Source organism: Streptomyces tibetensis, from assembly GCF_040647715.1.
Taxonomy (GTDB): domain Bacteria; phylum Actinomycetota; class Actinomycetes; order Streptomycetales; family Streptomycetaceae; genus Streptomyces; species Streptomyces tibetensis_A.
Map to the genome: position 1 here is coordinate 55,639 of NZ_JBEZCR010000007.1, position 212,108 is coordinate 267,746.

A 212,108-nucleotide genomic window follows, 5' to 3' on the forward strand; every position below is an offset into this window, starting at 1 on the left:
GTCAACCGAGAATGGTGGATTCCGGACAGGAACCGGACAGGAAGCAGCGGGGCGGGGGCGTGTCATGGGGGAAGGCCGGGTCCGGCTCCCGAGCGGCACACGCGGGGACGCGACGGCCGGACCCGGCCTCTGGCCGTAATCTGCCACCCGGGGCCCCGCGCCGCCTCCCGGGAGGGCCGAAGGGGGACGCACCGGGCCGCCTGTGATGATGAGCGCATGTCGACCGTCGCCACGCTCGCGGTGCTGGCCCTCGCCGCCCTCCACGCCTACATCCTGGTGCTGGAGATGTTCCTGTGGACCACGCCGAGGGCCCGGGCGGCCTTCGGCACCAGCGCCGAGTTCGCCGAGGGGACGAAGGCCCTGGCGGCCAACCAGGGCCTCTACAACGGCTTCCTCGCCGCCGGTCTGGCGTGGGGTGCGGTGGCGTCCGACCCGGTGGGCTTCCAGGTCTCGGTGTTCTTCCTGGTGTGCGTGGCGGTCGCCGGGGTCTACGGTGCCGCGACCTCCAGCCGGAAGATCCTCTTCGTGCAGACCGTCCCGGCGCTGGTCGCCCTCGCCCTGGTGCTGTCGGCGCACTGAGCGGCAGGGCAGGGCGTCACGCGTCCTGGGTGACGGCCTGCTCCATCAGCCGGCCGGCCTCCGCCTGCGCCGTCGCGGGCGGCACCACCAGCAGGTCGTAGCGGCCCCGGCCGGGCGCGACCAGGCAGACGGTGTGCGGTGCGGAGGGTGAGTCGTTGTGGCCGACGTGCACCGTCTGCCCGGAGACCACCAGCTGTGCCGGGCAGTCCGGCCAGGATCCTCCGTGGACCAGGACGCTGCTGATCCGCCCCCAGGCGCGCGGTAGCACGCCCAGCAGCCCGGTCAGCTCCTCGGCCAGGTCGTCCGACCGGGGCCACCACGCGCCGTCGATACGCCGTGCCGTACGGCCGTAGCGCGTCGTCCCGGCGAGCCGTAGCCGGACTTCTCGGGATGCGGGGAGCGGTGCCGGGGAAGCGGAGGCGGAAGAGGTCATCGCGGGCTCCTGCTGCTGGCCCGGGGGTGGCCGGGAGGCCGGTGCGGCCACGAGGTGCGGCACACCCTCCGTCCTCCACCGTACGCCGCGGGACGGTAGGACATTCCGGGCGCTTTATTGCATTCCGTCGGCGATACTAGGGGCATGAATACGGCTACGTATGCAGAACTGGCGGCGTCGTCAGATCACGCGGTCGCCGTGACCATCGCCTTCGTCGGCGGGCTGATCGTGGCCTGTGCGCTGATCTGGGCCGTGCGGGTCGGGATGCAGGTCATGGACAAGGACACCCACCACCCCGCTCCGGAGGAACAGCCGCACATCCCGGAGGGCGGGCCGGTCCGTGAGACCCGGGAGATGCGGGAGCCCGACGACGTTCCGGTCGTGGCACGCGACGGTCAGCGGCTCATGCCCCATGAGCTGCACCGGGCGAGCACCAGGACCGGCAAGGACCAGAAACCGCGCCGCTGGTCGCCCGGATCCAGCGGATCGTTCGGCGGGGGCGGGCTCGGACGCACATGACGCCGCGAGGCCCGGGAGCCGGCGCCACCCTGGGGCGCGGCCCGTCCGCCCGCCCCCGCAGGCGCTGGGCGACGGGCGGGGCGGCCCTGGCGCTGGGCCTGTCCGCCGTGCTCACCGGCTGCAGCAGTGACAACACCCCCTCGGACACCGCGAGCAAGGCGGAGTCCGCCGTGGGGTCGATCGCCTCGGAGGCCTCCGAGGCGGTGGAGTCCGCCACGGCCGAGGCCCAGCGGCGGCTCGACGACATCCAGGACGGCATCGACGTCAAGGCCGACGTCAGGACCGGCCCGACCGTCACCGGCTCCGACGGCCGCATCCGCACGGAGGTCACCGCCCACAACACCGACGACTCGACCCGGTCCTTCGCCGTCCAGGTCGACTTCCGGGACACCGGGGGGCAGCTGGTCGACACGGTCATCGTGACGGTGGACCACGTGCAGGCCGGCCACTCGGCCACGGCCACCGCCCGCAGCACCCACGACCTGTCCGGTGAGGTCCGCACCGAGGTCGCCCGCGCGGTCCGCTACTGATCCCCACCGGCCGGGGCGACGCGGTCGACCTGCTCGCTCATCGGCCCGCCCTACTGGGCCATGCGAGTGGACCCGCGCCCCAAAGGGGCGCGGGGAACTGCGCGACCAGCCACGACGGCGCCGTCACAAACGCACCACCCCCGCCACAACCCCAGGGGCGCGGGGAACTGCGCGACCAGCCACGACGGCGCCGCAGCCGAAACGACGCCGCACGGCCCTACGGCGCCATGCCCTACACCCCAACGGCGCCATGGCACCACGGCACGGCCGCTCCCTCACCGCCCGAGCCACACCGTCGTGTCCGGCCCGAGCCGCCCGTCCTCCAGGGGCGCGCTGCTCAGCAGCACCTCACCCGCCGGCATCTCGACCGCCGCACCGGACAGGTTCGCAACGCAGCGCCACCCCTCGCAGCGGTCGAACCGGAGCACGCCCTGGGGGACGTCGTCCGCCCAGGTCAGCTCCTCCCCGTCGAGGAGTTTGCGGCGCAGCCTGAGGGCTGTGCGGTACAGCTCCAGGGTGGAGCCCTCGACCCCGTCCTGGGCCTCCACGGCGTACGCGGCGAAGCCGGCCGGCTGCGGCAGCCACGCACCGCCGGGCCCGAAGCCGTACGACGGTCCGGTCGTCGTCCACGGCAGCGGCACCCGGCACCCGTCACGGCCCTTGCGGACATGCCCCGTCTGCTCCCAGATCGGGTCCTGCAGCACCTCCGTGGGCAGGTCGGCGACCTCGGGCAGGCCGAGTTCCTCCCCCTGGTAGAGGTAGGCCGAGCCGGGCAGCGCCAGCATCAGCAGCGTGGCCGCCCGCGCCCGGCGCAGCCCTGCCGCCTCGTCGACGGCCGGGGCGTGCCCGCCGGCCAGGAGCCAGGCGTTGAGGTCGGTGCCGGGCGGCAGCGACAGGCGGGAGGCGTGCCGGATGACGTCGTGGTTGGACAGCACCCAGGTGGCCGAGGCGCCCGCCGCCCGGGCGGTGGCGAGCGAGTCGGTGATGACCTGCTTCAGCTCCTGCGCGTCCCATCCGGCCTGCAGGTACTCGAAGTTGAAGGCCTGGCCCAGCTCGTCCGGTCGGGCGTACAGCGCACGCCGGGCGCCGGGCACCCACGCCTCGGCGACGGCCATGCGGGGCGGGCGGTAGGCGTCGAGGATCTTGCGCCAGTCGCGGTAGATCTCGTGCACGTCGTCGCGGTCGTAGAAGGGGTGCGTGCCGGGCGGCATCGCGGTGAGGGCCTCCTCGCGGCTCAGCTCGGCCCGGCCGAGGTCGCGCAGCGGTTCGCTCAGGTCCTTGACGAGGGCGTGGGCGACGTCGACGCGGAATCCGTCGACCCCGCGGTCCGACCAGAAGCGCAGGGTGGTGCGGTAGTCGGCACGGACCTCCTGGTTCTCCCAGTTGAGGTCGGGCTGCTCGGGGGCGAACAGGTGCAGGTACCACTGGCCGTCGGGCACCCGCTTCCACGCGCTGCCGCCGAAGACGGACTGCCAGTCGGTGGGCGGGAGTTCGCCGTGCTCGCCGCGGCCGTCCCGGAAGACGTAGCGGTCGCGGGCGGCCGAGCCGGGCCCCGCGTCCAAGGCCTCCTGGAACCACGCGTGCCGGTGCGAGGAGTGGTTGGGCACGATGTCGACGATGACCTTCAGACCGAGGCGGTGCGCCTCGGCGACCAGGGCGTCGAAGTCGTCGAGGGTGCCCAGGCGCGGGTCGACGCCACGGGGGTCGGCGACGTCGTAGCCACCGTCGGCGAGCTCGGACGGGTAGAAGGGGCTCAGCCACAGGGCGTCCACGCCCAGGGCGGCGAGGTGACCGAGGCGGCGGGTGATGCCGCGCAGGTCACCGAGTCCGTCACCGTCGGCGTCGGCGAAGCTGCGGGGGTAGATCTGGTAGACGACGGCCTGGCGCCACCAGTCGGGGTCCCGGGACGACAGGTCGAGGGTCGAGCGCTCAGTCACGCGGTCTCCTTCTCAGGGCATACGGGCGACAGCATTGAATCTGTCCAGAATGCCGGAAAAAGGAACCATCGCGTTGATCGGAGTGATCCATTCCTGCTGTGACGAAGTTGTGAGGGCAGCGCAACTCTTTTTGTATCAGCGCAGGTTGACAGTGTGCTGCGGCGCCGCCACGATGGGGCCACTGAGGCACATGTGACCAATGAGCCCAGTGTTTCTCACACCACTCACTCCCCGGTGCGGCACGGCAGCCGCGCGCTGCGCGCTGCCCGCATGCCGTCACCCGGGTTCGGCACACGCCAAGAAATGGGATACGCATGTCCATAGCGAGACGTGTCACCGCGCGACGCCTGCTGGGGACGAGCGCCGCCGCCCTCGCCCTCTGCGCCGCCTCCGCCACGACCGCGTTCGCGCACGGCGCGCCCGGCGGAGACGGCTGGTCGTCCGGCGGCAGCTACAAGCCCGGCACGGGCGCGGGCACGGAGACCGGGACCGATCGCTGCCAGTTCTCGCTCGACGGCACCAACTTCTACGACTCGGTCAAGGTCGACGACCAGAACCTGAAGCCGACCGAGGACGGCAAGGTCCACATCACGGTCCGCGCCGCCGGCGACGCGGCCACCTGCACGGCCTCCCTCGCCTCCTACCTCGCCCACGGCGCGACGTTCGCGACCTCCGGCGAGCAGGTGTTCGTCGACTTCGACTCGGTGACGGTCAAGAAGGGCGGCACCGACACACTCGACATCGCCATCCCGGACAAGGGCTGCTTCGGGCAGATCGACCTCTACCGGGGTGCGGTGAAGTTCGACGGCAAGCTGGACGCGAAGGACGGCTTCGAGCACGGCGAGCTGCCCAAGGGCCCGGACCACCCGGTCATCAAGGACAAGCTGATCGCGGCCTGGAACGGCGGCACGAAGGACTGCACCGCCACCCCGCCGCCGGCGGAGACCGAGCCGCCCGCCTCCACGCCGCCCGCGAGCCCGTCCGAGCCGGCCGAGGAGACCACGCCTCCGGCGTCCCCGTCCGAGCCGGCCGAGCCCTCGACGCCTCCGTCCTCCGACACGGACACGCCCACCCCGAGCGCCTCCGAGTCGACGCCCGTCGCGCCCAAGCCCAACGGCGGTGGCGGCGACCTCGCCGAGACCGGCGCCGACAGCAGCACCGGCCCGATCGCCCTCGGTGCGGCGGCCCTGCTGGCCGGCGGTGCGGCCCTCGTCGTCGTGACCCGCCGCCGCGCGGCCAAGCGCGGCGCGTAACACGCGAGCAGGCATACGCCCGAGGTGCCGTCGTCCGGCGGCGACGGCACCTCGGGCGTTGTCATGCCTCGCGGTTTCCTGCCTCGGGCGTTCTCAGGCCTCGCGTTCTCACGCCTGAGGTGTTCACAGGCCTCGCGTTCTCACGCCTCGGGCGTTCTCAGGCCTTGCCGTCCGGGGCCTCGACGGTCGCCAGGTACAGCTTCACGTAGCGCTCCACGTCCACGTCCAGCCCGACGTCGACCAGCGGCTGTTCGCGCGTGCCCTCGTGGAGTTCCGACTCGCCCGGCCGGGGTCGGCGGTCCACGATCGTCATGCCGCGGGTCGGTCCGGGCGCGAGGGACACCTCCACCGGGAGGCGGTGGGTCGTCAGGCCCTCCGGGTCGGCGACCGCGCACACCGCACCCGCGTCCCCGAGACCGCCGGCCGTCTCCGAGGGGTCGTCGGGGCGGCTGTCCGGATGGGCCGGGCGATGGGCGAGCAGCTGTCCGGCCAGCCGCGCTCCGGGCTCGCCGCTCCCGCTCAGCCTCCGCACATCCGCCGCCGGCACCACCACCCGCGTGAACACGTCCAGCCCGTACATCGTGATCGGCACCCCGGCGGTGAGCAGGATCGCGGCCGCCTCCGGGTCGTGCCAGACGTTGAACTCCGCGACGGGGGTGGCGTTGCCGACGGCCGCCGCGCCGCCCATGAAGACGATCCGCTCGATGTTGCGGACCACCTCCGGATGCGTGCGCAGCAGCAGCGCGATGTTGGTGAGGGGCGCCGTGGGGATGAGGGTGACCGGGCTCGGGGAGGCGAGGATCTCGCGCCGCAGCAGTGTCACCGCGTCGACGTCGGCGGGCCTGCGGGCCGGTTCCGGCAGGCCCAGGTCGCCCATGCCGTCGTGCCCGTGCACGTGCTGAGCCGAGCGGGGAGCCTCGATCAGCGGCCGCTCGGCGCCCCGGGCGACGGGGATGTCGGGGGCGCCGGCCTGCTCCAGCACGGTCAGGGTGTTGCGTACGACGCCGTCCACGTCCGTGTTCCCGGCGACGCAGGTGATCGCCCGTACGTCGAGCGCGGGGTGCCGCACGGCGAACAGCAGGGCGAGGGCGTCGTCGACGCCGGTGTCGCAGTCGATGATCACCGGGATGCGCTGGCCGTCCGTCACGGCGGGGACTCCTTCCAGTGGCTTCGCGGGCAAGCCCCGTAGCAGCGACCCTACGGCCTCGACGACGGCCGGTTCCGGGCTCCCGTGACGGCGACCTCACGGCCTCGGCGACGGCGGCCGGCTCCGGGTTGCCGCCGCGCACGCGTCACGAGCGGCGTACCGCCGTGACGTCGAACTCCAGCGTCACGGTCCGGCCGACCAGCCCGCGGCCCCCGCGCACGCCCCAGTCGTGGCGGTCGACGGCCGCCCGGCCCGTGAAGGAGGCCCGGAAGGTGCCCTGCGGGTCGGGGCCGGCCTCGGTCAGTTCGAAGTCCACGGTGACCTGCCGCGTCACGCCCCGCACGGTCAGATCGCCGGTGACCTCGAAGCGCGCCGCGCCGTTCTGCCGCACGCGCGTCGAGGTGAAGGCGATGGCCGGGTGAGCATCGGCGGCCAGGAAGTCGCCGCTGCGCAGATGGTCGTCGCGCTTGGCGTTGCGGGTCTGGACGCTCGCCGCCCGGATCGAGAGCCGGACCGCGGAACGCGCGGGGCTGCCCCCGTCCAGCCGCGCGCTGCCCTCGAACGCCTCGAACCGGCCACGCACCTTGCTCACCCCCGCGGCCCGGGCCGTGAAGCCGATGCGCGTGCGGGCGGGGTCGAGGGCGTACTCGCCGGTCAGTTCGCCGAGTGCGGTCGTCGTGGTCATGATTGCTCCTGAAGAAGAGGGGGGTGTGGGACCCCCGGCGTCGCTCTCGGAAGTACGACGGCGCAGCCCCGCGGAATGTGAGGTGCCGCGTCGGCCTCACCTTCCGGCGTGCTGTCTCGTCGGAGGGGTGCGGACACCTGCGACCGAGGGACACACCATGGGCATCCCGTCCGAACCGGCCGACGACCTGGACGCGATCACGCGTGAGCGCCGGCAGCTGATCAACCTCGCGTACCGGCTGCTCGGCTCGCTGGCCGAGGCCGAGGACGTCGTGCAGGAGACCTACGCCCGCTGGTACGCGCTGCGCCCGGAGCAGCGGGACGCCGTCGCCTCCCCCGGGGGCTGGCTGACGACCGTCGCCGGCCGGATCTGCCTGGACCTGCTCGGCTCGGCCCGGGCCCGGCGGGAGCGGTACGTCGGCCCATGGATTCCGGAGCCGCTGCCGGGCCGTACGGAGTGGGTCGGTGGCGGCACCCCGGCCGACCCGGCGGACCGGGTCACCCTCGACGAGTCGGTCACCATGGCCTTCCTCGTCGTGCTCGAGTCGATGACACCCGCCGAGCGCGTCGCGTTCGTCCTGCACGACGTCTTCCGCTACCCGTTCGCCGAGGTCGCCGAGATCGTCGGCCGCACCCCGGCCGCGTGCCGCCAGCTGGCGTCGTCGGCCCGCCGCCGCATCCGTGCGCGGCAACCTCCCGCGACGACCCCCGAGGCCCGGCGCGCGGACGTGGTCAGGGCGTTCCGGCGGGCCTGGGAGGCCCAGGACATCGAGGGGCTGATCGGCGTGCTGGCCCCCGGCGCGACCGCGACCGGCGACGGCGGCGGGCTCGTGTCGGCCGCCCTTGACCCGGTCGAGGGCGCCGAGCCGGTCGCCCGCTTCTTCGCCGAGCGTGCCCGCGCGGTCCCCGGCATCACGCTCCTGGAGTGCCCGGTCAACGGCCAGCCCGGCCTCGTGGCCCGGAAGGGCGGCGTCACCGTGTCGGTGCTGGCGTTCGACGTCGCGGGCGACCGGATCCAGCACGTCTGGGCCGTGCTCAATCCCCGCAAGCTCCGGCCCTGGACGGCGAACTGACCGGCGCCGCCCGGCCACACGAACGGACGCAGCGATGATTCCGGAGCCGTCGGCCGGTCGTTACCGGCAGAGACGACGAAGGAGTCCCGCCATGCCCGCACAGCAGCCGACGACCGAACTCGACGCCCGCTACAGCTCCGCCCTCAATCCGCGCCCGGGTGCCTCGGAGGTCACCGCCACCGCATGGGCCGAGGCACAGGGACGATTGGAGACCGCCGAGATCTTCTGGGTGTCCACCGTGCGGCCCGACGGCCGGCTGCACGTCACGCCCTGCATCGCCGCCTGGCACGAGGGCGTGCTGTACTTCTCCACCGGCCGCGAGGAGCAGAAGGCGAAGAACCTCGCGCACGACGCGCACTGCGCGCTGACGACCGGGGCGAACTCCCTCACCGACGGGCTCGACCTCGTGGTCGAGGGCACGGCCGAGCCGGTCGGCGACCGTGCCCTGCTGGAGGAGGTGATCACGGCGTACGAGACGAAGTACGGGCCGCACATCACCTCCCCCGAGGGCACGTTCCACGGCATCGGCGACGGGTTCCGCAGCGGCGAGGTCGTGGTGTTCGCGGTCGCCCCGGACACGGCCTACGGCTTCGGACGCGACAACGGGGTGTACAGCCACACGCGGTGGACGTTCTGAGCCCGCCCTACGGCTGAGCCCACAGCTCGGTGCCGCGGGCCGCGACCCGCTCGTCGATCCGCCGCAGCAGCTCGGCGGCGGGGAGGGCGTCGAGCCGGCGGCCGTCGCGCAGCCGCGCCGCCACCAGCCCGGCGGCGGCCTCCCGTCCGCCGATCACCGCCTGGTACGGCACCAGCCGGGCCGCGCGGATCCTTGCGGCCAGGGTGCCCTGTTCGGGCCCGGCGACCTCGGCGCGCAGACCGAGCTCCCGGGCGCGGGCGGCCAGCGCGTCCGCGGCGCCGAACTGTTCCTCCCCGACCGGCAGGACGGCCAGGTGCACCGGCGCCAGCCACGGCGGGAAGGCCCCGCCGTGCTCCTCGACGAGGTGGGCGACGGCGCGCTCCACGCTGCCGATGATGCTGCGGTGCACCATGACCGGGCGGTGCTTCGCCCCGTCGGGGCCGATGTAGTGCAGGTCGAAGCGCTCCGGCTGGTGGAAGTCGATCTGCACGGTGGACAGGGTCGACTCCCGCCCGGCCGGGTCGGTGATCTGCACGTCGATCTTGGGGCCGTAGAACGCCGCCTCGCCCTCGGCCGCCTCGTACGGGATGCCCGAGCCGTCCAGGACCTCCCTCAACAGGGCGGTGGCACGCCGCCACAGCTCCGGGTCGGCCACGTACTTGCCGCCCTCACCGGGCAGGGACAGCCGGTACCGGGCCGCGCGGATGCCCAGGTCGGCGTAGGCACGGCCGATCAGCTCCAGCGCGGCCCGGGCCTCCTGGACGGCCTGCTCCAGGGTGCAGAAGATGTGCGCGTCGTTGAGGGTGATGGCCCGCACCCGGGTCAGACCGCCGAGGACGCCGGACAGCTCCGAGCGGTACATGCCGCCCAACTCGGCCATGCGCAGGGGCAGTTCACGGTAGCTGCGGGAGCGGGAGCGGTAGATCAGGGCGTGGTGGGGGCACAGGCTCGGGCGCAGCAGGACCTGCTCGGAGCCCACGTCCATCGGCGGGAACATGTCGTCGCCGTAGTGGTCCCAGTGCCCGGAGATCTCGTACAGCTCGCGTTTGCCGAGGACGGGCGAGTACACGTGCCGGTAACCGGCCCGGCGTTCCGCGTCGCGGACGTACTCCTCCAGGGTGTGCCGCACGGTCGCGCCGTCGGGCAGCCAGTACGGCAGCCCCGCGCCCATCAGCGGGTCGGTGTCGAACAGGTCCAGTTCACGGCCGAGTCGGCGGTGGTCGTGCATGGTGTGACTCCTCGCGGCGGGGAGGCGAGCACCACGCGACGAAGCCCCGGGGCACTCGCCCCGGGGCTTCGGACATCTGGGTCAGCTGTCAGCGCGCCGGGACACTCTCCGGCGTCGTCGTGATGGACGAGTACGACTGGGCGCGCTGCATGGGCGTGACCGTAACAGGGGGGCCGGGGGCGGGGCGACGGTTTTTCGGGCGGGCCGGCCCGCCCCGGGCCGCTCACCCGGACGGCTCGTATCGCTGGTGGCCGGGCCGGCGTGGTGGTGCCGTAGGAGCACGCACCCGATCTTGGAGAGCGGCTCCGCCCCGAGGCGCCTCCTTGAGCCACCGCAGGAGGCACTCCCGATGACCCACCCCGCGGCCACCCGTGCCCTCCTGGCCTCCACGCTGTCCGTGACCGCCCTGCTGGCCACGGGCTGCTCCATCGACGACGGGCCGCGGCCCCGGTGGTTCTCCGCCTCCGCGTCCGCCTCGGCCTCCGCGTCCGGCGCGTCCCACGCCGTCGAGCAGCCGTCCGGTTCCGGGGCCGCCCTCACCGAGGCGCAGGCCCGGGCGGCGCTGGTCACCGAGGCCGATCTGGGGGAACCGTGGACACCGTCCCGGGGCGCGGGGACCTGGCGGGACGGGCTGCTCAAGGCGACCACGCAGGACCAGGACTGCCAGCGGCTGCTGGACGTCCTCTACACGGAGGAGCCCTTCGGCACCCCGAAGGGCCCGCAGGCGGCGTCCGCGCTCGACGACGGGGACACCGACGCCCAGGTGCGCTACCGGGTCGCCGCCCATCCCCCGGCGGAGGTGGACCGCACGCTGGACTGGATGCGGTCGCTGCCCGGCAGGTGCGGCGAGTTCACGGCCGCGACCAGCCGCGGCCTCGTCCAGGGCGTGGAGGTCCGTGACCTGCCGCTGCCGCCGGTGGGGGATGCCCGGCAGGCCCTGCGGGTCATGCTGGCCGGCGAGACGAAGGAGGGGGAGCTCACGTACCTCACCATGGACCTCGCCGCGGTCCGCGTCGGCGAGGAGGCGATCACCCTCACCAACGCCGGCCTGGACGAGGTGTACGCGGAGGTCACCCAGCAGACGGCGCAGCTCGGGGCACAGCGCCTGACCGAGATCAGGAAACAGGGCAGGGCACAGATCTGACGCCGCGCTCCTTCGACCCCGCGCCCCTCCACCGACGCCGCGCTCCCTCGCCGACCGCGCCCCTCCACCGACGCCGCGCTCCCTCGCGGACCGCGCCCCTCCACTGACGCCGCCCTCCGGCTCAGATGCCGCGCTCCGTCGCGTTCAGTACCGGTCGAAGCGGGTGCGGTGGGCGATCACGTCCCGCGCCACGTCCTGGGCCGTACGCCCGTGTACGAAGGCGTCCGCCCGCAGTCGCGCGAGCGCGTCGTCCGCGCCCACGCCCAGCTGCGCCATGATCATGCCGACGGCCTGGTAGACCTCGTCGTGGTCGGTGGCCAGCCCGCTCAGCCAGTCGTTGCCGTCCTGGGTATCGGGCTCGTCGCCGTGCGGCAGTGCCATCAGGGCCACGGTCATGACACCGGCCACGACCCGGGCCAGGTGCAGCTGGCGGTCGGTGAGCCCGCCCGGGCGGTCGCGGTACAGGTCGAGCGTGCCCACGCACACCGCGCCGCTGCCGAGCGGCACCGCGTACACCGCTTGCACCCCTGCCTCCGTCGCCTGCTGGGCGAAGACCGGCCAGCGTCCGGCGTCCCGGCCCGTGGTCAGATCGCAGGCGAGGACGGGCGCGCCGTCCGCCAGGGCGCTCTGGCAGGGGCCGTCGCCCAGCGTCGCCTGGATCTGCGCGAGGTGCGCGGCCTGCGCGCTGCTCGCGCTCAGCTGCACGGGCATGCCCTCGCTGCGCAGCGACACGCTCGCGCCGATCACCGGCAGCAGTTCCACCGCCACCTCGCACAGCCGCCCCGGCACCTCTCCGGGCTCGGCGCCCCGCACGCCCCTGGCGATCGCGTCGGCCGCCCGGGCCCCGTCCGGGTCAGGGCCGCCGCCCCCGGCGCGGCCAGGGCCCGGGTCGCCGCCGGGAACGTCTCGGGGATCGTCCCTGGGCCGCACGACCACCGCCTCCTTCGATCACCGCGGCTTGCACCGTCGACGGCTTCCGGGCGAGGCCACGGCCGGGGCAACCCGTGTGCGACCGCCCCGCGGGGCCACCGTGCGACTGTCCGGCCGACTCTTCCCGGTCCCCGGCGCGCACCGGGCCCGGCCGTCTCGTAGCCGTGCCCCGACTACCCGCCGCGGGTGGGGCAAAACACCTGCGCCAAGGCGCCGACGGCGAACAGCCCTGCACCTCCGACGGCGCCTCACAGAGGAGGCTGTGCGGGGGCGGGTCCGAGGGTGGTGGTGCCGGGGGCCGTGCGGTGGCCGAGGCCCGTCCGGTAGGCGTCCAGGGCGGCCTCCACACGTCCGGTCCTGCGCAACAGGTCGCCCAGCAGCCGGCACAGGTCGGCCAGGTCACCGGCCGCGCCGGCCCGCTCCAGCAGGCTCAGGGCACGGACGTAGTGCTCCTCGGCGTCCTCGGTGCGACGGGCGTCCTCGGCGATGATGCCGAGCAGCCGGTGCGCGGCGGCGGAGTGCACGGCGCCCCGCTCGGGGGACAGGTGCCCGAGGACGTCGTGGAGCAGGGCCGCCGCTTCGTCGGACCGGCCACGCCGGTGGAGGACGTCGGCCAGCTCGACGGTGACCTGGCTGCTGTAGAGGGCGGCGCGCTGGGCCGACAGCATGCCGAGGGCCTGCCGCAGCTCCTCCTCGGCGCGTTCCAGCCGGCCGTCCTGGGCGTAGACGTAGCCGCGCATCCAGTGGCAGTTGGCGAGTTCGGTGCGGATCTGCAGGCCCCGGTACAGCTCGGCGGCCTTGGCCAGGGAGGCGTCGGCCTCGGCGAGGCGGCCCTCGGCGACCAGGGTGCGTGCGACGGAGCGGTGCATGCGGGCGACCAGGGCGGGGTCGCCGGAGCGCGGGGCGAGGGCCAGGGCGAGCTCGGCGGCCTGGGCGGCGCGGGCGTGCGCCCCCATGTCCATGTACGGGCCGATGGCGCTGGCGTAGAGCAGCAGCAGGGCGTCCGGGTCGTGCAGGCCACCGCGGTTCAGTTCGTCGAGGGTGGTCTCCAGCAGGTAGACGGCGTAGCGGAGTTCACCGGCGAGGTAGTGCGCGACGGCCCGGCCGCGCAGGGCCGGGACCCGGGCGGGCAGCGGCGCGCCGGCCAGGCACTTCTCGGCCCGTTCGAAGTACCGGCGTCCGGCGACGAGTTCGCCGGTCTCCAGGGCGCACTCGCCGAGTCCGAGCAGGGCGGCGGACTGCTCGGCGGCGAGCCCGTGCGTCTCGGCCTCGGCGAGCAGCCCGGCGTACTGCCCGGCGGCCGCCCCGGCCTCGCCGTCGGCCAGGGTGCGCTGGGCTTCGGTGAGCCGCAGCCGCAGCCCGGTGACGAGCCGGGCCGAGCGCCCGCCGGCGAGCTCGTCGAAGGCCACGCCGAGCCGCTCCGCGAGATGCCGCAGGGCGTCGTCGGAAGGCCGTACCCGGCCCGACTCGAGGGTGGAGATGTAGGCCGGTGTGTACACCGGTTCCGCCAACTGCCGCTGCGTCAGTCCCCGTTCCGCACGCAACCGCTGCACCCGGCGCCCGATGGTCCCCGGATCGTCACGCTCCCCCACGCCAACTCCCCCTGCAGCTCTTGCCGTTCGACCGGAACTGCCCCTAGGTTAAACGGAGTGTTAAGCAGGATTGTCGAACCTGCTTAACACGTTGCCGCCGTAGTCGCCGCCCCTGTTGCGAGGTCGCCGTGCCGAGCCGCACACGCACCGCCGAGCGGTACGCCCGAGGCTTCACCGCCGCCCTCGTCGCGGTGGCGACCCTGCTGCTCGCGGCGAACGCGGGGCCGGCGAGGGCCGAGGCCCCACGGCCGGCGTTGCAGACCACCGCCGACTCCCGCTGAAGTGACGGAAAAACGCCCCTCACACCAGCGTCTTACGTGCCTGTTCACCCATGTGTCAGAGGGGTGTTCTAGCCTGCGCGGGCTGATCACTTCACTCACACGGGGGTTCGGAACACCGTGCACAGACGCATGCTCACGACCGCGACGACGCTCGCGGTCCTCTTGGGTTCGGTCACGCTCGCAGCGGCGGGCGCCGGACCGGCGACGGCCGACTCCAGCGCGCTGCTGCCCCTGAAGTCGAGCGGCGACATCGTCGTCGACGGGGTCCACCACCGCGTCTTCATCAGTGATCCCACGGCCGGTCAGGTCGTCGTCACCGACTACGCGGGCACGGTCACCGGGACCGTGGGCTCGCTGCCCGGCGTGCGCGGCCTGGAGCTGTCGCCCGACTCGGGCACGCTGTACGCGGCCGTGCGCGACGCGGACGCGGTCGTCGCGATCGACACGGCCACCGCGACCGAGTCCCGCCGCTACGCCACGGGCGCGGGCGGCGGCCCGTCGTACGTGGCCCTGGCCGGCGGCAGGCTGTGGTTCAGCTACGGCGCCGGCGGGAACGGCAACATAGGCTCGCTCGACCCCAGCGCCGCCGACCCGGGGGTCACCCTGGGCCAGGACACCGGCCGCACCTTCTACGACGCCCCGATCCTGGACGCCTCCGCAGGCGCCCCGGGCACGCTCGTCGCGGGGGCGCCGGGGCAGAGCCCGGTCGAACTCGCCGTGTACGACGTCTCCTCCGGCACCGCGAGCCGTACGGCCTACGCCTTCGACCCGGGCAGCACCGGCGGCGGCAACCTCCAGGACCTCGCGGTCACGCCGGACGGCAAGGACGTCGTCACGGCCAGCGGCGCCCCCTACTACCAGGCCGTCTACAAGCTCACGGACCTCACCGCCGACGGCAAGTACGTCACCAACACGTACCCGAACGCGGTGGACATCGCCCCCAACGGCGACGTCGCGGCGGGCACCGACTCCTCGTACGAGCCGGACGTCCACGTCTTCAAGCAGGGTGTGGAGACGCCGGTCAGGCAGTACGACCTGCCCGACACGGGCACCCCCGGCGACTCGGACCTGCTGGCCCCGGCGGGCCTCGCCTGGGCGCCCGACGAGAGCAGGCTCTTCGCCCTCTCGAAGAACGGCTCCGACGCGTACGCCCTGCGGATCTACGACGCGCCGACGAAGGCGCCCACCACCCTCACGGTGAACGCCCCGGCCACGGCCGGCCGTGGGACCTCCCTGACCCTCACCGGCACGCTGGCCTCGTCGGCGGCGTTCGGGGCGGACACGAAGGTCTTTGTCACCCGCACCGACGAGGAGTCCCCGGCCGGCAAGCCGCTCGGCACGGCGACCGTCGGGACCGACGGCTCGTACACCTTCGCCGACACCCCGCCGGCGGGCGGCAAGGTGACGTACACGGTCACCTACGCGGGTGACGACGCGCACGCCGGCGCCTCCGCCACCCACGAGGTGAGCGTCGCGAAGTCCACGGCCGCGCTCACGCTGAACAACGACGGCAAGGCGTACGGCTACGGCAGCGACGTGACGTTCGCGGCGCACCTCGGCACCACGTACAAGAACCGGACGGTCGAGATCTGGGCCGACCCCTACGGCTCCGACAAGCCGAGCACCCTGGTCAAGAAGGGCACGGTCGACTCGCACGGCAACCTGTCCGCGACGGTCCACCTGACCCGGGACACGAAGGTCAGCGCCAAGTTCACGGGCGACACCCGGTACGCCGCGAGGACGGTCACCAACTCCGCCTACACCAGGGTCGCCATCTCGACGTCCCTGAGCGGCTCCTACAAGTCCGCGACGGCCTGGAACCAGAAGTACTCCTACTTCCACCAGTCCAAGGCGCCCGTCCAGAACACGACGATGTCCATGTACCCGGGGCGCAAGTACCAGCTCCAGGTGCAGCGGTACGCCGACGGGGCGTGGCGGACCACCGCCACGCAGTACTTCGCGCTCGACCGCTACGGCAAGGACGCGGCCACCCTGGACGGCACTCCGCCCGTCGGCCCCCGCTTCCGGATCCGCTCGTCCTACATCGATCCGACGTCGGGCGACGACGTCAACACGACGACGTACGGGGCGTGGAAGTACTTCGTCTTCACCCGCTGACTCCGGCGAACCGGCCGGGACTCGTCATGCGGGTTCCGGCCGTTTTCCCGCCCGGCTCTGTGTGCGGGACGGGCGCGTCGGGGGGAGAATGGGACGGAGGGAGCTGAGACACCATGACGTTCCCCATCACCCCGGACTACGAGTCCTTTCTCCGCACCCCGGCCGTGAGGCACCCGAACGAACGGTCCAGGCTGATCCTCGCCGCAGCCTCCGTGTGGATCGCGTTCGGCATCCTCCTGGTCATCGCCCTCTCACTGGGAGGCACCAGTCTTCTGATCTTGTTCTTGACGATCCTCGTCGTCGCGGTGGCCCAGTGGGTCATCCTGAGGATGTGGCAAGCGCGCCTGCTCGGCAGCGCGGTCAAAGTGACACCCGACAGTTTTCCGGAGATCCACGCGGAGATCGCCGAACTCCGCAGGAAGCTCGACTACCACCGACCGGTCGACGTCTACGTGGTCGACGAGGTCCCGGGAAAGATGACGGTCACCAGCCTGCTCGGGACGCGGGTCCTCCTCATCGAGGGAGGGTTCGCCGCGAGCCTCCAGGAGGACGGTCCCGCGGCCCTGCGCTTCATGCTCGGCAACTTCATCGGCTGGCTCAAAGCCCGGCACGGGCGGCTGAACCTCTCCGTGATCATTCTCGACCGCCTGAGGTACCTGACGTACGTGGTCCCCTGGATACTTCCCTACTGGCGTTGTTCCGAGTACACGTGCGACCAGTTCGGGTACCTGTGTGCCGAGGACCTGCACGCGTCCCTCGGCGTGATAGCCCGGCTCACCGTCGGCAAGGAACTCGGGCCCGGCATGTCCCCCACGGGCATCCTCGAGCAGGCCCACCGGGCGTCCGGGCATCCGCTGACGCGCTACGCCGAACTGTCCCAAGCGCAGCCGCACCTGGTGAAGCGCTACGTCAACCTCGTCGCCTTCGCCGGGGCCGTGATGCCCGTCGACTTCGAACGGTTCCGCGCGGGGCTGGACGAGAAGGGCCGCCGCATCCTCAGGGACCTGCTGCTGCAGACGCCTCACCGCCAGTCGCACGGCGCGATGCCCTGGCAGGCTGCCTGAACGGAATGCATGGTCAACCGGGCAGAACCTTCCGCAACGCCTCGTCGAGGCTCTTCGCGATCTCCGCGTCGCCCGGCCGGCCCTCACGTGGGATCGGGCCGTACAGGGCGTCCAGTTCGGTGATGAGGGTGTGTGTCACCGCCCCGTACAGCGGGGTGCGCGGGCGGTGCACGCCCTCGCGGAGGGACGGGAGCAGGATGTCGCGGGAGAAGCTGACGCCGTCGGCGATCCGGTCGGGGGGCAGGCGGACGGTGCGCTCGCCGGTGGGCGACGCCGCCGGGGTCTCGGCGTACGCCGGGGCGTGCCGGCACGGGGGAGCGGTGCCGGATTCCTGGTAGGCGGAGACGCGGGTCGCGGCGAAACCGGCGCGCAGCAGGCAGCGTTCGCTGTCCGGGTCGGTCAGGAACGCGATCAGTTCCGCCGCCTTGGCGGCCCGCTGCTCGGACGTGGAGGAGGTGACGGCCAGGTTCTGCCCGCCGAGGACCGCCTTGCCGGGCAGCCGGGTCACCCCCAGGTTCTCCCCGTAGGTCTCGCGCAGGGTGGGGTAGACGTACGGCCAGTGCCGCAGGAAGGTGGTGCGGCCCTCCGCGAAGGCACTGAGCGACTCGGCCTCGCGGGACTCGGAGGCGTCGTCGAAGGTGTAGGGCGGGGCCGTGCGCGCACGCAGTTCGGCCACGCCCGCCGTGAGCTGTTCCACGGTCGCCGCGTACTCGCCGTCGCCGTCGGTCAGCCGGAGCCCGGGCACGGCCGAGGTGAACGCCTCGACCGCGTTGACCGTACGGCCCTCGTACGGGGCGAGCTGGGTGGCCCAGCCCTCGTGGCCCTGGGAGCCGAAGTGCCCTTTGACGGCGTCGATCTGGTCCCGCAGTTCGTCCCAGGTGACCCCGTCGCTGAGGTCGGTCCGGGAGACACCGGCCTCCCGCAGATGGTCCTTGCGGTAGTACAGCAGGCCGGCGTCGCTGTTGAACGGGACCGCGTACCGCTCGTCCTTCCAGTACGACGTCCTGTCCACGGACGGGATGATGTCGTCCGGGGACCTGACGGCCGCGTCGGTCAGCGGGCGGATCAGGCCCGCGTCGGCGAACTCCGGAACCCAGGTCACGTCCAGGTTCACCACGTCGTACCGGGCGCTGCCCGACTGGAGGGCGCCGAGCAGCTGGCTGCGCTGCTGGTCGGCGGAACCGGGCAGTTCCACCAGCCGGGCCTCGAAGCCCTGCGCGCCCTGCTCGGCGTTCCAGACGTCGATGAGCTGTTGGCGGATGCCGTTCTTGCCGGTCACGTCCTGCCCGCTGGCCACCACGATCCGGCGGCGGTTGTCGGCGTCCGGCGGCTCTTGCTGTACGTCACCGCCGGTGCAGGCGGCCAGGAACAGCAGGGCCAGCACGGCCGGCAACGCGAGTACGGCGGCCGGCAGTCGTCGGGCCATCATTCCTCCCCCGTTCCGACGCGGGCGACCTCGTCGCGCAGCGCGGGCACGAGGTCGTCCCCGGCGTCGAGGCAGCGGCCCTGGGCGGCCTCCGCGACCCGCGTGCCGGGGCGGCCCCGGTCGCAGCCCCCGCTCTTCAGCGTCACCATGGCCACGGGCACGCCCGACTCGCGCGCCCGGTCCTCCACCTCGCGGAGGCCGTCGCCGGCCAGGCGGCTGTCGTCCTCGCCGTCGGTGAGGTACACGATCAGCTGCGGCCGCTCGTCGCCGGCGCCGCGCTCCCGCATGAACGCCAGGGCGTCCAGCAGGGCGGCGCGCGGATCGGCCTCCGCGTCCCGCACCTCGGCGCCTCCCTCGCCGGTCCTCAGCGCCTCTTCCGCCGCCGCGCGGGAGTGCCTGCCGAAGTCCAGCAGTTCGGTGTGTGTGGGGCCCTTGACCCCGTGCACCGCCCACACCCCGTACTCGTCCCCCCTGCCGAGCCCCGTCAGGGTCTGTTTGAGGATGCCGGGGCCGCCGCTGGGGCCGTCCCACAGACCGGCCATCGAGCCGGAGCTGTCGAGGAGGAACAGCACGCGGCCGGTTCCGTGCGCGTTGCCGTACCGCTCCAGTGTCCGGTCCAGTTCCGTCGCGGCGGCGGGGTCCGCGGGCGGGACGGGATCGGTCAGCCCCTGGTCGGCCGCCTTCCCGGCGAGCAGTCCCCGTTCGCCCGTCGCGGACCTGAATCCCTGCCGGCCGAGCACCTCCCGGCCGCCCTCTCCCGTCAGCCAGTCGCGGAACCGGTCCACCCTGTCGTCCCGGGCCTGGACGTCCCGGTCGCCGCCCTCCCAGCGCACCCGCACGAACGTCGGTTCCAGACCGGGCACGTCGTCGGGGTAGACGGCGGTGCGCTCGGCGCGGGTGACCGAGTGGCAGCCGACGCCGCTCCTGAGCAGGAACTCCGGGACCAGGACCGCGCTGCGGTCGTCCACGGCGTCGTCCGCGGGCAGCGTGCACAGCAGCCTGACGGCCGAGGGCTCGGGCCGTCCCGCCCGGGTGATCAGCCCCTCGGCGCCGCGCACATCGGCCCCGTCGCCGTACAGCCCCACCGTCGCCAGCAGCGCCGAGTCGCTGAACTCGGGGTCGGGCCTGCGCACTTGCGTCCTGCCGTCCGAGTCCTTCAGGGCCCTGACCAGCTTGGGCAGCGACCACCCGAGGGTCGGAACGCCGGCGTCGAGGCCCTCCGGGACGGCCAGCACGACCGGTGAGTACGCGAGCGGCTCCTTGTCCGGCTCCAGCCGGGCGAAGACGCGTTCCACCTGCGCGTCGCCGGCCCGGTCGACGTCCGCGCGGGTCGCGGGGATCCACACGTCCGGCTGCGGGCCGATGTCCCGCTGCGGGTTGACGTCCTCCCTCGGCTGCTGCCAGGGGTCGGACTGCTCGCCCAGCGCGGTCACCACGTGGGCGGCACCGGCGCTGTAGACGGTGACGCCGCTGCGCGGGCAGCCGTCCTCCGTGGTGTTGGCGTCCGAGGTGAGGTAGGCGTCCGCTGCCGCCCGCATCGCCGGCTCCAGGTCGGGGTCGGTGAGGACCCGCAGCTCCAGCGGCGGTTCGCAGGGGCCGGAGCCCCCGGTCAGGACCAGAACTCCGTAACCGGCGGCGCCGATGGCGACGAACGCCAGCACGAGCGCCACAACGGTGCGGCCAAACAGCCCGATGGAGTCCCGGACGCGGGCGAGCGAACGCCGGAGCCAGGAGAACCAGCCGGGCGGGTCCTCGGTGTCGTCGGGCGGGCCCACCGGTCCTGCCGCCAGCAGCACGTCCGCGTTCGGGTCCCACGGGGGCGCCAGTGCCTGAGGTCTCTGCGAGTCGTCGGCCTCCGCCTTGTACTTCGCGGCGGCCATGCGTTCCTTCACCGCGGCGTACAGCCCGGAGAGCCACACCTCCCCGCCCGCCTCGAGGACCCGTACCACCTCGCGCGTGAACGGCGTGGCGACCTCCGCGTCCCCGCCCGGGATGCAGCGGTTGGGCTGCACGCTCATCAGCAGCAGGACCTTGTGCCTCCGCCGGTCGTCGAAGCGGTGCCAGATCTCCGCGGCGTTGCCCGCGTAGCAGCAGTCGAGGATCACCACCACCTGCTGGGCGCGGCTCTCGACGAGCTCGCCGAGCACCTCGCTGAACGTCACCGAGCCGGGCAGCCCGTCGCCCGTGAGGACGCGGGCGGTACGCATCTGCAGGTGCAGCTCGTTGCCGGAGGTGGAGGTGACGGCGTGCCCGGCGAAGTAGACCAGCAGCAGCCCCCTGGCCTCGCGGCAGGCGCGGCGGAGCGCTCCCGTGAACTCGTCCGGGGTCGGCGAGGCCAGGGCCCGCACCTCGTGCGCACCGAACACGGCGCTGCGGTGCAGCGCGTCCTCGAGTGTCGTCCGGTTGTGCCGCACGGCGGGGAGCTGGCCGGTGACGCCCTGTGGGTCCGGTGCTGTGTGGTCGTACTCGGACACGGCGACCAGCAGCGCCCGGTTCACTTCGCCGCGCGGGTCGAAGCGGCTCACCGGCCTACTCCCCGTCGGTGTCCAGCGTGCGGATCTGTGGCTCGGGATCCCCGCCCTGGAGCCTTCGGCGGTTGTTCGTCCAGGTCTTCACCGCGCGGGTGGTGTACTCGGTGAGGGCCACGAGCGTGACGACGTCACCGAGGATCTTCAGGACGAGTTCGAGGTCGGGCCCCAGCCGACCCTTGGTCCCGTCGGTGCTGGTCTGCTCCTCGATGCTCAGCTTCTCTTCGGAGAGCAGCCCCGCGAGCGACTCCTCCCGCTCCAGCCACGTCTTCAGAGCTCTGACATCGTCCACGGTCCCGCCGGCGCCCAGCCGGACGCGCACGCCTAAGACAGCCACTTCGTCCCCCTCTGTCATGCCCGACATCATGACACCGGGTCAGGCCCCGGCGGCAGACCCGTGACGTGACCGGCGCAAGCGATCGCACGCCCCTTTCACGCCGGGGTCACACGGCGCACACGGCTCAGCCCTGGGTCTGCAACTGCCTCAGCTGCCGCTGCACATGGTCCAGGGCCCCTTCGCGCCGCCCGGGCACCCGTCCGCGCAACGCGGCGAGAGCGGCGCCCAGTTCGCGGGCGGGGGCGGGGTCGCGGACCTGGCCCCACTGGTGGTGCGCCCGGTCCACGGCGGCCTCGACGGCGGGGGCGTCCGGGGCATGTCCGGCGTTCAGGCGGACACTCGCGATCGTCAGCCAGGTACGGCAGCTGCGGGCGGCGTCCCCGGCGAACATCGCGAGGTCGGCCCGTACTTCGGCCCAGTGCAGGGCCTCCTCGGAGGCGGGCCCGTGCGCGGTGACGGCGGCCTGTTCGTGCCGGGCGGCGAGCGCGTCGGCGTCGGCGTGCCGGCCGGACTGGACGGCGGCGGTGATGGCGGCGTGCGGATCCCCGCCCGTGGGGCCGGGCGTACTCAGCACCAGGTCCGTGCCCGCGCTCTCCGGCGCGATCCGGGTCAGGGCCTGCTGGTGCAACTGCTCGACCGGCGGCCGGAACCCGCTGCGCAGGATCGTCGCGACGGCCTTCATGTACGCCGGCTGGGCGACGCTGCGTCTGGACGGCGGCGGCGCGATACGCCCGTGGACGGCGTTGCCCCGCCCCGAGTCGAGTGGGGTGCTCCGCAGCAGTTCCCAGGTCTCGGCGTCGGCGTGCAGGTCGAGCAGGAGGGTGGTGGCGCCGACGGGCCTGAGCCGCAGTTCCTCCCGGAACCAGTGCCAGGGGAAGGCGGTGTAGCGGGCGGTGGAGGGGGTGGTGCGGGCCAGCGCGAGGTGCGGCAGGTGCTGGCGGCGGTCGAGCTGGAGCTGGCCGGTGACGTACACGGTGAGCGGGCCGGGGGCAGCGGCTGCGGCCCGCAGCCGGGTGAGGACGGCCTGCGGCTCCAGCGGGTCGGCGAGTTCGACGACGTTGGCGGTGTCGGTGCCGGACAGCACGGCGGGCGCCACGGCGGCCAGGACGGGGAGCACGGAGGCGGCGTCCACGAGGCGCCCCTTGCCCACCGGCGAGGCCGCCAGCAGCAGCACGGTTCCGGGCATCGCCCCACCCCCTGTGTCGATCACGTACGTCAGCACGGTATCCGCTGCGGCTGCAAAGGTGGGCCCCAGCCCCGCAAACCCCGCCTTCGGGGGCTTCCGACCCGGCCCCGACGGGCCGCACCGGCCGCGCCCCCGTTCCGGTTTCGTTCCGCCGACTTGCCAGGGGCTGTGCGTCGGTGTGCCCTGGTTTCAGGGGCAGGGACAGAGAGGAGAGCTGTCATGGCTCATGCGGCACCCGCCTCACGCACGATGACCATGCCTCGTCGCAGGCCCGACGTCTTCGGCCCGCGGGTCCACCTCGCGGTGAAGGTCGGCCTGCCCGTGGTGCTCGGGCTGACCTACGGCTACTGGGCCGCGGCCGTCCGGCGCGACGCCGGGCCCATCACGGGCTGGAACCTGCTGTTCGGCTTCGTCACGGCGCTCGTGTTCGCCCTGGTGTTCGCCGCCGTGTGCGCGCTGGCACCGCTGCTGCCCCGCGAGCTGCACGCGTTGTGCTGGTTCGTCTTCTCGGGCGCCGCGTTCGGTTTCCTGTACAGCCAGTCCGGTGCGTCCGTGCTCAGCTCCAGCGGGCTGGGGCTGGTGACCGGGGCGGCCGTCTTCGCGATGGTGTTCTACCGCTATTACACGCACGAGGACGCCGCAGGCCGCCGCATCGGCTGAGGAGGTTCGGGACACTCGTTCGGGGGAGCCCGTCGACGGGCTCCCCCGAAGCGTTTTCCCGCAGGTGGAGCGCGCTGCGCCACTGCAGGCGGCCGGCCGGACGGCGTCGCAGCGCTCGCGGGCCCGGCCCGGGGCGGCTTGCCTGGAAGGGTGTCCGAGCGCGACCGGGCGCCCCTGGCCGGGAAGGCGCCCCCACGACCGCGGAACGTCCTGTCGGCCGTTCTGCTGATCCTCGCGTGCCTGCTCGTGCCCCTCGGGGCGATCGCGTCCTGGGCGGCCCACGGGCTGACCGACACCGGCCGCTACGTCCGGACGATGGCACCGCTCGCCGTGGACCCGGACGTGCGGCTCGCGGTCGCGGACGCCGTCGGGGACGGTGTCCTGCGGGAGCTCGGACGCCAGGTCGACGACAAACCGCTGCGCGGGACGGTCGGACCCTTCGTGCACGACGCGGCGCGCTCCTTCACCCGCACCGAGGCGTATCGCGCCGCCTGGGACGCGGCGAACCGGGCCGTGCACGACGCGGTGCTGCGCGCCCTGCGCGACGACGGCGCCGGCGGCGCCCCGGTCACCGTCGACCCCGCTCCCGTCATCGCCCGCTTCAAACAGCAACTCGCTGAGGAACACGTGCCGTTCGCCCACCGCATCCCGGTCACGCACACCCGGATCCCGGTGCTCCCGGCGGACGACGCGGACCGACTGCGCAAGGGGTACCACGTGCTGGACACCGCCGCCTTCTGGCTGCCGCTCGCCGCCGCCGTCCTCGCGGTTGCCGGGATCGCCGTCGCCGTGTGCCGCCGCCGCGCGGTCACCGCCCTCGGGCTGGGGACGGCCCTGGGCGGCGCGCTGCTGGTCCTCGCCCTCGCGATCGGCCGCCGCCTCACCCTCGCCGACCTGCCCGACGCCCTGCACCGCCCGGCCGCGGGGGCCGTCTACGACGCCCTCACGGCCACCCTGCGCACGGTGTCCTGGCTGCTGTGCGTGCTGGGGCTGGCGGTGGCGGCCATCGCCTGGGTCACGGGCCGGTACGGTCCCCGGCTCGCCGCGCGGCGACATGCGCGAGGGTCCGCAGCGCCCGGCGCAGATCCGGTTCCGGAGCCGACGCGAGCCCGAGCCTGACGGCGTCGGGCGTGTGCCCGGAGGCGACGGCGAAGGCGGGTCCGGGCGTGACGGCGATGCCGTGCGCGGCGGCGGCGGCTGTGAAGGTGTCGGCGCGCCACGGGGCGGGCAGCTCCCACCAGGCGAAACAGGAGGCCGGATCGGACCGTACGGCGAATCCCGCGAGCTCCTCGGCGAGGATCAGCTGCCGCCGTGCCGCGTCCGCCCGCTTGGCCCTCACCAGCCGCGCCACCGTCCCCTCCCCGGCCCACCGCGCGGCCGCCTCCAGCGCGAACCGCCCCGCGCTCCAGCCACCCGAGCGCACGGCGTCGGCCACGGCGGCGACCCGGTGCGGCGGCACCACGAGGAACCCGGCGGTGAGCCCGGGAGCCACCCGCTTGGAGAGCCCGTCGACGACGTGAGTGAGGGCCGGGGCGTGCACGGCGAGCGGATCACCGGGCTCCCGGAGGAAGGACCAGATGCGGTCCTCCACGACCGGCAGGTTCAGGTCGTGGAGCAGCTGGGCGAGTTGCAGCAGCCGCGGCCTGCCGGTCGTCCGGGACGTCGGGTTGTGCAGCGTCGGCTGCAGGTAGAGGGCGGACAACGGCGCCGAGCGGTGCGCGGCGGCGACGGCCTCCGGGAGCAGCCCGGCCGCGTCCCCGGCCAGCGGCACCAGGGTGATGCCGAGCCGCGCCGCGATCTCCTTGACCAGCGGATACGTCAGCTGCTCCACCCCGACCCGGCCGCCCGGCCGGACCAGCGAGGCGAGCACGGCGGCGATGGCCTGCCGGGCGTTGCCGGTGAACAGCAGCCGCTCCGGGGCCGGGCGCCAGCCCGGGGTGGTGAGCACCGTGGCCGCGGCCTCCCTGGCTGCCGCGGTGCCGGTGGCGGCCGCCGGTGACAGCGCCTCGGCCAGCACGTCGGGACGCAGCAGCGGCGCGAGCACGGGGGCGAGCAGCTCCGCCTGGCCGGGCGCGACGGGGTAGTTGAGCTCCAGGTTGACGGGTGCGCCGGCCGGAGCGGGTTCGATGAGCGCCTGTCCCACCGGCCCGTCCGGTGCGGCCCGTACGAAGGTGCCGCGCCCGACCTCCCCGACGACCAGCCCGCGGCGCACGAGTTCGCCGTACACCCGCCCGGCCGTCGACGGTGCGATGCCCCGCCGCCGTGCGAACGCCCGCTGCGGCGGCAGCCGTTGGCCCGGCCGCAGCCGTCCGGTGGCGATGTCGTCGGCGATGCGGTCGGCGATGCGCCGGTAGTCACTCATCGGCCGGTCTCCCCCTTGGATTGCACCGAGAGCAAAGATCTTATTGCACCGAGTAGTCGGGGCGCCCTAGGGTCGACGTCATGGCACCCTTCCTCGCATACGAGGACAAAGGCCCCGATACGCATCGGCTGCCCCTCGTCCTCGTCCACGGCCACCCCTTCGACCGCACGATGTGGGCCCCGCAGCTCGACAGGTTCCCGGGTACCCGCCGCGTCATCGCCCCCGACCTGCGCGGCTACGGAGCCTCCCCGACCACCCCGGCCGTCCCGGACTTCTCCGGCTTCGCCCGGGACATCGAGGCGCTGCTGGACGAGCTGAAAGTGGAGTCGTTCGTGCTCGCGGGCCTGTCGATGGGCGGGCAGATCGTCATGGACTGCTACCGGCTGTTCCCCGAGCGGGTCCGCGGCCTGGTCCTCGCGGACACCTTCCCGTCGGCGGAGACCCCCGAGGGCGTGCGCACCCGCGACACCATGGCGGACCGCCTCCTCGCCGAGGGCATGCGCGGCTACGCCGACGAGGTCCTGGAGCGGATGGTCGCCCCGTACGCCTCCGCCGAGGTCAAGGCACACGTCCACGCCATGATGACGGCCACCGCCCCCGAGGGCGCCGCCGCCGCCCTGCGCGCCCGGGCCCGGCGCCCCGACTACACCGCCCTGCTGCCGCACGTCTCGGTCCCGGCCCTGGTCGTCGTGGGGGCCGACGACACCTTCACCCCGGTCTCCGACGCCCGGGCGATGCACGCGGCCCTCCCGGACTCCCGGCTGCACATCGTCGAGGGAGCGGCACACATGCCGAACCTGGAACGCCCGGAGGTGTTCGACCACGCGCTGGAGGAATTCCTGGCCCGGGTCGACGCCCGGCAACCTTCCCCCGCCCCGCCCCGTCTTTGAGGGAGGATTCGGGCATCCCACCCCGCGAACGGAAGGCCGGGCCTTGGACACCGCCGCTGCCGAGTGGACCGCCAGGGACGACGGGCGCGAGCACCGTCCGCCCGGGCGGCGGCTCGGCGCCTGGTGCGCCGGCCTGCTGTTCGCCGGGGTGAGCGTGGTCGCCGGTTTCCGGGCCGCCGACAGCGACGGCCCGACCCCCGTCCCGCAGCTCCTGGCCTTCCTCCCCTGGCTGCTCGTCCCCACCGGCGTCGGACTGCTGCTGACGCTGCTGTCCCGCCGGTGGCTCGGCACGCTCTGGGGCGTGGTCCTGCTCGGCCTGCTGGCCTGGTACATCGAGCCGTACGGCAAGGTCGGCGACCCCTCGGGCCGCCCGGTCGCCGACCTGCGCGTGCTGACCTCCAACGTCGAGTTCGGCCAGGGCACCGGCTCCCTCGTCGCCGCCGTCCGCCGGGAGGAACCGGACGTGGTCTTCGTGGAGGAGTGCGACTACGCGTGCGACGCGCTGCTGAAGCGGGACCTCGCCCAGGACTACCCGTACCGCCGGGCCGTGGAGGGCGGCGGCTCGGAGGGTTCCGTCATCCTCAGCCGCTTCCCGCTGCGGCCCACCGCGGGCGTGCCCGGCACGATGGGCATGCCCGGGGCGGTCGCCGACGTCGACGGGCACGCCGTACGACTCCAGCTCGCCCACCCCATGCCGCCGCTGCCCGGCCAGGTGGACCTCTGGCGCCGGGAGCTCGGCGCCCTGCGCGAGGCGGCCGGTGCCGACCCGGGCACCCCTCTCGTCCTGGCCGGTGACTTCAACGCCTCCCAGGACCACGCCGCCTTCCGCCGCATCCTGGACACCGGCCTGCGCGACGCCTCCCGCCTGGACGGCGCCGACCGCACGGCCACCTGGCCGGCCCGGACGGCACCGGCGTTCGGCGCGCAGATCGACCACGTCCTGGTGTCGGAGGACTTCGGCGCGAGCCGCACCCGCACCCTGGACCTGGCCGACACCGACCACCGGGGGGTCGTCACGGACCTCACGCTCCACGAGCACCGCTGACCGCAACGCGGGCGCACACGAATACGGCCGCCCCTCGTGGCAGGGCGGCCGTATTCGCATGGGGGTCCTAACGAGCCGACTTCGCCAGGGCCTTGTCCATCGCCGCCGCGAAGCCGTTGGCCCACAGCCGGTTGACGCGGGACCGCTCGGTCGAGTTCGGGATGGCGTTGGTGCAGGACGTGCCGGGGCCGCCACCGGACATCAGCTCACTGCACGGGCCCGAGTAGTGGTCGGGAAGACCGAGGACGTGACCCGTCTCGTGGGCGGTGACCCGGGTGGAGTCGTACTGCTGGTTCTGCCGGTAGTCCAGGAAGATGTAGCCGCTGCCGTGACCGTCGGTGGAGGCGTACGAGCCGCGGGAGTCGTTGCCCTCCCGGTAGCTGAAGTCGGCCGCCGAAGCGGAGCCCGACTGGAGCTTCACGTTCGACACCGAGCTGTTCCATATCTGGGTGCTGCGCGCTATCTGGGCGCTGAACGTCGGCGCGCGGGAGGCGTCGTAGACGACGGTGACGGCCGCGGTGGCACTCGGGTTCGCGGCGCGCTTCTCGGCGACGGACTTCAGGACCGCCTGGAAGAAGGCTCTGCTCGCGTCGGCGTCGGCTGCCGCCGAGGCGGACGACTGGGTGACGAACCCGGCGTGGGGCTCCGCGACCGGGGACGCCGCGGCGGGGGAAGCCGTTCCGAGTCCGGCCATCGTGAGGCCGAGACCGAGAACCGCCAGGGAAGACAGGGACTTTCGCATCGAGAACTCCTTGGGTGGGGTTGAGTCTCACCGGTGAGTCTCGATGCCTGTGCGGCGCCTGTGATGATGGCAACCAGGGATAGGACGGCACTATCGGCTGCCCAGTTCACCTGGTTTAGCGATGGATTATGCGGCTGGTTAACGCCGCGGTTCCGCTTTAGCCTCACAGAGCATGGAGCTCGAGGTGAGGCACCTCCGCGCGCTGTGCGCCATAGCCGACACCGGCAGTCTGCACCGTGCCGCCCGGCAGCTGGGCGTCGCCCAGCCGTCGTTGAGCACCCAACTGCGCCGGATCGAGCAGGAGCTGGGCGGACCGCTCTTCCTGCGCTCCCACACCGGCTGCCGCCCCACCCCGCTGGGCCGCCTGGTCCTCAGCCGGGCCCGGCCGCTGATGGCCGACCTGCACCTGCTGGTCACCGAGGCGAGGGCGGCGGCGTCCGGCGGCACCGAGCTGCGCATCGGCTCGACGGCGAGCAAGGCCCTCGCGGGCTGGCTGCGCCGACTGCGCGCCCACGGCCGAAACCCCAGCCTCCACATGAACGTCTCCCCCAACGCCCTGCTCCGCATGGTCGCCGACGGCCAGCTCGACGTCGCCTTCGTGCACGAGGTGGAGGGCTGCCCGCTGCGCATCCCCGCGGAGCTCCGGCTGCGCGTCCTGGTGGAACGCGAACCGCAGTGCGTGTCCCTGCCCGTCGACCATCCGGCAGCGGCCAAGCAGGAGGTCGAGCTGGCCGACCTGGCCGGCGACCGCTGGATGATCGACCCCACGGTCGACGGCGAATGGGACGCCGTCCAGCGGATGTTCCGCGACGCCCGCGTCAGCCCGCACGTCCTGCACGGCGACTACCACACGGCCGACGCCCTGGTCGCGACCGGCGAGGTCGTCACCGTCTGCCAGCCCACCCGCACCCCCCGCCCCGACATGGCGGTACGCCGCCTGAAGGGCGATCCGCTCGGCGTACGGCTGCTCGCCGCGGCCCGCACGGAGACCGACCTGGACGGCGTCTACCCCGCGCTGGAGGAGGCCTACGGGGAGGTGGCCCGGCAGGCACCGGCCTACCGGGAGTGGCTGGAGCGGGAACGGCCGGCATCCGGGGGCCAGGTCAGACCCCCGAGCCCGTGCCTTCCGTGAGGGCTGCCGCGTGACTCAGACGCCGATGTCACGCCCGTCGGCGCGCCAGACGGCCACGACCGCCGGCCGGACGTACCTGCCGGGACCGTCGGGCCAGGCGCTGGCCGGCTTCTCCACGGTCGCACCGTCGATCTCGCCCGGGTGCTGCACGGAGACCAGGACGCGCCGGTCCTGGATGATCGGCCCGCAGGTCTCGGCCCCCTTCGGCACGGTCAGGAACTGCTTGAGCTCGCCGCGCCGCTCGCCCCGGGTCGCCACGCCGAACAGGCCGTCGTGCGAGCCGAGCTGGGCACCGTCGGTGGAGATCCACAGGTTGCCGTGCGGGTCGAAGGCCACGTTGTCCGGGCAGGAGATCTGGCTGACGGCGTCCTTCGGGAACCCGGCGAAGTAGGTCGCCGGGTCGTCCGGGTCACCGGCGACGAGGAACAGCGACCAGGCGAACCGGGTGCTCTCGGGCCGGTTCCACCGCTCGGTGAGCTCCAGCACGTGCCCGTGCTTGTTGGCGTGGCGCGGGTTGGCCTCGTCCGCCCTGGCGTTGGAGCCGACACCCCGGTTGGTGTTGTTGGTCAGGGCGACGTACACCTTGCCGGTCACCGGGTTGGGCTCGATGTCCTCGGGCCGGTCCATCTTGGTGGCGCCCACCTTGTCTCCGGCGAGCCGCGTGAAGACGAACACCTCCTCGGCGCTCATCCCCGCCACGTGCGAGACGGCGCCCTGCGCGGTGGCCGTGGCCAGCGGAATCCACTCACCGCTCCCGTCGAACTCACCGTCGTCCGGCAGCTTGCCGGTGCCGTCGATCTCGATCGCCGGGGAGTCACCGGTGAGCTTGGCGACGTACAGCGTGCCCTCGTCGAGCAGGGAGAGGTTGTGCTCGCGGACCGCCCGGGAGGAGCCGCGGCGCATCCGCTTGCTGCCGACGAACTTGTAGAAGTAGTCGAACCGCTCGTCGTCACCGGAGTACACGACGGGACGGCCGTCCTGTGTGAGCCGCACGGTCGCGGCCTCGTGCTTGAACCGCCCGAGAGCGGTGTGCTTGCGGGGCGTGGACTCGGGATCGTACGGATCGAACTCCACCACGTATCCGAACCGGTGCACCTCGTTCGGCTCCCGGGCGACGTCGAACCGCTGGTCGAACCTCTCCCACTTCCGCTCGCTGGCCCCGGTGCCGATGCCGTACCGCTTGTCGGTCGCCCGGCCGCTGTTGGCGAAGTACTGGTTGAAGTTCTCCTCGCCGTGCAGGGTCGTGCCCCACGGGGTGACACCGCCGGAGCAGTTGTTGAGGGTGCCGAACACCTTGGTGCCGGTCCGGTCGGCGGAGGTCTTCACGAGCTCGGACCCGGCGACGGGCCCGGTGAGCCGGAAGGCGGTGGTGGCGGTGACACGCCGGTTCAGCCGGTGCCGGGGGACGGGGGTGAGCCGGCCCGTCCTGCGGTCCTCCTCCACGACGACGGCGGACAGCCCGTGCGCGGCCCAGGCGACCTCGACCTGCTCCCGGGTCGGGTTGGTGGCGTCGTACCCGCGGAACATCAGGATCTCGTCGGTGTACTCGTGGTTGGCGACCAGCAACTGCCGGCCGCGCTCGCCGGGCAGCGGCAGCAGGGCGAGGAAGTCGCAGTTGTACCCGAACTGCCCGGCCTGGGCCTCGGCGGTCTGCTTCTCCGGGTCGAAGGCGGGCGCGCCGCGCAGGATGGGCTCGCCCCAGCGGATGACGACGTTCTGCCCGTATCCCTCCGGCACGGTGACCGTGTCGGCGGTGTTGGGCGCGACGGGCGCGAAGCGCAGCCCGCGCGCGCCCTTGGCCTTGCGCCGGGCGGCGTCGGACGCGGCAGCGACAGCCGCAGCCGGGGAGCCGGCGGCCGGGGCGGCGGTGGCCTGCGGAGCCCGTGCGACACCGGCGGCACCCGCTCCCGCGGCGGCCACGGTCACCACGGCCGCGGCACGCATCATCGACCGGCGGCCGATCGCACCGGCGATCACGTCACCGACGTACGCGTTGGAGCTGGTGTTGGGCACCTCGTGGAAGCAGGCGTCACCACATCGGAAACGACAGGTCATGGCGGACCGGCCGCCGGGGTGCGAACCGGACGGAGTTCCGATCAACGGCAGCAGCTTGCGCACTTTACTCTCCCCTGGGATGCCCTTGGTGTCAGCGTGACCGTAGGGGCACATACGTGCGGTAGCCGGGCGCCCTGGTGAACAACGAATGAACCCCCGGCTGCCGTACGGGGGTTGCGGCGATTCAGCCCGGCGACACCTGCACCGGCCGGATGCGCTCTTGACAGAGTGGACCTGGCACAACAGACCCTGCCCAAGATCACGCAGGAGGGCCGCTAACCTTACGTGTCCGTCCTGGCCAGGGATTGACGGGCTTCAACTCACGCGAAGGGTTGCGCGCACATGGGCATTCTCACTCGGTTGCGGAACGCGTTCGGACGATCCCGCAAGTCACAAACCGCCGAGGCGGAGGATGCGGCGCGTACGGCGGCCGCCGGGGAGACCGGCGGAACCGAGGGCCTGACCAGCGAGGACACCGGCCGCGACGCCACCCTCGCACCGGCACCCCCCGCCCCGGACCCCAAGGTCCCGTCCCCCTCCAAGGAACCGAAGCCCACGCCTTCGGCGAGCGTCCCCGAGCCCCGCGCGTCGGACTCCGGGGAACACGACCTCGTCTCGGCGGCCTTCGACAACGTGACGGTCCCGAGGCCGACACGCTCGACGGAGGACGAGCAGGGCACGACGCCGGACCGCGCGAGTGCGGAGGAATCGCCGGCAGCCGGGGAATCGGCGGGTGCCGGGGAATCGGCGGCTGCCGGGGAATCGGCGGCTGCCGGGGAATCGGCGGGTGCAGGGGAATCGGCGGGTGCAGGTAAGGCTCCTGCTGATGAGCCGGCGGCTGCCGCAGAGCCGACTGCTGTCGAGGAGCCGGAGACGGCGGAGCCGGCCGTGGCGGAGAAGGCCGCAGCCGCGGAGGATGCTCCCGCGGAGACGCCGGTCACCGAGAAGCCGACGGCGCCGGAGAAGCCTGAGGACAGCCCCGCGGACGAGGCACAGTCCGAGTCCGCGGCAAAGAAGGTCGCGAAGAAGACGGCCGAACCCGAGGCACCGGCGCAGGCGGAGGCGAAGGCCGAGCCCAAGGCCACGCGGAAGGCCGCGCCGAAGGCCAAGGCCGACACCGGGACGAAGTCCGAGAAGACCCCCGAGGCCGAGTCCGACGCGGTGACCACCGACAAGGCGTCCGCCGAGACGAAGCCGAAGACCAAGCCGAAGACCACGGCCAAGGCCACGGCGAAGACGAAGGGCGCGCCCGCGGCCAAGACCGCTGAGGCCGATCAGACCGCCCAGGCCGATCAGGGAACGAAGTCCGATCACGGGACGAAGTCCGAGAAGGCCCCCGAACCCGCGGCCGCCGACGGCGACACCGCCCCGCAGGGGCCACCCGCACCCGACGACGAAAGCCGCACGGGTGGTGCGGGTGGGAAGAAGAACACGGCCGAAGGCGAAGCCGAGGCCGAACCCGCCCTCACCCTGGCCACCCTCAAGAAGCACGCCCCCGGCCTCACCACCGCCTACAAGGCCGCCAGCACCACCCTCGAAAAGAACAACCTCACCGGCACCCGCGCCAAGGTCTACCTCGTCCTCGACCGCTCCGCCTCCATGCGCCCGTACTACAAGGACGGCTCCGCCCAGGCCCTCGCCGAGCAGACCCTCGCCCTCGCGGCCCACCTCGACCCCGAGGCCACCGTCCCGGTCGTCTTCTTCTCCACCGAACTCGACGGCACCGGCGAGATCACCCTCACCGAGCACGAGAACAAGATCGACGACCTGCACGCGAGCTTCGGCCGCATGGGCCGCACCAGCTACCACGCGGCGGTGGAAGCGGTCCTCGCCCACCACGACAAGTCGGCGGACCCCACCACCCCCGCCCTGGTGATCTTCCAGACCGACGGCGCCCCGGACGCGAAGACCCCCGCCAACCAGGCCCTCACCGACGCCGCGAAGACCCACCCCGCCGTGTTCTTCTCCTTCGTCGCCTTCGGAGACCCGGAGAACAAGGCCTTCGACTACCTGCGCAAGCTCAAGACCCCCAACACCTCCCACTTCCTCGCCGGCGAAACCCCCCGCGAGCTCACGGACAAGGAGCTGTACGAGGGCGTACTGGCGAACTGGCGCCCGTAGCCGTCCACCGCTCACGACGCCGCCCGCTTCCCACCCCGTAAAACGGGAGGCGGGCGGCGTACCCGTGTCAGCTACGATTTCAAGGTTCGTAGACGACCGAGACCACGAGATCGTCACCCCGCGTAGCGACTTGGGAGCAGCCCGCGATGGCTCGACACCTCATCACCAGCGCCCTTCCGTACATCAACGGGATCAAGCACCTGGGCAACATGGTGGGGTCCATGCTCCCTGCGGACGTCTACTCCCGTTACCTGCGCCAGCGGGGCCACGAGGTCCTCTACATCTGCGCGACGGACGAGCACGGCACCCCCGCGGAGCTGGCCGCAAAGGAGCAGGGCGTGCCGGTGGACGCGTTCTGCACCGAGGCGCACCACCAGCAGAAGGCGATCTACGACGGCTTCGGTCTGGCCTTCGACTACTTCGGCCGGAGCTCCTCCCCGCAGAACCACGAGATCACGCAGGAGATCGCCCGCGAGCTGAAGGCGAACGGCTTCATCGAGGAGCGTTCGATCCGCCAGGTGTACTCGAACGCCGACGGCCGCTTCCTGCCCGACCGGTACATCATCGGCACCTGCCCGCACTGCGGCTACGACAAGGCCCGCGGCGACCAGTGCGAGAACTGCACGCGCGTCCTGGACCCGACGGACCTGATCGACGCCCGCTCGGCGATCAGCGGCAGCAGCGACCTGGAGGTCCGCGAGACCAAGCACCTGTTCCTCCTGCAGTCGGTGCTGGCCGGCGAGGTCGAGGCCTGGGTCGACGAGCGGGCGGACAACTGGCCCGTCCTCGCCTCCTCCATCGCCCGCAAGTGGCTCACGGAGGGCCTGCACGACCGGGCGATCACCCGCGACCTGGACTGGGGTGTCCCGGTCCCGGCCGACACGTGGCCGGACCTCGCCGCGGAGGGCAAGGTCTTCTACGTCTGGTTCGACGCCCCGATCGAGTACATCGGTGCGACGAAGGAGTGGGCGGACCAGGACCCGGAGAACCGCGACTGGCGCTCCTGGTGGTGGGAGTCCGATGCGGACGTCCACTACACGCAGTTCATGGGCAAGGACAACGTCCCCTTCCACAGCGTGATGTTCCCGGCGACCCTGCTGGGCACCCGCGCCCCGTGGAAGAAGGTCGACGTCATCAAGGCCTTCAACTGGCTGAACTACTACGGCGGCAAGTTCTCCACGTCCCAGCGCCGGGGCGTCTTCACGCACGACGCCCTCGACATCCTGCCGGCCGACTACTGGCGCTACTTCATGATGGCGAACGCCCCGGAGTCGGACGACTCGTCCTTCACCTGGGAGCACTTCACCGCCACGGTGAACAAGGATCTGGCCGACACGCTCGGCAACTTCGTCAACCGCGTCCTGTCCTTCTCGAAGAAGCGCTTCGGCGAAGAGGTCCCGGCGGGCGCCGAGCCCGGCGAGGCGGAGGCGAAGCTGGGCGAGGAGATCGCCCGTCTGCTCGCGGAGTACGAGGCCCAGATGGAGGCCATCCAGTTCCGCAAGGCGGCGGCCGCGCTGCGCGCCCTGTGGTCGGCGGGCAACTCCTACCTGGAGGAGAAGGCCCCCTGGCTGGAGATCAAGACGAACCCGGAGGGCGCCGCGCTGACCCTGCGTACGGCGATGAACCTCATCCACCTGTACGCGGTGGTGTCCGAGCCGTTCATCCCGACGTCGGCGAAGAAGATGCGTGAGGCGTTCTCCCTGGAGAACGACACGGCGACCTGGGTCACGGCGGACGAGGCCCGCTCCCTCACCACCGTCCCGGCCGGCACCCCCTTCGCCATCCCGCCGGTGCTGTTCGCCAAGCTCACGGACGAGGACCTGGAGTCGTACAAGGAGCGCTTCGGCGGCGAGTCGGCGTAACTCGCGCCCCGCACCCGCCCCTAGGGGAAAGTCCTCCTGGGGGCGGACGCGTTTCCCCCGTCGGCTCGTCCCCAGGCTCATCGCCCTACGAAGGTCTCCGTTCGTAGGATTGAGCAAGGCATCCGGCCGACACAACGGTCCGGTCAACCAAACGGGGGACACCATGGCACTGTTCGGCAACGCCCACACCGTGAACCCGCAGTCGGCCCAGCAGGACTACGCCCGCCTCCTCGGCCACGGCGAGCAGGTCCACGCCGCGTTCCTGCTGATCCGCGACACCATCCTCTTCACGGACCGCCGCCTGATCCTGATCGACAAGCAGGGCATCACCGGCAAGAAGGTCGAGTACCACTCGGTCCCGTACCGCAGCATCACCCATTTCTCGGTGGAGACGGCCGGCACGTTCGACCTGGACGCCGAGCTGAAGATCTGGATCTCCGGCACCCCGACGCCCATCGAGAAGACCTTCACCAAGGGCGTCGACATCTACGAGGTCCAGGCGATCCTGACCCAGTTCGTGGCGAGGTAGCCCGGGAACGTTCCTCCCGCGCTCGAATGAGTGAACGCCCTCCATTCGCCGGAATCACGGCGTCCCACCCACTTCCATAGCCCACATGGTCACATCAGCCCATGAAGGCATGCACCGGATCTTCCAGGAGCGGCCTGAGATCCTCTCCCCGGTCTTCGGGGTGCTGGGCATCGCGTTCCCCGAGAAGGCGGCCGTCTACGCGATCGGCACCGACGTGACGGAAGCCAGACCCCTGGCGCGCCACATCGACACCGTGCTGCGCATCGGCCCGTCCGACGGGGAGGACTTCCTCCTCGCGGTCGAGGCGCAGGAGAGAAGGGACACCAAGAAGGAATCGAGCTGGCCCTACTACGTCTCCTACCTCCAGGCGAAGTACGGCCTGCCGGTTCTCCTGCTCGTCGTCTGCCGCGACCGGGCGACGACCAAGTGGGCGACCGGCCCCTTCTCCTGTGGCACGCGTGGCTGGATCGCCCAGATGACGTACCCCTTGGTCGTCGGGCCGGACAACCTCCCGGTGATCACCGACCCGAGGACGGCGGCGGAAAAGCCCGCGATGGCCGTGTTCTCCGCTCTGGCTCACGCCAACAGCCCCCACATCGACGCCATACTGGACGCACTGGGCCGTGCCCTCGCAGGGATGGACTGGAACGCCGCCAGCTACTTCTTTCAGTTTCTCGACTCGGCGTTGGGGGACACCCCCGCCGGAGACAAATGGAGGGACATCGTGACGTTCGTCAACTACTTCCCCGGCCGGGGCACGGTGATGGAGAAGGCCTACCTCGAGGGCAAGGCCAAGGGCGAGGCCAAGGGCGAAGCCCGGGGTGAAGCCAAGGCCATCCTCCGCTTCCTCGAAGCACGGGGCGTCTCCGTCCCCCAGGAAGCCCGGGACCGCATCGCCGACTGCACCGACCTCGACCTCCTCAACCGCTGGCTGGACCGGACGCCCCACGTGGAGAGCGTCGACGAGCTCTTCGCCGCGGACGCGGGGCCCGCCGCGGACCGGGTCGAGACCTGAACACGGGGCGACCATGATCGACGATCCGGACACCGCACCGGAACTGCACGAATTGCTCCGGTTCACCCTGACGTCCATGAGCTTGGGGATTCCGCCGGAGCGAGTAGCCGGAGACCTCCGTTCCGGGCTTGAGGCACTGAGACAACAAGGCTCCATCTCGCTCCAGGACATGGCCCGCATCCGGGCCAGGGTGGACAAGCGGCCCGATGACGAACACGAGGACGAGGAATGGGTCAGGGGGTACACCGCCGGATACACGGCGGCGTGGGCCGCAGCAGTCCTGCGGCTCCTGGAGATGCGTGACATCGACGTACCCAAGGAGGTCTTCCGCCCCCTCCACCTGTGTCCGGACCCGGCCACTCTCACTCGCTGTTTGGACCGCGCCCTCACGGTGGACAGACCGGAGGAAGTGTTCACCCCAGAGCCCGAACACACTCAGCCGAACGCCCCCTGAGCGGCACAAGAGGCGATCCTGACCCAAGTCGTGAAGCGTTAACGGCGTCCCACGACGTAGGGCACGAAGTCGGCCCAGGCGCCGGGCGCGATCGAGAGACGGGGGCCGTCGAGGACCTTGGAGTCGCGGACGTGCACGGTGCCGGGGGTGACGGCCAGCTCCACGCAGGAGTTGCCGTCGTTGCCGCTGCTGTAGCTGCTCTTGAACCACGCCAGCTCGGAAGTGTCCCGGGCAGTGGACTTGCGGATCATGTCTCTCCCAGCAGTTGCTCGATGAAGGCCAGCGACTCCCGTGGTGAGAGCGCCTGAGCCCGGATGGTGCCATACCGCAGTTCAAGGATGCGCAGGTGTTTGGGATCAGAGGTCGGCCGACCGTTGAACGCGCCATCGGAGCGGCCCACGGCCGAGCCATCCGTGAACTTCAGCAGCTCTCCGCATCGAAGTCACGGACACCCGCGCCGACGACCTGCCCCGCCACCGCCCACCCATCCCCGACGCCGAGTCCGGACGTGGCCTCCTCCTCGTCGAGGCTCTCGCCGACCGCTGGGGCGTGCGGCTCGGGCCGGTCCCCCGCAAGACGGTATGGGCAGAACTCGACCTACCATGCACCTGACCCGCGGAAACAACACATGCACCGGAACCCGACCGCGTGTGTTCCGGTGCCCTCGGCGGTCTTCCCCAAGGACCACGAGAGGGAAAGAAACCCCACCAAGCCCCACCCCTCCCACCCACGGCACGCACGCTCACTCCCGCGAGTAAACATCACCAACTGAGCTGGATTCCGGACCGGTTGCCTGCCCTACGCTCAGCGCAACACCACGCGGCACGGACACCACACAACCCCAGACATGCAACGGCCCTCGCCGGGACGGCAATCCCAGTGCGAGGGCCTGACCACCAAGGAAGAAGCACCTTCCCGATGGACACCCAAAACCCTAGCGCGCGCCCCCACGCCCAGTCCCGGAACAGCGGCAAAAACCACCCGCACCGGCGAACACGCTCACCCCGGCGGCGTCATCCACGACAACACCCGCCACACCACCCGCTTCACGGTGATCGGCAACCACCTCACGCAGCACCCCGACCTGTCGCTCCTGGCGATCGGACTGGCCTGCCACATCCAGTCGCTGCCCACCGGCGCCTGCATCGACATCAAGTCCCTGGCCGCCCGCTTCCCCGAGGGGCCGACCCGGATCGCCGCCGCCCTGCGCGAGCTGGAGACCCACGGCTACCTGAGCCGCACCCGCGAACGCACATCGACCGGCCGCATCGTCACCCGCACCGTCTCCTGCAATCAGCCCGGCGGCAGCCACGACCGCGCCACCAAGGAAGCGGCACCACCCCAGCCCCCGGCCCGCCGAACGGCAACGGCCCCGCAGCAGAGACCCCCACGCCCCCGCGTCCTCCCAGCCGTACCGAAGCCCGCGTACCTCTCCCCCACCCTCCTCCAGGCAGCCACCGATGTCCTGGCCGGACTGCGCCGCACGGACCCCCGTCTGCTCCTCTCCGCCACGGACACCGAACACCTCGCCCCCGGTGTCGTCGCCTGGCTGGAACGGGATCTGACCCCCACCGCCGTACGCCACGCCCTCACCAGCGACCTGCCGCCGGAGCCCCTGCGCCGTCCGGCCGCCCTCCTGGCCCACCGCCTCACGTCCCAGCTGCCACCACTGCCGGCGTACCGCCCGCCCGAGCAGCCACCCACCAACCGGCATCCCCTCCAGAACTGCCCCGGCTGCGACCGGGCCTTCCGCGCCCCGGCCCCGGGCCGCTGCCGCGACTGCCGATCCGATCTGCCCGAGGGCCGCCTAGCATGAACGTGACGATCCTTGCCCCTGGGCACAGACGACGAGGAGCGAGCGCCATGACCATCGCCCCGGAGAACGCGCGGCAGGGCGCCTCCCACCTGTACCGGGTCATGCGGGATTTCGTTCAGTCGGCGGACGACAACCTCCCCGGCAAGTTCGAGGTCACCAAGGAAGGGATCGTCCTCGACATGATGTCGCCCATGAAGCCGCACGAACTCACCGTGCTGCGCGTCCGGAAGCGCCTGGAAAAGGTGATGCCGGACGAGATCGTGGCCCACACGGGTGAGCCCGACGTGGAGGACGAGCCCGAAGGCATCATGCGTCGGCCTGATGTGATGGTGATCGCCGAGGCGGACATGGAGGGGGAGGGTTCCTTCGATCCCCGGTCGCTCGTCGCCGCCGTGGAGGTCATCTCCCGCTCCAACCCCGACAACGACTGGGTCACCAAGATGCGCGACTACCCCCTCATGGGCGTCCCCGTCTACGCGATCTTCGACCCCCGTACCGGCACCGGCACGGTCCTCACCGACATCCACGCCACCCCCGACGGCCCGCGCTATGCCACCCGCAAGGACTTCGTCTACGGGGAGGACGTCACCATCGCCGACTGGACGATCTCCACCGAAGGCCTGCCGCGTTACGGAGACGGCACCGGCGAGCAGCGCTGAGCCTCTGACGAGAGTTCTACGTCGTCAGCAACGCCGCAAGGCGGGTAGCGGTCCGCTCGCCCGCACGCTGCCTGATCAAGCCCTCCTTGGCGGCAGCACGGATCCTGACCTGCGAATCGGACGCCCGGCCCCCGGTCACCCGGGCGGTGACGACGACCGGGTTCAGGCCGCCCGCGCCACCGCCGACGACGACCCGGATCGCCCGTTGATCCTCACCGGCTTCCGGCGCGGGGCCGATCGTGCGCCCTGCCCGCCCGAGCACGGAGGCAACGTGCTCGACGGCGTCGTCGAACGGCAGGGCGACGACCAGGTCGATCTCCTGGACGTTCTTCCTCATCAGCTTGGCCACGAAGCGGGTCAAGCCGCCCCATGCCCCGGCAGCGGCAGCCAGAGCGGCGAGCTCATCGGCCAGGATCCGGTCCTCGTGGTCGTCCACACGCCCCCCGTTCTCGTTCGGCCGACCACGATTACCACGAGCCGTCGCGACTACCGCACAGCAGCCTCCTCCGAAACCCCCGCACGCCCACGGGTGCCCACCTGCTCGCCCCGGTTCGTGTGCCGTACGAACGCCACCCCCAGCACTGCCAGGACCGACGCCGCCGACAGCGTGTACAGGCCCCCGTTCGTGCTCCCCGTCGTGTCCTTCAGGTAGCCGAACAAGGTCGGCGACACGAAACCGCCCAGGTTTCCTATGGAGTTGACCAGGGCCAGACCCGGTGCCGCGATCTTCAGGTCGAGGCCCGACTGGGCCATCGGCCAGAAGAGGGTGGCCGCGCACTTGCCGCCCACCGCCGCCAGGGTGAGCGCGGCGAGGCCGAACCAGGGGGAGCCGAGTGTGGCGAGGAACGTGCCGATGGCGGACAGGACCAAGGCGATCGCCAGGTAGGGGCGGCGGTCGGGCGCCCGGTCGGTGAAGTGGCTCGTCGTGTACATCGCGATCACCGCGCAGATCCAGGGGATCGCCGACAGCAGCCCGACCTGGAAGGGCGACAGCCCGCCGATCTCCTCCACCAGACTCGGCAGCCAGAACGTGATCGCGTAACCGGTGAGTGCCATCGCGAAGAAGACGGAGGTCAGCACGGCCACCTGCGGGTGGAGGATCAGCTTCCGGCGCGACACCGACGGGGCACGGTCACGCACTTCCCTGTCGCGCGCCACCGCCTCGCTCAGCGCGTCCTTCTCCTCCTGCGTCAGCCACTTCGCGTCCTGGATCCGGGAGACGAGGAAGAACCCCGCGATGAAGCCGACCAGGATGGAGAAGGCGCCTTCCAGGGCGAACATCCAACGCCAGCCCGCGATGCCGCCCGCGCCGTGCAGTTCCAGCAGCGCGCCGGTGATCGGGCCGGTCACGATGTACGCCGTCGCCGAGCCGCCCAGGAAGATCGCGCTGGCCCGGCCCCGGCTGGAGTCCGGCAGCCACTGGGTGAAGTAGAGCAGCACACCGGGGAAGAAGCCGGCCTCCGCGACACCGAGCAGGAACCGCAGCCCGTAGAACATCCACACGTTGTGGATGAAGCACATCGCCACGATCACCAGACCCCAGGTGATCATGATGCGGGTCAGCCAGATCCGGGCGCCGAACCGCTCCAGCCACATGTTGCTCGGCACTTCGAACAGCGCGTAGCCGATGAAGAACAGGCCCGCGCCGAGTCCGTAGGCCGTGGCGCTGACGCCCACGTCGGCCCGCAGTTCGTCCTGGACGAAGCCCACGTTCGTCCGGTCCATCTGGTTGACCAGCAGCATCAGGACCAGGATCGGCAGCATGCGGCGCAGGAACCTGCCCACCGCCCGTTGCTCGGCCTCGGGTATCGCCGTCGCGGCGTCTGACATCGTTGTCTCCCCTTGCTCGTACACGTACATGAACAGCAATCACGTACGCGGTTCGAAGGGACCTTAGGGAGGCTCGCGTTCCGGGTCAACGGGTGGGACAGAAGTCCATGTCTGTGAATGTGGAACGGACGGTCGGGACCTGCCCGCACACGTCCGCCCCACAAGTCCGCGTCAGCTCGCGGTCGCCGAAGCCGAAGCCGGAGCCGACGCGCCCGGCTGGGCCGAGCCCCCCGTGCCGTCCTGCGTCGCCTCGGGGTCGACGCCCATCGTGAGCGTGGCGTCGACGCCCTTGGCGATGGCGCCCTTCTTGTACTTCAGCTTCAGCAGCCCGCCCTCGGTGCCGTTGCCCGGGTAGATGGTGTCCTCGTCGAGGGTCGTGCGGGTCGTGGTGTTGGTGGAGTACGGCGCGACCTCGGCCGTGGCCAGCACGGACGCCTCGTCGAAGAAGAGCTGGCCGGTGTGGCAGGTCGTGCCACCCTCGTAACCCGCTTCGGTCCAGGTGCCGTTCACGTGCACCTTGGTGTGGATGTGGACGCAGCGGCCCTGGTACCAGCCGGGGAAGACCGTGCGGAAGACGACCTCGCCCTTCTTGTCCGTCCGCCACGTGCCCCGCAGGTAGCGCTCGTCGTCGGTGGGCTCCTCGTGGCCCCCGCCGCCCCCGCCGCCACCTCCCGGGGGCGCACCCGTGGGGCTCCCGGTCGGGGTGCCGCTCGGGGTGCCGCTCGGGGTACCGGAGGGCGGTGTACCGCCGCCTCCACCACCGCCCCCGCTGCCCATCGCCTCGTAGCCGGAGTACACGCCCAGCGCGTTGCAGTGCCAGATGTCGACGGCCGCGTTCGCCAGGGGCTTGCAGGTGTCGGCGTCGATGACCTTCAGGCGCAGGGTGAGCGGGATGCCCTCCTGCTCCTCGGTGATGTCCCGGCGGAGCTTGTCCGCGTCGATGTAGTAGGGGCCCTCGGTCGTCTCCGAGGTCAGCTTGTAGCAGGCCTCGCCGGAGGTCCCGGACGCCTTGCCCTTGGCTGCCGCCGTCTCCTCGCCGGCGAACGCGCCCGCCGCGAACGAACCACCGGCACCCGCCGCCAGCACCGCACCGGCTCCCGCGATGATGACCTTTCGGCGCGTCAGGTCCTTCTTGTGTTTCGGCCCTTGGGCCTTCTCCTGTCCCGTCATGGGACAGGAAGCTAGGGAGCACGGCTGTCAGGAGCCTGGGCAGGAGCTGGGTGAGAGCCCTGGACGCGAAAGTGGCTCGGAACCGGCGCCGGTACCGAGCCACTCACGGGAGTCGCCTACTTCGGCTGGGGCTTGCGCACCGACAGGTGCAGCTCCTTCAGCCGGGCCTCGTCCAGCTCCGTCGGGGCGCCCATCATCAGGTCCTGGGCGTTGCCGTTGAGCGGGAAGGCGATGGTCTCGCGGATGTTGGGCTCGTCGGCGAGCAGCATGACGATGCGGTCGACGCCCGGGGCGATGCCGCCGTGCGGCGGGGCGCCGAAGCGGAAGGCCCGCAGCATGCCCGCGAACTTCTCCTCGACGGTCTCGCGGTCGTACCCGGCGATCTCGAAGGCCTTGAGCATGATCTCCGGCTCGTGGTTCCGGATCGCGCCGGAGGACAGCTCGACGCCGTTGCAGACGATGTCGTACTGCCAGCCGAGGATGTCCAGCGGGTCCTGGGTCTCCAGGGCCTCCAGGCCGCCCTGCGGCATGGAGAACGGGTTGTGCGAGAAGTCGATCGAGCCGGTCTCCTCGTCCTTCTCGTACATCGGGAAGTCGACGATCCAGCAGAACCGGAACACGCCCTCCTCGAAGTGCCCGGCACGCTTGGCGGCCTCGACCCGCACCGCACCCATGATCTTGGAGACCTCGTCGAACTCGCCCGCGCCGAAGAACACCGCGTGGCCGGCCGCGAGCGACAGGCGCTTGGTCAGCTCGGCGACGTTCTCCTCGGTGAGGAACTTCGCGATCGGGCCGGTCAGCGAGCCGTCCTCGGCGACGCGGACCCAGGCCAGGCCCTTGGCGCCCTGCGAGACGGCGTAGTCGCCGAGCTGGTCGAAGAACTTGCGCGGCTGGCCGGAGACGTCCGGCACGGGCAGGGCGCGCACGTGCTTGCCGGCGAACGCCTTGAACTCCGAACCCGCGAAGATGTCGGTGATGTCGACGAGTTCGAGCTGGGCGCGCAGGTCGGGCTTGTCGGAGCCGTACTTCAGCATCGCCTCGCGGAACGGGATCCGCGGGAACGGCGAGGTGACGTGGCGGCCACCGCCGAACTCCTCGAACAGCTCGGTCATGAGCTTCTCGACGGGCTGGAAGACGTCCTCCTGCTCGACGAAGCTCATCTCGATGTCGAGCTGGTAGAACTCGCCCGGCGAGCGGTCGGCGCGCGCGTCCTCGTCACGGAAGCAGGGCGCGATCTGGAAGTACCGGTCGAAGCCGGAGATCATCAGCAGCTGCTTGAACTGCTGCGGCGCCTGGGGCAGGGCGTAGAACTTGCCCGGGTTCAGGCGGGAGGGGACGACGAAGTCACGGGCGCCCTCGGGGGAGGTCGCGGACAGGATCGGCGTCGCCATCTCGTTGAACCCGAGGGCGACCATCTTCGAGCGGATCGAGGCGATCACCGACGACCGCAGCATGATGTTCTTGTGCATGCGCTCGCGACGCAGGTCGAGGAAGCGGTACTCCAGGCGCCGCTCCTCGTTGACCCCGTCCTCGGTGTTGATCGTGAAGGGCAGCGGGGCGGCCGCACCGAGCAGCTCGACCTCGCCGACCTCGACCTCGATCTCGCCGGTCGGCAGCTCGGGGTTGATGTTCTCGGCCCCCCGGGAGACGACCTTGCCGTCGACGCGGACGGTCGACTCCTTGGAGAGCTTGTCGAGGGCCTCGTAGGCGGGAGTGCCGGGCCGGGCCACGAGCTGCGTGATGCCGTAGTGATCGCGCAGATCGATGAAGAGGATGCCGCCCAGGTCGCGCCGATTGTGCAGCCAGCCACTCAGCCGGACGTCGCTGCCGACGTCAGAGGAGCGGAGCTCGCCGCAGGTGTGGGACCTGTACCGATGCATCGTCGTTCATCCAGTCTTCGCTGATCGGGGTCTGTGTTTCACGTGAAACGCCTCCCCAGCGTACCGGGCAGGCGAAGATCGACTCTCCCCAGTTGTCGATCGAGCACGCAGCCACCGCCGTTCGGGCCCGTGGCCCTTATCGGTGGCAGCGTTCGAGCGCGTCTTCTTAAAGTAGGGCAATGCGCACTGGCGAGCCTCTGCCCGCCGTGGGGGAGGCCCTTGCCGCCCTCGCGACCGGCCTGTGGCACTGGGACACCGCCACCGGGCTGGTCACGGTCGACGCCGAGGCAGCCCGGTTGCTCGGGCTGCCCGCCGAGCAGGTCAGCCTCACGGAGGCCCAGGCCCGGGCCCGGCTGCACCCCGTCGACTGGAACGAGATCACCGGTGTGGTCCAGCTGGCCGTGGCCGAGGGCACCCTCGCCGAGGTCCGGATCCGGATCATGGACGAGCTGGGCCGGGTCGTCCGGGTCGTCCGCAGCCGCTCCAAGCCGTCCTTCGACCGGGCCCGCAAGGCATACCGGCTGATCGGCACCCTCCAGGAGGTCACCGAGCCGACACCGGGCACTCCGGCCGGGCGCAGTGCGGTGACCGGGGACTGGCGACGCTCACGGGAGGCGTTCCTGCTCGACGCGGGCCGGGCCCTGGCCGAGGCGCGCTCCACCCAGGAGGTCCTGCGGGTCACGGCGAACCTGTCGATGCCCGGGTTCTCCCCGGACGGCCTCGCGGTGTTCGGCGTGGCGAGCGATCGCCTGACCGTCATCGGACACCACGGGCAGCAACGGGGCACCGAGAACCCGTTCGCCGAAATGCCGCTGGACACCGACTACCCGGCCGCCGAGGTGGTGCGGACCGGCCGGGCCGTCTACCTGTCCTCCGCCGAGCAGTACAAGGCCCGCTACCCGCTGACCTGGCCGCTCGCCGAGCGCTTCGGCCGCCGCTCCTGGGCGTTCCTGCCGCTGACCGTGGCCGGGCGCACGATGGGGGCGTGGATGGCGGCGTTCACCTACCCGGTGGCGTTCACCCCGGACGAGCGGTCCGTGCTGGCGACGGTGGCCCGGATGCTGGCACAGGCCCTGGCCCGCGCGGGCCTGGCCGAGAGCGAGCGGGCACTGACCGACGGCCTCCAGCGCACGATGCTGCCGCGGCTCGGACCGCAGCGCATCCCGGGCATGAGCGTCGCCGCCCGCTACGTCCCCACCGGCGGCGGGCTCCAGGTCGGCGGCGACTGGTACGACGTGATCCCGCTGCCCAGCGGGCGGTTCGCGTTGGTCATCGGTGACGTGCAGGGCCATGACGTACGGGCGGCGGGCCTCATGGGCCAGCTGCGGATCGCCCTGCGGGCCTACGCGTCGGAGGGGCACCGGCCGGACGCGGTGCTGTCGCGCGCCTCCCGCTTCCTGCACGGCATCAGCGACGAGGACCCGGCCGACCCGCGCTTCGCGACGTGCGTGTACGTCGAGGTCGACCCGGCGTCGGGGGTGCTGGACATCGCCCGCGCCGGGCATCCGGACCCGGCGATCCGGTTGGCCGACGGCACGGTGCTGACCCGGCCGACATCGGGCGGGCTGCCGCTGGGCATCGACCCGGACGCCGACTACCCCACGACCCGGCTCACCCTGGAACCCGGCGAGACCATGCTGATCTGCACGGACGGCCTGCTCGAGACCGGCGGCCACGACCTGGAGACCGGCTGGCGGCGGCTGCGTGTGATCCTTGAGGAGCACAAGGGTGATCTGGAGGAACTCGCCGACGCCCTGGTGCAGGCCGTGCACGGACCGTCCTCGCACCACACCACCGGCCCGCTCGCGGACCGCCGCGAGGACGACATCGCGCTGCTGCTGCTGAGCCGGGAGGGCGGGGGCTGCGGCTGCGGCGACGCGATGACCGTACGGCCTCCGGTGCGGCGCTCGGTGCTGACCGTGGCGCAGGCCGAGTCTGAGCGGGTCGCGGTGGCCCGGCAGCAGCTGCGTGAGCTGCTGCACGACTGGGCCTCGCGCGACCAGGTCGACTCGGCGGTGCTGCTGCTGTCCGAGCTGCTGACGAACGTCCTCGTGCACACCGACTCCGACGCGCTGCTGGTCGCCGAGATGACGGGCGAGGTGGGCGGGCGGCGGCTGCGGATCGAGGTCACGGACGCCGGCGACGACCTGCCGCACCGGCGCAGCCCCGGGGAGCTGGCGTCGTCCGGCCGCGGCCTGGTCCTGATCGAGCTGCTCGCGCACGCCTGGGGGGTGGAGCCGCGCGGCGAGGGCAAGAGCATCTGGTTCGAGCTCCACGAATCCCTGGACGGCCCGGCCGACGGCCCCTGGTCACCGTAACGGCCACCCCTGCGGCCGGACGGCCCGGACGGCGGTCCTGCAGCGGCAGTTCGCGTCCTTGGACGGCCACGCCTGCTGCGGGGCGGCCCGGACGGCGGTCCTGCAGCGGCAGTTCGCGCGTTCCTGGACGGCCACGCCTCCCCACAGCGGCTCGGGCGGCGGCACGTGGAGTCCGTACCGTCACGCCTCCCCCGACGGCCCGGGCGGCGGTGGCTCCTGGTCGCCGTAGCGGGTGCGCAGTTCCTGGATGATGCCGAAGGCCGCCGCCGTGAGCGGGACGGCCAGCAGCATGCCGAGGATCCCGGCGACGGACGCCCCGGCCGTGATCGTCACCATCACCACCGCCGGGTGCATCTGCACGGTCCGGCTCTGGATCATCGGCTGGAGCACGTGCCCCTCCAGCACCTGCACGGCGAGGACCACCCCGAGCGCCCACAGCGCGATGACGAACCCCCGGTCGGCGAGCGCGACCAGCACGGCCAGGGCTCCCGAGATGAAGGCGCCCAGGTAGGGGATGTACGCGCCGACGAAGACCAGCGCGCCCAGCCCGGCCGCACCCGGCACGTCCAGGACGAGCAGCCCGACCGTGATGCAGAGCGCGTCGATGAGGGCGATCAGGGTCGTGCCGCGCATGAACCCCTCGACGGCCCTCAGGGCCCGCCGCGCCATGGCCTCCAGGGTGTCGGCCGCCCCGCGGGGCGACAGCGAACGCAGCGTCCCGGCGGCCTTGTCGGAGTCGCGCAGGAAGAAGAAGACGAGCAGCAGCGCGAGGACGGCCATGGCGATGGACTCACCGACCACACTGACGCCACTGATCACGCCGGAGGCGGCCGTACCGCCGAACTTCCCCAGCAGCTCCCGGGCGTTGGAAGCGAGGTCGTCCAGCGAGGTGCCGGCCGCCCCGAAGTGCTCGGAGACGCCCCGGGCTGCTTGCTTGAGCGAGGCGACGATCTCGTCGCCGGTGTCGATGAGCGCGGCGACCACGATGTACACGGCCCCGCCGACCACGGCGACCACCGCGACACAGGTGAGCCCGGCCGCCACCGACCGGTTCACTCCGGCCTTCACCAGCCGCCGGTGCAGCGGCCCGAGCAGCGCCGTCCCGAGCAGCGCGAGCAGCACGGGCACGACGGCGGTCCGGAACTCCACGACGAGCCGGATCCCGACGTAGACGACTCCGGCGAGCAGCAGCAGAACGGCACACCAGGCGGCGAAACGCCGGGCGGCTTCGGGGAGCGGCGGGGTGGAGGCCTGCACAAGCCCACCCGACCACGCCCCGTGCGACCCGTCCCGTCGGAGGGACCCGCCAGGGTGACGGGCCGTCAGCAGACCCGTGCCGCAGCGCCACGGCACCGGGCGGGCCGTCCCCTCGGGGAGGCCCGCCCGAGTGACGGGGCGTCAGCCACCGGGCCTCTGGCGTGCGCAGGGACGCCCGGCCCGGCTCGGCCGCTGCCGTGTCAGTCCTGCGGACCGCTCGCGGTCATCCCGTGCACGGCCGGGACCGTGCCCAGGCGGCCCTTCTGGAAGTCCTCGAAGGCCTGCATGAGCTCGTCCTTGGTGTTCATGACGAACGGGCCGTAGTGGGCCATCGGCTCGCGGATGGGCTGCCCGCCGAGCAGGACGACCTCCAGGTCCGGCGTGTGCCCGTCCTGCTTCTCGTCCGCCCGGACGGTCAGCGAGGAGCCCGCGCCGAAGACCGCGGTCTGGCCCATGTGGACCGGCCGCCGCTCCGCACCGACCGCACCCTTGCCCGCCAGCACGTACGCGAGGCCGTTGAAGTCCTCACGCCACGGCAGGGTCAGCTCCGCACCCGGCGCGAGGGTCGCGTGGACCATCGTGATCGGCGTGTGCGTGATGCCCGGACCCTCGTGGCCGTCCAGCTCACCGGCGATGACACGCAGCAGCGCGCCGCCGTCGGGGGAGGTGAGCAGCTGGACCGAGCCGCTGCGGATGTCCTGGTAGCGGGGGGCCATCATCTTGTCCTTGGCCGGGAGGTTCACCCACAGCTGCAGGCCGTGGAAGAGCCCGCCGGAGACGACGAGATGCTCGGGTGGGGCCTCGATGTGCAGCAGGCCCGAGCCCGCGGTCATCCACTGGGTGTCGCCGTTGGTGATGGTGCCGCCACCACCGTTGGAGTCCTGGTGGTCGAAGATCCCGTCGATGATGTAGGTGACGGTCTCGAAGCCGCGGTGCGGGTGCCACGGCGTGCCCTTGGGCTCGCCCGGCGCGTACTCCACCTCGCCCATCTGGTCCATCATGATGAACGGGTCGAGATGGCGGTAGTTGATCCCCGCGAACGCCCGGCGTACCGGGAAGCCCTCGCCCTCGAAACCGCTCGGAGCGGTCGTGACGGCAAGCACGGGACGGGCCACGGCGTCGGCCGGTGCGCTCACGCGGGGCAGCGTCAACGGGTTCTCGACGGTCACTGCAGGCATGTCGGTTCCTCCTCGTGTACGCCCAGTTTAGTTGAGCGTTGAACTTCCTGCCACCCTGAACGGAGAAAACCGGGAAGACATTCCCGCCCCGGGGGACGGCGCAGCGAACCACGCGGGACCGGCAGGGCGAAAGGCCGTCACCCCGTTGTGGGGTGACGGCCTCGAGTGCCGGGGTCAGGCGACCAGCTCGCGCTCCTCGCTCGCGGAGCCGGCGGGAGCGGGCGTCCCGCGGTCGCGCATCACCAGCGTGGCGACGACCGCCGCGGCCAGGACGCCGAGCGCGCTGAACGTGAAGGTCGTCGACATCGAGGCGGCGAAGGCCTCCCGGGCCGCCCGCACCAGCCCCGTGTCACCGCCGGCGACGGCCAGGGCGCCGCTGATGGACTCCCGGGCCTGCCCGGGGGCGCCCGCCGGCATCTCGTCCGCGTAGCCGCCGGAGAGCAGGGAGCCGAGGATCGCGATGCCGAGGGCGGTGCCGGACTGCTGGATGGTGTCGTTGAGGGCCGAGCCCACGCCCGCCTTGTCCTCCGGGATGGTGCCCATCAGCGCGGCCACCGCGGCCGGCATCGCCAGACCGGCGCCCAGGCCCAGGATCCCCAGCGCCACGGCCGGGACGGTGAAGCCGCTGTCGGCGCTGAGCGTGGTCAGCAACCCGAAGGACGCGGCCATCAGCAGCATCCCGCCGAGGATGACGAACCGGTTGCCCGCCTTGACGGCGAGCTGCGCCCCGGCCGCGTTGCCGGCCAGCGCGGCCACGGCCAGCGGCAGGAAGGCCAGGCCCGCCTTGACCGCGGACCAGCCGAGGACGAACTGGAGGTACTGGGTCAGCACCAGCAGCAGACCGGCGTTGCCGATCTGGACGAGCGCCAGGGAGAGCGATCCCCCGCTGAAGTTGCGGTGCTTGAAGAGGACCAGCGGGACCATCGGCGAGGGGGTCACGTTCTGCCAGGTCACGAAGCCGGCCAAGGCGAGCACCGCGACGGCCAGGACGATCAGGGAGCGGCTGCCGAACGCGCCGTGCTGCGGGATCTCGATGATCCACCACACCAGGGCCGTCATGCCCACCGCCGACAGCACCGCGCCCAGCGGATCCGGCTTCTGCCACGCCGCCTTCGACTCCGGCATCAGCAGCACACCGGCCAGCAGCGCGAGGCCTACGATCGGGACGTTGATCAGGAAGATCGCCTGCCAGGCGAAGTGGTCGATCAGCACGCCGCCGAGCACCGGGCTGCCGACCAGCCCCAGCATCGACACCGAGCCCCACGCCGCCATCGCCTTGGGCCGCTCGTCATCGTCGAAGACGGTGATCAGGATCGACAGGGTCGAGGGCATGATCAGCGCGCCGCCGACGCCCATCGCGATCCGCACCGCGATCAGCTCACCCGGGCCGGAGCAGAACACCGCCCCCAGCGAGGCCGCCCCGAACAGCAGCAGCCCGATCAGCATCACCCTCCGGCGCCCGAACCGGTCCCCGAGGCTTCCCGAGGTCAGCAGCAGCCCGGCGAAGACCAGGGTGTAGGAGTCGAGGATCCACTGCATGTCCTGGGCGCTCGCGCCGAGGTCCTCGGTCAGCGTGGGCACGGCGACCGTCAGCGCCATGTTGTCGACGACGAGCACCAGCGTGCTGAGGCACAGCACGATCAGGATCCACCAGCGGCGTGGATTGCGAGCTTCCATGTCCTCTTCCCCTCCCGCGAACACTTCCTGCGAACACCGTTCCGTCGATGCGCACACCGTACGCAGAGAGGAACGCTGTTCGCAACCCTTGAGTTCTGTACGCTGGCTGCGCACGCTGTTCGCAGACAGAGGTTCAACAGGAGGACCCCGATGAGCAGGGCCGAGGACAAGAAGCCCATCCCGTCCGTCTGGACCCGTGAGCAGCGCCGCAGTGACCAGCCCGCGCTCAGCCGGGCCGCGATCGTGCGCGAGGCGATCGCGATGCTCGACGCCGAGGGCATCGAGGCGCTCTCCATGCGCAAGCTCGGCGCACGCCTGAACGCCGGAGCGACCTCGCTGTACCGGCACGTGGCGACGAAGGACGAACTGATGGAGCTCGCGGTCGACGAGGTCGCCGCCGAGATCCACGTCCCGCAGGCCGGCGCACCCGACTGGCGCGCGGCGGTGACCGAGGCGGCCGGGTCCTTCCGTACGACGGCGCTACGGCATCCCTGGCTGACCCTGGTCCTCGGCCAGGCGGGGCTCGCCTACCTGGGGCCGAACTACATGAGCTTCTCGGAGCGGCTGGCGGCCCTGTTCACCGCGGCGGGATTCCCCGAGCCGAGCCGGGCGATCGACGCCGTCTTCTCGTACGTCATCGGCATGAGCACGACCGAGGCGGCCTGGCTCACCACGGTCGCCCGCTCCGGGGAGAGCGAGTCGGAGTTCGTCGCCCGCCTGCTGCCTGCAGCCCAGCAGGCGTCGGCCGGCTACGACCACCTGGCGGCAGCCGGCCCCGAGACCAGCGCCCGGGCGGCCGACCCGGCCAAGCTGCGCGACGACAAGTTCGCCTACGGTCTGGAGGTCGTCCTCGACGGCCTGGCGCTGCGCCTGCCGCGGTAGAGAAGTCGCTGGTCAGCCGCCGTACATCCGGCGCATCGCGAACTCGACCATCTGCTCCACGGCCTTCGCGTCGAACACCATGCGGTGCTCGCCCTCCATGTCGAGGACGAAGCCGTAGCCGGTCGGCAGCAGGTCCAGCACCTCGGCACCGGTGATCACGAAGTACTTGGACTCCTTGCCCGCGTACCGGCGCAGCTCCTTGAGCGTGCTGAACATCGGGATCACCGGCTGCTGGGTGTTGTGCAGGGCGAGGAACCCGGGGTTGTCGCCGCGCGGGCAGTACACCTTCGAGGTCGCGAAGACCTGCTGGAAGTCCTCGGCGGCCATCTGCCCGGTGGTGAAGGCGCGCACCGCGTCCGTGAGGGAGGGCGGGGACGGCTCGGGGTACAGCGGCGGCTGCTGCCCGTATCCGCCGGACATCGGCTGCTGCGGAGGGGCGTACTGCCCTTGCGGGCCCGCTGTCTGGTCGTAGCCGTACATGAGCGCAAGCGTACCGAGAGCGGGCGGGCCGGCGGGCCGGTACGGCGTTCCCGGCAAACCGACAGCGAGTCGGCAGCGCCCGGTCTGTGGATCGCCGCGGCGGCTCCGACGATCAGGCTGACGGTGGTGGACGCGGCCGGCGGCTACACCGTGACACTGACCGTTCCGGTGTGACCTGTCACAGATGACGGATCGGGGTTGCTTCTTATTACCGACGGGTAGCATCATCGTAGCTACTTGTTGGTACGTGAACTAGCGCGAGGATCCAGTGCCTCGCCGATCTCTCTACGGAGCCGGGAGCCGTCGCCATGGGGCACTACAAGTCGAATCTCCGCGACATCGAGTTCAACCTCTTCGAAGTACTCGGGCGCGACAAGGTGTACGGCACCGGCCCGTTCGAGGAGATGGACGTCGAGACCGCGAAGAGCATCCTGGAGGAGATGACCCGCCTCTCGGAGAACGAGCTGGCCGAGTCCTTCATCGACGCCGACCGCAACCCGCCGGTCTTCGACCCGCAGACCAACACCGCGCCGGTCCCCGCGTCCTTCAAGAAGAGCTACCAGGCCTTCATGGACTCCGAGTACTGGCGGCTCGGCCTGCCCGAGGAGATCGGCGGCACCACCTCGCCCCGCTCCCTGATCTGGGCCTACGCCGAGCTCATCCTGGGCGCCAACCCGGCCGTGTGGATGTACTCCTCGGGCCCGGCGTTCGCCGGCATCCTCTTCGAGGAGGGCAACGAGGTCCAGAAGCACATAGCCAAGGTCGCCGTGGACAAGCAGTGGGGCTCCACGATGGTGCTCACCGAGCCCGACGCGGGCTCCGACGTGGGCGCCGGCCGCACCAAGGCAGTGCAGCAGGAAGACGGCTCCTGGCACATCGAGGGTGTGAAGCGCTTCATCACCTCCGGTGAGCACGACATGTCGGAGAACATCCTCCACTACGTGCTGGCCCGCCCCGAGGGCGCCGGCCCCGGCACCAAGGGCCTGTCGCTCTTCCTCGTCCCGAAGTACCTCTTCGACTTCGAGACCGGCGAGCTGGGCGAGCGCAACGGCGTCTACGCCACCAACGTCGAGCACAAGATGGGCCTGAAGGCCTCCAACACCTGCGAGATGACCTTCGGCGACCAGCACCCCGCCAAGGGCTGGTTGATCGGCGACAAGCACGACGGCATCCGCCAGATGTTCCGCATCATCGAGTTCGCCCGCATGATGGTCGGCACGAAGGCCATCTCCACGCTCTCCACGGGCTACCTCAACGCCCTGGAGTACGCCAAGGAGCGCGTCCAGGGTCCCGACCTGGCGAACTTCATGGACAAGACCGCGCCCAAGGTCACCGTCACCCACCACCCCGACGTGCGCCGCTCGCTCATGACGCAGAAGGCCTACGCCGAGGGCATGCGCGCCCTGGTGCTCTACACGGCCTCCATCCAGGACGAGATCCAGGTCAAGGAAGCCGCCGGCGAGGACGTCTCCGCCCTGGAGGCCCTGAACGACCTGCTCCTGCCCATCGTCAAGGGCTACGGCTCCGAGAAGGGCTACGAGCAGCTCGCCCAGTCGCTGCAGACCTTCGGCGGCTCCGGCTTCCTGCAGGAGTACCCGATCGAGCAGTACATCCGGGACTCCAAGATCGACACCCTGTACGAGGGCACCACGGCCATCCAGGGCCAGGACTTCTTCTTCCGGAAGATCGTCCGCAACCAGGGCGCCGCGCTGAACTCCCTCGCCGAGGACATCAAGAAGTTCCTGGCGCTCGGTGAGGGCGGCGAGGAGCTCGGCGCGGCCCGCGAGCACCTCGCCAAGGCCGCCGTGGAGCTGGAGGCCATCGTCGGCCTGATGCTCACCGACCTCGCCGCCACCGAGCAGGACGTCAAGAACATCTACAAGGTGGGCCTCAACAGCACCCGCCTGCTGATGGCCTCCGGTGACGTCGTCGTCGGCTACCTGCTGCTCAAGGGCGCCGCGGTCGCCGCCGCGAAGCTGGAGACCGCCACCGCCAAGGACAAGGCCTTCTACACCGGCAAGATCGCCGCCGCGAAGTTCTTCGCCGCCAACGTCCTGCCGGGCGTCACCCTGGCCCGCAAGGTCGCCGAGGGTGTCGAGCTGGACCTGATGGAGCTGGACGAGGCCGCGTTCTAGATCTTTCACGTCCTCTGTACGAGGGCCCGTTCCCTTAACCGGGAACGGGCCCTCGTGCGTCGTTAGAGTGAACCCATGACCGAACGAGCCCGCTTCGACCGCGGCCACACCGACGACCTCATGACCTTCCTGGCGGCGAGCCCCTCGCCGTACCACGCCGTGGCCACGGCCGCCGAGCGACTGGAGAAGGCGGGCTTCAAGCAGGTCGCCGAGACGGACGCCTGGGACGGGACGAGCGGCGGCAAGTACGTCCTGCGCGGCGGCGCGATCATCGCCTGGTACGTGCCGGAGGGCGCCGCGCCCCACACGCCGTTCCGGATCGTCGGCGCCCACACCGACTCCCCCAACCTGCGCGTCAAGCCGCTCCCCGACACCGGGGCGCACGGCTGGCGCCAGGTGGCCGTGGAGATCTACGGCGGACCGCTGCTCAACTCCTGGCTGGACCGCGACCTCGGCCTCGCGGGCCGGCTGACCTTGCGCGACGGCTCGACGCGTCTGGTCAACGTCGACCGGCCCCTGCTGCGTGTTCCGCAGCTCGCCATCCACCTGGACCGCTCGGTGACGGCCGACGGCCTCAAGCTCGACAAGCAGCGGCACATGCAGCCGGTCTGGGGCCTCGGCCGCGACGTCCGCGACGGCGACCTGATCGCCTTCCTGGAGGAGACGGCCGGCCTCCCCGCGGGCGAGGTCACCGGCTGGGACCTGATGACGCACTCCGTGGAACCGCCGGCCTACCTGGGCCGCGACCACGAGCTGCTGGCCGGCCCGCGCATGGACAACCTCCTGTCGGTGCACGCCGGCACGGCGGCCCTGGCGGCCGTCGCCTCCTCCCCGTCGCAGCCGGCGTCCATCCCCGTCCTGGCCGCCTTCGACCACGAGGAGAACGGCTCCCAGTCGGACACCGGCGCGGACGGGCCCCTGCTCGGCAACGTGCTGGAGCGCTCGGTGTTCGCCCGCGGCGGCTCCTTCGAGGACCGGGCCCGTGCCTTCGCCGGAAGCGTCTGCCTGTCCTCCGACACGGGTCACGCCGTCCACCCCAACTACGCGGAGCGGCACGACCCGACGCACCACCCGCGCGTCAACGGCGGCCCGATCCTCAAGGTCAACGTCAACAACCGCTACGCCACGGACGGTTCGGGACGGGCGGAGTTCACGGCGGCCTGCGAGGCGGCCGGCGTGCCCTTCCAGTCCTTCGTCTCCAACAACGCGATGCCCTGCGGCACCACGATCGGCCCGATCACGGCCGCCCGGCACGGCATCCGGACCGTCGACATCGGCGTGGCCATCCTGTCGATGCACAGCGTCCGCGAACTGTGCGGCGCCGACGACCCGTTCCTGCTCGCGGGCGCGCTGGCGGCGTTCCTCGAGAGGTAGAACGGGCCGCCACCGCATGGGTGTTCCCTTCGGGGGTACCCGGTGTTCCGGGACCGGAACGGCCGGACCGTACAGGGAGGCGACACACATGGGCCTCGGCGGATGCATCATCCTCATCGCCGTGGGAGCCATCCTCACGTTCGCGACCGACTGGGACATGCAGGGGGTCAACCTCGACCTGGTCGGCATCATCCTGATGATCGTCGGACTGATCGGCGTCACCACGTTCAGCAGCATCGCCAGGCGCCGACGCGTGGTGGTGCCCCCCACGACCCCGGTCGTGGAAGACCCGGCGGTACACCACCACCGCCGCGACGGCTACAGCGACGGCTACGGGGTCTGACCTCAGGGGCTCCCGGGCGTCCGTCGCATCGCGGAGAGCGGAGATCTGCGGCACACCCTTCGGTACGGAAGGGTCGGGCTCGAGGGCGCGGGAACGATTCGGTCCCCGCGCCCTCGCTGCTGCGGCGGGGAGCGGGCTCGGGACGGCCGCCGGCCTGCGGGCGCGGTTGCGGCAGGCGACAGGGCTCAGCCCGTCGGCCTACAGGCGGCGTTTCGGAAGCGGCCGCGGGGAAGCCCTGGTCTCATGAGATTTCTCGTGTACGACCGGCTCCTCGGCTTCGGTGACGACTACTGGATCGAGGACGAGCGCGGCAGCAAGGTGTTCCTCGTCGACGGCAAGGCCCTGCGGCTGCGGGACACCTGGGAGTTGAAGGACACCCAGGGACGCGTCCTCGTCGACATCCACCAGAAGATGCTCGCCCTGCGCGACACCATGGTGCTCCAGCGCGGCGGGGAGCCGCTGGCGACCATTCGCAGGAAACGGCTGTCGCTGCTCCGCAACCACTACCGGGTGTCCCTGGCCGACGGCAACGAGCTGGACGTCAGCGGGAAGATCCTGGACCGGGAGTTCGCCGTCGAGTACGACGGGGAGCTCCTGGCCGTGGTCTCGCGGCGGTGGCTGACTCTGCGGGACACCTACGGCGTGGACGTCGTCCGCGAGGACGCGGATCCGGCGCTGCTGATCGCGGTGGCCGTGTGTGTGATCCACCTGGCGGAGAAGGAGCGGGAGGACTGAGCCGCCCGGGCGTACGCAGGCAGGGGTCCTCAGGGCCTGCGCGGCGGCTCCAGCCCCAGCAGCCGGTCCTTCAGCGCCGGGAACTGCTCGCGGGTGGTGGCGACCTTCCCCGGGTCGAACTCCACCGTGAGGACCTCCTCGCCGGCACCGGCCTGCGCCAGCACCTCACCCCACGGGTCGACCACGATCGAGTGACCGGCCTGGGGAACTCCGGCGTGCGTGCCCGCCGTTCCACACGCGACGACGAACGACTGGTTCTCGACGGCGCGTGCCTGGGCCAGCAGCGTCCAGTGGGAGCGGCGGCGCTCCGGCCAGCCCGCCGACACCACGAGCGTCTCGGCACCGGCGTCCACGAGGCCGCGGAAGAGTTCGGGGAAGCGGAGGTCGTAGCAGGTGGACAGGCCCAGCGTCGTCTCGGGCAGACGCACCGTCACCAGTTCGGTGCCCGCACCCATCAGCACGGCCTCGCCCTTGTCGAAGCCGAAGCGGTGGATCTTGCGGTAGGCGGCGGCCAGATCGCCGGAGGGGGAGAAGACGAGGGAGGTGTTGTAGAGCGGCCCGTCGCCCGCGGCGGAGCCGCTGTCGGATGCGGTGCGCTCCGGGATGGAGCCCGCGTGCAGCCACACGCCCGCGTCGCTCGCGGCCTTCGCCATCGCCTCGTACGTCGGCCCTTCGAGCGGCTCCGCCTCGCGCCCGAACTCCTCGTAGGCGAAGGCGCCCGTGGTCCACAGCTCCGGCAGGACGACGAGATCGGCTCCGGCCTGCTCCCGGACCAGCGCCGTCACGCGTCGGCGGCGCGCTTCGACCGATTCGTCCTCGTTCACGGCAATCTGGATCACAGAGGCGCGCACACTACCACCGTCCTGGCATTCGAGCCGTCCACACGGGCCTACGATCGTCACACGAAAGCACTGCCGGGGTGCCTCACAGCAGCGTAACTTAGCTCGCGAGACGCCCGCCGACAGCCGCCACCTCCCACTGGCAACGCCGCCACCACCTGCCCGTGACCGAACCGCCGAGGGGTCCCGTTCCGTGAGTCTGCATCCCGCCCTCCAGCCCTACGCCGACGCCTGGACCCACTCCATCGAAGCGATATCCGAGTTGCTCCAGTCGCTCCCGGAGGCCGAGTGGAACCGGCGGACGCCGTGCCCGGGGTGGTCGGTGCGGGACGTGGTCTCCCATGTCATCGGTCTGGACTGCGAGATGCTCGGCGACCCGCGGCCCATCCACAGCCTGCCGCGCGACCTCTTCCACGTCACCAACGAGCACCAGCGCTACATGGAGATGCAGGTCGACGTCCGCCGCCACCACACGGCACCGGAGATGACCTCCGAGCTGGAGTACGTGATCATCCGCCGCAACCGGCAGCTGCGGAACGAGTCGCGTGACCCGGGTACGAAGGTGCGGGGGCCGTTCGGCAGCGAGCTCACCCTGGAGGAGTCGATGCGGCGGCACGCGTTCGACGTGTGGGTGCACGAGCAGGACCTGCGCACGGCGCTCGGCCGCCCCGGCGACCTCGACTCCCCCGGCGCGCTGGTCGCCCGTGACGTGCTGCTCGGGGAGCTCCCGCGGGTGGTGGCGGAGGACGCGCAGGCACCGCGCAGCTCGGCGATCGTCTTCGACGTGCACGGACCCGTCGAGTTCCTGCGCACGATCCGCGTCGACATCCAGGGCCGCGGCACCCTGGAGACGGCCCCGGCCCTCGGCCCCGCCGCCACCCTCACCCTCGACTGGGAGACGTACGTCCGCCTGGCCTGCGGCCGTGTGACCCCGGAGTCGGTCTCCGACCGCCTGAAGACGGAGGGCGACCCGGAGCTGACGGCGGCGATCCTGAGGAACTTCACGGTGACGCAGTAAAACCCTCCGCCCCGCCCCCGCTGCGGGCAGGCGCAGCCGCCCAGCCGCGCGGGCATGTGCGGGGCCCAGCCGCAGGCCTGCGAGCCGCCCCCGCCGCGGGCATGCGAGCCGCCCCCGCCGCGGGCATGCGTGCCGCTGAGGGCGGCACGGGTGGGCGTGGGGGTCCCCCCTGCTCGAGCGAAGCCGAGAGCTTGGGGGAGGCACCCCGCTCCGCCGGGTTGCGGACCCACTCGCCCCCAGCAGCAACGCCCAGCACCCGGAAAACCCCGTGCCGTTGCCCCACAACCCCCCGTAGCGTCCCCCCGCATGACCCCACCCCACCGCACCCGCCTCACCTTCCACGGCCCGCTGTCCGAGCCCCGGGCGGACGCCCTCGTACAGCGCCTCACCCGCCACCACCCCGCCACGATCCTGGACATCGGCTGCGGCTCCGGCGAACTCATGCTCCGCATCCTGGCCGCCGCACCGGAGGGGACCGGCACCGGCGTCGACCTCGACACCGACGACCTGGAGCGCGGACGGAAGGCCGCCGAGGAGCGCGGCCTGGCCTCCCGGGTCCGATTCGTCGAGGAGTCCGCCACCGGTACCGCCCGCGGCCCCGCCGACCTCGTCCTGTGCGTGGGGTCGAGCCAGGCACTCGGCGAACGGCTCCCCGAGGCCCTGGCCGAGCTGCGCCGACTCGTCACCGACCACGGCCGCGTCCTGCTCGGCGAGGGCTTCTGGGAACGCACCCCGACCTCCGACGAGCTGTCCCGCATGTGGCCCGACGCCGCCGCGACGGACCACCCCGACCTCGCGACGCTCATCGGGATGACCGTCGACGCGGGGTTCCGGCCCGAGTGGACGGAGACCGCGAGCCTCGACGAATGGGAGGAGTTCGAGTCGGGATACCTCGCGGACACCGAGGTGTGGCTCGCCGAGCACCCCCGTCACCCCCTGGCGGAAGAGACACGGCAGCGCCTCGACCGGCACCGCGCCCGGTGGCTCACCTACCGCGGCATCCTCGGCCTCGCGTACCTCACCCTCGTACCGACCGCCTGACCCACGTCACGTCGACCACCGCCTGACCCACGTCACCACGGCCCGTCGCCCGGTGAACGTCATGCCGGGACGTGCACCGTCTCCACCCGGCTCGCCACCAGCCGCTCCCGCTCCCGCCGTTGCGCCCGCCCGCGCAGCCGCAGGATCTGGGAGACCCCGAGCGCCTGGAGCACGAACACCACGGAGAAGGCCAGGGAGTAGTCGTCGCCGGTGGCGTCCAGGAGGACGCCGATCGCGAGCAGCGTGGTCATGGAGGCCACGAAGCCGCCCATGTTGGTGATGCCGGAGGCGGTGCCCTGCCGTTCGGGCGGGTTGGCCGGGCGGGCGAAGTCGAAGCCGATCATCGACGCCGGTCCGCACGCCCCGAGCACCGTGCACAGCACGATCAGCAGCCACATCGGGGCGTGGGGGCCGGGGTAGGCGAGGGTGGCCGCCCACAGGACCGCCGTCGTACCGACCGTGCCGAGCGCGAGCGGCAGCCGGGCCTCGTGGTGCCGGGCGACGATCTGGCCGTAGACCAGGCCCACCACCATGTTCGACAGCACGACGAGGGTGAGCAGTTCACCGGCCACCGCCCGGGACAGCCCCTGCGCCTCGACCAGGAACGGCAGCCCCCACAGCAGCAGGAACACCATCGCCGGGAACTGCGTGGTGAAGTGCACCCAGAGACCCAGCCGGGTCCCGGGTTCCCGCCAGGAGGCGGCGATCTGCCGCCGCACGTAGGCCGCGCCCTGGTGCGGCAGCGGCTCGGGCTCCTGGCCCTCCGGGTGGTCCTTGAGGAACAGCAGCACCAGGACGAGCACCACGCCCCCGGCGGCCGCGCTGCCCGCGAACGCCGCCGTCCAGCCGATGCCGTGCAGCAGCCGGGCCAGCACGAGCGTGGAGACGAGGTTCCCGGCCATGCCGACCAGCCCCGCGAACTGGGCGACCAGCGGCCCGCGCCGGGCCGGGAACCAGCGGCTGCCCAGGCGCAGCACGCTGATGAAGGTCAGCGCGTCACCGCAGCCGAGCAGCGCCCGGGAGGCGAGCGCCGTGCCGTAGGACGGGGAGAAGGCGAAGCCCAGTTGCCCGGCGGTGAACAGCACCGCGCCGAGCGCCAGCACCTTCTTGGTGCCGAGCCGGTCGACCAGCAGGCCGACGGGGATCTGCATGCCCGCGTAGACCAGCAGCTGGAGGATGGAGAAGGTGGACAGGGCCGAGGCGTTGACGTGGAAGCGGTCGGCGGCGTCCAGGCCGGCCACGCCCAGGGACGTGCGGAAGATGACCGCGACGAAGTAGACCGAGACGCCCGTGCCCCACACGGCCAGCGCCCTGCGCCCGCCCGGCGGCTCACCGGGTATCGCGGTGGCGCTCATCGGACCTCTCCCCGGGCCAGGTGCGAGAACCAGCCGATGTGCCGCCGCACGAGGCCCACGGCCGTCTCCGCGTCGTCGGAGCGCAGCGCGTCGAGGATCTCCGCGTGCTCGGCGAGGGTCTTGGCGATGCGGTCGGGGTGGGAGTGCATGATGGCGACGCCCATCCGGAGCTGACGGTCGCGCAGCTGGTCGTAGAGGCGGGAGAGGATCTCGTTGCCGCCGCTGCGGACGATCTCGGCGTGGAAGCAGCGGTCGGTGACGGCGGCGCCTGCGTAGTCGCCGGCGGCGGCCTGCTGCTTCTGCCGGGCCAGCAGCTCCTCGAGGCGCTCGACGAGCCCGGCGGGCGCGGGCACGGCCTTGCGCGCCGCGTGCTCCTCGACCAGCAGCCGCGTCTCGATGACGTCGGCGATCTCCTGCGCGGAGACGGGCAGGACGAGGGCGCCCTTCTTCGGGTAGAGCCGGATGAGCCCCTCGGCCTCCAGCCGGAGCAGCGCCTCGCGGACCGGCGTGCGCGACACTCCTACGGCCTCGGCGAGCTCGCCCTCGGTGAGGAGGGCCCCGCCCTCGTACCGGCGTTCCAGGACGCCCTGTTTGACATGGGCGTAGACGCGGTCGGCGGCGGGCGGTTGCTTCACGGCCAGGGTCATGCGGACAGCATAGATACAACACGTACGCATGAATGGATACGTCCAGTATGCGGACTTGAATGTCACACATCCGTGGCAAAGGGGGGATCCCCCTCGGCAACAGCACAACCACGTGTGCTAGTTACGAGTCAGACACGTGCGGCCCCCTTCCCCTCGTCCTCAACTCGGCCGCACCGTTGAGGCATTCGACGCAATCGGGGTACTTCACTTGATAACCGGCATTAAGGGCACTCGTCTCCGCAGAGCCGCGGCCGTCGCCGTCACCACCGGCGCCATGCTCGCGACCGGTGCCCTCACCGTCGCGCCGGCGCAGGCCGCCTCGGCGCCCTCCATCGTCGCCAAGGGCGGCTATGTGATGAACAACGCGACCGGCAAGTCCCTGTACACCAAGGCGGCCGACACGCGCCGCTCGACCGGCTCGACCACCAAGATCATGACGGCCCTGGTGGTGCTGAAGCAGTCGAACCTGAACATGGACAGCAAGGTCACGATCCAGAAGGCCTACAGCGAATACATCGTCGACAACAACTACGCGTCCAACGCGAAGCTGATCGTCGGCGACAAGGTCACCGTCCGCCAGCTGCTGTACGGGCTGATGCTCCCGTCCGGCTGCGACGCGGCGTACGCGCTCGCCGACAAGTTCGGCTCGGGCTCGACCCGCGCGGCGCGCGTGAAGTCGTTCATCGGCAAGATGAACACCACCGCCAAGAACCTGGGTCTGAAGAACACCCACTTCGACTCGTTCGACGGCATCGGCCACGGCGCCAACTACTCCACGCCGCGCGACCTCACCAAGCTCGCCAGCGCGGCGATGAAGAACTCCACGTTCCGCACGGTCGTCAAGACCAAGAAGTACACGGCGAAGACGACCACCAAGTCCGGCGGTACGCGGACGATGGCGCCGTGGGAGAACACCAACCCGCTGCTGAGCAGCTACAGCGGCGCGATCGGCGTGAAGACCGGCTCCGGCCCGGAGGCGAAGTACTGCCTGGTCTTCGCCGCCACCCGCAGCGGCAAGACGGTCATCGGCACGGTCCTCGCCTCGACCGGCCCGGACGCCCGCAAGGCGGACGCGACGAAGCTGCTCAACTACGGCTTCAGCAGGTAGGACGGCACCAGCAGGACCGCACAGGGGGCTCCACCGCACACCGCGGCGGAGCCCCCTTCGTCATACGGCTGCCTTCGGTCATACGGAGGTCATGCCGCGGTGCGCTGCCGGCGCTCCAGCGCCCGGGCCGCCTTGCGCCGGGCACCCGACAGCACGTTCACCGGGACTCCCGCACCGGCCCCCGGATCCAGCTGCCAGCCGCGGATCCGCGCCGCGACCCGGACCAGCCGCTGGTCGTCGGGGCGTACGTCGATGCCGAACAGCGACTCGTCGGGCGTACGGTCGTCGCCGCCCCAGCGGACCACGCCGTCGAGCTCGGCGAGGATGTCGCGGATCACGACCTCCTGCTGCGGGAAGAAGCCGCCCCGGGCGCCGCGCGGGTAGAAGCCGGGCCGGATCCGCACAGCCGTGCCGGACGCCAGGTTGGACTCGGGCCGGCTCCTGGCGAGGCCGGCCGGGTCGTGCCATCCGACGACGTCACCCCGGCGCAGCGGGTCGACCTCGTAGTGGAAGCGGCGCACCAGGTGCACGAGGACGGTCTCCACGTCGCCCATGCGCACGGCGACGCCGGTGAGCGGGGTGCCGGGGACGGGGCGGGTGTAGACGGTGCCGCCGTCGTCGGCGACGTTCTCCATCTCCCAGCCGTTGTGGGAGCGCGAGCCGGCCAGCACGCGCCGGGTCCGGTCCTGCGCGCTGCGCAGGGCGTCCCGCACGCGGGCCGGGATCGGGTTGTTCGCGTCGGCGTACGCCTGGGACAGGAGGTGGGACAGGGGCAGGGCTGCGGCACCCACGGCACCGCCGACGGCGGCGACACGGCCGAGCAGGGCACGGCGGGTCAGCGTCCTGCGGTGGGCGGCGCCGGACGCCGACGGTCTGCGGGAAAGGCGGGGGAGGCTGAGCTTCAACGGAGTCTCTTCCTGAAGTCTTGTCGCGCGCACGCGCTCAGGCGTTGCGGAGGATGCTGTTGTACTTCTCGAAGATCTGGTAGACGGCCAGACTCTGGTGCGTCTGGGACTCCACGTCGGGGTCCCAGGCCCGGTAGCGGCGCAGCAGCTCGGTGATCTCGAACTCGACGAGGTCGAGACGCATGGACCGCGGGGTGGTGACGCGGTCACCGGGAGGCAGCTGCCCGCCGGGCCTGCCGCGGGTGCCCCACAGGTGGATCAGGGCCGCGGTGCGCACGCTGAACGCGTTGTCCTTGTTCAGCTGCTGCCACACGGTCCACAGGTCGGCATCCTCGGCCGGGTCACGGTGGTCGCCGGTGACGAAGCCCCAGCCGATGCAGTGGTTCCAGGCCTGGATGGCGTCGGCAGCGCTGATCTCGCCGATGCCGGTGTGCGAGTCCCTGACCGGGCCCGAGCCACTGAGGTGGTGGTCGGCGACCTGCTGGTCGGTGGCCTGGGCGGCGAGGTCGTAGTCGCGCAAAGCCCAGTAGACGGCCGTCTGGATCAGCGCCTTGCGCATCGAGTAGGTCTTCGACAGCTCGGTGATCAGCCCGTCCTGGTCCTGGATCGCCGCGACCGCCTGCGCGTTGGAGTAGAGCCGCGCGTCGCCGCCGATGCCGCCGGTGTCCGGCCGGCCGATCGAGCGCATGTAGCGCGCGAGGTCGGCCCGCAGCGCCGGCACCTGACGGGCGTCGAAGGCGACGTCCGGGACGGCGGGCCGCGGCCGGTCGAACGCGCCCTGCCCGGTGTCCCGCCCCGAGGCGTTGTCGGCGTCGATCTCGAGCTGCCCCTCCCCCGAGCCGAGAGTGCGGACCACGAACTGGTCGTAGGCCCAGTCCCCGGGCAGCGGGTGCCCGGCGTTGCCGTCGAAACCCGCGGACATGCCGGCGACGAAGCTCGCGGTCGAGTAACCGGCAGCGCCGACCCGCGCGCACACGTTGCGGGAGCCGTAGACGCCGATCTCGTACGGGTGGCCGGAGTCCGCCATCGCCTCCTTGACGCCCTTGAAGTGGGGCAGGACGTTCGCGGTGATCTCGGCGTCGATCGCGTCGAAGTCGACGGCGAAGAAGATCCGGGTCCCCCGCCGGAAGCCGTGGTCGCGGGCGGCGTTGACCGCCGCGTACCCCGCGGTCCGCCCGGCGACGTAGTCGAAGTCCGAGGCGTCGCTGTTGACGGTCTGGTAGATCGGGAAGCAGCGCAGGCCCTGCTGGGCGAGGGTGTCCAGCTCGCCCGGCTGGATGGCCTTCTCCGGCAGGGAGGTGGCGCTCGGGTTGGTGAGGTAGCGGCCGACGTACGCGATCCCGGCCGCCTTGAGCGACGCCGCCCGGGCCGGGGTGACCCGGGTCGTGGTGTCGCAGGCCCTGGCGGGGCGGGACTGGTCGCCGAAGGAGGCCAGCAGGGAGGCGAAGGTCGCGAAGTCGCCCTCGCCCGTGGCCGGGAGCGCCGCGAAGGTCTGGAAGGCCCGGACGGCAGCGGCGAGGGAGGAGTCGAAGGTGTCGGTGAGGGCGGCGGGACGCCGGTTGATCACCATTCCGGCGGAGAACAGCTGGACGAAGACGCCCGTGTCCCCGTGCGTCACGGGGTGCGACTTCAGTCCCGACTGGGTGCCGGGCCCGAAGTTGCCGTTGGCGGTGCCGTCCGCCATGCCCAGCTCGTACTGCACGCCGAAGAGCAGCGCCTTGGCGGTGTCGCGGGACACGAGCCCGTCGCAGGCGATGACGAAGAAGTCCTGCCGGTTCACGTAGCGGCCGTTGAGCCACTGCTGGACGGCCCGGACCTGCCCGGTGCCCGAGGCGCCGGGGACGTAGGAATCCATCGTGAGCAGCGCCTTGAAGACCTTGGGCGTCAAGGAGGGCCCGCGGTAGGCCTGTTCCACGCCCATGTCGGTCTTGAGCCGGGTGACGGCCTCCTGCACCCGGGTGCCGTACGTGCCGTCGAGGTCGCCGCCGTCGTAGCCCTTGCAGTACAGGCCGGCCTGGATGATGCGGCAGAAGTCGGGCGAGGGGACGGTGCCGGCGTCGAGCTTGGGGTACCTGGCGGTCAGGGTACTGAGTGTGGTGGGGCCGAAGTTGTCGGAGAACGCCGTGATGCCCAGCTCGTACTGCAGGGCGCGGGTCAGGGCGTACAGGGTCGCCCAGTCGGCCTCGCCGGTCTCCTGCACGGTCGTGCCGGTGCGGCTGCCGTAGACGGAGTTCACGAATCTCTGGGCCTTGAGCACCATCGCGTCGCGCATGGGGGGTTCACTCGCTTTCGAGGGAGTGACCGCGCCCGTCGCAGCCCGGAACCGGACTCCCCCGGGACGCCGGGCGAGTGGTCGATCTCGTGGTGAGCTTGATCGTATGTCCGGATAAACCGCTTACTGTGCGGTACTTGGGTGGGTTGCAGGAGATTGTTGTGATCGTCGGCGAACCGCCGGTTCACCCTCCGTACAAACGCCGGCGGCCCCCCGCCCGCGAGGGACAGGGGGCCGCCGCAGTCGGCTCACGCCCAGGTGATCAGGCGCTTCGGCTGCTCCAGGATCGCCGCCACGTCGGCCAGGACCTTCGAGCCCAGCTCGCCGTCGACCAGGCGGTGGTCGAAGGACAGGGCCAGCGTGGTGACCTGACGGGGCTTCACCTTGCCCTTGTGGACCCACGGCTGCGGCTTGATCGCACCGACCGCGAGGATCGCGGACTCGCCCGGGTTGAGGATCGGCGTGCCCGTGTCGACGCCGAAGACGCCGACGTTGGTGATCGTCACCGTGCCGCCCTGCATCGCCGCCGGGGACGTCTTGCCGTCCCTGGCCGTCGCCACCAGCTCGCCCAGCGACCGGGCCAGCTGCGGCAGCGTCTGGGCGTGCGCGTCCTTGATGTTCGGCACGATCAGACCGCGCGGGGTCGCGGCCGCGATGCCCAGGTTCACGTAGTGCTTGACCACGATCTCCTGTGCGGCCTCGTCCCAGGACGCGTTGACGTCCGGGTTGCGCCGGATCGCGACCAGCAGCGCCTTGGAGATCAGCAGCAGCGGGTTCACCCGCAGGCCCGCGAACTCCTTGTCGGCCTTCAGCTCCTCGACCAGCTTCATCGTGCGCGTCACGTCGACCGTCACGAACTCCGTGACGTGCGGCGCGGTGAACGCGGAGCCGACCATCGCCGCCGCCGTCGCCTTGCGGACACCCTTGACCGGGATACGGGTCTCCCGCGTGGTGTCGTACGACGCCGGAGCCTGGGCCCGGGACACGGCGGGGGCGGGTGCGACCTGCGGCTCGGTGGCCGCCGGTACGGCCTCGGCGACCGCCGCGTGCACGTCCTCGCGGGTGATGATGCCGTCCGGGCCGGTCGGGACGACGGTCGTCAGGTCGACGCCCAGGTCCTTGGCCAGCTTGCGGACGGGCGGCTTGGCCAGCGGGCGCTCCCCGCCCGCCGGAACGGCCGGAGCCGCCGGGGCGGGAGCGGCCGGAGCGGTCGCTGCCGGGGCGGGCGCGGCCGGGGCCGCCGGCGCGTGGCCGTTCAGCTCCGTCTGGATCGCCGTCGAGACCTGCTGGACCGGGACCTCCGGGCCCTTGCGGGGGCGGCGGCGGGTGGACGAGGTCGCCACCCCGTACCCCACCAGGACCGGCTGGCGGCCCGAGCCCGCCGCCTTCGGCTCCTCGGCGGCAGCCGCTGCCGCGGGCTGCGCGACGGCGGGCTGCCCGGCTGCGGGCGCCTCGGCTGCGGGTGCGGGTGCGGCGCTGCCGCCGCCGACGTCCACCGCGATGATCGCCGTGCCCACGTCGACCGTGGTGCCCTCCGGGAAGTGCAGGTCCCGGACCACGCCGTCGTACGGGATGGGCAGCTCCACGGCTGCCTTCGCCGTCTCGACCTCGCAGACCACCTGGCCGTCGGTGACCGTGTCACCGGGCTGGACGTACCACTTGAGGATCTCGGCCTCGGTGAGTCCCTCGCCCACGTCGGGCATCTTGAACTCGCGCACGGACGCTTCCGTCATCGTCGTCACGACCTTCTCCTCAGTACGCCAGCGAGCGGTCGACGGCGTCCAGCACCCGGTCCAGGTTCGGCAGGTACTCCTCCTCCAGGCGCGCCGGCGGGTACGGCGCGTGGTAGCCGCCGACCCGGAGCACCGGGGCCTCCAGGTGGTAGAAGCAGCGCTCGGTGATCCGCGCGGCGATCTCCGCGCCCGAGCCGAAGAACACCGGGGCCTCGTGGACGACGACCAGGCGGCGCGTCTTCTCCACCGACGCCTGGATGGAGTCGAAGTCGAGCGGGGAGACCGAGCGCAGGTCCAGGACCTCCAGGTTCTTGCCCTCCTCGGCGGCCGCGTCGGCGACCTCCTGGCAGAGCTTCACCATCGGGCCGTAGGCGGCCAGGGTCAGGTCGGTGCCCGCGCGGACCACCTGGGCCTTGTGCAGCGGGCCCGGGATCGCCTCCGCGTTGACCTCGCCCTTGTCCCAGTAGCGGCGCTTGGGCTCGAAGAAGATCACCGGGTCGTCGCTCTGGATGGCCTGCTGCATCATCCAGTACGCGTCCGACGCGTTCGACGGGCTGACGATCTTCAGTCCGGCCACGTGCGCGAAGAGCGCCTCGGGGGACTCGGAGTGGTGTTCCACCGCGCCGATGCCGCCACCGTAGGGGATGCGTACGACAACCGGGAGCTTGACCTTGCCCAGCGAGCGGGCGTGCATCTTCGCGAGCTGCGTGACGATCTGGTCGTACGCCGGGAAGACGAAGCCGTCGAACTGGATCTCGACCACCGGGCGGTAGCCGCGCAGGGCCAGGCCGATCGCCGTGCCGACGATGCCCGACTCGGCGAGCGGGGTGTCGATGACGCGGCTCTCGCCGAAGTCCTTCTGCAGGCCGTCCGTGACCCGGAAGACGCCGCCGAGCTTGCCGACGTCCTCGCCCATGATCAGGACCTTGGGGTCGGACTCCAGGGCGCGGCGCAGCGACTCGTTGATCGCCTTGGCCAGTGCCATCTTGTCGGCCATCTCAGTTACCCCCCTCGTCGGCGAACGACGCCTGGTACGCGGCGAACTGGGCGCGCTCCTCGTCGACGAGCGCGTGTCCGTCCGCGTAGGCGTTCTCGAAGATCGCGAAGTGGTCCGGGTCCGGCATGGCACGGACCGCCTCGCGCACTCGTTTGCCCAACGCCTCGGACTCGGCCTCCAGTTCCTGGAAGAATCCCTCGTCCGCGTGGTTTGAGGCCTCCAGGTACCGGCGAAGGCGCAGGATCGGGTCCTTGGCCTCCCAGGCCTGGCGCTCCTCGTCGCCCCGGTAGCGGGTCGGGTCGTCGGAGGTGGTGTGGGCGCCCATGCGGTAGGTGAACGCCTCGACGAGGGTCGGGCCCTCACCGCTGCGGGCCCGCTCCAGGGCCCACCGGGTGACCGCGAGGACGCCGAGCACGTCGTTGCCGTCGACCCGGACGCCCGGGAAGCCGAAGCCCTGGGCGCGCTGGTAGATCGGCACGCGGGACTGCTTCTCGGTGGGCTCGGAGATGGCCCACTGGTTGTTCTGGCAGAAGAACACGACCGGGGCGTTGTACACCGCGGAGAAGGTGAAGGACTCGGCCACGTCGCCCTGGCTGGAGGCGCCGTCGCCGAAGTAGGCGATCACCGCGCTGTCGGCGCCGTCCTTGGCGACGCCCATCGCGTAGCCGGTGGCGTGCAGCGTCTGGGAGCCGATCACGATCGTGTACAGCTGGAAGTTGTTGCTGTTGGGGTCCCAGCCGCCGTTGTTCACGCCTCGGAACATCCCGAGCAGGTTGGCCGGGTCGACGCCGCGGCACCAGGCCACGCCATGCTCACGGTAGGTCGGGAAGACGTAGTCGTCCTCCCGGGTGGCCCGGCCGGACCCGATCTGGGCGGCCTCCTGGCCGAGCAGTGACGCCCACAGGCCCAGCTCGCCCTGGCGCTGCAGGGAGGTGGCCTCGGCGTCGAAGCGGCGGGTGAGCACCATGTCGCGGTAGAGGCCGCGGAGCTCTTCCGGAGTGATACCGGCGACGTACTTGTCGTACTCGGCGTTCTTGACGCGCTTGCCCTCGGGCGTCAGCAGCTGCACGAGCTGGGGCTCGGCGCTCTTGGCGTCCTTCTTGGCAGGCGTGCGGGTGGTGCGCTTGGTGCCGGTGGTGCCGGCCTTGCTTCCGGCGCTGCGTCGCGATGTGCGCGCGGCAGTGCTCTCCACGGTCACGTGTGCTCCTCCGTCGGTCCGGCCCCCGGGGTTGCCGGTAGGCCAGTACGGCTCACCTGTTCTCGCCACCGGGGCACGGGGTGGGTGCCACTCGGCCGGGAACAGGCGTGACAGGTGCCCCGGCGAGCGCCCTGCAGAAAGCACGTTACCCAGTGCGCCACATTTCTGTGAAACCCCACCTGACCTGCGATTTTGCTTGGATTTCCAAGTAAATCGGAAAGGCGCGGAAGGGTGCCTGGTCACAGCCTTGCAGGAGGCCGGAGCAACCGCACGTTAACCCGGTGACCCAGGTCACGGGAAGAGTCCTCTTTTCGGCGTACCCGAAACGGCACGCGCGCGCGGGCCCCGTCGCCGGGCCCCACGCGCGCGTGGATCATGCCGCTGAGCTGCGGGTCAGCCTTCGCCGCCGCCCGCGCCGCCCACGATGCCCTCCGTGGTGCCGCCGCCGTCGGCACCGCCGGTGTCGTCGGTCGGGGTGCCCGGGTCCGTGGGCTCCTCGTCCGTCGGTTCGCCGGTCGGCGCCGGGCTGGTCGGCTGGCCCGTCGGCTCGCCGGTGGGCGAGGCCGGAGCACTCTGCGTCGGCGTGGGGGACGGCTTGTAGGTCGGCGTCCAGTTGCCGTTGCCCGAGCCGGTGCCGGTCCCGGTGTCCGTTTCCGTGTCGGTCGGCTGGCCGGTGTCGTCGTCGCTCGGGGTCTCGCTGGGCGTTTCCTTCTCTTTGCTCTGCGTGGCCGTCGGCTTCTGCTCCTTGCTCGGGCCGTCCTCGTCGCCGCCGGTGTTCTGCAGCGCCAGGGCCACACCCGCGGCGATGGCGATCACCGCGAGCACCGCGAGGATCCAGAGCTTGCCGCGGCCGCTGCCCTTGTTGCCGTGGCCCTCGAAGCCGCCGTCGTCCCCGCCGCTGTAGCCGCCGGGCAGGATCGGCGAGGGGATCTGCGCGGTGCCGGAGACGTCCCCGGGGTGGCCCATCACGGCCGTCGCACCGGCGAAGCCGCCCGACGGGGTGTTGCGGCCCTCGTGCGTGTCGACCGGGCCGGTGTTCCAGGTGCCGGTGTGGCCGCCCTGGTCGTAGAGCATCTGGAGGGCGTACTGGACCAGCCCTCGCATCTCCTCCGCCGTCTGGAAGCGGTCGTCGGGCTCCTTGGCGAGGGAGCGCATGACCATGCCGTCCAGCTCCGGCGGGCAGGCGTCGGAGACCTCGGACGGCGGCGTCGGGATGTCCTGGACGTGCTGGTAGACCACGGACAGCGGGGTCTCGCCGGTGAACGGCGGACGCAGCGCGAGGAGTTCGTAGAGCAGGCAGCCCGTCGCGTACAGGTCGGAGCGGTGGTCGACGGCCTTGCCGAGCGCCTGCTCGGGGGAGAGGTACTGCGGGGTGCCCATGACCATGCCGGTCTGCGTCATCGTCGTGGACGCGCCGTGCAGGGCGCGGGCGATGCCGAAGTCCATCACCTTCACGGCGCCGTTGTGCGTGATGATGACGTTGGCGGGCTTGATGTCGCGGTGCACGATGCCGTGCTGGTGCGAGTAGGCGAGCGCCTCCAGGACGCCCGAGACGATGATCAGCGCCTGTTCGGGACCGGGCGCCTCCGCGTTCAGCAGGAGGTCGCGGATGGTGCGGCCCTCGACGATCTCCATGACGATGTACGGCACGGACTGGCCGCCGACGAAGTCCTCACCGGAGTCGTACACGGCGACGATCGCGTGGTGGTTGAGGCCGGCCACCGACTGGGCCTCACGCGTGAAGCGCGCCTTGGAGACCGGGTCCTCGGCGAGGTCGGAGCGGAGCAGCTTGACCGCGACGGTGCGTCCGAGACGGACGTCCTCGGCTGCGAACACCTCGGCCATGCCGCCCCGGCCGAGTCTGCGGGTCAGCCGGTACCGGCCGTCCCCGACCAGTCCGCCGTTCCCCCAGGACTCCGGCGCCTCCGACATGCCGCCGCCAGTGCCCTCGGGGTCGGACGGGCCCTGAGCGCGCTGCTGCTGTGCCATCAGTCCTCGCCGTCGTTTCTGCCCGCGGTGCGCGCGGTGTTGTTACGGTCTCCGTCGGCCACGCTACAGCCTCCGCGCAAGCCTCCGGCCCGACAAGGGGCACCGGGAGCGGCACGAGACGGACCGGCCATGAAACCTTCACTCCTTACCGTCGTGCAAATTCTGTGTCCCGCCCGTACGCCCCCGGTAACGCTTCCGCGACGCTTCTTTCGCGTACGGTCACGGAACGGGCACCGAGCTTGACGTGTCGGTGCCCTGGGGCAGACTTGGCCGGGAATGGCGGTTTGGATCAACGACGGACCAGCGACGGATCCGCGGTGGATCAGCGCAAGTCGGCGGCGCCTCAAGGGCTACGGGGGAAACGGGACATGAGCCAGGACGGCGCACAGGGCCAGTACGCGGGGCGGGCGCTCGCCGGTGGCCGCTATCAGCTGCGTGACCTCCTCGGCCAGGGCGGCATGGCCTCGGTGCACCTCGCGTACGACAGCGTGCTCGACCGGCAGGTCGCCATCAAGACACTTCACACGGATCTCGGCCGGGAACAGGCCTTCCGCGAGCGGTTCCGCCGCGAGGCCCAGTCCGTGGCCAAGCTCACGCACACCAACATCGTGTCGGTCTTCGACACCGGCGAGGACACCCTCGACGGCATGACGACGCCGTACATCGTCATGGAGTACGTCGAGGGCCGCCCGCTCGGCTCGGTCCTCGACGAGGACGTGCGGCAGCAGGGCGCGATGCCCGCCGACAAGGCGCTGAAGATCACCGCGGACGTGCTGGCCGCGCTGGAGATCAGCCACGAGATGGGCCTGGTCCACCGCGACATCAAGCCGGGCAACGTGATGATGACCAAGCGCGCCGTGGTCAAGGTCATGGACTTCGGCATCGCGCGCGCCATGCAGTCCGGCGTGACGTCGATGACGCAGACCGGCATGGTCGTCGGAACCCCGCAGTACCTCTCGCCGGAGCAGGCCCTCGGCCGCGGTGTGGACGCCCGCTCCGACCTGTACTCGGTGGGCATCATGCTGTTCCAGCTGGTCACCGGGCGGCTGCCGTTCGAGGCGGACTCGCCGCTGGCCATCGCGTACGCGCACGTCCAGGAGGAGCCGCCGGTTCCGTCCTCGGTCAACCGCTCGCTGCCCCCGGCCGTGGACGCGCTGATCGCCCGTGCGCTGAAGAAGAACCCGAACGAGCGCTTCCCCAGCGCCGAGGCCATGCGCGACGAGTGCCTGCGGGTGGCCGCGTCCTTCCAGGCCGCGCCGCCGAGCATCGTCCCGGGCACCCAGGCCCCCAGCGGCGCGGGCGTCGGCTCGGCCGTGTTCCCGCCGGTCGACCAGGCGACGCCGGCGCCCTCGGGCCAGGTGCAGACGCCGTACCAGCCGACCCCGCCCCCGAACCCGTACGGCACGCCCGCCCCGACGGGGCCGAACCCGGCGTACGGCTACCCGCAGCAGGGCGGCTACCAGACGCCGGCCCCGGCGGGGTACTCCCCGCACGCCGGCCCGTCGACGCCGCCGCCCTACAACCTGTCGCCCCCGGCCGCGGCCGCCTCCTCCGGCGGCGGCAGGAACAACAAGCCGGTGATCATCGGCTCGATCATCGTGTCCGTCGTCGCGGTCGGCGGCCTCGTCACGGCGCTGCTGCTGAACGGCGGCGGCGAGGACGACAAGGGCGGCGGCAACCCGAGCGCGTCGGCCTCCGCGGAGAAGAAGCCCGGGTACCGCGGCCCGGACACCGCGAAGACGATCGACACCGAGGAGTGCACGGAGCCGCGGGAGTCGTACAACGACCCCGACAAGATCCAGATCCCGGACTTCAAGTTCAAGAACATCAAGTCGGTCAAGGCCTGTCTGCAGGCGGCCGGCTGGGAAGTGAACGAGAAGAAGGTCGACGAGAACACCTACGGCGACGGCACGGTCATGAACCAGTTCCCGTCCGCCGACACGGACGTCGACCCGAAGGACATGCCCGAGATCGAGCTCAGCGTCTCGACGGGCAACCCGCCCTCCTGAGGCCCCCGACGCACGGAAGGGCCCGGCGGTCTCGCCGGGCCCTTCTCCTTTTCCGTACGACTACAGGTAGGGGCCGCCGGACCGGCCGCCCGGGTGCTGCTCGTCGATGCCGTCGCCGACTCCCGGCGGGAGGGCGCGGCGCATCTGCTCCAGCTGGGCACGCGCCGCCATCTGCTGGGCGAACAGCGTCGTCTGGATCCCGTGGAAGAGCCCCTCCAGCCACCCGACGAGCTGGGCCTGCGCGATCCGCAGCTCGGAGTCGCTGGGGGTCGTCTCGTCCGTGAAGGGCAGGGAGAGCCGCTCCAGCTCCTCGACCAGTTCGGGCGCCAGACCGTCCTCCAGCTCCTTCACCGAGCTGGCGTGGATGTCCTTGAGCCGGACCCGGCTGGCCTCGTCGAGGGGAGCGGCGCGCACCTCCTCCAGCAGCTGCTTGATCATGCTGCCGATCCGCATGACCTTCGCGGGCTGCTCCACCTGTTCCGTGAGCGGGGTCTCGCGGGAGTCATCGTCTGCGCCGCCGCCACCGAGCGCCATGCCGTCCTGGCCCACGACCAGGATCTGCGGGTTCTCCGACGACCGTTCGTTCCTCGGCATCTCCATGTCGCCATTCTGTCGCACGCCTGCACCTCACCTCCGTGGTGCCCCCACAGGAGGCTGATCCACCGCGCTGGAGGAGACGAGTCGGTCACGCTTCGGGTTGCTCCGGCGGGGGCGGCTGTTCCTCGCCACGTCACGGGCTGCCGGCCCTGGAACGGGCCGGCCGCCGCGCGAGCGGTTCCGTCCGTCGGCCGAACCCGGAGTGCCCGGGCTGCGGGGCGGTGTGAGGCTGGTGGGCAGGATATGACCGAACTTGCCGTTTATGCCCTACCGGGCACGGCGGGAAGGGGTCACCCCCGTGACTCCATGGCTACGCGCGCTGCGGGCGACGGGACTGGTCCTCGCCCTGGGGGCCGGCGCGGCCGTCTCACCCTTCGGCTCCGTCCCGTCCTACGGGGCCGTCCACACGTACGTCGAGGAGGCGGACACGGCGGACTCGGCGGAGCCGGAGGAGGCGGGGTCCGGGACCCTCGCCACCCCGTCGCCCGAGCCCGCCTCATCGTCCCCGTCCGCCCCCACCACTGCGTCCTTCCGCCCGACGGCGTCGTCCCGGACGGCCTCGCCGTCCCGGCCCACCCCCTCGCCCCGGGCGGCTTCACCGGCCCGGTCCGCCCCGTCGCCCCTGGCTGCTCCGTCGGCCCGGGCGGCTTCACCGGCCGCGGCGGCGAGGGCGACCCCATCCGACGCCGGTGAACCCTCGCGGGCCGGGAGCAGGGCAGGAGAGGGCCGGGTGCGGCCGGGACGGCCGGAGGAGGCAGGGGAGGGGCAGGGCCTCTCCGACGCCTCGGCCCTCGCCCTCCCCGAGGAGCCGCCGGAGACCGACCCGGTGTCCGCGAGTCCGTCGCAACAGTCCGTACGGGAGGCCGCGACCACGGAACGCCCCGTCGGCCAGGTCCTGCGCATCCTGCCCCTGGGCAGCGGCCTGGTCCTGATCGGCCTGGGACTGGCCCTGGCGTTCGTGGCGCTGCGGCTGCGGCGGGTCTAGGTTCTGTCTTCGGTCATCCCGCAGCCGTCCGACCAAGTCGGCCACCGCCTGAGGCGAGGCCGACTCCGGCCCATCTGATCAGCCACTTGTGAGCAGTCTGGAAGGAGCCGAGCTCGTCGGGGAGGTCTCGCCAGGGCGAGTTGGTGCGGTACTTCCACGCGATGGCTTCAAGAGTGCGGCGGTGGTCGGCCCATCGCCGCGCCAGGTGACCTCCTCGAACACGGCGGCCTCAGCGACCGGCACTACGAGGTTTCCGGAGGCAGTGCCGCTGCGCATTCGGCGAGCAGCCCGCGCAGCCACTTATGCCCTGGGTCGCTTTCCCGTGCCGCATCCCACCAGAAATGTTCGGCGAGTTGCGGCAGCGGGCGGGGCAGCGAGAAGGTCTTGAGCGGAAGCGGCGCCGTGTCGGCGAGCCGGGAAGGAACGACAGCGACGAGTTCCGTGCCCGCGATGATTCCGGGCAGCGACGTCATGCTCTCCACCACGAACATGCCGCGGTCGCCCAGCCAGAAACGGCTCCAGGCCGGGTCGCCCACCACCACTTCGAACTGCTCCCGGTAGCTGCGGACCCAGCGCAGCTCCCGCAAGGCGGAGTCGTCCAGGGATCCGTCCACGGCGGCATTGCCGCGGTCGGCCACGCCCACCCACCTGTCGGTGAAGATCTCGGCATTGGACGTCATGCCCAGAATCCCGGGCGGCACGATCAAACCATCGGTCTCGCGCAGGAGTTCACTGGCGCGGTCCGCGTCGACCCTGGGTGCGTTCAGCAGTTGGAGTTTCACTGCCGGGGCTCGCTCCATCAGTGATTTGAGCAGCGGCCCGCCCAGGACGTGCAGGACGTAGTCGGATGTCATGACGGTGAACTCGCGGCGTGAGGTTTCCGGGTCGAATTCAGCCGGAACACCCAGTACTTTCCCGACCCCTTCCAGGGCGCTGACGACAGCTGGATGGATGTCCGCCGCGAACGGCGTCAACCGGTAGGAACCTCGTTGCCGTACGAGCAATTCGTCGTCGAAGAGGCGGCGTAGTCTGCCGAGCGCCGCGCTCAGCGTCGGTTGCGAGCGGCCCAGCTTGCTCGCGGCGCGCGAGACATTGCGTTCCGACAGAAGCGCCTCGAGCGCCACCAGCAGATTGAGATCGATATCGGCGAGACGACGTGACTTCCCCATCCCACCACTATAGATGGCGTCAATAGTTGACATAGGAAGATTGCTGTTGTGTCGATACCTCGGGGCGCCCAGACTGAGGCGGCAAGATCAAGAAGTGAGAGAGGTGCGGCAATTTCATGCCTGCTGTGCAGCATGTACTCGTGATCGGCGCCGGCCCCGTCGGCCTCACCGTCGCCGCCCTGTTGGCGGACGAGGGTGTCGCCGTCGATGTGGTCGAGAAGCGTGAAGCCATCAGCGCCGTGGGCGCCGGACTGCTGCTGCAGAACAACGCGTTGCGAGTGATCAAAAAGGCCGGCTTGTTCAGCCGGGTGACAGAGGCAGGGCATGTACTGAACACCTTCACGATCCGTCGCGCTGATGCTGAGGGATCCGTGGTGATGCGAGAACCGTTCCCGCGTGCGTCCACGGACGCCGCCGTGCCGGGAGCGGTGGCCATCTCCCGTCCGCGATTCGCGCGGTTCCTGCAGGAACGCGTCGGCGAGGCGGGCGTCAAGCTGCGACTCGGCTGTACCTTCCGCTCCCTGCACCAACGGGGGGACAGCGTCCGGGTCGAACTGACGGACGGCTCCCACGGTGACTACGACCTGGTCATCGGCGCAGACGGAGTGGGCTCGGCGGTACGCGACGCAGCCGGCATCACCGGCGAGCGCATCACCATCAATGCGATCATCTGGCGTTTCCTCGGGCCTCCCGTCGACGGCATCGACGATCTCGACCAGATTCACGGCAGCCGAGTCGGAGGGCTTCTCCCCATTGGAAAGAACGTCCTGTATGGCTTCGTGGGCGACAGCGCCACCGCACTGCCCAACTGGGCAAGCCTGAGTGCGGACGCCGCGGTCGACCGGGTCATGGGGATCATGGACGAGTTCCACGGGCCGTGGGACGAGGTGAGGCGGACTTTCGACCGCGGTTCACTGCGGCCCATGCTGCAGGACGCCTACCTGGCGGATGCACCGTGGAACCGGGGCCGGATCGTCGTGATCGGCGACGCCGCGCACAACAGCCCGCCCACCTTCGCGCAAGGCGCGGCGCAAGGCCTCGAAGACGCCTTGGTACTGGCCGAAGCGCTGACGGGCAGGTCCTGTGTGGACGAGCACCTCTGGGCGGAATTCCACGCTCGGCGCGTCGACCGGGCGCGCACCGTACTGCAGGCCTCCGTCGCACGCGCCAAGGCCCCGGCCGGCCGAGGTCCGGAGGGGTTCATGGACGACGAAGCCGTCGCGCACATCATCGCGACCGCGACCTAGGCCGCGTCCGCAACGTCCCGTCGTCCGCCCGGCGACCCCGCGGCGTCAGGGGCCCCCTTCGACGGCGGAATCGACAGCAGGGGGGAGCGTGGCCGGCGTCGCGGGGTGGACGGGACTCTGCCCGCCCGGCCCACGTCGGACCGGGCGGGCGTTCACGCCCCCTGAGGGGCGATGAGCAGCACCTTTCCGACGTGGCCGCTCTCCTCCACCACCCGGTGCGCTGCTGCGGCGTCCCGCATCGGGAGTTCGCGGTCGACGATCGGGCGCAGGTGGCCGCCCGCGAGCAGGGGCCAGACGTGTTCGCGTACGGCCGCGACGATGGCGGCCTTCTCCTCCCGGGGCCGGGCCCGCAGGGACGTCGCGCTGATGGCGGCCCGCTTGGCCAGCAGGGCGCCGATGTTCAGCTCACCCTTCACCCCGCCCTGCATGCCGATGATCGCGAGCCGGCCGTTGACGGCCAGGGCCTTGACGTTGCGCTCCAGGTACTTGGCGCCCATGTTGTCGAGGATGACGTCGGCACCGGCGCCGTCCGTCGCCTTCCTGACCTCCTCGACGAAGTCCTGCTCGCGGTAGTTGACCAGGATGTCGGCGCCCAGCTCGGCGCACCGCTGAAGCTTCTCCTTCGTACCGGCCGTCACGGCCACCCGCGCACCGACGGCCTTGGCCAGCTGGATGGCCATCGTGCCGATGCCGCTGGAACCGCCGTGCACGAGGAGCGTCTCGCCGGGCCGCAGATGGGCGATCATGAAGACGTTCGACCAGACGGTGCAGGCCACCTCGGGCAGTGCCGCGGCCTGTGTCAGGCCGACGCCGTCGGGCACGGGCAGCAGCTGCCCGGCCGGGACGGTCACCTTCTCGGCGTAGCCGCCGCCGGAGAGCAGCGCGCACACCTCGTCGCCGACGTTCCACCCGGAGACGCCGGTGCCGATCTCGGCGATCCGCCCGGAGCACTCCAGGCCGGGGTAGGGGGATGCGCCGGGCGGCGGTTCGTAGAAGCCCTGCCGCTGCAGGATGTCGGCCCGGTTGACGGCGCCGGCCGCCACCTCGACCAGGACCTCGCCCTCGCCGGGCACGGGGTCCGGGACCTCGTCCCAGACCAGCGCCTCGGGCCCACCAGGTTCGGGAATCGTGATCGCATGCATGCAAGGGACCGTACCCGCAGCTCCCCGGACCGAGTCCGCTCCGCCCCGAGGTCCTCCTCACCTACGCCATGAGACCGGTACCGGCGAAGACCCGTGTGCGCGACCGATGAGTTTGCGCGACGGTAAAGGTCTCACCATGCGTAGCCCAAGCACGCGGAAGGACCCGAAGCATGAGCACGCAGACGTCCGGCCTGGCGATCGAGACCGCGGGCCTGGTGAAAACGTTCGGCGAGACGAGGGCCGTCGACGGCGTCGACCTGTCCGTGCCCCAGGGCACGGTCTACGGCGTCCTCGGCCCGAACGGCGCCGGCAAGACCACCACCGTGAAGATGCTCGCCACACTTCTGCGGCCGGACGGCGGCGAGGCGCATGTCTTCGGTCACGACATCGTCCGCGAGGCGGACGAGGTGCGCGGCCGGGTGAGCCTCACCGGCCAGTACGCGTCGGTCGACGAGGACCTCACCGGCACCGAGAACCTGGTCCTGCTGGGCCGGCTGCTCGGCCACCACAAGAAGGCCGCCCGCGAGCGCGCCGCCCAGCTCCTGGAGGCCTTCGGGCTCGGTGACGCGGCCGCGAAGCAGGTCAAGCACTACTCCGGCGGCATGCGGCGCCGCATCGACATCGCCGCGTCCATCCTCAACACCCCCGACCTGCTGTTCCTCGACGAGCCGACCACCGGCCTGGACCCGCGCAGCCGCAACCAGGTCTGGGAGATCGTGCGGGCCGTCGTCGCCCAGGGCACCACGGTGCTGCTGACCACGCAGTATCTGGACGAGGCCGACCAGCTGGCGTCCCGCATCGCCGTCATCGACCGGGGCAAGGTGATCGCCGAGGGCACCAAGGGCGAGCTGAAGTCGTCCGTCGGCGCCGGGTCCGTCCATCTGCGTCTCCGGGATCCCGACCAGCGCGATCTCGCGGCCGGCCTGCTCCGCCGCGCCCTCGACGCGCAGGTGCAGCCGGAGCCCGACCCGGTGGCCCTCACCGCCCGCCTCGGTACGGCGGCGAGCGACGACTCCGCGGCCGAGCAGGCCTCCCGCGCGCTCGGCGAGCTGGCCCGCGCCGGGATCACCGTCGACAACTTCTCCCTGGGCCAGCCCAGCCTCGACGAGGTCTTCCTCGCCCTCACCGGGCACGACACGCACGACTCCGCCGACTCCGCCGACTCCACCGGCTCCTCCGACCGCTGTGACGACCCGAAGGACGAGGTGGCGGCATGAGCACCGCGACGACCACCGAGAGCAAAGAGCTCGCCCCGGTCAGCGCCGAGTCGCTCGCCGCCCTGCTCGTCACCAAGGAGCGACCGCCGCGGCCCAGTGCGTGGTCGGCCTCGATGACCTTCGGCTGGCGGGCCATCCTCAAGATCAAGCACGTGCCGGAGCAGCTCTTCGACGTCACGGCGTTCCCGGTCATGATGGTGCTGATGTACACGTACCTGTTCGGCGGGGCGCTGGCCGGCTCGCCGGAGGAGTACATCCAGTTCCTGCTGCCGGGCATCCTGGTGATGTCGGTCGTGATGATCACGATGTACACGGGTGTCTCCGTGAACACCGACATCGAGAAGGGCGTCTTCGACCGGTTCCGCAGCCTGCCGATCTGGCGGCCGTCCACGATGGTCGGCTATCTGCTCGGGGATGCCCTGCGGTACACGATCGCGTCGGTCGTGATGCTCACCGTCGGCATCATCCTCGGCTACCGGCCGGACGGCGGGGCCGCCGGCGTGCTCGCCGGGATCGCCCTGCTGGTGGCCTTCTCGTTCGCCTTCTCGTGGATCTGGACGATGTTCGGGCTGATGCTGCGCACCGAGAAGTCGGTGATGGGCGTCAGCATGATGGTGATCTTCCCGCTCACGTTCCTGTCCAACGTGTTCGTGGACCCGAAGACCATGCCGGGCTGGCTGCAGGCGTTCGTCAACAACAGCCCCATCACGCATCTGGCGTCGGCGGTGCGGGGTTTGATGGGCGGCGACTGGCCGGCCGACGAGGTCGCCTGGTCACTGGGCTGGGCGGCCCTGTTCGTGCTGGTCTTCGGGCCGGTCACGATGCGGCTGTACAACCGGAAGTAGCCCTGGACTGCCGCGCTCTGGGCCGGCCGTCGCGCACCGGACGGGTGCGAGGCGGCCGGCCGTTCGCTGCGCTCGTCAGTTGTTGCGGGGCATCGGGGGCATCGGGCGGATGTCCGGCGCGACCTGGGTGGCCGGGGTCTTCCGCACGATCGTGATGAGGCGGTCGGTCAGCTCCAGCCGTCCGACGGACGGATCGTCGTAGCCGAGGACCCGGTGCCCGCGTATGACGCTCACCACCAGGTCGGCGATCTCCCGCGGCGTCTTGCCCACCTCGGCCTTCACCACCGGCCGTTCCACGATGTCGAGCCCGCTGCCCTGCTGGATGAGGTCCTCCATCACCATGCCGGCCGACGGGCTGAGCACCGACAGGCCGAGCAGCCGTCCGGCGGCACTGGCGCTGGTGACGACCGCGTCGGCGCCGGACTGCTTGAGCAGCGGGGCGTTCTCCTCCTCCCGCACGGTGGCCACGATCTTCGCGCCGCGGTTGAGCTGGCGTGCCGTCAGCGTCACCAGGACCGCGGTGTCGTCTCGCTGGGTCGCGATGATGATCTGACGCGCCTTGTGCACCTCGGCCCGCTTCAGCACCTCGCTGCGGGTCGCGTCCCCGACGATGCCCGCGTAGCCCTCGGCGGTCGCGGCGTCGATCACCTTGGAACTGGGGTCGACCACGACGACCAGCTCCTTCTTCAGACCCGTCGCGCAGACGGTCCGGATCGCCGACCTGCCCTTCGTGCCAAAGCCGATGACGACGGTGTGATCGCGCAACGTGGACCTCCAGCGGGTCAGTCGCCATTCCTCCCGGGTGCGTTCGGTGAGGGCTTCGAGGGTGGTGCCGACCAGGATGATCAGGAACAGCACGCGCAGGGGCGTGATGACGAGGATGTTGGTGAGCCGGGCGCTTTCGCTCGCCGGGGTGATGTCACCGTAGCCGGTGGTCGAGAGCGTGACGGTCGCGTAGTAGAACGCGTCGAGGAGGCTGATGCCGCCGCCCGCGTTGTCGTTGTAGCCGTCGCGGTCGGCGTAGACGATCAGCGCGGTCAGGACGAGGACGAACAGCGCCATCGAGAGCCGCTTGGCGACCTGGCGGATCGGGTGCTCCACCACTTTCCTCGGGAGCTTCACCCGATGGGTCACCAGATGCTCGTCAGCCTGGCGGGCGATGGCGTCCTGGCCCGGAAGTTTCACGTGAAACACACCCCGATTCCTCCGGACGCCCAGGGCAGGTCGAGCAGTTCCGTCTCCTGTCCCGGACGGGCGCCGCCGGGCGGGACCACGGCCAGCGCGTCGGCCGCCGCGACACCGCGCAGCATCGCGGGCCCGTTGTAGTGCAGCGGCACGGCCTCGTCGCCGCGCAGGACGACCGGGACGAGCCGGGTGTCGTGCGGGTGCCCGTGCACGGCGTCCCGGAGCGGCATCGTGTACGACTCGGGCGCCGGGCGGGCCGCGAGGATCCGCAGCAGGGGCTCGGCGAGCGTCAGCAGGCCGGAGACCGCGGCGAGCGGGTTGCCCGGCAGGCCCACGAGGTGCTGTGCCGGTGTGATGCGGGCCAGCAGCATGGGGTGCCCCGGACGCACCTTGACGCCGTCGACGAGGAGTTCGGCGCCGAGCCGGCGCAGCGTGGGGTGCACATGGTCGACGGGGCCCGCCGCGGTGCCGCCGGTGGTGAGGATGACGTCGGCCCCGGACGCGGTGACGGCCTCGTGCAGGGCGTCGGCGTCGTCCCGGATGCGCCGGACGGCGATGACCTCGGCGCCGAGCGCCCGCAGCCAGGGCGGCAGCATCGGGCCGAGCGCGTCCCGGATCAGACCGTCGTGCGGCAGGCCCTGCGTGAGCAACTCGTCACCGAGGACCAGGACTTCGGCGCGGGCACGCGGGACGGCGGTGACGGCGTCGTACCCGGCCGCGGCCGCGAGCCCGAGGACGGCCGGGGTGACGAGCGTGCCGACGGCGAGGAGCTGGTCGCCGGTGCGGCATTCCTGGCCGCGCGGGCGGATGTCCTGGCCGTGGACGACGTCCCTGGTCGCATACAGGCGGCCCTTGTCGTCGGTGCGGCCGTGCTCGCTGCGCAGGACCGCGGTGGCGTCCGGGGGGATGCGGGCGCCGGTGGCGATCCGGACGGCCTCGCCGTCGGTGAGGGACCCGGGCGCGGCCTGCCCGGCCAGGACGCCCTCGTCCCGTACGTGCCAGGGGGAGGGCCCGCACACCGCCCAGCCGTCCATCGCGGAGGTGTCGAAGGAGGGCAGGTCGGTGAGGGCGTCCAGCGGGGCGGCGAGGGTCAGGCCGAGGGCGGTGTCGAGGGGCGCGGAGACGGGGGCGCGGCGTGCGGCCCGGGCGGCGGCACGGCCGGCGCGCTCGGCCACGGCCCGGGCCTCGGGCCAGGGGGTGGCGCGGTGGTGGGTGTCGGTCCGCGCGGGGGGATCCGGCTGGTGGGAGACGCGGGCACTGTCCGTCTCCCCTCGCTCCGCGGGGTCGGGCGGGTGGTCGCCGTTGCTGTTCCTCACGAGGGCGAGCACCTCCTCGACGTCGAGGTCCTCGGCGTCCTCACCGGCCCGGGCGCCGTGCGGGGTCATCCGGCGTCCGGGCGGGTATCGGGCGTGGCGTCGGGGGCCACGTCACCCTGAGGCTGCTGTGAGCCGTCCGTGGCCGCATCGCCCTGAGGCTGCTGTGAGCCGTCCGCGGTGGGTCCGGCCCCGGAGGTGCTCTCCTGCGCCCAGCGGGCTGCCAGGGCCGCGGCCTTGCGGGCTGCCTCGGCGACCGCCTCGGGGCCTCCGCCCGCCTGTGCGGCCGCGTAGCCGACGAGGAAGGTGGTCAGCGGCGCCGCGGGCCGGGCCACCCCGTGGGCGGCGTCGCGGGCGAGGTCGAGAAGGCCGCGGGTGTCGACATCGAGGTCGAGCCCCAGTTCGTCCTTGACGGCGGAAATCCATTCATCCAACACGTGCCCATGCTCCCTGATACGTGCCCTGGCGGTGGCGATGTCGTCCCAGGTGTCGCAGTCGAAGGACGCGACGGGGTCGGAGATGCGGGTGAGGTCCAGCTCGGCGGTGAGGCGCCGCAGGGGGAGACCGGCGAGGGCGCCGTGCCGGTCGGCGAGGCGGGCGAGCTCCTCGCGCAGCCGCGGCACCCGGTAGGCGGCCACGAGCGGCTGGTCACGGCCTTCGGGGTCGGTCAGCAGCACACCGTCGGAGCCGCTCGCCCGCAGTGCGCCCAGCAGACGGCCCACGGTGGGCTCCTGAAGGAACGGCAGGTCGGCGGAGAGCACGGCGACGTGCTCGGCCGTGGTGTGGCGGAGCCCGGCGTCGAGCGCGGCGAGCGGTCCGCCGCCGGGCGGCTCCTCGCGGGCCCAGGTCACGGGCCGCGCGGTCGGCCGGGGCGCGGCGACGACGACGGTGGTGCGGGCGGTGGCGCAGGCCGCGAGCACCCGGTCGAGCAGGGGCCGCCCGCCCACCCGCACACCGGGTTTGTCCGTGCCGCCCAGGCGCCGGGCGGCCCCGCCGGCGAGCACGACGGCGTCGTACCGGGCGGGGCCGGATCCGTGCGCGAGGGCGGTGGCGGCGCCTGGTTCACCGGGGGACTCGTAGGCGGTCACCCCCCGAGTATGCGTGCCCCCGCGATCACACGGAACGCGGGGGAAGCGACGCGCTCACGCACACCGCCCGGGCGAGGAACAGGAATCACAGCGTCCGCAGCAACACGGCGGGCTGTTCCACGCAGTCCGCGACGTACCGCAGGAAGCCGCCCGCCACGCCGCCGTCGCAGACCCGGTGGTCGAAGGTGAGCGAGAGCTGGACGACCTGCCGCACCGCCAGCTCGCCCTCGTGCACCCACGGCTTGGGGACGATGCGGCCGACGCCGAGCATGGCGGCCTCGGGGTGGTTGATGATCGGGGTGGAGCCGTCGACGCCGAAGACGCCGTAGTTGTTCAGCGTGAAGGTCCCGCCGGTGAGTTCGCCCGGTGTCAGCGTCCCCGTGCGGCCCGCCTCGGTCAGCCGGGCGAACTCGGCGGTCAGCGACTCGGCGTCGCGCGCGTGCGCGTCCCGTACGACCGGGACGACCAGGCCCCGGTCGGTCTGCGCCGCGAACCCCAGGTGCACGTGGTCGAACCGGACGACCTCCCTGGCCTCCGCGTCCACCGTGGAGTTGAGCTCGGGGAAGCGGGCGAGGGCCGCGGTGCAGATCCGGGCCAGCAGGGCCAGGAGGGAGATCTTCGGTCCGCCGGCCGCGTTCATGGCCGCGCGCGCCCGCATGAGCTCCGTGGCGTCCGCGTCCACCCAGCAGGTGGCGTCCGGGATCTCCCGGCGACTGCGCGCCAGCTTGTCGGCGACGGCACCCCGGATCCCCTTGAGCGGGGTCCGGGTCTCGCCGGTCAGCGGGGTACGGGTCTCGCCGGTCAGCGGGCTGCGGGTCTCGCCGGTCAGCGGGCTGCGGGTCTCGCCCGGGGCCGCCGACGCCGAGGACCTGGTCGCGAGGGCCGGGCCAGGTCCCTGCGGCACACCCGCGTGCTGCGCGGCCGCCGGTGCCGCCGTGGCGCCCTGGCCCGCGACGCGCAGGGCGTACTCCACGTCCGCCCGCAGGATGAGCCCGTCGGGGCCGGACCCGGTCAGCTCCCGCAGGTCCAGCCCGTTCTGCCGTGCCAGTCGGCGCACCAAGGGTGAGATCACGGGGACGGGCCCGTCCTCCGGGCCGGGGCGACCGGCCCGCGCGTCCGCGGTCGTCACGGGACCATCGGCCGGCGTCTGCGCACCGGCCGGAGACACGACGGCGTCAGCCCGCCCGTTCAGCGGCCTCGAGGCACCGGCCTGGCCGGCTGACGCGGACCCACCGGACCCCGGCCGCTCCTGCCGTACCCGGCGGCGTCGCGCGGGCGCCTCGGAGGTGCCGTAGCCGACCAGGACGTTGCCCGACCCCTCGGAGCCGGTGTCGTCGGCGCCGGAAGCGGGCTGCTCCCCCACGGCCACCGTGATCAGTGGCGCCCCGACGGGCAGTTCCGTGCCCTCCTCGCCGAAGCGGGCGGTGACGACACCGCCGTAGGGGCAGGGCACCTCCACCATCGCCTTGGCCGTCTCGACCTCGACGACCGGCTGGTCGATCGCGACGACGTCGCCGACCTCGACCAGCCAGCGCACGATCTCCGCCTCGGTCAGCCCCTCACCGAGGTCGGGCAGCTTGAACTCCAGCACCTGTGCCATCAGCTCTCCGCCTCCCACTGCAGGCGCCCCACGGCGTCCAGGATCCGGTCCACACCGGGCAGGTGGTGGCGCTCCAGCATCGGCGGCGGATAGGGGAGGTCGAACCCGGCCACCCGCAGCACCGGCGCCTCCAGGTGGTGGAAGCAGCGCTCCGTGACCCGGGCCGCGATCTCCCCGCCCGGTCCGCCGAAGGAACCCGACTCGTGGACGACGACCGCGCGTCCCGTCCGCCGCACCGAGGCGCACACCGTCTCGTCGTCGAACGGCACCAGGGAGCGCAGGTCGACGACCTCGAGGTCCCAGCCCTCGGCCCGGGCGGCCTCGGCGGCCTCCATGCAGACCGGTACGGACGGCCCGTACGTGATGAGCGTGGCGCTGCGGCCCGGGCGGCGCACCACGGCGCGGCCGATCGGCTCGACGGGCGCCGGCTCCTCGGGGTTCCAGGAGTCCTTCGACCAGTACAGCCGCTTGGGCTCCAGGAAGACGACCGGGTCGTCGGAGGCGATGGACGCGCGCAGCAGCCCGTAGGCGTCGGCGACGGTGGCGGGCGTGACGACATGGAGCCCCGGGGTCGCCATGTAGTACGCCTCGGAGGAGTCGCTGTGGTGCTCGACGCCGCCGATGCCGCCGCCGTAGGGGACGCGGATGGTGATCGGCAGGGGCATGCTGCCGCGGGTGCGGTTGCGCATCCGGGCCACGTGCGAGATGAGCTGCTCGAACGCCGGGTAGGCGAACGCGTCGAACTGCATCTCCACGACCGGCCGCAGCCCGTACATGGCCATGCCGACCGCGGTGCCGAGGATTCCGGCCTCGGCGAGCGGGGTGTCCGTGCAGCGGTCCTCGCCGAACTCCTTGGCGAGTCCGTCGGTGACGCGGAAGACGCCGCCGAGGGTGCCGACGTCCTCGCCCATGACGTGCACGGCGGGGTCGGCGGCCATGGCGTCGCGCAGCGCGCGCGTGAGGGCCTGCGCCATGGTGGCCGGCTTGACGGCGACGGTGGTCATCGGTGCGTGCCCCCCTCGGACTCGGCCTCGGCCTCCAGCTCGGCCCGCAGCTGGTGCCGCTGCTCCAGCAGCTGGGGCGTGGGCTCGGCGTAGACGTGATCGAACAGGTCCATCGGGTCGAGGACCGCGTCCTGGTTCATCTGCTCGCGCAGCGCCGCGGCCATGGTCTCGGCGTCCTGGCGGGCGGCTTCGATGCCGGCTTCGTCGAGCAGGCCGCGCCCGGTCAGCTCGCGCTCCAGCAGCCGGATCGGGTCGTGCTCGCGCCAGGTCTCGACCTCGGCGTCACCGCGGTAGCGGGTCGCGTCGTCGGCGTTGGTGTGGGCGTCGACGCGGTAGGTGATCGCCTCGACGAGGGTGGGGCCGCCGCCCGCGCGGGCGTGCCGTACGGCGTCGGAGAGCACCTCGTGCACGGCCGCGGCGTCGTTGCCGTCGACCAGGCGGCCCGGCATGCCGTACCCGACGGCCTTGTGGGCCAGCGACGGGGCCGCGGTCTGCTTGGCCAGCGGGACGGAGATCGCGAAGCCGTTGTTCTGTACGAGGAAGACGACCGGCGCCTGCCAGACGGCGGCGAAGTTCAGCGCCTCGTGGAAGTCGCCCTCGCTGGTGCCGCCGTCGCCGACCATGGCCAGCGCGACCACGTCGTCGCCCTTGAGTCGTGCGGCGTGCGCGAGGCCCACGGCATGCGGCAGCTGGGTGGCGAGCGGGGTGCACAGGGGGGCGACCCGGTGCTCGTAGGGGTCATAGCCGGTGTGCCAGTCGCCGCGCAGCAGGGTGAGCGCCTCGACGGGGTCCACGCCCCGGGCCACCACGGCGAGCGTGTCGCGGTAGCTCGGGAAGAGCCAGTCGCGCTCCTGAAGAACCATGGCGGCGGCGACCTCGCAGGCCTCCTGGCCGGTGGTGGAGGGGTACACCGCAAGACGGCCCTGCTTGGTGAGGGCGGTGGCCTGCGCGTTGTAGCGACGGCCTTTCACCAACTGCGCGTACAGCGCCCTCAGCAGCTCCGGGTCGGCCTTCGCGGCCGCCTCGGTGCCGAGGACGCGGTACGGCTCGGCGTCGGGCAGCAGCGGCGCGGGATCCGTCCGGGGCTGCCAGGCGGGCGGCGGGGTCGGCTGGTACGCGCCCCGCTGCTCCATGACCGTCATGACGGCACCTCCTCGTGGGAGCGGCTCGAAGAGGCGCGTCGGCTGTGACCCGCCTCACCTACCGATTGTTCGGTCGACGGCACAGTTTGGCTATGGGTGGCCTCAGGCTGTGGACAAACGGTTCTCCACAGCCTGAGATGGACGCAGTACGTCCATGGCGGGGAGGTCGGCGCAGGTGGCATCTGAACAAATGGCCGAAGGCCAGGACGACAGCGGCCCGCTGCCGCCGCCGCGGCCCCTGGACGCCATAGATCAGGACATCCTGCGCATGCTCCAGGCGGACGGCCGGGCCTCGATACGGTCGGTCGCCGAGCGGGTCCACGTCTCCCGGGCGAACGCCTACGCCCGCATCAACCGGCTCGTCGAGGACGGTGTCATCCGTGGCTTCGGCGCCCGGGTCGACCACCAGCGGGCGGGTCAGGGCACCTCCGCGTACATCACGCTGAAGATCGTCCAGAACTCCTGGCGCACGGTCCGCGAGGAGCTCAGACAGCTGCCCGGCGCCTCCCACATCGCCCTGGTGGGCGGCGACTTCGACGTGCTGCTGCTGGTCCACGTCTCCGACAACCGGTCCCTGCGCGAGCTGGTCCTGACCCGGCTCCAGGCGATCCCGCAGGTGCTCAGCACCCGCACGCTGCTGGTGTTCGAGGAGGAGGACCTGGAACCGCAGGGCTGAGGCGGCCGGGCCGCGCCGGTCAGCTCGCGGCCACCGCGACGCCGAGCAGCACCGCGAACGTCACCGGGAGCAGCACGCAGCCGAGGCCGGTGCCGGCGGCCGCGATCCGCAGGCCGCGCAGGGACCGGCGGTGCGGCAGCACCCAGGCGAGCGCGAGCAGGCCTGCCGCCCAGAACAGCACGCCCGAGAAGGCACCGGGGCCGTCCTGGGCGGCGAACCAGCGGTACTCCAGGACGAGGAGCGGCAGACCGGGCAGGGTGGCCGCGAGCGGTGCCCGCCACCAGGTCCGGTGGTGGGTGGCGCGGGTGGGCGGTGCGTCTTGTCCGAGCATGTGCCCCACCCCATCAGCGCTAAGCGGCCGGGACATCGTCACGCGTACTCAGCCCGCCCGCGCACGGGTACTCACCCGGCCTTGCGCAGGCCTCCGAAGGCCAGCTGCACCACCGCGTCGGCCACCTCGCGCTCGTTCATGCCGCGTCCGTCCGGCCGGTACCACTCGACGATCGAGTTGATCATGCCGAAGACCAGCCGGGTCACCAGCCGGACCTCTATGTCGGCGCGCACGTCCCCGTCCGCCGCGGCCGCTCTGAGCAGGTCGGCGACCCGGTGGTCGAAGTCGCGGCGCCGCTCCAGGGCCCACCGCTCGGTGTCGGTGTTGCCCCGCACCCGCAGCAGCAGGGTCACGTAGGGCAGCTCGCCGATCAGCACCTCGACCATGCGCCGGACGACGTACTCCAGACGGTCCGAGGCACGCCCCACGCGCGCGTGCTCCTCGTCGAGGATCCCGAAGAGCCCGTCCAGGGCCCGGTCCACGGCCCGGCGCAGCAGCTCCTCCTTGCCGGTCACGTGGTGGTAGATCGACGACTTGGAGATGCCGGCCGCCTTGGAGAGGTGCTCCATGGAGGTGCCGTCGTAGCCACGCTCGTTGAACACCTGGACGGCGACGGACAGCAGCGTGTCCGGGGTGTAGGTGTCGCGCCTGGCGGTGGTCATGAGGCGGTGCCCTCCCGCTTGTCGGAGGCGTGGGCGTGGCGGTACAGGGCCAGGGAGGGCGCGTAACGCCCCGAGGGGTCGCGCAGGTGGAGGTCGTCCAGGAGCGCGTACGCCCAGGAGCGACCGAGCCGGCGGCTCCACTCGAAGGGGCCGAGCGGGTAGTTGACGCCGAGGCGCATCGCGGTGTCGATGTCCTCCTCGGTGGCGACGCCCTTGGCGACGGCGTCGTGCGCCAGGTCGATGATCCGCGCCACGGTGCGGGCGACGATCATGCCCGGCACGTCGCCGATGACACTGACCTGCTTGCCGAGCGCCTGGAAGAGACCGATGGCCTCGGAGAGGGTCTGCGGGGAGGTGTCCTGGGAGGCGGACAGGGCGATCCGGCCGGCCTTGCGGTAGTCGAGCGCGAGGTCGAAGTAGACGACGTCGCGGAACTCCACGGAGGTCTGCCCGTCGGCGAGGGCGAGCTGCCCGCCGCTCGGCAGCACCAGACGGCTGCCGCTGTCCTCCTCCTCGTCGCGGACCGGGATGCCCGCCTCGCGGATCATCGGGAGCAGTTCGGCGGCCGGGCCCAGATCGCCCTCGGCGACGACGTACGCGGGCGGCTGCCGCTTCTCGGCGGTGTCCGGTTCGGGGCGCTCGGCGCCGTCGCCGTGGTCGTACCAGCCGTGGCCGGTCTTGCGGCCGAGCCGGCCGGACTCGACCAGGCGCCGCTGGGCGAGGGAGGGCGTGAAGCGCACGTCCTGGAAGAAGGAATCCCAGACCGACCGCGTCACCGACTCGTTGACGTCCTGGCCGATCAGGTCGGTCAGCTCGAACGCGCCCATCCGGAAGCCGCCCGACTCGCGCAGCACGGCGTCGATGGTGGCGGGGTCGGCGCCCTGCGACTCGTACACCGCGAAGGCCTCGGCGTAGAAGGGCCGGGCGATGCGGTTGACGATGAAGCCGGGGGTGTCCGCGCAGGCGACCGGCGTCTTGCCCCAGGCACGGGCGGTCTCGTACGCGCGCGTGGCGTAGGTGACGTCGGTGGCGAAGCCGGAAACGACCTCGACCAGCGGCAGCAGGGGCGCGGGGTTGAAGAAGTGCAGTCCGACGAACCGGCCCGGGACGCGCAGGGCGCCACCGATGGCGGTGACGGACAGCGACGAGGTGTTGGTGGCGAGCAGACAGTCCTCGGAGACGACGCCCTCCAGCTCGCCGAACAGCGCCTGCTTGGCGTCCAGCCGCTCCAGCACGGCCTCGACGACCAGGGCGCAGTCCGCGAGCTCGGCGAGGTCCTCGGCGGGCAGCAGCCGACCCCGGGCGGCGTCCCGGTCGGCGGCGGTCAGCCGCTCCTTCTCGACGAGCCGGTCCAGTCGGGCGCCGATCGCGTCGGCCGCCTCCCGGGCCCGCCCGGGGACGGTGTCGTACAGCCGGACGGGATGGCCCGCGACCAGCGCGACCTGGGCGATTCCCTGGCCCATGGTGCCGGTGCCGACGACGGCCACGGGGCTGCTGAGGTCGAGTGCTGTCATGTGCGCGATCCTCCCGCACGGGGTTTTCCACAGATGCGGCGGACCCCCTTGAACCGACCGATCGTTCGGTTACTCTAGCTCTGTCCGAGTGTTCCTGCCCAGGTTTCTGCCCAGGTCATGAACTCGACGAGGAGTTCTTGAGACGAGGAGTTGGTCACCCATGACCGCCGCACTCTCGGCGCACGAGCTGATCGCCCGGCACCGGTCCACCCTCGACCAGGCGCTGGAAGCGATCCGCACGCGCGCCTACTGGTCCCCGCACCCCGAGCACCCCAAGGCCTACGGGGAGAACGGCAGCCTGGACGCGGCCGCGGGCAAGGCCGCCTTCGACGCCCTGCTCGGCTCCCGCCTGGACCTCGGCCAGCCCGGTACGGACGACTGGGTGGGCGGCGAGACCTCCCCGTACGGCATCGACCTGGGCGTGACGTACCCGCACGCGGACCTCGACGTGCTGCTGCCCGCCATGAAGGCCGGACAGCGGGCCTGGCGGGACGCGGGCGCGGAGCAGCGCGCGGTGGTCTGCCTGGAGATCCTCAAGCGCATCAGCGACCGGACGCACGAGTTCGCGCACGCCGTCATGCACACCTCCGGCCAGGCGTTCATGATGGCGTTCCAGGCGGGCGGGCCGCACGCGCAGGACCGCGGCCTGGAGGCGGTGGCCTACGCGTACGTGGAGCAGGTGCGCACACCCGACAACGCCGAGTGGTCCAAGCCGCAGGGCAAGCGCGACCCGCTGGCCGTGAACAAGCAGTTCACACCGGTCCCGCGCGGCATCGCCCTGATGATCGGCTGCAACACCTTCCCGACGTGGAACGGCTACCCGGGCCTGTTCGCCTCCCTCGCCACCGGCAACGCGGTCCTGGTCAAGCCCCACCCGCGCGCGGTGCTGCCGCTCGCCCTCACCGTGCAGGTCGCCCGCGAGGTGCTCACCGAGGCCGGCTTCGACCCCAACCTGGTCGCCCTGGCGGCCGAGCGCCCCGGCGAGGGCATCGCCAAGACCCTCGCGCTGCGCCCCGAGATCCGCATCATCGACTACACGGGTTCGACCGAGTTCGGCGACTGGCTGGAGGCCAACGCCCGCCAGGCGCAGGTCTACACGGAGAAGGCCGGCGTCAACACCGTCGTCGTCCACTCCACGTCCGACTACAAGGGCATGCTCTCCAACCTGGCGTTCTCGCTGTCCCTGTACAGCGGCCAGATGTGCACGACCCCGCAGAACCTCCTCGTCCCCCGCGAGGGCATCTCCACCGACCAGGGCCCCAAGTCCTACGACGAGGTCGTCGCGGATCTCGCCAAGTCCGTGGACGGGCTGCTGGGCGACGACGCCCGGGCGAACGCGCTGCTCGGCGCGATCGTCAACCCGGACGTGAAGGCCCGCCTGGAGGCCGCCTCCGGGCTGGGCGAGGTCGCCCTGGCCTCCCGGGAGATCACCAACCCGGACTTCCCGGGCGCCGTCGTCCGTACACCGGTGATCGTCAAGCTGGACGGGGCCAAGCCGGACGACGAGGCCGCGTACATGAGCGAGTGCTTCGGGCCGGTGTCCTTCGCCGTCGCCGTCGACTCCGCCGAGGACGCCGCGGAGCTGCTGCGGCGGACCGTGCGCGAGAAGGGCGCGATGACCGTCGGGGCGTACACGACCGACCCGGAGTTCGAGCAGGCCGTGCAGGAGGTCTGCCTGGAGGAGGCGGCGCAGCTGTCGCTGAACCTCACGGGCGGGGTGTATGTGAACCAGACGGCCGCGTTCTCCGACTTCCACGGCTCCGGGGGCAACCCGGCGGCGAGTGCGGCGCTGTGTGACGGGGCGTTCGTGGCCAACCGGTTCCGGGTGGTCGAGGTGCGGCGGGACGCCTAGCCGTTCGGGGGTTCTCGTGGTCGCGCGGGTGCCGGTGCGTCGTGGTTGCCCGCGCCCACGCGGCGGAGCCGCACATCGATACAGCCCCGCGCCCCTAAAGGGGCGCTCCGGAACCCGCGCTCCAGTGGTACAGGGTCATCGCCACACTCGTCGCCAGGTTGTAGCTGCTGACCTGGGGGCGCATGGGGAGGGACAGCAAGTGGTCCGCACGCGCGCGTAGTTCCGCGGACAGGCCCGTGCGCTCCGAGCCGAATGCGAGGACGGCGTCGTCGGGGAGTGTGACGCCCCGGATGTCGTCGCCCTCCGGGTCCAGGGCGAACAGCGGGCCCGGCGGCAGCTCCTCGACGGGCAGCCGCTCCACCGTCGTCGCGAAGTGCAGACCCGCCCCGCCCCGCACGACCGTCGGGTGCCAGGGGTCGACCGTCCCGGTCGTCACCACGCCGGTGGCGCCGAAACCGGCGGCCAGGCGGATCACCGCTCCCGCGTTGCCCAGGTTGCGCGGGTTGTCGAGGACCACGACCGGGGTCCTGCGCGGCGCAGCCGCCAGCTTCGCCAGGCCGGCGGAACGGGACGGCCGTACGGCCAGCGCGGCCACGGCGGTGGGGTGCGGGCGCGGCACGAACGACGCGTACGTCGCGTGCGGCACCTCGCTCAGCAGCCCGGCCATGGCGTCCCGCACGTCCGGGGCCAGCTCGTCGGCGAGCGCGAGCGCGGCCGCCCGGTCGGCTGCCACCGCCACCGGCACCTGCGCGCCGAAACGCAGCGCGTGCTTGAGGGCGTGGAACCCGTCGAGCAGGACGGTGTCACCGGCGAGCCGGTGCCAGGCGGTCACGGGGTCGGTCATGCCCCGAAGCCTACGTGCGTGCTCTCGGGGCTCTCGTGCGCACGCTGCCCGGGGACCGGCGCGGAGCCGCCCCGGCGCGGCAGCCGGTCACGCACGCGTGCCGCCCGGTCGCCCAGGCGGCGCAGGAAGCCCGTCGGCAGGAACACCGCATCCGCCGCGATCATCGCCAGCGAGAAGAACGGCAGACCGAGGACCACGGCGATCACGGCGTGCTCGGTCATCATGACCGCCAGCAGGACGTTCTTCACCCGCCGGTTGAACAGCGTGAACGGGAAGGCGACCTGCACCAGGACCGTGCCGTAGGTCACCAGCATCACCATCGTGCCGCTGGCGGACAGCAGGTCCGCCAGCCCCGGCCAGGGCGAGAAGTACTCCAGGTGGAGCGGGTAGTAGACCGCGGTGCCGTCCTGCCAGCGCGAGCCCTGGATCTTGTACCAGCCGGCCGTCGCGTAGATCAGGCACGCCTCGGCCATGATCACGAGCAGCGCGCCGTTGTGCACGATGTTGGCGACCACGTCCAGCATGATCCGCGGCTCACCGGTCCGGGCCCTGCGCCCCACCAGCCACCACAGCCCCTGCACCACCCACACCGTCCACAGCAGCGCCGGTATCAGCCAGTCGCCCTGCACCCGGCCGGCCAGGGTCACCGCGACCAGCACGAGCCCGAGCGCGCCCCACAGCACCGGTCCGGTCCGGTCCGTGACCCGCTCTCCCCGCGCGCGGGCCGCGCGGGAGCGGGCGGCCCGCCCGGCGTCCAGCGACCACACCTGGGCGCAGCGCGTGAACACCAGGTAGATCGACATCAGGTGCAGTACGTTGTCGCCGCCGTCGCCCATGAAGACGCTGCGGTTCTGCAGCGACAGCACACCCACCATGAACAGCACCGACATGGTGCGGGTGCGCCAGCCCAGCATCAGCAGGGCGCTGGTCAGGACCGCGAGGGCGTAGACGATCTCGAACCAGACCCGGCCGTCCGACCACATCAGGGCGGTGAAGGATCCGTTGGACCCGACCAGCTGCCGGGCCAGATCGAAGCCCCAAGGGCCGTCGGGACCGTACAGCTCGTGCCGGTGGGGGAGTTCGCGGAGCAGGAACAGCAGCCAGGTGGCGCTGAAGCCGATGCGGATGACGGCCGTCTGGTAGGGGCCCAGGGCGGCCTCGGTGACGCGGGCTATGACGCCCGAGACGGCCAGCGAGAAGCGGTTCACCGCACCCCTCCCTCGGCCTCGTCCCGCGGCACCCTCCACCACGGCAGCTCCCGGTAGGACGGTGTCATGGAGACCTTCTCCCGGCTCCACTCGGGCGGCGGCACATTGGTGGTACGCGAGCGCACCTGCACCCGTTCGATGACACCGGCGCCCCCGGTGGCGGCCCGCACCGCGTCGTCGTCGTGGAGGCGCAGCACCATGATCCGGCGCAGATACGACTCCGAGAGTGCTCCGCGCAGGCCCACCGGGCGGTTCTCGCCGTCGTGCGTCGCGACGAAGAAGTCCCAGGCCCGGCGCAGCTCGTTCTGCTGGGTGTGGCTGGGCAGCAGGTTGCCGTCGATGGCCCGGCCGTCCTCGGCGGACAGGTCGTACCAGCCGGTGACCGACGTCATGCCGTCCGGTCCGCGAACCCCCGCGCGGACCTGGATCGAGATGTTCTGCTGGAGCGGGTTCGGCGCGAAGAGCTTCCAGTTCTGCTCGAACTCCGGATAGATCCAGTCGTCGACGGCCTTCCCGTGCGCCCTGGTGACCGTGTTCGCCGGCGCGACGTGCAGGAACGTCATCCCGAGGTGCACACACACCCCGATGGCCACGACGGCCAGCGCCAGGGCGACACCGACCTGGTAGCCCAGGGAGAGCGCGGCGATGCCGGTACGGGGTTCACCGGACAGGTCCACCGGTACGTCCAGCTCCGTGGGCGGGGCCGCAAGGCTCGGCGCGTCGGGGCCGTGCCGGGCGTTCGAGCCCTCGTCGTACGCGTCCATTCCGCCCCGTTCCCCGATCCCGGTCCCACGTTCCGTCCGCCCGGCCGGCCGCGAGGGCGTCGCACCGCCCGCACGGCACTGCGCACGGCATCGGCACGGGCACGGTACTCAGCAGACCCACCCGCGCACAGCCCCTGGCCACCCCTCCCACCGTGGCCATCGCCACACCGGGGGGCGGGCCGACCGTACGGCGAGTGACACCCTACGGCGCCGCCCGTACACCCATTCCCTTCTTCTAGAACCTGTTCTATCTTGACGCCCCGTCAGCTCAACGGGATCGCCGGAAGGACAGGCACCGTGGACTTCACCTTCACCGAGGAGCAGCAGGCGGCGGCCGAGGCGGCGAAGGGCGTCTTCGTCGGGGTCGCCCCCGACGCCGTGCCCAGCCCGGCCCTCACCCCGGGCGCCGTCGCCGAGACCTGCGACCGCGCCCTGTGGTCCCGCCTCGCCGACGCCGACCTGCTGAGCCTGCTGCTCGACGCGCGGTACGGCGGGGCCGGCCTGGACGCCATCGCGCTGTGCCTGGTGCTCCGGGAGTCGGCACAGGTACTGGCCAGGGTCCCCCTGCTGGAGAGCAGCGCGGCGGCCGCGGCCGTCCAGGCCTACGGCAGTGAGGAGGCGAAGGCGGACCTGCTCGCCCGGGCCGGCCGGGGCGAGACCGTCCTGACCGTCGCCGCGCACGGCCGCACCGGCCACGACCCGGCCGAACAGTCCGTGACCGCCCGGCAGGACGGCGCGACCTGGGTGCTGGACGGCGTGCAGACGGCGGTGCCGTGGGCCTACGACGCCGACGTAACGCTCGTCCCCGCGCACACCGGGACCGGTCGGACCGTGCTGGCCCTGGTGCCGCGCGGACACGAGGGGGCCCACCTCGCCGAGCAGTTCTCCACCAGCGGCGAGCGGCTCGGTGAGCTGCGCCTGGCGTCGGCGCGGCTCGCGCCCCGGGACGTCATCGACACCGCCGGGGCGTGGGAGTGGCTGCGGGATCTGCTGGCCACCGGGACCTGTGCGCTGGCCCTCGGGCTCGGGGAGCGCGTGCTGCGGATGACCGGGGAGTACACCGGCAAGCGGGAGCAGTTCGGGTTCCCGATCGCGACCTTCCAGGCCGTCGCCGTCCAGGCCGCCGACCGCTACATCGACCTGCGCGCCATGGAGGCCACCCTGTGGCAGGCCGCCTGGCGGATCGCCTCCGGGGCCCCCGGTCCGCTGCCCGCCGCCGGTGACGTGGCCGTCGCCAAGATCTGGGCGGCGGAGGGCGTCCGCCGGGTCGTGCAGACCGCGCAGCATCTGCACGGCGGGTTCGGCGCCGACGTGGACTACCCCCTGCACCGCTACCACGCCTGGGCCAAGCACCTGGAACTCTCACTCGGCCCCGCCGCGGCACACGAGGACGCCCTGGGCGACCTCCTGGCCGCCCACCCACCGGCCTGACCCGCGGCACAGGACCGCGGCGGTGTCCCTGCAGGCGGCAGGGTCCCTACAGGCGGCAGGGTCCCTACAGGACGAACCCCTGCTGCCCGTCGTCCGTCACGACGGGACGGCCCGCCGCCTCCCACACCTGCATGCCGCCGTCGACGTTCACCGCGTCGACACCCTGCTGGGCCAGGTACATCGTGACCTGGGCGGACCGGCCGCCCGAACGACAGATCACATGGACCCGGCCGTCCTGCGGGGCGGCCTCGGTCAGCTCGCCGTACCGGGCGACGAACTCGCTGATCGGGATGTGCAGCGCCCCTGCGGCGTGGCCGGCCTTCCACTCGTCGTCCTCCCGGACGTCCAGCAGGAAGTCACCGTCCTTGAGGTCCGCGACCGCGACCGTGGGCACACCAGCTCCAAAACTCATGCGTCCGACGCTACCGGAACCGGCCGCAACGCCGACCGGGGCACGGCTCAGCCCTGGCCCCGGCCTTGTCCTTCTTGCCCGTCGAGCAGCGCGGCCAGCTCCGTCTCCCGCTCGGTGACCTGGGTGAGCAGGCCCTGGCCGATCTCGTCCAGGAGCCGGTCCGGGTCGTCCGGGGCCAGCTGGAGCATGTGGCCGATGGCACTGTCCTCCAGCTCCCGGGCCAGCAGCCCGAGCAGCTCCTTGCGCTGGGCCAGCCACTCCAGACGGGCGTAGAGCTCCTCGGCGCGGCTGGGACCCCGCTCCAGCTCGGGTCCCTTGGCCCACTCAGCGGCGAGCTCACGCAGCTCCGCCTCGTCGCCCCGGGCATAGGCGGCGTTGACCCGCGTGATGAACTCCTCGCGCCGCGCGCGCTCCTTCTCCTCCTGCGCCAGGTCCGGGTGGGCCTTGCGGGCCAGCTCGCGATAGAGCTTGCGGGCCTCCTCACTGGGGCGGACCCGCTGCGGGGGCCGCACCGGCTGGTCCGTGAGCATCGCCGAGGCCTCGGGGAACAACCCGCCGCCGTCCATCCAGCCGTGCAGCAGTTCCTCGACGCCGGGGATCGGGGCGAGCCGCGCTCTGGCCTCCTCCGCCCGCTGCCGGTCCGCGGCGTCGCCGCTGCGGACGGCTCTGGCCTCCAGGATCCGGGCGTCCAGCTCCTCCAGCCGGGCGTACAGCGGGCCGAGCTTCTGTTCGTGCAGCCGGGAGAAGTTCTCGACCTCGACGCGGAAGGTCTCCACCGCGATCTCGTACTCGATCAACGCCTGCTCGGCGGCCCGCACGGCCCGCTCCAGCCGCGCCTCGGGCCGTGCGGCGTCGCCACCATCCTGCTCAGCTTCCGGGGTCGTCACCCGACCAGCCTAGGGGACGCACCGACCCGTCCCGTCTCCAGCCACTCAGCTCCCTCCCCTCCCCCCTACACCCCCATCTCCGCCGCGACCTTCCCAGCCCGCACCCCCGCCAGCAGCTCCGCGTGATCGGCCTCGGTCCGGTCCGCGTAGGTCACGGCGAAGGACGCGATCGCCTCGTCCAGCTCCTCGTTCTTCCCGCAGTACCCGGCGATGAGCCGCGGATCGGCGCTGTGTGCGTGCGCGCGCGCCAGGAGGGCACCGGTCATGCGGCCGTAGTCGTCCAGCTGGTCGGTGGCCAGCGCGGCCGGATCGACGCTGCCCTTGCGGTTGCGGAACTGGCGGACCTGGAACGGCAACCCGTCCACCGTCGTCCAGCCCAGCAGGTTGTCGCTCACGACCTGCATCCGCTTCTGCCCCAGCACCACCCGCCTGCCCTCGTGGCCGGCCTGAGGCGTCTCGAAACCAGCCGTCGCCAGATGCGGAACCAGCGCCGACGCCCGCGCCTCCTTGACCTGCAGGACCAGCGGTTCGCCCCGGTGGTCCAGGAGCAGCACGACGTAGGACCGGGTGCCGACACTGCCCGTGCCGACGACGCGGAAGGCGACGTCGTGCACCGCGTGCCGGGCCAGGAGCGGAAGGCGGTCCTCCTGGAGGGTGCCGACGTACTCCTCCAGGGACGCGGCCACCGCCGCGGCCTGGGCGTCCGGGACGCGCCGCAGCACCGGTGGCGCGTCCACGAACCGGCGTCCGCCGTCCTCCGTGGCCTCGGTCGACTTGGCCGCGAAGCGGCCGCTGGTGTTGTGGCGGGCCTTCTCGGAGACCCGCTCCAGCGTGCCGAGCAGATCATGGGCGTCGGTGTGGGAGACGAGCTCCTCGTCCGCGATGGCGTTCCACGCGTCCAGCACCGGGAGCCTGGCCAGCAGCCGCATGGTCCTGCGGTAGGCGCCGGCCGCGTCGTAGGCCGCCTTGCGGCACTGGTCCTCGTCGGCTCCGGCCACCCGGCCCGCGAGCACCAGGGAGGCCGCGAGTCGTTTGAGGTCCCACTCCCAGGGGCCGGGCACCGTCTCGTCGAAGTCGTTCAGGTCGATGACCAGGCCGCCGCGCGCGTCGCCGTACAGGCCGAAATTGGCCGCGTGGGCGTCACCGCAGAGCTGCGCCCGGATCCTGGTCATGGGCGTGCGCGCGAGGTCGTACGCCATGAGTCCCGCCGAGCCGCGCAGGAACGCGAACGGGGTGGCGGCCATGCGGCCGACGCGGATCGGGGTCAGCTCGGGCAACCGCCCGCGGCCCGACTCCTCCACGGCGCTCACCGCGTCGGGCCGGGACGCGTCCAGGTCGAGCGAGGCGTGCGAGCTGCGCGGGATCTGCTTGCGGAGGGCCTTGCCCTCGTCCTTGGGCGACCCGGCGGTCGGCCACTCGGCGAAACCACGCACCCGCGGCAGCCTGCGCGACGCCCCGGCCCTGCCGGTGCTCTCCGGCGTCGGCAAGGTCACCGCGGCCCCGCTCGCCGCCGTCCCGCTCTCGCCCCGGTCTCCGGTGCTGGCCATCCCGACCGCCTCCCCCGCACGCGCACGAACATCAACTCGTGCCGACCGTACAACCGGTGGCCGAAACGCGTCAGACCCTGTGGACAACTCCACCGCTGTGGACACCCGCGCCGGGCCGTACGGCAGTGGCTACGCCCCCGACGACACGGCCTGAGCCGGTACGGAGGCCTGCGTCGGCGCTGCCGCCGTCTCCTCCGTCGTGACCTGCGCCAGCACCCGCTCGGCCCTCTCCACGGAGATGTCGAGCCGGGCCAGCACCGCCGGCACGGTGATGCTGGGCAGGAAGTGCTCGAACAGCACGACGACACGGCGCTCCAGATCCTGCCGCTGGCAACGCAGCTGCGACAGCAGCTGCACCCCGGAGAAGCTGCCGACCAGCAGCTCCGCCGTCTCCGCCACGTCCACGTGCTGGAGCAGCTCGCCCCGCGTCTTCGCCTCGGTGAGCAGCTGCGTGTTCTGGTCGATCCACATCCGGAAGGCCGGGGTGCGGTCGAGGTCCATGGCCCCCTGGTCGAGGGCGAGCCCCACACTGGCCCGCACCAGCGGTTCGGACCGCAGCCGACGGGCCATCACCAGACCGGAGTCGACGAGTTCCTGCAGTTTGCTGGACTGTGGGGGGAGTGTGATCGCGAGCTGCTCCTCGAACACCCCCGCCGCCAGCTCCTCCTTGGAGCCGAAGTGGAAGTACAGCGCGCCCTTGGTGACGCCGGCCCGGTCCAGGATCTCGCCGATGGTCGCCGAGGTGTAGCCGCGTTCGTCGAAGACGGCCGCTGCCGCCTCCAGGATGGTCCGCCGAGTGCGGATCGCGCGCTCCTGTCGCGCCATCGGATGCCTCCTGATCTCCGTCGATCCCTGTGAAATCGCTGTGTGGCGAGGGCGCGAGAGCCTGGTCAGGGGCTTGGCTCACCCTTTGAAAAAAACCGGCTCGTCCGTATCTTAGTCAAGCGTCGACCGCGGCCAGGCAGCCGAACTGGGGGTTCTCATGCCGCAGACAGGGCCTTTAAGCGCACTCACGGAGGATCAGACCGGACGCGAGGGCCGTCCGGCAAACGGAAGCGCTACGACCGTCGAGAATCCGCCACAGTCCGCCGCCCCCCGGGGGGCCACCCCAGCGCGCCCCGCCGCAGCACGCCCGGCCACCACCGCTGAGGCCCCCTCACCGCCGGCTCCCCCTGTCGAAGCACCCGCACCCCCGGCCACGGACACCGCCACCCAGGAACCGTCGGCACCGGTCACCGAGATGCCGACGGCACCGGCCCCGGAATCATCCGCAGCCCCGGCCACCACCGCCGAACGCCCCCCGCCATCGGCCGACGCCGCCCAAGAACCCGCGCCGCTCTCCCCCGTCACCGGACCCTCCGCCCTCCACTCCCACACCGCCGCCGTCGTCACCAAGGAACTCGCCCATCGCACCACTGAGACGGACGTCTTCCCCGCCCGGTGGACCCGAATCTCCGACAGCCGCTTCCGCTTCACCGCGCACTGGCCGGACTCCCACCCCTTCTTCGGCCCCGTGGACGACCGCCACCAGGACCCGATGGTCGTGGGAGAAACGTTGCGGCAGGCCTCGATGGTGCTGGCGCACGCCGAGTTCGGCGCCCCCGCCGACACGCACTTCGTCATGTGGGACATGACGGTCAGCGTCGACCCGGCCGCACTGCTGCTGGCGGACGCCGCCGAACCGGTCGAGTTCGACGTCGTGTGCTCCGAGGTCCGCCGCCGCGGCCGCGGACTGCACAGCATGCGGACCACGATGGAGTTCCGCCGTGCGGGACGGCTCGTCGCCCGCGGCACCGGAAGCACCGGCTGCACCTCACCACGCGCCTACCGCCGCCTGCGGGCGGACAGGCTGGACGCCATGGACCGGCCGGTTCCCCTCCTGGCGGGCATAGCGCCGCCCACGGCGGGCCGGGCCCGCGCCGAGGACGTCGTCCTCGCTCCCGGCGACCGCCCCGGCGTCTGGAACCTGCGCGTCGACACCGGCCACCCGGTCCTCTTCCCGCGCCCCAACGACCACGTCCCCGGCATGGTCCTGTTCGAGGCGGCCCGCCAGGCCGCGACCGCCGCGTCCGGCCTGCACCCCTTCCTGCCGACCAGGATGACGGCCGACTTCGCCCGGTACGCCGAACTGCACACCCCCTGCCGCATCGAGACCGAGGTACGCGCCGGAAGCTCCGGGGAGGCGACCGTACGGGTCTCGGGCCGACAGGACGGCGAGTCCGTCTTCACCGCCACCCTGACCTCCGCCCCGCCCGCGCGGGTACGGTCCCTGTCGTGACGCTCAAGATCCTCATCACGGGCGCGAGCGGCTTCACCGGCAGCCGGGTCGCGGCCACGGCGCAGCGGCAACCCGGCGTCCGGGTACGCCTGTTGTCCCGGCACGCGCCGCAGGGGCCCGAGTACGTGCACGGCGACCTGTGCGCCCCGCCCTCCCTGCGCGGCGCCTGCGCCGACACCGACGTCCTGGTGCACTGCGCCACGACGGTCGACGGCGACGCAGAGACCGTCGAGGCGGTCAACGACCACGGCACCCGGGCCCTGGTCGAGGAGGCCGGGCGCGCCGGGGTGCGCCGGATCGTGTACGTCAGTACCGCCGCCGTGCACGGCCGGGGCCCCTTCCGCGGCGTACGCCCCGGGGACGTCCCGATCGCGCCCGCGTCATCCACCAGCCGCACCCGGGCCGCCGCCGAACGGTACGTCCTCGACGCCGGCGGTCTGGTGCTGCGCCCGCACCTCGTGTACGGCGAGGGCGACCGCTGGGTGATCCCCGGCCTGGTGTGGCTGATGAACGAGCTGTCGGCCACCCTGACCGGCTGCGCTGCGCTCCACTCGATGATCGACGTCGACACCCTGGGCCGTGCGGTGGTGGCCGCCGCGCTGTCCCCGGCGCCCGGCGGCGGCGTGCACCACGTGAACCACCCCGAGCCGGTGGCGGTCACGGACCTGCTGGCGGCCGTCTCCCGGGAACTGGGGGAGCCCGGCGGCGGCGCGGCCCTGGACGTCGCCACCGCCCTCGACCGGGCCGCCGGATCCCCCCTCGCCCTTCACCACCTCGGCATGCTCACGGTCGACCACTGGTTCGTGGACGACACGTTCTGGAAGGCCTTCGACTGCTCGCCCGGCGAGGGGTTCGAGGCCGGATTCACCCGCGCGGCACCCTGGTACCGCGCGTTCCTCCGGGGCCGGAAGGTCTCCTGATCACTCCGGCCGCACCTCCGCCGCCGACACCTCCGCGCCCGGCCCGGAGCCGGGGCCGTGCAGCAGCACCGGCAGCTCCTCGTGGCCGGTGGAGATGATGGACGGCAGCCGCTTCGGGGGATGCGACGGATCGGCCAGGGCCAGCCGCGGGAAGCGCGCGAACAACGACCTCAGGGCCACGGTCGCCTCGGCCATGGCCAGGGGCCGGCCCAGACAGTGGTGCACGCCGTGGCCGAAGGACACGTGGTCGCGGCTGGTGCCACGGGTGATGTCGAACCGGTCGGCGTCGGGCCCGTGCCGCTCGGGGTCGCGCCCGGCACCGGCGAAGGAGACCACGAGCGGATCGCCCTCGGGGATGGTCAGACCGGGCTCGATCTCGATGTCCTGCACGGCGTAGCGCAACCCCGACATGGCACCCGGCGCCTCGAAACGCAGCGACTCCTCAAGGGCGTCCTCCCACGTCGCCCGCCCCGAGCGGACGAGCTCGAGCTGCTCGGGGTGGGCGAGCAGGCTGTGCACCGTGTTGTCGATGAGGTTGACGGTCGTCTCGAAACCGGCGGTGAGCAACAGGATCAGGTTGTCCATCAACTCCTGCTCGCTGAAACTGCCTTCGTCACGCGCGGCGATGAGCGCCGTCGTCAGGTCATCGGCCGGGTGCTCGCGTTTGTGCTGGAGGAACGCGGTCAATGTCCCGTAGAGGTCGACGGCGTTGGCCTGGGCGTCCTCCAGGGAGATGGCGGTGTCGAAGAAGCGGTTGATGATGCGGTAGAGGTCCGCGCGGGGGCCGTCCTCGCCGGGCGGCACGCCGAAGAGCTCGCACACCACCTCATGGGGGATCGGCGCCGCGAACGCGGCACGCAGGTCGACGACTTCGCCCTCCGGGACGCGCTCCAGTGCCTCCAGCGCCCGGTCGACGATCTCCTGGACGCGCGGCATGAGCGCGTCGACGCGGCGCTTGGTGAACGCGGCGGCCATCGGCTTGCGCAGCCGGCTGTGGTCGGGTCCGTAGGCGGTGACCATGTTGCGCACCGAGACCCAGATGGCGAGCGGCCAGGTACGGGAGATGTCCCCGTTGATCCAGGCCGGCCAGTGCTGGAAGGCGTCCTTGCTCGTCTCGGGCCCGGCCAGGAGCCGCTTGTTCAGCTCCAGACCGGTGATCCACCACGCCCGTACGCCGCCGGGAAGTTCGACCTCCACGGCCGGGCCCCGGGCACGGATCCGGGCTATCTCGCCGTAGAGGTCCTGACCGGACGGGTCGATCGACAGGAAGGGGCAGGCCTGCTGTTCTGCCATGACTCATCGCTCCTCGGTCCAGGGACTGGGGGACCATCGTGCGATCAACGAGCCGGAAAAACTTGGCATCCGGTTTGTTTTAGCCATGGTTTTCACCTGCGGTCGGCCACGCACGTCACTTCCGCAGCCCGAGCCCCGGTCACCGCAGCGCGAACCCCGGTCACCCCAGCTTGAGCCTCGATCACCGCAGCGCGAACCCCACCCGGGACGCTTGCGTCCGAAGCCCCGGAGCAACCGGCGCCCCACTCCCCGCGGATCCGCTCCCCGCAGCTCCACTCCCCGCAGGTCCCTTCCCCGGAGGTCCGCCTTCCGCCGACCCCCTCCCCGCCGATTCGCTCCCCAGCGATTCGCTCCCCGCCGGATCCAGCACGCCCACCAGCCCCGGCGCCGCCACGCACGGCAGCAGCAGCCGCCACAGGTCGGTCAGCGAGGGGCGGGCGAGCCAGCCCTGGTCCTCCCGGGCCAGCACCTCGATGCCGGTCGTGGCGGCCAGGACGACGGCGCAGGTGCGCTGCGGCGTGACACCGGCGGCGAGTTCGCCCAGGCGTTCCGCCTCGGCCAGCAGCCCGCGCACACACCCCCGCCATTCCCGGCGCAGGTCCCACGCCCGCCCGGCGCCTGTCTCGGCGTTCAGCCGTAGCCCGGCCCGCACCACCACGTCGGCACACAGCAGCCGGGCGACGTGGTGGGTGACGTCCACGAGGCGTTGCAGGGCGTGCCCGTCGCCGTCCCGGGCGCGCCCCGCGGCGCCGCGCAGGGCGTCGGCGGCCGCGCGCTCGACGGCCTCGGCGACTGCGGCCTTGTTGGCGAAATGGAAGTGCAGCGCACCGGAGCTGACCCCGGCCCCCGCGCTGATCCGCGCCAGGCCGGCCCGGACGTACCCCCGGTCCTCGAACTGTTCGGCGGCAGACCGGATCAGCGCGAGACGGGTCCGGACGGCCCGGTCCTGTTTGGTCACCCGTGGCTCCCCTGCAGGGCTCTGATGGCGACGCAATGAAACCAACTCGCTGGTTTTTGCACAACGTGCCCACACCGCAAGGGCTTTGAGACCGGCTCCTAGGCCCGCAGATACGCCAGCACGGCCAGTACCCGGCGGTGGGTGGCGTCGGCCGGCGGCAGGTCCAGCTTGGTGAGGATGCCGGAGACGTGCTTGCCCACGGCCGCCTCGGAGACCACCAGTTCACGGGCGATCGCGCTGTTCGACCGGCCCTCCGCGATCAGCGCCAGCACCTCCCGCTCGCGCGGGGTGAGCCGCTCCAGCGGGTCGCGGCGGCGGCGCAGCAACTGCCGTACGACCTCGGGGTCGACGACCGTGCCGCCGTCCGCGACCTCGCCGAGCGCCTCGACGAACTCCTCGACCTGGCCGACCCGGTCCTTGAGCAGGTAGCCGACGCCCGTGCCGTCGCCGGAGTCCAGCAGCTCGGCGGCGTACCGGCGCTGCACGTACTGGCTGAGGACCAGCACGGGCAGCGTGGGCCGCTCCTCGCGCAACCGTACGGCCGCGTGCAGACCCTCGTCCTGGAACGCGGGCGGCATCCGCACGTCCGTCACGACCACGTCCGGGTCGTGCTCCCCGACGGCCGCGACCAGCGCCTCGGCGTCCCCCACGGCCGCGACGACCTGGTGCCCGCAGCGCTCCAGCAGTCCGACGAGCCCGTCCCGCAGCAGCACGCTGTCCTCCGCCAGGACGACACGCAGCGGCCGCTCAACTCGCAGGGTCACAAGGGATCTCCACACGCAGCAGGGTCGGTCCGCCGGGCGGACTGGACAGGGAGAGTCTGCCATCGAGCACCGACACCCGGTCGGCGAGACCGGTCAGCCCGCTGCCGTCCCCGGCCCGCGCTCCACCGCACCCGTCGTCGCGTATCCGCAGCAGCAGCCGCCCGTCCCGATGCCCGCCGCTCACCTCGGCCCGGCTCGCCCCGCTGTGCCTGCCCACGTTGGCGAGCGCCTCGCACACCACGAAGTAGGCGGCGGCCTCGACCGCCGGTGAAAGCCGCCCGGGCAGCTCCAGGTCGACGTCCACGGGCACGGCCGAACGGTCGGCCGCGTCCGCCACGGCCGCTTCCAGCCCGAAGTCGGCGAGGACCTTGGGGTGAATGCCGTGGATGAGCTCGCGCAACTCCGCGAGGGCCGTGCCCGCCTCCTGGTGCGCCTTGGCGAGCTGGTCGGCGAGCGGGCCGGGCGGGGCGTCGAGGCGCGCCAGCCCGAGCGTCATCGTCAGGGCGACGAGCCGCTGCTGCGCCCCGTCGTGCAGATCGCGCTCGATCCGCCGCCGCTCCGCCTCGAAGGCGTCCACCAACCGCACCCGGGAGCGGGCCAGTTCGACCACGCGGGCCCCCAGGTCGGCCTCCCGCGGCGCGATCAGCAGCCGGGTCAGCCCGGCCCGGGCCCCGGCCACGACGCCCAGCAGCCAGGCACCCGCCGCGAGCAGGACCAGTCCGAGGACGGCGCACCCCACCGCAGTGGGCCAGGTGGTGACCAGCCACACCTTGAGGACCTTCGCCTCACCGAGGACGGCCAGGAGCAACGGGGTCGCCGCCACGGAGAGCGGCCCCAGCAGGAAGACGGCGAACGCGAGGGCGTCGACGGGCCACAACAGCCCCGCGAACAGCAGGGCGTGGCCCAGCTCCCGCCAGGTGGCCCGCTCCCGCAACCGCGTCGACAGCCAGGCCCGCAGCCCCGGCTCCCGGGGGGCCTCGTGCGGGTCGGGCGCCGGCTCCGCGTCGACCAGCCGCAGCCGGTACCGCTCGACGGCCGCCACCGGAACGCCCGCCAGGACTGTCCCCAGCAGCAACGGCAACCCCACCAGCGCGAGTGCGAGCACCCCGCCGACCGCCGCCGAGAGCACGATCCCCACCAGCACGACCACACCGACGAGCGCGCCGCTGACCAGATAGGCGGCCGACCGCCACGGCCACGCCGACAGCGGATAACCGGGGCGGGACATGGCCTGCCACACGTTCCGAGGGTGCATGGGGATCACCGTAGAAGCCACTCGGCACCACGACCATGGGACCAGACCGAGGCCCAGGGGTATGCCTGGCCCTACCCCAGGTCTAGGCCCTGCCGCACTGCGCCTGCCCGCCCCTGCGCGGTTTCGTGGAGATCGACACCGACACCAGGGGGAACCCATGACACACGACGCCGTCCGGCTGGACTCGGTCACCAGGAGATACGGATCCCTGACCGCACTCGACGGGGTCTCCCTGTCGTTCCCCGCAGGGACCTTCACCGCCGTCATGGGCCCCTCCGGCTCCGGCAAGTCCACACTGCTCCAGTGCGCGGCCGGGCTGGACCGTCCCACCTCCGGGTCGGTCGCCGTGGGCGGCACCGAACTCACCGCGCTCGGCGAACGGCGGCTGACCCTGCTGCGGCGCGAGCGCGTCGGGTTCGTCTTCCAGGCGTTCAACCTGCTGCCCTCGCTGACCGCGGAACAGAACGTGGCCCTGCCCCTGCGCCTGGCCGGCCGCCGCGTCCCCACCGCCCGGGTGCGCCAGGCGCTCGGACAGGTCGGCCTCGCCGACCGGGCCAGGAACCGGCCGGCCCAGCTCTCCGGCGGCCAGCAGCAACGCGTCGCCCTGGCGCGCGCTTTGATCACCCGGCCCGACGTGCTGTTCGGCGACGAGCCGACCGGCGCCCTGGACACCCGGACCGGCCGCGAGGTGCTCGGCCTGCTGCGTGGGATGGTCGACCACGAGGGCCAGACGGTCGTCATGGTCACCCACGACCCGGTGGCCGCCGCGTACGCCGACCGTGTGGTCTTCCTCGTCGACGGCCGTGTGAGCGGGGAGTTGACGGGCGCCGACGCCGATGCCATCGCCACCCGCATGACCCGCCTGGAGGCCGTGCCGTGCTGAGCGTCACCCTGCGCACCCTGCGCGCCCGCTGGGCCACCTTCACCGGCAGCTTCGTCGCGCTCTCGCTGGGCGTGGCGCTGCTCACCGTGATGGGGCTGGCCCTGGCCTCGACGGCCACCGCCCCGCAGCGCGGCCCCGAACGCTTCGCCGCCGCACCGGTCGTGGTCAAGGGACAGGACACCCTGCGCGTGCCGACCCCGATCGGCATCCGGGAGTCCCGGCTCGCGCACCCCCGTCCCGTACCGGCCGCGACCCTCGCGCGGCTGCGGACACTGGGCCCGGTCGTCGAGGACCGCTCGTTTCCCGTACGGGCCGGGGACGGCCCCGCCGACCTGGTGGGCCACCCCTGGTCCACCGCCGCGTTCGCCCCGTACGACCTCGCCACCGGCCGGGCACCCCGCACGGACGGCGAGGTCACCGTCACCGGCGACTGGGCGCGCCCGGGCCAACGCATCCGCACCGATGCCGGCACCGTACGCGTCGTCGGCACGCTGACCTCCCGCGGCTTCGAGAACGCCGTGTTCTTCACGGACACCCGGGCCGCCCGACTTCACCCGCACACCACACAGTTGACCGTGAAGGCCGACCCCGCGTCCGTACGCCGCGCGGTGGGCGACAGCGCCCAGGTGCTCACCGGCACCGCACGCCGCCTCGCCGACGCCGACCCGGGCCGGGACCGTGAGGCGCTCACCGCCATGAACGCCCTGTTCGGCACCGCCGGCGGCATCACGGCCTTCGTGTCCGTCTTCGTCGTGGCGTCGACCTTCGCCTTCGCGGTCGCCCAACGCCGCAGGGAGTTCGCCCTGCTGCGCACCGCCGGGGCGAGTCCGGCCCAGCTCCGCCGGGCCGTCCTCGCCGAGGCCCTCGCCGTCGGCGTCCTCGCCTCGGTGGCCGGCTGCGCGCTGGGCTCCTACGGGGCACCACTGCTGGCGGCCCGGGTGGTCGAAGAGGGCCTCGCCCCGTCCTGGTTCACCATCGGCGGGCACACCTGGCCCTATCACGCGGCCTTCTGGACGGGCCTGCTCGTCGCGCTGGGCGGAGCCACCGCGGCCTCCCGGCGGGCCGGCCGCACCGCCCCGACCGAGGCCCTGCGTGAGGCGGCGGCTGACAGCGGCCCCCTGACCCGGGGACGCCTGCTCTGCGGCACGGTCCTCCTGCTCGCGGCCGCCGTGACCCTGGCCCTGTCCCTCACCGGCGACCCGTCCGACCTGCTCCACCGCAAGACGTACATCAGCCGCCCCATGCTGCTGATCACCGCGGCCGCCCTGCTCGCGCCGCTGGTTCTGCGGCCCCTCACCCGCCTGCTGACCTGCCTCCCCTCGGCCGTGGGCATGCTGGTCCGCGCGCACACGGCCACCGGAGTACGCCGCACCGCCGCCCTCGCGGCCCCCGTCCTCGTCACGGTCGCGCTCGCCGGTTCCCTCCTCGGCGCCACAGCGACCCTGAACCACGCGAAGTCCACCGAGACGAGCGAGCGCACCACCGCCGCCTTCGTCGTCACCCCGGCCGCCGGGCGGGGCTTCGACGCCGCCACCCTGAACAGGCTGCGTGCCGTACCGGGCGCGCGGATCTCACCGACGTCCTCGACGGCCGTCACCGTCCTGGAGGACGGTGTGGCCCTGATCCGTTCCGAGGGCCGCGCCGCGACCCCCGCCGGCCTGGCGGCCACCAGCCGCCTGCCGCTCGGCGCGGGCAGGACGGGCGACCTCGACGACGACTCGATCATCGTCAACGAGGAGTGGCAACGGCACCGGGCGGGCGACCGGGTCCGGGTATGGCTCGGCGACGGAACACCCCGCACCCTCCGCATCGCCGCGGTGATGCCCACCGGAACGGGCGGCAACGGCGTCTACGTCACCCCGCGCAACGCCCCGGGCGCCACGGTCGACCGCGTGGACGTGGCGCTCGAGGACGGCGCCGCCCCCGGCCCCGTGGCCGCCGCCCTGCGCGAGGCGGCCGGTGAAGGAGGCGGCCGGGTCCTCACCCGGGACGCGTGGATCGACGCCGCCCGGCCGGAAACCAACCGCACCACCCGTCTCGGTGTCTTCCTGGTCCTCGGCATCGCCCTGCTCTACACGGGCATCTCCGTGGCGAACACCACGGTGATGGCGGCCTCCGACCGGGTCCGCGACCTGGCCGTGCTGCGGCTGACCGGAGCCACCCGCCGTCAGGTACTGCGGTTGACCGCGGCCGAGGCCCTGACGGCCACCACGGCCGGTGCGCTCCTGGGCGTGCTGGTCACGGGGGTCAACCTGGCCGGCATGTGGGGCGCCCTCGGCCTGCTGTCGGTGAGGCCCACCGTCACCCTGCCGTGGCAGGCCCTCGGCACGACGGCGACCGCCTGCGCCCTGCTGGCCGTGGTCTGCGCGACGGTCCCCGCCGCCCTCACCCTGCGCCGCCGCCCGGCGGACCTTGCCGGCATGCGCGAATAGCCCGACGGGCCGGGCGGGCATGCGCGAACAGCCGGCGGCCCCGGCCGGCATGCGCGTATAGCCCGGCGATCCGGCCGGCGGGCGAGCGCGATCGGCCGCCCCGCCCGGGAGGGTCGATCTCAACACGAGACCGAACAGCGGGACGGCCTTCTACAGTGAACCCATGAGACGGACCTCGTTCAGCACCTGGCCCTGCTCGATCGCCCGCACCGCGGACATCCTGGGCGACGCCTGGACCCTCCTGGTGCTGCGCGAGGTCTTCTACGGCGAATCCCGCTTCGACGGCTTCATCGGCACCCTGGGCATCGCCCGCAACACCCTCACCGACCGGCTGCGGCGACTGGAGGCCGAGGGCCTGCTGCGGCGGCACGTCTACCAGAGGGACCCGGTCCGCCACGAGTACCTGCCGACGGAAAAGGGCCGCGACTTCTTCGGCGTCCTCGCCGCGATCAACGCCTGGGGCGACCGCTGGCTCGCCGGCGACGAGGGCGCCCCGGTGGTCCTGCACCACCGGCCCTGCGACCACGACACCGAGGCCCGGGTCGTCTGCTCCGCCTGCGGCGAGCCCCTGGCACAGCGGGACATGAGCGCCCGCACCGGCCCCGGCTACCCGCCCCGCCTCCTCGACGACCCGGTCGTACGGGAACGCTTCGCCCCGGGGCGGACACTGGGGGACGGCCCGGCCGAGCGAGCCTGAGAGCTTCCTCACACGGCCGGAACCCGGAGCACGACCGGAACCCGGACCGGCCCGAGACAACCGTCACATGCGCAGACACGAAGAACGGGCGGCATCTGATCGATGCCGCCCGTTCTCGACGGTGCGCGAGGGGGGAGTTGAACCCCCACGCCCTTGCGGGCACTGGAACCTGAATCCAGCGCGTCTGCCTATTCCGCCACCCGCGCATTGGGTGTGTCCTGGGCGTCTGCCCCTTTGGGGCCGGCGCCTTCCGACACCCAGAACATTAGCACGCTGGAAGGGGTGGGTTCACATCCCTTATCCCCGCAGGCAGACCCCCTGCCGAACCTTCGATGTCCCTGCCACGTATCAACGCGTACCGGTTCACGTATCAACCTCGTACCGGTACCCGCCGTCTCCGCAGGAGGGGCCGGGGTCCACAGTCAGGTGCGGGACACTGGTCTTCAGCCGCCTCTACGATCCTTGTCAGGCATACCGGAGGCGGATACGCGCAGCAGTAACACCGGAGGAGTTCGAAGACGAGCTCCACAGGGAACTTCGTCCTGCGTCGACACCCGTCGGCGGGGCTGACAGGGGGAACCAGCCGATCGAGCGGCGCGTGGATACGATCAGTAAGCAGTACCAGCCAAGCGGCCCGCTGGGCAGTACACAGGACGGCAGCTACGGAGGAGGTGCCTCATGGGAGTCCTGAAGAAGTTCGAGCAGCGTCTCGAAGGTCTGGTCAACGGCACCTTCGCCAAGGTGTTCAAGTCCGAGGTCCAGCCCGTGGAGATCGCCGGAGCGCTCCAGCGCGAGTGCGACAACAACGCCACGATCTGGAACCGCGACCGGACGGTCGTACCCAACGACTTCATCGTCGAACTGAGCACGCCCGACTTCGAGCGGCTCAGCCCCTACTCCGGCCAGCTCGGCGACGAGCTCGCCGGCATGGTGCGCGACTACGCCAAACAGCAGCGCTACACCTTCATGGGCCCGATCAAGGTGCACCTGGAGAAGGCGGACGACCTCGACACCGGCCTGTACCGGGTGCGCAGCCGTACGCTCGCCTCCTCCACCAGCCAGCAGGGCGGCCCGGGAGGCGGCGGCGCGCCCGCCGCCCCGCAGGGCGGACGCCCCGGTGGCTACGGCTACCCGCCGTCCGCCTCGCCCACCGGCGCCCCGCCCATGCCGGCCTCGCCACCGCCCGGCGCCCGCCCCGGCGGCTACGGCTACCCGCCCGCCGCGAGCGGTCAGCGCTCCCCGGCCGCCCCGGCCGCCGGCGGACGCACCCGCCACTGGATCGAGATCAACGGCACCCGCCACCAGATCTCCCGCGCCACGCTCGTACTGGGCCGCAGCACCGACGCCGACGTGCGGATCGACGACCCCGGCGTCTCCCGCCGGCACTGCGAGATCCGGACCGGAACGCCCTCGACGATCCAGGATCTCGGATCCACCAACGGCATCGTGGTGGACGGGCAGCACACCACCCGCGCTACGCTCCGCGACGGCTCGCGGATCGTCGTGGGCAGCACCACCATCATTTACCGGCAAGCCGAAGGGTGAAGCGGGGGCAATGTCAGAGCTGACCCTCACGGTCATGCGGCTGGGTTTCCTGGCCGTACTGTGGCTGTTCGTGATCGTGGCCGTGCAGGTCATCCGCAGCGACCTTTTCGGTACGCGTGTCACCCAGCGCGGCGGGCGCCGCGAAGCGGGCCGCCAGCAGCAGGCCGCCGCCCGCCAGGCACCGCCGCAGCAGCGCCAGCAGCCCACCGGCGGCCGCCGGGGCCGCAACGCCCCCACCAAGCTGGTCGTGACCGAAGGCACCCTCACCGGCACCACGGTCGCGCTCCAGGGCCAGACCATCACCCTGGGCCGGGCGCACGACTCGACGATCGTGCTGGACGACGACTACGCCTCCAGCCGCCATGCCAGGATCTACCCGGACCGCGACGGCCAGTGGATCGTCGAGGACCTCGGCTCCACCAACGGCACGTACCTGGACCGGTCCCGGCTGACGACTCCCACACCGATTGCGCTGGGCGCGCCGATCCGCATCGGCAAGACCGTCATCGAGCTGCGGAAGTAGTGCTACATCATGGATAGGCGCGAGCGGAGCGAGCACGCAGTGGCGGGCCCCACCCCGGCCCCCCGCGCGCTCCCGACCGGAGGGTGGGCAGTGTGGCTCGACACGACCGGCTGTACCCGGAGCCGACAGGCGAGGTGCGCATGAGTCTGTCACTGCGCTTCGCGGCCGGATCGCACAAGGGCATGATCCGGGAGGGCAACGAGGACTCCGGATACGCCGGCCCGCGCCTGCTCGCCATCGCCGACGGCATGGGCGGCGCGGCAGCCGGTGAGGTCGCCTCCTCCGAAGCCATCTCCACCATCGTCGCCCTCGACGACGACGTCCCCGGCTCCGACATCCTCACCTCGCTCGGCACCGCCGTACAGCGCGCCAACGACCAGCTGCGCTCCATGGTCGAGGACGACCCCCAGCTGGAAGGCATGGGGACCACCCTCACCGCCCTGCTGTGGACGGGCCAGCGCCTCGGCCTGGTCCACGTCGGCGACTCACGCGCCTACCTGCTCCGCGACGGCGTCCTCACCCAGATCACCCAGGACCACACCTGGGTGCAGCGCCTGGTCGACGAAGGCCGCATCACGGAGGAAGAGGCGACCACCCACCCGCAGCGCTCGCTGCTGATGCGCGCCCTCGGGTCCGGCGACCACGTCGAACCCGACCTGTCCATCCGCGAGGTCCGCGCCGGCGACCGCTACCTGATCTGCTCCGACGGCCTGTCCGGCGTGGTGTCCCACCAGACACTCGAGGACACCCTCGCCAGCTACCAGGGCCCGCAGGAAACCGTCCAGAACCTCATCGAGCTGGCGCTGCGCGGCGGCGGCCCGGACAACATCACGGTCATCATCGCCGACGTCCTCGACCTCGACACCGGTGACACCCTCGCGGGACAGCTGTCCGACACCCCCGTCGTCGTCGGCGCCGTCGCCGAGAACCAGCACCAGCTGCACGACAACGGCATCATGCAGACCCCCGCGGGCCGCGCCTCAGGGCTCGGCCGCCACGGCCGCGGCGGCGGAGGCGGCGAGTTCGGCCCGCCCGGCTCCGGCGACACCACCGGCTACATCCCCGCCGACGGCTTCGACTACGGCGACGACGACTTCACCAAGCCCCGCCGCAAGAAGGGCCGCTGGCTGAAGAGATCCCTCTACGGCGTCCTCGCCCTGGCCGTCGTCGGCGGCGGACTCTACGGCGGATACCGCTGGACGCAGACGCAGTACTACGTCGGCACCCAGGACGAGCACGTCGCGCTGTACCGGGGCATCAGCCAGGACCTGGCCTGGGTCTCGCTCTCGGACGTCGAGAAGGACCACCCCGAGATCGAACTCAAGTACCTGCCGCCCTACCAGCAGAAGCAGGTCGAGGCGACCATCCCCGAGGGCGGACTCAAGAACGCCCAGGCGAAGATCCAGGAACTGTCGGTGCAGGCCTCCGCGTGCAAGAAGCAGGCGCAGCGGCGCGAAGCCGAGAGCCAGAACAACTCCAAGACCGGCGAAGGTGAGGCCGGGGGCACCACGGGAACCACTCCCGCCTCCTTCACGTCCAAGGCCACACCGACGCCGAACCCGTCCAGCCCGTCGGGTTCACCGTCGGCCCCGGAGAAGTCCACGCCCCCGACCACGACCGCACCCACCCCCAGCCCCGGCCCCAGCCTCTCGGAGGAAGAGCAGAAGGTCGTCTCGCTGTGCGGTAAGCAGTAGCCGTGAGAGGCCCTGTCACACGATGAGCGGTACGAATACGTCGCACTCGGCGACGCACCACACGTCCACGATCGGCGCCATCGGCGCGCCGAGCCGACGCAACACCGAGCTCGCACTGCTGGTGTTCGCCGTCGTCATCCCGGTGTTCGCCTACGCCAACGTCGGCCTGGCCCTCCACGACTCGGTGCCCCCGGGCCTGCTGAGCTACGGGCTCGGGCTCGGACTGCTCGCGGGCGTCGGGCATCTGGTCGTCCGGAAGTTCGCGCCGTACGCGGACCCGCTGATGCTGCCGCTGGCGACGCTGCTCAACGGGCTCGGGCTGGTGGTGATCTGGCGGCTGGACCAGTCGAAGAAGCTCCAGGCGAGCAAGACCTTCGTCGAAGCGGCACCACGCCAGCTGCTGTACTCGGCGATGGGCGTCGCGCTGCTGGTGGTCGTGCTGATCTTCCTGAAGGACCACCGGGTCCTCCAGCGGTACACCTACATCTCCATGGCCGCGGCCCTGCTCCTGCTCGTGATGCCGCTGATCCCCGGCCTCAGCGCTCCGACCTACGGCGCCAAGATCTGGATCAAGATCCCCGGCATGGGGACACTCCAGCCCGGTGAGTTCGCGAAGATCGCCCTAGCGGTGTTCTTCGCCGGCTACCTCATGGTCAAGAGAGACGCCCTGGCCCTGGCCAGCCGCCGCTTCATGGGCCTGTACCTGCCACGCGGCCGCGACCTAGGACCGATCCTCGTGGTCTGGGTGATGTCGATCCTCATCCTGGTCTTCGAGACCGACCTCGGAACGTCCCTGCTGTTCTTCGGGATGTTCATCATCATGCTGTACGTCGCCACCGAGCGGACCAGCTGGATCGTCTTCGGTCTGCTGATGTCCGCGGTCGGTGCCGTCGGCGTGGCGAGCTTCGAGCCGCACATCCAGACGCGTGTGCAGGCCTGGCTCAACCCCATGCGCGAGTACGAGCTCTCCCGCGCCGCCGTCCAGGACGGCGTCGTCCACTCCGAGCAGGCCATGCAGGCCCTGTGGGCCTTCGGCTCCGGCGGCACCCTCGGCACCGGCCTCGGACAGGGCAACTCCGACCTCATCGGCTTCGCCGCCAACTCCGACTTCATCCTCGCCACCTTCGGCGAGGAGCTGGGCCTCGCGGGCGTCATGGCGATCATGCTGCTCTACGGTCTGATCGTCGAACGAGGTGTGCGCACCGCCCTCGCCGCCCGCGACCCGTTCGGCAAGCTGCTGGCCGTCGGCCTGTCCGGCGCCTTCGCGCTCCAGGTCTTCGTCGTGGCCGGCGGCGTGATGGGCCTCATCCCGCTGACCGGTATGACGCTGCCGTTCGTCGCGTACGGCGGTTCCTCCGTGATCGCCAACTGGGCGCTCATCGGGATCCTGCTGCGCATCAGCGACACCGCCCGCCGCCCCGCCCCCGCGCCCGCCGCCAACCCCGACGCCGAGATGACCCAGGTGGTCCGCCCGTCATGAACAAGCCCCTGCGCCGGATCGCGATCTTCTGCGGCCTGCTCGTTCTGGCACTGCTGATCCGCGACAACTGGATCCAGTACGTCCAGGCCGACGAGCTCCGGACCGACAAGAACAACCGCCGCGTCACCATCGAGCGCTACGCCTCCCCCCGCGGCAACATCATCGTCGGCGGAGAGCCGATCACCGGCTCCGCCGAATCGTCCGGCAGCGACTTCAAGTGGAAGCGCACCTACAAGGACGGCGCCATGTGGGCGCCGGTCACCGGCTACGCCTCGCAGGCCTTCGGCGCCACGCAGCTCGAGAGCATCGAAGACGGCATCCTCACCGGAAACGACGACCGGCTCTTCTTCCGCAACACCCTCGACATGCTCACCGGCGAGAAGCAGCAGGGCGGCAACGTCGTCACCACCCTGAACGCCGCCGCCCAGAAGGCCGCGTACAACGGCCTGAAGAAGCAGGGCGGCAAGGGTTCCGTCGTCGCCCTGGAGCCCTCCACGGGCAAGATCCTTGCTCTGGCCTCCTTCCCGTCGTACGACCCGTCCTCCTTCGCCGGGAACTCCACGACGACGGACACCAAGGCCTGGCAGAAGCTGCAGAAGAAGAACAACCCGAACGACCCGATGCTCAACCGGGCGCTGCGCGAGACCTACCCGCCCGGCTCCACCTTCAAGGTGGTCACCGCGGCCGCGGCGTTGGAGGACGGTCTCTACACGTCCGCTGACGCCAAGACGGACTCGCCGGACCCGTGGATCATGAAGGGCACCACCACCCCGCTGCCCAACGAAGGCAACATCCCCTGCAAGAACGCGACGCTGCGGGTGGCCCTCCAGTACTCCTGCAACACCGTCTTCGGCAAGATCGGCGCCGACCTCGGCAACGACAAGATGCTGGACATGGCCAAGAAGTTCGGCTTCGACGAGGAGCAGTTCACGCCGGTCCGCGCCAACGCCTCGGTCTTCAGCGACGACATGAACCCCTCTCAGACCGCGCTGTCCTCGATCGGCCAGTTCAACACCGCCGCCACCCCGCTGCAGATGGCCATGGTCGCCTCGGCGGTCGCCAACGACGGCAAGCTCATGAAGCCGTACATGGTCGACGAACTCCAGTCGCCCGGCCTCGACCCGATCGAGAAGACCGACCCCGAGGAGCTGAGCCAGCCGCTGTCGCCGGAGAACGCCCAGATCCTCCAGTCGATGATGGAGACGGTCGTCGACAAGGGCACCGGCGCCAACGCCAAGATCGACGGCGTCAAGGTGGGCGGCAAGACCGGTACCGCCCAGCACGGCGTCGACAACAGCGAGAACCCCTACGCGTGGTTCATCTCCTACGCCAAGGGCGACGACGGCAGCTCGCCGGTCGCCGTGGCGGTCGTCGTCGAGGACGACAACGCCGTCCGCGACGACATCTCCGGCGGCGGCCTCGCGGCCCCGATCGCGAGGAACGTGATGGAGGCGGTCATCGACAGCAAGAAGTGACCCCGCTCACGCCTGCTTCACATCGGTGCACGTTGCGATACCGGTCCTGTATCGGCTGACGGGCTTGGCCAGGTCACACAAAGCGAGCCGGGTACGGTAGGCCCGGACGGCAGCCTCCGACCGTACAAGCATGCCGGTCGGGACCGACGGAGAGGGCTGGTAGGTAGCTATGGAAGAGCCGCGTCGCCTCGGCGGCCGGTACGAACTGGGCCAGGTGCTCGGGCGTGGTGGCATGGCGGAGGTCTACCTCGCGCATGACACCCGTCTCGGCCGCACCGTGGCGGTGAAGACGCTGCGCGCGGATCTCGCGCGTGACCCTTCCTTCCAGGCCCGGTTCCGCCGGGAGGCCCAGTCGGCCGCCTCGCTCAACCATCCCGCGATCGTCGCGGTCTACGACACGGGCGAGGACTACATCGACAACGTGTCGATCCCGTACATCGTCATGGAGTACGTGGACGGCTCGACCCTGCGTGAGCTGCTGCACTCCGGCCGCAAGCTGCTGCCGGAGCGGGCCATGGAGATGACCATCGGCATCCTCCAGGCCCTGGAGTACTCCCACCGCGCCGGCATCGTCCACCGCGACATCAAGCCGGCGAACGTCATGCTGACGCGCAACGGCCAGGTCAAGGTCATGGACTTCGGCATCGCCCGGGCGATGGGCGACTCCGGCATGACGATGACGCAGACCTCCGCGGTCATCGGCACCGCCCAGTACCTCTCCCCGGAGCAGGCCAAGGGCGAGCAGGTCGACGCCCGCTCCGACCTGTACTCCACCGGCTGTCTCCTCTACGAGCTGCTGACCGTCCGTCCGCCGTTCGTCGGCGACTCCCCGGTGGCCGTGGCGTACCAGCACGTCCGGGAGGAACCGCAGTCGCCGAGCGTCTTCGACCCCGAGATCACGCCCGAGATGGACGCGATCGTGCTGAAGGCGCTCGTCAAGGACCCGGACTACCGCTACCAGTCGGCCGACGAGATGCGCGCCGACATCGAGGCCTGCCTCGACGGCCAGCCGGTCGCCGCCACGGCCGCGATGGGCGCGGTCGGCTACGGCGGCTACCCCGACGACCAGCCGACGACGGCCCTGCGCGCGGACTCCGGCGCCGGAGCCACGTCCATGCTGCCCCCGATGAACCCCGACGACGGCGGCTACGGCTACGACGACCGCCCCGACCGGCGCCGCGGGCAGCAGCGCAAGTCCAACACCTCCACGATCCTGCTGGTGGTGGCGGGCATCCTCGTCCTGGTCGGAGCGATCCTGATCGGCCGGTGGGCGGTCAGCGGCGGCGGCGTGGGCAACGACAGGGTCGAGACACCCAACTTCGTCGGCGAGACGAAAGACGGCGCCCGGAAGCTGGCGACCAACTCCGATCTCAAACTGAGCTTCTCCAGCAAGCCCTGTGCCGAACAGAGCAAGGGCAAGATCTGCTCCCAGGACCCTGTCGCCACGACCAAGGTCGACAAGGGCGACACCATCTCCCTGGTCGTGTCGACGGGGGCGCCGAAGGTGACGGTACCCAGCGTCACCGGTCTGAGCCTCCAGGACGCGAAGGACAAGCTGGAGGACGCCAAGTACAAGTTCGACGTCAAGACGGAGACCCGGACGTCCCCCGAGAAGGCCGGCACCGTCCTGGAGCAGAACCCCACCACGGGCGAAGAAGTGGAGAAGGGCTCCACGATCACCCTGATCATCGCCAAGGAAGCACAGAAGTCCACCGTCCCGGACGTGCTCGGCCAGAGCTGTGACGCCGCCAAGCAGCAGATGCAGGCCAGCGACCTGGTCGGCAACTGCACCGAGGTGGAGACCGACGACGACAACCAGGTCGGCAAGGTCATCCAGACGACGCCCCAGGCCGGCACGTCGGTCGACCCGAACTCGTCGGTCAACATCCAGATCGGCAAGAAGAAGCAGCAGCAGAAGGTCAAGGTCCCGCAGGTCGTCGGCCAGACGGTCGGCCAGGCCAAGCAGACCCTCGCGCAGGCCGGCTTCACCAACATCCAGTTCGCGGGCGGCAGCGACCAGAGCGACAACGCCTTCGTCGCCGGCCAGAACCCCGGCCCCAACCAGGAGGTCGACGACCCGGCAGGGACGACGATCACCCTCCAGACGGTGGGCGTCGGGAACAACGGCGGAAACAACAACGGCGGCGGCGGAAACGGCGGCATCTTCGGCGGCCTCAACGGCAACAACCAAGACGACTGACCCACTCCCACCGCACAGCACCCCACAGAGCCCCCGGCCCTCACACAGGCCGGGGGCTCTGCCGTTCACGACCGCGGACATCCCCGCAAAAATGTGCGCCCGTCGATCGTGTCTTCATATGTCCCGACTCGTTCACCGGGTGGGGTGGGCCATCGGAACCCCACCCCGGCCACACGAGCCGGAGGACAGAACGTGATCGACGAAACGGCCTTGCTGGAATCACAGACCCTGCGCGGCAGCGTGCTCGGCGGCTACCGGCTGCTCACCAGCGAAGAACTGAGGTCCTTCAAGAACCTCCCCTCCCTCGACGCCCGCATCGACCAGCGCATCACCCACATCCCAAGGTCCTGCACGACTCCGAGGTCGCCCTGTTCGTGGCCACATGCCCCTTCACCCGCGACGCCCTCAACATCGCAGCCGAGAGCGGCATCACCGCCGTACACCGCGGACTGGTCGAGGAGTGGAGCGCCGGGGCGGCCCTGGCCGTTCTGGGGTGACGGCCCGACCACCACAAAGGCCCGAAGCCGCAAGAGTTGGTTGCGGCTTCGGGCCTCCGTCATGCTAGCGGCCCACCTCCCACGAAGCAGGCAGTCAGCCCAGTTCCTTCGGCGGTGTCCGGTCCGCGTCCACCTTCTGCACGCGCTCCAGCTCCCCCCACACCACGTACCGGTACGTGCTCGTGTACACCGGCGTGCAGGTCGTCAGCGTGATGTAGCGGCCCGGCTTCTTCCTGCCGGACTCCTCCGGGACCTGGGACAGAACCTTGACGTTGAACTTCGAGGTCTCCGGAAGGATGTCGAAGACCTTGTAGACGTACCACTTGTCCTTCGTCTCGAAGACGATCGGGTCGCCCTTCTCGATCTTGTCGATGTTGTGGAACTTGGCGCCGTGACCGTCACGGTGCGCGGCGAGGGAGAAGTTGCCGTCCTTGCCCGACATCGGCAGGGTCGCCTTCACCGGATCGGTGTAGTAGCCGGCGACACCGTCGTTGAGGATCTTGGCCGACGTACCCTTCTCGACCAGGACCTCGCCGTTGCGCATCGCCGGCACGTGCAGGAACCCGATGCCGTTCTTGGTGTCCAGCGCACCGGGACCGCCCCGGCCATGGGCCCAGTCCTCACGGACCTTGTCGGCCTGCTTGCCGGCCTCCCGGTCGGCGACCACGTTCGTCCACCACAGTGAGTAGACGACGAACAGGCCGAGGACCAGGCCCGCCGTGATGAGGAGTTCCCCGAGGAAACTGACCGCCATGGCGACCGGGCCGGGCCTGCGACGTGCCGCAGGCGGCCGGGACGCCCCGCCGGTGTGCTTCTCGTGGTCCGTGTCGGTGGTCGCTGCCACTGGTCATCTGCCCTTAACTGACGAGCGCATCCGGCTTGCCCTTGCTGCGCGGCCGTTCCTCGACCATCTTGCCCCAGACGATCATCCGGTACTTGCTGGTGAACTCCGGCGTGCACGTGGTCAGCGTGATGTAACGGCCGGGCTTGGTGAATCCGGACCCCGTGGGCACGGGCTTCAGCACGCTCGTGTTGCTCGGCGGCGTCACCGGAAGGATCGACGTCATCTTGTAGACGAAGTACTCGTCCTGCGTCTCCACGACGATCGGATCGCCCGGAGCGAGCTTGTTGATGTACCGGAACGGCTCCCCATGGGTGTTGCGGTGACCCGCGAGCCCGAAGTTGCCGCTCTTGTCACCGGGCATCGCCGTCTTCAGCGCACCCTCGGCGTAGTGGCCGACCATCCCCCGGTCCAGCACGCCCTTGCTGCTGGTGCCCTCGGCGATCGGCACCACCACGTCCAGCTTCGGAATGTGCAGGATGGCGAAACCCTGCCCCGGCTCGAACGCCCCCGGGCTGCGCTTGCCACTCGCCCAGTCGTTCTGCAGGCTGCTGGCCTCCTGACCGGCCTCGGCATGCGCCCGGACGTTCGTCCACCACAGCTGATAGGTGACGAACAGCAGCATCAGCACGCCGGTGGTGATGAACACCTCGCCGATCGCCCGGCTCGCGACGACCGCCGGACCGGGCTTGCGCGCCCGCGCCTGCCGCCGCGCCTCGACCCGCGACAGCGGAGCCCGCCCCGGGCTACCGGAATCGACATCGCTGCCCTCGTGGGCGGCCCCCGGAGCGTCCGTCGCACCCCCATGGCGCCCATGACGGCGTTTGGCGGCCTTCCTGCGGGCCGCGCGGCCCCCAGGGGCGGCACCCTCCTGCCGGGCGCCGGAAGAAGCCGGAGAACCCGCTGTGGGATCGCCGCCCTCCGCCGGAGGATCCGGAACCCGCAGCGCCACCGTCTCCTCGTCCACGGGCGGCAGATACGGCTCGTCCGGAACGGGCTCGTACGACGCGTACTGACCCGGGTGCCGCACACCGGACTGCGGCCCCGCTCCCGGCCCCGGCGGATACGGCTCCTGCTGCGAGGACGCCCCGTACCCCCCGCCCGACCAGTCCTCGAACGCACCCGACACCCCGTACGACTGCTGCCCGTACGAGGTGTCGGACTCGCGCTCGGGGCGCAGCGCGGTCACGCCGTGGCCCTGCCCACCACCGGGGCGAGCCCGGCCGACCTCGCCACCGCACCTTGGTCGCCGCACTCCACCAGCCAGTTCGCCAGCATCCGGTGCCCGTGCTCGGTCAACACCGACTCGGGGTGGAACTGCACTCCCTCAACCGGCAGTTCGCGGTGCCTGAGGCCCATCACGATGCCGTCGTGCGTGCGCGCCGTGACCTCCAGCTCGGCCGGAACCGTCGCCGGCTCGGCGGCCAGCGAGTGGTAGCGCGTCGCCGTGAACGGGGAAGGCAGGCCCGCGAAGACACCACCACCGCCGTGCTCGACCAACGACGTCTTGCCGTGCAGCAACTCGGGGGCGCGGTCCACCACACCGCCGTAGGCCACCTGCATCGACTGCATGCCGAGGCACACGCCGAAGACCGGGACGCCCGTGTCGGCGCAGTGCCGCACCATGTCGACGCAGACACCCGCCTGCTCCGGCGTGCCGGGCCCCGGAGAGAGCAGAACGCCGTCGAAACCGTCCTGGGCGTGCGCCGTCGACACCTCGTCGTTGCGCAGCACCTCGCACTCCGCGCCCAGCTGGTACAGGTACTGGACGAGGTTGAAGACGAAGCTGTCGTAGTTGTCGACGACGAGAATGCGCGCGCTCACTGGTTGTCCACCGTCACATCGTTGAAGGGCAGCAGCGGTTCCGCCCACGGGAAGACGTACTGGAAGAGGACGTAGACCACGGCCACGACCAGGACGAGTGAGATCACTGCCTTAGCCCACGTGTTTCCCGGCAGATGCCGCCAGATCCAGCCGTACATGCCGTCCCTTCCGTCGTACCACGGCACCAGACCCACGCCGTACAGCCACCAGACTAACGGCGCAGCGCCTCTGGTTTCCCGGCCTCCACAGGCTGAGTGGAGTCCAGGTGCGCCCAGACGATCAGCCGATGACTGTGTCCCCATTCCGGTTCGCACGTGGTCAGCGTCAGATACCGGCCCGAACGCGTATACCCGGAAGTACGTGGGACAGGGTCGATCACCTCGATGTCGGACGGGACTGTTTTGTACGGGCCTTTGTCGATCCGATACGTGAACCAGGTCCTGCCGTCGGTCAGCACCACCGCGTCACCCCGCCTGAGCTCGGGAAAGTCCTTGAAAGGATCACCGTGGGTACGGCGATGGCCGGCGACCGCGAAGTTCCCCTTCTGCCCGAGCTGTGCGGTCTCGGCGTAGTGGCCCAGGCCCTTCTTCAGGGTGCCGGTGGCGGTGCCTTCGAGCACGGGCTTGTTCCACGTGAAACCGAGCCGCGGGATGTACATGATCGCGAAAGGCCTGCCCTTGGCGTAGGGCGCGGGCCTCGCAGGACCCGCCGGCAGGCCGCCGGCCGACGGACGGGGCTTCGCCCACTCCTTGTGAAGCAGGTCGATCTGGTCGTCCATGACGCCGTCGGCCTTCACGCCGGTCCAGAAGAGCACATAGACGACGAACAGCACGATCAGGCTGCCGACGGTGATGCAGAGCTCGCTGACGGTCCTGACGATCACGCGCACCGGCAGCTCCCCCGGCCTGGCCGCTACTCCACGGGCTTCGCGTAGTGCAGATCCACTGTGCCCGAGTAGCCGGGCAGAGTCACCGGGCCGTTCTCCTCGACTTTCCATCCGAGCCCGTAGACATTGACGTAGACCATGTAGTTCTGGATGGCCGGCGATGCCGCGAGCGCCTTCTGCAGCCTGCCCGGGTCACCCACCGCCGTGATCTTGTACGGCGGCGAGTACACGCGGCCCTGAAGGATCAGGGTGTTGCCCACGCAGCGCACCGCACTGGTGGAGATCAGCCGCTGGTCCATGACCTTGATGCCCTTGGCCCCGCCCTGCCACAGCGCGTTCACCACGGCCTGGAGGTCCTGCTGGTGGATGACCAGGTAGTCCGGCTGCGGCTCGGGATAGCCGGGGAGCTTGGCCGTGGCGTCCGGCGGGGCGTCGTTGAGGGTGACCGAGAGCGTCTCGCCCCTGAGCTTCTGCGTGCCCGCACGCTTCTCCAACGCGGTGAGCTTGTCGTCCTCCGCCTTGGTGCTGCCGTCGTCGCGCTCGGCGAGGGCCTCTATCTCCTGGCGCAGAGTGCCGTTGGTCTCGTCCAGCTCGCCGTTCTCCCGGCTGCGCTCGTGGATGAGGTCGGACAACTTCAGCAGGGAGGTGTCCGTGCGGATGTTGGTGCCCTTGGCCGTGTTGAAGCTGGTGAAGAAAATAAGCCCCGCCAGAGCGAACACGGCCGCCGTGAGGACGCGCACAGGCCGGAAACGCCGCGCGCGCTCAGGGCTGGATCCCGTCCCGGGGGAGTCGGCAGAATTGCTCAACGTACCCTTATCTCCTTCGGCGCGGCGGAAGCACTACGCTAACGGACGCCCGGGGGAGCAATCGGAGTCCCCTTACGCTGCCCCGAGACCGACCCAGTTACCTGCGCGGCCACGCAGCGCATCGACAGGAGAGACCCTCGTGCCGAAGTCACGTATCCGCAAGAAGGCCGACTACACGCCGCCGCCTGCGAAGCAGACGACCGCCATCAAGCTCAGCAACCGTGCCTGGGTCGCGCCCGTCATGCTGGCCATGTTCCTCATCGGCCTGGCCTGGATCGTCGTCTTCTACGTCACCGACGGTTCGCTGCCCCTCGACTCGCTGGGCAACTGGAACATCGTGGTGGGATTCGGCTTCATCGCCGCCGGATTCGGCGTCTCGACCCAGTGGAAGTAGCGGTCACCGCACGGTGAACGCAGCTCTGCCCAGGGGTGTTCACTGAGTTATCCACAGCGGTTTTCCACATGGGGATAATGAAGACGATCTGTGGATAACCCATGGGACGTTGACGCCGGTATGACGGAAGTACCGGTACTCGAAAACATGTTCGCCCCCTGTCTGACCTGCGGTTTCGCAGGCCGGTGGCAGGGGGCACATGTGTTCCCGCACTGTATGCACAAGATCCGACACCCGCTGTGGACAACGCCTGCTCAGGCGAGCTGCGCCGTCCTCAGAACAGTCATCAGCACGACGACCCCCAGGACCAGGGCGCAGGTGCCGTACTGCACGATCGCGCGGCGCTCGCGCGGTGCGTGGACCATGGCGTAGCCGACGACGACACCGGCGACCAGGCCTCCGATGTGGGCCTGCCAGGAGATGTTGAAGCCGGGGCTGAAGGTGAAGATCAGGTTGATCACCAGCAGCGCGATGATCGGCCGCATGTCGTAGTTGAGCCGGCGCATGAGCACGGCTGTCGCGCCGAAGAGGCCGAAGATCGCACCTGAGGCGCCCAGGGTCGCGGTGGTCGGGGACGCCAGCAGGTAGGCCAGGGCGCTGCCCGCGAGGCCGGAGATGAAGTAGAGCGCGAGATAGCGGGCGCGGCCGAGTGCTGCCTCGAGCGGGCCGCCGAGCCACCAGAGGCTGAGCATGTTGAACGCGATGTGCCAGATTTCCTGGTGCGTGAACATCGACGTCACCATGCGGTACCACTCGCCTCCCGCCACGCCCTGTGTGGGCGTGAAGGGCGCCGGCGGCCAGGCACCGAGCAGGACGATGTCGTTCAGCAGCGACTCGTGGACCTGGACGGCGATGAACACGGCCAGGTTGATGCCGATGAGGATCTTGGTCAGCAGCCGGGGGTCGGCGGCGATGGAGCCGCCCGCGATCGTGCGGGGCAGGGCGGCCGTGGGTGACTGGCCGGTGCCGGAGCCGGTGCGGACGCACTCGGGGCACTGGAAGCCGACGGAGGCGTTGACCATGCACTCGGGGCAGATCGGGCGCTCGCAGCGGGTGCAGCGGATGCCGGTCTCGCGGTCCGGGTGGCGGTAGCACATGGGGACGCTGTGGGCGTCCTGCGGGCTGCTGGCAGCCTGGTCGTCCATGGTCTCCCCTAGGTCGTGTGAGAAAAGCCCGCCCCGCTCATCCTTACGGATGAGCGGGGCGATTGGTTCCCTGCGGGAGCCTTCGCGCGGTTCCCGGTGGGAGCCTTCGCGCTCAGCGGGTTTCGATGACGACCGACTCGATGACCACGTCGTTGAGCGGGCGGTCGGTGCGGGGGTTCGTCTGGGCGGTGGCGATGGTGTCCACGACCTTCTGGCTCGCCGCGTCGGTGACCTCGCCGAAGATGGTGTGCTTGCGGTTCAGCCATGCCGTCGGGGAGACGGTGATGAAGAACTGGGAGCCGTTGGTGCCCGGGCCGGCGTTGGCCATCGCCAGCAGGTAGGGCTTGTCGAAGCGCAGGTCGGGGTGGAACTCGTCCTCGAACTGGTAGCCGGGACCGCCGGTGCCGTTGCCCAGCGGGTCACCGCCCTGGATCATGAATCCACTGATCACCCGGTGGAAGACCGTGCCGTCGTAGAGCTTGTCCGTGGACTTCGCGCCCGTCTCCGGGTGGGTCCACTCCCGCTCGCCCTTGGCGAGCTCGACGAAGTTCTTGACCGTCTTGGGCGCGTGGTTCGGCAGGAGCCGGACTTCGATGTCGCCGTGGTTGGTCTTCAGGGTGGCGTAAAGCTGCTCGGCCACGATCTGCCTTCCGTTGTCTTTCCGTGACTCCCTGATCCTCGCACGGACGGGGCGCCGCGTCGCCCGGCCTCGGTGCAGCGGGGGGAAACCCTCGGCGGGTGTTCACAGAAAACCAGTCGAGTAGCCCCGGGCGGGGGCGCTCGGCAGCGATCCGTGGCATTGTCGACGACAAGCTCGTGTTGTCCCCTATTCATCCGCTATCGCACGTGATCGGCTCCGGATACCGGTTCCCGTGACCCGGATGCCCTTCCGCGCATGCCTGGTCGTGTGCCGGGATGCATGATCCGTAAAAGGGTGGAAAGTCGAAATACCGTACGCCACCGAGGAGGAGGAACCCGTGACCCGCATCGACAGCGTGCGCGCCGCGACTGGTTCGGCGAAGGACAGCGTGCTGCACGCCGCGGAAGTGGTGGCGCCCTACGCCGACACGGCCAAGGACAGGGCCGCGCACTACGCACACGAGGCACGCGTACGGCTAGCGCCCAAGGTGACGCAGGCCGCAGGGCAGGCGCGCGTCCAGTACGGCACCCATGTGCAGCCGTATCTGGAGCAGGCCCGCACGCATGTGCCGCCGAAGGTCGACCAGGCCGCCCAGGAAGCCGCCGAACGTACCCGCAAGGCCGCCCGCCAGGCGGCGGAGTACTCGCGACCGAGGATCGAGCAGGCGGTGGCTGCGGCCGTGCCTGTCACGACCGAGGCTGCGGCCCGGAGCGTGGCCGCCTTGTCCGCGTTGCGCGGGCAGGTCTCGCCCAAGGAGATCCAGAAGCTGGTCCGCAAGCACGAACGGCGGGCCAAGGCCGGTAAGGCCGCGAAGACGCTGGTGATCTTGGGTGCGGTCGCGGGCGGTGCTTTCGCCGCGTGGAAGTGGTGGGACAAGCAGGCCAATCCGGACTGGCTGGTGGAGCCGCCGGCCGCGACGGAGGTCCCCGAGTCGGGGCGCCTGTCGTCCGTGGACGGCACCGGCCCGTCGGTCCTGGACCCGGAGGTCGAAGCGAAGCAGGCCGAGGACGAGGCCGCCCGCCGCGACGACCGTTCCTGAGGGCGCCGATTCAACAGCCCGGTGGGGCAGGAGACTTGAGAGTCTCCTGCCCCACCGGGCTGTTTCACGTGAAACACCCGCACCTGCCCGCCTCCCGCGGGACGGAAAAATGCCCTCCGATACTGCGTTTCCGCAGCTCGGAGGGCATTTCGGGAAGTGGAGCCTAGGGGAGTCGAACCCCTGACATCTGCCATGCAAAGACAGCGCTCTACCAACTGAGCTAAGGCCCCGGAAGGGGACGTCCGACCGGAGGAACTCTGTCCCGGCGGGCGTCGGAGACCAGAGTACCGGGTCACCCCCGTGGTTCCGCAAAAAGATTGGGGGTCCCCGTCGTCGACCACTCTCCGTAAGATGCTCGGCGTGGTTCGCTACCGCGAACCGCCGTACATGGGGAAGCGATGGGGAGACGCAATGGACGCCGCACAGCAGGAAGCGACCGCAAGAGCGCGGGAACTGCAGCGGAACTGGTACGGGGAGCCGCTGGGGGCGCTCTTCCGTAGGCTCATCGACGATCTTGGCCTCAACCAGGCTCGTCTCGCGGGGGTTCTGGGACTGTCCGCACCGATGCTGTCGCAGCTGATGAGCGGTCAGCGGGCGAAGATCGGCAATCCCGCCGTGGTGCAGCGGGTTCAGCTGCTGCAGGACCTGGCGGGGCAGGTCGCGGACGGCAGCGTGAGCGCGGGCGAGGCCACCGAGCGGATGGAGGAGATCAAGAAGTCACAGGGGGGCTCGGTGCTGAGCAACACCACGCAGACGACGAGCAGTTCGGGGGCTCCCACGGTCAAGCGCGTCGTGCGCGAGATCCAGTCGCTGCTGCGGTCGGTCTCGGCGGCGGGTGACATCATCGACGCCGCCGACACCCTCGCCCCGACTCATCCGGAGCTGGCGGAGTTCCTCCGGGTCTACGGGGCCGGCCGCACCTCGGACGCGGTCTCGCACTACCAGTCCCACCAGAGCTGATCCCACTGCCCGGCCGCCGAAGGGGGTTCGGCAGCGGGCATGGGTGAAGTGACGGGGGACGCGGCACGAAACGGGCGGGCACGAGGGGGCGTGTTCCGTACGGGGGACCGGTCGACGCGAGGGGGATGTATCACTCATCGGGGGAGCAGGAGGACCGGGGGAGCTGGGGTACTTCGGGGAGTCGGGAGGCTCGGGGGAGGCAGGTTTCGGGGGAGCCGTTTCGCCTGTCGGGGAGTCGTAGTGCTCGCCGAGGGGGAAGCAACGGGGGAAGCCGCAGGGGGAGGAGCGACGTACAGCCATGGGTGAGGTCTTCGCCGGCCGGTACGAACTGGTCGACCCGATCGGGCGCGGAGGGGTCGGTGCCGTCTGGCGTGCCTGGGACCACCGCCGCCGTCGCTATGTGGCCGCCAAGGTCCTGCTCCAGAGCGACGCACACTCTCTGCTGCGCTTCGTGCGGGAACAGGCCCTGCGGATCGACCACCCCCACGTACTCGCCCCGACCAGCTGGGCCGCCGACGACGACAAGGTCCTGTTCACCATGGACCTGGTCGCGGGCGGGTCACTCGTGCACCTTGTCGGGGACTACGGCCCCCTCCCGCCGGCGTTCGTCTGCACCCTGCTCGACCAGCTGTTGTCGGGTCTGTCCGCGGTGCACGCGGAGGGCGTGGTCCATCGTGACGTGAAGCCCGCCAATGTGCTGCTGGAAGCCACCGGCACGGGTCGGCCGCGGCTGCGGCTGTCCGACTTCGGCATCGCGATGCGGCTGGGCGAACCCCGCCTGACCGAGACCAACCTCGTGGTGGGGACGCCTGGTTATCTCGCGCCGGAGCAGATGATGGGCGCCGAACCGGACTTTCCCGCCGACCTGTTCGCCGTGGGGCTGGTCGCGCTGTACCTGCTGGAGGGCGCCAAGCCGGACAGCAAGGCGCTCATCCAGTACTTCGCCGAGCACGGGACGCCCGGCGCACCCAAGGGCATCCCTGAGCCGCTGTGGCAGGTGGTGGCCATGCTGCTCCAGCCGGATCCGCAGGCGCGGTTCCGTACGGCCACGGGGGCGCGCAAGGCACTCGCCGCCGCAGCGGAGCTGCTTCCGGAGCCCGGCCCGGACGACGAGCTGATCGAGATTTTCGACCAACTGGGCCCGCTGCCGCCGGGGTTCGCACCCGAGGGGCCGCTGGAGAGAGCGAAGGGGCTGGGCCCGAGGGGGGAGCCGCCCGAGCACTCGGGGGCGAGCGGGGAGCGGCCTGGGCCCGGGCGGGAGGGCGGGCTGAAGAGCGGGGAGCGGCCTGGATCCGGGCGGGACGAGGACGGGTTGTCGGACCCGGGCGGACAGGGCTCCGAGCCCCACCGGCAACGTGGCCAGTCGGTCCTGTCCGACCCGGGCCACAGCGCCGACCCTGCGCGGCTGCCCTCCATGTCGGACACCGGCAGCTTCCATCTGCCGCCGCCGCAGCCCACCGTCACCTCGTCCCCCACTGTGGGGCCGTCCCAGCCCTCCCCGATCCACGCCCCGCACCAGCAGGCCCCCGTCTCCCCTTACGACCCCACACACCGGCTGTCCTCCGCCCAACCACTCCCCCCGGCTTACTCCGGCCCTCCGCCGCCCCTTGCGGAGCACTACCGCACGGAAGCCTCCACAGCCTCGTACACCGCCCGGACACCGACGTCCCCGCCGAGCGGCCAGACGCCGTCACGGCACCGGGCGCACCGGCCCTCCCGACCGGGGCCTCCGGCCAAGGTGGCGATACCGCTGCTGCTCCTCGCACTGGCGTGCTACGCCGTGGGCTTCTGGGCGCTGACCCGCATCTGAGCATTCGCGCGGCCCTGACCTGCTCCGAGCCATCGGGGGGCCCTGACTGCTGCTCTGAGCGATCGGACAGCAGACGGTCCTTTAAGGCCCCGTCGGCGCTCCCTTACGCGACACTCCTGCGCCGGGCCACAAGGCTCCACACCCCGAGCCCCACGAGCAGTGCGCTACCGGTGCCGATGCCACCCACGGCCAGCAGTCTCATGGCGGTGTCATCGCCCGCGGCGACGCCCTCCGCGGCCGCCTCCCGGTCCTCGTCCGAGACCTCGAAGGCACCCTTCGGCACGGACTCCCCCGCGTACTCGGGCCCGCCCTGCGGCTCCCCGCTCACCGTCACGCGCAGCGTCATCTTGAACGGCCCCTCGCCGAAGGTGTCGGCGACGGTCTCCGAGAGGTGGGCGACGAGGTAGTAGGAGCCTGCGAAGCGCATCGCGCTCACCTGCGCCTGGGCGGCGTGGCGGTTGGCGTGGTCGACCGGTGGAAGGGCAGGCAGGCTTCCGGAATTCTGATCGCCGTCGTAGCCGACCCCCACGTCGGCGACGTCACCGCGAGCGGGGTTGTAGAGGGCCAGGTCCAGCGCGTCGGACGTGTAGCCGGTGGCGCCGGTGCCCGAGCTGCCGAGTTCCGCGGTGACGGAGATCTGCTGTCCCCAGTCGACCGGCACCTCGTAGAAGAGGGTCTGACCGGGCCGGATGTCGTCCCGCCAGACTCCCTGATCGAGCGGGGTCGCCCCGGAGAACCCCGCGCCGCCCTTGCGGTGCTCGGCCTCGCCCTGGAGCGGCTGGGGCGTGGCGGAGTTCCACACCTCGGGTGCGCTGGTCGCCCCGCTCCGCACCGTCCGAGGTTCCGTCATGGCGAGGAGTTCCAGGTCCCAGGCGTCCGGTGAGGCGCCCTCGCCCTTCGGGTCGACGCGTTCGACGGACACGTAGTACGCACCGGGCTTCTTGCACAATGGCCGGTTGGGCGAGATCTCGCGCATGCCCCACGCCGCGACGGGATGCGGGCTGCGAGCGGCCCCGAAGGGCGTGTTGTCGACGGAGCAGGTGTTGCCCTCGGCGTCCTGCACGGTCACCTTGACGCCGTCGATGACGGACACGGTGCTGTCGGGGGAGGGGACGGCGGTGACGGAGACGTACGCGTTGGACGTGGCGTCGAGGTCGAGGCGGTAGTTGACCTTGCCGTTGCCCGGCAGGGAGCTCTTGTAGGCCTGGCCGGGTTTCAGGAGGTCGGCGTCCCCGGTGCTCCTCGCTCCCTGGAGGCGTTGCGCTCCGGGCGCGAAGGCGTACGGGCTGGGTGTGCCGGGAGCCTGCACTGCGGCGGAGGCATGTCCGGGCACCATGGCCGCTGTCGCCCCCAGGACCACGGCCGCGGCGCCGACGCGCACGGCCACGGTACGCCGACCGGGCCCGGCCCCTGCGCGCCGCCTCCACGCCGTACGACACCGTCCCCTCACGCGCCACCCCTCACTGTCGCCGGACCGCTCACTGGCTCCGGACCGCATGCCGGGACCGGACGCAAAGCCGTGATCCGTGGCCCATCCTGCCGCGCCGCGGCCGGCTTCACGACCGGCCCTCGGCACACAAAACCCCGACCGCAAGGCGGCCGGGGTGTGCTCGGTCTGGGTTGTCGTGACTCACGAACCCGTGGGCACGGAGTCAGTCGCCTCCGTCCACAGATCCTGCTCGGCGCGATCCGCCTGGATCTGGCGGTACACGAGGAGCCCGCCGATGGCGGCCAGTGCGACCAGGAGAAGCTTCTTCACCGCGCGACCTCGTCTTTCCTTGACGTAGGGGACCTCTGGCGCCCGACTATACACACCGGCCGATACCGATCGGTGACCTGAGTCGGCCCTCAACTCCCCTCCCTTGGAACGGGATAGAAGCGGAGTACACCGCTCCGATCGGAGGGTGATCACACCCCGACGGACGGTTACTTTGACCGCCCTTTGGCGCTTTCCTCACCTTTTCACCCCTCTTGCACCCATCCGGGTGGTGTTCATCGGAACATCGACGCGCCACGGGCGAAGGTCCACCACTTCCCGACCGCCATACACATGATGAGCAAAGTACGCAAATCGCCCAACCCGAAAGTGAGGGGCCATGGCCAGGAACAAGGTCATGAAGCTGTGGACCACCATCGTCACCGCCTTCCTCGCGCTGTGCACGGCGCTCGGACTCGTCACCACGACCGCCGCCGCGGCCGTACCGCAGGCCGAGCAGAAGAGCAACAGCAACGGCGCGAGCATCCCGCAGCAGCGGACGGCGGCACCGACGACGTTTTCCCGATCCGCGCCAAGAGCCCTGCCCCCCACGATGAAGCAGCGCATCCGCGCCGAGGCCCACGGCAAGACTCCTCGCTGCCGGCACCGCTCACCCGCGGACACGGCGTCCTCCCCCGGCACCCACTGCACCGACGAGGACCCCGACCCCGAGGCGGACCACCTCATGCCCCTCCAGCGCTGAACCCCCGGAACAACACCAAGCGATCTGCGTACAAAGCCCGGCAGCTCGGCAGAGCGGCCGGGCTTACGCATGCCCCGATCCAGCAGGCTTCGTTTCCAAGGGAGTGATCAGGCAGAACGGATGGCCGACGGGGTCCGCATAGACCCGGTATCCGATCGGCTTGTCCGACCCTTCCAGCAACGTCGCGCCGAGGGCGAGCACCTGGGCCTCGGCCTCATCGAGGTCCGTGACCATCACGTCAATGTGCATCTGCTGAGGGCGCGAGGCGTCGGTCCACTGTGGCGCCCGGAATTCGTCCACCCTCTGGAAGGCCAACACCGCGGAGTTCGCGGCGTTCCTCAGCACGACGAAGTCACGGGTGTCCTCCTGCCGCGAGAGCGACAGCAGCTTCTCGTAGAAATCGGCGAGCTCACGAGGGTCCGGGCAGTCAATGACAAGGGCGTACAGGCTTCCGATCATCCAGCCCACCATGCCACCAAGCGGTCCGGCCCTGCGCCAACGGCCGCACACACGACACTGCGATCACGGTGAACCCGTCCGTACAACGCCACATCGCGATCAGTCGGTCCGAGGCTCGCCGCGTCTCCCATGCCGTGTCCAGCGCTGTGGGATCGGTTGAAGACCTCGGTGGGGCGCCCGGACCTGGGCAGCCTGATCAGGCAGCGAAGTCGAACGCCAGCACGCCAGCGCCAGCGCCAGGGATCATCGACGATCCACTCATCGGCTGATGTCAGCCATGAATGTCAAAGACCCCCAGCCACTACCGGCTGGGGGTCTTTCGCTGGTGGGGCTAACAGGATTTGAACCTGTGGCCTCATCCTTATCAGGGATGCGCTCTAACCAACTGAGCTATAGCCCCGCCGCGCTCTGCGGGCTGTGTCCCGCGCGCTGACTCCTGAAGATTAGCGCACGACATGGGAAGTCCCAAAATCGGTTGTCGGGGCACCGTCAGGACGATGGCGATGGTGACGTTACTCGTCCTCGGCGAGCGTCAGCTCCACGCCGCCCACGAAGCCCGCGGACAGGTTGTAGATGAACGCGCCGAGCGTCGCGAGGGCGGTCGCGAGGACCACGTCGATGACCGCGATGACCGACGTGAACATCAGGACGTTGGGCAGCGAAAGGAAAGCCTGCAGGTCAAAGCCGTTGGACTCGTTCGATCCGGTGGCCTCGGAGATCGTGCCGCCGACCGTCGAGAACACGCCCATCGCGTCCATGACCATCCACAGCACGGCGGCCGCGACGATCGTGCAGATGCCCAGGGCGATGGAGAGCAGGAAGCTGACCTTCATCACCGACCACGGGTCGGCCTTCGCCACCCGCAGCCGCGCCTTGCGGACGCGCGGAGTGGTACCCGCCCCCGTGCGGGGACGCCGTACGGCATCGGGGCCGGCCCCGGCCGCCGCCTGCTGCGCCGGGTAGGCCTGCGGCGGGTGGTACGGCCCGGCCTGCTGCTTCGTCTGCCGCTCCCCGGGCAGCGGCGAGGCCGTGCCCGGCTCCTGGGCGGCCGGCTGCGGCTGCGCGCCCGTGGTGGACGCGCCCGCACCGCTCTTGGCCTGCTTGGTCTGCGGACCTCGGGTGTCCGTCACAGTTCCCCCCTGTGCTCCCTGCGCGTCAGGCGACGGCTCGTCCTTGGCCGGGGACTTGATCGCCTTCAGGTTGGTCGTGTGCGGGTCCGCCGCACGCGCGGCGGAGCCACGGCCGCCGTCGTCCGCTTCCGTACCCCGCGAGGTTCCGGCCGGTCCGGCGCCCGTGGCTCCGCTCACGATGACTCACTCCTCGTGCCTACTCGGCCGAGGGCGCCTCACCCTCGTCCGTGCCGGTGGTCACGGCGTCCTCGGCGGTCTCGTCGACGACCACATCGCCGTCGACCTCCTCCGCCTCGCGCCCCGCCTCGGCGTTGCGAGCGATGCCCACGACGGCATCGCGCTTGCCCAGATTGATCAGTTGGACGCCCATGGTGTCACGGCCGGTTTCCCTGATCTCGTTGACCCGCGTACGAATCACACCGCCCGACAGCGTGATGGCGAGGATCTCGTCGGTCTCCTCGACCACCAGCGCGCCGACGAGGGACCCACGGTCCTCGACGATCTTGGCGGCCTTGATGCCGAGACCGCCGCGACCCTGGACGCGGTACTCGTCGACGTTGGTCCGCTTCGCGTACCCGCCGTCTGTGGCAGTGAACACGAACGTACCGGGTCGAACAACATTCATCGAGAGCAGCTCGTCGCCTTCGCGGAAGCTCATGCCCTTGACGCCCGAGGTGGCACGGCCCATGGGTCGCAGAGTTTCGTCCGAGGCGGTGAACCTGATCGACTGCGCCTTCTTGCTGATCAGAAGCAGATCGTCGTCTGCCGAGACCAGTTCGGCGCCGATCAGTTCGTCGTCCGAACCGTCCTGACCCTCACGAAGGTTGATGGCGATCACACCACCGGAACGGGGCGAATCGTAATCCTTCAGAGGCGTCTTCTTCACCAGTCCGGCCTTGGTGGCGAGCACGAGGTAGGGAACCGCCTCGTAGTCGCGGATCGCAAGGATCTCGGCGATCGCCTCGTCCGGCTGGAAGGCGAGCAGGTTGGCGACGTGCTGACCACGGGCGTCCCGGCCCGCGTCCGGCAGCTCGTAGCCCTTGACCCGGTAGACGCGGCCCTTGTTGGTGAAGAACAGCAGCCAGTGGTGCGTGGTGGACACGAAGAAGTGGTCGACGATGTCGTCTTCCTTGAGCTTCGTGCCGCGCACGCCCTTGCCGCCGCGCTTCTGCGCGCGGTAGTCGTCGGTCTTGGTGCGCTTGATGTAGCCGCCCCGGGTGACCGTGACGACGATGTCCTCCTCGGCGATCAGGTCCTCGATGGACATGTCGCCCTCGTAGGGGATCAGCGTCGTCTTGCGGTCGTCGCCGTACTTCTCGACGATCGCGGCCAGCTCCGCGCTGACGATGCCGCGCTGGCGGACCGGGGAGGCCAGGATCTCGTTGTACTCGTTGATCTTCGCCTGGAGCTCGTCGTGCTCCTGGACGATCTTCTGACGCTCCAGGGCGGCCAGTCGGCGCAGCTGCATCTCGAGGATGGCGTTGGCCTGGATCTCGTCGATCGTCAGCAGGTCCATCAGGCCGCCGCGGGCGATATCGACGGTGTCGCTGCGCCGGATGAGCGCGATGACCTCGTCGATGGCGTCCAGGGCCTTCAGCAGACCGCGCAGGATGTGCGCCCGCTCCTCGGCCTTGCGCAGCCTGAAGCGCGTACGGCGGACGATGACCTCGATCTGGTGGGTCACCCAGTGGCGGATGAACGCGTCCAGCGAGAGCGTGCGCGGCACGCCGTCGACCAGCGCCAGCATGTTGGCGCCGAAGTTCGTCTGCAGGTCGGTGTGCTTGTAGAGGTTGTTCAGCACGACCTTGGCGACCGCGTCCCGCTTCAGCACGATGACCAGGCGCTGGCCCGTGCGCGAGGAGGTCTCGTCGCGGACGTCCGCGATGCCGCCGATCTTGCCGTCCTTGACCAGGTCGGCGATCTTCTGGGCGAGGTTGTCCGGGTTGACCTGGTAGGGCAGCTCGGTGACCACCAGGCACTGGCGGTTCTGGATCTCCTCGACCTCGACGACCGCACGCATCGTGATGGAGCCGCGGCCGGTGCGGTACGCCTCCTCGATGCCCCGGCGGCCGACGACGAGCGCACCGGTCGGGAAGTCCGGGCCCTTGATGCGCTCGATGAGCGCGTCCAGCAGCTCCTCGTGCGAGGCCTCGGGGTTCTCCAGGTACCACTGGGCGCCGGCGGCGACCTCGCGCAGGTTGTGCGGCGGGATGTTGGTCGCCATGCCGACGGCGATACCGGCCGAGCCGTTGATCAGCAGGTTCGGGAAGCGGGCGGGCAGGACGGTCGGCTCCTGGGAGCGGCCGTCGTAGTTGTCCGTGAAGTCGACGGTCTCCTCGTCGATGTCGCGGACCATCTCCATCGACAGCGGCGCCATCTTGCACTCGGTGTACCGCATGGCCGCGGCCGGGTCGTTGCCCGGGGAGCCGAAGTTGCCGTTGGAGTCGACGAGCGGCATGCGCATCGACCAGGGCTGGGCCAGGCGCACGAGCGCGTCGTAGATGGAGGAGTCGCCGTGCGGGTGGTAGTTGCCCATGACGTCGCCGACGACGCGGGCGCACTTGTAGAAGCCGCGCTCGGGGCGGTAGCCGCCGTCGTACATGGCGTACAGCACACGGCGGTGGACGGGCTTGAGGCCGTCGCGGACGTCCGGCAGCGCACGCGAGACGATGACGGACATCGCGTAGTCGAGGTATGAGCGCTGCATCTCCGTCTCGAGCCCGACGGGCTCGACGCGCATGGCCAGGGCGTCACCCTCGGGCGTCGTCACGGGAGTGTTCTCGTCGGTCATTGCTGGTGAAAATCCTTCCGGGTGCGGTCAGCTGAGACCGACTCAGATGTCGAGGAAGCGGACGTCCTTGGCGTTGCGCTGGATGAACGCGCGGCGGGCCTCGACGTCCTCGCCCATGAGGACCGAGAACAGGTCGTCGGCCTGGGCGGCGTCGTCGAGGGTGACCTGGCCGAGGACGCGGTGCTCCTGGTCCATGGTCGTGATGCGCAGCTCCTCGGCGTTCATCTCACCGAGACCCTTGAAGCGCTGCACGGAGTCGTCCTTGATGCGCTTGCCCGCGTTGCGGCCCATCTCGATCAGGGCGTCGCGCTCGCGGTCGGAGTACGCGTACTCGAAGTCGTCCTTGCCCCACTTGATCTTGTAGAGCGGCGGGCGGGAGAGGTACACGTGTCCGGCCTCGACCAGGGGCCGCATGAAGCGGAACAGGAAGGTCAGCAGCAGGGTGTTGATGTGCTGGCCGTCGACGTCGGCGTCGGCCATCAGGATGATCTTGTGATAGCGCAGCTTCTCGATGTCGAAGTCCTCGTGGACTCCGGTGCCGAAGGCCGAGATCAGCGCCTGGATCTCCTGGTTCTGCAGGATCTTGTCGATCCGCGCCTTCTCGACGTTCAGGATCTTGCCGCGGATCGGGAGGATCGCCTGGTACTGCGGGTTGCGGCCGGACTTGGCCGAGCCGCCGGCGGAGTCACCCTCGACGATGAAGATCTCGCACTTGGTGGGATCGTTCGACTGGCAGTCGGAGAGCTTGCCCGGCAGGGACGCGGTCTCCAGCAGGCCCTTGCGGCGGGTGAGGTCGCGGGCCTTGCGGGCCGCCACGCGCGCGGTGGCCGCCTGGATGCCCTTGCGGATGATGTCCGCGGCTTCGTTGGGGTTCCGGTCCAGCCAGTCCGCGAGGTGCTCGTAGACGACCCTCTGCACGAAGGTCTTGGCCTCGGTGTTGCCCAGCTTGGTCTTGGTCTGGCCCTCGAACTGGGGCTCGCTCAGCTTGACCGAGATGATCGCCGTCAGGCCCTCGCGGATGTCGTCGCCCGTGAGGTTGTCGTCCTTCTCGCGCAGCAGCCGCTTGTCGCGCGCGTACTTGTTGATCAGCGAGGTCAGCGCGGCGCGGAAGCCCTCTTCGTGCGTACCGCCCTCGTGCGTGTGGATGATGTTGGCGAACGAGTACACGCCCTCGCTGTAGCCGCTGTTCCACTGCATCGCGAGTTCGAGGGACAGGTTCCGGTCCTTGTCCTCCGCCTCCAGGTCGATGACGGTGGGGTGCACCAGGTCTCCCTTGCGGGAGTTGAGGTACTTCACGAAGTCGACGATGCCGCCCTCGTAGTGGTACGAGACGCTCTTGACCTCGTGCTTCTCGTCCTCGCCCGCCTCGTCCGCGCCGGCCGTGGCCTTCGCCGACTCGCGCTCGTCGGTGAGGTTGATCCGCAGACCCTTGTTGAGGAACGCCATCTCCTGGAAACGCCGCGACAGCGTCTCGAAGGAGTAGTCGGTGGTCTCGAAGATGTCCGGGTCCGCCCAGAACACGACCGTGGTGCCGTGCTCGTCCGTGGCCTCGTGCTGAGCCAGCGGGGCCGTCGGGACGCCCAGCTTGTAGTCCTGGGTCCAACGGTAGCCGTCGGTCTTGATCTCGACGGACACCTTGGTCGACAGGGCGTTCACGACGGAGACACCCACACCGTGCAGACCGCCGGAGACCGCGTAGCCGCCGCCGCCGAACTTTCCGCCCGCGTGCAGCACCGTCAGCACGACCTCGACGGCCGGCTTGCCCTCGGAGGGGACGATGCCGACCGGGATGCCACGGCCGTTGTCGACGACGCGCACGCCGCCGTCGGCGAGGATCGTGACGTCGATCGTGTCCGCGTGACCGGCCAGGGCCTCGTCGACGGAGTTGTCGACGACCTCCTGCACGAGGTGGTGCAGGCCGCGCTCACCGGTCGAGCCGATGTACATGCCGGGTCGCTTGCGGACCGCGTCCAGACCCTCGAGGACGGTGATGGCACTGGCGTCGTACGAGGCGGTGACCTCGCTGTGGGAGGTGATCGCCTCGCTGCTCACGCCTTCGTCGGTGGACGGGATGTTCTCGTTGGGGTTGCCGGAATCGGCCACGAAGCGCCCTTTCTGGCACAGCACGAGCCAGGCTCGTCGGCGGGTTGCCGGAGCGGCTGCGGCATGTTGCGTTGGTAAGCCTTGATCAGCGTTGCTCAGCTTTTCCCGGACGGTCCCCAGCGAGTGGGGCGGGATTGCTTCCAGTCTACCGGTAGCACTGACACTGATGGGGGTTTGCCGGTACCTGAGTCCGCATGTGCCGCCCTCGACGGGTCTTGTCCGACTCCCGATATGCGGATGGGGGCTCCAAGAGGCTCACGGAGGCACTCAGCGCTTCCGGCCGTCAACCCTTGGCTACTTCGGAGTCAGGTCATGATTCGCAACCGTGTGCGGACCCGTGACGGGGACGCCGCCGACGCTCCGGAAGAGCCGCCGGAAGCCCATGATGTGATGTCAGTCACGTGCTGTCGGCAGGTGGGAAACCAGTGCCGATCAGCCGTAGGTGTCGCCCGGACCGGTGCTGCCGGGGGCGCGCAACGGGCCGTAGCGACGGGCCGGGCCACCGGGGCCCTGCACCTTGATCAGCTTCACCCGGCCGTGGCCCAGATCCTCGTTCAACCGCGCGACCAGCGTGGGCGCGAGCAGCCGGAGATTCGTCGCCCAGGCCGTCGAATCGCAGCGCACGACCAGCACACGCTCGTCCTCGTCGTACTTCTCCGGCACACAGTGCTTGGCCACGTCCTCGCCGACGATCTGCGGCCAGCGGCCCATCACGCCGCCCACCGCGGCCGGCGCCTCCCAGCCGCGCTCGGTGATCAGCCGGTTGATCGCGGACCCGAGCGCCATGGGGTCGCGCCCGTCGGCGCGCGCGCCGGAGCGCAGACCACCGCGGCGCGCCTGCTTCTTCTGCTGCGCCGCGTCCCCCCGCGCGCGTGCGGCCTCCTTGGCCGCACGCAGCGCCACACGCGCGAGGTCGACGCCGGACGGCTCCGGAGGCTTCGCGGCCCCGCCCGAGCCCTGCGCGGGACTCGACGCCCCGCCGGGTGGGTTCTCCGTCATACGCGCTCCACCGCACCCTCGGACACGGCGAACCGCGTCCCGGACAGCACATGCGGTACGTCGTCGTCGACCGCGGCCGTCACCAGGACCTGCTCGCCCGGCGCCACCAGCTCGGCCAGGCGCTCACGGCGACGGGTGTCCAGCTCGGCGAAGACGTCGTCAAGCACCAGCACCGGCTCGTTTCCCTCCGCCCTGAGCAGGTCGTACGAGGCCAGGCGCAACGCCAGCGCGTACGACCACGACTCGCCGTGGGAGGCGTAGCCCTTGGCGGGCAGCTGGCCGAGCTTGAGCTGCAGGTCGTCACGGTGCGGGCCGACCAGGGTGACACCGCGCTCGATCTCCTGCTTGCGGGCCTCGGCGAGCGCCGCCATCAGCTGCTCGAACAGATCCTCGCGGGTGTGCGCCTCCCCGGGCGCGGACGGCTTGTACTCCAGCGCGATCGGCCCGCCTCCGGGCGCGAGCTGCTCGTAGGCCTTGTCGGCCAGCGGCTGGATCGTCGCGATCAAATCCAGCCGCTGGGCGAGCAGTTCCGCTCCCGCGCGCGCGAGATGCTGGTCCCACACGTCCAGCGTGGACATGTCCATCGTGCGACCGCCGTGCCTGCGCGCCAGCGCCGCCGACTTCAGCAGCGTGTTGCGCTGCTTGAGGACCCGGTCGTAGTCGGAGCGGACCCCCGCCATCCGCGGAGAGCGCGCGGTGATCAACTCGTCGAGGAGACGCCGCCGCTCACCGGGGTCGCCCTTGACCAGCGCGAGATCCTCGGGCGCGAACAGCACCGTCCGCACGATCCCCAGCACATCACGCGGCCTGACCTGCGACGACCTGTTGATACGGGCCCGGTTGGCGCGCCCCGGGTTCAGCTCCAGCTCGACCAGCTGCTGCCGGTCACCCTGCCGGACCTGGGCCCGGATGATCGCGCGCTCGGCGCCCATGCGGACCAGGGGGGCGTCCGAGGAGACCCGGTGACTGCCGAGGGTGGCGAGATAGCCGACGGCCTCGACCAGGTTGGTCTTGCCCTGCCCGTTCGGCCCGACGAAGGCCGTCACCCCGGGGTCGAGCGGGACCTCGACCCGGGGGTACGAGCGGAAGTCGGCCAGCGACAGATGCGTGACGTGCATGGTCGTTTCGCCGACCTCCCCGGACGGTTGTGGACTGCTGTGCAGCCCTGTGGACTACTTCTTCCCGACGGGACCGCTGCTCGTCCGGACTACTTCTTCTCGACCGCGTGACCGCCGAACTGGTTCCGCAGCGCCGCGATCATCTTCATCTGGGGCGAGTCCTCCTGGCGGGAGGCGAACCGAGCGAACAGCGACGCGGTGATCGCCGGCAGCGGCACCGCGTTGTCGATGGCGGCCTCCACAGTCCAGCGCCCCTCGCCGGAGTCCTGTGCATAACCCCGCAGCTCGTCCAGATGCTCGTCCTCGTCGAGCGCGTTGACCGCGAGGTCGAGCAACCAGGAGCGGATGACCGTGCCCTCCTGCCAGGAGCGGAAGACCTCCCGGACGTCGGTCACGGAGTCGACCTTCTCCAGGAGCTCCCAGCCCTCGGCGTAGGCCTGCATCATCGCGTACTCGATGCCGTTGTGGACCATCTTCGCGAAGTGGCCCGCACCGACCTTGCCGGCGTGCACCGAGCCGGAGTCGCCCTCCGGCTTGAGGGCGTCGAAGACCGGCTGCACCTTGGCGACGTTCTCCTTGTCGCCGCCGTACATCAGCGCGTAGCCGTTCTCCAGGCCCCAGACGCCGCCGGAGACACCGCAGTCGACGAAACCGATGCCCTTGGCCGCCAGCTCCTCGGCGTGCTTGACGTCGTCGGTCCAGCGGGAGTTGCCGCCGTCCACGACGACGTCGCCCGGCTCCAGCAGCTCGGCGAGCCGGTCGATCGTGGTCTGCGTGGCCTCGCCGGCCGGGACCATCACCCAGATCACGCGCGGTCCGCTGAGCTTGCCCACCAGCTCTTCCAGGCTGTGGACATCGGCGAGGTCCGGGTTGCGGTCGTATCCGAGGACGGTGTGACCTGCGCGGCGGATCCGCTCGCGCATGTTGCCGCCCATCTTGCCGAGGCCGACGAGACCGAGCTCCATCAGTTGTTTTCCTTAGGTTCTGCGACGTGGCGTGGCGGCACGTGCGTACCGCAAGGCACTTTTCGTACCGCGTCCGACCCTAAACCCGGACGCTCGCGCACATCTGTGGGCATACGCGCTCAGTCGTACGCCCACACCTGCAGCTTTGTCCTCAGGCTGGGGACCACCGCAGGTGGTCCCCAACCCGGCTCCGTGCCGCGGGGCCGGCTCAGCCGCTGAGGCGGACCGGCATGATCAGGTACTTGTAGGCGTCGTCCGCCTCGGCGTCCAGCGCCGGCTTGCCACTGAGCAGCGCGGGCTTGGTGGACGTCGTGAACGAGAGCTGGGCGACCGGGGAGTCGATGGCGCTCAGGCCGTCCAGCAGGAACGTCGGGTTGAAGGCGATCGAGATGTCGTCGCCCTCGAGCTGCGCGTCCACCCTTTCCACAGCCTGTGCGTCGTCACTGGAACCGGCCTCCAGGATGAGCACGCCCTGCTCGAAGCTGAGCCGCACCGGGGTGTTGCGCTCGGCGACCAGGGCCACGCGCTTGACGGCCTCCACGAAGGGGGCGGTCTCGATCACGGCGATGCTGTTGAACTCCGTCGGGAACAGCGTGCGGTACTTCGGGAGGTCGCCCTCGAGCAGGCGGGTCGTCGTACGGCGGCCGGCGCCCTCGAAGCCGATCAGGCCCTCACCGGAGCCCGAGCCGGACAGCGCCAGGATCACCTGGTCGCCGCTGGTCAGGGCCTTGGCGGTGTCCAGGAGCGTCTTGGCGGGCACCAGGGCGACCGCGGAGGCCTCCGGGTTCTCCGGCTTCCACAGGAACTCGCGGACCGCGAAGCGGTAGCGGTCGGTGGACGCCAGCGTGACGGTGTCGCCCTCGATCTCGATGCGCACACCGGTGAGGACGGGCAGCGTGTCGTCACGGCCGGCCGCGATGGCGACCTGGGCGGCGGCGGAGGCGAAGACCTCGCCGGGGACCGTGCCCGTCGCGTTCGGCATCTGGGGCAGGGCCGGGTACTCCTCCACAGGCAGGGTGTGGAGTGTGAACCGGGACGAGCCGCAGACCACCGTCGCCCGTACACCGTCTGTGGAGATCTCCACCGGGCGGTTGGGCAGCGCACGGCAGATGTCGGCGAGCAGGCGGCCGGAGACCAGGACCGTGCCCTCCTCCTCGACCTCGGCCTCCACGGAGACCCGCGCGGAGACCTCGTAGTCGAAGCCGGACAGGCTCAGCTGGCCTTCCTCGGCCTTCAGCAGGAGGCCGGCGAGGACAGGCGCCGGCGGACGGGCCGGGAGGCTGCGTGCCGCCCAGGCCACTGCCTCCGCGAGTACGTCGCGTTCCACCCGGATCTTCACTGTTGCCGCCTCCTGCTGTTGCCGGCGCTTCTCGCTCTGCCTGGCCCTCGTCGTCTGTCTCGGTGTCGTCGGTCCCTGGGAGGGGGAGGACACCGGGGACCAGTCTGACGCACGGCACTGACAGTAGGTGCCTGTCGGGGTCAAGTCGTGACGAGGCGCGGTCGGGCACCGAAGAGCGAGTTGTGCACAGGGCCCCCTTCGAAACGGATTCCCAGCTCTCTCTAGTCGGGAGTAGTAGTAGGGCCTGTGGATACCGTGGATAACCTCGTTTGCCCAGCTCAAAGCACGAATTTTGTCCACGGGGCCTGTGGGCGGGGGCGGTGGACAACTGGGCGTGTCTGTGGAGAACAGAAAGTTCTGCACACGCCGTGCACAGGGGGAGGCGAGTTCTCCCCAGCGTCATCCCCAGCTTTACCCACCTTTCCCACAGCCCAACCCGGCAGCTTTGTGTGACGCCTTTCACTCGACCCGGTGAGGAGGCGCGTCGCGTTGCCGAACAGTGGACAGGCATGTGGAGAAGGGACCGATCGCTGGGGACAACTGACCCCAACCTGTGGGCAGCCGGTGGACAACTCGATGCACAGCCTGTGGATCATCTCGTCGTCCACAGTCTGTGGAGATCCTTTGTCCACCAATCCACAAGCGCCTGAGCTGGTCTGATGGTCTTTCGACAGTCGACACTGTGGACACGATCTGGACAACTCCCCGGTCCCCAGGATGTGGACGGCAGAAAGTCCCCGAATCTGTGGAGAGGGGCCGTAACCCGGCGAGTAATCGAACAGTGGGTGGCGAGGGAGTGCCGGGGGGATGCGGGAGGACGGAGCCCCGGAACTGCTCCGCGCGGGGCTGGACAGCCTCGCGGCCCTCTTCCGGGACATGAAGAAGGGCGCCCCCGGAACCACAGGAGGCGCCCTCAGCGGCGTTCTGCCGTCAGCCGTCAGCCGTCAGCCGTTCTTGATGCGGTTGGTCAGCTCCGTGACCTGGTTGTAGATGGAGCGACGCTCGGCCATCAGGTTGCGGATCTTGCGGTCCGCGTGCATCACCGTGGTGTGGTCGCGGCCGCCGAACAGTGCGCCGATCTTGGGCAGGGACAGGTCCGTCAGCTCACGGCACAGGTACATGGCGATCTGCCGGGCGGTGACGAGGGCGCGGCCGCGCGAGGTGCCGCACAGGTCCTCGACGGTCAGCCCGAAGTAGTCCGCCGTCGCGCCCATGATGGCCGTCGAGGTGATCTCGGGGGCCGAGTCCTCGCCGCCGGGGATGAGGTCCTTCAGGACGATCTCCGTCAGCCCCAGGTCCACCGGCTGCCGGTTGAGCGAGGCGAACGCCGTGACCCGGATCAGCGCGCCCTCCAGCTCGCGGATGTTGCGCGAGATCCGGGACGCGATGAACTCCAGCACCTCCGGCGGCGCGTTCAGCTGCTCCTGTACGGCCTTCTTGCGGAGGATCGCGATCCGCGTCTCCAGCTCGGGCGGCTGGACGTCCGTGATCAGTCCCCACTCGAAACGGTTCCGCAGCCGGTCCTCCAGCGTCACCAGCTGCTTCGGCGGCCGGTCGGAGGACAGCACGATCTGCTTGTTGGCGTTGTGCAGGGTGTTGAAGGTGTGGAAGAACTCCTCCTGCGTCGACTCCTTGTCCGCGAGGAACTGGATGTCGTCGACGAGCAGGATGTCCATCTCCCGGTACCGCTTGCGGAAGCTGTCGCCCTTGCCGTCGCGGATGGAGTTGATGAACTCGTTGGTGAACTCCTCCGAGCTCACGTACCGCACGCGCGTGCCCGGGTAGAGGCTGCGTGCGTAGTGCCCGATCGCGTGCAGCAGGTGGGTCTTGCCGAGGCCGGACTCCCCGTAGATGAACAAGGGGTTGTACGCCTTCGCCGGCGCCTCGGCCACGGCGACCGCGGCCGCGTGGGCGAAGCGGTTGGAGGCGCCGATGACGAAGGTGTCGAAGAGGTACTTCGGGTTCAGGCGGGCGGTCGGCTCACCCGGGCCGGTCGCCGGTGCGGGTTGCGCGGCCAGCGGGCCCGGCGCACCGGTCGTCGGCAGGTTCGGGCCGACGGGGCCGCCGCGGTGCACGTGGCCCGAGCCGGCCGGCGGCTCGGGCAGCTCCCGGCGCACCGGGTCGCGCTGGTCGTAGTCGCCGCGTGACGTGTCGTAGTCGGAGCGCGACTGCTCATAGGAGGGGCGGTCCATCGACTGCGGGCGGTAGTCCTGTGCGGGGGTGCCGTAGGAGTCCTGGGAGGGCGGGCCGTAGGAGTCCTTGGATCCCTTGGACCCGTACGCGTCCTTGGATCCGTAGGAGTCCTGGGAGCCGGAGCCGTAGGGGTCCTGTGGGTTGTACGCGTCCTGAGAGCCGTACGAGTCCTGTCCGGGTGACGCGTACGGGTCACGCTCGGGGAAGCCGAGGCGCTGCTGCTGCCAGCCGTACTCCTCTTGCTGTGCCGGCCGCGGCCAGGCGCCGGGCTCGGGGCGCTGGTACTCGGACGGGTACGCGGGGCGCGCTGTCGGAAGCTGGTCTGCGCGCGTAGGCGGAAGCTGGTCGCCGGCGGGCCCGGGCGCCTGGTCGGCGCGGTGACGGCCGTACCCCTCGTACCCGTCGCGGTGGGGGCGGTCGGGGCGGTCGTATCCGTCACGGTCCGGACGTTCGTAGGCGTCCCGCTCGGGGCGTTCGTAGCCATCGCGCTCGGGGCGTTCGTAGCCGTCTCGGTCCGGACGGTCATAGCCGTCGCGGTCCTGGCGCGCGGAAGGGAGTTCGGGCTCTTCGTAGCGCTGCTGGGGGCGGGCCTGGGGCGCGGGTGTGGCGGGGGGCTCTCCGGCGGAGTCGTCGACGGTGATCGCGATCCGGATCGGGCGTCCGCACTCGCGGCTCAGCGTCTCGCTGACGACCGGCGCCAGTCGGCCTTCCAGTACGCCCTTCGCGAACTCGTTCGGTACGGCGAGCAGCGCGGTGTCCGCGACGAGCGCAAGCGGCTGGCAGCGCCGGATCCAGTGCTCGTCCTTCCCTTCGACCCCTTGACCGCGGCCCTCCCCGAGGAGCTGCTCCAATACGCGTGGCCACACTGCGGCAAGATCGGCAGGTACGTCAGCCACAGGGCACGCTCTCTCACAGGTCCCACGAACGTGTGGTTCTGGGACGGCTTGGGATGTCATCCGGGTTGCTGGGCGGGAGGGAACCCGCCGGGGCAGGGATAAGGGAACGAATCGGAGTTCCGTCACGGTAGTCAGCGCGGCCGGTAGGGTTCAAGTTGTTGTCCCCAGCCTGTGGACAAGTGTCTCCCGGCGACTCCCGGTTTGACCGGATGGCGTAGCCGCGCGTACCGTAACCAGGTCGAGTTGTCGATGGCTGCTGCCGCCTGCCTCCGATGGGCACAGATCATTTGGGTGATCGGTCAGCGGTGCACTCGGGCGTAACTGCGAGCTACTCGTGGGCGCACGGTGACAGCCAGGACGGCACCCCGCAACCACCGATTCTTTCTGGAGCCCCCGAGTGAGCAAGCGCACCTTCCAGCCGAACAACCGTCGTCGCGCGAAGACCCACGGCTTCCGCCTGCGGATGCGCACCCGCGCCGGCCGCGCGATTCTCGCGAACCGCCGCAGCAAGGGTCGCGCCAGCCTGTCCGCCTGATTCTGATCAGGTCATGACGTCGTGCTGCCTACCGAGCATCGGCTGAGGCGGCGCGAGGACTTCGCGACCGCGGTACGGCGAGGCCGTCGGGCAGGACGCCCGCACCTCGTCGTCCACCTTCGAAGCGGTGCCACGGACCCGCATGCGCCTGGGGAGAGCGCTTCCCCGACGCGTGCGGGTTTCGTCGTGAGCAAAGCCGTGGGTGGCGCGGTCGTGCGCAACAAAGTGAAGCGCAGGCTTCGCCACCTGATGCGCGAGCGAGTCGCCCAGCTGCCCCCCGGTAGCCTGGTAGTCGTACGAGCGCTGCCCGGATCGGGCGACGCCGACCATGCACAGCTGGCCCGAGACCTGGATGCCGCTCTCCAGCGGTTGCTGGGAGGGGGCGCGCGATGAAGTACCCGCTGCTGGCTCTGATCAAGCTCTACCAGTGGACGATCAGTCCGCTGCTCGGGCCGGTCTGCAAGTACTACCCGTCGTGCTCCCACTACGGCTTCACGGCCATCGACCGGCATGGTGCCATCAAGGGAACGGCACTCACGGCCTGGCGCATCCTGCGGTGCAATCCGTGGTCGCTGGGCGGTGTGGACCATGTCCCGCCGCGCAAGCGCCCGCGGTGGCACGAAATGCTGCGCAACGCGTGGCATGCACGCAAGGGCGGGCCCTCCGCCGTCGGACCGGCCACCGAGGGACGGACTTCTCCCACCAGTCCGTCGAGTCCCTCGAGCCCGGCCGCAGAGACACCGTCCCATGCCCAAGGAGCATGATTAGTGGACACGATTGCCAGCCTCTTCAGCTTTATCACCACACCCGTCTCCTGGGTCATCGTCCAGTTCCACTCGGTGTACGGCGCCATCTTCGGCCCCGACACCGGCTGGGCCTGGGGCCTGTCGATCGTGTCCCTGGTGATCCTGATCCGCATCTGCCTGATCCCGCTCTTCGTGAAGCAGATCAAGGCGACCCGGGCCATGCAGACGCTGCAGCCCGAGATGAAGAAGATCCAGGAGCGCTACAAGAACGACAAGCAGCGTCAATCCGAAGAGATGATGAAGCTGTACAAGGAGACGGGCACCAACCCGCTCTCCTCGTGCCTTCCCATCCTGGCGCAGTCCCCGTTCTTCTTCGCCCTGTACCACGTGCTCAACGCCATCGCCTCGGGCGACACCATCGGCGTGATCAACCAGAGCCTGCTGCAGAGCGCGCAGAAGGCACACATCGTCGGTGCGCCGCTCGCGGCGAAGTTCACGGACAGCGCCTCGAAGGTGGAAGCGCTCGGTGCCTCTCTCACCGACGTCCGTGTGGTCACCGCCGTCATGATCGTCCTGATGTCGGCGTCGCAGTTCTTCACCCAGCGCCAGCTGATGACGAAGAACGTCGACACCACGGTGAAGACCCCGTTCATGCAGCAGCAGAAGATGCTGATGTACGTCTTCCCGGTCATGTTCGCCGTCTTCGGCATCAACTTCCCGGTCGGTGTCCTCGTCTACTGGTTGACCACCAACGTGTGGACCATGGGCCAGCAGATGTACGTCATCCACAACAACCCGACCCCGGGTTCCAAGGCCCAGGCCTCGTACCTCGACCGTCTGACCAAGCACGTGACGCAGCACGAGAAGGTCGGCCGGCGCCGGGACCGTGCCATCGTGAAGGCGATCGTCGCCAAGGGCCGCGACCGCAACGAGTTCGAGCGCAAGTTCATCAACGGCCTGAGCAAGGCCGGACTGGCCGCCCAGGCCGACGGCACCGTGATCAAGAGCGACACCGCGGCCGCGGTCCAGGCCGAGGACGGTACGCCGACCACCGCCGCCGGCACCCCGAAGCGCCAGCAGCCCAAGCGGCAGAGCAAGTCGCAGCGGCAGCACGGCGGCGCCGTCGGCCCGAAGGCGGCCGGTGAGAACGAGCCGAAGACGTCGCTCGACAAGTCCGGCCAGCCCGAGGACCAGCCCGCCACCGCTGCCAAGCAGGGCGGTGCGAAGCCCGCCGGCGGTACCCGCAGCAAGGCCCAGTCCGGGCAGCGCAAGGGCCCGCAGCGGCCCAAGTCCCCGTCCAAGAAGTAAGAAGGAGTCCATCCCGTGACGGAAGGCACCACCTCCGCCGCTGCCGAGGGTGCAGACACCCTGACTCGCCTTGAGCAGGAAGGCGAGATCGCGGCGGACTACCTGGAGGGTCTGCTCGACATCGCCGACCTCGACGGCGATATCGACATGGACGTCGAGGCCGACCGCGCCTCCGTCTCGATCATCAGTGACACGGGCGGCCGCGATCTGCAGAAGCTGGTCGGCCGTGACGGCGAGGTGCTGGAAGCGCTCCAGGAGCTCACCCGGCTGGCTGTGCACCGGGAGACCGGTGACCGCAGCCGCCTGATGCTCGACATCGCGGGGTACCGGGCGCAGAAGCGCTCGGAGCTGTCCGAGCTGGGTGCCAAGGCCGCCGCGGAGGCCAAGAGCAGCGGTGAGGCCGTCAAGCTGAAGCCGATGTCGCCCTTCGAGCGCAAGGTCGTGCACGACGCGGTCAAGGCCGCGGGCCTGCGCAGCGAGTCCGAGGGCGAGGAGCCGCAGCGCTTCGTCGTCGTGCTGCCTGCCTGATCGGCCCTCACGTCTCCCGGCCCCGTCTGTTGCGCAGGCGGGGCCGAACTTTGTCAGCCTGATAGTTCTGGTGGTTCTGGTGTCGGCGCCGGGTGCGCTGACGCGGTACGGAAGGACGGTCCCCCGTGACGGAGGCAGCGGAGCTTCCCCCCGCGCCCGAGCAGGCGCGCGAGGTGTTCGGTGATCGCTTCGCGGATGCGGTGCGGTACGCCGAGCTGCTCGCAGAGGCGGGCGTGCAGCGCGGTCTCATCGGCCCGCGAGAGGTGCCCCGACTGTGGGAGCGGCACCTGCTGAACTGCGCGGTGCTCTCGGAGGTCGTGCCCGACGGCGTGACCGTGTGCGATGTCGGCTCCGGCGCCGGGCTCCCCGGCATTCCGCTGGCGCTGGTACGCACCGACCTGAAGATCACGCTCCTGGAGCCGCTGCTGCGGCGTACCAATTTCCTCACCGAAGTCGTGGAGCTGCTCGGACTCGACCATGTAACGGTCGTGCGGGGCCGTGCCGAGGAGGTCATGGGGAAGATCCAGCCTGTCCATGTCGTGACGGCCCGAGCTGTCGCGCCCCTCGACCGGCTCGCCACCTGGGGCATTCCGCTGCTGCGGCCGTACGGGGAGATGCTCGCGCTCAAGGGCGACACCGCCGAGGAGGAGCTGAAGAGCGCCTCGGCAGCCCTAAGCAAGCTGGGTGCGGTGGAGACCTCCATCCTGCATGTGGGTGAGGGCGTGGTGGATCCGACCTCCACCGTCGTACGGGTCGAGGTCGGGGAGAGCCCCGGCGGTGTGCGCTTCGCTGCGAAGCGAGCGAAGGCGGCTCGTACCGGGAGGACGCGCCGTCGCCGCTGATCCGTCCTGAGGAAGAGACGTACTCCAGACAAGCTGCCAAACCCACGCATGCCGGAGTGTCGCGACAGTCCGGCCACGGCTGCTGTGCATCGTGTTTCACGTGAAACGTCGCTCACTGCTGCACGGCATCATCAGTCGTGGCCGCGCTGCGGCCGAACCCCGCGACCGAAAGCCTCTTGGTTCACTCGATGAGGGACCTGAGGTATCCACAGAGGTGGATTTCTCCACAGAACGCCAGGCCTCACTGGTTCACGACCCCGAAGGCATGGGAGGCTCTGTTCATTGCGAGCCTGAAGTCGAGGAGAGTGAATCCTTGCGGTCCGACGCCAACATCGCGGGACCGATGACCGATCCGGTCCCCGGTCCCCGTACCGAGTCGATGGGGGCGGATGTTTCACGTGAAACACCGCCTCCGATGGACGACACTCCCATCGGTCGTGCTGCCCAACTGGCGGTGGAGGCTCTGGGGCGTGCCGGCGAAGGCCTGCCACGGCCTGAGCAGACGCGCATCATCGTGGTCGCCAATCAGAAGGGCGGTGTGGGGAAGACGACGACGACCGTCAATCTCGCCGCATCGCTGGCGCTGCATGGTGGCCGGGTCCTGGTGGTCGACCTCGACCCACAGGGCAATGCGTCGACCGCCTTGGGTATCGATCACCACGCCGAAGTCCCGTCCATCTACGACGTGTTGGTCGACAGCAAGCCGCTCTCCGAGGTCGTCCAGCCGGTCCCCGATGTCGAGGGACTCTTCTGCGCTCCCGCCACCATCGATCTCGCCGGTGCGGAGATTGAGCTTGTGTCTCTGGTGGCCCGGGAGAGCAGGCTGCAGCGCGCGATCCAGGCGTACGAGCAGCCGCTGGACTACATCCTCATCGACTGCCCGCCCTCACTCGGTCTTCTGACGGTCAACGCCCTCGTGGCGGGCCAAGAGGTTCTGATCCCCATCCAGTGCGAGTACTACGCGCTGGAAGGCCTCGGGCAGCTGCTGCGCAACGTCGACCTCGTGCGTGGGCACCTCAACCCCGCCCTGCATGTGTCGACCATCCTGCTCACCATGTACGACGGCCGGACGCGTCTCGCATCCCAGGTTGCGGAAGAGGTGCGCACTCACTTCGGCGACGAGGTGCTGCGGACGAGCATCCCCCGCTCCGTCCGTATCTCTGAGGCGCCGAGTTATGGGCAGACAGTACTGACCTACGATCCTGGATCAAGTGGTGCCCTCTCTTATCTTGAGGCGGCACGAGAGATCGCGCTGAAGGGCGTCGGCATCAGCTATGACGCGACGCACGCCCATATCGGCGCACAGCAGAACGACCCGAGCATGGTGGAGGGCATTCAGTGAGCGAGCGACGGAGGGGGCTGGGCCGTGGTCTCGGCGCACTGATCCCTGCCGCACCGACGGAGAAGTCGGTGGCCCAGGCCGCGGCGGGGAACGCTGTGTCCGCGTCCCCCGCGGCAGTGCCGGTGCTGCCGAACGACCGTGGGGTGGCCGCGGCGAAGGTAGCAACGCTGCCGCCTGTTTCACGTGAAACAGAGGAGCCGACGCAGTCGGCTGCTCCTGCCACTCCTGCGGCACCCATCGGTGCGCACTTCGCCGAGATTCCCCTCGACTCCATCTCGCCGAACCCACGCCAGCCGCGTGACGTCTTCGACGAGGACGCGCTGTCCGAGCTGATCACCTCCATCAAGGAAGTGGGGCTCCTCCAGCCGGTCGTCGTACGGCAGGTGGGTCCCGGCCGCTACGAGCTCATCATGGGTGAGCGCCGCTGGCGGGCCTGCCGTGAGGCGGGACTGGAGGCGATCCCGGCCATTGTGCGCGCCACGGAGGACGAGAAGCTCCTCCTGGACGCCCTGCTGGAGAACCTGCACCGCGCCCAGCTGAACCCTCTGGAAGAGGCAGCCGCCTACGACCAGTTGCTGAGGGACTTCAACTGCACGCATGACCAGCTGGCGGACCGTATCGGCCGATCCCGTCCTCAGGTCTCCAACACCCTGCGTCTGCTGAAGCTGTCCCCGGCCGTGCAGCGCAGGGTCGCCGCGGGGGTGCTGTCCGCCGGCCACGCGCGGGCACTGCTCTCCGTCGAGGACTCGGAGGAGCAGGACCGGCTCGCTCACCGCATTGTGGCCGAGGGTCTCTCCGTGCGGGCTGTGGAGGAGATCGTGACCCTGATGGGGTCGCGGCCCCAGAAGGCTCAGAAGCCCAAGGGCCCTCGTGCCGGTGCACGGGTCTCTCCCGCGCTGTCCGACCTCGCCACGCGGCTCTCCGACCGCTTCGAGACACGGGTGAAGGTCGACCTGGGCCAGAAGAAGGGAAAGATCACCGTCGAGTTCGCCTCGATGGAGGACCTTGAGCGCATCCTCGGCTCACTTGCTCCTGGCGAGGGGCCGGTTCTGCAGAAGAGTCTGCTGGAGGGTGACTCCGAGGAGAACGAGTCCTGAGCCTCCGGCAAGGAACCTCCGCAGTGCGGGAGACTGAGCGGGCCATGTCCGGTGTGTGCCGGAACGTGGCCCGCTTTGTTCCTTTCTGGCGGTATCGATGGAATGGCATCGTGGATACGATGCGTTGGGTACGGCGCAACCACTTGGCAGCACCTCTGAGAGGGAGGCAGGGGCCATGCGAACCATGAGGCGCACCGGATTGGTGAGCGCCGGTTTGGGGCTGGGAGCAGTCGGTGGGTTCATCGGCAGTCTCCTCAGGGAACGGAGTGCTCTGACAGCCGCCCGTGCGGCGGCGGGCGAAGGAAGCGAGGAACAGCCTTCATGGGCCGCCGGCTCGTACCGCTCACGCTGGACAACCTCCAGGACCTTCCCAAGCGTTGTCGCTCGTGTGTCTTCTGGGAACTCGACCCCGTCAGTGGTGAGTCCGCGGTAGAAGCGGGCACGTCTGCTTCGGAGAAGGAAGCCTGGATCTCGGCGGTTCTGCTGGACTGGGGCTCCTGCGGGCGGGTCGTGTATGTCGACGACGCGCCCGTGGGTTTCGTGCTCTACGCCCCGCCCGCCTACGTGCCCCGCTCCACGGCGTTTCCCACGAGTCCCGTCTCGCCCGACGCGGTGCAGTTGATGACCGCGTTCATCGTTCCCGGGTACCAGGGCCAGGGACTGGGGCGGGTGATGGTGCAGACGGTCGCCAAGGACCTTCTGCGGCGCGGCTTCAAGGCGATCGAAGCCTTCGGGGATGCGCGCTGGAAGGAACCTGCCTGCGTCCTGCCTGCCGACCATCTCCTGGCTGTGGGCTTCAAGACGGTCCGCCAGCACCCCACCCATCCACGGCTGCGGCTGGAACTGAGGTCGACGCTCTCCTGGAAGGAAGACGTCGAGATGGCATTGGACCGGCTCCTGGGAGCTGTGCAGAAGGAGCCGGCGCTGCGACCGCTGTAGTGCAGTCAAACGAATGGGCCAACCCTTCCGGGTTGGCCCATTCGTGTTTCACGTGAAACATGCGCCGTCGGTGCGACGGCTCAGCCGATTCACTCGGCGATGAACTCCTCGAGGTCGCGAACGATCGCGGCCTTCGGCTTCGCGCCCACGATGGTCTTGGCGACCTCGCCACCCTGGTAGACGTTCAGGGTGGGGATGGACATGACGCCGTACTTGGCGGCCGTACCCGGGTTCTCGTCGATGTTCAGCTTGACGATCTCGATCTTGTCGCCGTACTCGGAGGCGATCGCCTCGAGGGACGGGGCGATCTGGCGGCAGGGACCGCACCAGGCGGCCCAGAAGTCCACCAGAACAGGCTTGTCGTTCTTGAGGACGTCCTGCTCGAAGGAGTCGTCGGTCACATTCTTCAGGGTGCCGGCCACGGCGGGCTCCTTAACTGGTTGGTGCGTGGGGCGGGGGTAAGGGGAGATCAGACAGAGGTCTTCTCGGGCTCGGGCTGCTCCTCGTCCGCCAGGGCGGCGAGGTAGCGCTCGGCGTCGAGAGCTGCGGAGCAGCCGGTCCCGGCCGCGGTGATCGCCTGACGGTAGGTGTGGTCGACCACGTCGCCGGCACCGAAGACACCGGTCAGGTTCGTGCGCGTCGACGGTGCCTGCACCTTCAGGTACCCCTCTTCATCCAGGTCGAGCTGACCCTTGAAGAGTTCGGTGCGCGGGTCGTGGCCGATGGCGATGAACAGTCCGGTGACCGGCAGGTCCGAAAGCTCACCCGTCTTGAGGTTGCGCAGCTTCAGACCCGAGAGCTTCGGGTCGCCCTGGATCTCGGCGACCTCGCTGTCCCAGACGAAGGAGATCTTCGGGTCGGCGAAGGCGCGCTCCTGCATCGCCTTGGAGGCGCGCAGGGTGTCACGACGGTGGACGATGGTCACGGACTTGGCGAACCGCGAGAGGAAGGTCGCCTCCTCCATCGCGGTGTCACCGCCACCGATCACGGCGATGTCCTGGTCCTTGAAGAAGAACCCGTCACAGGTGGCGCACCAGGACACGCCGCGCCCGGAGAGGGCGTCCTCGTTCGGCAGGCCGAGCTTGCGGTGCTGCGAGCCGGTGGCGACGATGACGGCCTTCGCCCGGTGCACGGTGCCCGCCGTGTCCGTGACGGTCTTGATCTCACCGCTCAAGTCGACGGCCACGATGTCGTCCGGAACGAGTTCGGCTCCGAAGCGCTCCGACTGGGCGCGCATGTTGTCCATGAGCTCGGGGCCCATGATGCCGTCCTGGAAGCCCGGGAAGTTCTCGACGTCGGTGGTGTTCATGAGCGCACCACCAGCGGTGACGGCGCCCTCGAACACCAGGGGCTTCAGCGACGCGCGCGCGGTGTAGAGCGCCGCCGTGTAGCCGGCGGGCCCGGACCCGATGATGATCACGTTACGGACGTCGCTCACGGCTTGATTCCTCGTCTCTGGACTGCGTCGTTCGACCGGTGGGAGCGTCTCTAGGACCTCTCACCCCACCCAACGGATCCTAAGGGGCGCGCATTCCCACTGTGTCCGGGCACACGGAGATGCGGCACCCAGCGGTGACCCTGGAGGCCAAGACGAAGCGCTTGCTCAGACGGACGGGTAGGTGTGCTCCAGGAGCACTTCGCCGGTGGCAGTGGACGCCGCGTGATCCACACACGTCGCGTCGACGATGTAGGCGGTGACTCGGGTGGCGTCGGAAGGGTCGGGAAGCAGCACGAGCATGGCCTTCTTCCCTTGGTAGACGCCGTTCTCGGTGGCCAGTGCCGTGTCGTCGCGTCCGATGCCGGCACGGACACAGCCGGGCACCACGGGTTCCTTGGCGACCTTGGGCTGATTGGTACCGGGGGCCGTCGCCGCGCCGAAGGGGGTGCGGGAGCCGCCCCCCTTGGTCTTGTTCTGGGCCAGGAGGTCGGTGACCTGCTTCTGTAGTTTTCCTTCGGAGAAGGTGTCCGCGGCGGTGGTCTGCCGTCCGCCTGCCGACTCTTGAGAGGGCTTGTTGTCGCCGAGGGATGACAGCAGGACGGAACCCAGCCCCAGGGCGGCCACCGTGAGGACGGTCCCTAGGACGGCGACCCTGCGGCGTCCCATGCGTGTGCGTCCCTTGCGGCCCGGGCCGGTGGTGGAGGAGCGCGGGCGGCCGGCAGGCCGGTCGGCGGGCGTCGATGTTTCACGTGAAACATGCGCACCGCTGTCGGCCCCGGAGGGGGAACCGGGAGCGCTGGATACGGACGTAGTCACCGGCTCCGGGCTCTCCGCGGACTCCGGACCGTTGGCGTGCAGCAGGGCCTCGGCGGCGAGAGCGGCATCAATGCGGCCCGCGACGTCGGCGGGCATACGCGGTGGGCCCGGCAGCGTGCCGAGCAGTCCACGGATCTCCTCCAGGGAGGCGTACACGTCCGCGCAGAGTTCGCACTGGTCGAGGTGCCCGCGCAGATCGGTGGTCCGGGCCGGTGGGAGGAGCCCCTCGGCGAGGTCGGAGATCTCCGCGACGTCCGGGTGCCCGGCCATGTCTGTCGTCGACGTCACGCTCGTCCACCTCCGCCCTTCACAGCAGCTGAGTCGGTCGGTCCTGTGTCCGGGGGTCCTGCCTGGCGAGGCCCCGCTGCGGGTGGGACGGCTGCCCCCTGCGTCCGGTTCCGTTCCCCGCCGGGGTTCTTGCCCTCACCGCCGCTGTCCGGCTTCAGGTGGGTGAGCAGCGGCAGAAGTCGGGCCCTTCCGCGCGCGCATCTGCTTTTCACCGTGCCGGTGGGCACATCGAGGATCCGGGCCGCCTCCGCGACCGGGTAGCCCTGCATGTCCACCAGGACGAGCGCGGCACGCTGGTCGGCGGGCAGGGTCCCCAGGGCTTCGATGAGCTGCCGGTGGAGATCGTTGCGCTCGGCGGGAGCCGAAGCCGACTCGTGCGGTTCCAGTAGCTGTTCCAGGCGTTCGGTGTCGTCCACGGGGGAGGTTTTCCGCGAGGCCGCTTTACGGGCCCGGTCCAGGCAGGCGTTCACCGTGATCCTGTGCAGCCAGGTCGTGACGGCCGACTGGCCCCGGAAGGTGTGGGCGGCCCGGTAGGCGGACACGAGAGCGTCCTGTACGGCGTCAGCGGCCTCCTCGCGGTCACCGAGCGTCCGCAGGGCGACGGCCCACAGCCGATCACGATGCCGCCGCACGATCTCCCCGAAGGCATCGGGGTCGCCTTCGACGTGCCGTGTGAGGAGATCCTGATCACTGGCACCGCTGTGCTCGGTGCGCTCTGCCATCGGACCCCCTCCCTCGGTCGGCTCTCAGCCCGTGAACTTCACTTCGGTGATGGCCTGCTTGTATCCCGCGTCGCTGTAGTTGGCGGGGTCATTGCCGGAGTACGGCAGGGCAGTGAGCCAGACCAGGACGTACCGGCTCTTCACCGGCTTGTCGACGCTCACCTTGAGGGATGTGCCGCTTGTCGTCGCTGTGCCGAGCTTTCGCATGGAGCTCAGTGGCGTCGACGAGCCGAGGGAATCCGTCGCGTACAGCTCGGCCGTGGTGTGGTCGCTGCCGTACCGCAGCGACAGGGTCGCGGCTGAGACCTTCTGCTCGGATCCGAGGTCGTAGACGATGCCGACACCGGGCTTTATCACCATCTTCGGACCGTCCAGGTAGCTGCTGGTCCGCCAGCCCGTGGAGGTGTTGCCGTCATAGGTCTTGCCCACGTCGGCGGGGCGCTGGGCGTCACCCTTGGCGACGTACTCCTCGGCGTCCTTGATGGAGATCGGCCGCGAGGGTGCGGCCTTCTTGTTCTTGTCGCCGCCCTCGTGGTCCTGCGTCTTGGTCGGCTCGTCGTTCTTGCCGCCCTGGTCCATCAGCGCGTCCGCCAGCTGCCAGCTGCCGAGGCCGAGCGCTGCGATCAGGAGTGCGGAGACGGCCCACTTCAGGGCCTTGCCCGTGCGGCTCTGGAGCGGGGGCGGCGGGGTCACGATCGCGGTGACACCGGGGCGCGGTGTCTGACGGCCGTAGGTGCCCTGCTGGTAGGTGGTGCGCTGGTACTCGGGCGGGGCGGTGAACGCCGGCTCCGGCGGGCGGATGCGGGGCATCTCGCCGATCGCCTTCACCAGTTCCTCCGGTGTGGTGCACGGCGACTCGTGCCGGGACGCGGTGGCGCCGTCGTTGACGAGCGCGCGCATGGCAAGCTCGGACAGCCCGCGGTGCACACCGGCCCGGACCTGGTCGGGCGCGATCAGACCGATGTCCTTCGGCAGTCCCGACAGGCCGTAGGCATCGCTCTCGTACGGCCAGCGCTGGGTGAGCGCCGCGTACAGCAGGGCGCCGATGGCCTCGGTGTCCGTGCGCTGCGGGGTGTCGGACGAGACGCCGCGCAGGGCGGCGTTGACCGCGAGGCCACGGATGCGCCACTGGCCGGTCGAGGCGCGCAGTACGGCGTTGGGATTCAGCCGCAGATGGGCAAGGCCCTCACGGTGGGCGGCCGCCATGGCCGAGGAGACCTGGCTGACCAGCTGGTAGGCGTCGTAGGGCTCCAGGGGACCGGAGGCGAGGAGCGTGGTCAGTTCCGTCGCGTCGGGAAGCCACTCGTGGACGACGTAGACGACGTCGTTCTCCTCCACCGCGTCCAGCACCTGGACGAAACGAGGGTCACCCAGAAGGGCGGAGGAGCGGGCGGCCGCGAGGACGGAGCGGGCACGCGAGTGGTCGGCGGGCAGGATGTGCACGCCGACGGCACGGCGGAGCTTCTCGTCCACGGCCCGCCAACTGCTGAAACCGTCCAGCCGGGTGACGCACTCCTCGAGGCGGTAGCGTCTGGCGAGCTTGTGACCACTGTGCAGTTCGGGAGGCGAGGTCGTTCCGGCACCGTCGGTCCTGGTGCTCTCCTGTACCTCGTCGCTGTCCGTGTCCCGCTCCCGGTTCTTGGCCACCCCGTCGGCCGTGGACTGGTCCGCCTGTGCGGTCAGCGACGCCTCGTCGCTGTTGTCTGCCACGTCGACGGCAGCCGTACTCCGTTCCGCCACCGTCGTTCCTGCCTCCCCATCCAATGACGCGCCGGCCGGCGTCCCATGCGCGCCGAGCGACGCCGAAACCAATTGTGCCCACAGTCCGCCGCTATGCACGACACGCGGTGGCTGACGATGGTTGTGCGCCTACCCCCCTACTCAACGTCCCAGGCGCCCGCGGACCATGCCCACCAGGGAGTTGAGCTCCTCGATACGCATGCGGCGGGCGGCGACGAAGAAGATCCCGAGCAGCACGGCCCCGCCTGCCACGACCGCGACGAGCGAGCCGGCGGGACCTTGGCCGAGCGAGTGGCCGATGCCGTAGCAGGCCGCTCCGCTGAGCAGGGCGGCCGGTACGGACGCGATGCACAGCCGGGCGTAAGTCCGCAGGACCCGGGCGCCGTCGAGGTCCCCGCCGAGGCGCTTGCGCAGCCGTCGCCAGGCGACGCCGACGCCGATCGCGTAGGCCAGGCCGTAGGAGGCGGCCATGCCGACCACGGCCCAGCGGGACGGGAGGACGAAGAAGCAGATCGCCGAGGCGCCGGCGTTGACCGCGGCCACGATGACCGTGTTGTAGAAGGGGGTTCGGGTGTCCTCGTAGGCGTAGAAGGCACGCAGGACCACGTACTGCACGGAGTACGGGATCAGGCCGAGGCCGAACGCCATCAGCATGAAGCCCATGTTGGTGGCCTCGCTGGTGCCCGAGGAGCCGAACATCAGGGTGCACATCGGGATGCCGAGGGAGAGGAAGCCGAAGGCGATCGGCACGATCGCGACCGCCGTGGTGCGCAGGCCCTGGGAGATGTCGTCGCGGACGGCTCCTCCGTCGCCCTCCACCGCCGAGCGCGACAGGCGCGGCAGCAGGGCGGCCATGAGGGAGACCGTGATGATGGCCTGCGGCAGGCCCCAGATGAGCTGGGCGTTGGCGTAGGCGGAGAAGCCCGTGCCGTCCACCGGCGAGGCCTTGCCCGCCGCGGTGGACAGCTGGATGACGATCATGGCGCCGGCCTGGTTCGCGAGGACGAACAGCACCGTCCACTTGGCGAGCGTGACGGCCTTGCCGAGGCCATGGCCCTTCCAGTCGAAGCGCAGCCGCAGCCGGAAGCCGGTCTCGCGCAGGTAGGGGATCATCGCGAGCGCCTGGACCACGAGGCCGAGAAGAACGCCGATGCCGAGCAGGCGCTGGCCCTCCGGCGGGATGTTCGCGGCCTTCATCCCGGAGTCGGCCGCGGTGCCGTAGACGTAGATGAACATGCCCAGCGTCACGATGATGACGATGTTGTTCAGGACCGGGGTCCACATCATGGCGCCGAACTTGCCGCGGGCGTTGAGGATCTGGCCCATCACCACGTGGATGCCCATGAAGAAGATCGTGGGCAGGAAGTACTGGGCGAAGGTGACGGCGACCCGGTTCGCCGCGGGGTCGCTGGCGACCGGGTCGGACAGCACGCGGATCAGGAGCGGCGCGCCGATGACCGTGAGCGCCGTGAGCGCGCCGAGCGTCACGATGACCAGGGTGAGCAGACGGTTGGCGTACGCTTCACCGCCGTCGTCGTCCTCCTTCATGGCGCGCACGAGCTGCGGCACGAAGACGGAGTTGAGACCACCGCCGACGGTGAGGATGTAGATCATCGTCGGGAGCTGGTAGGCGACCTGGAAGGTGTCGCCGAGGAGACCGACGCCCAGCGCCGACACGATCAGCGCGGAGCGGATGAAGCCCGTGAGGCGGGAGACCATCGTGCCCGCGGCCATCACGGCGCTGGACTTCATCAGGCCGGCTGCGCGGCCGCTCTTCTTGGGAGCGGGCGAGGCGTCGGGCTCAGGGTCCTGTCCCTCGTCCGCGAGGGGCGGTACCGCCACGGTCTGGTCGGCGGCCGGGTACGCGCCCTGCGGTGCGTAGGCGCCCTGTGCCGGCTGTCCCGGAGCCGGGGACGGGCCGGGGACCGACGGCGAATCGTAGGACGGGTGACCGCTGCTCTGCTGCTGGTCCCGGAAGAGATGCGCGAACGCGTCCGGTTCCTGGTGCGGCTCGCCGGCCTGGGAGACGAGGTCGTCCACGCCCACGAACTGGGTGGTGCGGGGGTCGTCACCGTACGGCAGATGCCGCGTCGGGCCCTCCGGCTCCGGGGCGGGCGTCTGCGCCCACACCTGCGGGTCGGGCGCGTACGGCGACTGTGCGGGCGGGCCGTACAGCTTCTGCTGCGGCTGGTAGGTGCCGGGAGGGGGCGGCGGCTGCGCGGCGCGGTCGTAGAACGCCTCGCCGGCCGGGTCCTGCGCCGCGGGGTCCTCTGCGCGGTAGTACGGGTCCTGGCCGTAGGCGTCCTGGAGGTAGATGTCCGTGGGCGGCTGCGGCGGCACCTGGCCGTGCTCGGGCGGTGAGCCCTCGGGCCCGCCCGCATCGGGGTAGCCCGAGTTGCCCGCGGCACGGCCGCGGTCACCGTCGTACGGCGCGTTCATGGTTACCCCACCTCATCGTCCCGGGCCCACCGGCCACGATTTCTCAACGGTCCACTCTCTCACCCGTGCCGGACGGGTCGGCGCTTTCCGCTGCGGTGTCCGGGGCCGGGTCACTCGGCTGCTCGGGGGTGTCCGCCCGCGAGCCGGCGCCGGGTTCCTCGTCGGGACGTGCGCCGGAGGCCTCCGGGTTCTTCGAAGCGTCGGTCCTGCTCTGCGGTTCGTCGACCTCGTCGTCCGCCTCCGTGGTCTCGTCCTCGGTGGTCTCGTCCTCGGCGGCCTCACGTGCGGCTGCGCGCTTGCGGTGGGTGTACATCCGGAAGCCCGCGAGGACCAGGAGCAGGACACCACCGCCGATGACCAGCATCACGGTGGGCGTGACCTCGGTGACCCGCACGTCGAAGGTGACCGGGGCGCCGTATTTCTGGCCGTCCTCCGTGTACAGCTGGGCGACGACTTCCGCCCGGCCGTTGGCGTTGGCCGACGTGGTGAACTTCACCGACTGGGCGTGCCCGCCGTTGACGGCGACGCGCTGCTCCTCGTAGGCGTCGCCGCCGATCTTGAGTCGCGTGGGGTTCTTCGACGTGAGCCGCAGCTCCAGGTGCTCGACGCCCTGGACCAGGTTGTTCTGGACGGTCACGGGGATCGTGGCGCTGCGGCCGGAGAGCTTGGTCTCCGACTTCTGGATCAGCTTGACCCCGTCGATGAGGCCGTTGAGGTACGACTCGATGCCGTCGCGGTACCCCACCGCCGCGACGCCCCGGCCGCGCCACGACGTGGACATCTCACGGTTCATGGCCCGCCCGAACGGGGTCACCACCCGGGACTGGCGGGTGAGGATCACCTGAAACTTGTCGAGCTTGGCCTGCGTCCTGGCGATCTGCTCGAAGGCCGCCTTCGGCAGCTCCTGCTTGCGCAACGAGGAGGGGTACGCGGACGCCGACGGCACCTTCGTGTTGGCGGACGGGTCCGGCTTGGCCTTGGCGGCGGCCGTGAGGTCCTGCGACTCGGACCAGTTCCCGACCTGAAGGGTCCCCACCGCCTCGGCCATGGCCTGGGCCTGGCTCACGGACGGCATGCGCTGGGGGGCGACGACCACGCTGCGCTGTTTGCCGCTCTGCAGGCCGAGGGTCAGGCTCTGGGCCAGGAAACGCTGCACGGCGAGCGTGGAGGCGGAGGCCTTGGTCAGGTCGCCCTGGAACGCCGTGGACATCCGGGAGTCCGCGACGACGGCCGTGGTGCCGCCGCCGATCGGCCGGGCAGCGGAGGGCGTGTACGACAGGCTGTCCTGGAGGCTGTCGCTGCGGGTGATCACCTTGTCGGCGCCCGCCGATGTGGCGACCTTCACGATCGACGGGTCGATGGCGCCGTCCACCGGCCACACGAAGTCTGTGGACGGTTTCACGTGGAGGATCGTGGTCACCGTGTCGTCGGCGACGTCGGTGGCTTCCTTGAGATGGTTCAGCGAGCCGGTGACGTTCGTGCCGTTGTGGGCGAGGGAAGCCAGGTCCGGGTCGCCGAAGGGCAGGGCTGCGACCTCTTCGCCCGTCACCGCCTGCTGGAGCTCGGCCAGCCAATGCTTGGCGAGCTCCTGGTTTTTTCCAGCGGTTGTGGTGCCGTCCGCGCCGCGGACCTGGTAGCTCCTCGTCATCGCGTCGACGGACGCCAGCAGGTCCGGGTCGATCACCCAGGTGACGTCGAGGCCCTTGCCCAGCGACACCATCTGGTCGAGGCGGCCGCCCGGGGCGATCTCCTCGGCGAGCTCGTCGTCGCGGAAGACCGGGGTCTGCTGTTCGTTCGATCCCGTCTCGGCCGCCATGTGGGCACCGGAGACGAGGGGCCACAGGAACGTGGTCTTCGTCTTGGTGCCGGCCTCTTCCGGCTGCCAGGGCAGGAACGTGCGCTGGACACCGAGAACCTGGTCCCAGGGCTGTGCCGCTGTCTCCCCGGAGAGCGCGACGGCCAGCTGGTAGACGCCGTCCCGGCCGAGATCCAGCTTGTCGGCCGGCACGGAGATGCTGAAGGGCTGTGCGACGCCGGGGGTGAGCGCCGAGAACTTCTCGGTGTACTTGCCGCCGACCTTCTCGCCGGAGGGCCCCTGGAGGTCGTCGCTCTTCTTGGCCAGGGTGTCGATCGCCGAACGGGTGCCGAGTGGGGGCCCCACCTGCAGGTCGACGTGGGCGCCGGTCACCGTCTGCTTGCCGTTGTTGGTGACCGTGCCCGACACGGTCACCGTGTCCCCCTCGGAGGGGGCACTGGGGCTGAGCGAATTGACCGCGACCGACACCGAGCCGGTGCCGGCGGCAGCCTGTGAGGACTCCTGCCCGGCCGCCTCCGCCGTCGTCGCGGCGGGCAGCTGGAGGAGTCCGGCCAGCAGCGGCGCGCCCGCGAGCAGTGCCCCGGTGCGCCGCAGCCAGCGGCGGGCAGGTGAGGCACTGGCCCCCTGGAAGTCTGCCGCCTCGGCCACGCGCTCGTCCGTCCCTAGTCGTCGTCAGTGGTCGTCGGAATGTGCGTCCACGCATGGTAACGATGCCCGCTGAGGGGAAGTGCCGCGGTCCGCTCCACAAGATCGCGGACGGACACCGCACCGTCCGGTATGGGGCTCTATGGAGGAGGACGCTTCTTTACGAGCCGAAAGTTCTCCTTGTGCACGTAAAACGGACGGATCCTGAAGCGGACGGATCCCCGCGCTTGCGCACGCGGAACAGGAGGAGCTCGCGGTGGCCCGGGCCACGTACCCTCTTCTGTTGTGCCGAACGCCAACGAAGAAACGTCCAGTGCCCTGAGCCAGGTGCAGCACCGCGCGGTGAGTGAACTGCTGCGGGTCGCCCCTGTCGCCGACGACCTCGCCCGCCGCTTCCAGGAGGCGGGGTTCTCACTTGCCCTGGTCGGCGGGTCGGTACGGGACGCACTGCTGGGCCGGCTCGGCAACGATCTGGATTTCACGACCGATGCGCGCCCGGAGGACGTCCTCAAGATCATCCGCCCCTGGGCGGACGCCGTGTGGGAGGTCGGCATTGCCTTCGGCACGGTGGGTGCGCACAAGGGCGGCTACCAGATCGAGGTGACCACCTACCGCTCCGAGGCCTACGACCGCACGTCGCGCAAGCCCGAGGTGTCGTACGGGGACTCCATCGAGGAGGATCTCGTCCGCCGCGACTTCACGGTGAACGCGATGGCGGTGGCGCTGCCGGAGAAGGAGTTCGTCGACCCGCACGGGGGGCTCGAAGACCTCGCGGCGCGTGTGCTGCGTACCCCCGGCACGCCGGAAGAGTCGTTCTCGGACGACCCCCTGCGGATGATGAGGGCCGCGCGCTTCGCGGCTCAGCTCGATTTCGAGGTCGCCCCCGAGGTCGTCACGGCGATGACGGAGATGGCCGGGCGCATCGAGATCGTCTCGGCGGAGCGGGTGCGGGACGAGCTGAACAAGCTGATCCTCTCCCAGCAGCCGCGCAAGGGCCTGACGCTGCTCGTGGAGACGGGCCTGGCCGAACGCGTGGTGCCGGAACTGCCGGCCCTGCGCCTGGAGCGTGATGAGCACCACCGTCACAAGGACGTCTACGACCACTCGCTGATCGTCCTGGAGCAGGCGATGGCGCTGGAGGAGGACGGTCCCGACCTGACCCTCCGCCTGGCCGCCCTGCTGCACGACATCGGCAAGCCGCGCACACGCCGCTTCGAGAAGGACGGCCGGGTCTCGTTCCACCACCACGAGGTGGTCGGGGCGAAGATGACCAAGAAGAGAATGACGGCGCTGAAGTACTCCAACGAGCTGGTGAAGGACGTCTCACGTCTGGTGGAACTCCACCTGCGCTTCCACGGCTACGGCACCGGCGAATGGACGGACTCGGCGGTCCGTCGCTACGTCCGTGATGCCGGCCCGCTCCTCGACCGCCTGCACAAGCTGACGCGCTCGGACTGCACGACCCGTAACAAGCGCAAGGCGGCGGCTCTGTCGCGTGCCTACGACGGGCTGGAGGAGCGGATCGCCAAGCTGCAGGAGCAGGAGGAGCTGGACTCGATCCGCCCGGACCTCGACGGCAACCAGATCATGGAGATCCTCGGTGTGGGCCCCGGCCCGGTCATCGGCCGCGCGTACCAGCACATGCTGGAGCTGCGGCTGGAGAACGGGCCGATGGAGCCTGACGCCGCAGTGGCCGCGCTCAAGGAGTGGTGGGCCGGACAAGAGAGCTGAGGCTGCGAAGCGGGGCATGTTTCACGTGAAACATGCCCCCGCGGCGGGTCGGGGCAGACAGAGGGCCGGTGTTTCACGTGAAACACCGGCCCTCTGTCTGTGGTCCTACTTGACGGACTTCAGGCAGAGGACGACATCGTGGTTGTCGCCCGACTGGTAGTACGCGATCTCCGCTTCCTTGACGGTCCCGCACTTGCTGCCGTTGCTGGTGTTGTCGAACTTCTCGATGACTTCGTACTGGGCGTCACTGGAGGAGCAGTCGACCGTCGACAGGTCCGGCTGGGATTGCGTGCCCTTGTTGTGCATGCAGCTGCCCACGGATGTGGTCTCCGCGTCGGTCTTGCCTATCTGCCACTTGACCACGCCGACGATGATGGCGACGACGATGAACCCGACGACGCGCAGAAGCTTCTTGTTGAAGCGCCGGGCAGGGGTCGGCGGAGGAACCGGAGCCGCGCCCTGGGGCGGGAAGCCAGGCTGCCCGGGCTGCTGCGGGTAACCGCCCTGGGGCGGGAACGGAGCCTGGGGTGCAGCCACGGCCTGGTTCTGTGCGAACGGATTGCCCTGGGGCGGCGGAGTGGTCACTGGGGGTCCCCCTGGAAGATGGTTGTGACGCGAACATGTCGCGAGATAAGACCCACGTAAGCTAGCGGTCCCCACTGACAACGCAGTAGTCAGAAGTGGCTCTGTGTCATTGATGTGACACTTACTGGCGGCCAAACCGGGCCATAGTCACAGCTACTGCCGCGTAGATAACGGCGATCGTGATCACCAGGGGCACCGATCGGCCGTCCGGTGGCAGCATCAGGGCCGCGACGGCGGCCGCGCCGACGAAGAAGACGTTGAAGAGGACGTCGTAAACCGAGAAGATCCGGCCACGGAAGCCGTCCTCCACCGAGGACTGGACGATGGTGTCGGTGGCGATCTTCGCGCCCTGGGTGGTCAGACCCAGAACGAAGGCCGCGACGAGCAGCGGGGCGGTGGCGAACGGCAGCCCGAGAGCGGGCTCCAGCAGCGCCGCGGCTCCCGCGCACACGACGATCCAGCGGCCCGGCCCGAGCTGCCCGGCGGCCCAGGGCGTCACCACGGCCGCGGCGAAGAAGCCCGCCCCGGAGACGCCCAGTGCCAGCCCCAGCAGGGCCAGTCCGTCGTCCGTGGTCGAGGTGAGGGCGTACCGGCACAACATCAGCAGCATGACCAGCAGGGCGCCGTAGCAGAACCGCATCAGCGACATCGCCGCGAGCGCCCAGGCGGCCTCCCGGCGCTGTGGAGCGGCCAGATGGCGTACGCCTGCCGCCAGATCGCGGGCGGTGCCCGTGAGAGCCTGTCCGATCTGCTCGCGAGGCAAGGGCCGGTCGGGACCAAGGAGTTCGCGGGCCATGCTCAGCGACGCCAGGGCCGCGCACAGGTACAGCCCGGCGCCCACCAGCACCACCGCGGCGTCCGAGTCCGCCACCGCCAGGCGTACGACGAAGGCGAGTCCGCCGCCGGCGGTCGCTGCCAGCGTTCCGGCGGTCGGTGACAGGGAGTTGGCGATGACCAGGCGGTCGGCGTCGACCACACGCGGCAGCGCGGCGGACAGGCCTGACAGGACGAAGCGGTTGACGGCGGTGACGCACAGGGCCGAGACGTAGAAGAGCCAGTCCGGAGCCGGACTGAGGATCAGCAGGGCCGTCGCCAGGGCCAGCAGGGCACGCAACAGGCTGCCGAACAGCAGGACCTGACGGCGCCTCCAGCGGTCCAGCAGAACGCCGGCGAAGGGGCCGACGAGGGAGTACGGGAGCAGCAGCACGGCCATCGCGGAGGCGACACCGGCCGCCGAGGTCTCCTTCTCCGGCGAGAAGACCACGTACGCGGCGAGCGCGACCTGGTAGACGCCATCGGCACCCTGGGACAGCAGACGCACGGCGAGCAGGCGCCGGAAACCCTGGAAGCGCAACAGGACGCGCAGGTCACGGACGACGGCCATGGAGCCCAGCCTCACATACGGGGAGGGTCCCCGGGTCGTGCGACCCGGGGACCCTCACAGCCCTGGCAGGAGCGACTGTTGCGCGCGTCAGCGCTCGACCTCACCCTTGATGAACTTCTCGACGTTCTCGCGGGCCTCGTCGTCGAAGTACTGCACGGGCGGGGACTTCATGAAGTAGCTCGACGCGGAGAGCACGGGACCGCCGATGCCACGGTCCTTGGCGATCTTCGCGGCGCGCAGGGCGTCGATGATGACGCCGGCGGAGTTCGGGGAGTCCCAGACCTCGAGCTTGTACTCCAGGTTCAGCGGGACGTCACCGAAGGCGCGCCCCTCGAGGCGGACGTAGGCCCACTTGCGGTCGTCCAGCCAGGCGACGTAGTCGGACGGGCCGATGTGGACGTTGCCCTCGCCCAGTTCCCGGTCGCGGATCTGGGAGGTGACGGCCTGCGTCTTGGAGATCTTCTTCGACTCGAGGCGGTCGCGCTCGAGCATGTTCTTGAAGTCCATGTTGCCGCCGACGTTCAGCTGCATCGTGCGGTCCAGGACGACGCCCCGGTCCTCGAACAGCTTCGCCATCACTCGGTGGGTGATGGTGGCGCCCACCTGGGACTTGATGTCGTCACCGACGATCGGGACGCCTGCCTCGGTGAACTTGTCCGCCCACTCCTTGGTGCCGGCGATGAAGACCGGAAGGGCGTTGACGAAGGCGACCTTGGCGTCGATGGCACACTGCGCGTAGAACTTCGCCGCGTCCTCGGAGCCGACGGGCAGGTAGCAGACGAGGACGTCGACCTGCCGGTCCTTGAGGACCTGGACGACGTCGACCGGCTCCTCGGCGGACTCCTCGATGGTCTCGCGGTAGTACTTGCCGAGGCCGTCGAGGGTGTGGCCGCGCTGAACCGTGACACCCGTGCTGGGCACGTCGCAGATCTTGATGGTGTTGTTCTCGGAGGCGCCGATGGCGTCCGCCAGGTCGAGACCGACCTTCTTGGCGTCCACGTCGAACGCGGCGACGAACTCGACGTCGCGGACGTGGTAGTCGCCGAACTGGACGTGCATCAGGCCCGGCACCTTGGACGCCGGGTCGGCGTCCTTGTAGTACTCGACTCCCTGCACCAGCGATGCGGCGCAGTTGCCCACACCGACGATGGCTACGCGAACCGAACCCATTCCGGTTGCTCCCTGTGTGTACGAGTGAGGCCCTGAGTGGGCTCTCACGTGGCGGTGTCGCCGGGCGCATCCGGCCGGGGGTCGTCCCCCGGCCGGGGCAGAGCGCCCGACGCTCCAGATGTGGTGTCACGCGAAGCGGGCTCTCCGGTGGCCGGGCCCTTGAGGTCCCGCCCCGCCCGCTCGCTCTCGATGAGCTCGTTCAGCCAGCGCACCTCGCGCTCCACGGACTCCATCCCGTGGCGCTGGAGCTCGAGCGTGTAGTCGTCGAGGCGCTCCCGGGTTCGGGCCAGGGAGGCGCTCATCTTCTCCAGCCGCTCCTCCAGCCGGCTGCGGCGGCCTTCCAGCACGCGCATACGGACATCGCGTGAGGTTTGTCCGAAGAAGGCGAAACGGGCTGCGAAGGTTTCGTCCTCGTATGCGTCGGGCCCGGTCTGCGAGAGCAGCTGTTCGAAGTGCTCCTTACCCTCCGCCGTCAACCGGTAGACGATCTTGGCGCGGCGGCCCGTGAGGGGGGCGGCGAGGGCGTCCTCGGTGGTGCTGCCCGTTTCCTCGATCAACCAGCCGTTGGCGACCAGCGTCTTCAGGCAGGGGTAGAGCGTCCCGTAGCTGAACGCACGGAACACACCCAGCGATGTGTTGAGCCGTTTGCGCAGCTCATAGCCGTGCATCGGAGATTCGCGGAGCAGGCCGAGGACGGCGAACTCGAGGATGCCGGAACGCCGGCTCATCGTCGCCTCCTCTCGCCGCGGTGCGCGTGTGTCGGTCCGGTATGGCGGGCCGATGTGTCGAGCTGATGTATCGGGTCGATACATCACGACGATAGAACGGCCTTCCGGATGCGACAAGAGGGGGGTGGGTGAACGGGATCACATCACCGATTCATCCGACGTGAGTTGCCTGATTTGAGGTGAACTTCGGGGCTCGGCAGGTTTTGGCGGTGCGTAGTCTGTGCGCCATGCACATCACCGGGAACCGAGTGACGCCTGAGAGCGTCGTCGTCTTCGGTGTAGTACGGGTGCATGCGGGACCGATGAATGCGGAGCCGACCGCATCCGTACTTCGGGGGGACCGGAAACAAGCCGCCGTTTCCAGGCGCGCAGGGGTGCGCCTGCCCGAGGAGTAGTCGTTCGATGAGCGAGCACCGTCGCAAACCGCCGCAGCCGCAGGGAGGCGGACGTGCCGCGGCCCGACGCGGCCAGTCCGGCTCGTCCCCCGGCCGCCGTGCGGCACCGCGAGGCGCCACCGGGTCTCCGTCCGACTCCTATGGGTCGGACTCGTACGACTCGGGGGGTGAGGAGCGTCAGTACGGCGGCCGAGCCGAGGCCCGTCGTGCGGCGCAGAGAAGTACGGGTGGCAGCCGCCGTAGAGCGGCCGAACCGGGTCGTGGCGGCCGGCGCGCCGCCCCCGGTGGGCCGAACGGGCCCGGGCGGGGCAGGGGGCGCGCGGCCGCAGTCCCCGACAAGAAGCGGCTGATCGACTATCCGCGAGCCGGCAAGTACGGCTGGCAGCGCTGGATGCCGTCCTGGAAGCTCGTCTCCGGACTGTGCATCGCCTTCTTCGGCAGCCTCGTGGCCGTGGCGGGCATCGGCTACGCCATGGTGGGCGTCCCCAACGAGGAGAACGCTGCGGCGTCGTCGCAGAACAACGTCTACTACTGGGCCGACGGCACCCAGATGGTCGCGGCGGGCAGCGGTCAGAACCGGCAGAACGTCCCACTCGCGAAAATTCCCAAAGCCATGCAGTGGGCAGTCATCTCGGCGGAGAACAAGAGCTTCTACGACGACTCCGGCGTCGACCCCATGGGTATCGCCCGGGCCCTGGCGAACATGGCCCGGGGCGGTGACACGCAGGGTGGTTCGACGATCACCCAGCAGTTCGTCAAGAACACCTACCTGAGCCAGGAACAGACGGTCACCCGTAAGTTCAAGGAGATGTTCATCTCGATCAAGGTGGGCACGAAGCTCTCCAAGGACGAGATCCTCCAGGGGTACCTCAACACCTCGTACTACGGCCGTGGTGCGTACGGCATCCAGGCCGCAGCCCAGGCCTACTACGGCAAGGAGGCCAAGGACCTCAAGCCGAGCGAGTGTGCCTTCCTCGCCGCCCTCCTGAAGGGCCCGACGTACTACGACCCCGCGGGCAACGAAAGCATCGACCAGAACGCGAGCAAGGACAAGAACACCAAGCGGTCCAAGGATCGTTGGGCCTGGATCCTCGAGCAGATGCACAACGACAAGAGGATCACGGACGAGCAGTACCAGGAAGCGATCAAGAAGTACCCCATGCCTGACGAGCGCAAGGCGTCCAAGGGCATGACCGGCCAGATCGGCTACCTGGCGGACACGGCCAAGAAGTACGTCCTGAACCACTCGAACATCTCCGAGAAACAGTTCGACCTGGGCGGCTATCAGATCAAGACGACCTTCGACAAGGAGAAGGTCGAGGCGCTGGCGAAGGCCGTCAAGAAGGTCGAGAAGGAGAAGCTCGACCCGGAGAACCGTGAGTTGGACAAGCACGTCCAGTTCGGCGCAGCGTCGGTGAAGCCCAACGACGGCGCGATCGTGGCGCTCTACGGCGGCGCCGGGTACGAGAACGGCCACTTCAACAACAACGCGGACACAGCGGGTGTGCCGGTCGGCTCGACGTGGAAGCCGTTCGTGCTCGCCGCCGCCATGGAGCACGGCACTTACCGGAGCAAGGGCCCCCTTTCGCCGCTGAGCAAGTACAACGGCAACGACCACCTCAAGGTCAGGAACAACGACGGCTCCTACGTCCTGAAGAAGGACAACACCCCGTTCTTCCAGGAGAACGAGAGCAACTACCCCTGGGGCTACATCTCCTTGCGCAAGGCGATGGAGCAGTCCGTGAACACGCCGTTCGTGCAGCTCGGCATGGACGTGGGGATGAAGAACGTGGCCGACGTGGCCGAGAAGGCCGGCATCCTGGACAGCAGCTTCGCCGGCCTCAACGCTTCGTTCGCGCTCGGTACATCGACTCCCAGTGCGATCCGTATGGCCGACGCCTACGCGACGTTCGCCGCGGCGGGCAAGCAGGCCGCCCCCTACTCGGTGACGAGCGTCAAGTCCAACGGCCAGGAGGTCGAGGGCTTCGATCCGCCCAGGGTCACGCGGGCGATGCCCGAGCAGGTGGCCAACAACGTCACGGACGTTCTGGAGAACGTCATCCAGAACGGTACGGGTCAGAAGGCGCTCGCCCTGGGCCGTACGGCGGCCGGCAAGACCGGTACCACCGACGAGAACAAGTCGGCCTGGTTCGTCGGCTACACGCAGCAGCTGTCGACCTCGGTCGCGATGTTCCGCGAGGACCCCAAGAGCGCCAGGCTGCTCTCCATGAACGGCACGGCGGGTGAGAAGTCCATCCACGGTGGTGACGTCCCCACGCTGGTGTGGACCGAGTACATGAAGGCCGCGCTGAAGGGCGAAAATGACCCCGGCTTCCCGGAAGCCGAGAAGATCGGTGATATCCAGGACGAGCTGGGTGCTCCGACGCCGAAGCCGACGCCCAGTGTGGAGCCCAGCGAGACCGTGACCGAGTCGCCGAGCCCCACGCCGACCGAGAGCTCGTCCCCCTCGCCGTCGCCGAGCAACACCTGCGGGTTCTTCGGCTGTGAGGACGACGGTGGCGCGCAGAACGGCGGCACCGACAATGGAGGCACGGACGGAGGGGTTTCCCCCGAGCCCACGCCATCCGATACGAACCCCGATGGCGGCACCAGCAGAGGCAACGGCAACGGCAATGGCAACGGAGGCATCTTCGGAGGCCCCGAGGGATAGTCGACCGATCGCCCGGCTTGGGTGTTTCACGTGAAACGCGAGGATGTTTCACGTGAAACGAGGGCCGCCGTCCCTTCGGGGTACGGCGGCCCTCGTCGTATTCCCAGGCACGTACGGCAGGATGTGCGGCATGCCCAGAGCAGAATCGACGCAAGCGAGCGTCCATGAGCAGCGGGAGCCGGTGCGGCCGACCAAGGAGGACGAGGTCGCCGCGGCCGGCAGCGAGCTGATCGGCGGCCCGCTCGGGCGGCGTGCCCTGCTCGGGTCGTCCTGGTGGACGCCCGTGCGGGTGATCGCTCTGGTGGCGATCGGCATGTTCGCCCTCGGCCTGGTCCAGAAGGCGCCCTGCTACAACGGTGCCTGGTTCTTCGGCGCCAGCTCCCAGTACACGCACGCGTGCTACTCGGACATCCCGCACCTGTACCAGGGGCGCGGTTTCGCCGACGGGCTCGTGCCGTACTTCGACCGGCTCCCCGGCGACATGCAGTATCTGGAGTACCCGGTGCTCACCGGCGTCTTCATGGAGGTCGCCTCCTGGCTCACTCCCGGCAGCGGCGCCATCCAGGACCAGGAGCAGTGGTACTGGATGGTCAACGCCGGGATGCTCATGGTGTGCGTGTCGGTCATCGCCGTCTGCGTGACCCGCACCCACGCCCGGCGTCCCTGGGACGGCCTGCTCGTCGCCCTGGCGCCTGCCGCAGCACTGACGGCGACCATCAACTGGGACCTCCTCGCGGTCGCCCTGACGGCCGCGGCGATGCTGATGTGGTCACGTGGCCGCTCTCTGGCCTTCGGCGTCCTGCTGGGGCTTGCCACGGCCGCCAAGCTCTATCCCTTCCTGCTCCTCGGGCCGCTGATGGTGCTGTGCTGGCGTGCGGGCAGATGGCGCGAGTTCGGGACGGCTCTGGGGGGCGCGATCGTCGCCTGGGTCGTCGTGAACGGGCCGGTGATGCTTTTCGCTTTCGAGGGCTGGTCGAAGTTCTACACGTTCAGCCAGGAAAGGGGCGTGGACTTCGGCTCCTTCTGGTTGATCATGGCCCAGAACTCGGACGACCCGCTCAGCACCGACACCGTCAACACACTGGCGACGCTGCTGATGCTGGTGTGCTGTGCGGCTGTCGCGGCCCTCGCACTGGCCGCCCCGCGCCGCCCGCGGTTCGCTCAGCTCGCCTTCCTGATCGTCGCGGCGTTCATCCTCACCAACAAGGTCTACTCGCCGCAGTACGTCCTGTGGCTGGTGCCGCTGGCCGTCCTCGCCCGTCCGAAGTGGCGGGACTTCCTGATCTGGCAGGCCTGCGAGGTGGCGTACTTCCTGGGGATCTGGCTGTACCTCGCGTACACGACCAGCGGAGAGGCCCACAAGGGGCTGCCCACCGACGGTTACCACTGGGCGATCGCTCTGCATCTGCTGGGGACGCTGTACCTGTGCGTGATGGTCGTGCGCGACATCTTCCTGCCGGAGCGGGATCCGGTGCGCCGGTCCGGTGAGGACGATCCCTCGGGCGGAGTCCTCGACGGCGCCGAGGACGTTTTCGTCCTGGGTCCAGCGGCCCGACCGCGGCAGCACGGAACCGCCCAGTCCGACGGCACACCGGTCGAGTGGGGCAGGCCTGGCGCGACGGGCGGTTCGCTCTGAGCGAACAGCGCTGAACGCCGTAGCCGGGAACGCCGAAGGCCGTACACGGGAAGCCGTGTACGGCCTTCTTGCTGTGCTGCGAGGGGCGGTGTGCCGTCGGTCAGCGGTCCACGATCCGGTCGAACTGCGTGGTGGTGTGCCGCAGATGAGCCACCAGCTCTTCGCCGACCTTCGGCTCGGGCGCGTCCGCCGGGACGAACAGGATCGAGACCTGCATGTGCGGCGGCTCCGCGAACCAGCGCTGCTTGCCGCCCCAGACGAACGGAGAAAGGTTCCGGTTCACCGTCGCGAGGCCGGCGCGGGCGACTCCCTTGGCGCGCGGCATGACGCCGTGCAGGGCCTTGGGAGCCTCCAGGCCGACTCCGTGTGATGTACCGCCCGCCACGACCACCAGGAAGCCGTCGGAGGCCGCCTTCTGCTGCCGGTAGCCGAAACGGTCGCCCTTGGCGACGCGCGTGACGTCCAGGACCGCGCCGCGGTACTCGGTGGCGTCGTGGTCCCCCAGCCACAGGCGCGTGCCGATGCGGGCCCGGAAGCGGGTCTGCGGGAACTGCTGCTGGAGCCGGGCGAGGTCCTCGGCCTTGAGGTGGCTGACGAACATGGTGTGCAGGGGCAGCCGGGCGGCACGCAGCCGGTCCATCCAGCCGATGACCTCCTCGACGGCGTCCGAGCCGTCGGTGCGGTCCAGCGGGAGATGGATGGCGAAGCCCTCCAGGCGGACGTTCTCGATCGCGGCGTGCAGCTGCGCCAGGTCCTGCTCGCTGATGCCGTGCCGCTTCATCGAGGACATCACCTCGATCACCACGCGGGCGCCGACCAGGCCGTAGACACCGTCTATCGACGAGACGGAGCGGATGACCCGGTCCGGCAGCGGCACGGGCTCCTCGCCCCGCCGGTAGGGCGTCAGCACCAGCAGGTCCCCGCCGAACCAGTCCTTGATGCGGGCGGCCTCGTACGTCGTGCCGACGGCCAGGACGTCCGAACCCAGCCGCGTGGCCTCCTCCGCCAGCCGCTCGTGCCCGAAGCCGTAGCCGTTGCCCTTGCAGACCGGTACGAGGCCCGGGAACTGTTCCTGCACGTGCTTGTGGTGCGCACGCCAGCGCGCGGTGTCGACGTAGAGCGTGAGCGCCATGGCCGGACCTGGAACCTTTCTCGTGGTGCCGTGTGTCGGCGGTTTCCGTGTGTCAGAGGTATAGAAGCACTGAACAGGACATCAGCGGCGCGACATGTAGATGTCGAGCGCCTTGTGCAGCAGCTTGTTCAGCGGGAAGTCCCACTCGCCGAGGTACTCGGCAGCCTGGCCGCCGGTACCCACCTTGAACTGGATCAGGCCGAAGAGGTGGTCGGTCTCGTCCAGCGAGTCGGAGATGCCGCGCAGGTCGTAGACGGTGGCGCCGAGCGCGTAGGCGTCGCGCAGCATCCGCCACTGCATCGCGTTCGAGGGCCGGACCTCACGCCCGATGTTGTCGGAGGCGCCGTAGGAGTACCAGACGTGCCCGCCGACGATCAGCATCGTCGCGGCCGAGAGGTTCACGCCGTTGTGGCGGGCGAAGTACAGCCGCATGCGGTTGGGGTCCTCGGTGTTGAGGGCCGTCCACATGCGCTGGAAGTACGACAGGGGGCGCGGCCGGAAGTGGTCGCGCACGGCGGTGATCTCGTACAGCCGCTGCCATTCCTCGAGGTCCTGGTAACCGCCCTGGACGACCTCGACGCCGGCCTTCTCGGCCTTCTTGATGTTGCGGCGCCACAGCTGGTTGAAGTTCTTGTGGACCTCTTCCAGGGAGCGGTTCGCCAGCGGCACCTGGTACACGTAGCGGGGCTGGACGTCACCGAAGCCGGCGCCGCCGTCCTCGCCCTGCTGCCAGCCCATGCGGCGCAGCTTGTCGGCCACCTCGAAGGCGCGCGGCTCGATGTGGTCGGCCTCGATGTCGCGGAGGCGCTTGACGTCCGGGTTCTGGATGCCCTGCTTGATCGAGGGGGCCTCCCAGCGCCGGATGATCACCGGCGGGCCCATCTTCACCGAGAACGCGCCCTGCTGCTTCAGGTGCGCCAGCATCGGTTCGAGCCATTCCTGCAGATTCGGCGCGAACCAGTTGATGACCGGGCCCTCGGGCAGGTAGGCGAGGTAGCGCTTGATCTTGGGAAGCTGCCGGTAGAGAACCAGGCCGGCACCGACCATCTCGCCGGTGCGGTCGTCGAACCAGCCGAGGTTCTCGGAGCGCCACTCCGCCTTGACGTCAGCCCAGGCCGGGACCTGCATGTGGCTCGCCGACGGCAGGCTCTGGATGTAGGCCAGATGCTGCTCGCGACTGATGGTCCTCAGGGTCAGGCTCATTTAGGGGCGCTCCTCGGGCTGGTGTGTCCCCATGGGTACAGGGGCTCCGGCTCTCGCGCGAAGCCTACTGCGCCGTGGGAGCGCGCCGGTTGGGCGTACGGGACCTACGCCCCGGCCCGAGGCCGGCCGGGGCGCGACGCGGTGTTCGGATGAGGAGGTGTCCCGGCGTCAGCCGATGAGGCCGCCGTGCGCCATGCCCAGGAAGAACCCGACGCCCGATGCGCCCAAGCCGAGGATCAGGCCGAAGCGCTCCCGGGTCGTTTCCGAGATCCACTGGCCGTACGCGCCCGTGAGGATGCCCACGAGACCGGCCCAGGAGCTGAGCAGATGCAGGTCCTCGTCGATGATCGCCGAGAGGAACGAGGTGAGGCCCAGCACCAGGGTCACCGCGAGCAGCGCGTCCTGGAGGGGATGGGGCTTGCCGTCCGTGGCGAAGAGGCCGCCGGCGGTGTTGGGTCGCAATGCCTGTGCCATAGGGCACCTCCTGCGAAAGTCGGCGCATCGTAGCGCCATACACACCCGATGTGTACAGATTGGCTGCCCTGACGGCCGGATTTCAACCGCAAGCCGCTATGCGGGTACTCTGTACCGTCCGCACCGGTGTCTGCCCATGCCACGGCAGGGGCTTCTCGTCAGAACCCCCGACTGTCAGTGGTGGCCGATACCGTTGCCTACGCATCACAACCCTCCTGCCACGGAACGACCGTGGCCGCTGAGTCCAAAGGAGGTGGGTTCCACATGCGTCACTACGAGGTGATGGTCATCCTCGACCCCGAGGTCGAGGAGCGCGCTGTCTCTCCGCTGATCGAGAACTTCCTCTCTGTCGTCCGTGACGGCGGCGGAAAGGTCGAGAAGGTCGACACCTGGGGCCGTCGTCGTCTCGCGTACGAGATCAAGAAGAAGCCCGAGGGCATCTACTCGGTCATCGACCTGCAGGCCGAGCCTGCGGTCGTCAAGGAGCTCGACCGCCAGATGAACCTGAACGAGTCGGTCCTCCGGACCAAGGTCCTCCGTCCCGAGACCCACTGAGCTTCGCAGCTCAGTTGATCCCGGGATTCGAGTAGCAAGCAGCCAGAGCAAACCCGCCGAGAGGTTCCCCCATGGCAGGCGAGACCGTCATCACGGTCGTCGGCAATCTTGTCGACGACCCCGAGCTGCGCTTCACCCCCTCCGGTGCGGCGGTCGCGAAGTTCCGTGTCGCGTCCACCCCCCGCACCTTCGACCGCCAGACGAACGAGTGGAAGGACGGCGAGAGCCTGTTCCTGACCTGCTCGGTCTGGCGTCAGGCGGCGGAGAACGTCGCCGAGTCGCTCCAGCGAGGCATGCGCGTCATCGTGCAGGGCCGGCTGAAGCAGCGGTCCTACGAGGACCGTGAGGGTGTCAAGCGCACGGTCTACGAGCTGGACGTCGAGGAAGTCGGCGCCAGCCTGCGCAACGCCACGGCCAAGGTCACCAAGACCAGCGGTCGCGGTGGACAGGGTGGCCAGGGTGGCTTCGGCGGCGGTGGCGGCGCCCAGGGTGGCGGCGGCTGGGGCGGCGGCCCCGGTGGCGGCCAGCAGGGTGGTGGCGCTCCCGCCGACGACCCGTGGGCGACCGGTGCTCCCGCCGGTGGCAACCAGGGCGGTGGCGGCGGCTGGGGTGGAAACTCCGGCGGCGGCGGTGGCGGCGGCTACTCGGACGAGCCCCCCTTCTAGGGGCGGGTTCGCACTCACACTTCTTGATCACACAGGAGAAACACCATGGCTAAGCCGCCTGTGCGCAAGCCGAAGAAGAAGGTCTGCGCATTCTGCAAGGACAAGGTCACGTACGTGGACTACAAGGACACGAACATGCTGCGGAAGTTCATTTCCGACCGCGGCAAGATCCGTGCCCGCCGCGTGACCGGCAACTGCACGCAGCACCAGCGTGACGTCGCCACGGCCGTGAAGAACAGCCGTGAGATGGCGCTGCTGCCCTACACCTCCACCGCGCGATAAGGGAAGGGTGACCGACTCATGAAGATCATCCTCACCCACGAGGTCTCCGGCCTCGGTGCCGCGGGCGACGTCGTCGACGTCAAGGACGGTTACGCTCGCAACTACCTGATCCCGCGGAAGTTCGCTATCCGCTGGACCAAGGGTGGCGAGAAGGACGTCGAGCAGATCCGTCGTGCTCGCAAGATCCACGAGATCCAGACCATCGAGCAGGCCAACGCTGTGAAGGCCCAGCTCGAGGGTGTCAAGGTCCGTCTGGCCGTGCGCTCCGGCGACGCCGGTCGTCTCTTCGGTTCCGTCACCCCGGCCGACATCGCTTCCGCGATCAAGGCTTCCGGTGGCCCCGAGGTCGACAAGCGCCGCATCGAGCTCGGCTCGCCGATCAAGACGCTGGGCGCTCACGAGACGTCCGTGCGTCTGCACCCCGAGGTTGCCGCCAAGGTCAACATCGAGGTCGTCGCGGCCTGAGTGCCGTGCTGAAGCAGTAAACGCGATGGGGCCGCACCCTCAGGGGTGCGGCCCCGTTCGTGTCTGCTGGGCTCAGGTTTGTCGGATGCCGGCCTGCGGGGCGTCTCCGTGTTTCACGTGAAACACCGCGTTCTATGGAGCGCTCCGTGTTTCACGTGAAACAGGCACCGTTTCACGTGAAACGGTCAGCGGCTCGCCCCCGCCACGATCCACCGGCCCGAGCGGGTACGAAGCCACAGGGTCAGCATCCGCACAGTCATCATCAGCGTCATCGTGGCCCAGAGGGCCGTGAGTCCACCACCCAACACCGGGACCAGAAGAGCGGTCGGCGTGAACACCGCCAGGGTGAGAAGCATCGCCCAGGCGAGGTAGGGGCCGTCGCCTGCGCCCATCAGCACGCCGTCCAGGATGAAGACGATGCCGGAGATCGGCTGGGAGAGGGCGACGATGATCAGGGCGGGCAGCGCCACGTCCTCGACGGCCGAGTCGCTGGTGAACAGGGGCAAAAACGCGGGCCGGGCGAGAACCACCAGGATGCCGAGGACGACGCCGACGGCGATTCCCCACTCCACCATGCGGCGGCATGCTTCCCGTGCGCCCTGCGTGTCACCAGCCCCGAGGTAGCGCCCGATGATGGCCTGCCCCGCAATGGCGATGGCGTCGAGGGCGAAGGCCAGCAGATTCCACAGCGAGAGGATGATCTGGTGGGCGGCGATGTCGGCATCCCCGAGACGGGCGGCGACCGCCGTGGCGATCATCAGGACCGCCCGCAGCGAGAGGGTGCGCACCAGCAGGGGGACACCGGCTTGTGCGGAGGCCCTGATCCCAGCGGCATCCGGGCGCAGCGAGGCGCCGTGTTTGCGTGCCCCTCGCAGAACCACCACGAGGTAGACCGCGGCCATGCCGCACTGGGCGATGACGGTGCCCCACGCGGAACCGGCGATCCCCAGCTCGGCACCGTAGACAAGCCCGACATTGAGAATGCCGTTGGCGACGAAGCCCGCGACGGCGACGTAGAGCGGGGTTTTCGTGTCCTGCAGACCGCGCAGGACACCTGTCGCTGCCAGGACGACGAGCATGGCCGGTATGCCGAGCACGGAAATGCGCAAGTACGTGATCGCGTAGGGAGTTGCCGCGTCCGAAGCGCCGAAGAGGTCCACAAGGTGGGGTGCGGTGGGCAGCGCGGCGGCGACGACAACAGCGCCGAGGAGCAGAGCCAGCCAGATGCCGTCCATGCCTTGTCGGATGGCGGCTTGGAGGTCGCCCGCGCCGACACGGCGGGCCACCGCGGCTGTTGTGGCGTAGGCCAGGAAGACGAAGACGCTGACGGCGGTCATCAGCAGGGCCGAGGCGACGCCGAGACCGGCGAGTTGAGCCGTGCCCAGGTGGCCCACTATGGCGGTGTCGGCCATGAGGAAGAGGGGCTCGGCGACGAGAGCACCGAAGGCCGGCACGGCCAGCGCGATGATCTCTCGATCGTGCTGTCTCCGGCCGGAGGGGTGGCGCGCTGGGGCCTGTGTCATGCGCACCAATCTAATCGTCCACAGGTAAGAGATGCAAAGGATTTGAGACCCTTACTTGTCGCCTCGGTGTGCGCACCGCTGTGCACTGTTCGAGGTGATCTTGGGCCGCTTGGGAAAGTTTTTCTTCTGCACAGCCCGTGGACGGCAAAGACGCAGGTCAGAATGCCTGCTGCGCTGAGAGTCGCGGCTTGTTCACAGGCCTGTCCACCGCGTCGTGCACAGGTTTCGCGGAGTTCTCCACAGCATCTGGGCCGTCGTCCACATGGCCTGTGGATAACCAGATTGGCTGACGGTGCCGACAGGCCTACGGTAGTCCGGCGCCCGCTCCGTCCGCCGGTTTGCAAAACGCCACAAACCCGGCGCGTACCAACCGGAGTTGGGCCTCTCATTTGTCAGTGCCGTGCCGTAGAAAAGAGAGGCACGGCTAGGTCTGCTTCGGCGGACGGGAGGAGGTGGCTCGGTGAGCATTTCCGAGCCCTTGGACGACCCTTGGGCCGACAGCGGTCCCAGTGATCGTCTGCCCGCTTCCCGCCGACGTGGTGACGGAGCCCGGGGCCGCGGCGAACAGCACGAGCGCGGCAGGGACAACGGGGCGTGGGACGGTGGATCGGCCCCGTCGTTCGAGCGGGTGCCGCCGCAGGACATCGACGCCGAGCAGTCCGTCCTCGGCGGCATGCTCCTGTCCAAGGACGCCATCGCCGACGTCGTCGAGATCCTCAAGGGCCACGACTTCTACAAGCCGGCCCACGAGACGATCTACCAGGCCGTCCTCGACGTCTACGCCAAGGGCGAGCCCGCCGACCCCATCACGATCGCGGCCGAGCTGACCAAGCGCGGCGAGATCAACAAGGTCGGCGGGGCCTCCTATCTGCACACCCTCGTCCAGACGGTGCCCACGGCGGCCAACGCGGCGTACTACGCGGAGATCGTTCATGAGCGGGCCGTCCTGCGCCGCCTGGTCGAGGCCGGTACGCGCATCACGCAGATGGGATACGCGGCCGACGACGACGTCGACGAGATCGTCAACCGCGCCCAGGCGGAGGTCTACGCGGTCACCGAGCAGCGCACCAGTGAGGACTATCTCCCGCTCGGCGACATCATGGAGGGCGCGCTCGACGAGATCGAAGCGATCGGCTCGCGCAGCGGCGAGATGACCGGTGTGCCGACGGGGTTCACGGACTTCGACTCGCTCACCAACGGTCTGCACCCGGGGCAGATGATCGTCATCGCTGCCCGTCCCGCCATGGGTAAGTCGACGCTGGCCCTGGACTTCGCCCGGGCCGCGTCGATCAAGCACAACCTTCCGAGTGTCATCTTCTCCCTGGAGATGGGGCGCAACGAGATCGCGATGCGTCTGCTGTCCGCGGAGGCCCGCGTCGCCCTTCACCACATGCGCTCCGGCACCATGACGGACGAGGACTGGACGCGTCTGGCGCGCCGGATGCCCGAGGTCTCCTCCGCGCCGCTCTACATCGACGACTCCCCGAACCTGTCGATGATGGAGATTCGCGCCAAGTGCCGTCGGCTGAAGCAGCGCAACGACATCAGGCTCGTGATCATCGACTATCTGCAACTGATGCAGGCCGGGGGCTCCAAGCGCTCCGAGAGCCGTCAGCAGGAGGTCTCGGACATGTCCCGGAACCTCAAGCTCCTGGCCAAGGAGCTGGAGGTTCCGGTGATCGCGCTCTCTCAGCTCAACCGTGGTCCCGAGCAGCGTACGGACAAGAAGCCGATGGTCTCCGACCTGCGTGAGTCGGGCTCCATCGAGCAGGACGCCGACATGGTGATCCTTCTGCACCGCGAGGACGCGTACGAGAAGGAGTCGCCGCGGGCGGGCGAGGCGGACATCATCGTGGGCAAGCACCGAAACGGCCCGACGGCGACGATCACGGTCGCCTTCCAGGGCCACTACTCACGCTTCGTGGACATGGCCCAGACCTGATCCGACCAGGCCTGGGTGCGCCAGGTCTCACGGACCGGCCGGATGTGCTCGACGCGGGGCTGTCCGGCCGGGTGGACTGGGTCCATGACGACATCTCACGGAGAGTTGCTTCCCGGAACCCGGCGGGCTCTGTTGCACCGGATCGCCGTCGCGCAGGCCGAGGGGCGGGCTCCGTCGCTCGTCGCGGCCGTCGTGCGGGACGGTACGACGGTGTGGACGGGCGCGCGGACCTCGGTGGAGGGGCACACACCGGACGAGAACGTGCAGTACCGGATCGGTTCGATCACCAAGACCTTCACCGCGGTTCTCGTACTGCGGCTGCGCGACGAGGGCGCTCTGGACCTGAACGATCCGCTCGAGAAGCATGTGCCGGGCACCGGTGTGGGGGAGGTGACCGTCGCCGAACTGCTCGCGCACACGGGCGGATTGGCGGCCGAGACCCCGGGCCCGTGGTGGGAGCGGAGCCCCGGATCCCTGCGGCCCGAGCTGGCCGACGTACTGGGTGATCGCCCCCTGCTGACTCCGCCGGGCCGCCGGTTCCACTACTCGAATCCGGGCTACGCCGTGCTCGGCGCGCTCATCGAGAAGCTCCGCGGGGCTTCCTGGGAGGACGTCCTTCGGCGTGAAGTGCTCGAACCTCTGGGGCTGCATCGTACGAGCGTGCGGCCGCAGGCGCCCCACGCGGGTGGCTGGGCCGTACATCCCTGGGCCGACGTGATGCTTCCCGAGCCCCTCGAGGATCTGGGGCGCATGGCGCCGGCCGGTCAACTCTGGTCGACGACAGGCGACTTGGCGCGGTTCGCGGCCTTCCTGCTCAACGGCGACGAGCGGGTGCTGAGCGCCGGGTCACTGAGGGAGATGAGGGCGCCGGCCGCGCCCCACGAGGCGGCGGACGTGGCGAGCGGTTACGCCTACTGCCTGGGCATGGAGATCCGGCGACGGAACGGGCGGTCCCTTGTCGGCCACACCGGGTCGCTGCCCGGCTTCCTCGCGTGCCTCATGATCAGCGCCGAGGACGATGTGGCGGCGATCGCCCTGGCCAACTCCACGTCAGGTCCGCTGCTGTTCCCCGTTGCCGCCGACCTGGTCCGTATCGTCGCCGAGGCGGAGCCGCGTATCCCCGCGCCGTGGAAGCCGCTCCGTGATGTCGATCCGTCGCTGCTGGAGCTGACGGGGCAGTGGTACTGGGGGACACACGCCTTCGCTCTGCGACTGGCGGCCGACGGACTCCTCTCGCTGGGGCCGTTGACCGGCGCAGGCCGTCGCTCTCGGTTCCGCGCGAACGGCGACGGCACCTGGACGGGTCTGGAGGGCTACTACGCCGGCGAGCTCCTGAAGGCCGTACGGCGGCCGGACGGGGCCGTGAGTCACCTGGACCTCGGCTCATTCATGTTCACGCGTCAGCCGTACGACGAGGGCGCTCCTGTGCCGGGTGGTGTCGACCCCCAGGGGTGGCGCGGAATCGGTTAGCGCATGGGATGCGTGGGCGTCCTGTTTCACGTGAAACAGGACGCCCACGCATCTCGGTCACAGCTGGAGCTTGAAGCCCGTGTGGGAGGCCGTGAATCCGAGCCGCTCGTAGAAGCGGTGGGCGTCGGCGCGGGTCTTGTCCGAGGTCAGCTGGACCAACTGGCACCCCTCGTTCCGGGATTCTTCTATCGCCCACTCGATGAGCTGGGTTCCCAGGCCGCTGCCTCGCTCGTCCGCATGGATGCGCACCCCTTCGATAATCGACCGGGTCGCACCCCGTCGGGAGAGACCGGGAATGATCGTGAGCTGGAGGGTGCCGACGACCCTGCCCTCTCGGACCGCCACGACCAGGTGCTGGTTCGGGTCGGTGCTGAGCCGCTCCAGCGCGGCCAGATACGGGGTGAGGTCGTCCGGCGACTCGCGCTGTGCGCCCAGTGGGTCGTCCGCGAGCATGGCGACGATCGCGGGGATGTCGTCGGTGGTGGCGGCCCGTATTTCAAGATCTCCCATGGACGCACCTTACGCATCGTCGGCGGTGCGCAGAGGCCACATGGGTCATGCGACGGCACAGCGTCAGCGCGTGGGCGGGCGGAAGCATGCCCGGGCTCGGGCGCCCTATGCGGGCACCGGAGCCTTCAGCGTCTGCACGACTCGGACCAGCGGTGCCAGCTCGGGGTTCTTCGCCGCTTCGTCGAGGGCCTCGCGCAGGGCGGCGTCATTGGTCGGACGCGCCGCTTCCAGCAACTCGAGGCCCGCCGCGGTGACGTTGGTGTAGATGCCCCGGCGGTCGGTGGGGCACAGGTAGCGCTCCAGGAGCCCCCGGTCTTCGAGCCGGGTGACCAGGCGCGTGGTGGCGCTCTGGCTGAGAACGACCGCGTCGGCGACCTGCTTCATCTGCAGATGGCCCCCGTCACCGTCGTGCTGCCGGCTGAGCACGTCCAGCAGGGAGTACTCGCGCGCGCTGAGGTCGTGCCCGGCCTGCAGGGCGCGCTCGATGTTGGCCTCGATCCTTCCGTGGAGCAAGGAGAGGGCGCACCAGCTCTGGGCGAGAGCGGTGAGCGCGGGGTCCGTCGCTGTCATTGGCGTTTCCTCCGTCCCGGAGCGGCTGACACCCAGGATAGAGCAGAACCGCAATTGACGGCGTTTGCATATAGCCCGCGTCTGCAACTATTGTGGACGCACGCTAAGCGCTCCTGCAATCGTCTGGGAAGGTAACCCTCCATGCCTCTCGCGCTTCTGGCCCTCGCGATCGGGGCCTTCGGGATCGGTACGACCGAATTCGTGATCATGGGCCTGCTGCCCGAGGTCGCGGGTGACTACGGGGTCTCCATCCCCACGGCCGGATACCTGGTGACCGGCTACGCGCTCGGCGTCATGTTCGGCGCCCCGCTGATGACCGTGCTCGGCACCAGGATCTCCCGCAAGCGGATGCTGATGCTGCTGATGGGGTTGTTCATCGCGGGCAACCTGCTCTCGGCACTCGCCCCCGTCTTCTTCGTCATGCTGACCGGCCGGATCATCGCCTCGTTGGCCCACGGCGCCTTCTTCGGCATCGGGTCGGTGGTCGCGGCGGACCTCGTCGCCCCGGACAAGAAGGCCGGAGCCATCGCGATGATGTTCACCGGTCTGACCGTCGCCAACGTCGTCGGTGTCCCGCTGGGCACGCTCGTCGGACAGACCGTCGGCTGGCGGGTGACCTTCGGCATCGTCGCCGCCCTCGGCGTCATCGGCCTGGTCGGCATCGCCCGGCTCGTCCCCGACCTGCCGAAGGCGGAGGGCGTACGACTGCGGCACGAGCTGGCCGCGTTCAAGAACGTGCAGGTCCTGCTCGCGATGGCCATGACCGTCCTGGGCTTCGGCGGTGTCTTCGCGGCCATCACCTACATCGCGCCGATGATGACCCACGTCACGGGCTTCGCCGACGGCTCCGTCACCTGGCTGCTGGTCCTCTTCGGCCTCGGCATGGTCGGCGGCAACCTCGTCGGCGGCAGGTTCGCCGACCGCGCCCTGATGCCCATGCTGTACGTCTCTCTGGCCGCTCTGGCCGTCGTCCTGGCCCTGTTCACCTTCACCGCCCACGACAAGCTGCTCTCGGCGATCACCGTCGCCCTGATCGGTGCCCTGGGCTTCGCCACCGTGCCGCCGCTGCAGAAGCGCGTTCTCGACCAGGCACACGGCGCCCCGACCCTGGCCTCAGCCGTCAACATCGGCGCCTTCAACCTCGGCAACGCGCTCTCCGCCTGGCTGGGCGGGCTCGTGATCGCGGCGGGCCTCGGCTACACCGCCCCCAACTGGGTCGGCGCCGCCCTGGCCGCCGGTGCTCTGGTCCTGGCTTTCGTCTCGGCCGCCCTGGAGCGCCGCGCCGACCGCACCACCACCGTCGTCACCGGCTCCGCTCCAGCCGAGCAGCGCGCTGCCGTCCACCACTGAGCGACGGAACCACCCCCACCGGCCTCACTTCCCGGAACGACCGTCACTGTTCGAGGAGAACCCCTTCATGAGCACCACCACCGCAGTCGCCCCCCTCACCACCCAGGACGCCGATGCCCTCGTGGCTGCCGCCCATCGTGCCGCCGACTCGGCAGGCGTCACCGTCAGCGTCACCGTCCTGGACGCGGGAGGCCATCTGCTCGCCTTCCGGCGTGACGACCGAGCCGTGTTGATCTCCGGCGAGACCAGCACCCGCAAGGCCTACACGGCCCTCCAGCTGAACGCGCCCACCGGCGACCTGGTGGACGCGGTGCAGCCCGGAGGCCTGTTCCACACGCTGCCGACAGCGCTCGACCGGCCGCTGCTGTTCATCGCCGGAGGCGTGCCTGTGCACCGCGACGGCCGGCTGATCGGCGCGATCGGCGTGGGCGGCGGTGCCCCGGATCAGGACCACGGCTTCGCCACGGCCGCCGTGGAGGCTCTCGCCTGACCCGTCCCGCAGCGCTTAGACGCCGGTCCCCCGTTTCCGGGGAGCCGGCGTCTTCGTATCGAGGTTCGTCAGCCCGCCGCGACCGTGACCGGCGCGAACCGCCGGCTCCAGTCGCCGGGCAACTCGGCGATCCCGTACGCCATCACCGAGTTGAAGGCGACGGATTGCAGGCCGCGCTCCTTCACCCACGCGAGGAGCTCCTCGTGCCGCACGTCGATGTCGGTGCGCAGGGGGCGATCGGTGCCGGCGGCCAGGGAGGCGATGAGAGCCTGGGCCACCGACGTGTCGCGCGCGATGAGCGGCCCGACCACATGGGTGTCCATGTTGGGCCAGGCGGCCGCGTACCCGATGATCTGCCCGTCGTCCTCGGCCACGCGCAACTGGTCGGCGAAGGCCGGTAGCCGGGTGACGATGTGGGTGCGGTCGCTCCCGAACACCTGCTCGTCGAGACGGAGGATCGCGGTGAGGTCCTCGGCGGTCGCGGCGCGGGTGGTCACCTCCGGCTCCGGTTCACCGGGGGTGAAGTGCCCGCGGACCATTTCGGCCCGTCCTGTGGCCTTGAAGCCGAGTTCCTCGTAGAGGGGGCGGCCGTTCGGCGTCGCATGCAGGGTGAGGGGCGTGGTGCCCATGGCCGAGACGACGTGACGCATCAGCCGGCGTCCCATGCCTTGCCGTGCATGCCGTTTCGCGACCAGGACCATGCCGATCGCGGCGAGGGCAGGATCCTGCGGTCCGTACTCGGTGACGACACAGGCGCTCACCAGGCCGCCCTCGGGATCGTCGATGCCGTAGCCCTTCCCGGCCGTGAGGAGGAAGCCCCACTTGTGCTCCTCCCGTGGCCACCCCCGGTCCTCGGACAAGTCGGCGCAGGCGGCTTGATCGTGGAGGGTCAGACGACGGATGGGCAAGGAGGCAAGGGAAGGAGTCGGCACGCAGGTCAGGCTGTCCGACGAGGGCCCCTGACGTCCACCTGTTTCAGCGGGGACGTACGAGCTTTTGGCCACTTGTCGCCGAGCGGAAAGCAGCGGGGCCACTGCCGGATGTTTCACGTGAAACAGGTAAGAACGCCGGACGCCCGGGCTAGACGCTGAACGGGGCTTTCAGGCCTCAGGATTGACCGACTTGGCCATTCGCTTCGTGCCCGCATTCGTGACGAGAGGAGGGGGGACTTGTGTGCACGGCAGTGGCCGGTAGGGTCGAGTCCGGTTCGCATCCGGGACGGGGCGCCCTGTCCCGTACGGGGCAGCGCAGGGCAATGCAGCCTAACGGGACGGAGAGATCGAAGACCGGCGTTTCCGGGTATACGCCGGAAGCGGCCAGGCGGGTGGGAAGCTCGATGAGAGTCACTGCGGCCAATGTCACACTCTCGCCTTACTTGTCCGTACGGAGCCGAAATACGGGTTAAATGTGGCCGCATTGGCCGCGACAAGGATGGGAACGAGACCGTCCACGGGGGAAGCAGGCACTTTCCGACTTCGGAAGTGCGCAGACCGACCGAAAGATGCTCGAGGCGAGGCACACCATGGACGCTCCGACCACCACGTCGGCCGACAACGGCACTTCTGGCGGCGGGGGCGACTGGTTCACGCCCCGCAAGAACCCGACGACTGCACCGGAAAGCGACGCCGCCGGTACACCGGACAGCACTACGGAAGCACGTCGACCGGCCACGATACGCCCGGTGGGCAGGCCCGGATCCGTCCCGGAAACACCGGCGGATGCCCACTCCGGACCGCCCGGCTCGACATCCGGCGGCCCACGCGCGGATGAGCCCGACCCAGGGCGTGAACATCCGGACGCGACACCCACGCCCGCCCCTCCGTCCGTACAGCACGCTCCATCACCAGCCACTGCGTCCGGCCCCGCCACCGTCTCGTCGCCGGGCCCCGCCCCCACGGCGCTCACCCCGACGCCCTTCGCCTCCACCGTTGCCCCGCCCCACACTCTTCCCGAACAGCGGGTTCCTGCCCAGGAACACGCACCGGCGCCACCCTCGAGCCAGGCCGCCACCCCGCCGGTCGAAGAGGGCTCCCCTGACGCCCTCCTCATCCGCCGCACGATGGCCGAGGTCGCGCCGGTCGCCGACAAGGTCACCTCGTACTTCTACGCCCTGCTCTTCGTCCGCCATCCCCACCTGCGGTCGCTGTTCCCAGCCGCGATGGACACCCAGCGCGACCGGCTCCTCAGAGCGCTGCTCACGGCCGCCGAGCACATCGACAACAAGGACGTCCTCGTCGACTACCTGCAAAAACTCGGCCGCGGCCACCGCAAGTACGGGACCCGGCCCGAGCACTATCCCGCCGTCGGCGAGTGCCTCATCGGCGCGCTGAGCAAGTACGCCGCCGGAGTGTGGAACGCGGAGATGGAGGCGGCCTGGATCCGGGCCTACACCACGATCTCCCAGGTCATGATCGACGCCGCGGCCGCGGACGAACTACGCGCTCCGGCCTGGTGGTACGCCGAGATCGTCACGCACGATCTGAGAACGCCCGATGTCGCGGTGGTCACCGTCCGGCCCGACCAGCCGTACCCGTTTCTCGCGGGGCAGTACACGAGCGTGGAGACGCCTTGGTGGCCGCGGATCTGGCGGCACTACTCCTTCGCGTCGGCGCCCCGGTCCGACGGACTGCTGTCGTTCCACGTCAAGGCCGTACCGGCCGGCTGGGTCTCCAACGCCCTGGTGCACCGCGCCCGCCCCGGCGACATCATCCGGCTCGGTCCGCCCGCGGGTTCCATGACCGTCGATCACACCACCGACAACGGCCTGCTCTGTCTGGGCGGCGGCACGGGCATAGCGCCCATCAAGGCCCTGGTCGAGGATGTCGCCGAGCACGGGGACCGCCGGTCGGTCGAGGTCTTCTACGGGGCCCGCACCGACCACGACCTGTACGACATCGACACCATGCTCCGACTCCAGCAGAGCCATCCCTGGCTCTCGGTCCGCGCGATCATCGACCAGCAGGCGCATCTGCAGCTGCCGGACGCTATTCGCACTTACGGGCCGTGGGACCAGTTCGACGCCTACCTCTCGGGCCCGCCCGGGATGATCCGCAGCGGTGTGGACGCCCTGCGCGACATCGGTATCCCCGCGGACCGCATACGGCACGACTCCGTCGAGGAACTGGTTGCGGCCGGAAGCTGACCGGCGTCTCAGCCCAGGTCGGGCGCGTGCATGGCAAGCACGCCCTCGATGTTGCCGTCCAGGTAGTGGCGCAGCGACAGCGGCACGAGATGGACGGAGGCGATTCCGACCCGGGTGAAGGGCACGCGCACGATCTCGTACTCGCCGACCGGCTCGTCCACCTCGGGGCCGTGGCGCAGGGAGGGGTCCATGGACTCCAGACGGCAGACGAAGAAGTGTTGCACCTTCACGCCGGTCGCGCCGCCGTCCTCTCCGATGTGCTCCATGGTGTCCACGAAGCAGGGCACCACATCGGTGATCTTCGCGCCGAGCTCTTCGTACACCTCGCGGTGCAAGGCATCGACGACGGTGGAGTCGCTGGGCTCGACCCCGCCACCCGGGGTGAGCCAGTAGGGATCCACACCCGGCTTGGTGCGCTTGATCAGGATCAGGTCGGCACCGTCCAGCAGAACGGCGCGGGCGGTGCGCTTGACCACGGGTCGGACGGTCATGAGTGAAATGTGGCCCGGCTGGTTCCACGTGAAACATCGCGAAACGTCACCGGTCGAGCTCCCAGAGTGAGGCACGTCCGCGAGCGCCCGCCCCTCACGTCGGTGCACCCCGGAGCACGTCTGCGAGCACCTCAGCACCAGTCGGCCGAGGACCGCAGCAACCAGTCGTGAGCCCGCGCGATATGGGGCATTGCGAGCGTCCCGGTCCGGACCACGAGGAAGTACGTCCGCAGCGGCGGCACCGCCGGCTCGTGCAGCGCGACGACATCGCCTCGCTCCAACGCGGCCGCGCACAGATAGCGGGGCAGCACCGCGAGGCCGGCGCCGACGACCACGCAGGCCAGGACCGCACGAAGGTCGGGGACGATCACGGTGCCCGGGGCGGCCGGGTGCGAGTCGAAAACGGAGGCCCAATAGCGGGAGACGAACGGCAGCGACTCGTGCACCTCCACCACCGGCACCTTGTCGAGGGCCGGTTCCGGCCCGCGGGCAGGCTGCCCGGACCCGATCTGCTCGGACCAACGCGGGGCGGCTACCAGAACGTGCTCCTCGTCGCAGAGCGCAGTCGCCGTGAGCAGGGCGCCGCGCGGCTGGGCCGTGCTGATGGCCAGATCATGGTGCCCGGCGGAAAGCCCTTCCAGTGTTTCCTCGGCGGTCCCGAAGGAGGCGCGCAGGGCGAAACCCTGGCCGTCCTCGCCGGTCAGCTCCGTGAGGGCGGGCAGGGCCCGTTCGGCGGTGAACTCGGGAGGTCCCGCGAGGTGCAGCGTCCGTAAGGAGGAGTCGTCGTCGACGCCGGTCTCGGTGATCTCCACCAAGGCGTCGAGATGAGGCGCGGCCTTGTGGGCGAGTTCGTCGCCGATGGTCGTCGGGGTCACGCCACGGGCCTGCCGCAGGAACAGAGGGCGGCCCAGTTGCCGTTCCAGCGTCCGTATCTGCGAGGTGACAGCAGGCTGGGAGAGGCCGAGCAGGGCGGCGGCGCGGGTGAAGGAGCCGGCCCGGTGCACGGTCACGAAGGTGCGCAGCAAGGCCAGATCCACCGCGCACTCCCCTCTTCGGCCCCTGCTCCCTGCCCCGGCCGTGCCCAACTATAAATAAGTCGATAGGTCTCTGTCGCTACTGTGATTGGACACTGACAGAGAGTCAACTAGCCTTGGTCGCGCGGTTCTTGCGCGCGGAACCGGGGGACGGTCCGAGCCACGAGGGGGGAGGCTCGGACCGTCCATGGGGGCGGTCAGGCAGCCGACTCGTCCAGCGCACGGAGCACATCCGCCACCAGGTCCTCGGGGTCCTCGGCGCCCACCGACAGCCGGATGAAGCCCTCCGGCACCGCGTCTCCGCCCCAGCGGCCACGCCGTTCGGCCGTGGACCGCACCCCGCCGAAGCTCGTCGCGTCGTCCACGAGGCGCAGCGCGTCGAGGAACCGGTCGGCATGCGCGCGCGTGGGCAGCGTGAACGACACGACGCAGCCGAAGCGTCGCATCTGCCGCGCGGCGATCGCGTGGGAGGGGTCGTCGGGCAGCCCCGGGTAGCGCAGCCCTGCCACTTCGGGCCGCTCGCGCAGTGCCGTCGCGACCGCAAGGGCCGTCGCGCTCTGCCGGTCGACCCGCATCTGGAGCGTCGCGATCGAACGGTGCGCGAGCCAGGCCTCCATGGGTCCGGGAATCGCACCGACGATCTTGCGCCAGCGGCGTACGGCAGCCATGGCCTCGGGGTCCCGGCCCACCACATAACCGAGGAGGACATCGCCGTGGCCGGTGAGCTGCTTGGTGCCGCTGGCCACCGCGAAGTCGGCCCCGAGCTCCAGCGGACGCTGGCCCAGCGGTGTCGCGAGGGTGTTGTCGACGGCGACCAGGGCCCCACGCGCGTGTGCCGCGTCGGCGAGGCGCCTGATGTCGCATACGTCGAGCCCGGGATTGGAAGGGGTCTCGATCCACAGCAGCCGGGCACCGTCGAGGACGTCGAGCTGGGCGTCCCCGCCGGTGGGCGCCGTGCGCACCTCGATGCCGTAGGCCTCCAGTTGAGCGCGGACCAGGGGCAGCGCCTGGTAGCCGTCGTCGGGCAGGACACACACGTCGCCGGTGCGCAGCTGGGAGAAGAGCACTGCCGAGATCGCCGCCATGCCGGATGCGAAGACGAGCGTCTCGGCGTCGTCCCGGCCGGGCGCTTCCAGCTCGCCGACGGCGCGTTCCAGCAGCGTCCACGTCGGGTTCTCGTCGCGGCCGTAGGTGTAGGGACCCGTCGGGTCGCCGGGGAGATGAAAGTGGGCCGCGAACACCGGGCCGGGCAGGGTGGGCTCGTGCTTGACGGGCTCGGGCAGCCCGGCCCGCACCGCACGCGTGCCGTCACCGGCGTCCGCGGCCAGGCCCGCGGTGCCCGTCAGCCCGCCCGCGACACCCGTCTCGTCAGCTGCGGCAGTCGCCCCGCCGTTTCCGGCACCCGTCGCGGAATCACTCATGCCGCCTGTCCCTCCACGTCCTCGCGCACTGCGGCGAGCAGACCGGTGCTCGCCGCCTCCACCATCTCAAGGCACTCCTCGAAGCCGTCCATGCCCCCGTAGTAGGGGTCCGGTACGTCGAGGTCGTCGCCGGCGGCGGGATCGTAGGAGCGGAGCAGCCGTACCTTCGCCGCGTCCTGCTCGGTGGGCGCGAGGCGGCGCAGGGCCCCGAGATGGCCGGAGTCGAGGGCGATCACGAGGTCGAGGCGGGAGAACCACGACGACCGGAACTGCCGGGCCGTGTGGGCGCCCGGATATCCGTTGTCCTCCAGGACGGCCACGGTGCGCGGGTCGGCGCCGTCGCCCTCGTGCCAGCCGCCCGTACCGGCGCTGTCGACCTCCACCAGCTCGTCGAGACCGGCCTCGGCCACCCGCGCGCGGAACACGATCTCCGCCATCGGCGAGCGGCAGATGTTGCCCGTGCAGACGAAGCAGACCCGGTACGTCATGTCCGCTCAGTCCCCGTCGGGCAGGATGACGTGCAGCGCCCAGGAGACGACCGAGATGATCAGGCCTCCCACGACGGCCGTCCAGAAGCCGTCCACGTGGAAGCTCAGGTCGAGCTTGTCCGCCAGCCACGAGGTGAGCAGCAGCATCAGCGCGTTGACGACCAGTGTGAACAGGCCGAGGGTCAATATCAGCAACGGCAGGCTGAGGAGCTTGACCACCGGCTTGACCAGGAAGTTCACCAGGCCGAAGAGCAGCGCCACGATGATCAGCGTGGCGAACTCCTTGCCCGTGCTGTCACCGGTCAGGGTGATCTTGTCGAGCAGCCATACGGCGACCGCCAGGGCGCCCGCGTTCGCAATCGTCTTGACTAGGAAATTCTTCATGTGTCTGATCGTGGCAGACCTGATCGGACACGGGCACAAGAGGCAGGGGCGGACAAGGCGATGAAAGCATTCCGGCTGGACGAACTGGAGGCGGAGCGCGCCGCCAACGAGGGCGCCTACCTGCAGTTTCTGCGGGAGCAGAACATGTCGGTCGGCTTGTACGCCCTCGACGCGGGCGACCAGGATCCACAGAAGCCGCACAATCAGGACGAGGTCTACTTCATTGTGAGCGGCCGGGCCGCGATCACCGTCGGCCTGGAGACCACCCAGGTGGCGCGCGGCAGTGTGATCTACGTGCCGGCGGGCGTCGCCCACAAGTTCCACCACATCACCGAGGACCTGAGGGTGCTGGTGGTCTTCTCTCCGCCCGAGAGCTGACGCGGCGTCTCAGGGTTCCCTAAGGGGTCGATCAGGGGAGGGCAAGGGATGCGAGGCACCCGTTCGACCCCCTCGCGGACCTAGCATCGAGTGCAGGACGTCAGAGATCCGACAGGACCGACAGGACCCGGCACTCGAACGGGCGGAGAGGTAAGGACGAGGGCGATGCGAGAGATCTTCACGGGACTGCCGTGGTGGGTGAAGTGGATCGCGGTGCCGGTCATCGCCCTGGTCGTGTTCGGCGGGCTGATCGCCAGCGTGGTCGGGTTCGTCATCGGACTGCTCTTCAAGGTGCTGGTCTTCGTGGCCCTGGTCGGCGGACTGATCTACGTCGTACGCAAGTTCACGTCGAGCTCCTCGTCGCGCAGCGACTGGTGAGACCGGTGGGAAACCGGTGGGGGTAGCGGGAAACGCCTGGAATCACCGGTTCCCTCGGGCGGGGGAAGTTTCCCGGCGAGGCCGTCTGCGCGCGGTGGCGGGCGAATAGAGTCCGGAACTCGACGCGGGGACTTCCCCGCGAGCGGCATTCACCCCCACCCGTGTTCCCCGCACGGGTCTGTCCCTCGCGCTTCGGGAGAGCCCCTTGGTCCCGGCTGACACCGCCCCCGTCCACCTCCGCACCGTCCCCGCGCAGCCCCGCTCGGCGGCGCCCTCCGAGCCACCGCCTCCGGCTGCCGCACCTCCTCCGCCGACCCTGATCGGCTCCGTGCAGCGCGCGATGCGCCTGCTGGAGACCGTCGCCGCGCATGAGCACGGCGCCCCGGCCAAACAACTGGCCCGTGAGACCGGGCTGGCCCTGCCCACGACGTACCACCTGCTGCGTACGCTCGTGCACGAGGGCTATCTGCGGCGGGACAAGGGCCTGTTCTTCCTCGGTGAGGCGGCCGAGCGGCTGAGCGGCAGCGGGGCGCGGCAGAAACGTCGCAGCACGATCGTCGACGCCCTGGCGCGTTGGCGGGACGCCCTGGGTGTGCCCGTGTACTACGCGGTCTACCGCGAGGGCGAGATCGAGGTCATGTGCGTCTCCGACACCCCCGTCAACCCGGCGGTCGAGGAATGGGCCGACTTCCGGGAGACCGGCCACGCGCACGCCATTGGGCAGTGTCTGCTGTCCCAACTGGACGACGAGGCACGCCGTGACCACCTCGACCGCTACCCGGTGCAGCCCCTCACGCCTTACACGGTGCGCGACAACCACAGCCTGCTCAGGCGCCTGGAGCGGATCCGGCGGATGGAGCCGGTGACCGAGCGCCAGGAGTACGCCCTGGGCGCGGTCTGTGCCGCGATCCCCCTCACCCTCGGCACCACGGCAGCGACGATGGCCATCTCACTCCCCGCACACCAGGTCGACCGGCTGCTGCCCGCGGCCCGGGAGTTGCAGGCCGAGATGGGGCGGCTGCTCGGCTCACTCGCGCTCTCTATCAGTATGTGAAAACTCACTCCTTGTGATCTGCTGTGTACGTTCAGCAAGATTCCACCAAGTGTCAGAGGTTTGTTCCCGGCCAGTAACGGCGATTGACGGGGTTATCGATGCGCGAGTCCGTACAAGCAGAGGTCATGATGAGCTTTCTCGTGTCCGAGGAGCTCTCCTTCCGCATTCCGGTGGAGCTGCGCTATGAGTCCAGTGATCCCTATGCCGTCCGGCTGACGTTCCACTTGCCCGGTGACGCCCCAGTGACGTGGGCTTTTGGACGGGAGTTGCTGATCGACGGGGTCGGCCGGCCGTGTGGGGAGGGCGATGTGCGCGTCACGCCCGTCGAACCCGACGCGTTGGGCGAGGTGTTGATCCGGCTTCAGGTGGGCAGCGACCAGGCGCTGTTCCGTTCGTCGACGGCACCGCTCGTCGCTTTCCTCGACCGTACGGACAAGCTGGTGCCGCTGGGCCAGGAGGGCTCGCTCGCCGACTTCGACGCGCACCTCGACGAGGCCCTGGACCGCATCCTCGCCGAGCAGAGCGCCGGCTGAGACATGGCCCGGCGGCACGGTGGAGTAACGCTTCACCGGACGCCGCCGAGCTACGCAGGAACGCTTCTTCCTGCGATCGTCCTACGATCTCCCTCCGACCCGGCGAGACGCCTCCGGCACTGAGGCGTCACCGCTTGCGGCGCCTGCCCCTCCCCCCGCGGACCGGGACCGCGGAGGCCTCCGGGGCGGGTTCCGAGCCGGGGCGGTCGGCCGAGACCACCAACGCCGCCAGGGCGGTGGTGACCGGCACCGAGGCGACCAGACCGATCGAACCGACCAGCGTGCGCACGATCTCCTCCGCGACCAGCTCGCTGTTGGCGACCGTCCCCACACTGCTCTGCGCGATGGAGAACAACAGCAAAAGGGGCAACGCGGCCCCCGCGTAGGCGAGGACCAGCGTGTTGACGACCGAGGCGATGTGGTCGCGGCCGATCCGGATGCCCGCACGGTAGAGCCCCCGCCAGCCCATCGACGGGTTCGCCTCATGCAGTTCCCAGACCGCCGAGGTCTGCGTGACCGTCACATCGTCGAGCACGCCGAGCGAACCGATGATGACGCCGGCCAGCAGCAGACCGCTCATGTCGATCGTCGGGTAGAGGCCGTGGATCAAACCGGTGTTGTCGTCGGTGTTCCCGGTCAGGGCGGCCCAGTCGATGAACACCGAGCCGAGGAAGCCGATCAGCAGCAGGGAGATGAGGGTGCCGAGCACCGCCACGGACGTCCGCGCGGACAGGCCGTGACACAGGTACAGGGCGATGAGCATGATGGCGCTCGCGCCGACCACCGCCACAACCAGCGGATTGGAACCCTGCAGGATCGCGGGCAGGATGAAGAAGTTCAGCACCATGAAGCTGATGGCCAGGGCGACCAGCGCCATGACACCCCGCATCCGCCCGACGACCACCACGGCCAGGGCGAAGATGCCCGCGAGCAGCGCCATGGGCAGACGGCGGTTGGTGTCGGTGACCGAGTACTGCAGGTCCTTCGGCGCCGAGGGCTCGTAGGCGACCACGACCTCCTGGCCCTCGTGCAGCTGGCGTGACTGGTCGGGCTGGACGATCTCGGTGAAGGTACGGCCCTTGTCGTCGCCGCTGTCGACCCGGATCGTCGCCCGCTTGCAGGTGCCCTTCTCCTCCTGCACCGCGAAGGAACCCTCGGCCGTGGAGGTGTCACCGGTCGGCGGCACACCCGAAGCGCCGGCCTCCTTGCAACTCACCTCGACCACCTTGGTGACGGTGGCGTCCTGCGTCTGCCGGTCGAAACCGACACCGGTGCGCTCGTGTGCCGGAGCGCCGCCCGGCCACAGCACGGCCAGGCCGACCAGCACAGCAGCGGCGAACGGGATCAGGATCGCCGCGATGACCTTGCGCAGATGCAGGGAGACAGGCGTGGCCGGACCGTGACTGTGCGAATGCCCGTGCCCGCCACCCGAGCCGGAACCGAGGCCGTGCCCGTCGCCGCCGCCCTGACCATGGCCCTGTCTCTTGCCTCCGCGGGGACCGTCGCCGTCGCTTCCACCGTGGCCGCCACCTCCGGTGGGTGCTGATCCGTACCCACCCCCGGTGCCATGTCCGGAGCCCGGTCCATACCCACCGCGGCCCCCAGGGCCGAATTCCGAGCCCTGCCCGTACTCGGGCCCAGGGCTCTGCCCCCTGAGCGGTCCTTGCCCCGGGGCCCCTCCCTGCCCGGCCCCGGCGGCGAAATGACGGCCGTCACCACGGCCGTTGCCGTTTCCGGCGCCGGATCCGCGGGGCGGCTCGGGCGGTGGGAAGGAAGGACGCTGCGTCGTGGTCACCGCCCGATCATCGCAAGAGTGAGGGAGGCCCTCTGTTCACCGCGCCAGAATTGCCGCTAGCGTGGGGGCACCTTTTGTACACGCGGGAGCTCGGAGCACCGGGCTGAGAGGGCGCTGACCTCCGTCCCGACGATGTTTCACATGAAACGTCGCCGGAGTCGAGTGATGTTTCACACGAAGCATCGCCGGACGGAAGCCGCTGCGTCGACCGCCGAACCTGTTACCGGGTAATGCCGGCGTAGGGAGTAGGTCTCATGACCAACAAGGACGCACGCACGCCTGCCTCCGTTCAGGACGAGACGTCCGAGGAGGCCGGGAAGTCCATCGGCTGGCACAAGGCGTACATCGAGGGCACCCGCCCCGACCTGCGCGTGCCGGTCCGTCAGGTGCACCTCACCAACGGCCAGGCGGTCACGCTCTACGACACGTCGGGCCCCTACACCGATCCACTCGTCGACACCGACGTCCGCAGGGGGTTGGCGCCGCTGCGCGAGAACTGGATCATCGCCCGCGGCGACACCGAGGAGTACGCCGGCCGCCCCGTCCGACCCGAGGACGACGGCATCAAGCACACCTCGCCCCGTGGCGGTCTCCGCAACCTGGACGCCGTCTTCCCCGGCCGGCCCCGCCAGCCACGCCGCGGCCGGGGCGAAGAGGCGGTCACCCAACTCGCATACGCCCGCCGCGGCGAGATCACGCCCGAGATGGAGTACGTGGCCATCCGGGAGAACGTCTCGCCGGAGGTGGTCCGCGACGAGATCGCCGCGGGTCGGGCCGTGCTTCCGGCCAACGTCAACCACCCGGAGATCGAGCCGATGATCATCGGCAAGCGATTCCTGGTGAAGGTCAACGCCAACATCGGCAACTCGGCTGTGACCTCCTCCATCGAGGAAGAGGTCGAGAAGATGACCTGGGCGACCCGCTGGGGCGCCGACACGGTCATGGACCTGTCCACCGGCCGCAACATCCACACCACGCGTGAGTGGGTCCTGCGCAACTCCCCCGTGCCCATCGGCACCGTGCCGCTCTACCAGGCCCTGGAAAAGGTCGACGGCCGTGCCGAGGAACTGACCTGGGAGATCTACAAGGACACGGTCATCGAACAGGCCGAGCAGGGCGTGGACTACATGACGGTCCACGCGGGTGTGCGCCTGCCGTACGTGCCGCTCACGGCAAACCGCAAGACCGGCATCGTCTCCCGGGGCGGCTCGATCATGGCGGCCTGGTGTCTCGCGCACCACAAGGAGTCGTTCCTGTACGAGAACTTCGAGGAACTCTGCGAGATCCTCGCCGCGTACGACGTCACGTACTCGCTCGGGGACGGCCTCAGGCCCGGATCGATCGCGGACGCCAACGACGAGGCGCAGTTCGCGGAGTTGCGCACCCTCGGGGAACTCAACCGGATCGCGAAGCGTTTCAACGTACAGACCATGATCGAGGGCCCGGGCCACGTCCCGATGCACAAGATCAAGGAGAACATCGACCTTCAGCAGGAGATCTGCGATGAAGCTCCGTTCTATACGCTCGGCCCGCTGACCACGGACGTCGCCCCGGCGTACGACCACATCACCTCCGGCATCGGCGCCGCGATGATCGCCTGGTGGGGCACGGCGATGCTCTGCTACGTCACGCCCAAGGAGCACCTGGGCCTGCCGAACCGTGACGACGTCAAGACCGGCGTCATCACCTACAAGATCGCCGCCCACGCAGCCGACCTCGCCAAGGGGCACCCGGGTGCGCAGGAGTGGGACGACGCGCTGTCGGACGCCCGTTTCGAGTTCCGGTGGGAGGACCAGTTCAACCTGGCCCTCGACCCGGACACGGCACGGGAGTTCCACGACGAGACCCTGCCCGCGGAGCCGGCCAAGACGGCTCACTTCTGCTCGATGTGCGGTCCCAAGTTCTGCAGCATGAAGATCTCGCAGGACATCCGCAGGGAACACGGCGGCACACGGGCCGAGGTCGAGGAGGGCATGGCCCTGAAGTCGAAGGAGTTCGCGGCGAGCGGGAACCGCGTGTACCTGCCCATCGCGGACTGACCGCCGCGCCCAGGCCGGGGCCGACGCGTCCCGGCCTGTGGGAGGTGCCGTGCGAGGAGACGCCCGGGGCCCGCCCCTGGGGGGCGGGGTGCCCGGACGGGCTCCGGCGGTTACTCCGGCTTGTGCTCCGGTCCTCCGAAGTCCGGGCTGGTGTAGTCCGGGCTGCTGAAGCTGGGGCGCGAGCCGCGGTCGCCGTCGTCCGGGCTGGTGAACCCCGGGCGGTCGTAGCCGAGGTGCGGCATGCGGCTGACCGGGGTGGGCGAGGACGGGTGGTGCAGCGTGGCGGCCGTGCCGGGGTCGGCGAGTGCCTCCCGCAGGAAAGGCAGGATGCCGCGTTCCAGCAGGGCCTCGTGCCAGGCCTCCTTGGCCCGGGCCACCTCGCCCTGCAGTTCGCCGTACGGCCCGCTCTCGGCCGTGGGCTTGTTGCGCAGAGCGGTGAGCAGCAGCCCCACCGCGGCGACGAGGATCGCGACCGCGGTCACGGCACCGAACACCCAGCCCGTGGTGAGCATGGTCCGGGCGAACCCCTGCTCGGGGTCGAGCATCCGCAGGATGTAGCCGACGAGCAGGAAGATCGCCGCGGCGGTACCGGCCAGGACGGGTGCGAGGACGGCGACGACGGCGATGGCGCCCGCGCCGGTGGTCTCGGCGACCCCTCCGACGGTGGCGGCGAGCCCCGACACACCCGAGCCCGGCTCGGAGGAGTCGGACCCGCGTACGGCCGGTGAGGCGGCCGAGGCCGGCTGACGAAGCGCGTCGCGGACCTTGACGTAGTGCTGGTACTCGGTCGAGGCGGCCGCCGTGATGAGCGCGGTGGCGCTCAGCGCCATGGTGCGCAGCTGTTCGGGGTTGAGCCGCTGTCCGACAGCGGCCAGTTCCGGACGGTGTGGTGCGGAGCGCAGCGCCTCATCGAGGATCCGCTCGTATTCCTGGCGGTCCTCGCTCAGCAGGTGCTGCGGAACGCTGTTCATGTGCATCCCCCGATGCTCCGTAGGGCTTGGGGCTCGGCATGCTGACGAGCCGTCGGGCAGAAACGGAGGGGAGCCTGCTACGGATACGCCGATGGTAGAGCGGTGACGGTACGCGGTGACAGGGGGTTTACCGAAATTGACCCCTCACCGGCCGGGTCCTCCGACGGGGAACGCCTGCCCGGTGAACGTTCACGTACCCAGCGGCAGTTGCTGGACCAGCAGCTTTCCGGCCATGGTCACGCCGCCGTCCATCGCGATGGCCAGTCCGTCGGCGTAGACGTGCGGTCCCTCGATCACGGGGTCGCCGTTGTCCTCGTCGTCCTCGGAGCCGACCTCGCCCAGCAGATAGGGGATCGGGCTGTGCCCGTGAACGATGCGGGTGCCCCCGTACGTATCGAGCAGGGAGCGCACGGCGTCCGCGCCGCCCTCGTCGCGGAAGGAGAACCGCTTGGTGAACTTGCGGAACAGGTCCCAGACCTCGTCCGCGTCGTTGCGGGTGATGGTCTCGCGGACGGTGTCGTTGACCTCCTCGATGGAGCGGCCGTAGTCGAGATAGGCGGTGGTGTCGGAGTGGACGAGCAGGTGGCCGTCGACCTCCTCGACGGCGTCCAGGCGGGACATCCACTGCAGGTGGTGGTCCTGGAGGCGGTCCATGTCGGTCTTCTGGCCGCCGTTGAGCAGCCAGGCCGCCTGGAAGGTGGCGGTGCCGGCGCCGGAGTTGACGGGGGTGTCGCCGAATCGCTTCGCACCCAGCAGGAGCAGTTCGTGGTTGCCCATGAGCGCCTTGCAGTAGCCGCCGGCTGCGGCGGCCTCGGCGGACAGCCGCATCACCAGGTCGATGACGCCGATGCCGTCCGGGCCGCGGTCGGTGAAGTCGCCGAGGAACCACAGCCGGGCGGTGCCCGCGCACCAGCTGCCGGCGGCGTCGAGCAGGCCCTTCTCCTGGAGGGCGGACACCAGCTGGTCGAGGTAGCCGTGCACGTCACCCACGACGTACAGCGGGCCCTGCCCGGTGGTGGACTGCGGGGCGGCGGTCTCGGGATCCACGGTCACCTGAACAGTGTCACCCCGGTTGACGACGGGAAGGTCGCGCTGGGTCGGCGTGTATCCCTCGGGATAGGTCTCCTCGGGCGGCGGGGCGACCTCGCCGGGGTGGACGCTGTGGACGTACGGACCGGCCTCGTGGACGTACGCGGGCACCCGGAAGTCGCGCAACGTCGCCGTCCGCTCCACCTCGGGTCCCTGACCGGCCCCCTGAGTCATCGACCCCTCCACCATCGCGCCGCGTTGCACCGCATCGGACTGCCTGGTCGTAGCGGCCCGCGGGTGTCGTGGGCCCATCATAGGAATGCGGATCGCGCCATGTGATGACCCAGGGGTGGTGAATCAGCGCAAGAGTCCAGTTCACCGCGGCTTTCGCCCCGATTGGACCGGGCTTTGACCACCGTGTGACCGCCCGCGCTCTTCTTCTCTTCGCGAGAACGATCCCTTCTCTCCGGGGGACCGGCCCTGTTTCTCCCCAGGAGGGTGACCTTCCTCTTGCCCGTGCGGGATCTACGCGCCTTCGGGTGATCGCGGAGGGCTGACCGTCGTGCGCGGCGGGCGTCGCTGGGACGAGGTGCGCACGATCAGCTCCGTCGGTATCACCTGCTCCACCGGGTCGTCGGATTCCACTCCCTCGATGGCGTCGATGAGGAGCTGCACCACTGCCGTGCCGATGCGGCGGGGTTTGAGGGAGAGCGTGGTGATGGGGGGCTCGGTGTTGGCGTACACCGTGGACTCGCTGCAGCAGACCAGCAGCAGGTCGTCGGGGACGCGCAGGCCGTAGCGGCGGGCGGCGGCGAGCAGGTCGGTGCCGTTCGGGTCGAACAGTCCGTAGACCGCGTCGGGCCGGTCCGGCCGGGCGAGGAGCCGGTCGGCGGCGACGGCGCCCGCGCACGGATCGTGCGCGGGATAGGCCTCGTACACCGGATCCTGACCGACGCGCTCGCACCATCGCAGGTAGGCGGTGGTGGACAGGTGGGTGTAGGTGTCCGTCGTCGTGCCGGTCAGCAGGCCGATGCGGCGGGCGCCGGCGCCGGCCAGGTGGTCGAGGATGCCGAGGACGGCGGCCTCGTGGTCGTTGTCGACCCAGGCCGTGACCGGCAGGGCACCGGCCGGGCGGCCGTCGGAGACCACCGGCAGCCCCTGCCGGACCAGCTCGCTGACGACCGGGTCCTGGTCGGAGGGGTCGATGACGACCGTTCCGTCCAGGGCGACGTTGGACCACACGTCGTGGCGGGAGGTCGCGGGCAGGATGACGAGCGCGTAGCCACGGGCGAGCGCGGCGGAGGTGGCGGCCCTTGCCATCTCGGCGAAGTACGCGAACTCCGTGAAGGTAAAAGGTTCATCCCCGTACGTGGTCACGGTCAGGCCGATGAGGCCCGACTTGCCGGTACGGAGGGTCCGGGCGGCGGCCGAGGGCCGGTAGCCCAGGCGGTCGGCGACTTCCCGGACGTGGCGCCGGGTGGCGTCCGGGAGCCGGCCCTTGCCGTTGAGGGCGTCGGAGACGGTCGTGATGGAGACTCCGGCGGCGGCGGCCACGTCTCTGATGCCGGCCCGACCCGGCCGACTGCCTCGCCGTGAGGTTTCCGCGCGGCTCACCTGGTGCTTCCCTGCTGCTGTCATGGCGAGCCGATAGTAGGGCTCATGCCGTGGGGTAGGGCGGACGCATATGCACGCGTTGACAGGCACGTTTCTGCATGATCATTAAACCTCAATTGCCTTGCAAATAATGGGTGTTGAGCGCTTTCTTGGCAGTACCTGTCTTGTTGGCGCGCACGGGCCTGCCAACGGGGTGAGGTTGCGAAGAGGTCTCAACTCACCTGCACGGGGGACGCGCGCCACGGCGTACACCACCGGCGCATAGATATATGTGCGGCGCGCCCCCGGATTCGTACGCCTTGATGCGGTGATGCCCCAGATGCCAGTGGGACGGGAGAGCGTGGGGCCGACCGCTCGGTCGTGGCTATACGCAGCGGCGCCGAATCCTCATAAGGTGAGGAGTATTGGATGTCGGCGGCGGTCATGGGCCGCCGGTCTTCACGAGGAGGACTGCGGTGAGCGAGACGAGCCCCAAGCTGCGCGCCGAGCTGGAGGGGATCCCCACCTACAAGCCGGGCAAGCCCGCGGCGGCAGGTGGGCCGGTGGCCTACAAGCTGTCCTCCAACGAGAACCCCTACCCGCCGCTGCCGGGCGTGATGGAGAGCGTGACGGCGGCGGCCTGCGCCTTCAACCGCTACCCGGACATGGCCTGTACGGGGCTGATGAACGAGCTGTCCGAGCGATTCGGGGTCCCTCTCTCCCACCTGGCCACCGGTACCGGCTCGGTCGGTGTCGCCCAGCAGCTGATCCAGGCGACCTCGGGCCCCGGTGACGAGGTGATCTACGCCTGGCGCTCTTTCGAGGCCTACCCGATCATCACGCAGATCAGCGGCGCGACGTCGGTCCAGGTGCCGCTGACCCCCGGGGATGTGCACGACCTCGACGCGATGGCCGACGCGATCACCGAGCGAACCCGGTTGATCTTCGTCTGCAACCCCAACAACCCGACGGGCACGGTGGTCCGGCGAGTGGAGCTGGAGCGCTTCCTCGACCGGGTCCCGCGTGATGTGCTGGTGGTCCTCGACGAGGCGTACCGCGAGTTCATCCGCGACCCCGAGGTGCCGGACGGCGTCGAGATCTACCGGAACCGGCCCAACGTCTGTGTCCTACGGACCTTCTCCAAGGCGTACGGCCTCGCCGGCCTGCGCGTCGGTTTCGCCATCGCTCATGAACCGGTGGCCGCGGCGCTGCGCAAGACGGCGGTGCCGTTCGGCGTGAGCCAGCTCGCGCAGGAGGCGGCGATCGCCTCGCTGCGGGCCGAGGACGAGCTGTTCGGCCGGGTCGGCTCGCTGGTCTGTGAGCGCACGCGCGTGGTCGACGGGCTGCGCTCGCAGGGCTGGACGGTGCCCGAGACCCAGGCCAACTTCGTGTGGCTGCGGCTGGGGGAGAGCACGGTCGCGTTCGCGCAGGCCTGCGAGCAGGCGGGTGTGGTGATCCGGCCGTTCCCGGGCGAGGGTGTGCGGGTGACGGTCGGGGAGGCCGAGGCGAACGACATCTTCCTGAAGGTGTCGGAAGGATTCCGCAAGGAGCAGTAGGGCTCCGCAAGGAAGTAGGGCTTCGCGAGGAGCAGTAGGGCTCCCTAGCAAGCTGCATGGCTCCGCAGGAAGCTGCAGGGCTCCGCAGGAAAAGCTGTGGCTCCGCGTGCCTGGTCAGGCGTCCAGGAGTTCCACGCGGACGGGGTCCCCGTCCCGCACGGTCGCGAGCAGCCCGGGGTCGCCGTCGAAGCGGCCCAGGACATTGCACGGGCCGGCGAGGCGGCATTCATCGCCACGTGAGATCGGAGTGGGCCCGTAGGGGAGAGCCAGGGCATCGCCGTCGGTCCAGAAGGCGACGGTGCCGGGCTCGACGACCTCTTGAGCGCCTGTTTCACGTGAAACCGACACCCCCGCGTCGAAGTACACCTCCGCGCCCCAGGTGCGTGCGGTGGAGACCAGGGGTAGTGCCTTGACCAGGGCCTGGCTGGTCGGGGTGTCGTCGAGCGAGGCATCGAGATGGCCCGCGGGCCAGGAGATCCGTATCTGTCGCGGTGTCGGTGTCTGCATGCCGTCGATTCAACAATATGTTGAAGTTCGAGCCAAGGGCTCGACTGTGACGGGGGAGACAGGGACCCCCTCAAGGTGCTCGAAAGTCCGTGCTGCATAATGGCTTGTGAATGTGAACGCTTTCACAAGCGTATGTAAGGAGCGGCGACGTGGACCTGGCTTTGGCGCCGGAGACCCTGGCGCGATGGCAGTTCGGAATCACCACCGTCTACCACTTTCTGTTCGTCCCCCTGACGATCTCCCTGGCCGCGCTCACGGCCGGTCTGCAGACGGCGTGGGTGCGGACGGAGAAGGAGAAGTACCTCCAGGCCACCAAGTTCTGGGGCAAGCTCTTCCTGATCAACATCGCGATGGGTGTGGTCACCGGCATCGTGCAGGAGTTCCAGTTCGGCATGAACTGGTCCGACTACTCGCGTTTCGTCGGTGACGTCTTCGGTGCGCCGCTCGCCTTCGAGGCACTGATCGCGTTCTTCTTCGAGTCCACCTTCATCGGCCTGTGGATCTTCGGCTGGGACAAGCTGCCGAAGAAGATCCATCTGGCCTGTATATGGATGGTCTCCATCGGCACGATCCTGTCGGCCTACTTCATCCTCGCGGCCAACTCCTGGATGCAGCACCCGGTCGGCTACCGGATCAACGAGGCGAAGGGCCGGGCCGAGCTCACCGACTTCTGGCTGGTGCTGACCCAGAACACCGCGCTCGCCCAGGTCTTCCACACGCTCACAGCGGCCTTCCTGACCGGCGGCGCCTTCATGGTCGGCATCGCCGCCTTCCACCTGGCCCGCAAGAAGCACGTCCCGGTGATGAAGACCTCGCTGCGGCTGGGCCTCGTCACCGTGGTCATCGGCGGCCTCCTCACCGCGATCAGCGGCGACGTGCTGGGCAAGATCATGTACCAGCAGCAGCCGATGAAGATGGCCGCCGCCGAGGCGCTGTGGGACGGCGAGAAGCCGGCCCCCTTCTCGGTCTTCGCCGTCGGCGACGTCGACAAGGGCCACAACAAGGTCGCCATCGAGATCCCCGGCCTGCTGTCCTTCCTCGCGAAGGACGACTTCACGTCGTACGTGCCCGGCATCAACGACATCAACAAGGCCGAGCAGGAGAAGTACGGGCCCGGCGACTACCGGCCCAACATCCCCGTGGCGTACTGGGGCTTCCGGTGGATGATCGGCTTCGGCATGACGTCGTTCGCCATCGGCCTGGCCGGGCTGTGGCTGACCCGCAAGAAGTTCATGTTGCCGCAGCACCTGAGGGTGGGCGACGACGAGGTGCCGCATCTCGTCCTGCTGCCGAGGAAGGCGCTCGGCCCGACCCTCACCAAGTGGTACTGGCGCATCGCGATCCTCACCCTGGGCTTCCCGCTGATCGCCAGCTCCTGGGGCTGGATCTTCACCGAGATGGGCCGCCAGCCGTGGGTCGTCTACGGCCTGTTCCAGACGCGTGACGCGGTCTCCCCCGGTGTGTCGCAGGCCGAGGTCATCACGTCGATGGCCGTCTTCACCACGCTGTACGCGATCCTCGCCGTCGTCGAGGTCAAGCTGCTGGTCAAGTACGTCAAGGCAGGCCCGCCGGAGCTCACCGAGGCCGACCTCAACCCGCCCACGAAGATCGGCGGCGACTCCCGGGACGCCGACAAGCCGATGGCCTTCTCGTACTAGGCCGAGGGAGCTGCACAGTCATGGAACTGCACGACGTCTGGTTCGTTCTGATCGCCGTCCTGTGGACCGGCTACTTCTTCCTGGAGGGCTTCGACTTCGGGGTCGGCGTGCTCACGAAGCTGCTCGCCCGCAACCGGCCCGAGAAGCGGGTACTGATCAACACCATCGGCCCCGTCTGGGACGGCAACGAGGTGTGGCTGCTGTCGGCGGCCGGCGCGACCTTCGCGGCCTTCCCCGATTGGTACGCCACGCTCTTCTCCGGCTTCTACCTGCCGCTGCTGCTCATCCTGGTCTGCCTGATCGTCCGGGGAGTGGCCTTCGAGTACCGCGTGAAGCGACCCGAGGAGAACTGGCAGCGCAACTGGGAGACGGCGATCTTCTGGGCCTCGCTGCTGCCCGCGTTCCTGTGGGGCGTGGCCTTCGGCAACATCGTGCGGGGCGTCAAGATCGACCAGGACTTCAACTACGCGGGCGGCGTTCTGGACCTGCTCAACCCGTACGCGCTGCTCGGTGGCCTGGTCACGCTGTCGCTGTTCACCTTCCACGGGACGGTGTTCGTCGGGCTCAAGACGGTCGGGGAAATCCGGGAGCGAGCGCGGAAGCTGGCGCTGCGGGCCGGAGCCCTGACCGCCCTGCTGGTGCTCGTTTTCCTGATGTGGACGCAGTCCGACCGGGGAGACGGCCCTTCGCTCGTGACGATGGTCGTGGCCGTGGCATCGCTGCTCGTGGCCCTGGTCGCGGCACGGGCCGGGCGTGAGGGCTGGGCGTTCGCGCTGTCGGGGCTCACCATCGTGGCCACGGTGGCGATGCTGTTCCTGACGCTCTTCCCGAACGTCATGCCGTCGACGCTGAACCCGGCCTGGAGCCTCACGGTCACCAATGCCTCGTCCAGCCCGTACACACTGAAGATCATGACCTGGTGTGCCGGGATCGCCACCCCGGTCGTCCTGCTCTACCAGGGCTGGACGTACTGGGTGTTCCGCAAGCGGATCGGTACGCAGCACATCGCCGAGACCGCGCACTGAGGTGTGTTTCACGTGAAACCGATCGACCCGCGTCTTCTCCGGTACGCCCGCGCCACCCGTGTCTTCCTGGTGACGGTCGTCGCCCTGGGAGCGGTGGGCGCGGGGCTGGTCATCGCGCAGGCGATGCTCATCGCCGAGGTGGTGGTCGGCGCGTTCCAGCACCGCATGACGGTGTCCGGACTCGCCACCCCCCTGGTGCTGTTGGCCGGCGTCGCGGCCGGCCGGGCGCTGGTCGGCTGGCTCACCGAACTCGCCGCGCACCGGGCGAGTGCGGCCGTGAAGTCCGAGCTGCGGGGAAGGCTGCTGGAGCGTTCCTCCGAGCTGGGGCCGGGTCGGCGGAGCGGGCAGCGGACCGGTTCGCTGGTCGCCCTGGCCACCCGGGGCGTCGACGCCCTCGACGACTACTTCTCGCGGTATCTGCCGCAGCTGGGCCTCGCGGTGGTCGTGCCCGTGGCGGTGCTGGCGCGGATCGTCACCGAGGACTGGGTCTCCGCGGCCATCATCGTAGGCACCCTGCCGCTCATCCCGGTGTTCATGGTGCTGATCGGCTGGGCCACCCAGTCACGGATGGACCGTCAGTGGCGGCTGCTGTCGCGGCTGTCCGGGCACTTCCTGGATGTCGTCGCGGGCCTGCCGACGCTGAAGGTCTTCGGACGGGCCAAGGCGCAGGCAGAGTCGATCCGGCGCATCACCGGCGAGTACCGCCGGGCGACCATGCGGACGCTGCGGATCGCCTTCATCTCCTCGTTCGCCCTGGAACTGCTCGCGACGATCTCGGTGGCGTTGGTCGCCGTGACGATCGGCATGCGGCTGGTACACGGCGAGATGGACCTGTACATCGGTCTGGTCGTCCTGATTCTCGCGCCCGAGGCGTATCTGCCGCTGCGGCAGGTCGGGGCGCAGTACCACGCGGCGGCGGAGGGGCTCGCCGCCGCCGAGGAGATCTTCGAGGTCCTGGAGACGCCCCGGCCGGCGTCCGGCTCCGAGGACGTGCCGGAGGGTGCGCTGTCCTTCGAGGGCGTGACCGTCCGCTACCCGGGGCGGTCGGCGGACGCCGTCACGAACGTGACCTTCGGCGTCGAGCCCGGGGAGACGGTCGCGCTGGTGGGGCCGAGCGGCGCGGGCAAATCGACGCTGCTGAGCGTCCTGCTGGGGTTCGTGCGACCGGCCGAGGGGCAGGTGCGGGTCGGGGGTGTCGACCTCGTCGATGCCGACCTGGAGCAGTGGCGTTCCCGGATCGCGTGGGTGCCGCAGCGTCCCCATCTCTACGCCGGGACGATCGCCGAGAACGTGATGCTGGCGCGGCCCGGCGCCGACGACGTCTCCGTACGGCGGGCGCTGCGGGACGCCGGGGCGCTGGAATTCGTCGACGCGCTGCCCGAAGGTGTGGAGACCGTGCTCGGCGAGGACGGCGCCGGGTTGTCCGCCGGGCAGCGGCAACGCCTCGCCCTGGCCCGCGCGTTCCTCGCCGACCGGCCCGTGCTGCTGCTCGACGAGCCGACGGCGGCGATGGACGGGGCCACCGAGGCCGAGGTCGTTGCGGCGGTGCGGCGGCTCGCGGCCGGCCGGACGGTCCTGCTAGTGGTGCACCGGCCGGCGCTGCTGGACGTCGCGGACCGGGTGGTGCGGCTGGAGGCCGCGGACCGGGCGGCGCGGCCTGCGGAGCCCGGGACCACCACTGCTCTGCCTGTGGCGGCGCGGCCTTCGGAGCCCGGGGCCACCACTGCTCTGCCTGTGGCGGCGCGGCCTTCGGAGCCCGGGGCCACCAC

General features: G+C 70.5%; 185 protein-coding genes, 3 tRNA genes and 6 pseudogenes. 88 read left to right on the forward strand and 106 right to left on the reverse strand.

Translation table 11 applies throughout. The annotated features are described in order from the left end of the window. Positions 1 to 216: 216 nt before the first annotated feature. Positions 217 to 579 (forward strand): DUF1304 domain-containing protein, encoded by a 363-nt coding sequence (locus AB0B29_RS19660; RefSeq protein ID WP_362241189.1) that lies wholly within the window; start codon positions 217 to 219, stop codon positions 577 to 579. 16 nt (positions 580 to 595) lie between these two features. Here AB0B29_RS19660 and AB0B29_RS19665 read toward each other — a convergent pair whose 3' ends face one another. Beyond that, complete coding sequence (locus AB0B29_RS19665; RefSeq protein WP_362241192.1) at positions 596 to 1,012, reverse strand: DUF5994 family protein; 417 nt, start codon at positions 1,010 to 1,012, stop codon at positions 596 to 598. A gap of 144 nt (positions 1,013 to 1,156) precedes the next feature. Here AB0B29_RS19665 and AB0B29_RS19670 point away from each other — a divergent pair, with 144 nt between their 5' ends. Continuing rightward, complete coding sequence (locus tag AB0B29_RS19670; RefSeq protein WP_362241195.1) at positions 1,157 to 1,531, forward strand: DUF6479 family protein; 375 nt, start codon at positions 1,157 to 1,159, stop codon at positions 1,529 to 1,531. Next, the gene (locus tag AB0B29_RS19675; protein WP_362241197.1) at positions 1,528 to 2,061 is read left to right on the forward strand and encodes a hypothetical protein; all 534 of its coding nucleotides are present in this window, start codon (positions 1,528 to 1,530) and stop codon (positions 2,059 to 2,061) included. The genes AB0B29_RS19670 and AB0B29_RS19675 overlap by 4 nt, the downstream gene beginning before the upstream one ends. Before the next feature lie 275 nt (positions 2,062 to 2,336). On the opposite strand, the gene AB0B29_RS19680 is transcribed toward AB0B29_RS19675, so the two are convergent. Then, entirely contained in the window at positions 2,337 to 3,998 is a 1,662-nt protein-coding gene (locus AB0B29_RS19680) for a glycoside hydrolase family 13 protein (RefSeq protein WP_362241200.1), read from the reverse strand. 314 nt (positions 3,999 to 4,312) lie between these two features. Here AB0B29_RS19680 and AB0B29_RS19685 point away from each other — a divergent pair, with 314 nt between their 5' ends. Then, positions 4,313 to 5,251 carry an LAETG motif-containing sortase-dependent surface protein gene (locus AB0B29_RS19685; protein ID WP_362241202.1) on the forward strand — a complete coding sequence of 313 codons (939 nt, stop codon included), beginning with the start codon at positions 4,313 to 4,315 and terminating at the stop codon, positions 5,249 to 5,251. Positions 5,252 to 5,408: 157 nt separating this feature from the next. On the opposite strand, the gene AB0B29_RS19690 is transcribed toward AB0B29_RS19685, so the two are convergent. Together AB0B29_RS19690 and AB0B29_RS19695 are read right to left on the reverse strand one after the other, a co-directional pair. Next, on the reverse strand, positions 5,409 to 6,398 hold the full coding sequence (locus tag AB0B29_RS19690; protein ID WP_362241205.1) for a nucleoside hydrolase: 990 nt from the start codon (positions 6,396 to 6,398) through the stop codon (positions 5,409 to 5,411). Positions 6,399 to 6,543: 145 nt separating this feature from the next. Beyond that, the gene (locus AB0B29_RS19695) at positions 6,544 to 7,083 is read right to left on the reverse strand and encodes a YceI family protein (protein WP_362241208.1); all 540 of its coding nucleotides are present in this window, start codon (positions 7,081 to 7,083) and stop codon (positions 6,544 to 6,546) included. A gap of 157 nt (positions 7,084 to 7,240) precedes the next feature. Here AB0B29_RS19695 and sigJ point away from each other — a divergent pair, with 157 nt between their 5' ends. Then, positions 7,241 to 8,155 carry an RNA polymerase sigma factor SigJ gene (gene sigJ / locus AB0B29_RS19700; RefSeq protein WP_362241211.1) on the forward strand — a complete coding sequence of 305 codons (915 nt, stop codon included), beginning with the start codon at positions 7,241 to 7,243 and terminating at the stop codon, positions 8,153 to 8,155. A 91-nt stretch (positions 8,156 to 8,246) separates the two neighbouring features. Further along, positions 8,247 to 8,792: a pyridoxamine 5'-phosphate oxidase family protein gene (locus AB0B29_RS19705; protein ID WP_362241214.1), complete on the forward strand. Its 546-nt coding sequence runs from the start codon at positions 8,247 to 8,249 to the stop codon at positions 8,790 to 8,792. Between the two features lie 7 nt (positions 8,793 to 8,799). Here AB0B29_RS19705 and thrS read toward each other — a convergent pair. Further along, positions 8,800 to 10,092, reverse strand: a pseudogene (gene thrS / locus AB0B29_RS19710) (threonine--tRNA ligase); the annotation flags it as partial. Positions 10,093 to 10,369: 277 nt separating this feature from the next. Here thrS and AB0B29_RS19715 point away from each other — a divergent pair. Then, entirely contained in the window at positions 10,370 to 11,164 is a 795-nt protein-coding gene (locus AB0B29_RS19715; protein WP_362241217.1) for a hypothetical protein, read from the forward strand. 144 nt (positions 11,165 to 11,308) lie between these two features. Here AB0B29_RS19715 and AB0B29_RS19720 read toward each other — a convergent pair whose 3' ends face one another. Beyond that, positions 11,309 to 12,100, reverse strand: coding sequence for a GAF and ANTAR domain-containing protein (locus AB0B29_RS19720; RefSeq protein WP_362241220.1), 792 nt, complete (start codon positions 12,098 to 12,100; stop codon positions 11,309 to 11,311). 242 nt (positions 12,101 to 12,342) lie between these two features. Continuing rightward, positions 12,343 to 13,686 carry a helix-turn-helix domain-containing protein gene (locus AB0B29_RS19725; RefSeq protein ID WP_362241222.1) on the reverse strand — a complete coding sequence of 448 codons (1,344 nt, stop codon included), beginning with the start codon at positions 13,684 to 13,686 and terminating at the stop codon, positions 12,343 to 12,345. A gap of 128 nt (positions 13,687 to 13,814) precedes the next feature. Between AB0B29_RS19725 and AB0B29_RS19730 the strand changes: the two genes are divergently transcribed. The 3 genes from AB0B29_RS19730 to AB0B29_RS19740 all read left to right on the forward strand — a co-directional run bounded on the left by AB0B29_RS19730 (position 13,815) and on the right by AB0B29_RS19740 (position 17,149). Further along, on the forward strand, positions 13,815 to 13,967 hold the full coding sequence (locus AB0B29_RS19730; RefSeq protein WP_362241224.1) for a hypothetical protein: 153 nt from the start codon (positions 13,815 to 13,817) through the stop codon (positions 13,965 to 13,967). 129 nt (positions 13,968 to 14,096) lie between these two features. Then, positions 14,097 to 16,085 (forward strand): Ig-like domain repeat protein, encoded by a 1,989-nt coding sequence (locus AB0B29_RS19735; protein ID WP_362241227.1) that lies wholly within the window; start codon positions 14,097 to 14,099, stop codon positions 16,083 to 16,085. 113 nt (positions 16,086 to 16,198) lie between these two features. Further along, positions 16,199 to 17,149, forward strand: coding sequence for a hypothetical protein (locus AB0B29_RS19740; RefSeq protein WP_362241230.1), 951 nt, complete (start codon positions 16,199 to 16,201; stop codon positions 17,147 to 17,149). Between the two features lie 13 nt (positions 17,150 to 17,162). On the opposite strand, the gene AB0B29_RS19745 is transcribed toward AB0B29_RS19740, so the two are convergent. The 4 genes from AB0B29_RS19745 to AB0B29_RS19760 all read right to left on the reverse strand — a co-directional run bounded on the left by AB0B29_RS19745 (position 17,163) and on the right by AB0B29_RS19760 (position 22,626). After that, positions 17,163 to 18,575 (reverse strand): extracellular solute-binding protein, encoded by a 1,413-nt coding sequence (locus tag AB0B29_RS19745; RefSeq protein WP_362241233.1) that lies wholly within the window; start codon positions 18,573 to 18,575, stop codon positions 17,163 to 17,165. Then, entirely contained in the window at positions 18,575 to 21,100 is a 2,526-nt protein-coding gene (locus AB0B29_RS19750) for a substrate-binding domain-containing protein (protein WP_362241235.1), read from the reverse strand. The genes AB0B29_RS19745 and AB0B29_RS19750 overlap by 1 nt, the downstream gene beginning before the upstream one ends. A gap of 4 nt (positions 21,101 to 21,104) precedes the next feature. Beyond that, complete coding sequence (locus AB0B29_RS19755; protein ID WP_362241237.1) at positions 21,105 to 21,440, reverse strand: hypothetical protein; 336 nt, start codon at positions 21,438 to 21,440, stop codon at positions 21,105 to 21,107. Positions 21,441 to 21,564: 124 nt separating this feature from the next. Continuing rightward, entirely contained in the window at positions 21,565 to 22,626 is a 1,062-nt protein-coding gene (locus AB0B29_RS19760; protein ID WP_362241240.1) for a hypothetical protein, read from the reverse strand. Between the two features lie 219 nt (positions 22,627 to 22,845). Between AB0B29_RS19760 and AB0B29_RS19765 the strand changes: the two genes are divergently transcribed. Beyond that, the gene (locus AB0B29_RS19765; RefSeq protein WP_362241243.1) at positions 22,846 to 23,286 is read left to right on the forward strand and encodes a hypothetical protein; all 441 of its coding nucleotides are present in this window, start codon (positions 22,846 to 22,848) and stop codon (positions 23,284 to 23,286) included. A 150-nt stretch (positions 23,287 to 23,436) separates the two neighbouring features. Further along, positions 23,437 to 24,405 carry a hypothetical protein gene (locus AB0B29_RS19770; RefSeq protein ID WP_362241245.1) on the forward strand — a complete coding sequence of 323 codons (969 nt, stop codon included), beginning with the start codon at positions 23,437 to 23,439 and terminating at the stop codon, positions 24,403 to 24,405. Here AB0B29_RS19770 and AB0B29_RS19775 read toward each other — a convergent pair. After that, positions 24,302 to 25,648 carry a PLP-dependent aminotransferase family protein gene (locus AB0B29_RS19775; protein ID WP_362241248.1) on the reverse strand — a complete coding sequence of 449 codons (1,347 nt, stop codon included), beginning with the start codon at positions 25,646 to 25,648 and terminating at the stop codon, positions 24,302 to 24,304. The genes AB0B29_RS19770 and AB0B29_RS19775 overlap by 104 nt on opposite strands. Before the next feature lie 80 nt (positions 25,649 to 25,728). Between AB0B29_RS19775 and AB0B29_RS19780 the strand changes: the two genes are divergently transcribed. Together AB0B29_RS19780 and AB0B29_RS19785 are read left to right on the forward strand one after the other, a co-directional pair. Beyond that, entirely contained in the window at positions 25,729 to 26,538 is an 810-nt protein-coding gene (locus tag AB0B29_RS19780) for an alpha/beta fold hydrolase (protein ID WP_362241250.1), read from the forward strand. Positions 26,539 to 26,581: 43 nt separating this feature from the next. Continuing rightward, positions 26,582 to 27,583: an endonuclease/exonuclease/phosphatase family protein gene (locus AB0B29_RS19785; RefSeq protein WP_362241253.1), complete on the forward strand. Its 1,002-nt coding sequence runs from the start codon at positions 26,582 to 26,584 to the stop codon at positions 27,581 to 27,583. 67 nt (positions 27,584 to 27,650) lie between these two features. On the opposite strand, the gene snpA is transcribed toward AB0B29_RS19785, so the two are convergent. Further along, complete coding sequence (snpA, locus tag AB0B29_RS19790; protein WP_362241255.1) at positions 27,651 to 28,325, reverse strand: snapalysin; 675 nt, start codon at positions 28,323 to 28,325, stop codon at positions 27,651 to 27,653. A gap of 172 nt (positions 28,326 to 28,497) precedes the next feature. On the opposite strand from snpA, the gene AB0B29_RS19795 reads away from it, so the two are divergent. Then, positions 28,498 to 29,457 (forward strand): LysR family transcriptional regulator, encoded by a 960-nt coding sequence (locus tag AB0B29_RS19795; protein ID WP_362241258.1) that lies wholly within the window; start codon positions 28,498 to 28,500, stop codon positions 29,455 to 29,457. A gap of 15 nt (positions 29,458 to 29,472) precedes the next feature. Here AB0B29_RS19795 and AB0B29_RS19800 read toward each other — a convergent pair whose 3' ends face one another. Next, complete coding sequence (locus AB0B29_RS19800; RefSeq protein ID WP_362241261.1) at positions 29,473 to 31,575, reverse strand: PhoX family protein; 2,103 nt, start codon at positions 31,573 to 31,575, stop codon at positions 29,473 to 29,475. Between the two features lie 279 nt (positions 31,576 to 31,854). Between AB0B29_RS19800 and AB0B29_RS19805 the strand changes: the two genes are divergently transcribed. From AB0B29_RS19805 to AB0B29_RS19825, 5 genes are all read left to right on the forward strand, one after another. Then, positions 31,855 to 33,633, forward strand: a complete 1,779-nt coding sequence (locus AB0B29_RS19805) for a VWA domain-containing protein (RefSeq protein WP_362241264.1) — start codon at positions 31,855 to 31,857, stop codon at positions 33,631 to 33,633. Between the two features lie 146 nt (positions 33,634 to 33,779). Beyond that, positions 33,780 to 35,495, forward strand: a complete 1,716-nt coding sequence (gene metG, locus AB0B29_RS19810) for a methionine--tRNA ligase (RefSeq protein WP_362241267.1) — start codon at positions 33,780 to 33,782, stop codon at positions 35,493 to 35,495. Positions 35,496 to 35,658: 163 nt separating this feature from the next. Beyond that, positions 35,659 to 36,024: a PH domain-containing protein gene (locus AB0B29_RS19815; RefSeq protein WP_104779215.1), complete on the forward strand. Its 366-nt coding sequence runs from the start codon at positions 35,659 to 35,661 to the stop codon at positions 36,022 to 36,024. Between the two features lie 85 nt (positions 36,025 to 36,109). Beyond that, positions 36,110 to 37,039, forward strand: a complete 930-nt coding sequence (locus tag AB0B29_RS19820) for a hypothetical protein (protein ID WP_362241270.1) — start codon at positions 36,110 to 36,112, stop codon at positions 37,037 to 37,039. Between the two features lie 13 nt (positions 37,040 to 37,052). Next, positions 37,053 to 37,493 (forward strand): hypothetical protein, encoded by a 441-nt coding sequence (locus AB0B29_RS19825; RefSeq protein ID WP_362241273.1) that lies wholly within the window; start codon positions 37,053 to 37,055, stop codon positions 37,491 to 37,493. Positions 37,494 to 37,531: 38 nt separating this feature from the next. Here the strand turns inward: AB0B29_RS19825 and AB0B29_RS19830 are convergent, their stop codons facing one another. After that, entirely contained in the window at positions 37,532 to 37,744 is a 213-nt protein-coding gene (locus AB0B29_RS19830) for a DUF397 domain-containing protein (RefSeq protein ID WP_362241275.1), read from the reverse strand. Next, positions 37,741 to 37,923 (reverse strand): annotated as a pseudogene (locus tag AB0B29_RS19835) (Scr1 family TA system antitoxin-like transcriptional regulator); the annotation flags it as partial. The gene AB0B29_RS19830 and the pseudogene AB0B29_RS19835, both read right to left, overlap by 4 nt. Here AB0B29_RS19835 and AB0B29_RS19840 point away from each other — a divergent pair. From AB0B29_RS19840 to AB0B29_RS19850, 3 genes and pseudogenes are all read left to right on the forward strand, one after another. Then, positions 37,923 to 38,105 (forward strand): annotated as a pseudogene (locus AB0B29_RS19840) (ATP-binding protein); the annotation flags it as partial. The pseudogenes AB0B29_RS19835 and AB0B29_RS19840 sit on opposite strands and share 1 nt — an antisense overlap. Positions 38,106 to 38,411: 306 nt before the next feature. Further along, positions 38,412 to 39,309: pseudogene (locus AB0B29_RS19845) on the forward strand (helix-turn-helix domain-containing protein). 47 nt (positions 39,310 to 39,356) lie between these two features. Then, entirely contained in the window at positions 39,357 to 39,968 is a 612-nt protein-coding gene (locus AB0B29_RS19850) for a Uma2 family endonuclease (RefSeq protein ID WP_362241277.1), read from the forward strand. A 16-nt stretch (positions 39,969 to 39,984) separates the two neighbouring features. Here the strand turns inward: AB0B29_RS19850 and AB0B29_RS19855 are convergent, their stop codons facing one another. The 4 genes from AB0B29_RS19855 to aspS all read right to left on the reverse strand — a co-directional run bounded on the left by AB0B29_RS19855 (position 39,985) and on the right by aspS (position 44,848). Then, entirely contained in the window at positions 39,985 to 40,404 is a 420-nt protein-coding gene (locus tag AB0B29_RS19855; protein WP_362241280.1) for a hypothetical protein, read from the reverse strand. Positions 40,405 to 40,454: 50 nt separating this feature from the next. After that, the gene (locus AB0B29_RS19860; RefSeq protein ID WP_362241282.1) at positions 40,455 to 41,798 is read right to left on the reverse strand and encodes an MFS transporter; all 1,344 of its coding nucleotides are present in this window, start codon (positions 41,796 to 41,798) and stop codon (positions 40,455 to 40,457) included. A 171-nt stretch (positions 41,799 to 41,969) separates the two neighbouring features. Continuing rightward, positions 41,970 to 42,968 (reverse strand): intradiol ring-cleavage dioxygenase, encoded by a 999-nt coding sequence (locus AB0B29_RS19865; RefSeq protein WP_362241284.1) that lies wholly within the window; start codon positions 42,966 to 42,968, stop codon positions 41,970 to 41,972. A gap of 116 nt (positions 42,969 to 43,084) precedes the next feature. Further along, the gene (gene aspS / locus AB0B29_RS19870) at positions 43,085 to 44,848 is read right to left on the reverse strand and encodes an aspartate--tRNA ligase (protein WP_362241286.1); all 1,764 of its coding nucleotides are present in this window, start codon (positions 44,846 to 44,848) and stop codon (positions 43,085 to 43,087) included. 179 nt (positions 44,849 to 45,027) lie between these two features. On the opposite strand from aspS, the gene AB0B29_RS19875 reads away from it, so the two are divergent. Continuing rightward, a complete protein-coding gene (locus AB0B29_RS19875) occupies positions 45,028 to 47,166 on the forward strand; it encodes an ATP-binding SpoIIE family protein phosphatase (RefSeq protein WP_362241288.1) in 2,139 nt (712 codons plus the stop codon). A gap of 180 nt (positions 47,167 to 47,346) precedes the next feature. Here the strand turns inward: AB0B29_RS19875 and AB0B29_RS19880 are convergent, their stop codons facing one another. From AB0B29_RS19880 to AB0B29_RS19890, 3 genes are all read right to left on the reverse strand, one after another. Further along, complete coding sequence (locus AB0B29_RS19880) at positions 47,347 to 48,423, reverse strand: AI-2E family transporter (protein ID WP_362241291.1); 1,077 nt, start codon at positions 48,421 to 48,423, stop codon at positions 47,347 to 47,349. Between the two features lie 200 nt (positions 48,424 to 48,623). Next, entirely contained in the window at positions 48,624 to 49,601 is a 978-nt protein-coding gene (locus AB0B29_RS19885; protein WP_362241294.1) for a pirin family protein, read from the reverse strand. A 174-nt stretch (positions 49,602 to 49,775) separates the two neighbouring features. Further along, complete coding sequence (locus AB0B29_RS19890) at positions 49,776 to 51,278, reverse strand: MFS transporter (RefSeq protein ID WP_362241297.1); 1,503 nt, start codon at positions 51,276 to 51,278, stop codon at positions 49,776 to 49,778. Between the two features lie 150 nt (positions 51,279 to 51,428). On the opposite strand from AB0B29_RS19890, the gene AB0B29_RS19895 reads away from it, so the two are divergent. Further along, positions 51,429 to 52,160, forward strand: a complete 732-nt coding sequence (locus AB0B29_RS19895) for a TetR/AcrR family transcriptional regulator C-terminal domain-containing protein (RefSeq protein WP_362241300.1) — start codon at positions 51,429 to 51,431, stop codon at positions 52,158 to 52,160. A gap of 12 nt (positions 52,161 to 52,172) precedes the next feature. Here the strand turns inward: AB0B29_RS19895 and AB0B29_RS19900 are convergent, their stop codons facing one another. Beyond that, complete coding sequence (locus AB0B29_RS19900; RefSeq protein WP_053670262.1) at positions 52,173 to 52,640, reverse strand: SseB family protein; 468 nt, start codon at positions 52,638 to 52,640, stop codon at positions 52,173 to 52,175. 308 nt (positions 52,641 to 52,948) lie between these two features. Here AB0B29_RS19900 and AB0B29_RS19905 point away from each other — a divergent pair, with 308 nt between their 5' ends. From AB0B29_RS19905 to AB0B29_RS19920, 5 genes and pseudogenes are all read left to right on the forward strand, one after another. Then, positions 52,949 to 54,775 (forward strand): acyl-CoA dehydrogenase, encoded by a 1,827-nt coding sequence (locus AB0B29_RS19905; RefSeq protein WP_362241304.1) that lies wholly within the window; start codon positions 52,949 to 52,951, stop codon positions 54,773 to 54,775. Positions 54,776 to 54,850: 75 nt separating this feature from the next. Then, entirely contained in the window at positions 54,851 to 56,149 is a 1,299-nt protein-coding gene (locus tag AB0B29_RS19910) for a M18 family aminopeptidase (protein WP_362241307.1), read from the forward strand. Between the two features lie 88 nt (positions 56,150 to 56,237). Then, positions 56,238 to 56,492, forward strand: coding sequence for a DUF6458 family protein (locus AB0B29_RS19915; RefSeq protein WP_352096478.1), 255 nt, complete (start codon positions 56,238 to 56,240; stop codon positions 56,490 to 56,492). Between the two features lie 112 nt (positions 56,493 to 56,604). Next, positions 56,605 to 56,739, forward strand: a pseudogene (locus tag AB0B29_RS37785) (AraC family transcriptional regulator); the annotation flags it as partial. Further along, complete coding sequence (locus AB0B29_RS19920; protein ID WP_362241309.1) at positions 56,736 to 57,227, forward strand: LURP-one-related/scramblase family protein; 492 nt, start codon at positions 56,736 to 56,738, stop codon at positions 57,225 to 57,227. The pseudogene AB0B29_RS37785 and the gene AB0B29_RS19920, both read left to right, overlap by 4 nt. A 29-nt stretch (positions 57,228 to 57,256) precedes the next feature. On the opposite strand, the gene AB0B29_RS19925 is transcribed toward AB0B29_RS19920, so the two are convergent. Next, the gene (locus tag AB0B29_RS19925; RefSeq protein ID WP_362241310.1) at positions 57,257 to 58,078 is read right to left on the reverse strand and encodes a carbon-nitrogen family hydrolase; all 822 of its coding nucleotides are present in this window, start codon (positions 58,076 to 58,078) and stop codon (positions 57,257 to 57,259) included. Between the two features lie 181 nt (positions 58,079 to 58,259). On the opposite strand from AB0B29_RS19925, the gene AB0B29_RS19930 reads away from it, so the two are divergent. Beyond that, positions 58,260 to 59,084 (forward strand): maleylpyruvate isomerase family mycothiol-dependent enzyme, encoded by an 825-nt coding sequence (locus AB0B29_RS19930; RefSeq protein ID WP_362241312.1) that lies wholly within the window; start codon positions 58,260 to 58,262, stop codon positions 59,082 to 59,084. 306 nt (positions 59,085 to 59,390) lie between these two features. Further along, the gene (locus AB0B29_RS19935) at positions 59,391 to 60,125 is read left to right on the forward strand and encodes an SAM-dependent methyltransferase (protein WP_362241314.1); all 735 of its coding nucleotides are present in this window, start codon (positions 59,391 to 59,393) and stop codon (positions 60,123 to 60,125) included. A 59-nt stretch (positions 60,126 to 60,184) separates the two neighbouring features. On the opposite strand, the gene AB0B29_RS19940 is transcribed toward AB0B29_RS19935, so the two are convergent. Beyond that, positions 60,185 to 61,480 carry an MFS transporter gene (locus AB0B29_RS19940; protein WP_362241317.1) on the reverse strand — a complete coding sequence of 432 codons (1,296 nt, stop codon included), beginning with the start codon at positions 61,478 to 61,480 and terminating at the stop codon, positions 60,185 to 60,187. Beyond that, positions 61,477 to 62,127 (reverse strand): GntR family transcriptional regulator, encoded by a 651-nt coding sequence (locus AB0B29_RS19945; protein WP_362241320.1) that lies wholly within the window; start codon positions 62,125 to 62,127, stop codon positions 61,477 to 61,479. Before AB0B29_RS19945 ends, AB0B29_RS19940 begins: the two co-directional genes overlap by 4 nt. Positions 62,128 to 62,335: 208 nt before the next feature. On the opposite strand from AB0B29_RS19945, the gene AB0B29_RS19950 reads away from it, so the two are divergent. Further along, positions 62,336 to 63,235: a D-alanyl-D-alanine carboxypeptidase family protein gene (locus tag AB0B29_RS19950; RefSeq protein ID WP_362241323.1), complete on the forward strand. Its 900-nt coding sequence runs from the start codon at positions 62,336 to 62,338 to the stop codon at positions 63,233 to 63,235. A gap of 89 nt (positions 63,236 to 63,324) precedes the next feature. Here AB0B29_RS19950 and AB0B29_RS19955 read toward each other — a convergent pair whose 3' ends face one another. The 6 genes from AB0B29_RS19955 to AB0B29_RS19980 all read right to left on the reverse strand — a co-directional run bounded on the left by AB0B29_RS19955 (position 63,325) and on the right by AB0B29_RS19980 (position 72,329). After that, positions 63,325 to 64,074, reverse strand: coding sequence for a hypothetical protein (locus AB0B29_RS19955; protein WP_436845867.1), 750 nt, complete (start codon positions 64,072 to 64,074; stop codon positions 63,325 to 63,327). Positions 64,075 to 64,177: 103 nt separating this feature from the next. After that, positions 64,178 to 66,412 (reverse strand): glycoside hydrolase domain-containing protein, encoded by a 2,235-nt coding sequence (locus AB0B29_RS19960; protein ID WP_362241328.1) that lies wholly within the window; start codon positions 66,410 to 66,412, stop codon positions 64,178 to 64,180. 248 nt (positions 66,413 to 66,660) lie between these two features. Continuing rightward, entirely contained in the window at positions 66,661 to 68,145 is a 1,485-nt protein-coding gene (locus AB0B29_RS19965) for a dihydrolipoamide acetyltransferase family protein (protein ID WP_362241995.1), read from the reverse strand. 19 nt (positions 68,146 to 68,164) lie between these two features. Further along, positions 68,165 to 69,142, reverse strand: coding sequence for an alpha-ketoacid dehydrogenase subunit beta (locus AB0B29_RS19970; RefSeq protein ID WP_362241331.1), 978 nt, complete (start codon positions 69,140 to 69,142; stop codon positions 68,165 to 68,167). 1 nt (position 69,143) lies between these two features. Then, complete coding sequence (gene pdhA, locus AB0B29_RS19975; protein ID WP_362241334.1) at positions 69,144 to 70,340, reverse strand: pyruvate dehydrogenase (acetyl-transferring) E1 component subunit alpha; 1,197 nt, start codon at positions 70,338 to 70,340, stop codon at positions 69,144 to 69,146. Between the two features lie 393 nt (positions 70,341 to 70,733). Continuing rightward, on the reverse strand, positions 70,734 to 72,329 hold the full coding sequence (locus AB0B29_RS19980; protein ID WP_362241336.1) for a protein kinase domain-containing protein: 1,596 nt from the start codon (positions 72,327 to 72,329) through the stop codon (positions 70,734 to 70,736). A gap of 368 nt (positions 72,330 to 72,697) precedes the next feature. Here AB0B29_RS19980 and AB0B29_RS19985 point away from each other — a divergent pair, with 368 nt between their 5' ends. Continuing rightward, positions 72,698 to 74,338 carry a protein kinase domain-containing protein gene (locus AB0B29_RS19985; protein ID WP_362241339.1) on the forward strand — a complete coding sequence of 547 codons (1,641 nt, stop codon included), beginning with the start codon at positions 72,698 to 72,700 and terminating at the stop codon, positions 74,336 to 74,338. Positions 74,339 to 74,398: 60 nt separating this feature from the next. Here AB0B29_RS19985 and AB0B29_RS19990 read toward each other — a convergent pair whose 3' ends face one another. Further along, positions 74,399 to 74,938, reverse strand: a complete 540-nt coding sequence (locus AB0B29_RS19990; protein ID WP_362241342.1) for a bacterial proteasome activator family protein — start codon at positions 74,936 to 74,938, stop codon at positions 74,399 to 74,401. Between the two features lie 295 nt (positions 74,939 to 75,233). Between AB0B29_RS19990 and AB0B29_RS19995 the strand changes: the two genes are divergently transcribed. After that, entirely contained in the window at positions 75,234 to 75,920 is a 687-nt protein-coding gene (locus AB0B29_RS19995) for a hypothetical protein (RefSeq protein ID WP_362242048.1), read from the forward strand. A 58-nt stretch (positions 75,921 to 75,978) separates the two neighbouring features. Here AB0B29_RS19995 and AB0B29_RS20000 read toward each other — a convergent pair. Further along, positions 75,979 to 76,119 (reverse strand): annotated as a pseudogene (locus AB0B29_RS20000) (transposase); the annotation flags it as partial. Between the two features lie 43 nt (positions 76,120 to 76,162). Further along, positions 76,163 to 77,089: a LysR family transcriptional regulator gene (locus AB0B29_RS20005; protein ID WP_362241345.1), complete on the reverse strand. Its 927-nt coding sequence runs from the start codon at positions 77,087 to 77,089 to the stop codon at positions 76,163 to 76,165. A gap of 116 nt (positions 77,090 to 77,205) precedes the next feature. Here AB0B29_RS20005 and AB0B29_RS20010 point away from each other — a divergent pair, with 116 nt between their 5' ends. Next, the gene (locus tag AB0B29_RS20010) at positions 77,206 to 78,336 is read left to right on the forward strand and encodes an FAD-dependent monooxygenase (RefSeq protein ID WP_362241348.1); all 1,131 of its coding nucleotides are present in this window, start codon (positions 77,206 to 77,208) and stop codon (positions 78,334 to 78,336) included. A gap of 152 nt (positions 78,337 to 78,488) precedes the next feature. On the opposite strand, the gene AB0B29_RS20015 is transcribed toward AB0B29_RS20010, so the two are convergent. Further along, the gene (locus AB0B29_RS20015) at positions 78,489 to 79,478 is read right to left on the reverse strand and encodes an NAD(P)H-quinone oxidoreductase (RefSeq protein WP_362241351.1); all 990 of its coding nucleotides are present in this window, start codon (positions 79,476 to 79,478) and stop codon (positions 78,489 to 78,491) included. A 170-nt stretch (positions 79,479 to 79,648) separates the two neighbouring features. On the opposite strand from AB0B29_RS20015, the gene AB0B29_RS20020 reads away from it, so the two are divergent. Together AB0B29_RS20020 and AB0B29_RS20025 are read left to right on the forward strand one after the other, a co-directional pair. After that, complete coding sequence (locus AB0B29_RS20020; protein ID WP_362241354.1) at positions 79,649 to 80,695, forward strand: ATP-binding cassette domain-containing protein; 1,047 nt, start codon at positions 79,649 to 79,651, stop codon at positions 80,693 to 80,695. Continuing rightward, on the forward strand, positions 80,692 to 81,540 hold the full coding sequence (locus tag AB0B29_RS20025) for an ABC transporter permease (protein ID WP_362241357.1): 849 nt from the start codon (positions 80,692 to 80,694) through the stop codon (positions 81,538 to 81,540). Before AB0B29_RS20020 ends, AB0B29_RS20025 begins: the two co-directional genes overlap by 4 nt. A 75-nt stretch (positions 81,541 to 81,615) precedes the next feature. Here the strand turns inward: AB0B29_RS20025 and AB0B29_RS20030 are convergent, their stop codons facing one another. From AB0B29_RS20030 to pdhA (AB0B29_RS20055), 6 genes are all read right to left on the reverse strand, one after another. Continuing rightward, positions 81,616 to 82,725, reverse strand: coding sequence for a potassium channel family protein (locus AB0B29_RS20030; protein ID WP_362241359.1), 1,110 nt, complete (start codon positions 82,723 to 82,725; stop codon positions 81,616 to 81,618). Next, entirely contained in the window at positions 82,722 to 84,110 is a 1,389-nt protein-coding gene (locus tag AB0B29_RS20035; RefSeq protein WP_362241362.1) for a molybdopterin molybdotransferase MoeA, read from the reverse strand. The genes AB0B29_RS20030 and AB0B29_RS20035 overlap by 4 nt, the downstream gene beginning before the upstream one ends. After that, entirely contained in the window at positions 84,107 to 85,126 is a 1,020-nt protein-coding gene (locus AB0B29_RS20040) for an NTP transferase domain-containing protein (protein WP_362241364.1), read from the reverse strand. The genes AB0B29_RS20035 and AB0B29_RS20040 overlap by 4 nt, the downstream gene beginning before the upstream one ends. 85 nt (positions 85,127 to 85,211) lie before the next feature. After that, complete coding sequence (locus tag AB0B29_RS20045) at positions 85,212 to 86,726, reverse strand: dihydrolipoamide acetyltransferase family protein (protein ID WP_362241366.1); 1,515 nt, start codon at positions 86,724 to 86,726, stop codon at positions 85,212 to 85,214. Next, positions 86,726 to 87,730, reverse strand: a complete 1,005-nt coding sequence (locus AB0B29_RS20050; RefSeq protein ID WP_362241369.1) for an alpha-ketoacid dehydrogenase subunit beta — start codon at positions 87,728 to 87,730, stop codon at positions 86,726 to 86,728. Before AB0B29_RS20050 ends, AB0B29_RS20045 begins: the two co-directional genes overlap by 1 nt. Continuing rightward, positions 87,727 to 88,872, reverse strand: coding sequence for a pyruvate dehydrogenase (acetyl-transferring) E1 component subunit alpha (pdhA, locus tag AB0B29_RS20055; protein WP_362241371.1), 1,146 nt, complete (start codon positions 88,870 to 88,872; stop codon positions 87,727 to 87,729). Before pdhA (AB0B29_RS20055) ends, AB0B29_RS20050 begins: the two co-directional genes overlap by 4 nt. Before the next feature lie 190 nt (positions 88,873 to 89,062). Between pdhA (AB0B29_RS20055) and AB0B29_RS20060 the strand changes: the two genes are divergently transcribed. Then, complete coding sequence (locus AB0B29_RS20060) at positions 89,063 to 89,548, forward strand: Lrp/AsnC family transcriptional regulator (protein ID WP_362241997.1); 486 nt, start codon at positions 89,063 to 89,065, stop codon at positions 89,546 to 89,548. Positions 89,549 to 89,567: 19 nt separating this feature from the next. On the opposite strand, the gene AB0B29_RS20065 is transcribed toward AB0B29_RS20060, so the two are convergent. From AB0B29_RS20065 to AB0B29_RS20075, 3 genes are all read right to left on the reverse strand, one after another. Continuing rightward, on the reverse strand, positions 89,568 to 89,879 hold the full coding sequence (locus tag AB0B29_RS20065; protein WP_362241373.1) for a hypothetical protein: 312 nt from the start codon (positions 89,877 to 89,879) through the stop codon (positions 89,568 to 89,570). Positions 89,880 to 89,950: 71 nt separating this feature from the next. Then, complete coding sequence (locus AB0B29_RS20070; RefSeq protein WP_362241375.1) at positions 89,951 to 90,541, reverse strand: TetR/AcrR family transcriptional regulator; 591 nt, start codon at positions 90,539 to 90,541, stop codon at positions 89,951 to 89,953. Continuing rightward, a complete protein-coding gene (locus AB0B29_RS20075; RefSeq protein WP_362241377.1) occupies positions 90,538 to 92,055 on the reverse strand; it encodes a 3-hydroxyacyl-CoA dehydrogenase in 1,518 nt (505 codons plus the stop codon). The genes AB0B29_RS20070 and AB0B29_RS20075 overlap by 4 nt, the downstream gene beginning before the upstream one ends. 160 nt (positions 92,056 to 92,215) lie before the next feature. Here AB0B29_RS20075 and paaN point away from each other — a divergent pair, with 160 nt between their 5' ends. After that, entirely contained in the window at positions 92,216 to 93,907 is a 1,692-nt protein-coding gene (gene paaN / locus AB0B29_RS20080; protein WP_362241380.1) for a phenylacetic acid degradation protein PaaN, read from the forward strand. Positions 93,908 to 94,001: 94 nt separating this feature from the next. Here paaN and AB0B29_RS20085 read toward each other — a convergent pair whose 3' ends face one another. From AB0B29_RS20085 to AB0B29_RS20095, 3 genes are read right to left on the reverse strand one after another with little or no spacing between them, the layout of a single operon-like run. Next, complete coding sequence (locus tag AB0B29_RS20085) at positions 94,002 to 94,751, reverse strand: TrmH family RNA methyltransferase (protein WP_362241383.1); 750 nt, start codon at positions 94,749 to 94,751, stop codon at positions 94,002 to 94,004. Further along, positions 94,748 to 95,959 carry an HTTM domain-containing protein gene (locus tag AB0B29_RS20090; RefSeq protein ID WP_362241385.1) on the reverse strand — a complete coding sequence of 404 codons (1,212 nt, stop codon included), beginning with the start codon at positions 95,957 to 95,959 and terminating at the stop codon, positions 94,748 to 94,750. Before AB0B29_RS20090 ends, AB0B29_RS20085 begins: the two co-directional genes overlap by 4 nt. Then, positions 95,956 to 96,723, reverse strand: a complete 768-nt coding sequence (locus AB0B29_RS20095; RefSeq protein WP_362241388.1) for a DUF5819 family protein — start codon at positions 96,721 to 96,723, stop codon at positions 95,956 to 95,958. The genes AB0B29_RS20090 and AB0B29_RS20095 overlap by 4 nt, the downstream gene beginning before the upstream one ends. A gap of 297 nt (positions 96,724 to 97,020) precedes the next feature. Between AB0B29_RS20095 and AB0B29_RS20100 the strand changes: the two genes are divergently transcribed. Continuing rightward, a complete protein-coding gene (locus AB0B29_RS20100) occupies positions 97,021 to 98,154 on the forward strand; it encodes an acyl-CoA dehydrogenase family protein (RefSeq protein ID WP_362241390.1) in 1,134 nt (377 codons plus the stop codon). 64 nt (positions 98,155 to 98,218) lie between these two features. On the opposite strand, the gene AB0B29_RS20105 is transcribed toward AB0B29_RS20100, so the two are convergent. From AB0B29_RS20105 to AB0B29_RS20120, 4 genes are all read right to left on the reverse strand, one after another. Beyond that, positions 98,219 to 98,548, reverse strand: a complete 330-nt coding sequence (locus AB0B29_RS20105) for a rhodanese-like domain-containing protein (protein WP_053670196.1) — start codon at positions 98,546 to 98,548, stop codon at positions 98,219 to 98,221. Between the two features lie 65 nt (positions 98,549 to 98,613). Beyond that, on the reverse strand, positions 98,614 to 99,453 hold the full coding sequence (locus AB0B29_RS20110) for a hypothetical protein (RefSeq protein WP_362241392.1): 840 nt from the start codon (positions 99,451 to 99,453) through the stop codon (positions 98,614 to 98,616). A gap of 65 nt (positions 99,454 to 99,518) precedes the next feature. Further along, complete coding sequence (locus AB0B29_RS20115; RefSeq protein ID WP_362241395.1) at positions 99,519 to 101,000, reverse strand: DUF2252 domain-containing protein; 1,482 nt, start codon at positions 100,998 to 101,000, stop codon at positions 99,519 to 99,521. 129 nt (positions 101,001 to 101,129) lie between these two features. Next, positions 101,130 to 101,825, reverse strand: a complete 696-nt coding sequence (locus AB0B29_RS20120) for a ScbR family autoregulator-binding transcription factor (protein ID WP_362241398.1) — start codon at positions 101,823 to 101,825, stop codon at positions 101,130 to 101,132. Positions 101,826 to 102,240: 415 nt separating this feature from the next. On the opposite strand from AB0B29_RS20120, the gene AB0B29_RS20125 reads away from it, so the two are divergent. After that, on the forward strand, positions 102,241 to 103,278 hold the full coding sequence (locus AB0B29_RS20125) for a ScbA/BarX family gamma-butyrolactone biosynthesis protein (protein WP_362241401.1): 1,038 nt from the start codon (positions 102,241 to 102,243) through the stop codon (positions 103,276 to 103,278). Continuing rightward, the gene (locus tag AB0B29_RS20130; RefSeq protein WP_362241404.1) at positions 103,275 to 104,198 is read left to right on the forward strand and encodes an NAD-dependent epimerase/dehydratase family protein; all 924 of its coding nucleotides are present in this window, start codon (positions 103,275 to 103,277) and stop codon (positions 104,196 to 104,198) included. The genes AB0B29_RS20125 and AB0B29_RS20130 overlap by 4 nt, the downstream gene beginning before the upstream one ends. Here the strand turns inward: AB0B29_RS20130 and AB0B29_RS20135 are convergent, their stop codons facing one another. From AB0B29_RS20135 to AB0B29_RS20150, 4 genes are all read right to left on the reverse strand, one after another. Next, positions 104,199 to 105,491, reverse strand: coding sequence for a cytochrome P450 family protein (locus AB0B29_RS20135; RefSeq protein ID WP_362241407.1), 1,293 nt, complete (start codon positions 105,489 to 105,491; stop codon positions 104,199 to 104,201). It lies immediately after the preceding gene. A 181-nt stretch (positions 105,492 to 105,672) separates the two neighbouring features. Further along, positions 105,673 to 106,449, reverse strand: coding sequence for a ScbR family autoregulator-binding transcription factor (locus AB0B29_RS20140; protein ID WP_362241410.1), 777 nt, complete (start codon positions 106,447 to 106,449; stop codon positions 105,673 to 105,675). Between the two features lie 98 nt (positions 106,450 to 106,547). Continuing rightward, entirely contained in the window at positions 106,548 to 107,207 is a 660-nt protein-coding gene (locus AB0B29_RS20145) for a response regulator transcription factor (RefSeq protein ID WP_362241999.1), read from the reverse strand. Beyond that, complete coding sequence (locus tag AB0B29_RS20150; RefSeq protein ID WP_362241413.1) at positions 107,197 to 108,468, reverse strand: sensor histidine kinase; 1,272 nt, start codon at positions 108,466 to 108,468, stop codon at positions 107,197 to 107,199. Before AB0B29_RS20150 ends, AB0B29_RS20145 begins: the two co-directional genes overlap by 11 nt. A gap of 157 nt (positions 108,469 to 108,625) precedes the next feature. Between AB0B29_RS20150 and AB0B29_RS20155 the strand changes: the two genes are divergently transcribed. The 3 genes from AB0B29_RS20155 to AB0B29_RS20165 all read left to right on the forward strand — a co-directional run bounded on the left by AB0B29_RS20155 (position 108,626) and on the right by AB0B29_RS20165 (position 112,480). Beyond that, complete coding sequence (locus tag AB0B29_RS20155; RefSeq protein ID WP_362241415.1) at positions 108,626 to 109,351, forward strand: ABC transporter ATP-binding protein; 726 nt, start codon at positions 108,626 to 108,628, stop codon at positions 109,349 to 109,351. Continuing rightward, positions 109,345 to 111,783 carry an ABC transporter permease gene (locus tag AB0B29_RS20160; RefSeq protein ID WP_362241418.1) on the forward strand — a complete coding sequence of 813 codons (2,439 nt, stop codon included), beginning with the start codon at positions 109,345 to 109,347 and terminating at the stop codon, positions 111,781 to 111,783. The genes AB0B29_RS20155 and AB0B29_RS20160 overlap by 7 nt, the downstream gene beginning before the upstream one ends. A gap of 163 nt (positions 111,784 to 111,946) precedes the next feature. Next, the gene (locus tag AB0B29_RS20165) at positions 111,947 to 112,480 is read left to right on the forward strand and encodes a winged helix-turn-helix transcriptional regulator (RefSeq protein WP_362241420.1); all 534 of its coding nucleotides are present in this window, start codon (positions 111,947 to 111,949) and stop codon (positions 112,478 to 112,480) included. A 122-nt stretch (positions 112,481 to 112,602) separates the two neighbouring features. Here AB0B29_RS20165 and AB0B29_RS20170 read toward each other — a convergent pair. Then, positions 112,603 to 112,686, reverse strand: a tRNA-Leu gene (locus AB0B29_RS20170). A gap of 472 nt (positions 112,687 to 113,158) precedes the next feature. Between AB0B29_RS20170 and AB0B29_RS20175 the strand changes: the two genes are divergently transcribed. The 7 genes from AB0B29_RS20175 to AB0B29_RS20205 all read left to right on the forward strand — a co-directional run bounded on the left by AB0B29_RS20175 (position 113,159) and on the right by AB0B29_RS20205 (position 121,894). Next, complete coding sequence (locus tag AB0B29_RS20175) at positions 113,159 to 114,025, forward strand: DUF3662 and FHA domain-containing protein (RefSeq protein WP_362241422.1); 867 nt, start codon at positions 113,159 to 113,161, stop codon at positions 114,023 to 114,025. Positions 114,026 to 114,035: 10 nt separating this feature from the next. Continuing rightward, the gene (locus tag AB0B29_RS20180; RefSeq protein WP_362241425.1) at positions 114,036 to 114,548 is read left to right on the forward strand and encodes an FHA domain-containing protein FhaB/FipA; all 513 of its coding nucleotides are present in this window, start codon (positions 114,036 to 114,038) and stop codon (positions 114,546 to 114,548) included. A gap of 140 nt (positions 114,549 to 114,688) precedes the next feature. Beyond that, positions 114,689 to 116,242 (forward strand): Stp1/IreP family PP2C-type Ser/Thr phosphatase, encoded by a 1,554-nt coding sequence (locus AB0B29_RS20185; protein ID WP_362241428.1) that lies wholly within the window; start codon positions 114,689 to 114,691, stop codon positions 116,240 to 116,242. Positions 116,243 to 116,264: 22 nt separating this feature from the next. Continuing rightward, entirely contained in the window at positions 116,265 to 117,722 is a 1,458-nt protein-coding gene (locus AB0B29_RS20190) for an FtsW/RodA/SpoVE family cell cycle protein (protein WP_362241431.1), read from the forward strand. Further along, a complete protein-coding gene (locus AB0B29_RS20195; RefSeq protein ID WP_362241433.1) occupies positions 117,719 to 119,197 on the forward strand; it encodes a peptidoglycan D,D-transpeptidase FtsI family protein in 1,479 nt (492 codons plus the stop codon). The genes AB0B29_RS20190 and AB0B29_RS20195 overlap by 4 nt, the downstream gene beginning before the upstream one ends. A gap of 169 nt (positions 119,198 to 119,366) precedes the next feature. Further along, complete coding sequence (pknB, locus tag AB0B29_RS20200; protein ID WP_362241436.1) at positions 119,367 to 121,397, forward strand: Stk1 family PASTA domain-containing Ser/Thr kinase; 2,031 nt, start codon at positions 119,367 to 119,369, stop codon at positions 121,395 to 121,397. 374 nt (positions 121,398 to 121,771) lie between these two features. Further along, entirely contained in the window at positions 121,772 to 121,894 is a 123-nt protein-coding gene (locus tag AB0B29_RS20205; protein WP_362241438.1) for a hypothetical protein, read from the forward strand. 94 nt (positions 121,895 to 121,988) lie between these two features. Here AB0B29_RS20205 and AB0B29_RS20210 read toward each other — a convergent pair whose 3' ends face one another. The 5 genes from AB0B29_RS20210 to AB0B29_RS20230 form a co-directional block, all read right to left on the reverse strand. Then, entirely contained in the window at positions 121,989 to 122,738 is a 750-nt protein-coding gene (locus tag AB0B29_RS20210; protein WP_362241441.1) for a class E sortase, read from the reverse strand. Positions 122,739 to 122,751: 13 nt separating this feature from the next. Then, positions 122,752 to 123,924, reverse strand: a complete 1,173-nt coding sequence (locus tag AB0B29_RS20215) for a class E sortase (RefSeq protein WP_362241444.1) — start codon at positions 123,922 to 123,924, stop codon at positions 122,752 to 122,754. Continuing rightward, complete coding sequence (locus tag AB0B29_RS20220; protein WP_104779146.1) at positions 123,921 to 124,559, reverse strand: aminodeoxychorismate/anthranilate synthase component II; 639 nt, start codon at positions 124,557 to 124,559, stop codon at positions 123,921 to 123,923. The genes AB0B29_RS20215 and AB0B29_RS20220 overlap by 4 nt, the downstream gene beginning before the upstream one ends. Before the next feature lie 211 nt (positions 124,560 to 124,770). Then, positions 124,771 to 125,448 carry a class E sortase gene (locus tag AB0B29_RS20225; RefSeq protein WP_362241446.1) on the reverse strand — a complete coding sequence of 226 codons (678 nt, stop codon included), beginning with the start codon at positions 125,446 to 125,448 and terminating at the stop codon, positions 124,771 to 124,773. 23 nt (positions 125,449 to 125,471) lie between these two features. After that, on the reverse strand, positions 125,472 to 126,251 hold the full coding sequence (locus tag AB0B29_RS20230; RefSeq protein ID WP_362241449.1) for a DUF881 domain-containing protein: 780 nt from the start codon (positions 126,249 to 126,251) through the stop codon (positions 125,472 to 125,474). 139 nt (positions 126,252 to 126,390) lie between these two features. On the opposite strand from AB0B29_RS20230, the gene crgA reads away from it, so the two are divergent. Then, the gene (crgA, locus tag AB0B29_RS20235) at positions 126,391 to 126,645 is read left to right on the forward strand and encodes a cell division protein CrgA (RefSeq protein WP_361871491.1); all 255 of its coding nucleotides are present in this window, start codon (positions 126,391 to 126,393) and stop codon (positions 126,643 to 126,645) included. A 254-nt stretch (positions 126,646 to 126,899) separates the two neighbouring features. On the opposite strand, the gene AB0B29_RS20240 is transcribed toward crgA, so the two are convergent. Both AB0B29_RS20240 and AB0B29_RS20245 read right to left on the reverse strand, forming a co-directional pair. Next, positions 126,900 to 127,790, reverse strand: a complete 891-nt coding sequence (locus AB0B29_RS20240) for a rhomboid family intramembrane serine protease (RefSeq protein ID WP_362241451.1) — start codon at positions 127,788 to 127,790, stop codon at positions 126,900 to 126,902. Positions 127,791 to 127,902: 112 nt separating this feature from the next. Then, positions 127,903 to 128,430 (reverse strand): peptidylprolyl isomerase, encoded by a 528-nt coding sequence (locus tag AB0B29_RS20245; RefSeq protein ID WP_362241453.1) that lies wholly within the window; start codon positions 128,428 to 128,430, stop codon positions 127,903 to 127,905. Between the two features lie 337 nt (positions 128,431 to 128,767). Between AB0B29_RS20245 and AB0B29_RS20250 the strand changes: the two genes are divergently transcribed. After that, positions 128,768 to 129,469: a DUF5324 family protein gene (locus tag AB0B29_RS20250; RefSeq protein WP_362241456.1), complete on the forward strand. Its 702-nt coding sequence runs from the start codon at positions 128,768 to 128,770 to the stop codon at positions 129,467 to 129,469. A gap of 157 nt (positions 129,470 to 129,626) precedes the next feature. Here AB0B29_RS20250 and AB0B29_RS20255 read toward each other — a convergent pair. Then, positions 129,627 to 129,699: transfer RNA gene (locus AB0B29_RS20255), tRNA-Ala, on the reverse strand. Positions 129,700 to 129,880: 181 nt separating this feature from the next. Here AB0B29_RS20255 and AB0B29_RS20260 point away from each other — a divergent pair. Continuing rightward, positions 129,881 to 130,429, forward strand: a complete 549-nt coding sequence (locus AB0B29_RS20260; protein WP_362241458.1) for a helix-turn-helix domain-containing protein — start codon at positions 129,881 to 129,883, stop codon at positions 130,427 to 130,429. A 298-nt stretch (positions 130,430 to 130,727) separates the two neighbouring features. After that, positions 130,728 to 132,239, forward strand: a complete 1,512-nt coding sequence (locus AB0B29_RS20265; RefSeq protein ID WP_362241461.1) for a serine/threonine-protein kinase — start codon at positions 130,728 to 130,730, stop codon at positions 132,237 to 132,239. 103 nt (positions 132,240 to 132,342) lie between these two features. On the opposite strand, the gene AB0B29_RS20270 is transcribed toward AB0B29_RS20265, so the two are convergent. Beyond that, positions 132,343 to 133,626 carry a hypothetical protein gene (locus AB0B29_RS20270; RefSeq protein WP_362241464.1) on the reverse strand — a complete coding sequence of 428 codons (1,284 nt, stop codon included), beginning with the start codon at positions 133,624 to 133,626 and terminating at the stop codon, positions 132,343 to 132,345. A 243-nt stretch (positions 133,627 to 133,869) separates the two neighbouring features. Then, entirely contained in the window at positions 133,870 to 133,998 is a 129-nt protein-coding gene (locus AB0B29_RS20275) for a DLW-39 family protein (RefSeq protein ID WP_003999697.1), read from the reverse strand. A 337-nt stretch (positions 133,999 to 134,335) separates the two neighbouring features. Here AB0B29_RS20275 and AB0B29_RS20280 point away from each other — a divergent pair, with 337 nt between their 5' ends. Further along, positions 134,336 to 134,698 (forward strand): DUF6344 domain-containing protein, encoded by a 363-nt coding sequence (locus AB0B29_RS20280; protein WP_362241467.1) that lies wholly within the window; start codon positions 134,336 to 134,338, stop codon positions 134,696 to 134,698. 63 nt (positions 134,699 to 134,761) lie between these two features. On the opposite strand, the gene AB0B29_RS20285 is transcribed toward AB0B29_RS20280, so the two are convergent. The 10 genes from AB0B29_RS20285 to dnaA all read right to left on the reverse strand — a co-directional run bounded on the left by AB0B29_RS20285 (position 134,762) and on the right by dnaA (position 148,691). Beyond that, entirely contained in the window at positions 134,762 to 135,157 is a 396-nt protein-coding gene (locus tag AB0B29_RS20285) for a VOC family protein (protein WP_362241469.1), read from the reverse strand. A 323-nt stretch (positions 135,158 to 135,480) separates the two neighbouring features. Continuing rightward, positions 135,481 to 135,557, reverse strand: a tRNA-Ile gene (locus tag AB0B29_RS20290). A gap of 112 nt (positions 135,558 to 135,669) precedes the next feature. After that, a complete protein-coding gene (locus tag AB0B29_RS20295) occupies positions 135,670 to 136,464 on the reverse strand; it encodes a DUF3566 domain-containing protein (RefSeq protein WP_362241472.1) in 795 nt (264 codons plus the stop codon). A gap of 19 nt (positions 136,465 to 136,483) precedes the next feature. Further along, positions 136,484 to 139,078, reverse strand: a complete 2,595-nt coding sequence (gyrA, locus tag AB0B29_RS20300; RefSeq protein ID WP_362241475.1) for a DNA gyrase subunit A — start codon at positions 139,076 to 139,078, stop codon at positions 136,484 to 136,486. Positions 139,079 to 139,120: 42 nt separating this feature from the next. After that, entirely contained in the window at positions 139,121 to 141,181 is a 2,061-nt protein-coding gene (gene gyrB / locus AB0B29_RS20305) for a DNA topoisomerase (ATP-hydrolyzing) subunit B (RefSeq protein WP_362241478.1), read from the reverse strand. A 432-nt stretch (positions 141,182 to 141,613) separates the two neighbouring features. Beyond that, positions 141,614 to 142,180, reverse strand: a complete 567-nt coding sequence (locus AB0B29_RS20310; protein WP_362241481.1) for a DUF721 domain-containing protein — start codon at positions 142,178 to 142,180, stop codon at positions 141,614 to 141,616. Further along, entirely contained in the window at positions 142,177 to 143,298 is a 1,122-nt protein-coding gene (gene recF / locus AB0B29_RS20315) for a DNA replication/repair protein RecF (protein ID WP_362241484.1), read from the reverse strand. Before recF ends, AB0B29_RS20310 begins: the two co-directional genes overlap by 4 nt. A gap of 89 nt (positions 143,299 to 143,387) precedes the next feature. Beyond that, entirely contained in the window at positions 143,388 to 144,263 is an 876-nt protein-coding gene (gene gnd / locus AB0B29_RS20320; protein ID WP_104779130.1) for a phosphogluconate dehydrogenase (NAD(+)-dependent, decarboxylating), read from the reverse strand. A gap of 208 nt (positions 144,264 to 144,471) precedes the next feature. Further along, positions 144,472 to 145,602, reverse strand: a complete 1,131-nt coding sequence (dnaN, locus tag AB0B29_RS20325) for a DNA polymerase III subunit beta (RefSeq protein WP_362241487.1) — start codon at positions 145,600 to 145,602, stop codon at positions 144,472 to 144,474. Between the two features lie 944 nt (positions 145,603 to 146,546). Then, positions 146,547 to 148,691 (reverse strand): chromosomal replication initiator protein DnaA, encoded by a 2,145-nt coding sequence (dnaA, locus tag AB0B29_RS20330; protein WP_362241490.1) that lies wholly within the window; start codon positions 148,689 to 148,691, stop codon positions 146,547 to 146,549. A gap of 397 nt (positions 148,692 to 149,088) precedes the next feature. Between dnaA and rpmH the strand changes: the two genes are divergently transcribed. The 9 genes from rpmH (at position 149,089) to AB0B29_RS20375 (ending at position 156,028) form a co-directional block, all read left to right on the forward strand. Then, positions 149,089 to 149,226: a 50S ribosomal protein L34 gene (gene rpmH, locus AB0B29_RS20335; protein ID WP_005482975.1), complete on the forward strand. Its 138-nt coding sequence runs from the start codon at positions 149,089 to 149,091 to the stop codon at positions 149,224 to 149,226. A gap of 21 nt (positions 149,227 to 149,247) precedes the next feature. After that, positions 149,248 to 149,619 (forward strand): ribonuclease P protein component, encoded by a 372-nt coding sequence (rnpA, locus tag AB0B29_RS20340; RefSeq protein ID WP_362241493.1) that lies wholly within the window; start codon positions 149,248 to 149,250, stop codon positions 149,617 to 149,619. Next, on the forward strand, positions 149,616 to 149,990 hold the full coding sequence (yidD, locus tag AB0B29_RS20345) for a membrane protein insertion efficiency factor YidD (protein WP_053670149.1): 375 nt from the start codon (positions 149,616 to 149,618) through the stop codon (positions 149,988 to 149,990). The genes rnpA and yidD overlap by 4 nt, the downstream gene beginning before the upstream one ends. A gap of 3 nt (positions 149,991 to 149,993) precedes the next feature. Continuing rightward, positions 149,994 to 151,280: a membrane protein insertase YidC gene (gene yidC, locus AB0B29_RS20350; protein ID WP_362241496.1), complete on the forward strand. Its 1,287-nt coding sequence runs from the start codon at positions 149,994 to 149,996 to the stop codon at positions 151,278 to 151,280. A gap of 15 nt (positions 151,281 to 151,295) precedes the next feature. Beyond that, positions 151,296 to 151,808 (forward strand): protein jag, encoded by a 513-nt coding sequence (locus AB0B29_RS20355; protein WP_344460642.1) that lies wholly within the window; start codon positions 151,296 to 151,298, stop codon positions 151,806 to 151,808. A gap of 125 nt (positions 151,809 to 151,933) precedes the next feature. Next, positions 151,934 to 152,650 (forward strand): 16S rRNA (guanine(527)-N(7))-methyltransferase RsmG, encoded by a 717-nt coding sequence (gene rsmG, locus AB0B29_RS20360; protein ID WP_344460640.1) that lies wholly within the window; start codon positions 151,934 to 151,936, stop codon positions 152,648 to 152,650. Positions 152,651 to 152,915: 265 nt separating this feature from the next. Further along, entirely contained in the window at positions 152,916 to 153,992 is a 1,077-nt protein-coding gene (locus AB0B29_RS20365) for a ParA family protein (protein WP_351640914.1), read from the forward strand. Continuing rightward, positions 153,989 to 155,089: a ParB/RepB/Spo0J family partition protein gene (locus AB0B29_RS20370; protein WP_362241498.1), complete on the forward strand. Its 1,101-nt coding sequence runs from the start codon at positions 153,989 to 153,991 to the stop codon at positions 155,087 to 155,089. The genes AB0B29_RS20365 and AB0B29_RS20370 overlap by 4 nt, the downstream gene beginning before the upstream one ends. Before the next feature lie 321 nt (positions 155,090 to 155,410). Next, positions 155,411 to 156,028 (forward strand): GNAT family N-acetyltransferase, encoded by a 618-nt coding sequence (locus AB0B29_RS20375; protein ID WP_362241501.1) that lies wholly within the window; start codon positions 155,411 to 155,413, stop codon positions 156,026 to 156,028. 89 nt (positions 156,029 to 156,117) lie between these two features. Here the strand turns inward: AB0B29_RS20375 and trxA are convergent, their stop codons facing one another. From trxA to AB0B29_RS20410, 7 genes are all read right to left on the reverse strand, one after another. Beyond that, positions 156,118 to 156,450 (reverse strand): thioredoxin, encoded by a 333-nt coding sequence (gene trxA / locus AB0B29_RS20380; protein ID WP_104779122.1) that lies wholly within the window; start codon positions 156,448 to 156,450, stop codon positions 156,118 to 156,120. Between the two features lie 47 nt (positions 156,451 to 156,497). Beyond that, the gene (gene trxB / locus AB0B29_RS20385) at positions 156,498 to 157,466 is read right to left on the reverse strand and encodes a thioredoxin-disulfide reductase (protein ID WP_104779121.1); all 969 of its coding nucleotides are present in this window, start codon (positions 157,464 to 157,466) and stop codon (positions 156,498 to 156,500) included. 165 nt (positions 157,467 to 157,631) lie between these two features. Next, positions 157,632 to 158,570, reverse strand: a complete 939-nt coding sequence (locus AB0B29_RS20390; RefSeq protein WP_362241504.1) for an anti-sigma factor family protein — start codon at positions 158,568 to 158,570, stop codon at positions 157,632 to 157,634. Beyond that, the gene (gene sigM / locus AB0B29_RS20395; RefSeq protein WP_362241507.1) at positions 158,567 to 159,292 is read right to left on the reverse strand and encodes an RNA polymerase sigma factor SigM; all 726 of its coding nucleotides are present in this window, start codon (positions 159,290 to 159,292) and stop codon (positions 158,567 to 158,569) included. The genes AB0B29_RS20390 and sigM overlap by 4 nt, the downstream gene beginning before the upstream one ends. A 24-nt stretch (positions 159,293 to 159,316) precedes the next feature. Next, the gene (locus tag AB0B29_RS20400) at positions 159,317 to 161,032 is read right to left on the reverse strand and encodes a protein kinase family protein (protein ID WP_362241510.1); all 1,716 of its coding nucleotides are present in this window, start codon (positions 161,030 to 161,032) and stop codon (positions 159,317 to 159,319) included. 141 nt (positions 161,033 to 161,173) lie between these two features. Continuing rightward, entirely contained in the window at positions 161,174 to 163,471 is a 2,298-nt protein-coding gene (gene murJ / locus AB0B29_RS20405; RefSeq protein ID WP_362241513.1) for a murein biosynthesis integral membrane protein MurJ, read from the reverse strand. Positions 163,472 to 163,514: 43 nt separating this feature from the next. Then, the gene (locus AB0B29_RS20410) at positions 163,515 to 165,935 is read right to left on the reverse strand and encodes a DUF6049 family protein (RefSeq protein WP_362241517.1); all 2,421 of its coding nucleotides are present in this window, start codon (positions 165,933 to 165,935) and stop codon (positions 163,515 to 163,517) included. Between the two features lie 282 nt (positions 165,936 to 166,217). Between AB0B29_RS20410 and AB0B29_RS20415 the strand changes: the two genes are divergently transcribed. Then, complete coding sequence (locus AB0B29_RS20415; RefSeq protein ID WP_362241520.1) at positions 166,218 to 167,663, forward strand: CCA tRNA nucleotidyltransferase; 1,446 nt, start codon at positions 166,218 to 166,220, stop codon at positions 167,661 to 167,663. Positions 167,664 to 167,768: 105 nt separating this feature from the next. Here the strand turns inward: AB0B29_RS20415 and AB0B29_RS20420 are convergent, their stop codons facing one another. The 4 genes from AB0B29_RS20420 to AB0B29_RS20435 all read right to left on the reverse strand — a co-directional run bounded on the left by AB0B29_RS20420 (position 167,769) and on the right by AB0B29_RS20435 (position 171,530). Next, positions 167,769 to 168,248: an LppU/SCO3897 family protein gene (locus tag AB0B29_RS20420; protein ID WP_362241523.1), complete on the reverse strand. Its 480-nt coding sequence runs from the start codon at positions 168,246 to 168,248 to the stop codon at positions 167,769 to 167,771. Positions 168,249 to 168,369: 121 nt separating this feature from the next. After that, positions 168,370 to 169,632, reverse strand: a complete 1,263-nt coding sequence (locus tag AB0B29_RS20425) for an MFS transporter (RefSeq protein ID WP_362241526.1) — start codon at positions 169,630 to 169,632, stop codon at positions 168,370 to 168,372. A gap of 87 nt (positions 169,633 to 169,719) precedes the next feature. Next, positions 169,720 to 170,802 carry an inositol-3-phosphate synthase gene (locus AB0B29_RS20430; protein ID WP_053670133.1) on the reverse strand — a complete coding sequence of 361 codons (1,083 nt, stop codon included), beginning with the start codon at positions 170,800 to 170,802 and terminating at the stop codon, positions 169,720 to 169,722. A gap of 44 nt (positions 170,803 to 170,846) precedes the next feature. Beyond that, positions 170,847 to 171,530 carry a PadR family transcriptional regulator gene (locus tag AB0B29_RS20435; protein WP_362241528.1) on the reverse strand — a complete coding sequence of 228 codons (684 nt, stop codon included), beginning with the start codon at positions 171,528 to 171,530 and terminating at the stop codon, positions 170,847 to 170,849. A gap of 402 nt (positions 171,531 to 171,932) precedes the next feature. Here AB0B29_RS20435 and AB0B29_RS20440 point away from each other — a divergent pair, with 402 nt between their 5' ends. Together AB0B29_RS20440 and AB0B29_RS20445 are read left to right on the forward strand one after the other, a co-directional pair. Further along, the gene (locus AB0B29_RS20440; protein ID WP_362241531.1) at positions 171,933 to 174,596 is read left to right on the forward strand and encodes a transglycosylase domain-containing protein; all 2,664 of its coding nucleotides are present in this window, start codon (positions 171,933 to 171,935) and stop codon (positions 174,594 to 174,596) included. A gap of 121 nt (positions 174,597 to 174,717) precedes the next feature. After that, positions 174,718 to 176,232 (forward strand): glycosyltransferase family 87 protein, encoded by a 1,515-nt coding sequence (locus AB0B29_RS20445; protein ID WP_362241534.1) that lies wholly within the window; start codon positions 174,718 to 174,720, stop codon positions 176,230 to 176,232. A gap of 100 nt (positions 176,233 to 176,332) precedes the next feature. On the opposite strand, the gene AB0B29_RS20450 is transcribed toward AB0B29_RS20445, so the two are convergent. The 3 genes from AB0B29_RS20450 to AB0B29_RS20460 all read right to left on the reverse strand — a co-directional run bounded on the left by AB0B29_RS20450 (position 176,333) and on the right by AB0B29_RS20460 (position 179,041). After that, complete coding sequence (locus AB0B29_RS20450) at positions 176,333 to 177,364, reverse strand: alanine racemase (RefSeq protein ID WP_053670130.1); 1,032 nt, start codon at positions 177,362 to 177,364, stop codon at positions 176,333 to 176,335. A gap of 81 nt (positions 177,365 to 177,445) precedes the next feature. Continuing rightward, on the reverse strand, positions 177,446 to 178,567 hold the full coding sequence (gene femX / locus AB0B29_RS20455) for a peptidoglycan bridge formation glycyltransferase FemX (RefSeq protein ID WP_031137685.1): 1,122 nt from the start codon (positions 178,565 to 178,567) through the stop codon (positions 177,446 to 177,448). A gap of 168 nt (positions 178,568 to 178,735) precedes the next feature. Beyond that, positions 178,736 to 179,041 (reverse strand): hypothetical protein, encoded by a 306-nt coding sequence (locus tag AB0B29_RS20460; RefSeq protein WP_184909768.1) that lies wholly within the window; start codon positions 179,039 to 179,041, stop codon positions 178,736 to 178,738. A 264-nt stretch (positions 179,042 to 179,305) separates the two neighbouring features. Here AB0B29_RS20460 and rpsF point away from each other — a divergent pair, with 264 nt between their 5' ends. The 4 genes from rpsF to rplI all read left to right on the forward strand — a co-directional run bounded on the left by rpsF (position 179,306) and on the right by rplI (position 181,008). Continuing rightward, positions 179,306 to 179,596, forward strand: coding sequence for a 30S ribosomal protein S6 (rpsF, locus tag AB0B29_RS20465; protein WP_030847098.1), 291 nt, complete (start codon positions 179,306 to 179,308; stop codon positions 179,594 to 179,596). 71 nt (positions 179,597 to 179,667) lie between these two features. Continuing rightward, positions 179,668 to 180,261, forward strand: a complete 594-nt coding sequence (locus tag AB0B29_RS20470; protein ID WP_362241538.1) for a single-stranded DNA-binding protein — start codon at positions 179,668 to 179,670, stop codon at positions 180,259 to 180,261. Between the two features lie 45 nt (positions 180,262 to 180,306). After that, on the forward strand, positions 180,307 to 180,543 hold the full coding sequence (rpsR, locus tag AB0B29_RS20475; protein ID WP_003949403.1) for a 30S ribosomal protein S18: 237 nt from the start codon (positions 180,307 to 180,309) through the stop codon (positions 180,541 to 180,543). Between the two features lie 18 nt (positions 180,544 to 180,561). Beyond that, positions 180,562 to 181,008, forward strand: coding sequence for a 50S ribosomal protein L9 (gene rplI, locus AB0B29_RS20480; protein ID WP_033309881.1), 447 nt, complete (start codon positions 180,562 to 180,564; stop codon positions 181,006 to 181,008). Positions 181,009 to 181,193: 185 nt separating this feature from the next. On the opposite strand, the gene AB0B29_RS20485 is transcribed toward rplI, so the two are convergent. Continuing rightward, positions 181,194 to 182,531 (reverse strand): MATE family efflux transporter, encoded by a 1,338-nt coding sequence (locus AB0B29_RS20485; protein WP_362241541.1) that lies wholly within the window; start codon positions 182,529 to 182,531, stop codon positions 181,194 to 181,196. A gap of 460 nt (positions 182,532 to 182,991) precedes the next feature. On the opposite strand from AB0B29_RS20485, the gene dnaB reads away from it, so the two are divergent. Both dnaB and AB0B29_RS20495 read left to right on the forward strand, forming a co-directional pair. Next, positions 182,992 to 184,473 (forward strand): replicative DNA helicase, encoded by a 1,482-nt coding sequence (dnaB, locus tag AB0B29_RS20490; protein ID WP_362241544.1) that lies wholly within the window; start codon positions 182,992 to 182,994, stop codon positions 184,471 to 184,473. Positions 184,474 to 184,557: 84 nt separating this feature from the next. Beyond that, complete coding sequence (locus tag AB0B29_RS20495; RefSeq protein ID WP_362241546.1) at positions 184,558 to 185,943, forward strand: serine hydrolase domain-containing protein; 1,386 nt, start codon at positions 184,558 to 184,560, stop codon at positions 185,941 to 185,943. Between the two features lie 57 nt (positions 185,944 to 186,000). Here AB0B29_RS20495 and AB0B29_RS20500 read toward each other — a convergent pair whose 3' ends face one another. Beyond that, the gene (locus AB0B29_RS20500; protein ID WP_362241549.1) at positions 186,001 to 186,453 is read right to left on the reverse strand and encodes a GNAT family N-acetyltransferase; all 453 of its coding nucleotides are present in this window, start codon (positions 186,451 to 186,453) and stop codon (positions 186,001 to 186,003) included. A gap of 105 nt (positions 186,454 to 186,558) precedes the next feature. After that, a complete protein-coding gene (locus AB0B29_RS20505) occupies positions 186,559 to 187,023 on the reverse strand; it encodes a MarR family winged helix-turn-helix transcriptional regulator (protein ID WP_362241551.1) in 465 nt (154 codons plus the stop codon). A 141-nt stretch (positions 187,024 to 187,164) separates the two neighbouring features. Between AB0B29_RS20505 and AB0B29_RS20510 the strand changes: the two genes are divergently transcribed. Continuing rightward, positions 187,165 to 188,373 carry an MFS transporter gene (locus tag AB0B29_RS20510; protein WP_362241554.1) on the forward strand — a complete coding sequence of 403 codons (1,209 nt, stop codon included), beginning with the start codon at positions 187,165 to 187,167 and terminating at the stop codon, positions 188,371 to 188,373. A gap of 67 nt (positions 188,374 to 188,440) precedes the next feature. After that, positions 188,441 to 188,863 carry a GlcG/HbpS family heme-binding protein gene (locus AB0B29_RS20515; protein WP_362241557.1) on the forward strand — a complete coding sequence of 141 codons (423 nt, stop codon included), beginning with the start codon at positions 188,441 to 188,443 and terminating at the stop codon, positions 188,861 to 188,863. Positions 188,864 to 188,931: 68 nt separating this feature from the next. Here the strand turns inward: AB0B29_RS20515 and AB0B29_RS20520 are convergent, their stop codons facing one another. After that, entirely contained in the window at positions 188,932 to 189,795 is an 864-nt protein-coding gene (locus tag AB0B29_RS20520; RefSeq protein WP_362241559.1) for a GNAT family N-acetyltransferase, read from the reverse strand. Positions 189,796 to 190,364: 569 nt separating this feature from the next. Between AB0B29_RS20520 and AB0B29_RS20525 the strand changes: the two genes are divergently transcribed. Continuing rightward, positions 190,365 to 192,005 (forward strand): globin domain-containing protein, encoded by a 1,641-nt coding sequence (locus AB0B29_RS20525; protein ID WP_436845865.1) that lies wholly within the window; start codon positions 190,365 to 190,367, stop codon positions 192,003 to 192,005. An 8-nt stretch (positions 192,006 to 192,013) separates the two neighbouring features. Here the strand turns inward: AB0B29_RS20525 and AB0B29_RS20530 are convergent, their stop codons facing one another. From AB0B29_RS20530 to AB0B29_RS20550, 5 genes are all read right to left on the reverse strand, one after another. Further along, positions 192,014 to 192,496 (reverse strand): NUDIX domain-containing protein, encoded by a 483-nt coding sequence (locus AB0B29_RS20530; protein WP_033309872.1) that lies wholly within the window; start codon positions 192,494 to 192,496, stop codon positions 192,014 to 192,016. Positions 192,497 to 192,627: 131 nt separating this feature from the next. Continuing rightward, positions 192,628 to 193,533 (reverse strand): LysR family transcriptional regulator, encoded by a 906-nt coding sequence (locus tag AB0B29_RS20535; protein WP_362241566.1) that lies wholly within the window; start codon positions 193,531 to 193,533, stop codon positions 192,628 to 192,630. Between the two features lie 194 nt (positions 193,534 to 193,727). Beyond that, positions 193,728 to 194,951 (reverse strand): cystathionine gamma-lyase, encoded by a 1,224-nt coding sequence (locus tag AB0B29_RS20540; protein ID WP_362241568.1) that lies wholly within the window; start codon positions 194,949 to 194,951, stop codon positions 193,728 to 193,730. After that, the gene (locus tag AB0B29_RS20545) at positions 194,948 to 195,439 is read right to left on the reverse strand and encodes a low molecular weight protein-tyrosine-phosphatase (RefSeq protein WP_362241571.1); all 492 of its coding nucleotides are present in this window, start codon (positions 195,437 to 195,439) and stop codon (positions 194,948 to 194,950) included. Before AB0B29_RS20545 ends, AB0B29_RS20540 begins: the two co-directional genes overlap by 4 nt. Before the next feature lie 6 nt (positions 195,440 to 195,445). Further along, entirely contained in the window at positions 195,446 to 195,823 is a 378-nt protein-coding gene (locus tag AB0B29_RS20550) for a phage holin family protein (RefSeq protein ID WP_344460579.1), read from the reverse strand. Between the two features lie 60 nt (positions 195,824 to 195,883). On the opposite strand from AB0B29_RS20550, the gene AB0B29_RS20555 reads away from it, so the two are divergent. From AB0B29_RS20555 to AB0B29_RS20570, 4 genes are all read left to right on the forward strand, one after another. Further along, complete coding sequence (locus tag AB0B29_RS20555; protein WP_344460577.1) at positions 195,884 to 196,201, forward strand: cupin domain-containing protein; 318 nt, start codon at positions 195,884 to 195,886, stop codon at positions 196,199 to 196,201. Between the two features lie 165 nt (positions 196,202 to 196,366). Continuing rightward, positions 196,367 to 196,579, forward strand: a complete 213-nt coding sequence (locus AB0B29_RS20560; RefSeq protein ID WP_020271174.1) for a DUF5326 family protein — start codon at positions 196,367 to 196,369, stop codon at positions 196,577 to 196,579. Positions 196,580 to 196,895: 316 nt separating this feature from the next. Then, positions 196,896 to 197,633, forward strand: a complete 738-nt coding sequence (locus AB0B29_RS20565) for an IclR family transcriptional regulator (protein WP_362242003.1) — start codon at positions 196,896 to 196,898, stop codon at positions 197,631 to 197,633. A 98-nt stretch (positions 197,634 to 197,731) separates the two neighbouring features. Next, positions 197,732 to 198,166, forward strand: a complete 435-nt coding sequence (locus AB0B29_RS20570; RefSeq protein WP_104779090.1) for an SsgA family sporulation/cell division regulator — start codon at positions 197,732 to 197,734, stop codon at positions 198,164 to 198,166. 127 nt (positions 198,167 to 198,293) lie between these two features. Here the strand turns inward: AB0B29_RS20570 and AB0B29_RS20575 are convergent, their stop codons facing one another. Continuing rightward, entirely contained in the window at positions 198,294 to 199,961 is a 1,668-nt protein-coding gene (locus AB0B29_RS20575; protein ID WP_362241574.1) for a YibE/F family protein, read from the reverse strand. A 254-nt stretch (positions 199,962 to 200,215) separates the two neighbouring features. Here AB0B29_RS20575 and thiC point away from each other — a divergent pair, with 254 nt between their 5' ends. After that, positions 200,216 to 202,000: a phosphomethylpyrimidine synthase ThiC gene (gene thiC / locus AB0B29_RS20580; RefSeq protein WP_362241577.1), complete on the forward strand. Its 1,785-nt coding sequence runs from the start codon at positions 200,216 to 200,218 to the stop codon at positions 201,998 to 202,000. 110 nt (positions 202,001 to 202,110) lie between these two features. Here thiC and AB0B29_RS20585 read toward each other — a convergent pair whose 3' ends face one another. From AB0B29_RS20585 to AB0B29_RS20595, 3 genes are all read right to left on the reverse strand, one after another. Next, positions 202,111 to 202,977, reverse strand: coding sequence for a hypothetical protein (locus AB0B29_RS20585; RefSeq protein WP_362241580.1), 867 nt, complete (start codon positions 202,975 to 202,977; stop codon positions 202,111 to 202,113). 183 nt (positions 202,978 to 203,160) lie between these two features. Continuing rightward, positions 203,161 to 204,249: a metallophosphoesterase gene (locus AB0B29_RS20590; RefSeq protein ID WP_362242006.1), complete on the reverse strand. Its 1,089-nt coding sequence runs from the start codon at positions 204,247 to 204,249 to the stop codon at positions 203,161 to 203,163. Positions 204,250 to 204,525: 276 nt separating this feature from the next. Continuing rightward, positions 204,526 to 205,638, reverse strand: a complete 1,113-nt coding sequence (locus AB0B29_RS20595; RefSeq protein ID WP_362241582.1) for a LacI family DNA-binding transcriptional regulator — start codon at positions 205,636 to 205,638, stop codon at positions 204,526 to 204,528. Between the two features lie 431 nt (positions 205,639 to 206,069). Between AB0B29_RS20595 and hisC the strand changes: the two genes are divergently transcribed. Continuing rightward, entirely contained in the window at positions 206,070 to 207,149 is a 1,080-nt protein-coding gene (gene hisC / locus AB0B29_RS20600) for a histidinol-phosphate transaminase (RefSeq protein ID WP_362241584.1), read from the forward strand. A 114-nt stretch (positions 207,150 to 207,263) separates the two neighbouring features. Here hisC and AB0B29_RS20605 read toward each other — a convergent pair whose 3' ends face one another. After that, complete coding sequence (locus tag AB0B29_RS20605) at positions 207,264 to 207,656, reverse strand: cyclophilin-like fold protein (protein WP_362241587.1); 393 nt, start codon at positions 207,654 to 207,656, stop codon at positions 207,264 to 207,266. Between the two features lie 149 nt (positions 207,657 to 207,805). Between AB0B29_RS20605 and AB0B29_RS20610 the strand changes: the two genes are divergently transcribed. The 3 genes from AB0B29_RS20610 to cydD form a co-directional block, all read left to right on the forward strand. Continuing rightward, entirely contained in the window at positions 207,806 to 209,314 is a 1,509-nt protein-coding gene (locus tag AB0B29_RS20610) for a cytochrome ubiquinol oxidase subunit I (protein ID WP_362241590.1), read from the forward strand. 20 nt (positions 209,315 to 209,334) lie between these two features. After that, a complete protein-coding gene (gene cydB, locus AB0B29_RS20615; RefSeq protein WP_362241592.1) occupies positions 209,335 to 210,339 on the forward strand; it encodes a cytochrome d ubiquinol oxidase subunit II in 1,005 nt (334 codons plus the stop codon). 12 nt (positions 210,340 to 210,351) lie between these two features. After that, a partial coding sequence (gene cydD, locus AB0B29_RS20620) for a thiol reductant ABC exporter subunit CydD (RefSeq protein WP_362241596.1) occupies positions 210,352 to 212,108 on the forward strand: 1,757 nt, incomplete at its 3' end.

Bases quoted from the DNA above. Each gene is read 5' to 3' on its own strand.
- AB0B29_RS19865 (WP_362241284.1), bottom strand. From the start codon at position 42,968: ATGACGGGACAGGAGAAGGCCCAAGGGCCGAAACACAAGAAGGACCTG.
- AB0B29_RS19735 (WP_362241227.1), top strand. From the start codon at position 14,097: ATGCTCACGACCGCGACGACGCTCGCGGTCCTCTTGGGTTCGGTCACG.
- AB0B29_RS20515 (WP_362241557.1), top strand. From the start codon at position 188,441: ATGAGCACCACCACCGCAGTCGCCCCCCTCACCACCCAGGACGCCGAT.
- AB0B29_RS20240 (WP_362241451.1), bottom strand. From the start codon at position 127,790: ATGGACGACCAGGCTGCCAGCAGCCCGCAGGACGCCCACAGCGTCCCC.
- snpA (WP_362241255.1), bottom strand. From the start codon at position 28,325: ATGCGAAAGTCCCTGTCTTCCCTGGCGGTTCTCGGTCTCGGCCTCACG.
- AB0B29_RS20070 (WP_362241375.1), bottom strand. From the start codon at position 90,541: ATGACCACCGCCAGGCGCGACACCTACACCCCGGACACGCTGCTGTCC.
- AB0B29_RS19945 (WP_362241320.1), bottom strand. From the start codon at position 62,127: ATGACCCTGGCCGTGAAGCAACCGCCCGCCGCCGACCGCGTCTACGCC.
- AB0B29_RS19900 (WP_053670262.1), bottom strand. From the start codon at position 52,640: ATGTACGGCTACGACCAGACAGCGGGCCCGCAAGGGCAGTACGCCCCT.
- AB0B29_RS20595 (WP_362241582.1), bottom strand. From the start codon at position 205,638: ATGACAGCAGCAGGGAAGCACCAGGTGAGCCGCGCGGAAACCTCACGG.
- AB0B29_RS20435 (WP_362241528.1), bottom strand. From the start codon at position 171,530: ATGAGCCGGCGTTCCGGCATCCTCGAGTTCGCCGTCCTCGGCCTGCTC.
- AB0B29_RS19885 (WP_362241294.1), bottom strand. From the start codon at position 49,601: ATGCCTGCAGTGACCGTCGAGAACCCGTTGACGCTGCCCCGCGTGAGC.
- AB0B29_RS20585 (WP_362241580.1), bottom strand. From the start codon at position 202,977: ATGCACATGAACAGCGTTCCGCAGCACCTGCTGAGCGAGGACCGCCAG.
- AB0B29_RS20095 (WP_362241388.1), bottom strand. From the start codon at position 96,723: ATGGACGCGTACGACGAGGGCTCGAACGCCCGGCACGGCCCCGACGCG.
- murJ (WP_362241513.1), bottom strand. From the start codon at position 163,471: ATGAACGCGCCGTACGACGGTGACCGCGGCCGTGCCGCGGGCAACTCG.
- AB0B29_RS20025 (WP_362241357.1), top strand. From the start codon at position 80,692: ATGAGCACCGCGACGACCACCGAGAGCAAAGAGCTCGCCCCGGTCAGC.
- AB0B29_RS19705 (WP_362241214.1), top strand. From the start codon at position 8,247: ATGCCCGCACAGCAGCCGACGACCGAACTCGACGCCCGCTACAGCTCC.
- gyrA (WP_362241475.1), bottom strand. From the start codon at position 139,078: ATGACCGACGAGAACACTCCCGTGACGACGCCCGAGGGTGACGCCCTG.
- AB0B29_RS20470 (WP_362241538.1), top strand. From the start codon at position 179,668: ATGGCAGGCGAGACCGTCATCACGGTCGTCGGCAATCTTGTCGACGAC.
- AB0B29_RS20125 (WP_362241401.1), top strand. From the start codon at position 102,241: ATGCCGACGGCACCGGCCCCGGAATCATCCGCAGCCCCGGCCACCACC.
- AB0B29_RS20545 (WP_362241571.1), bottom strand. From the start codon at position 195,439: ATGACGTACCGGGTCTGCTTCGTCTGCACGGGCAACATCTGCCGCTCG.
- AB0B29_RS19780 (WP_362241250.1), top strand. From the start codon at position 25,729: ATGGCACCCTTCCTCGCATACGAGGACAAAGGCCCCGATACGCATCGG.
- AB0B29_RS19895 (WP_362241300.1), top strand. From the start codon at position 51,429: ATGAGCAGGGCCGAGGACAAGAAGCCCATCCCGTCCGTCTGGACCCGT.
- AB0B29_RS20450 (WP_053670130.1), bottom strand. From the start codon at position 177,364: ATGGCGCTCACGCTCTACGTCGACACCGCGCGCTGGCGTGCGCACCAC.
- AB0B29_RS19660 (WP_362241189.1), top strand. From the start codon at position 217: ATGTCGACCGTCGCCACGCTCGCGGTGCTGGCCCTCGCCGCCCTCCAC.
- AB0B29_RS19745 (WP_362241233.1), bottom strand. From the start codon at position 18,575: ATGGCCCGACGACTGCCGGCCGCCGTACTCGCGTTGCCGGCCGTGCTG.
- AB0B29_RS20310 (WP_362241481.1), bottom strand. From the start codon at position 142,180: ATGACGGAGAACCCACCCGGCGGGGCGTCGAGTCCCGCGCAGGGCTCG.
- AB0B29_RS20185 (WP_362241428.1), top strand. From the start codon at position 114,689: ATGAGTCTGTCACTGCGCTTCGCGGCCGGATCGCACAAGGGCATGATC.
- AB0B29_RS20085 (WP_362241383.1), bottom strand. From the start codon at position 94,751: ATGACCGACCCCGTGACCGCCTGGCACCGGCTCGCCGGTGACACCGTC.
- AB0B29_RS19740 (WP_362241230.1), top strand. From the start codon at position 16,199: ATGACGTTCCCCATCACCCCGGACTACGAGTCCTTTCTCCGCACCCCG.
- thiC (WP_362241577.1), top strand. From the start codon at position 200,216: ATGACCAACAAGGACGCACGCACGCCTGCCTCCGTTCAGGACGAGACG.
- AB0B29_RS20155 (WP_362241415.1), top strand. From the start codon at position 108,626: ATGACACACGACGCCGTCCGGCTGGACTCGGTCACCAGGAGATACGGA.
- AB0B29_RS19905 (WP_362241304.1), top strand. From the start codon at position 52,949: ATGGGGCACTACAAGTCGAATCTCCGCGACATCGAGTTCAACCTCTTC.
- AB0B29_RS20550 (WP_344460579.1), bottom strand. From the start codon at position 195,823: ATGAAGAATTTCCTAGTCAAGACGATTGCGAACGCGGGCGCCCTGGCG.
- AB0B29_RS20540 (WP_362241568.1), bottom strand. From the start codon at position 194,951: ATGAGTGATTCCGCGACGGGTGCCGGAAACGGCGGGGCGACTGCCGCA.
- AB0B29_RS19960 (WP_362241328.1), bottom strand. From the start codon at position 66,412: ATGCGCGACGCGATGGTGCTCAAGGCCCAGAGATTCGTGAACTCCGTC.
- AB0B29_RS19970 (WP_362241331.1), bottom strand. From the start codon at position 69,142: ATGGCCGACAAGATGGCACTGGCCAAGGCGATCAACGAGTCGCTGCGC.
- AB0B29_RS20165 (WP_362241420.1), top strand. From the start codon at position 111,947: ATGAGACGGACCTCGTTCAGCACCTGGCCCTGCTCGATCGCCCGCACC.
- AB0B29_RS20260 (WP_362241458.1), top strand. From the start codon at position 129,881: ATGGACGCCGCACAGCAGGAAGCGACCGCAAGAGCGCGGGAACTGCAG.
- AB0B29_RS20075 (WP_362241377.1), bottom strand. From the start codon at position 92,055: ATGACAGCACTCGACCTCAGCAGCCCCGTGGCCGTCGTCGGCACCGGC.
- metG (WP_362241267.1), top strand. From the start codon at position 33,780: ATGGCTCGACACCTCATCACCAGCGCCCTTCCGTACATCAACGGGATC.
- pknB (WP_362241436.1), top strand. From the start codon at position 119,367: ATGGAAGAGCCGCGTCGCCTCGGCGGCCGGTACGAACTGGGCCAGGTG.
- AB0B29_RS20115 (WP_362241395.1), bottom strand. From the start codon at position 101,000: ATGGCCAGCACCGGAGACCGGGGCGAGAGCGGGACGGCGGCGAGCGGG.
- AB0B29_RS19875 (WP_362241288.1), top strand. From the start codon at position 45,028: ATGCGCACTGGCGAGCCTCTGCCCGCCGTGGGGGAGGCCCTTGCCGCC.
- AB0B29_RS20365 (WP_351640914.1), top strand. From the start codon at position 152,916: ATGGGAGGCTCTGTTCATTGCGAGCCTGAAGTCGAGGAGAGTGAATCC.
- paaN (WP_362241380.1), top strand. From the start codon at position 92,216: ATGACCGCCGCACTCTCGGCGCACGAGCTGATCGCCCGGCACCGGTCC.
- AB0B29_RS20285 (WP_362241469.1), bottom strand. From the start codon at position 135,157: ATGATCGGAAGCCTGTACGCCCTTGTCATTGACTGCCCGGACCCTCGT.
- AB0B29_RS19860 (WP_362241282.1), bottom strand. From the start codon at position 41,798: ATGTCAGACGCCGCGACGGCGATACCCGAGGCCGAGCAACGGGCGGTG.
- AB0B29_RS20045 (WP_362241366.1), bottom strand. From the start codon at position 86,726: ATGGCACAGGTGCTGGAGTTCAAGCTGCCCGACCTCGGTGAGGGGCTG.
- AB0B29_RS19965 (WP_362241995.1), bottom strand. From the start codon at position 68,145: ATGACGGAAGCGTCCGTGCGCGAGTTCAAGATGCCCGACGTGGGCGAG.
- AB0B29_RS20065 (WP_362241373.1), bottom strand. From the start codon at position 89,879: ATGCTCGGACAAGACGCACCGCCCACCCGCGCCACCCACCACCGGACC.
- AB0B29_RS20500 (WP_362241549.1), bottom strand. From the start codon at position 186,453: ATGGGAGATCTTGAAATACGGGCCGCCACCACCGACGACATCCCCGCG.
- pdhA (WP_362241371.1), bottom strand. From the start codon at position 88,872: ATGACGGTCATGGAGCAGCGGGGCGCGTACCAGCCGACCCCGCCGCCC.
- AB0B29_RS20555 (WP_344460577.1), top strand. From the start codon at position 195,884: ATGAAAGCATTCCGGCTGGACGAACTGGAGGCGGAGCGCGCCGCCAAC.
- AB0B29_RS19820 (WP_362241270.1), top strand. From the start codon at position 36,110: ATGGTCACATCAGCCCATGAAGGCATGCACCGGATCTTCCAGGAGCGG.
- AB0B29_RS20495 (WP_362241546.1), top strand. From the start codon at position 184,558: ATGACGACATCTCACGGAGAGTTGCTTCCCGGAACCCGGCGGGCTCTG.
- AB0B29_RS20510 (WP_362241554.1), top strand. From the start codon at position 187,165: ATGCCTCTCGCGCTTCTGGCCCTCGCGATCGGGGCCTTCGGGATCGGT.
- AB0B29_RS19675 (WP_362241197.1), top strand. From the start codon at position 1,528: ATGACGCCGCGAGGCCCGGGAGCCGGCGCCACCCTGGGGCGCGGCCCG.
- AB0B29_RS20150 (WP_362241413.1), bottom strand. From the start codon at position 108,468: ATGCACCCTCGGAACGTGTGGCAGGCCATGTCCCGCCCCGGTTATCCG.
- cydB (WP_362241592.1), top strand. From the start codon at position 209,335: ATGGAACTGCACGACGTCTGGTTCGTTCTGATCGCCGTCCTGTGGACC.
- AB0B29_RS19805 (WP_362241264.1), top strand. From the start codon at position 31,855: ATGGGCATTCTCACTCGGTTGCGGAACGCGTTCGGACGATCCCGCAAG.
- rplI (WP_033309881.1), top strand. From the start codon at position 180,562: ATGAAGATCATCCTCACCCACGAGGTCTCCGGCCTCGGTGCCGCGGGC.
- AB0B29_RS20005 (WP_362241345.1), bottom strand. From the start codon at position 77,089: ATGGGGAAGTCACGTCGTCTCGCCGATATCGATCTCAATCTGCTGGTG.
- recF (WP_362241484.1), bottom strand. From the start codon at position 143,298: ATGCACGTCACGCATCTGTCGCTGGCCGACTTCCGCTCGTACCCCCGG.
- AB0B29_RS20035 (WP_362241362.1), bottom strand. From the start codon at position 84,110: ATGACCCCGCACGGCGCCCGGGCCGGTGAGGACGCCGAGGACCTCGAC.
- AB0B29_RS19850 (WP_362241277.1), top strand. From the start codon at position 39,357: ATGACCATCGCCCCGGAGAACGCGCGGCAGGGCGCCTCCCACCTGTAC.
- AB0B29_RS20570 (WP_104779090.1), top strand. From the start codon at position 197,732: ATGCGCGAGTCCGTACAAGCAGAGGTCATGATGAGCTTTCTCGTGTCC.
- AB0B29_RS19670 (WP_362241195.1), top strand. From the start codon at position 1,157: ATGAATACGGCTACGTATGCAGAACTGGCGGCGTCGTCAGATCACGCG.
- AB0B29_RS20180 (WP_362241425.1), top strand. From the start codon at position 114,036: ATGTCAGAGCTGACCCTCACGGTCATGCGGCTGGGTTTCCTGGCCGTA.
- AB0B29_RS20120 (WP_362241398.1), bottom strand. From the start codon at position 101,825: ATGGCGCGACAGGAGCGCGCGATCCGCACTCGGCGGACCATCCTGGAG.
- yidD (WP_053670149.1), top strand. From the start codon at position 149,616: ATGAAGTACCCGCTGCTGGCTCTGATCAAGCTCTACCAGTGGACGATC.
- AB0B29_RS20445 (WP_362241534.1), top strand. From the start codon at position 174,718: ATGTGCGGCATGCCCAGAGCAGAATCGACGCAAGCGAGCGTCCATGAG.
- AB0B29_RS19695 (WP_362241208.1), bottom strand. From the start codon at position 7,083: ATGACCACGACGACCGCACTCGGCGAACTGACCGGCGAGTACGCCCTC.
- AB0B29_RS20605 (WP_362241587.1), bottom strand. From the start codon at position 207,656: ATGCAGACACCGACACCGCGACAGATACGGATCTCCTGGCCCGCGGGC.
- AB0B29_RS20430 (WP_053670133.1), bottom strand. From the start codon at position 170,802: ATGGGTTCGGTTCGCGTAGCCATCGTCGGTGTGGGCAACTGCGCCGCA.
- AB0B29_RS20265 (WP_362241461.1), top strand. From the start codon at position 130,728: ATGGGTGAGGTCTTCGCCGGCCGGTACGAACTGGTCGACCCGATCGGG.
- AB0B29_RS20525 (WP_436845865.1), top strand. From the start codon at position 190,365: ATGCTCGAGGCGAGGCACACCATGGACGCTCCGACCACCACGTCGGCC.
- AB0B29_RS20050 (WP_362241369.1), bottom strand. From the start codon at position 87,730: ATGACCACCGTCGCCGTCAAGCCGGCCACCATGGCGCAGGCCCTCACG.
- AB0B29_RS19920 (WP_362241309.1), top strand. From the start codon at position 56,736: ATGAGATTTCTCGTGTACGACCGGCTCCTCGGCTTCGGTGACGACTAC.
- AB0B29_RS20010 (WP_362241348.1), top strand. From the start codon at position 77,206: ATGCCTGCTGTGCAGCATGTACTCGTGATCGGCGCCGGCCCCGTCGGC.
- AB0B29_RS19910 (WP_362241307.1), top strand. From the start codon at position 54,851: ATGACCGAACGAGCCCGCTTCGACCGCGGCCACACCGACGACCTCATG.
- rpsF (WP_030847098.1), top strand. From the start codon at position 179,306: ATGCGTCACTACGAGGTGATGGTCATCCTCGACCCCGAGGTCGAGGAG.
- AB0B29_RS20440 (WP_362241531.1), top strand. From the start codon at position 171,933: ATGAGCGAGCACCGTCGCAAACCGCCGCAGCCGCAGGGAGGCGGACGT.
- AB0B29_RS19775 (WP_362241248.1), bottom strand. From the start codon at position 25,648: ATGAGTGACTACCGGCGCATCGCCGACCGCATCGCCGACGACATCGCC.
- AB0B29_RS19685 (WP_362241202.1), top strand. From the start codon at position 4,313: ATGTCCATAGCGAGACGTGTCACCGCGCGACGCCTGCTGGGGACGAGC.
- AB0B29_RS20175 (WP_362241422.1), top strand. From the start codon at position 113,159: ATGGGAGTCCTGAAGAAGTTCGAGCAGCGTCTCGAAGGTCTGGTCAAC.
- AB0B29_RS19815 (WP_104779215.1), top strand. From the start codon at position 35,659: ATGGCACTGTTCGGCAACGCCCACACCGTGAACCCGCAGTCGGCCCAG.
- AB0B29_RS19985 (WP_362241339.1), top strand. From the start codon at position 72,698: ATGAGCCAGGACGGCGCACAGGGCCAGTACGCGGGGCGGGCGCTCGCC.
- aspS (WP_362241286.1), bottom strand. From the start codon at position 44,848: ATGCATCGGTACAGGTCCCACACCTGCGGCGAGCTCCGCTCCTCTGAC.
- AB0B29_RS19915 (WP_352096478.1), top strand. From the start codon at position 56,238: ATGGGCCTCGGCGGATGCATCATCCTCATCGCCGTGGGAGCCATCCTC.
- AB0B29_RS19760 (WP_362241240.1), bottom strand. From the start codon at position 22,626: ATGCCCGGAACCGTGCTGCTGCTGGCGGCCTCGCCGGTGGGCAAGGGG.
- AB0B29_RS19980 (WP_362241336.1), bottom strand. From the start codon at position 72,329: ATGGCACAGCAGCAGCGCGCTCAGGGCCCGTCCGACCCCGAGGGCACT.
- AB0B29_RS20135 (WP_362241407.1), bottom strand. From the start codon at position 105,491: ATGGCAGAACAGCAGGCCTGCCCCTTCCTGTCGATCGACCCGTCCGGT.
- AB0B29_RS20015 (WP_362241351.1), bottom strand. From the start codon at position 79,478: ATGCATGCGATCACGATTCCCGAACCTGGTGGGCCCGAGGCGCTGGTC.
- AB0B29_RS20195 (WP_362241433.1), top strand. From the start codon at position 117,719: ATGAACAAGCCCCTGCGCCGGATCGCGATCTTCTGCGGCCTGCTCGTT.
- sigJ (WP_362241211.1), top strand. From the start codon at position 7,241: ATGGGCATCCCGTCCGAACCGGCCGACGACCTGGACGCGATCACGCGT.
- AB0B29_RS20590 (WP_362242006.1), bottom strand. From the start codon at position 204,249: ATGGTGGAGGGGTCGATGACTCAGGGGGCCGGTCAGGGACCCGAGGTG.
- rpsR (WP_003949403.1), top strand. From the start codon at position 180,307: ATGGCTAAGCCGCCTGTGCGCAAGCCGAAGAAGAAGGTCTGCGCATTC.
- AB0B29_RS19830 (WP_362241275.1), bottom strand. From the start codon at position 37,744: ATGATCCGCAAGTCCACTGCCCGGGACACTTCCGAGCTGGCGTGGTTC.
- AB0B29_RS20020 (WP_362241354.1), top strand. From the start codon at position 79,649: ATGAGCACGCAGACGTCCGGCCTGGCGATCGAGACCGCGGGCCTGGTG.
- AB0B29_RS20280 (WP_362241467.1), top strand. From the start codon at position 134,336: ATGGCCAGGAACAAGGTCATGAAGCTGTGGACCACCATCGTCACCGCC.
- AB0B29_RS19990 (WP_362241342.1), bottom strand. From the start codon at position 74,938: ATGGAGATGCCGAGGAACGAACGGTCGTCGGAGAACCCGCAGATCCTG.
- AB0B29_RS20060 (WP_362241997.1), top strand. From the start codon at position 89,063: ATGGCCGAAGGCCAGGACGACAGCGGCCCGCTGCCGCCGCCGCGGCCC.
- femX (WP_031137685.1), bottom strand. From the start codon at position 178,567: ATGAGCCTGACCCTGAGGACCATCAGTCGCGAGCAGCATCTGGCCTAC.
- AB0B29_RS20425 (WP_362241526.1), bottom strand. From the start codon at position 169,632: ATGGCCGTCGTCCGTGACCTGCGCGTCCTGTTGCGCTTCCAGGGTTTC.
- AB0B29_RS19715 (WP_362241217.1), top strand. From the start codon at position 10,370: ATGACCCACCCCGCGGCCACCCGTGCCCTCCTGGCCTCCACGCTGTCC.
- AB0B29_RS19890 (WP_362241297.1), bottom strand. From the start codon at position 51,278: ATGGAAGCTCGCAATCCACGCCGCTGGTGGATCCTGATCGTGCTGTGC.
- AB0B29_RS19765 (WP_362241243.1), top strand. From the start codon at position 22,846: ATGGCTCATGCGGCACCCGCCTCACGCACGATGACCATGCCTCGTCGC.
- AB0B29_RS20530 (WP_033309872.1), bottom strand. From the start codon at position 192,496: ATGACCGTCCGACCCGTGGTCAAGCGCACCGCCCGCGCCGTTCTGCTG.
- sigM (WP_362241507.1), bottom strand. From the start codon at position 159,292: ATGGCAGAGCGCACCGAGCACAGCGGTGCCAGTGATCAGGATCTCCTC.
- AB0B29_RS19935 (WP_362241314.1), top strand. From the start codon at position 59,391: ATGACCCCACCCCACCGCACCCGCCTCACCTTCCACGGCCCGCTGTCC.
- AB0B29_RS20505 (WP_362241551.1), bottom strand. From the start codon at position 187,023: ATGACAGCGACGGACCCCGCGCTCACCGCTCTCGCCCAGAGCTGGTGC.
- AB0B29_RS19795 (WP_362241258.1), top strand. From the start codon at position 28,498: ATGGAGCTCGAGGTGAGGCACCTCCGCGCGCTGTGCGCCATAGCCGAC.
- gnd (WP_104779130.1), bottom strand. From the start codon at position 144,263: ATGGAGCTCGGTCTCGTCGGCCTCGGCAAGATGGGCGGCAACATGCGC.
- AB0B29_RS20560 (WP_020271174.1), top strand. From the start codon at position 196,367: ATGCGAGAGATCTTCACGGGACTGCCGTGGTGGGTGAAGTGGATCGCG.
- AB0B29_RS19665 (WP_362241192.1), bottom strand. From the start codon at position 1,012: ATGACCTCTTCCGCCTCCGCTTCCCCGGCACCGCTCCCCGCATCCCGA.
- AB0B29_RS20375 (WP_362241501.1), top strand. From the start codon at position 155,411: ATGGGCCGCCGGCTCGTACCGCTCACGCTGGACAACCTCCAGGACCTT.
- AB0B29_RS19825 (WP_362241273.1), top strand. From the start codon at position 37,053: ATGATCGACGATCCGGACACCGCACCGGAACTGCACGAATTGCTCCGG.
- AB0B29_RS20190 (WP_362241431.1), top strand. From the start codon at position 116,265: ATGAGCGGTACGAATACGTCGCACTCGGCGACGCACCACACGTCCACG.
- AB0B29_RS20460 (WP_184909768.1), bottom strand. From the start codon at position 179,041: ATGGCACAGGCATTGCGACCCAACACCGCCGGCGGCCTCTTCGCCACG.
- AB0B29_RS20485 (WP_362241541.1), bottom strand. From the start codon at position 182,531: ATGACACAGGCCCCAGCGCGCCACCCCTCCGGCCGGAGACAGCACGAT.
- AB0B29_RS19940 (WP_362241317.1), bottom strand. From the start codon at position 61,480: ATGAGCGCCACCGCGATACCCGGTGAGCCGCCGGGCGGGCGCAGGGCG.